The sequence below is a fragment of the Alteromonas sp. 5NW40-0090 genome (assembly GCF_057552975.1).
This window is the reverse complement of the sequence record NZ_BAAJLT010000004.1, coordinates 57,672-288,357: the sequence shown is the minus strand read 5'-3', so window position 1 is coordinate 288,357 and position 230,686 is coordinate 57,672. Positions and strand designations below refer to the sequence as shown.

The 230,686-nt window shown below is 43.3% G+C and carries 197 protein-coding genes and 8 tRNA genes (2 of these 205 only partly in view); 79 read left to right on the top strand and 126 right to left on the bottom strand.

Annotated features, from left to right (window positions below; translation table 11 throughout):
- The 4 genes from AC27KT_RS06975 to rpoE form a co-directional block, all read right to left on the bottom strand.
- A protein-coding gene (locus AC27KT_RS06975) for a SoxR reducing system RseC family protein (protein ID WP_487128563.1) crosses the window boundary here: on the bottom strand, window positions 1–108 show its 5' portion. 354 nt of this gene lie to the left of the window's left edge; only the first 108 of its 462 coding nucleotides appear in the window; it begins with the start codon at window positions 106–108; its stop codon lies off the left edge, out of view.
- Window positions 109–126: 18 nt separating this feature from the next.
- Window positions 127–1,281, bottom strand: a complete 1,155-nt coding sequence (locus tag AC27KT_RS06970; protein WP_487128561.1) for a MucB/RseB C-terminal domain-containing protein — start codon at window positions 1,279–1,281, stop codon at window positions 127–129.
- A 126-nt stretch (window positions 1,282–1,407) separates the two neighbouring features.
- Window positions 1,408–1,989, bottom strand: a complete 582-nt coding sequence (locus tag AC27KT_RS06965; protein WP_487128559.1) for a sigma-E factor negative regulatory protein — start codon at window positions 1,987–1,989, stop codon at window positions 1,408–1,410.
- A 99-nt stretch (window positions 1,990–2,088) separates the two neighbouring features.
- Window positions 2,089–2,667, bottom strand: coding sequence for an RNA polymerase sigma factor RpoE (rpoE, locus tag AC27KT_RS06960; RefSeq protein WP_012518957.1), 579 nt, complete (start codon window positions 2,665–2,667; stop codon window positions 2,089–2,091).
- A 197-nt stretch (window positions 2,668–2,864) separates the two neighbouring features.
- Between rpoE and nadB the strand changes: the two genes are divergently transcribed.
- Window positions 2,865–4,550, top strand: a complete 1,686-nt coding sequence (gene nadB, locus AC27KT_RS06955; RefSeq protein WP_487128557.1) for an L-aspartate oxidase — start codon at window positions 2,865–2,867, stop codon at window positions 4,548–4,550.
- Between the two features lie 297 nt (window positions 4,551–4,847).
- Here the strand turns inward: nadB and AC27KT_RS06950 are convergent, their stop codons facing one another.
- The 3 genes from AC27KT_RS06950 to AC27KT_RS06940 all read right to left on the bottom strand — a co-directional run bounded on the left by AC27KT_RS06950 (window position 4,848) and on the right by AC27KT_RS06940 (window position 6,502).
- Complete coding sequence (locus tag AC27KT_RS06950; RefSeq protein ID WP_487128555.1) at window positions 4,848–5,720, bottom strand: MaoC family dehydratase; 873 nt, start codon at window positions 5,718–5,720, stop codon at window positions 4,848–4,850.
- Between the two features lie 13 nt (window positions 5,721–5,733).
- Window positions 5,734–6,129 (bottom strand): hypothetical protein, encoded by a 396-nt coding sequence (locus AC27KT_RS06945; protein WP_487128553.1) that lies wholly within the window; start codon window positions 6,127–6,129, stop codon window positions 5,734–5,736.
- Window positions 6,130–6,250: 121 nt separating this feature from the next.
- Window positions 6,251–6,502, bottom strand: coding sequence for an FAD assembly factor SdhE (locus AC27KT_RS06940; protein WP_014950112.1), 252 nt, complete (start codon window positions 6,500–6,502; stop codon window positions 6,251–6,253).
- A gap of 187 nt (window positions 6,503–6,689) precedes the next feature.
- Here AC27KT_RS06940 and ygfZ point away from each other — a divergent pair, with 187 nt between their 5' ends.
- Both ygfZ and AC27KT_RS06930 read left to right on the top strand, forming a co-directional pair.
- The gene (gene ygfZ, locus AC27KT_RS06935) at window positions 6,690–7,736 is read left to right on the top strand and encodes a CAF17-like 4Fe-4S cluster assembly/insertion protein YgfZ (protein WP_487128551.1); all 1,047 of its coding nucleotides are present in this window, start codon (window positions 6,690–6,692) and stop codon (window positions 7,734–7,736) included.
- 62 nt (window positions 7,737–7,798) lie between these two features.
- Window positions 7,799–8,284, top strand: a complete 486-nt coding sequence (locus AC27KT_RS06930; protein ID WP_039216984.1) for an FKBP-type peptidyl-prolyl cis-trans isomerase — start codon at window positions 7,799–7,801, stop codon at window positions 8,282–8,284.
- Between the two features lie 172 nt (window positions 8,285–8,456).
- Here AC27KT_RS06930 and AC27KT_RS06925 read toward each other — a convergent pair whose 3' ends face one another.
- Entirely contained in the window at window positions 8,457–8,795 is a 339-nt protein-coding gene (locus AC27KT_RS06925; protein WP_012517511.1) for a P-II family nitrogen regulator, read from the bottom strand.
- Between the two features lie 2 nt (window positions 8,796–8,797).
- Window positions 8,798–9,634, bottom strand: a complete 837-nt coding sequence (gene nadE / locus AC27KT_RS06920) for an ammonia-dependent NAD(+) synthetase (protein WP_487128548.1) — start codon at window positions 9,632–9,634, stop codon at window positions 8,798–8,800.
- Window positions 9,635–10,090: 456 nt separating this feature from the next.
- Here nadE and AC27KT_RS06915 point away from each other — a divergent pair, with 456 nt between their 5' ends.
- Complete coding sequence (locus tag AC27KT_RS06915; protein ID WP_487128546.1) at window positions 10,091–10,672, top strand: GspH/FimT family pseudopilin; 582 nt, start codon at window positions 10,091–10,093, stop codon at window positions 10,670–10,672.
- A 73-nt stretch (window positions 10,673–10,745) separates the two neighbouring features.
- Here AC27KT_RS06915 and AC27KT_RS06910 read toward each other — a convergent pair whose 3' ends face one another.
- Window positions 10,746–11,138, bottom strand: a complete 393-nt coding sequence (locus tag AC27KT_RS06910; RefSeq protein WP_487128544.1) for a type II secretion system protein — start codon at window positions 11,136–11,138, stop codon at window positions 10,746–10,748.
- Between the two features lie 78 nt (window positions 11,139–11,216).
- Between AC27KT_RS06910 and AC27KT_RS06905 the strand changes: the two genes are divergently transcribed.
- Genes AC27KT_RS06905 through AC27KT_RS06890 form a run of 4 tightly spaced genes read left to right on the top strand, consistent with a single transcriptional unit; the run spans window position 11,217 to window position 13,659 of the window.
- Entirely contained in the window at window positions 11,217–11,771 is a 555-nt protein-coding gene (locus AC27KT_RS06905) for a pilus assembly FimT family protein (RefSeq protein ID WP_487128542.1), read from the top strand.
- The gene (locus AC27KT_RS06900; protein ID WP_487128540.1) at window positions 11,765–12,409 is read left to right on the top strand and encodes a potassium:proton antiporter; all 645 of its coding nucleotides are present in this window, start codon (window positions 11,765–11,767) and stop codon (window positions 12,407–12,409) included. The genes AC27KT_RS06905 and AC27KT_RS06900 overlap by 7 nt, the downstream gene beginning before the upstream one ends.
- Entirely contained in the window at window positions 12,399–13,331 is a 933-nt protein-coding gene (locus AC27KT_RS06895; protein ID WP_487128538.1) for a hypothetical protein, read from the top strand. Before AC27KT_RS06900 ends, AC27KT_RS06895 begins: the two co-directional genes overlap by 11 nt.
- Window positions 13,318–13,659 carry a hypothetical protein gene (locus AC27KT_RS06890; RefSeq protein WP_487128536.1) on the top strand — a complete coding sequence of 114 codons (342 nt, stop codon included), beginning with the start codon at window positions 13,318–13,320 and terminating at the stop codon, window positions 13,657–13,659. Before AC27KT_RS06895 ends, AC27KT_RS06890 begins: the two co-directional genes overlap by 14 nt.
- A gap of 48 nt (window positions 13,660–13,707) precedes the next feature.
- Here AC27KT_RS06890 and AC27KT_RS06885 read toward each other — a convergent pair whose 3' ends face one another.
- The 11 genes from AC27KT_RS06885 to murJ all read right to left on the bottom strand — a co-directional run bounded on the left by AC27KT_RS06885 (window position 13,708) and on the right by murJ (window position 28,407).
- Window positions 13,708–14,172, bottom strand: a complete 465-nt coding sequence (locus AC27KT_RS06885; protein ID WP_487128534.1) for a type IV pilin protein — start codon at window positions 14,170–14,172, stop codon at window positions 13,708–13,710.
- Between the two features lie 2 nt (window positions 14,173–14,174).
- Window positions 14,175–18,242, bottom strand: coding sequence for a PilC/PilY family type IV pilus protein (locus AC27KT_RS06880; RefSeq protein ID WP_487128532.1), 4,068 nt, complete (start codon window positions 18,240–18,242; stop codon window positions 14,175–14,177).
- Window positions 18,243–18,250: 8 nt separating this feature from the next.
- On the bottom strand, window positions 18,251–18,814 hold the full coding sequence (locus AC27KT_RS06875) for a pilus assembly PilX family protein (protein ID WP_487128530.1): 564 nt from the start codon (window positions 18,812–18,814) through the stop codon (window positions 18,251–18,253).
- A complete protein-coding gene (locus AC27KT_RS06870) occupies window positions 18,811–19,668 on the bottom strand; it encodes a PilW family protein (RefSeq protein WP_487128528.1) in 858 nt (285 codons plus the stop codon). The genes AC27KT_RS06875 and AC27KT_RS06870 overlap by 4 nt, the downstream gene beginning before the upstream one ends.
- Entirely contained in the window at window positions 19,665–20,315 is a 651-nt protein-coding gene (gene pilV, locus AC27KT_RS06865) for a type IV pilus modification protein PilV (RefSeq protein WP_487128526.1), read from the bottom strand. Before pilV ends, AC27KT_RS06870 begins: the two co-directional genes overlap by 4 nt.
- 435 nt (window positions 20,316–20,750) lie before the next feature.
- The gene (gene ispH / locus AC27KT_RS06860; RefSeq protein WP_487128524.1) at window positions 20,751–21,695 is read right to left on the bottom strand and encodes a 4-hydroxy-3-methylbut-2-enyl diphosphate reductase; all 945 of its coding nucleotides are present in this window, start codon (window positions 21,693–21,695) and stop codon (window positions 20,751–20,753) included.
- Between the two features lie 2 nt (window positions 21,696–21,697).
- Window positions 21,698–22,165 carry an FKBP-type peptidyl-prolyl cis-trans isomerase gene (gene fkpB, locus AC27KT_RS06855; protein WP_334059677.1) on the bottom strand — a complete coding sequence of 156 codons (468 nt, stop codon included), beginning with the start codon at window positions 22,163–22,165 and terminating at the stop codon, window positions 21,698–21,700.
- Window positions 22,166–22,179: 14 nt separating this feature from the next.
- Window positions 22,180–22,725, bottom strand: a complete 546-nt coding sequence (gene lspA, locus AC27KT_RS06850; RefSeq protein ID WP_487128522.1) for a signal peptidase II — start codon at window positions 22,723–22,725, stop codon at window positions 22,180–22,182.
- Window positions 22,718–25,537 carry an isoleucine--tRNA ligase gene (ileS, locus tag AC27KT_RS06845; protein ID WP_487128520.1) on the bottom strand — a complete coding sequence of 940 codons (2,820 nt, stop codon included), beginning with the start codon at window positions 25,535–25,537 and terminating at the stop codon, window positions 22,718–22,720. Before ileS ends, lspA begins: the two co-directional genes overlap by 8 nt.
- Window positions 25,538–25,806: 269 nt before the next feature.
- Window positions 25,807–26,727 (bottom strand): bifunctional riboflavin kinase/FAD synthetase, encoded by a 921-nt coding sequence (gene ribF, locus AC27KT_RS06840; RefSeq protein ID WP_014950132.1) that lies wholly within the window; start codon window positions 26,725–26,727, stop codon window positions 25,807–25,809.
- 120 nt (window positions 26,728–26,847) lie between these two features.
- A complete protein-coding gene (gene murJ, locus AC27KT_RS06835; RefSeq protein WP_487128518.1) occupies window positions 26,848–28,407 on the bottom strand; it encodes a murein biosynthesis integral membrane protein MurJ in 1,560 nt (519 codons plus the stop codon).
- A gap of 450 nt (window positions 28,408–28,857) precedes the next feature.
- Between murJ and rpsT the strand changes: the two genes are divergently transcribed.
- The gene (rpsT, locus tag AC27KT_RS06830; protein WP_014950134.1) at window positions 28,858–29,121 is read left to right on the top strand and encodes a 30S ribosomal protein S20; all 264 of its coding nucleotides are present in this window, start codon (window positions 28,858–28,860) and stop codon (window positions 29,119–29,121) included.
- A gap of 182 nt (window positions 29,122–29,303) precedes the next feature.
- Here the strand turns inward: rpsT and AC27KT_RS06825 are convergent, their stop codons facing one another.
- The 4 genes from AC27KT_RS06825 to AC27KT_RS06810 form a co-directional block, all read right to left on the bottom strand.
- A complete protein-coding gene (locus AC27KT_RS06825; protein ID WP_487128516.1) occupies window positions 29,304–30,056 on the bottom strand; it encodes an SDR family oxidoreductase in 753 nt (250 codons plus the stop codon).
- A complete protein-coding gene (locus AC27KT_RS06820; RefSeq protein ID WP_487128514.1) occupies window positions 30,056–31,186 on the bottom strand; it encodes a phosphotransferase family protein in 1,131 nt (376 codons plus the stop codon). The genes AC27KT_RS06825 and AC27KT_RS06820 overlap by 1 nt, the downstream gene beginning before the upstream one ends.
- Window positions 31,187–31,347: 161 nt before the next feature.
- The gene (locus AC27KT_RS06815; protein WP_487128512.1) at window positions 31,348–32,178 is read right to left on the bottom strand and encodes an SDR family oxidoreductase; all 831 of its coding nucleotides are present in this window, start codon (window positions 32,176–32,178) and stop codon (window positions 31,348–31,350) included.
- A 127-nt stretch (window positions 32,179–32,305) separates the two neighbouring features.
- Window positions 32,306–33,205: a bile acid:sodium symporter family protein gene (locus AC27KT_RS06810; protein ID WP_487128510.1), complete on the bottom strand. Its 900-nt coding sequence runs from the start codon at window positions 33,203–33,205 to the stop codon at window positions 32,306–32,308.
- 119 nt (window positions 33,206–33,324) lie between these two features.
- On the opposite strand from AC27KT_RS06810, the gene AC27KT_RS06805 reads away from it, so the two are divergent.
- The 3 genes from AC27KT_RS06805 (at window position 33,325) to olsF (ending at window position 37,099) form a co-directional block, all read left to right on the top strand.
- Window positions 33,325–34,230: a LysR family transcriptional regulator gene (locus tag AC27KT_RS06805; RefSeq protein ID WP_487128508.1), complete on the top strand. Its 906-nt coding sequence runs from the start codon at window positions 33,325–33,327 to the stop codon at window positions 34,228–34,230.
- A 103-nt stretch (window positions 34,231–34,333) separates the two neighbouring features.
- Complete coding sequence (locus AC27KT_RS06800) at window positions 34,334–35,131, top strand: UDP-2,3-diacylglucosamine diphosphatase (protein WP_487128506.1); 798 nt, start codon at window positions 34,334–34,336, stop codon at window positions 35,129–35,131.
- 249 nt (window positions 35,132–35,380) lie between these two features.
- Entirely contained in the window at window positions 35,381–37,099 is a 1,719-nt protein-coding gene (olsF, locus tag AC27KT_RS06795; protein WP_487128634.1) for a bifunctional ornithine lipid synthase OlsF, read from the top strand.
- 106 nt (window positions 37,100–37,205) lie between these two features.
- On the opposite strand, the gene dapE is transcribed toward olsF, so the two are convergent.
- The 15 genes from dapE to AC27KT_RS06720 all read right to left on the bottom strand — a co-directional run bounded on the left by dapE (window position 37,206) and on the right by AC27KT_RS06720 (window position 49,153).
- A complete protein-coding gene (gene dapE / locus AC27KT_RS06790) occupies window positions 37,206–38,381 on the bottom strand; it encodes a succinyl-diaminopimelate desuccinylase (RefSeq protein ID WP_487128504.1) in 1,176 nt (391 codons plus the stop codon).
- A 534-nt stretch (window positions 38,382–38,915) separates the two neighbouring features.
- On the bottom strand, window positions 38,916–40,808 hold the full coding sequence (locus AC27KT_RS06785) for a SurA N-terminal domain-containing protein (RefSeq protein WP_487128502.1): 1,893 nt from the start codon (window positions 40,806–40,808) through the stop codon (window positions 38,916–38,918).
- 311 nt (window positions 40,809–41,119) lie between these two features.
- Complete coding sequence (gene hupB, locus AC27KT_RS06780) at window positions 41,120–41,392, bottom strand: nucleoid-associated protein HU-beta (protein ID WP_012518978.1); 273 nt, start codon at window positions 41,390–41,392, stop codon at window positions 41,120–41,122.
- A gap of 320 nt (window positions 41,393–41,712) precedes the next feature.
- On the bottom strand, window positions 41,713–44,064 hold the full coding sequence (gene lon / locus AC27KT_RS06775; RefSeq protein WP_487128500.1) for an endopeptidase La: 2,352 nt from the start codon (window positions 44,062–44,064) through the stop codon (window positions 41,713–41,715).
- Between the two features lie 336 nt (window positions 44,065–44,400).
- Complete coding sequence (clpX, locus tag AC27KT_RS06770) at window positions 44,401–45,675, bottom strand: ATP-dependent protease ATP-binding subunit ClpX (protein WP_487128498.1); 1,275 nt, start codon at window positions 45,673–45,675, stop codon at window positions 44,401–44,403.
- Between the two features lie 75 nt (window positions 45,676–45,750).
- Window positions 45,751–46,380 (bottom strand): ATP-dependent Clp endopeptidase proteolytic subunit ClpP, encoded by a 630-nt coding sequence (clpP, locus tag AC27KT_RS06765; RefSeq protein ID WP_014950147.1) that lies wholly within the window; start codon window positions 46,378–46,380, stop codon window positions 45,751–45,753.
- A 98-nt stretch (window positions 46,381–46,478) separates the two neighbouring features.
- The gene (tig, locus tag AC27KT_RS06760; RefSeq protein ID WP_487128496.1) at window positions 46,479–47,783 is read right to left on the bottom strand and encodes a trigger factor; all 1,305 of its coding nucleotides are present in this window, start codon (window positions 47,781–47,783) and stop codon (window positions 46,479–46,481) included.
- 361 nt (window positions 47,784–48,144) lie between these two features.
- Window positions 48,145–48,221: transfer RNA gene (locus AC27KT_RS06755), tRNA-Pro, on the bottom strand.
- 42 nt (window positions 48,222–48,263) lie between these two features.
- Window positions 48,264–48,348: transfer RNA gene (locus tag AC27KT_RS06750), tRNA-Leu, on the bottom strand.
- Window positions 48,349–48,355: 7 nt separating this feature from the next.
- A tRNA-His gene (locus AC27KT_RS06745) sits at window positions 48,356–48,431 on the bottom strand.
- A 169-nt stretch (window positions 48,432–48,600) separates the two neighbouring features.
- Window positions 48,601–48,677: transfer RNA gene (locus AC27KT_RS06740), tRNA-Pro, on the bottom strand.
- 42 nt (window positions 48,678–48,719) lie between these two features.
- Window positions 48,720–48,804 (bottom strand) — tRNA-Leu (locus tag AC27KT_RS06735).
- A gap of 7 nt (window positions 48,805–48,811) precedes the next feature.
- Window positions 48,812–48,887: transfer RNA gene (locus tag AC27KT_RS06730), tRNA-His, on the bottom strand.
- A gap of 88 nt (window positions 48,888–48,975) precedes the next feature.
- A tRNA-Arg gene (locus AC27KT_RS06725) sits at window positions 48,976–49,052 on the bottom strand.
- Between the two features lie 24 nt (window positions 49,053–49,076).
- A tRNA-Pro gene (locus tag AC27KT_RS06720) sits at window positions 49,077–49,153 on the bottom strand.
- Window positions 49,154–49,499: 346 nt separating this feature from the next.
- Between AC27KT_RS06720 and folD the strand changes: the two genes are divergently transcribed.
- The 6 genes from folD (at window position 49,500) to AC27KT_RS06690 (ending at window position 55,831) form a co-directional block, all read left to right on the top strand.
- The gene (gene folD, locus AC27KT_RS06715) at window positions 49,500–50,354 is read left to right on the top strand and encodes a bifunctional methylenetetrahydrofolate dehydrogenase/methenyltetrahydrofolate cyclohydrolase FolD (RefSeq protein WP_487128494.1); all 855 of its coding nucleotides are present in this window, start codon (window positions 49,500–49,502) and stop codon (window positions 50,352–50,354) included.
- A gap of 106 nt (window positions 50,355–50,460) precedes the next feature.
- Window positions 50,461–51,039 carry a DUF1415 domain-containing protein gene (locus AC27KT_RS06710; RefSeq protein ID WP_487128492.1) on the top strand — a complete coding sequence of 193 codons (579 nt, stop codon included), beginning with the start codon at window positions 50,461–50,463 and terminating at the stop codon, window positions 51,037–51,039.
- A 238-nt stretch (window positions 51,040–51,277) separates the two neighbouring features.
- A complete protein-coding gene (gene tsaA, locus AC27KT_RS06705; RefSeq protein WP_487128490.1) occupies window positions 51,278–51,997 on the top strand; it encodes a tRNA (N6-threonylcarbamoyladenosine(37)-N6)-methyltransferase TrmO in 720 nt (239 codons plus the stop codon).
- A 182-nt stretch (window positions 51,998–52,179) separates the two neighbouring features.
- Complete coding sequence (locus AC27KT_RS06700; protein WP_487128488.1) at window positions 52,180–53,898, top strand: proline--tRNA ligase; 1,719 nt, start codon at window positions 52,180–52,182, stop codon at window positions 53,896–53,898.
- A gap of 38 nt (window positions 53,899–53,936) precedes the next feature.
- The gene (locus AC27KT_RS06695) at window positions 53,937–54,785 is read left to right on the top strand and encodes an MBL fold metallo-hydrolase (RefSeq protein ID WP_487128486.1); all 849 of its coding nucleotides are present in this window, start codon (window positions 53,937–53,939) and stop codon (window positions 54,783–54,785) included.
- A 29-nt stretch (window positions 54,786–54,814) separates the two neighbouring features.
- Window positions 54,815–55,831 (top strand): phospholipase A, encoded by a 1,017-nt coding sequence (locus AC27KT_RS06690; protein WP_458730598.1) that lies wholly within the window; start codon window positions 54,815–54,817, stop codon window positions 55,829–55,831.
- An 83-nt stretch (window positions 55,832–55,914) separates the two neighbouring features.
- Here the strand turns inward: AC27KT_RS06690 and AC27KT_RS06685 are convergent, their stop codons facing one another.
- The 6 genes from AC27KT_RS06685 to guaB form a co-directional block, all read right to left on the bottom strand.
- Window positions 55,915–56,817, bottom strand: a complete 903-nt coding sequence (locus AC27KT_RS06685; RefSeq protein ID WP_487128483.1) for a histone deacetylase family protein — start codon at window positions 56,815–56,817, stop codon at window positions 55,915–55,917.
- A gap of 174 nt (window positions 56,818–56,991) precedes the next feature.
- Entirely contained in the window at window positions 56,992–58,614 is a 1,623-nt protein-coding gene (locus AC27KT_RS06680; RefSeq protein ID WP_487128481.1) for a methyl-accepting chemotaxis protein, read from the bottom strand.
- Between the two features lie 258 nt (window positions 58,615–58,872).
- On the bottom strand, window positions 58,873–59,625 hold the full coding sequence (locus AC27KT_RS06675; RefSeq protein ID WP_487128479.1) for a sulfotransferase family protein: 753 nt from the start codon (window positions 59,623–59,625) through the stop codon (window positions 58,873–58,875).
- 278 nt (window positions 59,626–59,903) lie between these two features.
- Window positions 59,904–61,883 carry an acyltransferase family protein gene (locus tag AC27KT_RS06670; RefSeq protein ID WP_487128477.1) on the bottom strand — a complete coding sequence of 660 codons (1,980 nt, stop codon included), beginning with the start codon at window positions 61,881–61,883 and terminating at the stop codon, window positions 59,904–59,906.
- 478 nt (window positions 61,884–62,361) lie between these two features.
- Window positions 62,362–63,939, bottom strand: a complete 1,578-nt coding sequence (guaA, locus tag AC27KT_RS06665) for a glutamine-hydrolyzing GMP synthase (protein WP_487128475.1) — start codon at window positions 63,937–63,939, stop codon at window positions 62,362–62,364.
- A gap of 70 nt (window positions 63,940–64,009) precedes the next feature.
- Entirely contained in the window at window positions 64,010–65,479 is a 1,470-nt protein-coding gene (gene guaB / locus AC27KT_RS06660) for an IMP dehydrogenase (protein ID WP_487128473.1), read from the bottom strand.
- Window positions 65,480–65,579: 100 nt separating this feature from the next.
- On the opposite strand from guaB, the gene xseA reads away from it, so the two are divergent.
- Window positions 65,580–66,932, top strand: coding sequence for an exodeoxyribonuclease VII large subunit (gene xseA / locus AC27KT_RS06655; RefSeq protein ID WP_487128471.1), 1,353 nt, complete (start codon window positions 65,580–65,582; stop codon window positions 66,930–66,932).
- Between the two features lie 100 nt (window positions 66,933–67,032).
- Window positions 67,033–68,115: a hypothetical protein gene (locus tag AC27KT_RS06650; protein WP_487128469.1), complete on the top strand. Its 1,083-nt coding sequence runs from the start codon at window positions 67,033–67,035 to the stop codon at window positions 68,113–68,115.
- Between the two features lie 580 nt (window positions 68,116–68,695).
- On the opposite strand, the gene der is transcribed toward AC27KT_RS06650, so the two are convergent.
- From der to trmJ, 22 genes are all read right to left on the bottom strand, one after another.
- Window positions 68,696–70,141 carry a ribosome biogenesis GTPase Der gene (gene der, locus AC27KT_RS06645; protein ID WP_039218126.1) on the bottom strand — a complete coding sequence of 482 codons (1,446 nt, stop codon included), beginning with the start codon at window positions 70,139–70,141 and terminating at the stop codon, window positions 68,696–68,698.
- A 291-nt stretch (window positions 70,142–70,432) separates the two neighbouring features.
- Window positions 70,433–71,692: an outer membrane protein assembly factor BamB gene (gene bamB / locus AC27KT_RS06640; protein WP_487128467.1), complete on the bottom strand. Its 1,260-nt coding sequence runs from the start codon at window positions 71,690–71,692 to the stop codon at window positions 70,433–70,435.
- 44 nt (window positions 71,693–71,736) lie between these two features.
- Window positions 71,737–72,357: a YfgM family protein gene (locus tag AC27KT_RS06635; RefSeq protein WP_039218128.1), complete on the bottom strand. Its 621-nt coding sequence runs from the start codon at window positions 72,355–72,357 to the stop codon at window positions 71,737–71,739.
- 12 nt (window positions 72,358–72,369) lie between these two features.
- Window positions 72,370–73,653 (bottom strand): histidine--tRNA ligase, encoded by a 1,284-nt coding sequence (hisS, locus tag AC27KT_RS06630; protein WP_487128465.1) that lies wholly within the window; start codon window positions 73,651–73,653, stop codon window positions 72,370–72,372.
- 82 nt (window positions 73,654–73,735) lie between these two features.
- Window positions 73,736–74,854, bottom strand: coding sequence for a flavodoxin-dependent (E)-4-hydroxy-3-methylbut-2-enyl-diphosphate synthase (ispG, locus tag AC27KT_RS06625; RefSeq protein WP_394221145.1), 1,119 nt, complete (start codon window positions 74,852–74,854; stop codon window positions 73,736–73,738).
- Between the two features lie 8 nt (window positions 74,855–74,862).
- Window positions 74,863–75,900: a RodZ domain-containing protein gene (locus tag AC27KT_RS06620; RefSeq protein WP_487128463.1), complete on the bottom strand. Its 1,038-nt coding sequence runs from the start codon at window positions 75,898–75,900 to the stop codon at window positions 74,863–74,865.
- Between the two features lie 6 nt (window positions 75,901–75,906).
- Window positions 75,907–77,097, bottom strand: a complete 1,191-nt coding sequence (pilW, locus tag AC27KT_RS06615) for a type IV pilus biogenesis/stability protein PilW (RefSeq protein WP_487128461.1) — start codon at window positions 77,095–77,097, stop codon at window positions 75,907–75,909.
- A 24-nt stretch (window positions 77,098–77,121) separates the two neighbouring features.
- The gene (rlmN, locus tag AC27KT_RS06610; RefSeq protein ID WP_487128459.1) at window positions 77,122–78,240 is read right to left on the bottom strand and encodes a dual-specificity RNA methyltransferase RlmN; all 1,119 of its coding nucleotides are present in this window, start codon (window positions 78,238–78,240) and stop codon (window positions 77,122–77,124) included.
- A gap of 317 nt (window positions 78,241–78,557) precedes the next feature.
- Complete coding sequence (gene ndk / locus AC27KT_RS06605) at window positions 78,558–78,989, bottom strand: nucleoside-diphosphate kinase (RefSeq protein WP_012519000.1); 432 nt, start codon at window positions 78,987–78,989, stop codon at window positions 78,558–78,560.
- Window positions 78,990–79,261: 272 nt separating this feature from the next.
- Entirely contained in the window at window positions 79,262–79,672 is a 411-nt protein-coding gene (locus tag AC27KT_RS06600) for a SufE family protein (RefSeq protein ID WP_487128456.1), read from the bottom strand.
- Window positions 79,673–79,731: 59 nt separating this feature from the next.
- Window positions 79,732–80,265 (bottom strand): putative Fe-S cluster assembly protein SufT, encoded by a 534-nt coding sequence (sufT, locus tag AC27KT_RS06595; RefSeq protein ID WP_014999056.1) that lies wholly within the window; start codon window positions 80,263–80,265, stop codon window positions 79,732–79,734.
- Between the two features lie 50 nt (window positions 80,266–80,315).
- A complete protein-coding gene (locus tag AC27KT_RS06590; RefSeq protein ID WP_014979828.1) occupies window positions 80,316–80,672 on the bottom strand; it encodes a HesB/IscA family protein in 357 nt (118 codons plus the stop codon).
- Window positions 80,673–80,681: 9 nt separating this feature from the next.
- A complete protein-coding gene (locus AC27KT_RS06585) occupies window positions 80,682–81,899 on the bottom strand; it encodes an aminotransferase class V-fold PLP-dependent enzyme (protein WP_039231541.1) in 1,218 nt (405 codons plus the stop codon).
- A complete protein-coding gene (sufD, locus tag AC27KT_RS06580; RefSeq protein WP_487128453.1) occupies window positions 81,896–83,152 on the bottom strand; it encodes a Fe-S cluster assembly protein SufD in 1,257 nt (418 codons plus the stop codon). Before sufD ends, AC27KT_RS06585 begins: the two co-directional genes overlap by 4 nt.
- Window positions 83,149–83,910 carry a Fe-S cluster assembly ATPase SufC gene (sufC, locus tag AC27KT_RS06575; RefSeq protein ID WP_014979831.1) on the bottom strand — a complete coding sequence of 254 codons (762 nt, stop codon included), beginning with the start codon at window positions 83,908–83,910 and terminating at the stop codon, window positions 83,149–83,151. The genes sufD and sufC overlap by 4 nt, the downstream gene beginning before the upstream one ends.
- 3 nt (window positions 83,911–83,913) lie before the next feature.
- Window positions 83,914–85,350: a Fe-S cluster assembly protein SufB gene (gene sufB / locus AC27KT_RS06570; RefSeq protein ID WP_014999059.1), complete on the bottom strand. Its 1,437-nt coding sequence runs from the start codon at window positions 85,348–85,350 to the stop codon at window positions 83,914–83,916.
- Window positions 85,351–85,744: 394 nt separating this feature from the next.
- On the bottom strand, window positions 85,745–86,911 hold the full coding sequence (locus AC27KT_RS06565; RefSeq protein WP_487128450.1) for an IscS subfamily cysteine desulfurase: 1,167 nt from the start codon (window positions 86,909–86,911) through the stop codon (window positions 85,745–85,747).
- A gap of 18 nt (window positions 86,912–86,929) precedes the next feature.
- Window positions 86,930–87,415, bottom strand: coding sequence for a Fe-S cluster assembly transcriptional regulator IscR (iscR, locus tag AC27KT_RS06560; RefSeq protein ID WP_014950178.1), 486 nt, complete (start codon window positions 87,413–87,415; stop codon window positions 86,930–86,932).
- A 257-nt stretch (window positions 87,416–87,672) separates the two neighbouring features.
- On the bottom strand, window positions 87,673–88,584 hold the full coding sequence (locus AC27KT_RS06555) for an alpha/beta fold hydrolase (RefSeq protein ID WP_487128448.1): 912 nt from the start codon (window positions 88,582–88,584) through the stop codon (window positions 87,673–87,675).
- Window positions 88,585–88,633: 49 nt separating this feature from the next.
- Entirely contained in the window at window positions 88,634–90,088 is a 1,455-nt protein-coding gene (locus AC27KT_RS06550) for a flavin-containing monooxygenase (protein WP_487128446.1), read from the bottom strand.
- A 168-nt stretch (window positions 90,089–90,256) separates the two neighbouring features.
- Window positions 90,257–91,081, bottom strand: a complete 825-nt coding sequence (cysE, locus tag AC27KT_RS06545) for a serine O-acetyltransferase (RefSeq protein ID WP_487128444.1) — start codon at window positions 91,079–91,081, stop codon at window positions 90,257–90,259.
- A gap of 5 nt (window positions 91,082–91,086) precedes the next feature.
- Entirely contained in the window at window positions 91,087–91,851 is a 765-nt protein-coding gene (trmJ, locus tag AC27KT_RS06540; RefSeq protein WP_487128442.1) for a tRNA (cytosine(32)/uridine(32)-2'-O)-methyltransferase TrmJ, read from the bottom strand.
- Window positions 91,852–92,106: 255 nt separating this feature from the next.
- On the opposite strand from trmJ, the gene suhB reads away from it, so the two are divergent.
- Window positions 92,107–92,883: an inositol-1-monophosphatase gene (suhB, locus tag AC27KT_RS06535; RefSeq protein WP_014950183.1), complete on the top strand. Its 777-nt coding sequence runs from the start codon at window positions 92,107–92,109 to the stop codon at window positions 92,881–92,883.
- A gap of 200 nt (window positions 92,884–93,083) precedes the next feature.
- Here suhB and secF read toward each other — a convergent pair whose 3' ends face one another.
- From secF to AC27KT_RS06505, 6 genes are all read right to left on the bottom strand, one after another.
- The gene (gene secF, locus AC27KT_RS06530; protein ID WP_487128439.1) at window positions 93,084–94,025 is read right to left on the bottom strand and encodes a protein translocase subunit SecF; all 942 of its coding nucleotides are present in this window, start codon (window positions 94,023–94,025) and stop codon (window positions 93,084–93,086) included.
- 9 nt (window positions 94,026–94,034) lie between these two features.
- Entirely contained in the window at window positions 94,035–95,879 is a 1,845-nt protein-coding gene (secD, locus tag AC27KT_RS06525) for a protein translocase subunit SecD (protein ID WP_487128437.1), read from the bottom strand.
- A 55-nt stretch (window positions 95,880–95,934) separates the two neighbouring features.
- Window positions 95,935–96,270, bottom strand: a complete 336-nt coding sequence (gene yajC, locus AC27KT_RS06520) for a preprotein translocase subunit YajC (RefSeq protein WP_014979840.1) — start codon at window positions 96,268–96,270, stop codon at window positions 95,935–95,937.
- 24 nt (window positions 96,271–96,294) lie between these two features.
- Window positions 96,295–97,407, bottom strand: coding sequence for a tRNA guanosine(34) transglycosylase Tgt (gene tgt, locus AC27KT_RS06515; protein ID WP_014950189.1), 1,113 nt, complete (start codon window positions 97,405–97,407; stop codon window positions 96,295–96,297).
- 173 nt (window positions 97,408–97,580) lie between these two features.
- Entirely contained in the window at window positions 97,581–98,627 is a 1,047-nt protein-coding gene (queA, locus tag AC27KT_RS06510) for a tRNA preQ1(34) S-adenosylmethionine ribosyltransferase-isomerase QueA (protein WP_014999070.1), read from the bottom strand.
- Between the two features lie 437 nt (window positions 98,628–99,064).
- A complete protein-coding gene (locus AC27KT_RS06505) occupies window positions 99,065–99,337 on the bottom strand; it encodes a DUF6471 domain-containing protein (protein ID WP_136782231.1) in 273 nt (90 codons plus the stop codon).
- A 268-nt stretch (window positions 99,338–99,605) separates the two neighbouring features.
- Here AC27KT_RS06505 and AC27KT_RS06500 point away from each other — a divergent pair, with 268 nt between their 5' ends.
- From AC27KT_RS06500 to AC27KT_RS06445, 12 genes are all read left to right on the top strand, one after another.
- Window positions 99,606–99,995 carry a DUF2170 family protein gene (locus AC27KT_RS06500; protein ID WP_014950192.1) on the top strand — a complete coding sequence of 130 codons (390 nt, stop codon included), beginning with the start codon at window positions 99,606–99,608 and terminating at the stop codon, window positions 99,993–99,995.
- Between the two features lie 24 nt (window positions 99,996–100,019).
- Window positions 100,020–100,700, top strand: a complete 681-nt coding sequence (locus AC27KT_RS06495; RefSeq protein WP_136782230.1) for a PspA/IM30 family protein — start codon at window positions 100,020–100,022, stop codon at window positions 100,698–100,700.
- 148 nt (window positions 100,701–100,848) lie between these two features.
- Window positions 100,849–101,904, top strand: coding sequence for a potassium channel family protein (locus AC27KT_RS06490; RefSeq protein WP_487128433.1), 1,056 nt, complete (start codon window positions 100,849–100,851; stop codon window positions 101,902–101,904).
- 11 nt (window positions 101,905–101,915) lie between these two features.
- The gene (locus tag AC27KT_RS06485; RefSeq protein WP_321824682.1) at window positions 101,916–102,560 is read left to right on the top strand and encodes a YjfK family protein; all 645 of its coding nucleotides are present in this window, start codon (window positions 101,916–101,918) and stop codon (window positions 102,558–102,560) included.
- Between the two features lie 16 nt (window positions 102,561–102,576).
- On the top strand, window positions 102,577–102,993 hold the full coding sequence (locus AC27KT_RS06480) for a DUF350 domain-containing protein (RefSeq protein WP_014950196.1): 417 nt from the start codon (window positions 102,577–102,579) through the stop codon (window positions 102,991–102,993).
- Window positions 102,994–103,003: 10 nt separating this feature from the next.
- Entirely contained in the window at window positions 103,004–103,672 is a 669-nt protein-coding gene (locus tag AC27KT_RS06475) for a DUF1190 family protein (RefSeq protein ID WP_487128430.1), read from the top strand.
- 2 nt (window positions 103,673–103,674) lie between these two features.
- On the top strand, window positions 103,675–104,841 hold the full coding sequence (locus AC27KT_RS06470; protein ID WP_487128428.1) for a glutathionylspermidine synthase family protein: 1,167 nt from the start codon (window positions 103,675–103,677) through the stop codon (window positions 104,839–104,841).
- A 21-nt stretch (window positions 104,842–104,862) separates the two neighbouring features.
- Complete coding sequence (locus tag AC27KT_RS06465; protein ID WP_014950199.1) at window positions 104,863–105,402, top strand: rhomboid family intramembrane serine protease; 540 nt, start codon at window positions 104,863–104,865, stop codon at window positions 105,400–105,402.
- A 46-nt stretch (window positions 105,403–105,448) separates the two neighbouring features.
- Window positions 105,449–106,150 carry a VC0807 family protein gene (locus tag AC27KT_RS06460; RefSeq protein WP_039218203.1) on the top strand — a complete coding sequence of 234 codons (702 nt, stop codon included), beginning with the start codon at window positions 105,449–105,451 and terminating at the stop codon, window positions 106,148–106,150.
- A 329-nt stretch (window positions 106,151–106,479) separates the two neighbouring features.
- A complete protein-coding gene (locus AC27KT_RS06455) occupies window positions 106,480–107,202 on the top strand; it encodes an ABC transporter ATP-binding protein (RefSeq protein WP_487128425.1) in 723 nt (240 codons plus the stop codon).
- 71 nt (window positions 107,203–107,273) lie between these two features.
- Window positions 107,274–110,213, top strand: a complete 2,940-nt coding sequence (locus AC27KT_RS06450; RefSeq protein ID WP_487128423.1) for an FtsX-like permease family protein — start codon at window positions 107,274–107,276, stop codon at window positions 110,211–110,213.
- Window positions 110,210–111,616 (top strand): lipocalin-like domain-containing protein, encoded by a 1,407-nt coding sequence (locus AC27KT_RS06445; RefSeq protein WP_487128421.1) that lies wholly within the window; start codon window positions 110,210–110,212, stop codon window positions 111,614–111,616. The genes AC27KT_RS06450 and AC27KT_RS06445 overlap by 4 nt, the downstream gene beginning before the upstream one ends.
- Window positions 111,617–111,655: 39 nt before the next feature.
- Here the strand turns inward: AC27KT_RS06445 and glsB are convergent, their stop codons facing one another.
- The 3 genes from glsB to AC27KT_RS06430 all read right to left on the bottom strand — a co-directional run bounded on the left by glsB (window position 111,656) and on the right by AC27KT_RS06430 (window position 115,341).
- Window positions 111,656–112,564 (bottom strand): glutaminase B, encoded by a 909-nt coding sequence (gene glsB / locus AC27KT_RS06440; RefSeq protein ID WP_487128632.1) that lies wholly within the window; start codon window positions 112,562–112,564, stop codon window positions 111,656–111,658.
- A 102-nt stretch (window positions 112,565–112,666) separates the two neighbouring features.
- Window positions 112,667–114,145: an alkaline phosphatase gene (locus tag AC27KT_RS06435; RefSeq protein ID WP_487128419.1), complete on the bottom strand. Its 1,479-nt coding sequence runs from the start codon at window positions 114,143–114,145 to the stop codon at window positions 112,667–112,669.
- Between the two features lie 239 nt (window positions 114,146–114,384).
- Window positions 114,385–115,341, bottom strand: a complete 957-nt coding sequence (locus AC27KT_RS06430) for a chemotaxis protein CheV (protein WP_487128417.1) — start codon at window positions 115,339–115,341, stop codon at window positions 114,385–114,387.
- A gap of 544 nt (window positions 115,342–115,885) precedes the next feature.
- Here AC27KT_RS06430 and AC27KT_RS06425 point away from each other — a divergent pair.
- From AC27KT_RS06425 to AC27KT_RS06410, 4 genes are all read left to right on the top strand, one after another.
- A complete protein-coding gene (locus tag AC27KT_RS06425; protein WP_487128415.1) occupies window positions 115,886–117,481 on the top strand; it encodes an isocitrate lyase in 1,596 nt (531 codons plus the stop codon).
- Window positions 117,482–117,763: 282 nt separating this feature from the next.
- Window positions 117,764–118,708: a LysR family transcriptional regulator gene (locus AC27KT_RS06420; RefSeq protein WP_487128413.1), complete on the top strand. Its 945-nt coding sequence runs from the start codon at window positions 117,764–117,766 to the stop codon at window positions 118,706–118,708.
- Window positions 118,709–118,806: 98 nt separating this feature from the next.
- The gene (locus AC27KT_RS06415; RefSeq protein WP_487128411.1) at window positions 118,807–121,002 is read left to right on the top strand and encodes a malate synthase G; all 2,196 of its coding nucleotides are present in this window, start codon (window positions 118,807–118,809) and stop codon (window positions 121,000–121,002) included.
- Window positions 121,003–121,374: 372 nt separating this feature from the next.
- A complete protein-coding gene (locus AC27KT_RS06410; RefSeq protein WP_487128409.1) occupies window positions 121,375–122,259 on the top strand; it encodes a patatin-like phospholipase family protein in 885 nt (294 codons plus the stop codon).
- A gap of 33 nt (window positions 122,260–122,292) precedes the next feature.
- Here the strand turns inward: AC27KT_RS06410 and AC27KT_RS06405 are convergent, their stop codons facing one another.
- Both AC27KT_RS06405 and AC27KT_RS06400 read right to left on the bottom strand, forming a co-directional pair.
- Entirely contained in the window at window positions 122,293–123,309 is a 1,017-nt protein-coding gene (locus tag AC27KT_RS06405) for an NAD-dependent epimerase (RefSeq protein ID WP_487128407.1), read from the bottom strand.
- A 233-nt stretch (window positions 123,310–123,542) separates the two neighbouring features.
- Complete coding sequence (locus AC27KT_RS06400) at window positions 123,543–124,322, bottom strand: S1 family peptidase (RefSeq protein WP_370243547.1); 780 nt, start codon at window positions 124,320–124,322, stop codon at window positions 123,543–123,545.
- A gap of 257 nt (window positions 124,323–124,579) precedes the next feature.
- Between AC27KT_RS06400 and AC27KT_RS06395 the strand changes: the two genes are divergently transcribed.
- The 12 genes from AC27KT_RS06395 to AC27KT_RS06340 all read left to right on the top strand — a co-directional run bounded on the left by AC27KT_RS06395 (window position 124,580) and on the right by AC27KT_RS06340 (window position 138,801).
- Complete coding sequence (locus AC27KT_RS06395) at window positions 124,580–125,425, top strand: PEP-CTERM/exosortase system-associated acyltransferase (RefSeq protein ID WP_487128404.1); 846 nt, start codon at window positions 124,580–124,582, stop codon at window positions 125,423–125,425.
- Window positions 125,426–125,428: 3 nt separating this feature from the next.
- Complete coding sequence (locus AC27KT_RS06390) at window positions 125,429–126,286, top strand: ThiF family adenylyltransferase (protein ID WP_487128402.1); 858 nt, start codon at window positions 125,429–125,431, stop codon at window positions 126,284–126,286.
- A 141-nt stretch (window positions 126,287–126,427) separates the two neighbouring features.
- Window positions 126,428–127,327, top strand: coding sequence for a hypothetical protein (locus AC27KT_RS06385; RefSeq protein ID WP_487128400.1), 900 nt, complete (start codon window positions 126,428–126,430; stop codon window positions 127,325–127,327).
- A 132-nt stretch (window positions 127,328–127,459) separates the two neighbouring features.
- Entirely contained in the window at window positions 127,460–130,183 is a 2,724-nt protein-coding gene (locus tag AC27KT_RS06380) for a tetratricopeptide repeat protein (RefSeq protein WP_487128398.1), read from the top strand.
- Window positions 130,184–130,304: 121 nt separating this feature from the next.
- Entirely contained in the window at window positions 130,305–130,817 is a 513-nt protein-coding gene (locus AC27KT_RS06375; protein ID WP_342325379.1) for a serine O-acetyltransferase, read from the top strand.
- 5 nt (window positions 130,818–130,822) lie between these two features.
- The gene (locus tag AC27KT_RS06370) at window positions 130,823–132,004 is read left to right on the top strand and encodes a glycosyltransferase family 2 protein (RefSeq protein ID WP_487128395.1); all 1,182 of its coding nucleotides are present in this window, start codon (window positions 130,823–130,825) and stop codon (window positions 132,002–132,004) included.
- On the top strand, window positions 132,001–133,161 hold the full coding sequence (locus AC27KT_RS06365; protein ID WP_487128393.1) for a hypothetical protein: 1,161 nt from the start codon (window positions 132,001–132,003) through the stop codon (window positions 133,159–133,161). The genes AC27KT_RS06370 and AC27KT_RS06365 overlap by 4 nt, the downstream gene beginning before the upstream one ends.
- Window positions 133,162–133,169: 8 nt before the next feature.
- The gene (locus AC27KT_RS06360) at window positions 133,170–134,147 is read left to right on the top strand and encodes a polysaccharide deacetylase family protein (protein WP_487128391.1); all 978 of its coding nucleotides are present in this window, start codon (window positions 133,170–133,172) and stop codon (window positions 134,145–134,147) included.
- Entirely contained in the window at window positions 134,147–135,193 is a 1,047-nt protein-coding gene (locus AC27KT_RS06355; protein WP_487128389.1) for a glycosyltransferase, read from the top strand. Before AC27KT_RS06360 ends, AC27KT_RS06355 begins: the two co-directional genes overlap by 1 nt.
- Window positions 135,190–136,323, top strand: a complete 1,134-nt coding sequence (locus AC27KT_RS06350; RefSeq protein ID WP_487128387.1) for a glycosyltransferase — start codon at window positions 135,190–135,192, stop codon at window positions 136,321–136,323. The genes AC27KT_RS06355 and AC27KT_RS06350 overlap by 4 nt, the downstream gene beginning before the upstream one ends.
- Window positions 136,316–137,275 carry a hypothetical protein gene (locus AC27KT_RS06345; RefSeq protein ID WP_487128385.1) on the top strand — a complete coding sequence of 320 codons (960 nt, stop codon included), beginning with the start codon at window positions 136,316–136,318 and terminating at the stop codon, window positions 137,273–137,275. Before AC27KT_RS06350 ends, AC27KT_RS06345 begins: the two co-directional genes overlap by 8 nt.
- 35 nt (window positions 137,276–137,310) lie before the next feature.
- Window positions 137,311–138,801 (top strand): oligosaccharide flippase family protein, encoded by a 1,491-nt coding sequence (locus tag AC27KT_RS06340; protein WP_487128383.1) that lies wholly within the window; start codon window positions 137,311–137,313, stop codon window positions 138,799–138,801.
- Window positions 138,802–138,827: 26 nt separating this feature from the next.
- Here AC27KT_RS06340 and AC27KT_RS06335 read toward each other — a convergent pair whose 3' ends face one another.
- From AC27KT_RS06335 to AC27KT_RS06280, 12 genes are all read right to left on the bottom strand, one after another.
- Window positions 138,828–139,997 (bottom strand): polysaccharide pyruvyl transferase family protein, encoded by a 1,170-nt coding sequence (locus tag AC27KT_RS06335; protein WP_487128381.1) that lies wholly within the window; start codon window positions 139,995–139,997, stop codon window positions 138,828–138,830.
- Between the two features lie 75 nt (window positions 139,998–140,072).
- On the bottom strand, window positions 140,073–140,927 hold the full coding sequence (locus AC27KT_RS06330) for a hypothetical protein (RefSeq protein ID WP_487128379.1): 855 nt from the start codon (window positions 140,925–140,927) through the stop codon (window positions 140,073–140,075).
- A gap of 83 nt (window positions 140,928–141,010) precedes the next feature.
- Entirely contained in the window at window positions 141,011–142,135 is a 1,125-nt protein-coding gene (locus tag AC27KT_RS06325) for an acyltransferase family protein (protein ID WP_487128377.1), read from the bottom strand.
- Between the two features lie 81 nt (window positions 142,136–142,216).
- A complete protein-coding gene (locus AC27KT_RS06320; RefSeq protein ID WP_487128375.1) occupies window positions 142,217–143,275 on the bottom strand; it encodes a hypothetical protein in 1,059 nt (352 codons plus the stop codon).
- The gene (locus tag AC27KT_RS06315; RefSeq protein WP_487128373.1) at window positions 143,272–144,285 is read right to left on the bottom strand and encodes an endonuclease/exonuclease/phosphatase family protein; all 1,014 of its coding nucleotides are present in this window, start codon (window positions 144,283–144,285) and stop codon (window positions 143,272–143,274) included. Before AC27KT_RS06315 ends, AC27KT_RS06320 begins: the two co-directional genes overlap by 4 nt.
- A complete protein-coding gene (locus AC27KT_RS06310) occupies window positions 144,282–145,205 on the bottom strand; it encodes a glycosyltransferase family 2 protein (protein WP_487128371.1) in 924 nt (307 codons plus the stop codon). The genes AC27KT_RS06315 and AC27KT_RS06310 overlap by 4 nt, the downstream gene beginning before the upstream one ends.
- A 4-nt stretch (window positions 145,206–145,209) precedes the next feature.
- Window positions 145,210–146,160: a sulfotransferase family protein gene (locus tag AC27KT_RS06305; RefSeq protein ID WP_487128369.1), complete on the bottom strand. Its 951-nt coding sequence runs from the start codon at window positions 146,158–146,160 to the stop codon at window positions 145,210–145,212.
- The gene (locus AC27KT_RS06300; protein ID WP_487128367.1) at window positions 146,157–147,092 is read right to left on the bottom strand and encodes a glycosyltransferase family 2 protein; all 936 of its coding nucleotides are present in this window, start codon (window positions 147,090–147,092) and stop codon (window positions 146,157–146,159) included. The genes AC27KT_RS06305 and AC27KT_RS06300 overlap by 4 nt, the downstream gene beginning before the upstream one ends.
- Before the next feature lie 20 nt (window positions 147,093–147,112).
- Window positions 147,113–148,033, bottom strand: a complete 921-nt coding sequence (locus AC27KT_RS06295) for an O-antigen ligase family protein (protein WP_487128365.1) — start codon at window positions 148,031–148,033, stop codon at window positions 147,113–147,115.
- 397 nt (window positions 148,034–148,430) lie between these two features.
- Window positions 148,431–149,519, bottom strand: coding sequence for a GNAT family N-acetyltransferase (locus tag AC27KT_RS06290; protein WP_487128363.1), 1,089 nt, complete (start codon window positions 149,517–149,519; stop codon window positions 148,431–148,433).
- A gap of 3 nt (window positions 149,520–149,522) precedes the next feature.
- The gene (gene xrt / locus AC27KT_RS06285) at window positions 149,523–150,923 is read right to left on the bottom strand and encodes an exosortase (protein ID WP_487128361.1); all 1,401 of its coding nucleotides are present in this window, start codon (window positions 150,921–150,923) and stop codon (window positions 149,523–149,525) included.
- Window positions 150,924–150,953: 30 nt separating this feature from the next.
- Entirely contained in the window at window positions 150,954–152,366 is a 1,413-nt protein-coding gene (locus tag AC27KT_RS06280) for a TIGR03013 family XrtA/PEP-CTERM system glycosyltransferase (protein ID WP_487128359.1), read from the bottom strand.
- A 149-nt stretch (window positions 152,367–152,515) separates the two neighbouring features.
- On the opposite strand from AC27KT_RS06280, the gene AC27KT_RS06275 reads away from it, so the two are divergent.
- Genes AC27KT_RS06275 through AC27KT_RS06260 form a run of 4 tightly spaced genes read left to right on the top strand, consistent with a single transcriptional unit; the run spans window position 152,516 to window position 157,290 of the window.
- The gene (locus tag AC27KT_RS06275; RefSeq protein WP_487128357.1) at window positions 152,516–153,148 is read left to right on the top strand and encodes an XrtA/PEP-CTERM system exopolysaccharide export protein; all 633 of its coding nucleotides are present in this window, start codon (window positions 152,516–152,518) and stop codon (window positions 153,146–153,148) included.
- 26 nt (window positions 153,149–153,174) lie between these two features.
- Window positions 153,175–154,743, top strand: coding sequence for an XrtA system polysaccharide chain length determinant (locus AC27KT_RS06270; protein WP_487128355.1), 1,569 nt, complete (start codon window positions 153,175–153,177; stop codon window positions 154,741–154,743).
- Window positions 154,743–155,648 carry an XrtA-associated tyrosine autokinase gene (locus tag AC27KT_RS06265; protein WP_487128353.1) on the top strand — a complete coding sequence of 302 codons (906 nt, stop codon included), beginning with the start codon at window positions 154,743–154,745 and terminating at the stop codon, window positions 155,646–155,648. The genes AC27KT_RS06270 and AC27KT_RS06265 overlap by 1 nt, the downstream gene beginning before the upstream one ends.
- Entirely contained in the window at window positions 155,617–157,290 is a 1,674-nt protein-coding gene (locus AC27KT_RS06260) for a porin family protein (RefSeq protein ID WP_487128351.1), read from the top strand. Before AC27KT_RS06265 ends, AC27KT_RS06260 begins: the two co-directional genes overlap by 32 nt.
- Before the next feature lie 132 nt (window positions 157,291–157,422).
- Here the strand turns inward: AC27KT_RS06260 and AC27KT_RS06255 are convergent, their stop codons facing one another.
- Both AC27KT_RS06255 and hldE read right to left on the bottom strand, forming a co-directional pair.
- Window positions 157,423–158,487, bottom strand: a complete 1,065-nt coding sequence (locus AC27KT_RS06255) for an XrtA/PEP-CTERM system-associated ATPase (RefSeq protein WP_458730350.1) — start codon at window positions 158,485–158,487, stop codon at window positions 157,423–157,425.
- Window positions 158,488–158,643: 156 nt separating this feature from the next.
- Window positions 158,644–160,074 (bottom strand): bifunctional D-glycero-beta-D-manno-heptose-7-phosphate kinase/D-glycero-beta-D-manno-heptose 1-phosphate adenylyltransferase HldE, encoded by a 1,431-nt coding sequence (gene hldE / locus AC27KT_RS06250; RefSeq protein WP_487128349.1) that lies wholly within the window; start codon window positions 160,072–160,074, stop codon window positions 158,644–158,646.
- Between the two features lie 31 nt (window positions 160,075–160,105).
- Here hldE and AC27KT_RS06245 point away from each other — a divergent pair, with 31 nt between their 5' ends.
- Entirely contained in the window at window positions 160,106–160,453 is a 348-nt protein-coding gene (locus AC27KT_RS06245; protein ID WP_487128347.1) for a GIY-YIG nuclease family protein, read from the top strand.
- 99 nt (window positions 160,454–160,552) lie between these two features.
- On the opposite strand, the gene AC27KT_RS06240 is transcribed toward AC27KT_RS06245, so the two are convergent.
- Window positions 160,553–161,458, bottom strand: coding sequence for a DUF350 domain-containing protein (locus tag AC27KT_RS06240; RefSeq protein WP_487128345.1), 906 nt, complete (start codon window positions 161,456–161,458; stop codon window positions 160,553–160,555).
- A 272-nt stretch (window positions 161,459–161,730) separates the two neighbouring features.
- Between AC27KT_RS06240 and glnE the strand changes: the two genes are divergently transcribed.
- Window positions 161,731–164,643: a bifunctional [glutamate--ammonia ligase]-adenylyl-L-tyrosine phosphorylase/[glutamate--ammonia-ligase] adenylyltransferase gene (gene glnE / locus AC27KT_RS06235; protein WP_487128343.1), complete on the top strand. Its 2,913-nt coding sequence runs from the start codon at window positions 161,731–161,733 to the stop codon at window positions 164,641–164,643.
- A gap of 13 nt (window positions 164,644–164,656) precedes the next feature.
- On the opposite strand, the gene AC27KT_RS06230 is transcribed toward glnE, so the two are convergent.
- The 7 genes from AC27KT_RS06230 to AC27KT_RS06200 all read right to left on the bottom strand — a co-directional run bounded on the left by AC27KT_RS06230 (window position 164,657) and on the right by AC27KT_RS06200 (window position 171,875).
- Window positions 164,657–165,274: a TcpQ domain-containing protein gene (locus AC27KT_RS06230; protein WP_487128341.1), complete on the bottom strand. Its 618-nt coding sequence runs from the start codon at window positions 165,272–165,274 to the stop codon at window positions 164,657–164,659.
- Window positions 165,275–165,571: 297 nt separating this feature from the next.
- Window positions 165,572–166,507: an LpxL/LpxP family Kdo(2)-lipid IV(A) lauroyl/palmitoleoyl acyltransferase gene (gene lpxL / locus AC27KT_RS06225; protein ID WP_487128339.1), complete on the bottom strand. Its 936-nt coding sequence runs from the start codon at window positions 166,505–166,507 to the stop codon at window positions 165,572–165,574.
- A 223-nt stretch (window positions 166,508–166,730) separates the two neighbouring features.
- Complete coding sequence (locus tag AC27KT_RS06220) at window positions 166,731–166,988, bottom strand: DUF3081 domain-containing protein (RefSeq protein WP_014999118.1); 258 nt, start codon at window positions 166,986–166,988, stop codon at window positions 166,731–166,733.
- A 71-nt stretch (window positions 166,989–167,059) separates the two neighbouring features.
- Window positions 167,060–167,590, bottom strand: coding sequence for a hypothetical protein (locus AC27KT_RS06215; RefSeq protein ID WP_487128337.1), 531 nt, complete (start codon window positions 167,588–167,590; stop codon window positions 167,060–167,062).
- A gap of 13 nt (window positions 167,591–167,603) precedes the next feature.
- Window positions 167,604–168,788 carry a hypothetical protein gene (locus AC27KT_RS06210; RefSeq protein WP_487128335.1) on the bottom strand — a complete coding sequence of 395 codons (1,185 nt, stop codon included), beginning with the start codon at window positions 168,786–168,788 and terminating at the stop codon, window positions 167,604–167,606.
- Window positions 168,785–169,555 carry an outer membrane lipoprotein-sorting protein gene (locus tag AC27KT_RS06205; RefSeq protein ID WP_487128333.1) on the bottom strand — a complete coding sequence of 257 codons (771 nt, stop codon included), beginning with the start codon at window positions 169,553–169,555 and terminating at the stop codon, window positions 168,785–168,787. Before AC27KT_RS06205 ends, AC27KT_RS06210 begins: the two co-directional genes overlap by 4 nt.
- Window positions 169,556–169,580: 25 nt before the next feature.
- Window positions 169,581–171,875 carry an efflux RND transporter permease subunit gene (locus tag AC27KT_RS06200; RefSeq protein ID WP_487128331.1) on the bottom strand — a complete coding sequence of 765 codons (2,295 nt, stop codon included), beginning with the start codon at window positions 171,873–171,875 and terminating at the stop codon, window positions 169,581–169,583.
- Between the two features lie 260 nt (window positions 171,876–172,135).
- On the opposite strand from AC27KT_RS06200, the gene AC27KT_RS06195 reads away from it, so the two are divergent.
- On the top strand, window positions 172,136–174,385 hold the full coding sequence (locus AC27KT_RS06195; protein WP_487128329.1) for an acyl-CoA dehydrogenase: 2,250 nt from the start codon (window positions 172,136–172,138) through the stop codon (window positions 174,383–174,385).
- Window positions 174,386–174,523: 138 nt separating this feature from the next.
- Complete coding sequence (locus AC27KT_RS06190) at window positions 174,524–175,237, top strand: hypothetical protein (RefSeq protein ID WP_487128328.1); 714 nt, start codon at window positions 174,524–174,526, stop codon at window positions 175,235–175,237.
- Window positions 175,238–175,314: 77 nt separating this feature from the next.
- Here AC27KT_RS06190 and AC27KT_RS06185 read toward each other — a convergent pair whose 3' ends face one another.
- Window positions 175,315–177,825 (bottom strand): TonB-dependent receptor, encoded by a 2,511-nt coding sequence (locus AC27KT_RS06185; protein WP_487128327.1) that lies wholly within the window; start codon window positions 177,823–177,825, stop codon window positions 175,315–175,317.
- Window positions 177,826–178,487: 662 nt separating this feature from the next.
- Between AC27KT_RS06185 and AC27KT_RS06180 the strand changes: the two genes are divergently transcribed.
- The 3 genes from AC27KT_RS06180 (at window position 178,488) to AC27KT_RS06170 (ending at window position 184,316) form a co-directional block, all read left to right on the top strand.
- Window positions 178,488–180,506 carry a putative bifunctional diguanylate cyclase/phosphodiesterase gene (locus AC27KT_RS06180; RefSeq protein WP_487128326.1) on the top strand — a complete coding sequence of 673 codons (2,019 nt, stop codon included), beginning with the start codon at window positions 178,488–178,490 and terminating at the stop codon, window positions 180,504–180,506.
- A 5-nt stretch (window positions 180,507–180,511) separates the two neighbouring features.
- Window positions 180,512–181,090, top strand: a complete 579-nt coding sequence (locus AC27KT_RS06175; protein ID WP_487128325.1) for a thymidine kinase — start codon at window positions 180,512–180,514, stop codon at window positions 181,088–181,090.
- 322 nt (window positions 181,091–181,412) lie between these two features.
- Window positions 181,413–184,316, top strand: coding sequence for a TonB-dependent receptor (locus tag AC27KT_RS06170; protein WP_487128324.1), 2,904 nt, complete (start codon window positions 181,413–181,415; stop codon window positions 184,314–184,316).
- Between the two features lie 144 nt (window positions 184,317–184,460).
- Here AC27KT_RS06170 and AC27KT_RS06165 read toward each other — a convergent pair whose 3' ends face one another.
- From AC27KT_RS06165 to AC27KT_RS06110, 12 genes are all read right to left on the bottom strand, one after another.
- Window positions 184,461–185,486, bottom strand: coding sequence for a LacI family DNA-binding transcriptional regulator (locus AC27KT_RS06165; RefSeq protein WP_487128323.1), 1,026 nt, complete (start codon window positions 185,484–185,486; stop codon window positions 184,461–184,463).
- Window positions 185,487–185,669: 183 nt separating this feature from the next.
- Window positions 185,670–186,299 (bottom strand): uracil phosphoribosyltransferase, encoded by a 630-nt coding sequence (gene upp, locus AC27KT_RS06160; RefSeq protein ID WP_014950265.1) that lies wholly within the window; start codon window positions 186,297–186,299, stop codon window positions 185,670–185,672.
- 567 nt (window positions 186,300–186,866) lie between these two features.
- Window positions 186,867–187,088 carry a helix-turn-helix domain-containing protein gene (locus AC27KT_RS06155; protein WP_014950268.1) on the bottom strand — a complete coding sequence of 74 codons (222 nt, stop codon included), beginning with the start codon at window positions 187,086–187,088 and terminating at the stop codon, window positions 186,867–186,869.
- Between the two features lie 383 nt (window positions 187,089–187,471).
- Window positions 187,472–187,969 (bottom strand): WbuC family cupin fold metalloprotein, encoded by a 498-nt coding sequence (locus AC27KT_RS06150; protein WP_487128322.1) that lies wholly within the window; start codon window positions 187,967–187,969, stop codon window positions 187,472–187,474.
- A 104-nt stretch (window positions 187,970–188,073) separates the two neighbouring features.
- Complete coding sequence (locus tag AC27KT_RS06145; protein ID WP_487128321.1) at window positions 188,074–188,691, bottom strand: hypothetical protein; 618 nt, start codon at window positions 188,689–188,691, stop codon at window positions 188,074–188,076.
- A gap of 72 nt (window positions 188,692–188,763) precedes the next feature.
- Entirely contained in the window at window positions 188,764–188,979 is a 216-nt protein-coding gene (locus tag AC27KT_RS06140; RefSeq protein ID WP_487128320.1) for a hypothetical protein, read from the bottom strand.
- A 12-nt stretch (window positions 188,980–188,991) separates the two neighbouring features.
- Window positions 188,992–189,885, bottom strand: coding sequence for a galactose oxidase early set domain-containing protein (locus AC27KT_RS06135; RefSeq protein WP_487128319.1), 894 nt, complete (start codon window positions 189,883–189,885; stop codon window positions 188,992–188,994).
- Entirely contained in the window at window positions 189,886–190,422 is a 537-nt protein-coding gene (locus tag AC27KT_RS06130; RefSeq protein ID WP_487128318.1) for a hypothetical protein, read from the bottom strand.
- An 11-nt stretch (window positions 190,423–190,433) separates the two neighbouring features.
- On the bottom strand, window positions 190,434–191,264 hold the full coding sequence (locus tag AC27KT_RS06125; protein WP_487128317.1) for a hypothetical protein: 831 nt from the start codon (window positions 191,262–191,264) through the stop codon (window positions 190,434–190,436).
- Between the two features lie 124 nt (window positions 191,265–191,388).
- Window positions 191,389–192,396 carry a ribosome biogenesis GTPase YlqF gene (gene ylqF, locus AC27KT_RS06120; protein WP_487128316.1) on the bottom strand — a complete coding sequence of 336 codons (1,008 nt, stop codon included), beginning with the start codon at window positions 192,394–192,396 and terminating at the stop codon, window positions 191,389–191,391.
- Between the two features lie 37 nt (window positions 192,397–192,433).
- Window positions 192,434–193,216 carry a TrmH family RNA methyltransferase gene (locus tag AC27KT_RS06115; RefSeq protein ID WP_487128315.1) on the bottom strand — a complete coding sequence of 261 codons (783 nt, stop codon included), beginning with the start codon at window positions 193,214–193,216 and terminating at the stop codon, window positions 192,434–192,436.
- Between the two features lie 93 nt (window positions 193,217–193,309).
- Window positions 193,310–195,340 carry an aminotransferase class I/II-fold pyridoxal phosphate-dependent enzyme gene (locus AC27KT_RS06110; protein ID WP_487128313.1) on the bottom strand — a complete coding sequence of 677 codons (2,031 nt, stop codon included), beginning with the start codon at window positions 195,338–195,340 and terminating at the stop codon, window positions 193,310–193,312.
- A 363-nt stretch (window positions 195,341–195,703) separates the two neighbouring features.
- On the opposite strand from AC27KT_RS06110, the gene AC27KT_RS06105 reads away from it, so the two are divergent.
- The 3 genes from AC27KT_RS06105 to AC27KT_RS06095 all read left to right on the top strand — a co-directional run bounded on the left by AC27KT_RS06105 (window position 195,704) and on the right by AC27KT_RS06095 (window position 196,875).
- Window positions 195,704–195,904 (top strand): hypothetical protein, encoded by a 201-nt coding sequence (locus AC27KT_RS06105; RefSeq protein ID WP_487128311.1) that lies wholly within the window; start codon window positions 195,704–195,706, stop codon window positions 195,902–195,904.
- 1 nt (window position 195,905) lies between these two features.
- On the top strand, window positions 195,906–196,112 hold the full coding sequence (locus AC27KT_RS06100; RefSeq protein WP_487128309.1) for a hypothetical protein: 207 nt from the start codon (window positions 195,906–195,908) through the stop codon (window positions 196,110–196,112).
- Between the two features lie 106 nt (window positions 196,113–196,218).
- Window positions 196,219–196,875 (top strand): crotonase/enoyl-CoA hydratase family protein, encoded by a 657-nt coding sequence (locus tag AC27KT_RS06095; RefSeq protein WP_136782134.1) that lies wholly within the window; start codon window positions 196,219–196,221, stop codon window positions 196,873–196,875.
- Between the two features lie 57 nt (window positions 196,876–196,932).
- On the opposite strand, the gene AC27KT_RS06090 is transcribed toward AC27KT_RS06095, so the two are convergent.
- Complete coding sequence (locus AC27KT_RS06090) at window positions 196,933–197,448, bottom strand: Mpo1 family 2-hydroxy fatty acid dioxygenase (RefSeq protein WP_487128307.1); 516 nt, start codon at window positions 197,446–197,448, stop codon at window positions 196,933–196,935.
- Between the two features lie 172 nt (window positions 197,449–197,620).
- Between AC27KT_RS06090 and AC27KT_RS06085 the strand changes: the two genes are divergently transcribed.
- The 5 genes from AC27KT_RS06085 to AC27KT_RS06065 all read left to right on the top strand — a co-directional run bounded on the left by AC27KT_RS06085 (window position 197,621) and on the right by AC27KT_RS06065 (window position 204,572).
- On the top strand, window positions 197,621–198,484 hold the full coding sequence (locus AC27KT_RS06085; protein ID WP_487128305.1) for an META domain-containing protein: 864 nt from the start codon (window positions 197,621–197,623) through the stop codon (window positions 198,482–198,484).
- Between the two features lie 704 nt (window positions 198,485–199,188).
- A complete protein-coding gene (gene betB / locus AC27KT_RS06080; protein ID WP_487128303.1) occupies window positions 199,189–200,655 on the top strand; it encodes a betaine-aldehyde dehydrogenase in 1,467 nt (488 codons plus the stop codon).
- A gap of 18 nt (window positions 200,656–200,673) precedes the next feature.
- Window positions 200,674–202,326 carry a choline dehydrogenase gene (gene betA, locus AC27KT_RS06075; RefSeq protein WP_487128301.1) on the top strand — a complete coding sequence of 551 codons (1,653 nt, stop codon included), beginning with the start codon at window positions 200,674–200,676 and terminating at the stop codon, window positions 202,324–202,326.
- Window positions 202,327–202,495: 169 nt separating this feature from the next.
- Complete coding sequence (locus AC27KT_RS06070) at window positions 202,496–203,713, top strand: BCCT family transporter (protein WP_487128299.1); 1,218 nt, start codon at window positions 202,496–202,498, stop codon at window positions 203,711–203,713.
- A gap of 139 nt (window positions 203,714–203,852) precedes the next feature.
- Entirely contained in the window at window positions 203,853–204,572 is a 720-nt protein-coding gene (locus tag AC27KT_RS06065; protein WP_487128297.1) for a TorF family putative porin, read from the top strand.
- A 15-nt stretch (window positions 204,573–204,587) separates the two neighbouring features.
- Here AC27KT_RS06065 and AC27KT_RS06060 read toward each other — a convergent pair whose 3' ends face one another.
- From AC27KT_RS06060 to soxR, 3 genes are all read right to left on the bottom strand, one after another.
- Window positions 204,588–207,638, bottom strand: coding sequence for a diguanylate cyclase (locus AC27KT_RS06060; RefSeq protein ID WP_487128295.1), 3,051 nt, complete (start codon window positions 207,636–207,638; stop codon window positions 204,588–204,590).
- Window positions 207,639–207,773: 135 nt separating this feature from the next.
- A complete protein-coding gene (gene rlmF, locus AC27KT_RS06055) occupies window positions 207,774–208,769 on the bottom strand; it encodes a 23S rRNA (adenine(1618)-N(6))-methyltransferase RlmF (protein WP_487128293.1) in 996 nt (331 codons plus the stop codon).
- 6 nt (window positions 208,770–208,775) lie between these two features.
- Window positions 208,776–209,252 (bottom strand): redox-sensitive transcriptional activator SoxR, encoded by a 477-nt coding sequence (soxR, locus tag AC27KT_RS06050; protein WP_487128291.1) that lies wholly within the window; start codon window positions 209,250–209,252, stop codon window positions 208,776–208,778.
- A 107-nt stretch (window positions 209,253–209,359) separates the two neighbouring features.
- Here soxR and AC27KT_RS06045 point away from each other — a divergent pair, with 107 nt between their 5' ends.
- Window positions 209,360–209,740 carry a VOC family protein gene (locus AC27KT_RS06045; protein WP_487128289.1) on the top strand — a complete coding sequence of 127 codons (381 nt, stop codon included), beginning with the start codon at window positions 209,360–209,362 and terminating at the stop codon, window positions 209,738–209,740.
- 32 nt (window positions 209,741–209,772) lie between these two features.
- On the opposite strand, the gene AC27KT_RS06040 is transcribed toward AC27KT_RS06045, so the two are convergent.
- Window positions 209,773–210,486: a substrate-binding periplasmic protein gene (locus tag AC27KT_RS06040; protein WP_487128287.1), complete on the bottom strand. Its 714-nt coding sequence runs from the start codon at window positions 210,484–210,486 to the stop codon at window positions 209,773–209,775.
- A gap of 102 nt (window positions 210,487–210,588) precedes the next feature.
- Here AC27KT_RS06040 and AC27KT_RS06035 point away from each other — a divergent pair, with 102 nt between their 5' ends.
- On the top strand, window positions 210,589–211,926 hold the full coding sequence (locus tag AC27KT_RS06035; protein WP_487128285.1) for a M24 family metallopeptidase: 1,338 nt from the start codon (window positions 210,589–210,591) through the stop codon (window positions 211,924–211,926).
- A gap of 202 nt (window positions 211,927–212,128) precedes the next feature.
- Here the strand turns inward: AC27KT_RS06035 and AC27KT_RS06030 are convergent, their stop codons facing one another.
- The 3 genes from AC27KT_RS06030 to AC27KT_RS06020 all read right to left on the bottom strand — a co-directional run bounded on the left by AC27KT_RS06030 (window position 212,129) and on the right by AC27KT_RS06020 (window position 214,877).
- On the bottom strand, window positions 212,129–212,596 hold the full coding sequence (locus AC27KT_RS06030) for a hypothetical protein (RefSeq protein WP_014950289.1): 468 nt from the start codon (window positions 212,594–212,596) through the stop codon (window positions 212,129–212,131).
- Window positions 212,597–212,915: 319 nt separating this feature from the next.
- On the bottom strand, window positions 212,916–214,028 hold the full coding sequence (locus AC27KT_RS06025) for a hypothetical protein (protein ID WP_487128282.1): 1,113 nt from the start codon (window positions 214,026–214,028) through the stop codon (window positions 212,916–212,918).
- A 48-nt stretch (window positions 214,029–214,076) separates the two neighbouring features.
- Window positions 214,077–214,877, bottom strand: a complete 801-nt coding sequence (locus AC27KT_RS06020; RefSeq protein ID WP_487128280.1) for a PaaX family transcriptional regulator — start codon at window positions 214,875–214,877, stop codon at window positions 214,077–214,079.
- A gap of 226 nt (window positions 214,878–215,103) precedes the next feature.
- Between AC27KT_RS06020 and AC27KT_RS06015 the strand changes: the two genes are divergently transcribed.
- On the top strand, window positions 215,104–216,780 hold the full coding sequence (locus AC27KT_RS06015; protein ID WP_487128278.1) for an acyl-CoA dehydrogenase family protein: 1,677 nt from the start codon (window positions 215,104–215,106) through the stop codon (window positions 216,778–216,780).
- A gap of 192 nt (window positions 216,781–216,972) precedes the next feature.
- On the opposite strand, the gene zapE is transcribed toward AC27KT_RS06015, so the two are convergent.
- The 3 genes from zapE to AC27KT_RS06000 all read right to left on the bottom strand — a co-directional run bounded on the left by zapE (window position 216,973) and on the right by AC27KT_RS06000 (window position 220,314).
- Entirely contained in the window at window positions 216,973–218,367 is a 1,395-nt protein-coding gene (zapE, locus tag AC27KT_RS06010) for a cell division protein ZapE (RefSeq protein ID WP_487128276.1), read from the bottom strand.
- A 305-nt stretch (window positions 218,368–218,672) separates the two neighbouring features.
- Complete coding sequence (locus AC27KT_RS06005; protein ID WP_487128274.1) at window positions 218,673–219,218, bottom strand: DsrE family protein; 546 nt, start codon at window positions 219,216–219,218, stop codon at window positions 218,673–218,675.
- Window positions 219,219–219,252: 34 nt separating this feature from the next.
- Entirely contained in the window at window positions 219,253–220,314 is a 1,062-nt protein-coding gene (locus AC27KT_RS06000; RefSeq protein WP_487128272.1) for an L-dopachrome tautomerase-related protein, read from the bottom strand.
- A gap of 341 nt (window positions 220,315–220,655) precedes the next feature.
- Between AC27KT_RS06000 and AC27KT_RS05995 the strand changes: the two genes are divergently transcribed.
- The gene (locus AC27KT_RS05995) at window positions 220,656–221,252 is read left to right on the top strand and encodes a DUF4136 domain-containing protein (RefSeq protein WP_487128270.1); all 597 of its coding nucleotides are present in this window, start codon (window positions 220,656–220,658) and stop codon (window positions 221,250–221,252) included.
- Window positions 221,253–221,415: 163 nt separating this feature from the next.
- On the opposite strand, the gene AC27KT_RS05990 is transcribed toward AC27KT_RS05995, so the two are convergent.
- Complete coding sequence (locus AC27KT_RS05990) at window positions 221,416–221,865, bottom strand: Spy/CpxP family protein refolding chaperone (RefSeq protein WP_487128268.1); 450 nt, start codon at window positions 221,863–221,865, stop codon at window positions 221,416–221,418.
- Between the two features lie 166 nt (window positions 221,866–222,031).
- Between AC27KT_RS05990 and AC27KT_RS05985 the strand changes: the two genes are divergently transcribed.
- The 7 genes from AC27KT_RS05985 to AC27KT_RS05955 all read left to right on the top strand — a co-directional run.
- Complete coding sequence (locus AC27KT_RS05985; protein ID WP_487128266.1) at window positions 222,032–222,745, top strand: response regulator; 714 nt, start codon at window positions 222,032–222,034, stop codon at window positions 222,743–222,745.
- A gap of 12 nt (window positions 222,746–222,757) precedes the next feature.
- Complete coding sequence (locus AC27KT_RS05980; protein ID WP_487128264.1) at window positions 222,758–224,125, top strand: HAMP domain-containing sensor histidine kinase; 1,368 nt, start codon at window positions 222,758–222,760, stop codon at window positions 224,123–224,125.
- A gap of 180 nt (window positions 224,126–224,305) precedes the next feature.
- A complete protein-coding gene (locus AC27KT_RS05975) occupies window positions 224,306–226,291 on the top strand; it encodes a class I adenylate cyclase (RefSeq protein ID WP_487128262.1) in 1,986 nt (661 codons plus the stop codon).
- A gap of 251 nt (window positions 226,292–226,542) precedes the next feature.
- Window positions 226,543–226,935 carry a BlaI/MecI/CopY family transcriptional regulator gene (locus tag AC27KT_RS05970; RefSeq protein ID WP_487128260.1) on the top strand — a complete coding sequence of 131 codons (393 nt, stop codon included), beginning with the start codon at window positions 226,543–226,545 and terminating at the stop codon, window positions 226,933–226,935.
- A complete protein-coding gene (locus tag AC27KT_RS05965) occupies window positions 226,928–228,169 on the top strand; it encodes a M56 family metallopeptidase (RefSeq protein WP_487128258.1) in 1,242 nt (413 codons plus the stop codon). The genes AC27KT_RS05970 and AC27KT_RS05965 overlap by 8 nt, the downstream gene beginning before the upstream one ends.
- 177 nt (window positions 228,170–228,346) lie before the next feature.
- The gene (locus AC27KT_RS05960; RefSeq protein WP_487128256.1) at window positions 228,347–230,281 is read left to right on the top strand and encodes an LTA synthase family protein; all 1,935 of its coding nucleotides are present in this window, start codon (window positions 228,347–228,349) and stop codon (window positions 230,279–230,281) included.
- Between the two features lie 227 nt (window positions 230,282–230,508).
- Window positions 230,509–230,686, top strand: partial view of a DUF2780 domain-containing protein gene (locus tag AC27KT_RS05955; RefSeq protein ID WP_487128254.1) — the 5' end (the start) only. Its footprint extends 413 nt past the window's final position; 178 of the gene's 591 nt are visible here — the first part of the coding sequence; its start codon is at window positions 230,509–230,511; its stop codon lies off the right edge, out of view.

The window sequence follows — 230,686 nt, the reverse complement described above, 5'->3', positions numbered from 1 at the left end:
ACCACAGTCACTTTGTGCTTGGCACGCGTTACAGGTCGATTTAATCGCTGCTTCTACGGTTACTGTATCGCCATTAACGGCAACTACGGTGGCGGTTTCTCTTATCATCGTTACTCAATCGCGCTGTTATTCATTTACACTGCTTACGGGGCGTAAAGACGTAGCAATAGCGTTCGCGGTCTGCAAGGGTATTTCTCCCACCACTGTCACCTGGGCCTTGCCGTCTGTTAACGTTAAGAACGTGCTCACTTCATTACGCAGCGCCAGCGTTTCACCTAACGCATCTTCCGCAGGCTGAACGTACACAGATACGTCAACCAATCCATCTGAAAAGAGTTTATATTCTACAATTTGCCCTGTTAAGGCCAATCGTCTTGTGTCTTGCTTTATTTCTCGCATGCCAGCCGGCAAATAGGTGACGTCCCATTTGTGTGCACGATTTGGCGTGTTGCTTAGCGCCATGGGCGCGGGTAACGACGCCGAATTTATGCGTGAGAAATATTCTGCAGGCTCTGCAGATATCGCAAATGCCGTGACCTGAATTTGTTCTAATAGCGCCCCTTGCAAATCAAGCATGTTCAGTTTGAGCAACATGCCAGATGACTCATCCAGCCAAAGCTGGTAGCCAAATCGCGTATTATCTCGGCTGACTATTCGTATCTGCTGCGCTGAACGCCCTGCCACCCGGGCTCGGCCCACCGCTACAAACTCATAAGCTTCAGCTAGCTGTTCAGGGTGATAAAGTAGTGCACTAGGAATAGGCCCGTTAATGTGCTTCGAGCGCAAACTATAGGGTTGTACATCTGGCTCAAATACACTCACGACGTCATTTACGCGAATGAGCTCGCGTCCTGGCCCATTTTGAAGGTTTAGCTGCTCTAGCTCAGAGCCATCTTCCGTTATTCCGTGACGCCACAAATAGGGGACAGTTTCCTTGCCGGTGATAGTTTGCACAAAAGACACTTGGAAATTGGCATTGGTAATAATGTTCTGAAGTTCCGCTAACCACTGGTTGGCCGATTGGGGTTGTCGCGTGCTAGACGAAGCCGCATTTTGCTCAATTTGTGCTTGAATGGGGTCTTCCGGTTCAGCAGACTCCCCTTGGTCAGCCTTCGTGCGTGACCCTGATTTGGCGTTTGATTTAACGTCGCCATCGTTTACATTCTGGACTGCCCCACTAGGAGCTTTTGCCTCTTCGCTAGGCGAAGTAGTTTGGGCTGCCAAAGGCTGGATAGCCGCGCCCGAAATGAAAAAAAGTGCAAGGATAGAACTACAGCGCATTTTTTCCCGCCTTAAAACAAACATACCAGCAGTATATGCTGGTATGATTAAAATATGAAATGCACGTCAGCCGCAATTTACTTACGAAAGCGCACTCCAACTAATGTTGATTAGCCTAGCGAAAACCTACGGACGCTCTGGTCCACTTGTCTCGTTTTCACTTTCCTCTTCCTGCGCTTGCTTAAGCTTTATTTGCTGCTCATGGTCAGCAATCAGCGCATTAATTTTACGCTTTTTCTCAAGCATTTCATTCATGTCGTTGCGCGGTAGCGTTCTGGTTTGTTCCAAACTAACTGGAGACAACCCGCCTTGAGGAGCAATCGTTGGCGCTGTCATGAACGGTTCAGTAGGCGCTTCTTGATTAGTGTATTGAACACCAAAGATAACTGCCACTGCCACCGATGCGGCTACTGCAAACTGGCCTGACTGCTTCGCAAAAGGAACGACATTGCCAATCAATGGTATCGACTGCCAGCGCGAACGTTTAGGTGCGACTATGGCTGGCTCATTTTCAAGCGCAGCTGCTACGCTTGCTGTAATGTCCAACTGAGGAGCAACGCTTGCCTCTTTTCGCATTGCACCGCGATACACGTGGTAACGTTGCCATTTGGCTTGAAGCGCTTCATCGTGCTTAATCGCATCGATGATGTCATTGCCTTCTATCTCACCATCCATGAATGCGGACAATTTTTCTTGCTGTTGCGTCATATATTCATTTCCAGATCAAAGTGATCGTTAACTACCCTAACACAGCTGTTAGTCATCGTGGAAAAAAGAAAGTTCATCTTTTTTTGATTTTATTTCTTTTTAATTTTCTAACAACGGTTGAATAACTTTATCAATCGCCTCTCGGGCCCTAAAAATACGGGATCTTACCGTACCTACAGGACACGACATTACGTTCGCGATTTCTTCATAGCTCAACCCTTCAATTTCACGCAGCGTTATCGCCATGCGTAAATCGTCCGGCAGCTTTTCAACTACCTTAAACAGGGTTTCTTCAATTTCCTCAGATAGCAGGCTTCGTTCAGGTGTTGATTGCTCTTTTAAAGCATCGCTACCTTCGTAAAAATCAGCTTCGTCAGCATCGACATCGCTTGCAGGCGGCTTGCGACCTTGAGATACAAGATAGTTCTTGGCACTGTTTACCGCAATGCGATAGAGCCAAGTATAAAATGCACTGTCGCCACGAAAATTAGGTAAGGCACGGTATGCTTTTATGAACGCTTCTTGCGTTACATCAGCAACGTCACCGGTATTTTTTACATAGCGAGAAACAAGATGCATCACTTTGTGTTGATAACGAGTTACCAATAAGTTGAACGCATTTTTATCGCCACGCTGTACTTTTTCGACCAGTTGTTGGTCGGTTATCTGCTCGCTCATTCGAGCCATTACTCCCTACTTCAACTACACCATAGCTCTAACAAGCATGTGTGTAGACGCGTTCTTTTTACAAAAGTTCTGTAAAAGCATTAAATATTTTAAAAAATGCTTAAGTCAGGGGGCAAGAATGATTGTGTTTTGCTACTCATCCTTTAGACTTGCCGAACCTTTGCTCGTTTGAATTGATATAAAAATACATGAAATCTGTATCGTCTTCACTAACTTCCACATCAAATGCAATAGAACATCGTTGTGACGTATTGATTATTGGGAGTGGCGCAGCAGGATTGAGCTTAGCGCTTAAGCTTGCCGACCATTGTCAGGTTATTGTACTTAGTAAAAGTGACCGCAATGAGGGCTCTACCCGCTATGCACAGGGTGGTATTGCCGCAGTATTCGATGAACAAGACTCTATAGACGCACACGTAAAAGATACGCTTGCCGCAGGCGCAGGGCTATGCGAAGAGCCTGCTGTAAGATTTACCGCAGAACGAGCAAAGGCGTCTCTTGAGTGGCTTATCGGCTACGGTGTGCCGTTTGATACAGAGAAAAGTGAATCCGGTGAGGAACGCTTTCACCTTACCCGCGAGGGCGGACACAGTCATCGTCGCATTCTTCACGCCGCCGACGCCACAGGCGAAGCGCTTCAAATTACGTTAAATGACGCAGTATCCACTCACCCAAACATTCACGTGTTTGAGCGTTATAACGCTATAGACCTTATTCCTTCTAAAGAAAAAAAGAACAGCGTGGTGGGTGCCTATGTTTGGAATAGGCAACAAGAGCACGTTGAAGTAATTCGCTCCCCTTTCGTTGCATTGGCGACCGGCGGTGGAAGTAAGGTATATCAGTACACATCGAACCCCGATGTGTCGAGCGGAGACGGCATTGCCATGGCATGGCGCGCAGGCTGCCGTGTAGCTAACATGGAATTCAATCAGTTCCACCCTACTTGCTTATTCCACCCGCAGGCACGTAACTTCTTGATTACAGAAGCGCTGCGCGGCGAAGGTGCAAACCTCTGCCACGCCGACGGCACCCGCTTTATGCACAAATTCGATGAACGTGGCGATCTCGCACCGCGCGACGTCGTGGCCCGCGCTATCGACTACGAAATGAAGCGATTGGGCGCTGACTGTATGTACTTAGATATTAGTCACAAGCCGGCCGACTTTATCGTTAAACACTTTCCTAATATTTATCGCAAGTGTCGCTCGCTTGGTATCGATATAACCCGCGAGCCCATCCCGGTCGTGCCCGCTGCGCATTACAGCTGCGGCGGCGTAATGACCGATTTTAATGCCAAAACCGATCTGAATAACGTGTATGCAATTGGTGAAGTAGCTTACACAGGTCTACATGGTGCTAACCGTATGGCGTCTAACTCTTTGCTTGAATGCGTGGTGTTCGCTAGCGCTGCAGCCGAAGATATTATTAAAAACCTTCCCAGTGCAGACTGTGAAGAGCCTATTGCGCCTTGGGATGAGAGCCAAGTTTCTAACTCGGATGAGGAAGTCATCATTCAACACAACTGGCATGAACTTAGACTTTTCATGTGGGACTACGTGGGCATTGTGCGAACAGATAAGCGACTTGAACGTGCCATGCGTCGAATTAAGTTACTAGAGCAAGAGATTACTGAATATTACTCACACTTCAGAGTGAGTAATAACCTGCTAGAGCTTCGAAACCTGGTTACAGTTGCGGAACTCATAGTACGATGCGCGATGGAGCGAAAAGAAAGCAGAGGGTTACACTTTAATTTGGATCACCCTGAGCAAGTAGACAACCCGATGCCAACAGTTCTTACTCCAAGAAAACAACTGTCTGGTGCTGACGTTGGCTCGCTAATTACTCAAGACAGCTTCGCTGATGCCGACTAGTATAATGATAATGCTCTATTTCGGATTGAAGAAGGTGCCTAGACTGAATGCGCCTCCTTCAAAGAAGAATGGGTATTCACGCAGCTTCATTTAGCACACTGCGTTAAATGAAACTGCGGAACATGGCCGCTAAACCAAAATGAATGAAGGCCAAAAAGTTATAATTAGTGCTCGATAGAAAGCATCAAATAAAAAGAGAGCAAAAATCGCATGCTCTCTTTTCACAATTCACTAAACATCAATCTCAACTAATTGACTGCTTTTAGCTTACCCATTCAAGCCTAATTAAACGTCAAGCTAAGCCTGATTAAACGCTAAACTAGCAGATAAGTGCACAAGGCTGTCATTACTATCGGTAACGTCTATAAGCACACTACTATCTGTTTTACAGTGCTGTTGAATGTGAATGTCACAAGGCAAAAACACGGGCTTTCTAAAGCGGCAGTTTACTTCTTTTACGTTCATAGATTGTCTAAAGTCTTGATGACTTACAAACGCCGACACAGCGCGTGACAATGTCCACATGCCGTGCGCTATAGGCTGTTTAAACCCAAATACTTTGGCAGATATTGCAGACAAGTGAATAGGGTTATAGTCACCAGAAAGCTTTGCATAGCGGCGACCTGTATTAGCCGAAGCAACAATTTCACCGATGAGCGCCCTATTCTCTAGTTCACAATCGTCATTAAAGTCATTTTTAGCACCCAGTGGCGCAACATGAACGGCTTTAACCTTCACTAAGTAACTACTTATCGCCCTGTAAACCAGGTTCCCTGTTTGCAGCGCTTCTAACATCACATCCACTTCCCAACCTCGGTTATGCGGTCTCACTTCGTGAAAACGCACGCGACATTCAAAGGGTTCGCTTAAATCGCAATGGTCTATTACCGATACTTTGTTAGCGGCGTGGATAAGGCCAAGCAAAGGAAATGGGCTTTGCTTGTCCAGCAAGCACTGCATTTGCAATGGTAAGGAAAGCATCTGCAAATAAAGTGGATGGGCATGCTCATTTGCCGGCCAGTCAACTTCCTGGCAAAAAGAAGCGTAGTGCACATTGTCGACATTGAGCGTTTTGGTATAGATGCGCTGAGGCAACGTAGGCGGTTTAAACTGCATAAGCTGCCTGGCGTCAACGCGTTTAAATAACGCTTTTATATACTCACGAAACATCTTTTTAATTCCTTTAAGGCGTTGCTTTTCGGGCCAAGATAATGGCTCTAGCCAACCGGCGATAGTCTGCTTCGCAGCACTCACCTTTTAAGATCCAAGCGAGATGGCTATGATCTTTTTCAAACCATCTGCGTTTTTGGCGCAGCACATTGATACACAGCCCCCAAGTAAAGAGCTGGGAAGAATGATGAATGTTCATTGATATGCCGTCGACCTGAGCATCAACTAACAAGCTTCCTTTTGGCATGCTTTGCAAATCCAGTGGGAGCGTGCTGTCGTCAACAACCCGGATAATACCATCGCTGGTCAAAGAGAGAGCGTATTGAGTAGCAGAAATTTTGTTACTAAACGCGTCATAAAGACGCCAGAAAATAACCAACGTAGTTGCAACAGCAACAAGCGCTATCAATTTTGAGAAGCTCAGCCAAGACCACAAGTATTGAGGAAGGCTGCACAATGCTGCGAAAAGACAAATAGCAACGCATACTTCCCCAAATAACCTTCTAAACCTATTGTGCTTAATGCAAATTCTATACTTTGACACGGTTGACGATAGTCGCCACCATGGCGGCTAGCTCAGGATCTTCGCACTTCTGGTGTCCCATGATCCATGCAAACAGATCTGGGTCGTCGCTGGTAAGTAAACGTTCAAATGTCTCTTGATCTTCATAACTTAAAGAATCGAAGGCTTCTTCCACGAAAGGAAGTAAAAGTACGTCTAACTCTAGCATGCCTCTGCGGCATGCCCACTTTAATCGGGCTAATCTTTTAGGTTCAAACATATGTCTTTCATACCGTTTTTTATTCGCTAACAATAATACCATGCCCTATGCGTGGGGATCACTGCTCTTTTGGTCAGATAGGCAAACTAAATAGAACTTAATCTGCGCACATTCCCATGTATTGCCCTTGAATATTGCTGGTTTTACCATACCTTGAGTACATACAGCGAATTTTACAGTGGTGAATATGACATCTATCGCATCATTACAACGTCTTCCAAGTGAATTTGTGGTCAAGCTTTCAAATGCCATGATAATTTCTTTGGAAGGAGAACAGGCCGACAGTTACCTGCAAGGGCAAATTACGGTCAACATTAATAAGCTAGACAATAGTACTGCCAGACACTTCGCCCATTGTGACAACAAAGGCAAAACCTGGTCTACCGGGTACGTAACTCGCCACCAAAACAAATTATTGTTGATTACCAATGAAGATGCGGGTAATCATTCATTAGCACAGCTTAATAAATATGGTGTGTTCTCTAAGGTTGATATCCGCGACGAAACACAAACATACAGTGCTCACTTTATTTCGCTTTGTGCGGTGAAAACTAACGAAGTAAAGGCAACGTTAAGCCAGCTTTTCTCCGAAAACGAAGTAGAACGCCTTCTTGAGAGCGATACTCCTGACAATGGTTCTCTTGAAAAAGTCGAGAGCGAACACGGCGTCGCCTATTTTGCCAATACTAGCTGCAAAGGAATTATTGTTCTTTTAGAAGATAATGGCGCAAAGCAAATAAATTCGTTAATAGAAACACAAACCCTTTCTTGCTATCCCCAAACTGTGTTTGACGCTATACAAATTCAAAGCGTACACGCTTTGGTGCAAGGCGACGCGGTGGCGGAATATGTGCCACAAATGATAAATGTGCAGGCGCTTAACGGTATCGACTTTGATAAAGGTTGTTATATGGGGCAAGAGGTGGTGGCTCGAACCCGCTTCTTAGGTAAAAACAAACGCGCCGCCTACAGCTTTAAGCTTGAAGGTAACCTAGATATTAAACCTGGCGATGCATTAGAAAAGCAGTTGGGTGAAAATTGGCGTATAGCAGGCAAAATACTCAATGTAGCGTTGCTCGATGAAGAAACCTGGTTTATTGCTGTGTTGAACAACGACACCACCAGCGAAGATTTACACAGATTGGCTGATAATAATGCCATTACCTGTTACCCTAATGCTTTGCCGTACAGTATTGAGCAGAAAGCTAGCAATATTGTGAAAAAACGTCGATAAGCAGTTTTTACTGCATTACATTTATTGCCCTGAATTCTGAAAGGGCCAAGATAGGATTTGTTATGACAATTACTTCTGACAGCGTTGTAACGCTACACTACACCGTATCTACCGAAGACGGCACAACGCTAGACTCTTCAGAAGGGAAATCGCCACTAGTAGTACTACTAGGCCGTCGCTTCTTAATTGAAGGACTAGAAGATGCACTTATTGGTAAATCGAAGGAAGATAGCTTCAACGTTTCAGTAACCCCTGAAAAAGCCTACGGTGAACGTGCTGACGAACTTGTGCAAACCGTACCACGATCAATGTTTGACGGTATGGATGTTGAAGTGGGTATGTCTTTCCGCGCAACGACGCCCCAGGGTGAGCAATCGGTAATTATTATTGAAACAACTGACGAAGAGGTTGTTGTTGATGGTAACCACCCACTTGCCGGTATTCCGTTAACTTTCGACGTATCGGTTGTTGACGTGCGTGAAGCTACGCAAGAAGAGCTTGAGCACGGTCATGTGCACAGCGAAGGCGGTTGTGGCCACGACCACTAAGCTATTCCTCCCTTACTTTTCAATAAATATTGAATCTGTATAAACAAAAAGGAGCCATCGGCTCCTTTTTCATTTGCTAAGCAATACCATTTTGCATAGATAATTGCCCACCAGGAAGGCGCTGGGAAGCTTCCTAGCAAAGCATGGGAATGCAGGAATGGTTTAATACACGTTAAATCGCGTCTTCGTTTTGCTCACCAGTACGAATGCGTACTGCACTTTCGACGCTGTAGACGAAGATCTTACCGTCGCCGATTTTACCCGTCTTTGCAGATGACTGGATAGCTTCTACCGCTTGTTCAACGCGGTCATCATCTAAAACAAGCTCAATTTTGATTTTAGGTAGGAAGTCTACTTGATACTCTGCACCGCGATAAAGTTCAGTGTGGCCTTTCTGGCGACCGAACCCCTTCACTTCTGACACTGTCATCCCTGCGATACCGACTTCAGCTAGCGCTTCCCTAACATCGTCCATTTTGAACGGTTTAATGATAGCTTCAATTTTTTTCATGACTACAACTCATCGTAAATTGTTGGAATTGGCACACGCTTATGCTGTGTACGCTCATAAATATAGAGCAATTTCTCTTCCACTTCTGCAGAAACAGGCTTGCCTTCCAAAAAATCATCGATTTGGTCGTAAGACATGCCTAGCGCTTGCTCATCAGCTTTTTGTGGCGACAGGCTTTCTAAATCAGCGGTTGGCGCTTTGGTGATTACATTGTGCGGTGCACCTAAATGGGCAGCCACTGCACGTACTTGGCGCTTACTAAGTCCAAATAACGGGGCTAAATCACACGCTCCATCACCGTACTTGGTATAAAACCCTGTAATATTTTCAGCCGAATGATCTGTACCTAAAACCAGCCCGTCAACCATTCCCGCAATTTCATACTGTATAACCATGCGAGTGCGTGCTTTAACATTCCCTTTCACAAAGTCTTGTTTCGCTTCATTGTCAGGAAGAAGATTAGCACTGGCAAGCGCTTGTGAAGTAGACGCATGAATAGCATCTGCGCCAGGTTTTACATTCACGGCAAGAGAGTGAGAGGGTTGAATAAAATCGATAGATTTCTGTGCATCTTCTTCATCAGCTTGTGTATCATAAGGCAAGCGGACTGCAATAAACTGGTAGTTTTCGTGATGTTCATCATTTAATTCATTTACAGCCAATTGAGCCAAACGACCCAACGTACATGAATCAATTCCCCCACTAATCCCCAGCACCAGTGAATTCAAACCAGAGGTAAGCAACTGCTTTTTGATAAACGATACTCGACGTGCAACTTCATATTCCACATCGATTTCAGGCAGCACTTTCATTTCATCAATAACTGCTTGTTTTTGCATTGTAATATCCACGTATTTTTGAGGCGTCCTGGAACCCGATTCTACGACAATATCACGTTAGATGTTAGTGATATCCCCGTATCATTTGAATAACCCTGTACTTAGTCGCAATGGTAAGCACAGCTTTTTTTTAAGTAATTATTTTAAAGCGTAAGCATGACCCGTGTGAGATAGTTAACCGTAAGGCGTATGGTCAACGATGCGATATCACGGTAAAACATACCTTTATTGTCAGAGTTTAGTTTAACCTAAAATATAGGTGAGTAATGCATATTTATCGCGTAGTTTCATTACATCAAAGATAGAATAAAAAAGTAGAGTTAACGTGGCGATGGTTTTAGCTCAAGGTCAGTCCTAGTGGCTCAGACACCCAACGAGCATTAGCTTTACCTACCGTTTGTTCGGCGCAATCTATAAGCTAAGATTTAGTAAAGTTTGGAAAATAGTAACCTCACAATGATAAGAACAAAATTAAAACAACATTCACAAGCCTTTATTAATCAAAGAGGTCTTACGCTCTTGGAAATGCTCGTCGCCGTTGCTGTGGTGGCGATAATTCTTACTACTGTCGCTCCAAGTATACAGAGCGTTCTTATCAAAAATAGAATCACTTCAGATATAAATAATCTAAGTGCCGTTGTTCAACGGGCTAGGTTCACCGCGGTAGACGAGCAAGCCAGTGTCATTTTGTGCCCAACAGAAAACTACGAGGCCTGCACCAGCAGTTGGAAAAAAGCGAAAATGGTATTTGTAGATACAAACGGAAATGGTAGTCGTGACAATAGCGAGTCGCTTATTATAGCGAGCGATCCGCTTAACTCTGCAAACGCTATCTACGGTGTAACAGGAAGCTTGTCTTTTGATGAGCAAGGCGCAATCAGTACGGCAGCAACAATTACGTTGTGTCCTAAGGACAATGATGACGACTATGCGTCTGCTCTTTTACTCTCTTTGTACGGAAGAATTTCAGTAGCTGTAGACAGTGACGGCGATGGTAAAAAAGAAGACTTAGATGGAAATGCGCTGTCTTGTAATTGATAGCCTAAGTTAATTCCCACAATTACCAGCCGAGTTTAGTATACGCAGTTTATAAACTAGGCCTATTACTTTGTTACCAACATTCTCTTGGGGCCAACGACGTTTCACTGATTCTTATAATTCTACAACTGTCACTCTGCTTCTTAAATAAGAGAGTAGCTGCCATTTCATATTCACCGCTTTGACTCATCGTTTGCGCGATGCTGACTTTGTCCATATTGGCTTGAGGAAGTGCGGTTAACGGCAGATAAACACCAGATTCTAACCAACTTCTCGACTGCAGAGACTGAATTGATAACAAGTACGCTTTTACTTGATTTACTTGGCTTGATTGCCAAGTTGAAATAACCGCAGTAGTCGTTGCTAAGCTCAGTACACCAACGATAGCCAGCACAGCTAGAGCCTCAACAAGTGTAAATCCAGCCCAAATATTTTGCCTGTCTAACCCAATGTCATTCCCTTCCATGGTACAGCTTTCTCTCAATAAGTTTTTCAGTAAATTAAGCCTAACAATTTACCGTTAGCACTTTTACTGGACTTGCGTATGGCTTTTCCTGAAGGAAGAAATAAAAACAGAGAAAAGAGTGGGTATGGGCGCGCAATAGGCATGTCGCTCATTGAATTACTTATCGTAATATGTATTACAAGTATACTGTCGGTAAGCGCGGTTCCGTCATTTCAAGCGTGGTTAGAACGAAACGATTTCAAATATTTTGCGTCGCAATTTGCCAACGCCGCCAAGCAAGCGCGGATTTATGCACTAACCCGTAAAAGGCCTTTTTACCTAATCACAAAATTTGAAAATGCGAACTGCGTAATAATCAGTGACTATGAAGACTGTACCTGTTCAACATACCGGCACTGCGCGCAAAATGATGCCGCGTATTGGGAGCTTCCAGCAAAATGGAATGCAAAGCTAACAACACTGAATGAAAAAGACAAAACCGTAGCTTTCAATCAACAAGGTACGCTTGATTTCGGCAGCGCCACAACATTTAAGCTATCCAGTAACCATTTTGCAGCGAAAGTAACCATTAGCCCTCTTGGGCGTGTGAAATTATGTAGCGAACAGTACATTATAGGCATTCCGCCATGCTAACCTTCTTGAAGACATTAAACTGCTCAAACACAAATAAATTTGGTGGCTATAGCATTACAGAGATTATGGTGGCCTGCGCTCTGTCAGGCATACTAGTAATAGCGATAACAACATACAGTGTACAGTCTCATGTGAGCTTATCGTCGATACAACATGCCATCGCTATAGAAGAAGACGCCCGAGCACTAGAGGATACTATTTCGCGGCATTTAAGCAGGGCTGGATTTGTTGAAAATAACAGCACGCTTGCGCCATTTTTAGCTCTTGCAAGTAACAGCCACTCACCGCCACACGTAACTCTTGATCACCGCGCTGGTGAAACACCAAATAGCTGTATTACGTTTTCCTATGACAAAAATCGAAGCGGCGCCATTTCTGCGGCGCAAGATGAAATGTTTGGGTATCGACTACACGATAAGTCAATCGAATACAGAGTTGGAGGAAAAACCTGTGAACAAGGGGGTTGGTTTGACTTGACCGACCCAAAGACTATCAAAGTGACTCAATTCTCTGCAAATATTATGCACAAAAGCAGCTGGGGTGCCGCTTATGAAATTAACTTCAGCCTACAAAGTGTGATAGACCCCAGCTTTGTGGTAGGCAAAACGTTTGTGGTGGAGGTAGTTAATGAGAGGTAAAGCATTATTAGAAAAGAAGAATACCACCACGTACAGACAAAGCTTTATGTGCACGCATTACTTTTTAAAAGGGAAACAACAAGGTATGGTGGTCCTCGCAATTGTCGCCATACTTCTGAGTGTAGTAACGTTTACTACCATAACCACATCGCAAAACGTTCAACAGTACTATGCCATTCAGAAAATCAGACAAGATAGTGTAAGCTCTCACGAAATGTTAAAGAAACACCTTAAAAGTGTAGCAATGGCGCTTAGAACACAGAGCATTTCAACGGCACTAAGCACTACAAACAAGCCTTTTCTCTCGACTACAGTGCTTAAAGAAAGCCTAAAGGGTGATGAACAGCAGCCGCTCACGCACTACGAAGTAAGCGTTTCTCACAGTACAGAAAGCATTAAATATAAAGCTAACTTTCTTCGTTACCCTGCCCTTCTAAGACTGCCAACCACAGCGCAGCTATTTTCATGGGATAGCCAACTAACTCTTTGGTTGTTCAATCGAAGTGTGGCCGAGCTAAGTTCAGCATTTTTTCCAAATAGCGTGACAGCTTCTGATTGCCACAACTTGCTGGATGCCACCGTCTATTGGATAAATGGAGACTGCGTTTTAACGTATAGTGATCTAACACATACATCGAGTTCAGCACCTACCTTGCTAATCGTGGTAGATGGAAATGTTACTATAAGTGCGAATACTCACTTCTCTGGGCTCATCGTCATGCTTTCGACATCTGCAGCTACCCATGAACTTCACCTTGCCCATTCAAGCTCAATTGAAGGCGCATTCGTATCTAATGCTCAGTTTCAACAGCAGATTAGTGGCCTGTTGACACCCTCAGCACAGGTTCTTAGAAATCTACAGACAGGTACTAAGATGGCGAAAATAATCCCTATTCCGGGAACTTGGTATGACATCGATTAAAAAACCACATCAAAAAGAGTTCAAAAGCATATTGGCAGCTAAAAACGTGACTGCGCCTAAAAATGATAGCTTAAGATCTCTCCGTGGCAATGGATGCAATGGCGGAGTATTAATAGAGGTACTCATCGCGCTTTTTATTTTTATGAGCTCTAGTGTTTATTTACTCTCTAGCGAGATTAAAACGCGGGTACTTTTGCAGGCAACATTAAAGTTGCAAGACGAACAGACACAACAGTTAAATACTACGAGATTAGCCCACACGCAAGATAATGTAGAGCAACGCTGGGAGGATATGGCAGTGTTTGGTATTCCGGTAATCACACATTAGCGCATTATTGTTCGCCAAGGTGTAATAAAAAGATGCATCAGTTCAGCGTTAGCAAGACCAGCAATATTCACCGGTTTCAAGCGAGCCGTTATTGTTTTTGTCCCACCCTTTTCTACCATCGCTGAAGTAGTAAAGGGTACCATCTGAAGCTTGGCCCGAGCCCGATACAGGGGTTGCTCTTAACTCAAAATCAGTTGCGCTTGCAGATTGAATAGTTAAATTATATCTACGGCTTGCCGCCGGCTCTGAGGAAGGCGAATGCGTTGCGAAAATTGAAGGGGCCCCCGTGTCACTCCCACTAGCTCCTGCGCCTTTGTAACTAAAAGAACCACTGTGATGCCGCTCCATCGCAGACGCTAAGCCTAGCAGGTCGGCCTGACCAGTACCGCGATAACCATCGGCAATTACTCCCTGATACGACGGATAGGCAATGGCCGCGATTATGCCGACAATAGCCACCACTATCATCAATTCAATAAGTGAAAATCCGCGTGACTGTTTTTTGAACTTCATTATTATTCCCTTTCTGTTTCCGAATGCCAACTACCGCGCTGAATACGCTCAAATCGCCCGTAAATATTTTCAGCTAAACATTCAAATGCGCTGGTACAGGCTTCGTCGTTACCATCTTCATCAACCTCGATTACCGCAGAAACACACTCTGTCCCCAAACACACAACAGGGCTAACAATGTCTTCTATTAGTATTTTGGTCTCCGGTGCTATGCCCGTTTGCTTTAAATCAGCAGTCCTGTCGTCAGCATTAACTTCACCGTCGTTGTTTACATCAGTGACAGCGTTACCATTAAACATACTAACAAGGTAAGCTCGACTACTTCCCGTTGGAGGTGCACAAGCACTGGTGTTACTAACAGCTGGAATATAAGTGGTAAAGAAAACTTTGTAATCAATAATAAGCGGCGACGACAGTACTTTCTCACCGTTTATCGTTAAGTTTAAATACCACCCGTCTTTATTGGCGAACGCTGCTGCCGCCAGAGCTCGTTCGCTTTCATCACTACTATTTAAGGCGTGACTCGTTGCGTTATACATTTTACTTTCGGTCACCGTTTCCATGTAAGTATATCTGCCATTTTCATCACGTTTAAAGACGCCGCTATCTTTAAGCATATAGAAATTGTCTTCTACTATTGTATCAAGCGGAGATGCGCGCCATCCGCTCCCCAGCGCAACGGCATAATACAATTCATCACCTAACGCGATCTCCGTTACATCCGGACCATAGTAAAAACGGCGATTGGTTTCTTCTGTATCGCCACCGAAGTCAGCAATGCGTGCGCCTTTAATAAAGTCAGCGCCAGACTCACCGTTATAGATGTCTAGGCGAAACAGTTGGCCGCCTGTATCAGCGATATACATATGATCGGCTTCCCCGTCATTATCCCTGTCTATAACAGAAATACGCCCAGGAATGCTGTAAGTCATGTTAGCTAAATCAAGGTCAGAATTCTCATTACTGGCATGCCAAAGTAGACTTCCGGTATCAGCATCAAACATATAGACTGCGTTACCCACGACGTCGTTAGCTCTTAACGAGCGGTCATCTTGAGCGTCATCATAACCGCCACCAACAATCATCACATTTTTTACAACGCCACCCATATTTACTTTGGTTATGGTTGGTTTTGACCATGTTTGACCAAGCCTAGTGAGGGATCCGTCTCCGCCAGTCAGTTTAAATTTTAGCTTAGGTGAGTCTTTCGCTGTAACGTCAAAGACATAATAATTCCTGCCGCCTCTTCGCATACCAACGTAAAGATATTTTTTGCCCTCAACAGTTCGAAGAACCATGTCACCATCAAGGCCATATTCATGGTCTAACGATGGAGTATCTTTATAGAAGTGATGCAAGTTTTGCAGCAGTTCTTTTGGCATGATGGCAAAGTTTTCTTCACCGGTAGCAGTATCAAATGAGTGAAGCATTCCTTGGTTAGTTGCAACGAAAATGGCCGAATCGTTAGTGCCGTAATTCACAATAATTGGCTGTGAATGAATAGGGTCACCCATTTGCGTTCTATAGTCACTGGTACTGCCATTGCCATTGCTGTCTTTAACATCGACACCGCGCGCCCACTTTAATATCGCATCTCTCAACTCATTCGCGTCGGCTTCACTTTGAATGGCGAGATCTGCGGTTGTAATAGAAGAGTTGTCTTCATGAAGCGCATTGTCCTCACCCACGATAGTGCCCACACTATCAAACACATAAATGTTACGATTTATTCCCAGACGACTAGCTGCTCCACCTTCACTCACCTCGCTACCGTCGGCAAGTGTCGACCAATAGCTATGGGAATTCTCTGCAAAGAACCCGGTTTCGCTATCTACTGCACCGTGGCTGTTCTTATCCAGAATTTCGTCACCACTTAACCGATAGCGTTTCAAATTGCCTGGCCAAATTGCGCCTTCGCTAGGTTTAAATAGTGCGAAATACAGCTCATCTCTATGGGTAAGGCGGTTCAGTTGGTTCACTGCAACACCAGGAGAAACAAATGTTGCGTTCACGTCTTTAACAGAACGCAAGATAGTATTGAAAGCTTCAAGCAAATCAGTGCTATTGTCTGCCTGATAAAAGCCTCCGCCACTTTGCAGCGCAAGTTGGTTGAGGAAGTTATTAGCGGTATTATTCGCCGCGAAACCTATCGTGTGCGTTATCACTCTAGGACCAATAACCGATGTAGAGCTGTCGCTGATATTTTTAACTAAATCAAGACCACACTTTTCGCCACCACTTCCAGTACAACTTTTGCCCAACAGTGTCTGTATTTTAGACACACTATGGTTGTTATTCGCTTCACCGTCAGACAGCAGTACTATGTGATTGTTGGTTTGGCACTGTAAGTCAGAAACAGGGGATATATAAGTCGCGGGCGTAGGAATTTGTTCGGTTACGCAATCACTGTCGGATAAATTATCTTCTGTGCATCCAGACGGCAAAATGGAATCTGCACCAATGTAGGAGCTTCGATGACTTACCCGCGTACTCCGTCTTACTGATGAACTAACATCGCTTTCTCCACGCTTTCGACCATAATCGACATTTCGTCCGCCATAGTAATTTGCTGCTTCTAAAAGCGTATCTACGATTGGTGTAAATCCGTTCGCGCTCAACTCATCAATCTTACTGGTTAAATGTTCGCGTACTGAGGCTGTAGCGCCAGGCGTAGCTGCGCCATTAAACTTAACAACTAGTCTTGGCGCTTTAGATGGCGAATTGTAGGTATGCGCTCCTCTATAAGACACGAAATCGTCCATTACAAAAGCCATATCATTGCCCGACTGCCAGCCAGACCGGTCGACGATTTGTTTAACAATACTGCTTATGTCAGGTGTCCGATAATCGTTGTTATTATAGAAGGCTGGCATTGACCACGTAACGCCAGAGGTCTTTGGCAGATTCCGTAAGCGGTAGCGCCTATTGGGATGAAAATCGGATGCATCATCATCGGCCACACCTCGAATTCGCATACTTGGATTGCCGTAGGTCACTGTGCCGTAAGCCGTGAACTCAAGATACGCCTCTGTTATTTCGGCGCCTTGTGGAATATTTACATTTCTAAAGCGAACGCCTATGTAATCGTTATAATTTGGATGAAATGTAAGTTCACTTCCTGTATTCGGATAGCCATTAGTGTCCTCCTCAGAGTTATCTTTAGCGTTACCAACCTGATAGATACCCTCCCCTTGTACGCACCCCGTCGCCGTAGAATCGTCATATGAAACGACTAATTGCGGTGCACCGCTTTGCCCTACATCACTCGCCCTTGCCTCTCGACCGCTAGCTGCATCCGAACTAGATCCTTCTATAAGAATATTTAAGTCCTTCCCGCCACACCAAGCAGACATATCCACAACTTCTTGAATGACTGCACTAATATCTGGCGTGGTAATAACCTCACCTGAGGCTGGAAAGCTGTTATCGGTCGACCATTCGACATTAGCGGCTGTCTTGGCTCTTTCGCTTAGATTGTTGCTGGTAGAAGAAAACGCGGTACTGGAAGCAGATGCTTCAGCTGAAATGACAAGAGAAGTTCCTGCAACATTAAACCTCTCAGAGGTGAGGCGGATATTAGCACTTAAGATAGTGGCCCCTTGCGGTATGTTTAAATCAGTAAAGCGCAAACCAGAAGTTACGGTTTGTGTGCCACTACTTAATATCAGATCGTTGCTGTCAGTAGTCACACTACCATCTATTTCATGGGCATCATGGTTATCGTCTTTAGTTGAAATAATAATTTCAGGACGCACAGCCTCATCAATATTACGGATCGGATAAAGGATTGGACCGCCATAATCAGAGAAGCGCATCAGTCCGGCATTAATGTTTGTGGCAGAGCGCAGCGCGTCTTTTAGCGCGTTTTGCACTCGGAGCATTCTGGTCTGGCTGGTGTTATCGTAAGACCCCATACTACCCGATGAGTCCATAATGAAGAGCACATTGGGGTTATAAGTAACCGCATTGCTAGCATTCCCTAGATAGATATCGAGATCATCGCCAAAGGCAGAAAAGCCAATACAGCTAAACAACGTAATAGAAGCAAGGTAATGTGTTATTTTTTTCATCATAATACCTATTGTGAAGCCGGGCCAAAAACGGATGCAGCCAAGCTGTTGGCAACCACTGTGGACTTACCCGAAACTTTTCCGCAGCCTCTAATAATAAATACGTGGCAGTTAATATTACTTCCACCAATCACGTTGCTTGAACCCCGGCAAGCTTGTTCACGAATAAACGCCGTCCGCGACCAGCTTTTTGAAGAAGCCGCACTTTGGTAAGTACCATCCGTAATATGCCTGTTTCCCACCACTAACCCCCCATCAGTCATGAACCTATCAGTCCACTGGTCATCGTCGAAACAGCTCATAGTATCCACGTCAGGGTCAAATATATTACCTTGTCTGGCTTCGGAGAGGGGGTCAGTTTTTGTCGGATCAGTTAGCAAGGACTCATCTTCTGACTCGAAGAACACGCCTGCAATTGCCGACTCAGCGGCGTCGAATGCTAAACCGCTTTGCTGCATAGACACGGCCATTTTCGATTGGGACAAACTACTTGTTACCGCACTGACGCCTAAAACCGTTATCGACAGTAAAACAAGCAATGCAAACACCATAACTAAGCCTTGCTGTTTCATCGCGAACTCCTGACAAAATTTTTCATATTTCTCAGCGCTAAAGTCTTTGTAAACACTTGATAATAATGAGCGGTTCCCATTGTTACCGATGCTTCATTTAAGAGCGCATACTTTTGCGTCTGACTCTGTCTCACTTCATTCTGATAACTTTTAAGCATAATAGCCCAGCGTAACGACACCACTTGTTGATTAAGGGCTCTTAAATTATCGATATCGTCAGCTGTTACATAAGTCACGGCTTGACCATTTGAACCCGTGATTACGTCTGACACTCCAAATTGCACTTGAAAGCTTTCTACATTGTCTAACAAAGTGATAGTAATGGGAGCAACGGATTGCGATTTAAGGCCAAGAAGGACGCGCCCATCGTATCCCGTACATTTGAGCGTGTTGCCACTGACGAAATAATGATTAACTACGTGAAACTCACGGCCCGCATAGCCATGCGAGTTTCCTGTACAATCTTCGTTATTTAATAGGCTGACAACGAGTTTGTCGCTGCCACCGCTTCCCGTTTGTACGCTTCCTAATGTAGTTTTCGTGGGGAAGTCACCAGCTATGGCAATAGGATGATTTTCGACATAAGCAGCTTCAGCAACAATATCAACAGATGTGTCGACATTTGCGACGATTTGGTCATAGCGTCCGACTTCGTAAAATTCTGCAGACAAACGCGCCATAATAAAACGCCCTGACTCTTGAACTTGCGCCACAGCTTGATTCAGCTTGTTTGTTACACTTGAGCTAACCAATACCTGAATCACTGCCCCAGAGATAACTAGACCTAACGTCAAAGTAATCATTAATTCTACAAGGGAAAAACCAACCTGTTTGCGTTGATTTAGGGCCTTCATAGCGTGATGTCCTTAAAAACACAAGCATTGCTGTCGCCATCGGCTTTATTGCAGCGAGAGTTCAGCTGATATTGCTGATTACCGGACGACGATACTGGCCACATAAGCAAAACCTCCACTCGAGAGCCCGGACTACAGCTGTACGTATCAGCGGTATTATTATCAGCACAAGATACAGACACTGTGGTTTTTGGATTGGTTTGTACTGCAGAGCATGATAATGCCCAGCCGTCGTATTTGGCCATTTGAATTTCGGTACAAGATTGCCCTTCACAATTGGGGATATCAGCGGGTCTTGTTAGACAGCAGCCGTAGTAAGGTTGAGCAGCGCTAGCACAACTAAGACCTGAGAAATTGTAAGTAGTGTTCGAAAAGTAGTCGTTGTTCGCTACCATGCCGTCACCAACGGTTGCTGGACGAGCAGCAGCCCTTAATCGCTCTGCCACTTGTGCAGCAACCATTTCAGCCTGCGTCCTGCTAATTGCGTCTTTGTTAGCAAAAGAGCCGGTAAATTGAAGCGCAGCGACACCTAGCAGACCTACTGCCAATATAAACAGAGTAATTAAGATCTCTATGAGACCAACACCGTCTTGCGTGCAAAGCGTGCTTCCTTTCACTTGGTTTACCGCCACTTTTTTAACTTTCATCACCTTTGCCAAATTCAAAATATAGGAATGGGTGTTATCACCAATTTAGTATAGTAAGGCAAAAGCGTATTACACTGGGTATCATTGGTTATCAAAACGTATAATTTTTAGCTATATTTTGCATGGCAAATTGGTTGTGAACCTAAGCATAGCTTGATCAAACATAGCACAGGAGCAACCGTTTAGTAGCGCATTTAAAACAATCTGTATTGCGAAACCGGCGGTTGCCCTGTAAGGATTCTGAGGCTTCGCGCCCGCTAAAACGATTGCTGAGATGACGCCGCTTCCCTCTCACTAAATTTGCAATTGGCTAAAAGCTCTTTTGATTTAAGGTATTATTATCTATTCGTAAGCCGTTGAATTTCCAGTAGACAAAAGCATAAAAAAACACCGCAACGAAGTGCGGTGTTTATGTATTGTGATATTGCGGCTAAATTAACCGACTTGTTTAACGCGCAGCTCTTTAGGTACAGCAAATTCCACATTCTCTTCGCGTCCAGCACGCTCAGACGCTGAAACTGCGCCCCACGCTTTAAGCTTGTTTACCACACCTTGCACTAACACTTCCGGTGCTGACGCGCCTGCGGTAACGCCAATATGCTCAACACCTTCCAGCCATTCCTCTTGAATACAATTAGCATCAGCAATCAAATACGCTTTTGCGCCAATTTTTTCAGCCAACTCGCGAAGACGGTTCGAGTTTGAGCTATTCTGTGCACCAACAACCAGTAATACCTGACAATCTTGGGCTAGGTCGCGCACCGCATCTTGGCGATTCTGCGTGGCATAGCAAATGTCGTCTTTTCTCGGGCCATTGATTTTGGGGAACTTAGCGCGAAGTGCATCGATAACATCAGCGGTATCATCAACAGACAGCGTAGTTTGGCTGCAATAATAAAGGTTGGTCGGGTCTTTAACTTCAAGCGTTGCCACATCAGCTTCAGATTCAACTAAGTAAATACCGCCATCTTCATTGCTGTACTGCCCCATGGTGCCCTCTACTTCAGGGTGACCAGCATGACCAATCAAGATACATTCAGTGCCCGTTTTGCTAGCGCGGGTAACTTCCATATGTACTTTCGTTACTAAGGGGCACGTGGCGTCAAAGACCTTTAAACCGCGATTTTCCGCTTCTTTTCTTACCGCTTGCGATACGCCATGGGCAGAAAATATTACTATGCTGTCGTCTGGTACTTCGTGAAGTTCATCCACAAATAACGCTCCACGCTCACGTAGCCCATCTACCACAAATTTATTGTGTACCACTTCGTGGCGCACATAAATGGGCGGTTCGAACATTTCAAGCGCGCGCTCGACTATGGTAATAGCTCTGTCTACGCCTGCGCAGAAACCGCGAGGGTTAGCTAAATGAATTTGCATAACTAATTTCCACCTTGTGCAGAAGCGCCAGGTTTAACATCAATGATTTCCACATCAAAGATAACCGTTTGACCGGCTAACGGATGATTGAAGTCTACCGTAACAGAGTCTCCAGCAGCACTTCGAATAATTCCAGGAATTTCCGAACCATCTGGCTGTGCAAACGCTAGAATCATGCCCTCTTCTACTTGCAAGTCAGCACCAAAGCGGCTTCTGTCCATATAGTGAATATTGTTCGGATCAGACTGACCAAAAGCATCTTCAGGGCCTAATGTAAATGACTTTTTGTCGCCCTTTGCAAGCCCGAGTAAACACGCTTCAAAATTGGGTGTCAGGCTGCCGTCACCCATTACCATTTTGGCAGGTTTGTTGTTAACTCGAGTGCTGTCAGCAGCGGAGCCGTCTTCAAGTTTTAAATCGAAGTGAAGAATAACTTCGCTATCTGCGCCAATTACTAAAGAATCTGTCATAACCTTTCCGAATACTACTTAATGGTTTCGCTACTTTTCGCGCCACTTACTTGCGCGTCTGCGCCTTCTTCACTTTTTTTATCGCCATTTTTAAACATGTCGATGATGAGTAAAGCCGCACCTATGAATATGGCACTATCGGCAATATTAAACGCCGGCCAGTGGTAATTGTTTACGTAAAAATCCAAAAAGTCGATGACATAACCATGAACTAAACGGTCGTAAACGTTTCCTAGTGCACCACCTAAGATAAAGGCAAATGCAACCGGCAGCATTTTTTGCGAACGAGGTGACTGTTTAAGCCACCACAAAATAACTGCACTTACTAAAACGGCAATGGCAGTAAAAAACCAACGCTGCCAACCACCGGCATTTTCTAGAAAGCTGAATGCGGCGCCGTAATTATGCACGTAAGTAAAGTTAAAAAACGGCAGTACCTGTATCGACTGATACAAGGACATACTGTCGATAACCGTGTACTTACTCCATTGGTCGAGGATAAACGCAATCGCGCTTATCCACAAAAAACGCAAGCCTGTTTCGCGAAAAAGCTTAAGCATAGTGGCGCTCTTCTCCATCACCGTCAATGTTTGTCACACAGCGGCCGCAAAGCTCTTCGTGACCTGCATGTGAGCCTACATCTTCACGGTGATGCCAGCAGCGAACACATTTGTCACCGCTTGCTTTATCAACGCTTAACCATAAACCTTCAACGTCTGTGGCTTTCGCATCAGACGGTGCACTGTCGACTTTCGTTAGCGTAACGCCCGACGTAATAAGTACGAAGCGTAGCTCGTCTTCAAGTTTTGCGAGTACGTTGTACAACGACTCGGTAGCATAAAGCGAAATGCTCGCTTCTAGTGAGCCACCTAGCTCGCCATCTTTACGCGCCTGTTCCATCGCTTGGTTTGCCGCGTCTTTTACGCTTAGCACTTGATGCCATAGGGCATCGTTAAACGTATCGCTTTGCGTGAAGTTATTAAACCCTTCATACCAGGTTTCAGTGAATACAAACTCGCTGCGCTCACCTGGCAGCGTTTCCCAGATTTCTTGTGCAGTAAAGCTGGTAATAGGCGCCATCCAGCGAACCAATGCTTCAATGATATGATACATGGCCGTTTGGCATGAACGACGGGCTAGCCCATCTGCTTTAGCTGTGTACTGGCGGTCTTTAATCACGTCTAAATAGAATGAGCCCAGCTCAATTGAACAGAAGTGCGTAAGCTTCTGTGACACTACCAGCAAGTCGTAGTTGTCATACGCTTCGATAAGCTCTTCTTGAAGTGCCTTAGCACGAGCAACAATCCAGCGGTCAAGCGCGACCATATCTTCTTCTGCAACCGCATCTTCAACCGAGAAACCGTTCAGGTTCGCTAGCAAGAAGCGTGCGGTGTTACGTACGCGGCGATAGCCATCTGCAGCACGCTTTAAAATTTCATCCGATACTGCAATTTCACCACGATAATCCGTAGACGCTACCCATAGACGAAGGATGTCTGCGCCTAATTTGTTAGTCACTTCCTGAGGCGCCACAACGTTACCTACCGACTTCGACATTTTTCTGCCGTGGGCATCTACCGTAAAGCCGTGTGTTAGCACTTCTTTATAAGGCGCGTGACCGTGCATGGCAGTAGAGGAAATAAGCGAAGACATAAACCAACCACGGTGTTGGTCTGAACCTTCAAGATACAAATCGGCAGAGGCCGGAATGTCATCGCGACGGTCTACAACAAAGTAGTGCGTCACACCTGAATCAAACCAAACGTCTAAGGTATCGGTCACTTTCTCGTAGTTATCTAGTTCGCTACCAAGCAGGGCTGCATCATCAAGATCCCACCACGCTTGAATGCCTTTAGCTTCAACTTCTTGAGCCACTTTTTCCATCAATGCCGCAGACTCTGGGTGGATTTCACCGGTAAGTTTGTGCACGTACAAAGGAATAGGCACGCCCCACGTACGTTGACGAGAGATACACCAATCTGGACGACCTTCAACCATTTTTTCAATGCGGTTTTGGCCCCAATCTGGGATCCATTTGGTTTGCTTAATCTGTTCAAGTGATTCAGCGCGAAGGCCTTTTTTATCCATGCTTACAAACCACTGAGGCGTAGCGCGGAAAATAATTGGCGTTTTGTGGCGCCAGCAATGCGGGTAGCTGTGCTCGTATTTTACGTTTAGGACAAGGTTACCCTTCTCTTTAACCGTTTCGATAATTTCATCGTTGGCTTTAAATACAAACTGACCTGCAAACAGCGGTGTGTTTTCGAGGTACACGCCATTGTTACCTACCGGATTGTATACTTCGATATCGTATTGCTTGCCCACGTTAAAGTCGTCAACACCATGAGCTGGGGCTGTGTGTACACAACCTGTACCAGATTCAGTTGTAACGTGGTCGCCTAGAATTAACGGAACTTCAAGGTCTAAGAATGGGTGATTAACTTTAAGCTTATCAAGCGCAGCACCAGTACAGGTTGCCACTTCACGGAAATCCTCAACGCCGTAGCGGCTCATGCAGCTTTCAAGCAGGTCCTGCGCGACCACTAGCCATTCGTTTGAAGGCTGAACTTCAACAATTGCATAGGTAAGCTCTGGGTGTAAGCTAATTGCACGGTTGGCCGGCAGTGTCCAGGGAGTGGTGGTCCAAATTACAACGCCTGCTTTATGTGTGGTTAAATCACCTTCAGACACACCAAACGCTTCTGCGATAGCAGCCACATCAGCCACTGGGAACTTAACGTCGATTGCCGGTGATACTTTGTCTTTGTATTCAACTTCTGCTTCAGCAAGTGCTGAACCACAATCTGTACACCAGTGAACAGGTTTGAAGCCCTTTTCTAAGTGACCAGAGTCTACAATTTTACTTAATGCACGAATGATGTCGGCTTCAGATTTGAAGTCCATTGTTTTGTATGGGTTATCCCACTCACCAAACACACCTAAGCGTTTAAAGTCAGCCATTTGGCCGTCAATTTGCTTTTGTGCATATTCGCGACACTTTTGACGAAATTCAGCCGCCGTAACTTTCTTACCTGGCTTACCTACTTTCTTTTCTACCATCAATTCTATCGGCAAACCGTGGCAGTCCCACCCAGGAACGTACGGAGAATCGAAGTCAGAAAGGTTTTTCGACTTTACAATAATGTCTTTAAGAATTTTGTTAACCGCGTGACCAATGTGAATATCGCCATTCGCATAAGGAGGGCCATCGTGAAGAATAAATGGCTTTTTGCCTTTTTTCGCTTCACGAATTTTGCTGTATACCCCTTTTTCCTGCCAGTCTTTAAGCATTTTCGGCTCGCGCTGAGCAAGGTTACCGCGCATCGGGAACGCAGTTTCTGGAAGGTTCAGTGTGGCTTTGTAATCACTCATAAAATTGTATTATCCGGTTACCTTAATTTTCACCCAATGCACTAACACATTGTGAAGGCGATATTCATGTTGCGATGTTCAAATTAAAACGCTGAATGTAAAAGGTTCAACGTAAAACTGTGTGTCGTTCTTACTAGCGCAAGGCTGACGTTATATGTTCTAGCACAGTGACTTACTGACGCGTTACGCGAACAAGGATCCACGTTAAAAAAATCGAGCTCAATAAAACTGATACGCGCAAAAACTTTTCGTGACTTTATCACGTTTAACTATGCTAATAACAGACGCGCTTGTGCTGCATCTGCTTGAATTTGATCTTTCAACGCCTCAAAAGAATCAAATTTAATTTCATCTCTTATTTTTGCCATCGGAAACACCGTAATGGGCTTGCCGTAAAGGTCAGATGACAAATCAAAAATATGGACTTCTAACTGGTTTCTTACCCCGTTAACAGTAGGACGGGTACCAATGTTTGCAACGCCGTTATAGTGTTTTCCATCTACGTCGACACGAACTGCGAACACGCCATGAATTGGCGTTTTTTGGCGTTTTAACATGACATTCGCGGTGGGAAAACCAATGGTGCGACCTTTTTTCTCGCCGTGAACCACCCTACCGTGAATAGCAAACGGGCGCCCTAGCATTTCGGTAGACAAACCGAAGTCGCTGTCAGCCAACGCTTCTCGCACCGCGGTAGAGCTTATTCGATGGGCATGCATGGTAAAACTGTGGGTGCTTACTACTTCGAAACCATATTGGCGACCTGCCGCCTCGAGCATTTCGAAATCCCCTTTGCGGCCATTGCCAAAACGGAAATCGTCGCCAACAACAAGAAATTTAACGCCCAGTTTGTCCACCAATAAATCGTGAACGAAGGTATCGGCACTTTGCTTAGCAAACTCCGCGTTAAATCGCACAGCAAGCAGTCTGTCGACACCTTGTTGGCGCAGCAATTCGTACTTTTCGCGAAGAGGGCTTATACGCGCTGGCGCTTTATCAGGCATAAAGACTTCTTCAGGCTGCGGTTCGAACACCATTACGGTGGCTGGAAGTGATAGCGATTTCGCTTTTTCAAGCACGTTAGCCAACACAGCTTGATGACCACGGTGTACGCCGTCGAACTTGCCAATAGTGAGCACACACCCTTTATGGTGCGGTTTTACATTGTTTAGCCCGCGGATAAATTCCACTGTTAGCCACTACCTTTTAACTGCTAGAAAATCAAAGCTCGCGATTATAGCCGACCGCGAGCACAATACCAAGCACACGGGCCATTCTGACTCCATGCGCTATTTCGCATCTATTGAATACTAATCGCCGCCGCTTCTAAAATGCCTGGGTCGCATGCCCAGCACCACCATGGTGGTCACAAACAGTATAACCGACAGCGAAATGGTTATTCCTACCTCTAACATTTGGGCGGAAAGAGACAATTCAAAGAAAGCTAAGCCTTGATCGCGATAATAAATAAGCCCGCCCATGGCAGCACTTGAGAGTATCACGCGCGCTATAAACAGAACCGAAGTACGGCTAAGCGCAAACACTCCTTGACGGTGAAGTGTTATATAGAGCAAAGCGGCGTTAAGCGTAGCTGACATACTGGTAGCGACAGCAAGCCCTACATAACCAAACGGAATCGCTAAAATAAGGTTAAACACCATGTTTGCGACCATACACCAAATACCAAATTTCACTGGCGTCTTGGTGTCTTGGCGGGAGTAAAATCCTGGCGCGAGAATTTTTACCAGCATAAAGCTGAGCAAGCCAAACGAGTACGCGGTAAGCGAGTAAGACGCCATAATGGCGGTTTCTGCGGTAAACGCGCCGCGCTGAAAAATAACGGTCAGAATAGGTCTTGCCATCACGCCAAGCCCCACTGCAGCAGGTATGCCCAATAAACACACCATGCGAAACGCCCAATCGATATTCGCAGCAAACGCTTTGGGGTTATTACTGACATGGTTTCGGGATAGCGTGGGTAATATGACTGTTGCGATGGCAATACCAAACAACCCTAGGGGAAATTCAAGCAGCCTGTCAGAATAGTATAACCAGCTAATAGAACCGGTAACTAAAAAGCTGGCGATGAAGGTATCAAATAGTAAGTTAATTTGACCCACTGACACACCGAACAAGGCTGGGATCATCAAGGTCCGTACTTTTACTACGTTTTCGTCATGCCAGCCCCACTTTGGCTTTACCAAAAGCCCAGCCCTGAACAAAAACGGTAGTTGAAACAAGAACTGCACAATACCGCCAACAAACACACCCCACGCTAGCGCGTATGCGGGTTGCTCCAGAGCAGGTGCTAAGTATATTGCGCATGCAATGATGCATACATTAAGTAAAACCGGAGTGAAAGCGGCAACCGCAAACTTATTGAGCGTATTGAGTATCGCCCCTGCCAACCCAGTCAGAGAGATAAACGCCAAATAAGGAAAGGTAATTTTTAACATGGTCGACGCGAGCACAAACTTATCTCCGGCCTCGTCTCCTTCGAGCCACGCCACAAACCACCCTGTTCCGAATAAAGCCGCCAAAACAGGAGATGCTATTACTCCTATAATAGATACCACAAAAACGATAGCGCCCAACGTACCGCTGACTTTTGCAACGAACTCTCTAAGCTGCTTTTTATCGTCGTTCTCATGGACTTCGGTTAATACAGGAATAAACGCTTGCGCAAATGCACCTTCAGCGAATAGACGACGAAGAAAATTAGGAATTTTGTTAGCAAAGAAAAATACGTCAGCCGCTGCACCATCACCCATAAGCTTGGCAACAACAACATCACGTACCAACCCTAGTATTCGCGAGACCAAGGTCATTATACTGACGATAAGACCAGATTTTATTAACTTCCGTGACACGTCACACTTCCAATAAAAGGTAAAGAATAGGCTAAATAGCAGAAGCCATTTAAAGGATAATCGAAGGCATTTGCTAAGCGTAAAGAGGCAACTCTAAGTTGCAGGCGAGCCATAATAACTAAAGGCTATCGCAGGCGAAACGATTTCTTCAAAATAGTTGTGCATCTTTAACAACTTTCTTGTTATAATCCGCGCCCGGTATGGGGTGCTGTCGTTTATGCATGTCTATCGCTAAAATGTCTTGGAAGAATATCGCTATGAAGTTCTTTCAAAAAATGTCGCAGAGAAATGTCGCAAAGAATGTGCAACGTGTTGAGCATACTTTGTGTTCAATAGCTTGCGCGTTTTAACGCGGAACGATTTAAGTTTTAAATCGTTTGACATTTGGGCGTTTGGTAGGCACAATCCGCACCCTCGTTTTTGACATGAATTTATTTTGGGAGTTACACCTTGGCTAACATTAAGTCTGCTAAGAAGCGTGCAATCCAAGCCGAAAAGCGTCGCCAGCACAACGCTAGCCGTCGTTCAATGACTCGTACAAGCATCAAGAAAGTTATCGCTGCAATTGCAAGCGGTGACAAAGAAGCGGCACAAGCTGCACTTACTGCTGCTACTCCAGTACTTGACAGAATGGCTACTAAAGGCTTGATTCACAAGAACAAAGCTGCTCGTCATAAGAGCCGCCTAGCTGCGCAAATCAAAGCACTAGGTTAATCTTTACGATTAGTAGTTAAAAAAGCGCCCTTCGGCGCTTTTTTTGTATCTGTAATCGACGCTAATTAGCATGGGTTACTGATTTCAAATTTAGACTTAAAGGCAAAAAGCCCACCACTAGGCAAGCTCTGTCACAAGATAAAAAGTCTTTGCGGTGTGTTCACACCTCAGCTATCCGCTTATCAGCTCATTTTTCTTATTGAGCTTGCCGGTGCAATACGCATGATCCAGTGAAGGATGGCCCACGGCCAGCTCGGCACAAACGCATTCGCTTTTTCTTTATTGATTGCATTGACCATCGCACGACAGCCCACATCGGTATCGACAATAAACGGTACTTTTTCCACTTTTTCGTTTATTTCGCTGCGAATGAAACCGGGGTGAATACAGGTGACGTTAATCGGCGTATTCATTACATCCATTCGAATGCCTTCGGTCATTGACGTAAGCCCTGCTTTTGTTGCTGCGTATACAGTCATGGCGCGCCTAAAGCCGCGCACCGCGCTTATAGATGAAATCGTCACAAGATGACCACTATTTTGCGCCCTAAAGATAGCCATTGCCGCTTCACATTGTGCTAGCGCCGACACAAAATTAGTCACCGCCGTTTGCTTATTAGCGTGGAAATACCCAGTGCCAATTGACGCCCCCTTGCCCATGCCTGCATTCACAATGACTCTATCAAGGGTCCCCATGTCGGCTTTGAATGCGTCAAAAACTTCAAAAACTGCATCGTGATCGTTTACATCCAGCGAGCGTATGTACACGTTAATGTTTTGGTTAATTGAGAGTAACTCTTCTTTCAATTTCTCTAAATTCTCAAAGCGCCTTGCGCATAGAGCTAGGTTACAACCCTGTTTGGCAAACTCAATCGCCATTCCCTTGCCTAGGCCTGAACTTGCGCCTGTGATCAGAATATTGCGTCTTGTTGTCATTATCGTTTTCCTGATGCTTTAATGGCCTTATTACAACGCCACATTAAGTAATGAATAAAGATCCAAAAGTTTTTGAATGCTGGATTATTGGTTTGCTTGTGGTGATAGCGATAGTAGATTTGCTGGGCAATACCGGCTAAACGGAAAAGTCCGTACACCTCGTAAAAGGTAAAATCATCTACATCTATTTCCATCTCTTTGCAGTAATACGCAACCACCTGCTTTCGAGTTAGCATACCGGGTAAGTGAGTAGGCTGGCGGCGCGTTGATTGGGCCAAAAAGTCATCATCAGCTTGTACCCAATACGCCAAGGTGTTGCCTAAGTCCATAAGCGGGTCGCCCAAGGTCGCCAGTTCCCAGTCCAACACACCGATAATTTGCGTATAGTTTTCCGGTTTCAACACCACGTTATCGAACCGAAAGTCATTGTGGGTAATACAAATGCGTTCATTAGCGGGCATGTGGTTTTCTAGCCAGCGCATTATTTTTTTACCCGAAGGGACATTCCAGGTTTTTGCTTTACTATAGCGCTCGCTCCACCCGCCTATTTGACGTTCTATGTAACCAGCACCTTTACCTAAGTGCTCAAGCCCCGCTTTCTTATAATCCACTTTATGAAGCTCAATTAAGCTATCAAGTACATTAGTGCAGAGCTGTTTAGTTTGCTGTTCTGTTGTCTCTAGACCTCTGGGTAAGTTTTTTCGGGGGATTACACCAGTAAATTTTTCCATTACGTAAAACTCTGTGCCTATAACGCTCTCGTCTTCACAAAGTCCAAGCATTTCTGGCACATAGCGGTAAACAGGTTTTAACGCATGCTGTAACCGGTACTCCCGCCCCATATCGTGAGCACCTTTAGCTTTAGTACCTGCCGGTGCCCTTCGCAAAATTAACGACGTTTGCTCGCTCTGGTTTTGGTCGCTGCTTTGATAGTCCAAGCAGTACGTCCAATTAGACGCGCCTCCAGAATACTGGGTGACTTTAGGCAAACTTTCGCTGTTTTGTATAGTGTCTGCCAGTGATGAACTCGAGGCACTACTATTTTTCTTAAGCCAATCGTGCACAGCGCTGACGTCTAGCTCTTCGCCCGCTCGCACGCTGTCTGCTTTATCTACGACTTGTTGTTGCATATCTCAATCTTCTTTTAATTCTGTTTCAAAGGATCTACTCAAAGTGCTTACTCACAATCTTTGGCTAAAAGATACTTCTGTTTGTACCTGCACAAGTGCAGCTCGACAATTATTTTCAGATAGCTTGGCAACAAACAGAGGTGAGCGCGTTTCCGTTTTACCTAACTTTGCTTTTCCATTGCACGCTTCATCATCTTCGTTTGATTGAGCATATTTTTGATATAACGCTGGGTTGGCAGCAGCTTCTTTAACAGGAAAGCACGTTTACCCAGTTTATGGGTAAGAATTAGAAACTGCTTTTTATCGACTTGCTGAAATATGGTCTCGGCCACTTCTTCTTTCGTCATTTCTGCTTTAGCGAAGAATTTATTGAGCATCTTGTGCGACGCTGGGTTGCTGCTTCGCATCGACTCATCTAAATTCGTTTTGAAGAAGCTTGGACAAACTACACTAACGTCAATATTGTCAGGTGCTAATTCCAACTTCATAGTTTCAGAAAACGATACCACTGCGGCTTTAACCGCGTTATAACTTCCCATATAAGGAATAGGCGTTAGCCCTGCTTGCGATGCAATATTTATGAAATAGCCACCGCCTTGCTCTCGCATTAAAGGTAAGAGAGCACGACTGACTCTCACCATGCCTAACACATTAATATCAAACACCCACTGCCACTGCTCAATGCTCTCATCTAAAAGGCTGCCACCAGAAGCAACACCCGCATTGTTAAACACAGTGTCAACACCGCCCCAGCGAGTTTCTAAGGTGTTCGCTAACGTTTGAACATCATTTTCAGAGGTTATATCGCAATGGATGTAAAACGCATTGGCACCTTGGACGGATAGCGCATTTACCGTTTCATCGCCTCTTTCTTGGTTAATGTCGGCAATGCAAATATCTAATCCCTCGTCTTTGCCTGCCCACTTTTCCGCCCACTTAAGGGCAATGGCCTGACCTAAGCCGGTAGCGCCACCGGTAATCAATACGCGCATGATGTGTTTCCTAACTGTTATTGTTTCATTATTTTTGTATCGGCGTTTATGTTTAGTTGCGCTTTATTGTGCTAAGCGCTAATCAGTACTTCATTATTCTCTCGAATTGACCGCCTTATCAATCCAATCAAACTGATCCCGTCTTTTGCAGTAACACTGATGGCTGTTCGTTACGCATTTTTCGTTTTGCCCACAGGGCCAATAGTGCGGGCCCGATGTACATTGCTACGCCATATACACCTGGTGCAATCGCGTAATCAGGGGCACTTAAGAAGGTAATACATATCAGCATTGCAAGCGCCGCGTTTTGCACGCCTATTTCAATGGCCAGCGTTAACGAGTCTTTAAATGCTAGGTTTGAAAGCTTAGCAAGCCAGAGCCCTAACAAAACCGATGATAAATTTAACGTTAAGCAAACCAAAAACGCGCGTTCAAAGGACGCGGCTAAATTATTTCTTTCTGAAACCAGCACGCCCACAATCATGAGCAACATAAAGTACATGGAAAATTGCCGAAAGAAGCTTTCAGTTTTAGTAGCAAACCTGCTATTAAAGCGACGAATGGTCATGCCTATAATGACCGGTACAATTGATATACCAACCAGCCCGATCACTGTTTGAATAATAGAAAAGTCTGGCGTGTTTTCTTTTACAAAGTAATCAAGAGCAAATTGAATGATAAATGGCGTTGTGAATACACAAGCGATGGTAGAAATAGCAGTCAAGCTTACTGAAAGGGCCAGATTTGCTTTTGCAATGTGGCTGATTAAGTTACTGGTCGTGCCGCCTGGGCACGCCGCTAAAACCATGACGCCAACCGCAATATAATCGGGTAGACCAAAAACGAAGCACAGTCCTAGCGCTAACAGAGGCAGCAATATTATTTGCCCTATAAAACCCGTTATTACTGCTTTAGGTGCTTTAAGTAGTCGGGCAAAGTCAGAAAGGGTTAGCGTTAGCCCCATACCAAACATAACAAATGCCAACGCGAGAGGTAACAACACCTCGGTAAGTACAGATGCCTGCATGCACACGCCCCTTACAAGAGAAGCCTCTATTAAAGAAACCTTTTATTAACATTTAAGCCAGTGTACTCTGTTTAATAATAAATAAAAATGATGCCTTATTATGGAAACCCATAAATAATATGCATGGAAAATTAGACCTAAATTTGTTTATCGTGCTGCGCGCGGTCTACGAGCAAGGCAGCATTACAAAAGCCGCCAACGCACTGCATATTACTCAGCCTGCGGTAAGTCACGCCTTAGGTCGTCTGCGAGAGAAATTTGATGACCCGCTGTTTATTCGTCATGGGCGACAAGTCGTGCCTACCCCATTTTGCCAAGGCATTATTACATCGGTTGTGAAATCAATAGAAACCCTTGAAAGCACGTTAAAAGGCGAAGTGAGCTTTGATATAAGTGATAAACCTCGTCAGATGAACCTTGGTTTACGAGATATTTTAGAATCTATATTTTTTCCGGTACTTATTCCTGAGCTTGTTAAACATACTCCTAATATCACGGTGAATAGCAGGCAGGTTACCTGGCCAGAGCTTGCTCCCGCACTAGCCGCTAAAGAGCTTGATATCGTAATTGACACGTTAGTTCCAACCAGCCGTGACATTCGCTCTCAGTTTATCTGCGAAGAAACGTTTGTAGTGGTATGCGCGCCTAGCAATAGCTACGTAGAAAGCCCCAGTATTAAAAACTACTCAGTTGCACAGCATGCGCTTGTGTCTTTAAAAGACTCAAAATTAGATACAGTAGATCTAGCCCTTGCTCAGCACAATTTACATCGCAACATCGCATTGCAGTGTGAACACTACTTTGCCGCCGTTAACGTAGTGAGCCAATGCGATCTCTTGCTGACCATGCCAAAGCGATTCGCCCAACAATTCAGTAATAAATTCGATATCGACATTCTACCCCTTCCATTTGACGTCCCCCCACTTCCCGTACACATGTACTGGCACAAACACGCCGATGAAGACTTAGTGAATGTATGGATGCGAAATAAGCTTTTAGAAGTGGCGAATAAGTTGGGGTTATAGCGCGTATTGGTGTTGCTGTAACACAATGGTCAAGCAAGCGTCACGGTAGTGTCAATTTGCAAACCTATAGTGACGGTCCAAGGCATCGCTTTGGGAAACCGCTATGAAAAAGACACACTATCGAACACTTTGGCTTTCTGATATCCATTTAGGAAATCGCGACTGCAAAGCTGAATACTTACTTTCCTTTCTGGATAGCATAACCGTAGATACCCTCTATTTGGTGGGTGATATTGTTGATATGTGGCAAATGACCAAGCAATTTCGCTGGCCAAAGGCGCACAATCAAGTCATGCATAAATTCATGCAAATGAGCCAAGATGGTACGCGTGTGGTGTACTTACCCGGAAACCATGATGAGCCAATTCAGTCTTATTCTGGTATGGCCTTCGGTGAAATAGAAATAGAGCGAGAGTTGGTACACACCACCGCACAAGGAAAGCGTTATTTAGTTTTACATGGCGATCAGTTCGATGGCGATGTGACTATGGGCAAATTCCATGCGTGGATTGGCGATAAAGGTTACGACCTGTTGCTCTTTCTAAACAGAGAGTTCAATCGCCTACGCGCCTGGCGCAAGCGCGAATACTGGTCACTTGCGGGCTATATTAAAAAGCACATTAAGGGTGCGAATGAAGCCATTGCTCGTTATCGAGAGGCATGCTGTAGGCGCGCCGATGAAATGGGACTTGATGGTGTAGTGTGTGGCCATATTCACCATCCTGAAAGCAGCTTTGAAAACGGTATTCACTATATTAACGATGGTGACTGGATAGAGAACTGCAGTGCATTGAGTGAAGACATAAATGGTAATCTCTCACTAATCCATTACCTTGATTCACTAGAGTCTGCTAGCGTAACGTCTATTACGACCAAAACCTCTCGCTCTAAAGCAGCATAATATCATCGCACAAAAAGGGGCTATAACAGCCCCTGACCTCTTCTATTTAGCAAGCGATAAATTTATTTCAAATCCATCTGTTAAGACGATGCCCCATCGAACCTGCTGTACATCGAACCTGCTGCACATCGAAGCCAACAGACCTTAGTTACAATATTTTAACACTGTCAAATAACTGCCATGAAACTGTGTGAAAAACGTCACATTGCCCTGCTATTGTTCGCCAAAACCGGAAGAGAAACAGGTTCTATGTTTACTGTAAACGACGTACTGAACAAGCATTACCCTCAAGTAGCGAACAACCCCATTCTATTTAAGTCGCTGTCTTTCGTGTTAAGGCACCTACTCCATGAACGTGAAATTACCGAATTTGGTGAAACCTATCCACACTATGAGGACATCGACTTCGTAGAGCAAGTACTGGAATATTTCAATATCAGCTACTCCACCCGCGATGTAGAAAAAGAACGTATTCCAAGTGAAGGGAGAGTGGTAATTATTGCGAACCACCCTATTGGTTCACTCGATGCTCTTGCGCTTATAAAATTGGTAAGTGAAGTACGTCACGACTTAAAGGTGGTTGCTAATGAAATGCTTATGGCCATTGAACCGCTTCACGATATGCTGCTACCTGTAAACAACATGCAGGGAGGCACGCCGAAACAACATTTGTCGGCAATTCAAAAACATCTTAACAACGATGGTGCCATATTGATTTTCCCCGCTGGTGAAGTCTCTCGATTACGCCCACAAGGTGTTCGCGACACACGTTGGCACACCGGTTTTTTGCGCATTGCAAGGCAGGCAAAGTCGCCAATTTTACCCGTCTATATTGATGCTAAAAATAGCCCGCTTTTTTACGGTGTATCCATGGTATACAAACCATTGGCTACCGCGCTGCTGGTAAAAGAAATGTTCAAGCAGCGTAAAAAGCACTTACCTATGCGCATTGGTGAACTTATTCCGTTTGAAGCGTACCAGCAAACCAATATACCGCTAAAAGAACAGGTAAAGCTGTTTAAGCGCCACTTGTATCGCATTGGCAGCAACAAAAAAGGCGTATTTGAAACACAGGCTTCCATTGCCATGCCAGAAGACAGAAAAGAACTGGCCCGCGCTATGCGAGACTGTGAACATTTAGGTGAAACTGGGGACGGAAAGTCTATTTACCTATACCAACACAAAAGCTGCTCACCGATAATGCGAGAGATTGGCCGCTTGCGTGAAGTGGCGTTTCGAGCTGTGGGCGAAGGCACTAATAAACGTAGAGACATCGATCAGTACGATTCCCACTATTATCACCTTGTGCTCTGGGATGACAACGATTTAGAAATCGTAGGCGCCTACCGCTTTGGCGATGCTGAACTTCTGACAGCGCAAGACCATCCTACCGGGCTCTACTCTGCCACCTTATTTAATTACGGCGAGAACAACGACAGACTTTTTAAAGAAGGCTTAGAGCTAGGACGAAGCTTTGTGCAGCCTCGCTACTGGGGAAAACGCAGCTTAGATTATTTGTGGTTTGGTATTGGGGCATTTTTAAGCCGCTATCCAAAGTATCGCTATCTTTTCGGTGCAGTGTCACTCAGTAACGCCTATCCTGAACCCGCTAAAGATTTATTGGTACAATTTTATTCTACCTATTTTCCTGCCAAGTTTGGCGAAGCGACTTGCAAGCGTCCTTATCAAATGACGAACGATGCCCTGCATCAGTTTACAGGTAACGATTACAAGGCAGAATTTACGCAGCTAAAGCATTTACTGGCTAATATGGGCGTAAACGTACCAACACTTTACAAGCAATACTCTGAAGTGGCTAAAGACGGCGGAGTGGCATTTTTAGGCTTTAATGTCGACCCTGATTTTAACGACTGTATCGACGGACTGGTGGTGGTTGATATGCAAACGCTTACCGAAAAGAAGCGTAAGCGCTATTTAACCGACATTCAGCTTAAAGCCACAGCCTAAGCAAGAGGGAGCGTCTGATAAACGCTCCTTTCTTCAATGCTAGTGCTTTTCAATCTTCTTTTTTCTGATCTGCTTCTTTCCGAACAAATGGAAATATCAGAAGTTATTATCGACCGCCAACACATTTGAGAATATCGGTATAGATATCTTCAAGGGTAAGCAAGTCAGACACATGAATATGCTCGTTTATTTGATGAATGGTGGTATTTGGCACACCTACTTCAACCACTTGTGTGTGCTCACTTGCAAAAAAGCGCCCATCTGAAGTACCACCAGATGTGCTGACCACAGGATAACGACCTGTGGCGCCTTTTATCGCCTTTTCTACACAAGCAATTAAGCAGTGTTCTGCATTGCTCTTGGGTTTGCTTAAGTAAGCTTCACAGGGTCTTGAAAAGCTCACTTGGGCTTCTGGATCAACGCTATTGATAATACTGCGTAGCAATGTTGATAAACCTTTTTGGTCAAACTGCCATGAATATCTAACATTAAACTCTACACGAACGGCACTGGGCACTATGTTATCGGTGAAGCTTCCCGTATCCATGTGTGTTATTTGAAGCGTGGTGCCAGGAAAGTCATCACTCCCCTTATCAAACGGGTGCTGTGTTAACGCGTTAATCACGTTACTTGCTTTATGAATAGCATTCACCGCTGTCTTTGGGTAGGCCACATGGCCTTGCTTTCCTGTAATATGAACAGTGCCTGAAAGTGAGCCCCTGCGGCCAATCTTGATAGTATCTCCGGTTGTTGCAGATGCAGAAGGTTCACCTACTAGGCACATATCAAGCTTAATATTTTTAGATGCTAAATATTCAGCTATCCATTTAGAGCCCCACTCTGCCTCCCCTTCTTCATCACTGGTGATTAGCCACCAGAAAGAAACTTTACTGCCATCTAGAAAATCAATGGTGCGCTCTGTTGCCGCGAGCATGGCTGCGATGCCTGTTTTCATATCGGCAGCACCACGTCCATATAGTTTATTTTGGCTAATTACAGGGCTAAAAGGCGGTGACTTCCACTTATCAAGTGGGCCTGGGGGCACAACATCAGTATGGCCGCTAAATGCAAAGTGATTCGGGCCCTGCCCCCACCTAGCGACGAGGTTACTCACACCATTAATTGTGTGCTTTTCACAGGAAAAACCAAGTTTTTCGAGCTTGTATATCAGGTAACTTTGGCAACCAGCGTCCTGTGGGGTAATCGACGCTCTTGCCATAAGCACTTCGGCAAAATAAATACTGCGAGCTGGCGCTATCGAAGGTAAAGGCTGAATTGACATGCATAAGAAACCTTTATAAAACGTGGGTCTATTACACAAATGTAAAGTGACACGCTAATAACAGATTTACGACAATGCCATGACAGCGGACAAAGTAACCTAAAGCTAAAAATAATAAAGGATGACAACAAGGAAGGCGACAATGGGTGAGTTTGCGACTAGGGCTGTCTCGTTAAGATTTGTCTAAACCAGCGCGCGTTGTTATAACTAGAACATAACTTAAAGAAAGGCATTACTGTGTTAAAAATCATTGTTTTAATACCCCTTATTTTGTCACTACTCTGGTTTGGCTATTTACAAGCCAATAAATACACTCTGGAGCAAGGCAAGCAAGGGTTTCTGTACATATTTGTGTTATCTGGTGTTATTGCGGCATTTTATACACTGATGCTGTTCTTAACGAACTAACGCACTTCAAACAAACACCCAATCACTGTGTTGTATGAAAAAAGCCAGCATCTATGAAAGAGGCTGGCTTTTTAGTATTTACCGGTGTCACTGCTAGTCGCAGCGACAGCTTTTACGCAGCAGAGCTTATAGCGTCTGTGAGATAGTCACTTCTGCATTTGCGCGAAGCGCATCAATATATTGTTGATAAACGCGCTGGCCTTGTACCTGGGCAAGACGCTGCTTCAGGCTTTCACCCAATTCATTTTCAAGCTCTGGTGCTGCATTAACGTTTTCAAGCATAACAACAGCGACGTCACCGTTTACCGTTGTTGCAACATCAACTTTGTCTTCGCCTTCAAGGGCAAGAGAGAAAAGCGTGTCAACTAATGCACGTGCAAGTGCACCGCCCGCTCTTGGAACAGCAGTTGCTGTTTCCCAAGACACGGACTTTTCAGCTAGCTCACTTTCAACGCTTTCTCCAGCACGCACTTTTTGTGCGATATCAAACGCCCAAGCTTCTGCAGCTTCTTTTGCTTTTTCCGTTTTTACTGATGCTTCTATTCCTTCGCGAACTTCATCTAGCGACTGAGTACGTTGTGGTTCATGCTCAATAACGCGAGCAACAACTACCGTTTCGTCATCAAGTTCGATGATGTCGCTGTTAAGGCCTTCTTCAACTAGCTCTGAAGAGAAAGCAACATCTAGCAAGCCAGGGAAGCTTAATTCGGCAGGTGCCGTATTACGACTGAAAAGAACAGACTCTTGTATAGGAAGATCTACAGCATTAGCTGCGTCTTCGAGCGTGTCAGGTACTTCAAAGGCAATTTCCGCTAACGTATTTTGAAGCTCAAAGTACTTTTCCATTGCCGCGTCATAAAGTAGCGTATCGCGTATCTCACCAGCTACTTCATCGAATGACTTGACTTGCGCTTCTTTAACATCTGTAAGTTTAATAATGTGAAAACCGAAGTCAGTCTCAACGACATCAGAAATATCACCTACGTTTTCTAATGCAAACGCGGCTTCGTCGAATGCTGGGTCCATCATTTCTGGCGTAATGAAATCAAGATCACCACCATTTTCAGCAGAGAACGTATCATCAGAATTTGCTTCAGCAAGGGCCGCAAAGTCTGCACCATTGTCGAGTTCTTCTTTTAATGATTCTGCTTTTTCTCTCGCAGCATCGGCATCATCGCCAGCTTCGATAAGAATGTGTGAAACACGGCGCTCTTCTTCTTTACCGTAGCTTCCCAGATTATTTTCGTAGTAAGTGCGCACCGCTTCTTCATCAACAGAAACGCGACCTTTTAAGTCTTCAACACTTAGTTTTACATAGGCAAGCTTTACCTGCTCTTCAGTATCGAAAGAGGCAATGTTGTTATTATAAAAAGCTTCAACATCCGCTTCTGTTACTTCAGTAGAGCCAGCAAATTCGTCAGAGCTTACTAATATGTATTTCGCATCGCGAGTTTGACGCTGTAGTGCATTAGCCTGCTGTACTTCACCGTCTAAAGCAAACGATGAATTTGTTAGTGCAGCCGCCAATTGGTTCTGTGTCATTTGAACACGAAGGTAGTCACGGAAGTCGGCCACCTGAAAACCGTTCTGACGAAGAATGGCCTGGAAACGTTCGTTGTCGAACTGACCACCAAACTGGAACTCAGGCATTTGTACGATAGTCTCGCGAATTTGCTCGTCACTTACACGCAAACCCATGTCCGTCGCTTGTTGCTGAATTAGTTTTTCAGCAATCAGTCTGTCCAGTACATTTCTTCTAAAATCTGCAAGATATTGTTCACTAGAGAAAAGCTGTGCGATGCTTTCGCCGTATTGTGACTCCATTTGTGCACGCTGATTTTGGTATGCACGTTCTAGTTCTTGTGCCGAAATTTCTTCGCCGTTTACAGTAGCTACTGCTGTAGTACCTGACGATGTTAGGTAGCTACCTACACCTGCGAATACGAAACTTAAAACGATTAGCGCAATAATCGCCATCGCCCAAGGGCCTTGAGAACCTTCTCTGATTCTTTCTAGCATGATTGTTCTTCAACTCCGTTGCTTACTACCGTTACCTCAAAACATCACAGATTGGTGAATGCGAGATAAAATAAGCGCTGATTATAACCCAATGCCGCCGAATATAAACGCCAAAACACACTATTTGTGCTGTCTTTCGTTAAGTCCGAACATTGTGTAGGCATGAAAAAAACTCGGCATGCCTCAACGGGTTATTTGTACTCTTAAAATATTGGGATCAGAGTCGCTACTCTGACCCAATATTGAATTCTTTGTTTTAGAAATAAAAAAGGCGATGGACTAGCCATCGCCTTTTTCTATAATTTTTGTGCTTAGTTACAAGCGTCTTTCAGTGCTTTACCAGCTTTGAAAGATGGAACTTTCGCTGCTGAAATCTGAATAGTCTCACCAGTTTGTGGGTTACGGCCACTGCGAGCTGAACGTTCGCGAACTGAGAAAGTACCAAAGCCTACTAGTGCAACTTGGTCGCCGTCTTTAAGCGCCGCAGTTACTGAGTCAGTGAATGCGTCAAGAGCGCGGCCAGCAGCTGCTTTAGAAATGTCTGCACCAGCAGCGATTTGGTCGATAAGTTGAGACTTGTTCACAATTAGATCCCCTTCGATTGTTATTATACTGTTTATCCAAAACGATTTTGCTTGGACGTTATAGCAAGCTTGATCGTTAACATCAAGCTTCAGTCACAAATAATTAACTTTTTAAATGAATCGCTGCAATCCCTTTTGTGGCAAGGCTTCAAGCGAATACCACTTAAAGGTAACACAACTTTTGCGACATGAAAGCCCTATTTTTAAAAAAATGGGCTTTTCTTTCGCCTAATGCGCACTTTTTAATCAATTATTGCAAATTTATAGAAAAAATGTGGCTGTACGCCTTTAAAATAAAGGGGTACAGCCTAGACATTCAGTTATTTTTTAACCACTTCAAAGCTTTCAACAGGCTCTTGAAGCGCAATATCAAGTACTTCATCAATCCATTTAACTGGGTGAATTGATAAATCTTTTTTCACGTTATCTGGAATTTCTTCCAAATCACGTTCGTTATCTTTTGGAATAACGACAGTTTTTATGCCACCACGGTGTGCAGCAAGAAGCTTTTCTTTAAGTCCACCAATTGCAAGCACCTCACCACGTAGAGTGATTTCACCGGTCATAGCTACATCGCACTTCACAGGGTTGCCCGTAAGTGACGAGACAAGTGCAGTGCACATTGCAATACCTGCGCTAGGGCCATCTTTCGGCGTAGCACCTTCAGGTACGTGCACATGAATATCACGCTTCTCATAGAAATCATCGTTTATGCGAAGCTTCTCTGCGCGACTCCTTACCACTGTCATCGCAGCCTTAATAGACTCTTGCATAACATCGCCTAAAGAGCCGGTCGACGTCATTTTACCTTTACCAGGGACAGACGTGGTTTCGATAGTCAATAAGTCACCACCTACTTGTGTCCATGCTAAACCGGTAACCTGACCGATTTGATTGTCTTTGTCGGCTTTACCGTAATCAAAGCGCTGAACGCCAAGATAATCTTTAAGGTTATCCTGCGTTACTACTACCTTGTCTTTGCTTTTCTTAAGCAAAATATCTTTCACGGCTTTACGACATACCTTCGATACTTCACGCTCTAAGCTACGCACCCCGGCTTCGCGGGTATAGTATCGAATCATACCAATTACGGCAGAATCGGTAATTTCCAGTTCTTTCGCTTTAAGGCCATTGCGCTCCATTTGCTTACCAATTAAATGGTTTTTCGCAATATTAAGTTTTTCGTCTTCTGTGTAGCCAGATAGACGAATCACTTCCATACGGTCAAGCAATGGTCCTGGAATATTCATGCTGTTAGAGGTGGCTACGAACATAACGTCTGACAGGTCGTAGTCGACTTCCAGATAGTGATCACTAAAGCTGTTGTTTTGTTCTGGATCTAGCACTTCTAAAAGCGCTGATGCAGGGTCGCCTCGCATATCTGATGACATCTTGTCGATTTCATCTAACAAGAACAGTGGGTTTTTAACTCCAACTTTCGCCATTTTTTGCACTAACTTACCTGGCAGTGAGCCAATGTAAGTACGGCGGTGACCACGGATTTCTGCTTCGTCACGCACGCCACCTAGTGCCATACGCACATATTTGCGGCCTGTCGCTTTAGCGATAGACTGACCTAATGAGGTTTTACCTACACCAGGAGGACCTACAAGACAAAGTATAGGGCCTTTTAGCTTTTTAACACGCTGCTGAACGGCCAAATACTCAAGAATGCGCTCTTTCACCTTTTCAAGCCCGTAGTGGTCTTCATTAAGCACGCTCTCTGCGCGAGAAAGGTCTTTCTTAACCGGCGAGCGCTTATTCCAAGGTACGTTAGTGAGCCATTCAATGTAGCTTCGAAGCACGGTAGCTTCTGCAGACATTGGTGACATCATTTTAAGCTTTTGAAGTTCAGCTTTCGCCTTATCTTCTGCCTCTTTAGGCATTTTAGCGTCAGCTATCTTTTTAGACAGTGCTTCAAACTCATCAGGCGCGTCATCTAGTTCACCCAATTCTTTTTGAATAGCTTTCATTTGCTCATTCAAATAATATTCGCGCTGGCTCTTTTCCATTTGCTTTTTAACGCGGGTACGAATTTTCTTTTCGACCTGCAACAAATCAATTTCGCCTTCCATAAGGGCCATCAGGTACTCGAGGCGCTCATTTATACCCTGCATCTCTAGCACTTTTTGCTTTTCAGTCAGCTTAAGTGGCATATGGGCAGCCATGGTGTCTGCCAAGCGGGCGGCGTCTTCGATACCATTTAGTGACGTAAGCACTTCTGGTGGAATTTTCTTATTCAGTTTCACGTAGCCTTCAAACTGCGAAACTGCTGAGCGAATCAAGACCTCTTGCTCACTCTCATCAATGCCTTCATCCTCTAACTTATCGACGTTAGCAACAAAGAAAGGCTCTGATTGCTTATAGCTTTCAATTTCACCCCGTACACTACCTTCTACTAGCACTTTCACCGTACCGTCGGGTAGCTTAAGAAGTTGAAGAATTGTAGCAATAGTACCGACGGTGTAGATATCGTCTGATTCAGGCTCATCTACACCCGCATCCTTTTGTGCTACTAGGAAAATTTGTTTGTCATTATCCATCGCCGCTTCAAGGCAACGAATTGATTTCTCACGCCCAACAAATAGGGGTATGACCATATGCGGGTAAACAACCACGTCCCGCAAGGCAAGCACAGGAATTTCAATGCGATTTTCACGCTCAACTGTCATACTTGTTCTCAATTAGTTTGAAATGTCATTTTTATATGGGGATGCAAGAGCAAAGTTCAATCGAAACTTATTAAAGTGCGTTAATTCCTTAACCTTACCTTCCCTGCTCTAGGGCCTATTGACCTTAATATAACAATTATCGATTTTGCTTTGAATGGCAACAGTAAACTCAAAAATCTAGTAGAAAGGATAGCGTTAAGCCCGTTAATTGCCTAAATATCATCCGCTTTAAGATAAACGCATAGGCGAGCAGGTAAGATAAGATGAAAGAATATTAACGTTTTAACGCTAAAAACAAAAAAGGCCCCGAAGGGCCTTTCACTCGCAGCCTTGAGTTTATTCAGAGGCTGCTTTCTTTTCGTTGCTGTCATAAATCAAAATAGGCTTTGATTCACCGCGAATTACCGTTTCATCAATTACCACTTTGCTTACGTCTTCCATTGAAGGAAGGTCGTACATGGTATCAAGCAGAACTGCTTCAACAATTGAACGCAAACCACGAGCACCTGTTTTACGATCCATTGCCTTTTTAGCAATCGCGTTGAGTGCATCGTCACGAAACTCAAGCTCTACCTCTTCCATTGAGAACAATGCACCATATTGCTTAGTGATTGCATTCTTAGGCTCGCGTAGAATTTGAATTAGTGCTTCTTCATTCAACTCTTCGAGGCTTGTTACTACCGGTAAACGACCAATGAACTCTGGAATCAACCCATATTTCACTAAGTCCTCAGGCTCAACTTGCTTAAACAGTTCACTGATTTGTTTGCTGTTGTCTTTCGACTTAACCGTAGCACCAAATCCAATACCCGTGTCTTTCTGTGCGCGTTGTTCAATGACTTTGTCAAGACCAGCGAACGCACCACCACAAATGAACAATATCTTGGACGTGTCAACCTGCAGGAATTCCTGCTGTGGGTGCTTACGCCCACCTTGCGGAGGAACAGACGCAACCGTACCTTCAATCAGCTTTAGAAGCGCCTGCTGTACACCTTCACCTGAAACGTCACGAGTGATAGATGGGTTGTCTGACTTACGAGAAATCTTGTCGATTTCGTCGATGTAAACAATACCACGCTGCGCTTTTTCTACGTCATAGTCGCACTTCTGCAGTAGCTTCTGGATGATGTTCTCAACGTCTTCGCCTACATAACCCGCTTCTGTTAGCGTGGTTGCGTCAGCCATGGTAAATGGAACGTCGAGTAGACGCGCTAGCGTTTCAGCTAGCAGCGTTTTACCACTGCCCGTAGGCCCTATTAGCAAAATATTACTTTTGCCAAGTTCAACGCCTTCGTGAACATCGCCATTGCGCAAACGCTTGTAGTGGTTATAAACCGCTACTGATAAAACCTTCTTTGCATGTTCTTGCCCGATAACGTAATCGTCTAGGTGAGCATGAATTTCACTTGGTTTAGGTAAAGCGTCCTGCTTTTGCTTAGGCGCGATTTCCTTAATTTCTTCGCGAATGATATCGTTACATAACTCAACACACTCGTCGCAAATGAATACCGACGGGCCTGCTATTAACTTTCTTACTTCGTGTTGGCTTTTGCCACAAAACGAACAGTACAGTAGCTTGTTATCACCGTCACCGCTTTGCTTATCACTCATTACTTTTGCCTCTGCCTTACCCGAGCCGAAAACCAAAAACGTGCTGTGCACTGGCTCGGGTCTACTATAACTATACTACTTAGTTGCGGCTACGTCAGATCGATTTGCTAAAACTTGGTCAACAAGGCCATATTCTTTTGCCTCAGTTGCACTCAAGAAGTTATCACGGTCTGTGTCACGCGCGACTTTTTCGTAGTCTTGACCAGTATGGTCCGCCATAAGGCGATTCAATTTCTCTTTAATAGACAGAATTTCTTTCGCGTGTATTTCAAAATCAGATGCCTGACCTTGGAAACCACCAAGCGGTTGGTGAATCATTACGCGCGAGTTAGGTAGACAGTAGCGCTTACCTTTTGCTCCTGCAGAGAGTAGAAATGCGCCCATGCTTGCAGCTTGGCCCATACATACTGTACTCACGTCTGGCTTGATAAACTTCATCGTATCGTAAATTGCCATACCAGCAGTTACCGAACCGCCTGGTGAGTTAATGTATAAGAAAATATCTTTTTCTGGGTTTTCAGCTTCTAAGAACAACATTTGAGCAACGATGAGGTTGGCCATGTGATCTTCAACTTGTCCTACTAAGAAAATTACGTTTTCTTTCAATAGGCGAGAATAGATGTCGTAAGAGCGCTCACCTTTAGAGGTCTGCTCAACAACCATAGGAACAAGTGCATTCATTGGGTCAAACGGGGTATTAGTCATAGCTACCTTGATTATCTAGCGTTAAAAACAAAAATGCTCGGAAGGTTCCGAGCATTTAAGCAGTTGCTGACAAGTAATGTCAATCAGACAGTAAAAAATTACGCCTGTTTGTTCATAACCTCGTCAAAAGCTTTAGTTACTTCGGTAACTTTTGCTTGCTCAAGAACCCACTCAATAGCTTGTTCTTCTAGTGCAACGTTTTGCATTTGCTGCATAAGCTCTTGGTTGTTGTTGTAGTAATCAACAACTTCCTGCGGATCTTCATACGCTGAAGCAGCGGTTTCGATCATCTCGTTAACTTTAGCTTCGTCTGCTTTTAGTTCGTTTTCTTTGATTACTTCACCTAGAAGTAGACCAATAGATACGCGACGCTTAGCGTTGTCAGTAAACAGTTCTGCAGGTAGGTCTGGAAGATTCTGACCACCGCCTTGTTGGCTGAAACGTTGCTTCGCTTGCTCGCGTAGCGCGTTTACTTCTTGATCAATAAGCGCTTGAGGAATATCAATCTCGTTAGCATCAACTAGCTTAGCGATTACGTCTTCTTTAACCTGAGCTTTAAGCGTTTGGTCTAGCTCACGCTGCATGTTCTTGCGAACTTCTGCTTTAAGCGCGTCTACACCGCCCTCTTCAACACCAAATAGCTTAGCAAACTCTTCGTCTACTTTTGGAAGGTCTAGACCTTCTACTTTCTTAACGGTAGTTTGGAAAACTGCGTCTTTACCTTTTAGGTTTTCAGCATGGTAGTCTTCAGGGAAAGTTACTTCGATAGTTACTTCTTCACCCGCTTTCGCGCCAACTAGCGGCTTCTCGAAACCTGGGATCATACGGTCTTTACCTAGCTCAAGAGCGAAGTCTTCTGCTTTTCCACCTTCGAACTCTTCACCGTCGATAGAGCCAACAAAGTCGATGATAACTTTGTCGTCTTTTTTCGCTTTACGCTTAACTTCTTTCCAAGTTGCGTGCTGCTTCTGAAGCGTTTCCATCATGTTATCAAGATCTTTGTCAGTAATTTCTACTACTGGCTTTTCGATTTCGATATCGCTAACACCTTTCACTTCTACTTCTGGGTAAACTTCGAAAGATGCTACAAATTCTAGGTCCTGACCGTCTTCGTCTTTGGTCAGTTCAAACTTTGGCATACCAGCAGGCTGAATTTTTTCTTGAATGACTGCTTGGTAGAAGTTCTGCTGCATAACATCGCCAGCAACTTCTTGGCGAACTGCCTGGCCGAAACGCTTTTTGATTACGCTTACAGGTACTTTACCTGGACGGAAGCCGTTGATGCGTTGTGTTTTTGCCAACTGCTGTAGGCGTGACTTAACTGCTGAATCAACCGTGTCAGATGGAACGGTGATAGTAAGACGGCGTTCTAAACCCTGGGTCGTCTCGACTGAAACTTGCATTATGTTACCTCAACTATACGCCTCTATAGGCGTTTTGTTCTCAATCCCCTCTCCCGTCATGCATTGATTGCATATCACTCCGGGGTAGAAGGTCGTTATTTGACGTTTATAAAATCAAAGTTAGGACACTAAATCGTGCCACAAAGCCAACCTGAAACAAACGTACTGGTTAAAAAAAGACGCGGTAGTATACAGCTGCACACCACAAGAGTCGAGAGGGAAACACAAGTTTGTAACAACCAATTGAACGCATTTTCAACAAATTGCGAAACTAGTAAGAAAAATGGATTGAAAAACGTCCTTGGCTGGCGTTCTGAGACGCTATTTGAGATAGATAGAAGAACAAAAGATTAAGAGATAATGGTCGGTGAGACAGGATTTGAACCTGCGACCCCTTGTACCCAAAACAAGTGCGCTACCAAGCTGCGCCACTCACCGACAGAGACATCTTTTTGATAAGCTTTATTAAGCTTGAAAATATGGTGCGGAAGGAGAGACTTGAACTCTCACGCCGTGAAGCACTGGAACCTAAATCCAGCGTGTCTACCAATTCCACCACTTCCGCGAAAAAGTGGGGTGGACGATGGGACTTGAACCCACGACAACCGGAATCACAATCCGGGGCTCTACCAACTGAGCTACGCCCACCACAGTAATCCTGTTAATGCTTATGTGTGAATTGAGAAACACCTAAACACCCACCGAGCTGTCAGGATCTTACTTAGCGACTCGGTAATTAGTATCGACTCTTACCCTAACTGGAGGATGATTCAACACCACCGGCTAAAAGTATTTACTGAATCGAAAAAAGCATAAATGGTCGGTGAGACAGGATTTGAACCTGCGACCCCTTGTACCCAAAACAAGTGCGCTACCAAGCTGCGCCACTCACCGACTGAAATGCTTACGTTAAGCTTTTGATAAAGCTTGAAAATATGGTGCGGAAGGAGAGACTTGAACTCTCACGCCGTGAAGCACTGGAACCTAAATCCAGCGTGTCTACCAATTCCACCACTTCCGCAAAAAAGTGGGGTGGACGATGGGACTTGAACCCACGACAACCGGAATCACAATCCGGGGCTCTACCAACTGAGCTACGCCCACCATAGGGTGTGTTTGCAATCTACAAGCTTAATATTAGCAATGTAGACACGAAAATTCTGCCTTGCTATCAGGACCTACCTGACTCGCATGGCGCGCCCGGCAGGATTCGAACCTGCGACCCACGGCTTAGAAGGCCGTTGCTCTATCCAGCTGAGCTACGGGCGCTTGGCGAATCTTCGCTGCAAAAAGTGGTCGGTGAGACAGGATTTGAACCTGCGACCCCTTGTACCCAAAACAAGTGCGCTACCAAGCTGCGCCACTCACCGACTGTTGTACCGACCTAAAAGCGTTAGCCTCTGTGCCGTTACGGGGTGCGAATATTACTGACATCCCCCCACCTCGTCAAACACTTTTTTAAATAAAATCATCAACCGCTCACAAAGCATCCATTATCACGTTTTTTTGAACAATTACCCTTGTATATGCCTGTCTTTAGCCTAGGTTTGCGCTTCTTTTAAAGGGTAAGCATCAGGCTTTCCATTAACGGTTGTTTACGTTGAACATTTGTGGCGAATAACTGCAGAGCAATAACTACTAGAGTATTAGTCCTGTTTTATGAAACAATATAGGGCACTTGTTGACCACCCAACCATATAAGAATCGTACAAGACTATGACCGCCCATCTTATTGACGGCAAACTAATTGCCAAACAAGTTCGCCAACACGTAACCTCCTATGTTGAATCACTTACGCAAGCAGGTAAAAGACAACCTGGCCTAGCCGTTGTCCTTGTTGGCAGTGATGCAGCTTCTCAAGTTTATGTTTCCAATAAACGTAAAGCGTGCGAAGAAGTGGGGTTCGTTTCTCGCTCTTTCGACCTTCCTTCTGATACCACAGAAGATACCCTACTAAGTTTGGTGGACGAGCTAAACGAAGATAAAGAGATAGACGGTATTTTAGTGCAGCTTCCTCTACCTGCAGGGTTAAATGCAGAAAAGGTACTTGAACGTATTCACCCGCATAAAGATGTCGACGGATTTCATCCATACAATATTGGCCGCCTTGCACAGCGTATTCCTGCACTACGTCCCTGCACGCCAAAAGGCATCATGACCATGATAGAGTCAACCAAGCGCCCTGTTAAGGGTTTGGATGCAGTGATTGTCGGTGCGTCGAATATCGTGGGTCGTCCTATGAGCCTTGAACTGCTATTAGCAGGCTGCACCGTTACTACCTGTCACAAGTTTACTCAAGACCTTAAGAGTCACGTTCAACGTGCAGACCTACTGGTAGTCGCGGTAGGTAAACCGAACTTTATTCCTGGTGACTGGGTAAAACAGGGCGCGATTGTCATTGATGTAGGTATTAATCGCGTTAATGATGGTTCACTTGTTGGCGATGTTGATTTCGAAAAAGCGAAAGAGCGCGCAGGCTGGATAACCCCCGTTCCAGGCGGAGTTGGGCCGATGACAGTAGCCAGTTTGATAGAGAATACGCTGGAAGCTTACGTAAAATATCATTCTTAAAGCACAAATAGTTCAACCAAAATGTAAGGCAGAAATTAAATTTCTGCCTTTTTGCTTTATACTCCCCTTCACTTTGAACACAGACTCAAACTGACCTACACCTTTTATGGCAGAACCAACATTTCCTTTATGGGAACAGCACGTAATTGATGCAACGCTTAAATGGGTTGATGATATTGTGATAAAACACAATTTCTGCCCCTTTGCACGCTATGTAAGGACACCTCACCAAATTCGGTGTGTGGTAATTGAGGGCGATGCGGGAGATGTCGTTCAATCGCTATTCGATGAGTTGCGGTATTTAGAAGAGAACGACACCACCGCCACAACGCTAATCGCACTAACCCACTCATCCATTGCTGATTTCAATGAATATCTCGATGTATTGGCTATCAGCGATAATATGCTGCACGACTGGGGATACAGCGGTACTTACCAACTTGCCAGCTTCCACCCCAATTATGTATTCGACGATAGCGACGTAGACGATGCTGAAAACTATACCAATCGTTCACCCTACCCGCTTTTGCATTTGATTCGTGAAGCTGATGTCACTCGCTACATGAAGAAAGAAGAAGATGCCGAAAAAATATTCAGCCATAACATTGAAAAAGCACGTACGCTTGGGTGCCCTTATTTTGAGGGCGTGTTAGACACGCTTAAAAAAGATAAGCCCGCTCGATAAAACACGTGAAGCTTACCTTTTGCGTGCAATGAAAAAAACACGCACTAAAAAGAGAATAAGCTTGTGATGCGAGCAGGCCCAAAATATTGGATTACTCCAGGGCCCCCAAATAAGCAGCGCCGTATAACAGGCAGGATGTTTATTTGGCTCAAGCTTTCACTTGAAACGTCACTTTACCTGCAAATTATGTGAGTAATATGACAACGTTACACATTTTTGACTTCGTTAAGGCTAAAACGTGAATACCCACAATTCATTTTCTCTCGAGGCGATAGCGACCGTCGCTACGCCTTTCAAGCAAAAGTTTGCTATTCCAAGACAGCCCAACTTGGCTAACGCCCAAGGCATTATCACCTTTGAAGATGGCTTTAACGATATCAACATGCTTAAAGGGATAGAAAATTACAGTCACCTATGGCTGCTTTTTATCTTTCACCAGAACATTGAACGCGGTTGGAAAAATACGGTAAAAGCCCCTCGCCTAGGTGGCAATACCACTATGGGCGTGTTGGCAAGTCGCAGTACTCACCGACCTAATGGAATTGGCATGTCTGTGGTGAAAAATAAAGGTGTAGTTAGCAGTAATGGGAAAACACAATTAGTGGTAGAAGGGTTAGATTTAGTCGACGGTACACCGCTTGTCGATATCAAACCCTATATCGCATACGCTGATAGTGTGCCTAGCGCCAGCGATAACCTTGACAACATTAACCCCATTCCTAATCGCGACGTTTCATTCGCTGATACAATCCAGCCGATGCTTGCTGAAATTGAGAAAAAACACCGTAATTTTTCTGCCTTAGTGATCGCGGTACTATCTCAAGACCCCCGCCCCGCCTATAAACAGCAGCTTGAAAATGACGAAAAAACCTACCGCGTGACGCTATACGACATTGATGTGGGTTTTGAAATAAAAGATGCAATTGTTAAGGTCACGGAGCTAGTTCATTTAAGTTAATTGCATTATTAGTGGTAACAGTCTGTGGCGAAATAGCTCACAGTTAATTAGAATACGCCCAAACGTGTGACACCTAGTCTTGGTTCAAGCATTCCGCTATGTATTGTTTAGCGAATTGCCTTTTGCGAAAGACCATCACACTAACCGTCATAAATACATTTATAACAGGATACCTGCTTTACATGCGCACTAGTCAATATTTGCTTGCCACGCAGAAAGAAACACCTGCAGATGCAGAGGTTATCAGCCACCAGCTTATGCTTCGCGCTGGTATGATCAGAAAGTTAGCATCAGGACTTTATACCTGGCTGCCATCTGGTCTTCGTGTACTTAATAAAGTAGCCAATATTGTTCGTGAAGAAATGAACAAAGCAGGCGCAATTGAAGTGCTAATGCCCGTTGTTCAGCCTGCAGACCTGTGGGAAGAATCCGGACGTTGGGAAGAATACGGCCCAGAGTTACTTCGTATTAAAGATCGCCACCAGCGTGATTTTGTATTAGGCCCAACACACGAAGAAGTGATCACTGCGCTTGTGCGCAATGAAATTAGCAGCTACAAGCAGCTTCCACTTAATTTATACCAAATTCAGACTAAATTCCGTGACGAGGTGCGCCCTCGTTTTGGCATTATGCGCGGTCGTGAATTCACCATGAAAGATGCTTACAGCTTTCACTTAGAAGACAGCTGCCTTGAAGAAACCTACCAAAAAATGTACGACGCTTACTGCAACATATTCTCGCGTATGGACTTAGACTTCAGAGCAGTTATTGCCGACTCTGGCTCTATTGGTGGTAATCATTCTCATGAGTTCCATGTGTTGGCTGCATCAGGTGAAGACGATATTGCTTTTTCAAGCGATAGTGATTACGCGGCAAACGTCGAAATGGCTGAAGCTATGGCGCCTAAAAAGGCAGTTGCATCGGGTGCGGCCGTTGAAACCAAAGATGCCAAGGGCAAAGATTTCGAAAAAATTCTCAAGAGCATTGATACCGAAACCACCAATGCAGTCAAAGTTGTAGTAGTAAAAGCAGCAAACGCAACAAATGAGAAAGACGAAGAAGTACAAGAAGACAATTGGGTCGCGCTGGTACTACGTGCAGATCACGAACTTAACGACGTTAAGGCAGAGAAAATACAAGCAGTGGCTGCGCCGCTGGTTGAAGCGTCATTCGAAAAGGCTAAGGAAGTGCTTGGTGTAGTCCCCTACTTTGCAGATGCAACTAACCTTCCCATTCCAGCTTACATCGATGCAAGTGCAGCGGCCCTTGCGGACTTTACTACAGGCGCTGGCGCAGGTGGTAAAATGAACATCAACGTGAACTGGTCTGAAGATATCACTGGCGTTGATATTCGCAACGTTGTAGCTGGCGATGCGTCTCCTGACGGAAAAGGCACCCTTGATATTAAGCGCGGTATCGAAGTGGGTCATATATTCCAGCTTGGCAGCAAGTATTCAGAAGCCATGAACTGCGGTGTACTGAGCGAATCAGGTAAACACCAAACCTTAACAATGGGTTGTTACGGCATTGGGGTGTCTCGAATTGTTGCGGCAGCTATCGAGCAAAATCACGATAAGTTTGGCATAAAGTGGCCAGATCCTATTGCACCGTTTAAAATTGCATTAATACCTATGAATATGCACAAGTCTCACCGTATTAAAGAAGCAGCAGAGGCTCTTTACGAAGAACTTGTTTCCCTTGGCGTAGAAGTATTGTTTGACGATAGAAAAGAACGCCCAGGTGTTATGTTCAATGATATGGAATTAATTGGCATACCTCACAGCATTGTCATTGGTGAAAGAAACTTGGATAATCAACAGGTTGAATATAAGAATAGACGTACTGGCGAGAAACAGTTATTAGACCTTAGCGCAGCAAAAGACTTTGTAGCCGCTCTCTAAAACCTGAACTTGCCCATTAGATAAGAAAAAGAGGGCGTATGCGGTTAACATTTTATGGCGTAAGGGGCTCAATTCCCACTCCGGGGGCCGCTTACGTTCGTTATGGTGGCAACACTGCATGCGTTCACATTGAGCTTGAGGATGGTACCGATATCATCCTCGACTCAGGCACAGGCATTCGCTTACTTGGCGACAGCTTGATTAAGAAAAATTCGCCAATCTACCTCTTATTGAGCCACAACCATTGGGATCACATTCAAGGCTTCCCTTTCTTTGCACCCATCTACCAAGAATCACGGGAAATAAACATTTACCCGGGTCTAACCCAACTTAACGAGCCCGACCAAATTTTAAAACAAATGGAAGGTTCTTTGTTTCCTGTCCCCAAAAGCGCGTTAAAATCAGCTATTAACCTTGTTGAACTTCCGGCAGCACAAAATAGATTTACTATTGGAAGCGCTACGATTACCCGATTGGCCATGAATCACCCTGGCAGCGGAAGCGCCTATTGTATTAGAGCTGACGGTGCCAAAATTGCTTACATCACCGATAACGAGCTCTACCCTCCTTATAAAAAAGAAACAGATTTTCTAGATTTTGCTAGGTTTGCTGATAATGCAGACTTGCTTATTCACGACGCACAGTACATGTTATCTGACATGCCGGCAAAAAACGGTTGGGGTCATTCGGTTGCAGAGGAAGCGGTAAAACTGGCGATGGCTAGCCATGCAAAACAATTAGCATTATATAGTCATGATCCAGAACGCACTGATGACGATATAGATGATGTCGTGAAACACTGTAATGACTATGTCACAGTGGCAGAGTCTACTTTACACGTATTTGCATCTTCAGAAGGCCAAACGCTGGACTTCAGTAAAGCATAATAACAACCCCTTGCTACGGAGAATTAAAGGTGTCTGTGTTTAAGCCTTTTGTATTTTTGGCAGCGTTTGCTGCTTGTACACCTGTGTTCGCACAACAATCACAAGAAGTGATGAGCGAACAAACGTCAAAACTCGATAATAGTGAACAACGAGACACTGTTGAAGACGAGGACGGTCAAACATCACAGAATGAAAGCGGTATTGAAGTTATTGATATCATCAAACGTGATACGACTACAGAGAGCGCGCTAGATAATCGCTTAGAAGGTGATAAAGAAGCGCTAGACAATGTTTTTGCCATTACCCAGCACAGACAAAACTATTTACTTCCTATCACCTATGTCTCTAATCCTAATACATTCGGTAATGAAGAGTTAACGGAAGAAAACATAGACAATAAAGAAGCTAAGTTTCAGGTAAGTGCCAAGTTACCACTATATCTAGAAGATACTGGCTTCGACGGACTCTATTTCGGCTTTACGTTAACCTCATTCTGGCAGCTTTATAATAGTGAAGCATCGAAGCCTTTCCGAGAAACCAATTATGAACCGGAAGTATTTTGGCAAGAAACCGCTGACTACTCCGTACTAGGCTACAAGTTCAATACCTTCCAGGTCGGTTTCAATCATATGTCGAATGGCCAAAGCGGCCTGCGCTCTCGAAGCTGGAACCGTCTATTTGCGTCCATAGTATTTAGTGACAACGACGATATATACTACTTTAAGACCTGGTACCGTATCCCTGAAGATGAAAAAGCTGACCCACTGGACCCAACGGGTGATGATAACCCGGACATTCAGGATTACTACGGCCGAATGGAATTTGGATATGGAAGAAAAATTGGTGCTTTCAAGGTACTGGCGTTACTGAGAAACAATCTGGATTTTGACGAAAACAGAGGCAGTATTCAGCTAGATTTCACCTATCCTATTTCCGACCGCTATGAAGTACTCCTTCAATACTTTAACGGTTACGGCGATTCGCTCATCGACTATAACCGCTCGCAAGAGCGCATTGGTATCGGGTTTCAGCTGCACTTTTTGTAAAACAAACTTTCATGCTTAATAACAAAACGCGCGCTGCAAACATCCCATTTGAGCGCGCTTTTTTAAAACGCCACTCGCCGCAGCTAATCAATCACACCGGCAGCTCGATAAAGCTGAATATGTACATCCACCAGCGCAGCAATATCCCTTTGATACCCTCCACCAATAACCGCAGCAATTGGAACACCTAAACGGTCAGCCAAAGCAAATACTGTCTTGTCCCTTTCATAAACACCTTGGGTGGATATATGTAAGTGGCCTAGATCGTCGTTTACATGTACATCAACGCCTGCGTCATAGATGATGGCATCGGGGTGAAATTGTCTCATCACCATAGTTAGCGCTTGCTCTAGCGTGGTTAGATACTCGTCGTCTTCGGTGCCCTTATCGAGCCCTATATCAATATCGGAACGCTGCTTTCTGTGCGGGAAGTTTTTTTCACCATGGATTGATAAAGTGAAGATATCTCGATCGTTTTCGGCCAATTTAGCGGTACCATCCCCCTGGTGTACGTCTAAATCGACAATAAGTACATTTTCAACGGACGAGTTTTGCTGCATGGTTTTCGCTGCCAAATACAAGTCGTTAAACAAACAAAATCCCGAGCCAAAATCAGCAAAGGCGTGATGATAGCCGCCTGTCAAATTCAAGGCTTTCCCATGCTCTAGCGCAAGATTAGCCGTTAAACAGGTACCAGCAACAGCTGTGCGGGTACGCTCAATCAACTGTTGCGACCAAGGAAACCCTATGCGGCGCATCGCTTTCTTATCTAATGTTCCATTACTTAGCGTCTCAACATAGTCCTGATCGTAATAAGCAAAGAGAAAAGATAAATTGACCGGAGTTGGAGTGACAAAACGCGATGCTTCAACACCGCGACTAAGCAATTCGTCACGAATACCTACGTATTTTTCAATAGGAAATCGGTGTCGCTCAGGCAGCTCTAATTGGCTATAAATAGGGTGAAATACGAGTGGTGTAGTCATTATTATCAGTACTAGTTTATGGGCGCATGAAATCGGTAACAGAAAAAAGAAAGGAGCCCGATTTATTTATGCACTCCTCTGTTTGTTTTTCGCGTTACATCAGCCCGAATAGATAACTGCTCGCTGAGTAGGTTGTTATCTTTGCGGACTAGGATTAATACTGACAAAGCACAGTTAACGGGTCAAACTGTTCACTACCTTTTCAACGTTTTCTGACATACTTTTCATAGAACGTGACATATCGTCACGCTGCGCTAGCTGATGATACTTTTCTGACGATGTCACTACGTTACTTATAATGGCTTCCACCTGCTGAAGCACGGCTTCTTGCTCATCTGCCGCCTCGTTTAGCGCCACTACTACACTGGCCGTTTCTTGAATATCCCTAACCACGTTGTTTAATGTCTCTAGTGCTGTGGCAGCTTCAGCAGCGTTAGTTTCGGACAAGTGCTTTCCAGAAGACATAGCCGCCACTGCGCCTTTTGCTTCCGCTTCAAAGCTGCTCAAGATATCGTTAATTTCTTTAGTCGACTGTTGGGTTTTAGCCGCAAGAGCCCGAACTTCATCGGCTACGACTGCAAAGCCTCGCCCGTGTTCACCCGCCCTAGCGGCTTCGATTGCGGCATTCAAAGCTAACAGGTTTGTCTGGTCAGCTATTTCATTAATTACATTTACCACTTTTAGAATATTGGTACTTCGGCTTTGCAGTTCAGACACAATGTTACTCGATTCTGTAACCGTTTTAGCTAGCTGTTTAAAGCCTGCGTTGGCACTTTCAAATGTGGCATAACAACTCGCCACATTCTTTTCAGAGTTATTTGTCGCAACAGCAACTTGATCAGTAATAGCCACTAAATTCTGTACAATTTCTTTCAGTTTATCTGTGCTGCTATCAAGTGAGCGTGATGCATCTCGCTGTCCATTTGCCCCCTCCATAATGGATTGGCTGACGTTACTAAGGGTGCCGAACGCTTTTTCCATTTCTCGTTCTGCCTGTTGCAGTTGTGCAACTGACTCTTTCAACTTATATTGCAACGCGCGGGCAGAATCGGCCAGCATGCCTAACTCATGGCCGCTTGAATAGGTTAGTTCGTAGTCATAAGAGCTGTTAGCCAAGTTGGATATACACGCTACAACTTGCTTAGTTGGCTTAATGACCTGTGAGCGCAGTCGAGCAATAACATACACAACTGAAAGTACCGACAGTGCAATAGCTGCCAATAGAATTATCCAAAGCATAGTGCGCGTATTGGCTTTAAGCTGAGTAATCGCATTCGCTGAGTCTGCTGCAATTTCCGACGCGATACCTGAAAGAAGCTTAGCTGGTTCTCTATCAATACCGCGGACAAAGCTATCTCCCACTTTGGGATCAAACCCTGAATCTATAAACGCCTTGTACCCTTCCCGATATTTCTCGGCCATTAATGCATGCGCTTTTTGAAATTGCTCGATATCAGACTTCACGCTATCACTTACAACATCACTTGATAGCATCAAGTCAAATTGACGATTGATTTCAGCTTCACGCTGTTTAAATCGCTCCCAGTATTTTTCTCTGTCTACTTTTTTGTGGCCACGCAACAACACGTTTTTCCACTCTTGAACCTGGGTTTTAAATGTACTTAGCGTGGTGTTAACGTCTCGCTCAGACTGAACTAGCGTGTTTTCTAATTCATCGAACGAATTGAGTAACGAGAAAGACTTTAGAATTGAGGCACCGTTTAATAGTACAAGAATTAAAAAGCTAGCGAGAACGGGCGTCATCACCAAACGGCTGATGCTTGTGTAATTGAACACGGCTTAACCTTTAGTATAAATTTAAAGAAGGACGTGGCCATTAAATGATATTTTTATGACGGTATGGTTACACTATATATATAAATTTTTATAACCTAAGATAGGATAAGATACGTTTAAGTTTTTTCCTACGCCAACATATATAAACATTCGCTATGCAATTGGACTAAATAAGTTTCCCAGAATAGAGTCGCAATATTTACATCATAATTATCAGTCCAAAATAAAGTTTAAAGCAAATACGACCAAAAACGTAAATTAACGATTTGCTAGTATTGATAAACTACGATAGTGCTGAAGTGCTATTTCAAGCAATTTTTCGTCAAGTTCAATGGTTTGACTATTATTAGTCTCAATGATTTTACCTGAAGCTATGCTAGATGACGGATCGCCGTGCCCTGCCTTGCCTGTCTTATTAAACAAGTGATAGTTTTCACTAAGTTCAGAATCTAAATTTAACCAATCGCTAAGCTCCTTTAGAGTGTGAGCCGTGTCTTTTACGATTTTGTCTGATTCTACAATATGTACTTTTGAGTACTTTTTAGAAATATCTATTAAATAAGAAATACGCCTAATATAGTATTGAAGCATTTTATCTGTATTTGAATATTCTGGTTTATTAGTTGCCTCTCCCATTTTAATCAAACTTTTTATCGTAGCCTTTGGCTCCCTGAACAAAACTAATATATGAACTTTCGGGTTACTAACAATTTTGTTAGAAATGACGTAACTATTATGGAGCACCTTGTCTAAATAGTATTTACTTTCATTAATGTCGTTCAAATCTTTGTATAATTCTAAGTGCATTTTGATTAGTGACTTGGGGGTGGGATAATCATAGTGTAGCTCACCATATCCACAAATTTCTGGATGACTTCCCAAAAGATGGGATAGTAACGAAGAGCGACTTCTCATGTGACTAAGAACAAAAAGATAGTTTTTTTTACTTCTAAATAGTGAAGGATGGCGGAGCGCCATATTAACCTTCTCAAACTTTGTAGCAAAAGACATAAAATTCCCGCTCGAAAGGTGACATCAATTTATTTTTAGTGTTAGCACGCCCCACGAGAAAAATCAACAACAATATCTGCATGAGATAGAAGCTATAGTTTTTCATAAATAAGGAAAATAGGTAAGAAAAATAAGTATAAAAAAGATACTCAGAGCTTGATTTAAGATTTAGCTCACGATGATAACTTCATTACTTAAAAACTTAACAGCCATTTATTCTGAATGGAAAACTTCAGAAATTCTTTACAATAGCAATTAGAGTTTAAACAACACGAAATCTAATAATATGAATTTTCTTTACTCTTTTTATTTTTTTCATTTGGTTTAACAAACCAATTTAACTCATCAATTCTTGTTGCAAAGAAGCGAGCACCAGCGATAGAGTTATGCCCATAATCATAGTAATATTTTTCTAAATCTTTAGAAACAGCAAAACAGACTTCACTTTTTATTTCGCACTGATATTCCATTCTATCTAGAATTTTAATTTCCGGATGATTTCTTGCTAAAGCTATCAACCTTTGATTAATATCATGAACATTGCCATTAAAGTCATGCCGGCTCGCATACTTCTTTTCAGTATATGCAATGAAGTATTGCTGATTGATTATGTCTGCTAGGTCACTGGGAGATACCAAATTTAACAGCTTGTCATCGACACTGTGTTTGTATGCCACATATTCAGCCATTGTCCATTTTCTAGTTCTATACTCGGGAAACTCAAAGGTATTTAGTATAATAACCAATCGCTTATTATCTTCTATAAATAGAGAAATGACTTTCTCAAACTCTTCTATGTCGGCAAGGTCGTACCTCGAAGCAAAAACCACTGTATCGGCAAATTTGTAGTTCGGTAATCGACGAATTTTACTTATATTGTGTGGTACTTCACTTATTTGAATGCCATACCTTGAAAATTGGAAATCCTCACCATTCGTCTTCGAGAACGTTAAAGTATTGTAGATATCTTTTGAATGAGAATTCCCTAGTATCAGAACCTTCTCCATATTTTTATCTAGATCATACCAGAGGGAATGCTCATTTTTTTCTTTCAATTTGATCCATGACTCTAGCCTCAATTTCTCGTTACCAATTGAATTTTTTGATAATTTAAAAAACATAGCTTCATTAAACTGCCCTGGATTAACTACATTAGCAAACCAACTTCCTAAATTTCCTATTAGAAAAAATAACAACAGTGTAAAGAATGATAACTTAAAGATTCGAGCACGAGTAAAATGTCTTTTGTTTCTAAATGGGGACTCTATAAATTTCCAGCTTATAAATGCTATAAGCAAAGAACTTAACACCATAATCCATTTGAGATTTAAGTCGAGTTCTTCAATCGAATTTACTCTAACAAAAGCAAAAATTGGCTGATGCCATAGGTAAGCTGAATAACTGAGCAGTCCTATTGATACCAATAGACTATTACTGAGAATCTTGTTAACTAGAGTGTTATTTCTGCCAAATAATATTACTAAAAAAGTGCCAATAACTGGGGCTAAAGTATAAGCGCTAGGAAACGGCGTATATTCATCAAACAAAAAAATTCCTGACACTATGAAAGACAAGCCTACCATAGACAAGATATCATTCGCCTTCGGATCTACTGACTTCATCAAAATTGCAGCAAACGCTCCTACGAATAACTCCCAAATTCGTGATGGTAGTAAAAAAAAGTTCGCGCTAGGCTTTGAAACTACAAGATACTCGCAAAGGATAAAACTAATCATCGAAATTAAAAAGAGCCATGTATACAAACCTCCCCTGCTTCGCCTGTAAAGTAGTAGTAACAAAATAGGAAAAAACAGATAAAATTGCTCTTCTACCGCCAAACTCCAAGTATGCAGTAACGGTTTTTCTTCCGAGGCAGCTTGAAAGTAGCCACTCTCTAACCAAAAAAGAATATTAGAGCCGAATAAACTTACAGCGGTAACACTTTGTGAATAGTCTTGAAATTGTGAGGTGTTCAAGTACATCCAGGAAAACGGCATTGTAACAAATACGACTACTGCTAAAGCAGGTAGGATTCTCCGCGCTCTTCGCTCATAAAAACTTATAAGGCTAAATTTATTGTTATTTATTTCATTGAGGAGAATTGAAGTTATTAAGAAGCCGCTAATGACAAAGAAAACATCAACACCAATGTACCCTCCAGAGAAGTGTTCAAAACCAGCATGAAAAAAAATTACTGGTAGAACAGCCAAAGCTCTAAGCCCGTCAATTTCAGGTCTATAAGTCAACGTGCTGGACAACGTCCTATTCCTATTTTAAAGATTTTATTCGTTATCTCGATACACTATGTTATTGAGATAATTCTTTACAAATAACCTTGCTAATTGTTAGTAGAATGGGAGAAGAAAAACCTTAATATCGCAAGGGCCTAACATTAAGTAAACGCAATCAAAAGTTTTTATTTATGTGCAGTATTACCTACCGTAAGTTTTATATCATCAGCATAAAAAATTTAGTGCGTGCCTTAGATAGTTTTGGGTTACGCTGGCGCTTTATAATATATATTTTTTTGAAACAACGTACCCTTTCTAAACAATAGTTTCAATTCTTTAGTTATAACTTCTCCTATTATCAAAATAAGATCGAGCTTCTTAAAAGAGCTGCTTTTATAAACGTTGTAACTACTAATACAAACTTACCATCTGCCGCCCAGCAATTTTCATTCGCATGGTTATTCCTGAGCTTTGGAATAACCATGCTTAAGGGCTATATAAGTATCTATTCCCACTCAATCGTAGCAGGCGGCTTACCAGAAATATCGTAAACCACGCGGCTAATGCCATCGATTTCATTGATAATGCGATTCGACACTTTACCTAGGAAGTCGTATGGCAAATGTGCCCAGTGAGCCGTCATGAAGTCGATAGTCTCTACTGCGCGAAGACTTACCACCCAGTCGTATTTACGCGCATCACCCATTACGCCTACTGAGCGCACTGGAAGAAATACGGTAAACGCTTGGCTTACTTTTTGGTATAAATCAGCTGTATATAGCTCTTCAATGAAGATAGCGTCAGCACGACGTAGTAAGTCGCAATATTCTTTCTTAATTTCACCAAGTACACGAACACCCAGACCCGGTCCAGGGAACGGGTGACGGTAAAGCATGTCGTACGGTAAACCTAGCTCAAGGCCGATTTTGCGTACTTCGTCTTTAAAGAGTTCACGCAGTGGCTCAACAAGACCTAGCTCCATATCTTCTGGAAGACCACCCACGTTGTGGTGCGATTTGATTACGTGCGCTTTACCCGTTGCAGAACCCGCTGATTCAATAACGTCTGGGTAAATAGTACCTTGCGCTAACCACTTCGCGTTTTCACGCTTACCCGCTTCTTCGTCAAATACACGAACGAACTCATTACCAATAGCTTTACGTTTAAGTTCAGGATCTTCAATGCCTTTTAGGCGATCAAGAAAACGCTCTTCAGCGTCTACGCGGATAATGTTAAGGCCGAAATGGTCACCAAACATTTCCATTACCTGATCAGCTTCATTTAAGCGAAGCAGGCCATTGTCTACAAACACACAGGTAAGTTTTTCACCTATCGCGCGGTGAAGCAGCATGGCTGTTACTGAAGAATCTACGCCGCCTGAAAGGCCAAGAATAACTTCTTCATCACCCACTTTCTCTTTTATACGCTCAATGGCATCGTCAATAATTGCGCCAGCTGTCCACAGCTTTTCACACTTACAGATGTCCATCACAAAGTGAGTTAATAAACGCATGCCTTGGCGAGTGTGAGTCACTTCAGGGTGGAACTGCACGCCATAGAATTGCTTCTCTTCGTTATACATTGCAGCATGTGGGCATGAAGCGGTTTGCGCGATGGTTTCAAAACCTTCGGGAATAGCTGCCACTTTATCGCCGTGGCTCATCCATACGTCAAGCAGCGCCGCGCCGTTATCACCTATGGCATCTTCAATTTTATCCAGCAGCGGGCTTGGCTTAATCACTTCTACTTGCGCATAACCAAATTCACGCTTGTCAGAACCCAATACGCCACCACCTAGCTGTTGTGCCATGGTTTGCATGCCATAGCACACGCCTAGCACTGGCACGCCAGCTTCAAATACGTACTCGGGCGCGCGTGGCGAGCCCTCTTCAGTTACTGACTCTGGGCCACCTGACAGAATAATCCCTTGAGGATTAAATTCGCGGATTTGCTCTTCAGTCACATCCCAAGCCCAAAGCTCACAGTAAACGCCAATTTCTCGAACACGACGTGCTATCAACTGCGTGTATTGCGAGCCAAAATCCAAAATAAGTATGCGTTGGTCGTGGATATTTGTGGTCATGTTTTATTTTTACCCGTTAAATAAAAGAACAAAGGCTGGTGTAGTACCAGCCTCGCAGTCGTCGGTCGCCTTAACCTAAACGGTAGTTTGGCGCTTCTTTGGTAATGCTTACATCGTGAACGTGGCTCTCGCCCATTCCGGCTGAAGTTACGCGCACAAATTGTGCCTTGGTATTGAGCTCTTCAATCGTTGCGCAGCCCGTTAAGCCCATAGCTGAGCGCAAGCCACCCATTTGCTGATGGATAATATTAGCAATTGGACCTTTGTACGCTACGCGACCTTCAATACCTTCCGGTACGAGTTTTTCAGCGTTATCAGAATCTTGGAAGTAACGGTCTGACGAACCGTGGCTTTGATCCATAGCGCCTAGTGAACCCATACCGCGATATGACTTGTAATAACGGCCTTGGAAAAGTTCTACTTCCCCTGGCGCTTCTTCAGTACCTGCTAACATGCTGCCAACCATTACGCAGCTTGCGCCAGCGGCCAACGCTTTAGCAATGTCACCCGAAAAACGAATACCGCCGTCAGCGATTACTGGAATGTCAGTATCTTTAAGCGCTTCTACTGCATCTGATACCGCAGTAATTTGAGGCACACCGCAACCGGTTACGATACGGGTAGTACAAATTGAACCAGGACCAATACCCACTTTAACAGCATCTACGCCGGCATCGGCAAGTGCTTTCGCGCCATCGCCCGTTGCAACGTTACCCGCAATAATTTGTACATCAGGATAGTCAGCTCGTACCTTCTTAACTCGGTCTATAACGCCTTGTGAATGACCGTGAGAAGTGTCAATTAGTAAAACATCTACACCTGCATCAACCAATAATGCGATGCGCTCATCAGTGCCTGCACCTACGCTAACTGCCGCCCCTACGCGAAGACGACCTAGCGAGTCTTTACACGCATTAGGCTTATTTTCTGCTTTTTGGAAGTCTTTAACGGTGATAAGGCCTGTAAGCTTGAACGCATCGTCAACAACAAGAATTTTTTCAATGCGATGTTCGTGCATTAAATCTAATACAACGTCAGAACTTGCGCCTTCTTTTACGGTAACCAGATCATCCTTACCGGTCATCACGTTGCTAATAGGGAGGTTTAAGCGTTTTTCAAAGCGAAGGTCACGGCCGGTCACAATACCAATTAGGTTATTGTCTTTGTCAGTTACCGGGAAGCCAGAGTAGCCTAAGCGCTTAGAAAGCGCGATAACTTCACCAATGGTCGCGCTCTCTTCTACCGTTACTGGGTCAGATACCACACCACTTTCGTATTTCTTAACTTCACGTACGTGTTTAGCTTGCTCTTCAGGCTTCATGTTTTTATGAATGAAACCAATACCACCCTCTTGAGCTAACGCAATAGCTAGACGGGCTTCAGAAACCGTGTCCATGGCAGCAGAAACCATTGGAATATTTAACGTTACGCCACGCGTAAGGCGTGTTTGTAAGTTGGCTGTGTGAGGGAGGACGGTCGAGTGGCCGGGAACCAGCAACACATCGTCGAACGTCAGGGCTTCTTGGATGATACGTAGCATGCAACAACACCTATTCAGTTGAGGGTTAATTGCGGCGCAATTGTAGTGTTTTTTAGTTTTCAGGTAAACTCTAAATGTATTAAACCCAGTGATTTTTTTTATGTTTACAAATTCGCCATCTACCTCTCGACAAATTTTAACAGTTACCAAGCTAAATCGCTTAGCCAGAACCGTATTGGAAGGCGAGATTGGCCTTATTTGGCTATCGGCTGAAATATCGAACTTTGTGGCAGCCGCATCAGGGCATTGGTATTTCACGCTGAAAGACAACAAAGCCCAAGTCCGCGCAGCCATGTTCAAGGGGTCAAACCGCAATGTTCGCATTCGCCCTAAAGAAGGCGACAAAATTTTAGTGCGCGCATCAGTAGGGCTTTACGAGGCTCGCGGTGACTATCAACTCGTCGTTGAACATATGGAAAGCGATGGCGAAGGTGCACTTAAGCAAGCGTTCGAAGCCTTAAAGTTCAAACTCAACAATGAAGGCTTGTTTGATACTGCTAACAAACGTGCGCTACCTGAACGCATTAATCGCATCGGCGTAATAACCTCATCAAGCGGTGCAGCACTTCACGACGTATTGAGCGTACTAAAGCGCAGGAGCCCACAAACTGAAGTCATCGTGTATCCATCAATGGTCCAAGGTGAAACCGCACCTTTACAGTTAATTAATGCGTTAAGAACGGCTAACCGCCGCGCAGAAGTGGATGTGCTGTTACTTACGCGAGGCGGAGGTTCATTAGAAGACTTGTGGTGTTTTAATGATGAAAGCTTGGCAATAGAAGTCGCTGCAAGTGCTTTGCCTATAGTTAGCGCCGTAGGCCATGAGGTAGACTTCACCATTAGTGACTTCGTCGCTGATGTTCGCGCCCCCACCCCATCTGCAGCTGCAGAAGTCTTAAGTCAGGATTCGACCGCGCTTTATCAAACCTTGAGTCAGCAAAAACAACGCTTGGCAAGAGCAATGCAGCAGCATATTCAAACCAGCAAGCAGCAGCTCACTTTAAAGAAACAACGTTTAAATGCATTACATCCACAAAGCCGTATTCAGTCTCAGTGGCAAACCTTAGACAGACTGCAGCTTCGTTTAACGCATAAAATGCAAAGTGATTTAGCAAAAGCAGAAAAGCAACTGCATACGTTAGCGTCTAGATTAAGCCATCAATCGCCATCGGCAAATGTGGCGCGTTCAAAAGACAAATTGAATTATGCGAGAACTAAGCTCTTATCAAGCATGAATACACTTATTGGAAGCAAAAAAAATGAACTTGGCGGTAAGGTCAGCCTCTTACAATCTGTAAGTCCTCTTTCAACGCTCGCCCGTGGTTACAGCATTACTTTGTCCGACAAAACAGCTATTAATAGCGTGAATAAAGTAAATGTAGGTGATGAGATAAAATCTCGGGTGACTGACGGTGAAATAACCAGTACAGTGACAAACATTCATCGCCAGTAATTAGCCATTAGTATTATATATGCCCGTTCAAGCAAAAAATTTATTCTTTTACCGTTTGCAGCTGCGGGCTGGTGCGTTTTTGTATAATGTCATTCGCACCGTGGCAAAGTCCGGACCGGTGTTTCTTTTTCTTTGTTCCAGCTCCGCAGGTTTTTCTAACGACGTTTGGGCGTCTTCAGTCAGTCAAGGTGTTTCAGTTTTTTCCACCTACCCGAGCGATAGTTTGCTTAAAGCCTGCAATGAACAAAAAGCATCGAATGAACTTGCTCTCGCTCACAAAGGGTTGGCTAATTTATGCTTAGAAGATGCTATTTCTCCGGAAAGTTTTATTAAAGAACTCAGCGAGTCTGGTGAATTTAACAATCTTTTGCCGTATGGCGAAGGCAATGACTACGAACTACTTATTGCTAACGTTGGCTCAACGCCGGGTGAGCATCAGCAACATACAAAGCAGTTTGCGGAATTTACGCTACAATGGCGAGGCATTGAGATTGATTCGTCGGCTTATGATGTAGATGCAGAAATTAGTAGTGTCAAAAGCCCAGAATTACACACAGAAGAAAAAGAAGCACAGGCGTTGGTTTCTCGTTGGCTTGAGCATGTAAAACAGACAAAAATATTTACCAGTCAGTTTTTATTTAGTGCGCTTGAAGCAAGTGACTATAACATTGCACTTCAGGTCCCAGATCGAGTTGGTGACTTTGTTAAGTTAGACACTCAGCTCTTTTCAGACCCATTTAGCGGTGCAATCACCCGCTACAACCACTCAGATTTTGAAGATGCTTTAGTTGATGTCACTGTTTACCCATTTTTAGCTCAGCTCTCTATGGATGAAAGCGAGCTTTTACCAAAGCAGCTAGAGAGCGATTTACAAAAGGCTTCAGTTACTGCAAAAGTGCAACAATTAACTTTATCTCAAGTTAGCCCTGCATCACCTTACTCTGTGAACGAAAAACTTTCTGGATGGAGATTAGGCTTAAGCGCAGCTTCAGAAACGTCCCCTACAATCTATGCAACAACCTATGTATTCAGACAACAAGATAAGGTTATAAAAATATCTACCACCTTTCCACCTGAGTTTTCTGACACTATCGTCAATCAATTAATCGTTAACGTCGAAGTACCACAAGAGTCTGAAATGATGAAGAAAGTGCGCATGTTACTATTAGAAGGTCAGCGCTAAGCTTTCTGCACCTTACGTCGTTTAACCAACGATAAGTTCAATTTGAACCTTTTCTCTATATCACTGCTAAGAATATACACCTTTTGCTTGTCTTGTGGCTTATACCTATCGAACCAATTGTACATTTGGTTTTTTTGTAATGGTGAAGCGTTATTAAACAATTTTTCTACTGACAAGGTAACTCCAAAATGCTGCTTGTAGTTTGCTAAACCCTCAGCGTTTGCAAAGAAAGTTCCAAGAGTTGAATTTAGATAATCCGCGATTTTTAAACGGGTAGCAGGCAGTGTTGAGAGGCAATGTGTTTGTACGAACCCGCTGCGCAGGGCAAAAACTACAACTTACGTGTAATTATGACCCAGCTGGTTTTACTTTAGAAAACAGTAAATTGATAGGTGAAGCAACCGTTAAACAAGATCGCATAGCTAAGATTTAAACTGATAATGGAGAGTAGCGTCAGAATAGAGTCGAGGCTTTGCCTCTTGACCTGTAGAGAGCGTTAATTTGGTCTTAATAAAAAGGATATGACGCTATTTCGGTTGAATTGGAAATAGCGTCGATAGTACTTTCGAAAGTTTAGCGCCTACTTTTTATCTTTGTAGTAAGACATCATACGGCGGCGCTTGCGCTGCTGCGCTAAGGTTAAATTAGCCTTTTTACCTTCAAACGGGTTGTTGCCTTCTCTGAACTCTATTTTGATAGGCGTACCCATAATTTCTAGTGCTTTTCTGAAATAATTCATCAAGAAACGTTTGTACGAGCTTGGTAAGTCATCCACTTGATTACCGTGAATAACGATAACCGGTGGGTTATAACCACCTGCGTGGGCATATTTCATTTTCACTCGACGACCGCGTACAAGTGGCGGCTGATGGTCATCCTGCGCCATTTCCATAATTTGTGTAAGCAGAGCAGTATTAATACGCTTAGTCGCACTCATATACGCTTCTTGCACAGACTCAAATAGATTGCCCACACCAGAGCCATGAAGCGCGGATATAAAGTGAATTCTTGCGAAATCTATAAAGCCTAGACGGCGGTCCATCTCTCGCTTGATATCATCCTTAACATCTGTGCTCAACCCATCCCATTTGTTTACGGCCACGACCAAAGAGCGCCCTGAATTGAGGACAAACCCGAGTAAACTCAAATCTTGATCGGTAATACCTTCTCTGGCATCAATAACCAATAGCACTACATTAGCTTCTTCAATGGCCTGAAGGGTTTTAACAATAGAAAACTTCTCTACCGCTTCACTGATCTTTCTGCGTTTTCTTACACCCGCGGTATCAATCAGGATATATTCTCGCTCATCCCTTTCCATTGGAATGTACACGCTGTCTCGGGTGGTGCCAGGCATGTCGAATACCACTACGCGCTCTTCACCAAGAATGCGGTTCGTGAGTGTCGACTTACCTACGTTGGGTTTACCTACGATAGCAAGTTTGATAGGCAACGCTTGTAGGCGCTGACGCTGCGTTTCAGCATCCTCTTCTTCCTCGGGTTCCTCGTCGACAATCTCCATGTCAGGAAAGTCAGTTTCGAGTGGTTTTAGGGCATCTTGTAGCAACTGACTAACGCCGCGACCATGGGCCGCTGCAATTTGCTTTATTTCACCTAAACCTAACGAGTAAAATTCTGCGCTTTCGCTATCGCCATCAATGCCGTCAACCTTGTTCGCAACCACAAATACCTTTTTGTTTATGCGTCTTAAGTGATCAGCAATGCCCTGATCAGCCGGCAACATACCTGCTCTAGCGTCAACCAAGAACAAAACGACATCAGCCTCTTCTATCGCCAACAAAGACTGTTGCGCCATTTCAGCATCAATCCCCTCTTCATCACCTGTAATACCGCCGGTATCAACAACAATAAACTGGCGCTTTTCGAACTTCGCTTGGCCGTATTTACGGTCGCGAGTTAACCCTGGGTAGTCTGCAACTAGTGCATCTCGGGTATTGGTAAGGCGATTAAACAAGGTTGATTTGCCAACATTAGGGCGGCCAACCAAAGCAACAACGGGTAACATTTATCAGATCCTAGGGGTCATGAAAGCGAAAAAAGCACAAGCCACATACACCATGTACTACAAATTACGTCTGGAAAATTCTTTCTCTAACGATAGGTGATTAGTTATGAGGCTCTTGAGAATAGGCGCATTATACCTTGTTCACTACCTAATACCAATGAGTTCAGTTCGACGAAAAATGAACATATTTCGTTGCGATATTATGCCCAACGATAAGTGAAACAAGTTATAAAAAAGGCGTTACAAATTCTACTTGTAACGCCTTTTGGAAATTGAAATGTCGTTATACAACTAATTCGGTATACGTACTGACACTATTTCGCCATTTCTAGTCACTGCAATGACATTACCGTCAACGTTAACTGGTGCTGCAAAAATGGCATCATCTTCATCATCACCACCTACGTCTAACCGAGCGACGACTTTTCCAGATTCTTGCTCAATCCAGTGTAAAAAGCCCCAATTATCGCCCACAACAATGTACTCTCCCACCGGAGTAGCAGCTGTTAGCGAACGTTTTTTAAGTAAGCCTTGAGACCACAATTCTACGCCGTTACGTCTATCAAGGGCATATATGTTTGAATTGTTGTCTACGACAAAAATTTTGTTTCCATCAATATTCAGATTGCGAAACGATGCGTATTCACGTTTCCAAATAACGCGACCTGAACGAAGCTCTACTGCTGCCAAGGTTCCATTATATGAGACTGTATAAATCGTACCGCCATAAAGCACTGGCGTAGTATCGATATCAACAATACGCTCTAGCTCTGTTGCACCAGAAGGCGTTGCAATTACTGTTTCCCATGCAAGTACGCCGGTTTCGATAAGGTTTACTTGAATCTTACCTGTCGGGGTACCCACTATAGCGCCACCATTAGACGCAATTGGGCCAGAGATGCCGCGTAGTGTTAGCGGGGGCGTGTCACCCTCGTGTCGCCACATTTGCTCTCCGGTACGGGTATTGAAACCAAACAAGCTGCCTGCACCAGTATTAACAACAAGAATACCTTCATCTGCAGCCGGCGCGGCTAAAATTTCTCCAGGTACCGTCGCTTCCCACACAAGCTCGCCGGTTTCGGCGTCCATTGCAGCAACGTATCCGTTTTCTGTACCAATAAATACGTGTCTATCTGCGACAGAAATACCGCCAATACGCGCGGTTTCACCACTACGCCAAAGTTTAGTTACCGAACTTAACATGCCTTCTGAACGAAACTGTGCGAAATCTTTTTCCCACAATAATTTTCCTGTTTCCGGCTCCATCGCAACAACCACACCGTGGCGGTCGGCGGCGAAAAGCTTATTGTAGGCATACACAGGACGAAGGCGAGAGAAGTAGCGGTCAACGCCATCACCAATGTCACGGTCCCACACCATTTCAGGCGTAAACTTAGCCTCAATAGGCTTTAAACGACGAATTTCCAATTCCTCGTCATCTGCAAACCAGTCTGAAATAGTAGAGCAGCCAGACATTGTGATAGACACTGCGAGTGCTATACCTATCGTGCGAGCGAATCGACCTTTACGGCCACACGTGTTGTGAAACAAATTGCGTACCTCTTTATTATTTATACCAGCCCAAAGGCCATCGCTTACTGCGCAGCAGATACCGAAAGGTTATCTAGCTTCATTTGTAAAAGCGGATTATTGGCATTTTTTTCTAACGCATTTGAATAAGCTAAGCGAGCATCGTCAAACTTGCCTTGTTTTTGATACACATCGCCTTTTAATTCAGAAACTTCTGCTGAAAATGCGTCATTTGTTACATTGCTAAGCGTAGACAACGCCGCGTCCAGCTGGTTCATTTCAATTTGAACACGCGATAAACGAAGTGAGGCAAGCACTTTCAATTCATCATTTTCGGCAAAGGTTACAACGCTATTTAGGTGAGAAGCTGCAGCGTCTAAATCACCGGCATCTACCGCTTGCTTAGCCGCAAGAAGACTCGCAATGCTTGCATAGCCGCTGTCTTTGTTCTCTTCTATGAAGGCCTTAACCTTTGCTTCACTATCTTCTGTACCAAATGTTTCAACGGCATTTTGATACGCTACCGATGCTGCTTCTTTATTTTCAATTTGCGCTTCTGAATACGCTCTCCAGCCCCAAAGGCCACCTAGACCAAGCGCCGCACCCACAATAATTGCAGTACCGTGCTCTTTCCAAAAACGTTTAATCGCTTCTACTTGTTGTTCTTCTGTTGCGAACTGTTCCATGATGTCCTCTTTTTATTTTGCGCTCAGCAACTCTGCAACCTTATCAGATAAGGTATCGAAGCTGACTGTAACTTGTTCTTGACCATCGCGTAGTGGCTTAACACCTACTTCGCGAGACTGCATTTCGTCATTACCTAAAAGCAGCGCTAAACGTGCACCTGTTTTATCTGCACGCTTTAGTTGTTTTTTGAAGTTGCCGCCGCCACAGTGCATCATTATGCGTGTATTAGGAAGCGTATTTCGAAGATGTTCTGCTACTTCAATGGCGTAAGATTGTGCCTCTTCGCCCATCGCCGTTACGTAAACATCTGCGAAGCTCGAGTCCTGACCTTCTTCGGTTAACGTGGTTAGCAACAGTACCAAACGTTCAATGCCCATAGCAAAACCAACCGCAGGCGTTGCTTTGCCACCCAGCTGCTCTACCAAGCCATCGTAACGGCCTCCAGCACACACTGTACCTTGGGCTCCCAGGCTATCTGTCACCCACTCAAACACGGTACGGTTGTAGTAATCTAATCCGCGCACTAGTCGAGGATTTATTTCAAACTCAATACCTGCTTGCGTTAAGCGCGAACACAAGGTTTCAAAGTGTACTTTGGATTCTTCATCAAGATGATCGATTAGCGCTGGCGCATCGGCAATAGCAGCTTGAACATCAGAGTTCTTTGAATCGAGTACGCGAAGTGGATTCGTTTCAAGTCGACGCAGGGAATCTTCATCGAGCTGGTCTGCACGCTGTTTTAAGAATTCAACCAGCGTATCGCGATATGCAGCGCGAGCTTCGTTTGAACCTAAGGTATTTATTTGAAGTTTTACGTGCTGCTCAATACCAAAAGCTTTCCAAAAACGTGCACTAAGAAGAATAACTTCTAAGTCGATGTCAGGGCCGTCCATACCGTAGGTCTCTACACCGAACTGATGGAACTGGCGATAACGCCCTTTTTGTGGACGTTCATGACGGAACATTGGCCCCATGTACCACAGGCGTTGCTGCTGGTTGTACAATAAGCCGTGTTCGTTTCCTGCGCGCACGCAACTTGCCGTACCTTCTGGACGCAGCGTTAAGCTGTCGCCATTTCTATCTTCGAAGGTATACATTTCTTTTTCAACGATATCGGTAACTTCACCGATAGAGCGCTTGAACAAGTCGGTGCTTTCAACGATGGGAGTACGTATTTCTTGGTAACCATAACTCGCCACAACCTGACGAAGTACAGATTCTACCTTCTGCCATGTACCGGAAATCTCCGGTAGGCAGTCATTCATGCCTCGAATTGCCTGAATAGTCTTAGCCACGTGAAATTCTCATACTGCTAAATAGTGAAAAGCCCCGCATTATAGGGGCTTTGGGAGTAAACAACAATGAACAAAAAATGTCTCAGTCTTTAACTGATACCTGAATTTTATTTTGTTCACTCATGCGAGAGGCCTTGGCGCGGATCCTGGCCTCCAACTTGTCGACCAAATCGTCATTAGGAAGTCGCTCTTTAACCCGTTTGCCGTCTTCGTATAGGCCACTCATGTTGCGTGCGCCAGTTAGGCCTAAATCAGACACTTCTGCTTCGCCGGGGCCATTAACCACACACCCGATAATAGACACATCCATTGGCGTAAGGATATCTTCTAAACGCTGTTCTAATGCGTTAACCGTACCAATAACGTCAAACTCTTGTCGAGAGCAACTTGGGCAAGCGATAAAATTTATACCACGCGAGCGAATGCGCAGTGACTTCAAGATATCAAAGCCTACTTTAATTTCTTCTACTGGATCGGCCGCTAGTGAAACACGAAGCGTATCGCCTATACCTTCAGCCAGAAGCATACCTAGACCCACTGCACTTTTGACAGCACCAGCACGTTGGCCACCTGCTTCAGTAATACCTAAGTGAAGCGGCTGGTCTATTTTTTGTGCCAATAAACGATAGGCGCCAACAGCTAAGAAAACATCTGACGCTTTAACGCTGACTTTGAATTGATCAAAGTTAAGCTTGTCGAGGATATCCACATGACGCATTGCGGATTCAACCAGCGCTTCTGGCGTGGGCTCACCGTACTTCTCTTGTAAGTCTTTTTCTAACGAGCCACCGTTCACACCAATGCGGATAGGAATATTTTTATCTTTTGCACAATCGACCACAGAGCGCACACGCTCCATATTACCTATGTTACCTGGGTTAATGCGCAGACAATCTACGCCGTATTCAGCAACCTTAAGTGCGATACGGTAGTCAAAGTGAATGTCTGCAACGAGTGGCACACTCACCTGCTTTTTAATTTCTTTGAATGCTTCAGCCGCTTCCATCGTGGGCACAGATACTCGAACGATCTCGCCACCCACTGCAACAATACGGTTTATTTGATCGACGGTCGCTGCCACATCAGTGGTCCGCGTATTCGTCATAGATTGAACAGCAATGGGAGCGCCATCACCAATGGGGACGTTACCTACATTAATACGCGTAGACTTTCTGCGTTTAATAGGACTTTCTGCAAACATCTAATTACCTATAAAGGAAGTGCGAAGCGAGCTGTTTTACCGTTTTGGTATGAAGAAATATCAACAGACTCGCCGTTAACTGATATGCGCACATTATCCGGTGCACCGAGCGTAACTTCAACAGGAGGAACGCCTTGAATTTCCATAACTCGTCCTTTTAGCTTTACCCCATAGGCAATAGCTTCTCCAGACGCGTCTTTTATATTCACCCAACAGTCATCGTCGAAAGTGAAAACCATAGTAATTGGCGCTGTATCAGACTGACTATTCACATTAAGATTGGGTTGGGGTTCGTTACTACTCGCAGAATTAACCAGAGCGGTTAGGTTATTGCTATCATTTACCTCTGTATCGGGTGCTGAGATTGCTCCATCATTCAAGCTACCGTCTTGGTTAAAACCGCTATCTTGGTCGCTGAACGCACCGCTGCTTTCTGAGCTTGTACTATCGCTCACGCCCGTGTCTAGCTGATTGTTTCCAGCCGTATCACCCTGCGACGACGAGGCGTCAGTAGTAACATTGTCGGTATATGTGCCCGCCGATGGGACAGGCGTATTAGCGGCCTCTCTCTTGACGGCTTCATTTAATGGCGGGTCAGAAACAGCATCGTCACTTGGCTGTTGGTACCACCACACCACTACACCAGCAATGATGAGAAGTAAGATTACGTAGGTGACCATCATCCAACGGTCATCGTGTGTCTGTTTTGCGACACGTTTTGAAAAGCTCTGTAATTTCTCGGAAGATGGTACAGATGTTTGATTGTGGAAGCGTTCGAATGCCTCAATAACTTCTTGAGAATTCATGCCTAATTGCTTGGCATAATTTCTCACGTATCCTTTTGTAAAAGTCACCGAAGACTTTTCATCAATGACATCATTTTCTAAATCATTGATTTGTTTAGCTTTCAAAAATAATTTATCAGCAATATCTTGTTGAGACAAACCTAGCGTTTCACGGCGCGCTTTTAGCATTGCCCCTGGACTTGGCGTGTTTTCTTGTTGTTGCGAAGTAACTTCTTGATTCGCTTTTTCTTCCGACACCATTAAACCTTATTCCTCCTGCATACTCGGTGGTACTAACCAAAGCGTCTGACCAGCAATAATAGCGCCAGTATTTTCAAGGTTATTCCACTCTTGCAGTGTTGCCATTTTGATATTGTGCAATAAAGAAATACGATATAAGTTTTCACCTTCTTTTACTACATGGAATTTATCACTTTGCACAGATAATTCAGTATTTTGTGCTTTTTCCAGTGTGTTACCTGTGGCTGTAGGAGCGTTGTCGGTGTTATTGCTCTGAGATTGACGCTGAGCTTCACCGTCTTGGTCGACGCTCTTTACATTTTCTTTATCGTTTGATGATGTTTGTGCAAGCCCGTCGGTATTTGTTTGGTTTTCGCTTATTTCTGTTTCAGAATCGTTTGGCTGTGTAGATTTGACGGTTTTAACCACTCTGTTTTGCATACTTTCACGTTGCACTAAGTAACGTTTAGTAAGCTCACTTTCAGGGAACAATGACATCATCATTTCGCCATAACCCTTTGCAGTCTCTAGATCCCCTTTCCCTTTGGCTATTTCATAAGCTAACCACAATGAATCAGGCGTAACTTTGGCAACACGTTCGTATTTTCGTAACGTAGATTCAGCAAGTTCCCATTGCTCTGAAACCGTGTAAAGTTCACTGAGTAAGAACAGGCTCTTGCCCCTGGCAGGCTGATGTTTTAATGCGTCTTGAAAATAGCCGATCGCTTCATCTAGCTTACCTTGACTTTGCGCGCACAAAGCCAAGTTCTCGTAGGTTTGCGCTGCGTTAGCGTAAAGCCTGTTATTTATAGCATCAAAGAAATACGCTTTGGCTTTTTCGTATTCGCCGTTTTGGCACTTAAACGCGCCATAACTGTTGGCAATATCGCCATTGTTAGGCGCAAGGTCGATAGCAGTTTCATAGTACTCTTCCGCTCGAAGGTTATCTCCAACCAGCTGATAATAATACGCCATAGCGAACTGCACATCTGCAGAACGTGGGTTGAACGCAAGCGCCTTATCAAGGTTCTTTTTAGCTTGGGTGTAATTGTTATTTTGTAGATAGGTAAGACCAAGTGACATGCGTGTTTTGGCAGCTTCTTCATGATCGAAGTTACCGCCATACAACCCTGACTGGCTATTACTAACACAGCCATAAGTAAAAACAATCGCACTTAACACGCCGATTTTAAGTGAAGTTCGCAATCCAGCAGCCATAGTCTTACCCTAATATCTTAATGATTATTGGGCCATTTTTACTGAAATTGCTTCGCCCTTCACCTGTTTTTTTAACATTCTTTTCGTTCTGTCTACTACATCGCCCACTAATTGACCGCATGCTGCGTCGATATCATCGCCTCGCGTTTTACGTACGACGGTGGTAAACCCATATTCCATAAGCACTTTTGCGAATCTATCTATACGCGAATTGCTTGAACATGTGTAAGGTGAACCTGGGTATGGATTAAAAGGTATTAAATTTATTTTACTAGGGGTGTCTTTCAATACCTTAGCCAGCTGATGCGCTTGCTCTGTGCTGTCATTAATGTTTGAAAGCATAACGTATTCTACCGTCACGCGGCCTTGGTTCGCTTTAGATTTGGCCAGATAACGACGTACGCCTGCTAAGAAGGCTTCGATATTGTACTTCTTATTGATAGGCACGATCTCGTTGCGCAAGTCATCGGTGGGTGCGTGTAATGAAATAGCTAACGCTACGTCTATTTGGTCACCCAACATATCTAGCGCAGGTACTACACCAGATGTACTTAGCGTAACGCGGCGTTTAGACAGGCCGAAACCGAAATCGTCCAGCATAATATCCATGGCTGGTACAACGTTTTTAAGGTTAAGCAGTGGCTCACCCATGCCCATCATTACTACGTTAGTGATAGGGCGTTTGCTTGAGTCTTTTGAAAGACCAAGGAAAGTAGCTACACGCCATACCTGACCAATAATTTCACTCACGCTTAGGTTACGGTTGAACCCCTGTTGCGCGGTTGAACAGAAAGTACACTCTAGCGCGCAACCTACCTGTGATGACACGCAAAGCGTTGCACGATCAGTTTCTGGGATCCAAACAGATTCAACTTCCTGACCACCTTCAAGGGTAAGTGCAAACTTAATAGTGCCGTCGCTCGCTTCTTGAAAGTATGCAATTTCAGGCGCTTTAATTTCGCAATTTTCAATGAGCATCGCGCGAAGGTTTTTATTGAGGTTACTCATTTCCTCGAAATCGCTAATACCGTGCTGGTAAATCCATTTCATCACCTGATCGGCACGAAACGGTTTCTCGCCCATTTCTTTGAAGAAATTGCGCAAGCCTTCGCGATTTAAGTTTAATAAGTTAGTTTTTGCCATGAATAAGATGACCCTTTTACCTTCGAGGGATGCCCCTCTTACTACTGAATACGGTGTAAAAACCAGCGATTCGACTATGTCTTGAGCGACATTTAAGAAAAAGAAAAACGCTGATTAAAATTTGCGCGGATAGTACCACAAATGAGATTTGAGAAAAAGCCGATTTAACGCAGAGAAACGTTAACTTTAGCGATGCGCGAGAAGCGTGGTTTAGTGCTCCTAAATAAGCACCGAGCAAAGCAGCATAAAGCGTGCTCAGACACTTACAAACAAAAACGGGGCCCTAGGGCCCCGTTTTTCAAACTACCAGTCTTCGCTTAGCGAGTACGTGGGCAGATTTCTTCTTCAGAGAAGAAGTAAGCAATTTCACGTGCTGCTGATTCAGGTGCGTCAGAACCGTGAACTGCGTTTTCGTCGATTGACGCAGCGTAGTCTGAGCGTAGTGTACCTGCAGCTGCATCAGCTGGGTTAGTTGCGCCCATGATTTCACGGTTAGCTAGAACTGCGTTTTCGCCTTCTAGTACTTGAACCATAACCGGACCAGACGTCATGAAGTCTACAAGTGCGCCGAAGAAAGGACGCTCTTTGTGTTCTGCATAGAAGCCTTCTGCTTGCTCTTTGCTCATGTGGATCATCTTAGATGCCACGATGCGAAGACCTGCAGATTCGAAACGGTTGTAAATTGCACCGATTACGTTTTTAGCTACCGCATCAGGCTTGATAATCGAAAAAGTACGCTCAAGAGCCATGTTCTCTCTCCAAACAAATAGTGTATGTATCTTTAAAATTTTGGCCGCGAATTATAGGCAATAAATAGCAGCTTGACCAGAGCCTTTATCAAATCAGATATAAAGTACTGTTTTTATGCGTAAATGTAGAGAAAGGATAGGCTGTTAACGATGACAATATGATGACAGCGTACAGAATATTTTGCGCAGTACGTGGTTACCGGCAACTGTATCTACACCTTGCCTTTTCTATGAGACACTAAAACGGCGTAAAGAAACCAACGCTTAAAAAATTAAGCGTTGGCTTTTGCTAATTCTTGAATTTTACCCACAATGGCGCGTAAGCCATTACCGCGGGTTGGCGTTATATGACGCTCTAGGTCTAGTGCTTCAAAATAGCCGTCGATATCAAACGCCAAAATATCTGTTGGCGTTTTGTCGTTATAAGCGGCAAGTACTAACGCAAGCAGTCCTTGAACAATAACTGCATCGCTGTCCACGTCAAAGTTAATTTTATTGCCGTCGTAAGACTCAACCAACCAAACGCTGCTCTGACAACCTTTAACCAAACGCTCGGGGGTTTTAGCATCTTCAGGCAAGCCTGGAATAGATTTCCCTAAATCAATGATGTACTGATAACGCTGTTCCCAATCGTCGAAGAACGCTAAATCATCAACAATTTCGTCACTGCTAGGTAGTTGCATTGCTATTTCCGCTTAATTTGTTTGAAAAGTTGTGTGATTAAATTTCACTGCGTGGATGACTAGAAGAACAGACCTGCTTCAAGCTGTGCTTCTTCACTCATCATATCACGGGACCATGCAGGGTCGAATACAAGCTCTACGTTGACGTTTTTAACATGGGGAACCATGGCAACGCGGTATTCAACATCACCAACCAATACTGGGCCCATACCACAGCCTGGTGCCGTCAGGGTCATATCAATATTAACGCTGCCTGTGCCTTGGTCAATTTCAACTTTGTAGATAAGACCAAGGGATACAAGGTTGATAGGGATCTCAGGGTCAAAGATAGTTTCTAACGCGTCCCACACTTGCTGTTCGCTAATGTTGCCATCTTCTGGCGCGTCAAAGCTTAATGTCATCGCCTTACGGCCAATAGCACCTGCATCAGTACCGTCGATGCGGTACATGTTGCCGCGCCACGTTACCGTATAGTTACCACCGAGCTCTTGGGTGATATTCACAAACTCGCCTTCAGGGATCACGGTAGGATTGCCCGCTGGAACTAAGCGCGCTTTACAATCGCGCTCGGTGGTCACCATTTTTTGCTTCATAAACTACTTAGTACTCTTTGTTCTACCACTGATGGCCTTTGACGTGGCAATTAGCCTACGTTAAAGCTTTCACCGCATCCGCACTCATCAACCACGTTCGGGTTGTTGTATTTAATGACGCCGTTAACACCTTCTGTAACGTAATCAATTTCAGTATTACGCAGTAGGTCGGTGGCATCTGCAGCCACGGCTACGTTAAGTACTGGCGAAATTTCAACAATTTCGTCATCGGCTTGCGCACTATCTGCGAAATCAAGCACATAGGCGTAACCTGTACAGCCGCTTACTTTTGTCGATAAACGAATTAACTGACCAGGCTTGTCTTTAAGCTTACTTTCGAAATGCTTAACGGCACTGTCAGTTAGCGAAATGAGTTTTGTACTAGGTACGAAAGTTTCAACACTCATAATGCCTCCTTAGGCCAACATCATTTTTGCTTTTTTAAGCGCAGCAAATAAGCTGTCGACTTCTTCAAGCGTATTGTAAATTGAGAACGACGCACGGGCAGTACCCGGAATACCAAAGCGCTTCATTAGCGGCTGTGCACAGTTATCACCGGTACGGATCGCAACGCCTTGTCTATCGAGAATGAAGCCCACGTCCGCCGGGTGCGCACCTTCCAGAAGAAAGCTCAGCACGCCTACCTTGTTAGGTGCTGTACCGATTATCCGCATACCGTCAAACGCTTCGGCCTGCTCGGTAGCATAGGCAAGCAGCTTTTGTTCATGTTCATGCAAAGCATTGACATCAAGGGCACTAAACCAATCTACTGCAGCGCCCATACCAATGGCACCTGCGATGTTTGGCGTACCGGCTTCTAAGCGATTTGGCAACGCACCCCATGTGGCTTCATGGTAGGTCACATCTTTGATCATCTCGCCGCCTACCTGCCAAACAGGCCAGGTTTCTAGCACCTCTTTTTTGCCCCACAAGCAGCCAATGCCTGTTGGACCGAATAGCTTGTGTCCTGAAAATGCGTAAAAATCACAGCCAATGTCTTGTACGTCAACACCGCCGTGAGCAATGCCTTGTGCACCATCAACCAGCACCCATGCGCCAACCGCTTTCGCTTTTTCAGTAAGCAGTTTAATTGGGTTAACCGTTCCTAATGCATTCGATACGTGAGGAAACGCCACTAGCTTAGTGTTTTCAGACAGCAGTCTATCGAAAGCGTCTACGTCTAACTCTCCGCTGTCAAAGATAGGCACCACATTGAGCGTTGCACCAGAGCGGCGACACGCTTGTTGCCAAGTCACCAAGTTTGCGTGGTGCTCAAGCTCAGTCACCATCACTTCGTCACCTTCGCTTAGTAGCTGTCCAAGACCATTGGCGACTATATTGATGGCTTCAGTGGTGCCGGATGTCCAGATAACTTCTTCACGCGCTTTCGCATTAATGAACTTTGCAACGCTGGTACGTGCATTTTCGTAACGGCGCGTGGCTTCATCCGATAAATGGTGCGCACCGCGGTGCACGTTTGCATTCGTCCCCGTGTAAAAATCGACTAAGGCGTCGATAACGGCCTGAGGTTTTTGTGTTGTTGCCGCGTTATCTAGGTAGACCAGCGGCTTGCCGTCTACCGTTTTAGATAAAATAGGAAACTGGGCACGAAGTGCTGCAACGTCTAAGCTCATTTCACCTCCATTTGGGCGAAGCGCTCACTTAAAATTGGTGCTAGCCATTCACGGACTGCCGTATTAGGCACATCATTTATAAGCTCTTGAATAAAGCCAAAGTTGAGCATTACCAGTGCTTTACTGCGAGAAACGCCGCGGGTTAGCATGTAATACAAGGCTTCTTCTTCAATTTCAGCAACCGTTGCACCGTGAGCACATTTTACGTCATCAGCATAAATTTCAAGCTCAGGCTTGGTGTTGATAACGCCGCGGCGAGATAGCAACAAGTTGCGGTTGTTAAGTTCAGCCAATGTCTTTTGCGCGTCACGATGAATATGAATGCGACCATTAAACACGGCACGTGCTTTATCGCCTACAATCCCACGCGCGTTTTCTTCTGTTGTGCCATTAGGCATCGCGTGCTCAATGGTGGAGTGAAGGTCAAATAACTCGCCTTCCGCCAGAAGATAAATGGCATTCATTTTCGCATCGGCAAATTCGCCGGCGTGATGAATATCTACATCTAAACGGGAAAGCTCGCTTCCATAGCCCACCATGGTGCTGTTAAGCGTAGTACGGTTATGTAGCTTAAAGTGGCTGCCGCCTAATTGCTTAGCTTTGCCAGTAAACATAGCAAAACGATAGTGTTCTAGATGTGCATCATCAGCTAGGTCATATTCAGCAAACGCTGTGGTTAAGCTTTCCGTATCGCCAAAACCTTGCTCGATAACCGTGGCGCTCGCGCCTTCAGCGACCTTCACCACCACACGCGTATGAGCATCAACATTTTGCGACGCCATGTTCACAATGCGCACTGGCGTGTCGATTTTCACGCCTGCTTCAACATTAATAAATATACCGTGTTGGCACAGCGCATCGTTAACTAGGCCAAACATATGACGGGTTGGTTTAACCTGACCGTATACACTGCTGATTGCTTGCTGCGTGGCAGTATCATCATTATTAAGTGACGTGATGCTCATGCCCGCTGGCACATTTAGCGTGTTAACCTGCGTGACCAAGACACCGTCTACAAATACAAGGTCGATAGCATTTAGGTTATCGATAGCGGGTACCGGTAAACTGTCTGCCTGAACCGCTTGCTTAGCTTCACGCTTTTCAACGGGTGTTAGCGGCGTAAAACGCCAGCTTTCGTTTCTACGGGCTGGCCAACCATCGGCTTTTAACTTTTCTAAGGCCTGCTGACGCACGGGCGCTAAGTAATCGGAGATTTGCGCCGCATCAATGACCTGTTCTAGCCATTGACTCATGCTTCCGCCTCCTCGTACGCTTTACCTAGGAATGCGTATCCGCTCTTCTCTACTTCTAGCGCTAATGACGCATCACCGCTTTTCACAATTTTGCCGTCGGCAAGAATATGAACAAAGTCAGGTTTGATGTAGTCTAGAAGACGCTGGTAGTGGGTAACAACAATGAAGCTACGCTCACCGTCGCGCTGGCTGTTAACGCCATCGGCAACAACCTGAAGTGCGTCAACGTCAAGGCCAGAGTCTGATTCATCAAGAATACAAAGTTTTGGCTCTAGCAAAATCATTTGCATGATTTCGTTACGCTTCTTCTCACCACCAGAGAAACCTTCGTTCACACCGCGCTTCAAGAAATCTAATGGAAGCTGTACTTGCTTACACGCTTCTTTTGCTTTCTTTAAAAACTCAGCAGCAGTTAATGGCGCTTCGCCGCGCTGTTCGCGCATAGCGTTAACTGACTCTTTCATGAATTCCATATTGCTTACGCCAGGAATCTCAACGGGGTATTGGAACGCAAGGAAAAGGCCTTCGCGGGCACGCTCTTCTACTTCAAGCTCTAGTAGATCTTTACCGTTAAGCGTTGCTTCGCCTTCGCTTACTTCGTAACCATCACGACCAGATAGGACGTAGCCTAGTGTACTTTTACCGGCACCGTTGGGGCCCATGATAGCGTGTACTTCACCAGGTTTAACTTCAAGGTTAAGACCTTTAATGATGTTCTTCTCTTCCACGCTGGCATGTAAATTCTTGATACTAAGCATTGATTACCCCACTGAACCTTCAAGACTAATTTCGAGCAGCTTGCCGGCTTCTACGGCAAATTCCATTGGCAGCTCTTTGAATACTTCTTTACAGAAACCGTTAACAATCATAGAAACGGCCTTCTCTGTGTCTAAGCCACGCTGCTGACACAGGAATAATTGTTCGTCGCTCACCTTCGATGTTGTTGCTTCGTGTTCAACAATCGCAGAAGGGTTGCGGCTTTCGATATACGGGAACGTGTGCGCGCCACATTTGTCACCGATAAGTAGAGAGTCACACTCGGTGAAGTTACGTGCACCGTCTGCGCGAGGGCCCATTTGAACCAGCCCGCGATAGGCGTTATTGCTGTGACCCGCTGAGATACCTTTAGAGATGATGGTCGACTTGGTGTTTTTACCCACGTGGATCATCTTAGTACCGGTATCAGCCTGCTGGCGACCGCGAGTTAGCGCTACTGAGTAGAATTCACCTACACTATTGTCGCCTTTAAGTACACAGCTTGGGTACTTCCACGTAACCGCAGAGCCCGTTTCAACCTGCGTCCACGAGATTTTGGCATTAGTATGCGCTACACCACGTTTTGTCACGAAGTTGTAGATACCGCCTTTACCGTTCTCGTCACCTGGGTACCAGTTCTGTACCGTTGAGTATTTAATTTGCGCATCGTCCATTGCCACTAGCTCAACCACTGCCGCATGCAGCTGGTTTTCATCGCGCTGTGGAGCGGTACAACCTTCAAGGTAGCTTACATAGCTGCCTTCATCAGCAACAATCAAGGTACGCTCGAACTGACCGGTGTTCATTTCGTTAATACGGAAATAAGTAGAAAGCTCCATTGGGCAACGTGTGCCTTTTGGAATATAAACAAATGAACCGTCAGTAAATACAGCGCTGTTAAGCGCAGCAAAGTAGTTATCTGTGCGCGGCACTACCGAACCAATGTATTTCTTTACAAGGTCTGGGTACTTCTGAAGCGCTTCAGAAATTGGGCAAAAGATCACGCCCGCTTCTTCAAGCTTATCGCGGAACGTCGTAACAACCGATACCGAGTCGAATACCGCATCTACCGCAACACCTGCCAGCATTTCCTGCTCGTGTAGAGGAATGCCCAGCTTTTCATAGGTGCGAAGTAGCTCAGGATCAACTTCATCTAGCGACTTAGGCTTATCTTTCATACTCTTTGGTGCCGAGTAATAAGAAATGGCCTGATAATCGATTTTCGGATAGTCGACATGCGCCCAATCTGGCTCTTCCATTTCTAGCCATGCATGATAAGACTTCAAACGCCATTCAAGCATCCATTCAGGCTCGTTTTTCATTGCTGATATGCGGCGGATAACCGACTCGTCCAGGCCGCTTTCAAACGTTTCCGATTCGATTTCTGAATAGAAACCCGCATCGTACTTTCTTTCTAACGCCTGTTCGATCTGTTCACTCATGTTGGGATCTCACTTGTTTGCCTGCATTTGCTGCCACTAACCTTTCTACTTAACTGGCAAATAAATCACCCCACGGTCTTGGTAATTTATATAGACTTTCAACTTCAACAACTTAATTTATTTGGGTAATTCCCCAACAGCATTGTCGAAACTGCCAGTTACATTGCGGACAGCCTAAAATTTTGGTGCCGTAGTATATAATACCCGACTATTTCACTCAAATATTCAGCCATTAATTTATGGCCACTTACGCGTTTTAAACGCTGCTTAAAGGTCAATTTCCTTCAAACGCGCATTAATTTTCTTCCAGATTCACTAAAATAAAAAAGAATGCGCTAACACTAACTACGCTTTGCCTACTACAAAAACCCGCGCTCAACGACGGTATAGGCGGCTATGCTGAAACCGCTTGGCGCAGTCGCGTTGTTACATCCACTACTTTTTTTACTACGTAATCGATGTCTTCTTGGGTCGTAAAGCGCCCTACGCTAAATCTAATACCTGCATGCGCCAATTCATTACTGCGGCCAATCGCTTTTAGCACATACGAAGGCTCTAAACTCGCTGACGTACATGCCGACCCTGAAGATACGGCGATATCATTTAAGCCCATCATCAAGCTTTCGCCGTCTACACCCGCAAAACTCACATTTAGAATGCCTGGGATACGCTGTGTTGCGTGGCCGTTTAAATAGATATCGTCGAGCTGTTGAAGGCCCTGCCACAGCGATTCACGCAGTGCTAATATGCGCGCACTATCCTCTTCCATTTTTGAAGAGGCTAGCGCGATAGCTTCACCTATTCCAACAATTTGGTGGGTGGCTAATGTACCCGACCGCATGCCGCGTTCGTGGCCACCGCCATGGATTTGTGCCACCAGATTGATTTTGGGACGGCGACGCACATATAGCGCCCCCATACCTTTCGGGCCGTACACCTTGTGCGCCGAAATAGACAGCATATCTACTGGGAGCTCAGCTAAATCAATGGCAATTTTGCCCACACTTTGCGCACCATCCACATGAAAAAGAATGCCTTTGTCACGACAAAGCTGGCCAATAGCTTGAATGTCTTGGATAACCCCTAGTTCATTGTTAACGTGCATCACCGACACCAAAATAGTGTCGTCGCGCAACGCATTTTCAAGCGCATATAAATCAATTAACCCGTTCGGCTGTACTTCAAGATACGTAACCTCAAAACCTTGGCTTTGTAAGTACTCACAGGTATCTAACACAGCTTTGTGTTCGGTATTAACGGTAATGATATGTTTGCCTTTATTGGCATAACCTTGGGCAACGCCTTTTATTGCAAGGTTGTTCGATTCAGTGGCCCCCGAAGTAAAAACAATTTCTCTAGGGTCGCAATTAAGCGCGTCGCTGATTTGATTTCTAGCAACATCAACCGCTTCTTCTGCCATCCAGCCGAAGCGATAACTACGAGAAGCTGGGTTACCAAAGTTGCCATCCAGCGTTAGGCATTTTGCCATTGCCTCGGCCACACTTGGGTCAACCGGTGTTGTTGCTGCGTAATCTAAATAAATGGGTGTTGATAAAGCCATGCGTTACTCAATACCAATTTAAAGTTGGATACTAACTTCAATATCTTTGGTGATATGACGAAGTGAGGCATTACCGTCTTGACGGTCGGCTACCTCTTGCACATCACGCTTTGCCATTAACTCGCCCAACGTAATTGAATTCAAAAACGCCGCTATGCGATCACTTAGGTCTTGCCACAAGCTGTGCGTTAGGCAGCGATCGCCGCCTTGACAGTCTGCTTGTCCTTGGCAACGTGTCGCATCAATGGACTCATCGACGGCGCGAATGACTTCGCCTATCGCAATTTTGCTTGCTTCACGGCCTAATAAATAGCCGCCGCCAGGCCCGCGGACGCTGTCTACCAATTGCTCTTTACGCAATCGAGAAAAAAGCTGTTCAAGGTAAGATAAAGAAATTTCTTGTCGTTCTGAAATGTCGGCAAGAGGCACTGGACCACGCTTTGAATGCAAAGCGACATCAAGCATTGCGGTAACCGCATAGCGCCCTTTCGAAGTGAGTTTCATTGGATTCTCCCGCCGTTTTGTAGTGCAGGAATTTTCACATACCCGACTAAAATGGTCAAGTATAAGACCCAGTAAATTAGTCAGGTATTATTGATTCGAGTAATCGCTTTTGTACATCAAGGCTTTCGTTTCATTTTAGCCCGATCCAAATAAGCACTAATAGACGCTAATAGGTGGCAAATTTGCGTGGTTACTTCTACGCTAAATGCCAAGAAATCGTTTATTCTGCAAATGAATGATAACGTCGACCATAAGCGCTATTTGTTTGCATTTAAGTGAATATGAGCAAGAATACTGTCTGCTATCCGATGTGATTGAACGGTATCTATTTGATGGCGCAACCCACGCAATACTTGATGTTTAGCACCTGATATAGCTCTGGCTGTTGCGACACCGCCACTGGGATGCACCATGTGATCAACATCTCCGTGAATCACTAATGTTGGAGCTTTGACATTTTGAAGCATTGGCGTTCGGTCCCCGGATTTCATAATAGCACCGATTTGCCGGAACATCGCTTTTGCATCACTTTTGCCACCATTGCGCTGCCATGCCAAACGCGCGTACTGATGCCATTGGTTTACGGCTCCGTTTGCAGCTACATCGCCAATATGCGTCATCATTGCCTGATAGTTTTTTACTGCGTCATTTTCGTTCATTGGCGCTTTAGCTCTTGCCATTCGCCATAGCGTTGAATAAGAGGGTTGCCCTACGCGGCGATTTCCTGTCGTCGAAAAAATAGACGTCATAGATATCACTTTTTCAGGATGCATACTTGCAAGGGTCTGTGCAATCATCCCTCCCATAGACATTCCTGCGATATGTGCGCTTGATATATTTAGCGCCTCTAACAACTGTGCAGTATCTTCAGCCATCCGCTCAAGTCCATATGCACCTTTCGGCGACCTTCCTCTTAACTGCTGTAATAGGCTGGGATGCGGCGTGTCGCTGCGTACTGACCTTCCTGCATCACGATTGTCAAAGCAAATAACGCGAAATCCACTAGCAACTAAACGCTCAATAAGCGCGTTTGGCCAATAAACCAACTGAAGACCTAAACCCACAATAAGTACAATGGTATCGGTATTTCCGACACCATGTTCGGCATAGCAAAACCTATCACCGCTTTTAAGCGTTACGTATTGCTCATGATGCTGGGCTAAACTCATTTAAAGCTCTCGTGATTTAAAAAAAGTAAGTGTGCGTCTATTAAAATTTCTATTCAAACTTAAGAGCTGGATCGTCTACACGGCCTTTCCGAAAAATTTTCACGTCTTGTGCATAATTGAACGACATAGACCAAGGAAACTGCATGCCTTGACGTGGCAATTGTTCTAAAGAGCGTTGGATGTAGCCAGCGCCAAAGTTTAGCAACGGTTGTGTTTCCATATTTGGGTCTGCTATAGGTGTACACTGTGTAAAGCCGTGCTCTTCCATATGATTGAGCAATCGCGTGAAATGTTCACATAGAAGGCCAATTTTTAGTGTCCACGATGAAGCTGTATAGCCCACCGCAATAGCAAAATTAGGCACGTCACTGAGTAACATACCTTTATACGTAACACATTCTGGAAGCGAAACAGCTTCACCATCAATTTTTGGCACTATCCCTCCTAAAGGCAGAAGGTTTAATCCAGTGGCTGTTACTATAATATCTGCTTCAATATGCTGGCCCGAATCAAGTTTAATGCCCGTTTCAGTAAACGTATCTATAGTATCTGTTGCAACCGACGCCTTACCTTTCGAAATTGACTCGAATAAATCTCCACCCGGAACCGCACACAGTCGCTGCTCCCAAGGATTGTAAGGAGGGTTAAAATGTATATCTACTGGATACCCTTCGGGTAACATTTTTGCATTAAGACTGCGTATTATTTTGCGCGCACGATGTGGAAAGCGCTGGCAAAATGCGTATACCCAACGCTGTTTCACTATGTTAAACCAACGCGCAGATTTAAACGCTGTATCCTCGCTAAACCACGCGCGTAAATGTTTTGCGATTGGATCATCTACGGGAACAGGCAATACGTAGGATGGCGTTCTTTGCAGCATAGTCACGTGCGATGCGCTTTTCGCTAATGCGGGAACCAGCGTTACCGCCGTTGCACCACTTCCGATTACCACTACGCGTTTATTTTCGTATTCCAGATCTTCAGGCCAATGCTGTGGATGTACAATCTGGCCGTTAAATTGTGATTGCCCTTTGAAATGTGGTGCGTAACCTTTATCGTATCGATAATAACCCGAAGCGTTAAATATCCATCTGGCGGCAATGTGCTCATGCTGCCCACTCTCTTCTGACTTTAACGTAACCCGCCAATAGTTTTTATCGCTTTGCCAGTCTATATCTAACACACGAGTTAAAAAACGTATGCGCTCTTTAATACCGTTTTCAGCCGCGGTTTCTTCGACGTAAGCCTTTATTGAACGACCATCAGCAATGGCTTTTTTCTCTTTCCAAGGTTTGAATTCGTAGCCAAAGGTGAATAAATCAGAATCTGAGCGTATTCCCGGGTATTTAAATAAATCCCATGTGCCGCCCAAATCACCGCGGGCTTCTATAATAGAATATGAAAGATCAGGACATTTTTTTTGAATGTGGTAGGCGCAGCCGATACCCGAAATTCCGGCTCCAACAATTAGTACGTCGAGTAATTGCGCTGTTTCTTGCATAACGTCCCTGAAAAGTGATGTTCAACCTTTCATCTCAATGTATGTTGGAGTTATGCATGAGTCAATGTGCTTGTTAATGTTTTGTAAAAACAAGCCTTTGTGAATTTTTACTATACAAGGGTGAAGGTTCTCGGCCTTAGCACCCGAAAATAGTATGCGGAATTAGAGTTAAATAGCGGGGTCGAAAGAAGAATGAGCCTTCTCTCGCTCTTGAGTTTCCGTTAGGTCGAACCCCGTTTCTGCGAAGTCTTCAGCGCTAATATTGTGTAAATTATCGGTACACACATCGCCACCTAGCGACTGTATGACCTTGCACATCTCTTCCACTTTGGTGTCCATTTGGTGCATGTGCTCTAGCATTATGCCCATCGCATTGGCCACCGGATCAGGGTTATCTGGCGCGACAGCATAGGCATCAAAACCATATTTCTGGGCAATTTTATCTCGCTCAGGGTTTACCGACGCATTCATCTCTTTTTGCTTCGAAATAATGATACGGCCGGGGATCCCCACCGCCGTAGCGCCATCAGGAATATCTTTTACGACCACAGAGTTAGACCCTACTTTAGCGTTTTCACCTATAATAATAGGCCCTAACACTTTGGCACCAGCGCCAACTACAGCGCCTTTTTTAAGGGTTGGGTGGCGCTTACCTGCTCTCCAGCTAGTGCCTCCAAGAGTAACGCCGTGGTAAAGGGTGACATCATCGCCAATTTCTGCTGTTTCACCAATGACCACACCCATACCGTGGTCGATAAACACGCGACGTCCTAACGTGGCACCAGGATGAATTTCAATCCCCGTAAGCCAACGGCTAAAGGTTGATAAACTGCGTGCTAACCATTTCCATTCAGCCTTCCATAATTTGTGACTAATGCGATGCAGCCACACTGCATGGAGGCCAGGATAGTTAGTTAGCACTTCAAAGGTGTTTCTGGCCGCTGGGTCGCGATGAAATACACCTTGGATATCATCTTTTATACGGGTGAACATAGTGTTTACTCTTTTTCTTCTATCGCTGGTGCAGGGTCTGCATCGCCTGAGTTAGCATTCTTCACCGATTTATCGATAGACGCCAATATACCGCGTAATATATTAAGCTCTTGAGACTCAGGGCGCGCTCGGTTAAACAAGCGGCGCAGCTTAGTCATAACCACACCTGGGTGACTTTTGCGAATGAACGACGTGCCTTCCAGCGTGGTTTCCAAATGCGTATAAAAACGCTCTAAATCGTCATTCAGTGGATATTCTTCCTCAACGCTTGGATAGGTTTCGCGATTTAGATAGGCTATGCGAATCTCATAACAAAGGGTTTGCACTGCTGCTGCTAAATTAAGTGAGCTGTATTCAGGGTTAGCTGGAATACACATATGGAAGTGACACTGCTGCAGCTCTTCATTAGTTAAACCACTGTTCTCACGCCCAAACACCAAAGCTACCGGGTATTTTTCTACTTCTTGAACCAGCTTCTCGCCACAGTCGCGCGGGCCTAACATAGGCCATGAATGAGTGCGAGAGCGTGCAGACGTCCCTACTACCAAGCCACAGTCTTTAACTGCCTCTTCCAGCGTGCTTACAATTTTCGCGTTAGCAAGCACATCACCAGCCCCTGCCGCCAAAGCACTGGCTTGGCCGTCTGGCTCATTTACTGGGTCGACAAGATATAAGCTGCTCAGTCCCATGGTTTTCATAGCTCTTGCTGTCGAACCGATGTTTCCCGTGTGAGACGTGTTAACTAAAATAATGCGAATATTCTCGAGCATGCGTGTAATACCTACGTACTTATTTGGATAGCGTCTTTAATTCGATATTACGCGCTTTTGACGTACTATCTTACAGACCTTAATAGCGTTAAGTTTAACACAGCGGCAGTATAGATGGCTATGCACGCTATTGTGCTGGGAATTCATTTGCATCGCGCATAGATTCTGGTAGACTCCGCCCGTTTTCGAAAACAACTAGCTATTTTTTGTACAGTTAGTTTGTTTCATTGGTCTTTTACAATTGGTGGTTTATCTATGCATCCTATGCTGAATATTGCGGTGCGCGCTGCGCGTGCGGCTGGAACAGTTATTGTTCGTGGTTTTGAAAAACATAATGAAGTAGCAACAGAGTCAAAAGGCTTAAACGACTTCGTTACTCAAGTTGATAAAGAAGCAGAGCAAGCAATTATTGCCAAAATTCAGCAGTCTTATCCGAACCATTGCTTCCTAGGCGAAGAATCGGGTGAAGTTTTGGGCACAGAAACTGATTATCAGTGGATCATCGATCCTCTAGATGGCACCACTAACTTTGTAAAAGGCATTCCTCACTTTGCCGTTTCAATTGCACTTCTTCACAAAGGTCGCTTAGATCAAGCGGTTGTTTTCGACCCAATTCGCAGCGAACTATTCACCGCGAGCCGAGGTCAAGGCGCGCAGCTTAACGGTTATCGTATTCGTGCTTCTAAGCCTCGTGACCTTTCTGAAACCATTATTGCTACTGGCTTACCGTTTAAGAACAAGTCTCAATTTGGCGAGTATGCACTAAGCCTTAACAAAATTTTCCACGAAGTAGGCGACATTCGCCGCGCAGGTAGTGCAGCGCTAGACCTTGCTTACGTTGCAGCTGGCCGCCACGACGGTTACTGGGAGCGAGGCATTAAATCTTGGGATATCGCAGCAGGTGAGCTTATTGTTCGTGAAGCTGGCGGATTGGTAACAGACTTTAAAGGCGGAAACGACCCGCTTCACAAAGGCGAAATTGTTGCTGGTAGCGTGAAGGTTGTTCAAGGCCTAGTTAAGCATCTTAAGTAAGAAGCATCTTAAGTAAGAAGCACGTTAAGTAAGAAACATCTTAGGTAAGCTAAACACCTTACATAGCTGGACAAATAGAGGCTAAACCCTCGCTAAATTATTGAATAAAGGCGCTATTAACGGCGCCTTTTTTTGTGGCCATTTGGCATAAAAAAACCGCATCATAGATGCGGCTTTTTGTACGTTTCACGGGTGTAAAACTAAGGCATAGGATCTAAATCTGCGCCTTCCTTTTCCACTTGCGGCGGCATTAGATCTTCTTTACTAATACCCAATGCAAGTGCCACTGAACTTGCGATATACACCGATGAGTAAGTACCTACCACTACACCAAACAGCAATGCTGTTGCAAATCCGTGAATAAGCGCACCACCTTTGTAGAATAACGCGACCAATACTAACACCGTGGTTAATGAGGTGATGATAGTACGGTTTAGGGTTTGCGTTAGCGAGATATTGATAATCTCAACAGGCTCACCTTTACGAATTTTGCGGAAGTTCTCACGAATACGGTCACACACAACGATGGTATCGTTAAGTGAATAACCAATTACCGCTAGTACCGCTGCAAGTACCGTAAGGTCAAATTCGATTTGAAGTACCGAAAACAAACCTAGCGTGAGTATAACGTCGTGAGCTAGTGCCGACACTGACCCTAGGGCGAATCGCCATTCAAATCGCATCGCGACATAAACCAGAATACACAGGAGTGCGACTAGCATCGCAAGGCCGCCCTGCTCGGTAAGCTCTTCACCTACGTTAGGACCTACGAACTCGATACGACGCATATCAACCTCAGTACCATCAGCGCGCAGCGCAGCCAGCACCTGCTCGCCAATAGTCACGGCTTTAACGCCATCACGAGGAGCAATGCGGATAAGTACGTCTTGGCTACTTCCAAAGTTTTGTACGATAGCATCTTCGAAGTTTGCTTCGTTTAGCTGGGCGCGAATACCTTCTAAATTAGCGGCATCTTCATAGCCAACCTCAATGAGCGTACCGCCAGTGAAGTCTAGTCCCCAGTTAAGGCTATTAACGCCTAGCGACACAAACGAACCTAAAATGAGTACCGTTGATAACACCATCGCAGGAATGCGAAGGCGCATAAAATTGACGGTATTGGATAGTTTTAATAATTGCATGTTACTTCCTTAAATCGCCAATTTCTCTACGCGTCGACCGCCCCATACTGCGTTAACAATAACGCGCGTAACAAGGATTGCGGTAAACATCGAGGTTGCTATACCGATCATCAGCGTAATCGAGAAGCCTTTAATTGGGCCTGTGCCCACGGCAAATAGAATTAAGCCTGCAATGAAAGTGGTAATGTTAGCATCTAGAATGGTAGAAAATGCACTGTCGTAACCTTGGTGGATGGCCTGCTGAGGGCTGCGGCCGTCGCGTATCTCTTCTCGAATACGTTCATAGATAAGAACGTTTGCATCTACCGCCATACCAACGGTCAGTACAATACCTGCCATACCCGGTAGCGTAAGCGTTGCACCAGGGATCATCGACATAATGCCCACAATCATAACTAAGTTTGTAATCAGAGCGATGTTCGCTACCACACCAAACGCTTTGTAGTAAATCAACATGAAAACAAGTACCGCTGCCAGACCATACATAATAGCCTGCATGCCCAGCTCAATGTTTTCTTTACCTAAGCTTGGTCCAACCGTACGCTCTTCAACAATTTGAATTGGCGCAATCAGTGCACCAGCGCGAAGTAGCAAAGCTAGGTCACGGGCTTCTTTTGGTGAATCAAGACCTGTGATTTGGAACTTGCTACCCAGTTGTGCACGAATAGTCGCAACCGAGATAACTTGCTCGTGTTTTTCAAACACTAGCTTGCCTTCTTTGTTACGTTCGCCGGTCGACTTGTATTCGATAAACACCGTAGCCATTGGTTTACCAATGTTGCCACGGGTCGAGCGAGACATTTTGTTACCGCCTTCAGAATCAAGCGAGATGTTTACGTTCGGAAGCCCATACTCATCAACACCGCTATTCGCATCAATAATATGGCTACCGGTAAGCATAATACGCTTTTCAAGCAGCTGTGGAATGCCTTGCTGATCTTCAATTACTTGAGAGCCAGGAGGAACGCGGCCGTTCAATGCATCACGGATGTCGTTCTTCTGATCTACCATGCGAAATTCTAGTGTTGCTGTAGCATTAAGAATTTCTTTCGCACGAGCGGTGTCTTGAATACCCGGAAGCTGCACAACAATGCGGTCAGCACCTTGCTTTTGTACAAGCGGCTCAGCCACACCAAGTTGGTTTACACGATTACGAATAATGGTAATATTTTGCTTAACCGCGTTGTCGCGAATTTCTTGAAGCTTGCTTTCAGCAAAAATAGCGCGAAGTGTTAAGTCATCCACCTGGTTAAAAGTAAGGTCGCGACTTTGGTTGCGCAAAAAGAACTCTGCCTTGTCTAGCGCATCTTCATCACGGAAAGTAATGTCGATATGGTCGTCAACCTGCTTCACACCACGATAGCGAATACCTTCTTCACGCAGTGAAGTACGGAAGCCGCTTTCTGCATCTTCAAGAGATTTAGCAATCACTTCGGTCATATCCACTTCCATCAAGAAGTGAACACCACCGCGAAGGTCAAGACCTAGCTTCATTGGCGCGCCACCTAGGCCTTCAAGCCATTCTGGCGTGTCAGGGGCAAGGTTCATAGCCACGTAGTAGTCATCACCAAGCGCCTTTTCAAGCGTTTCGCGCGTAACAAGCTGAGTATCAGAATCCGAAACGCGAACTAATATTTGTTCGTTCTCAAACTCAACGCGTTTTGCGGAGATATTTTTTTCTTTTAGCGCGGCTTTTACTTGTTCCACAGTGGCGTCTGTTACCACAGCGTCACGGCCTGCTGAGATTTGTACGGCGTGATCTTCACCGTAAATGTTAGGAAGCGCATAAAGTGCACACATTGCAACCACAATGAGTGCACTCAGTACTTTCCAAATAGAGTTTTTGTTTAGCACTGGATAATCCTTTCGTGCCAGTACCGGGAAGCGTCCCGGCCCCGGCGATTGTTACTTACAGTGACTTCATCGTGCCTTTAGGCAGCACAGCAGTTACTGAAGACTTCTGAACAACGATGTTGTTTGAATCGTTAAGTGCAACTTCAATGAAGTCTTTTTCATCTGACACTTTAGTGATTTTGCCTACCAAACCACCTTGTGTTAGCACTTCATCACCTTTGCTAAGTGAAGATACTAGGTTTTTATGCTCTTTTACGCGCTTAGCTTGTGGGCGGTAAAGCAAGAAGTAAAAGATTAAACCAAATACAGCTAGCATGATGATCATTTCCATGCCGCCACCTTGCGGCGCACCAGCAGACTGTGCGTAAGCGTTAGAGATAAATAGGCTCATAAAATTCCCCAAATATTATCGTTGTTATAGTGCCGGAACCGGCAACCCTTTTTGTTCATAAAATTCTTGTACAAACTCATCAAGCGTACCCGCGTCAATCGCATCGCGAAGACCCTGCATCACACGCTGATAGTAGCGAAGGTTATGGATGGTGTTTAAGCGCGCACCCAAGATTTCGTTACACTTGTCCAAATGATGTAAATAAGAGCGAGAATAGTTTTTACAAGTGTAGCAATCACAATTCTCATCTAATGGCGAGGTGTCGTTTCTGTGTTTCGCATTGCGAATCTTCACTACGCCTTCAGTCACAAACAGGTGACCGTTTCGGGCGTTACGCGTGGGCATTACACAGTCAAACATATCAATGCCGCGACGCACAGACTCTACCAAATCTTCAGGTTTACCCACGCCCATTAAATAGCGAGGTTTATCTTCCGGAATTTTAGGCGCGGTATGATCGATAATGCGGATCATATCTTCTTTCGGCTCACCTACTGAAAGACCACCAATGGCGTAGCCGTCGAAGCCAATAGCTTCAAGGCCAGCAAGTGAAACGTCGCGCAGACCTTCGTACATACCGCCTTGAATGATACCAAACAGTGCCGCTGGGTTATCACCGTGGGCTTCTTTACTACGTTTGGCCCAACGCAGCGACATTTCCATTGAAACGCGTGCTTCTTGTTCAGTAGCGGGGTACGGCGTACACTCATCAAAAATCATCACGATGTCAGAGCCCAAATCGCGCTGAACTTCCATCGATTTTTCAGGCGTAAGTAAGATCTTTTCGCCGTTTATCGGAGAGCGGAATGTTACACCTTCTTCGGTAATTTTACGCAAATCACCCAAGCTAAACACTTGGAAGCCGCCCGAATCCGTAAGGATTGGCTTGTCCCAATTCATGAAGTCGTGCAGGTCGCCATGCTGGCGAATAATGCCTGTACCAGGACGAAGCATTAGGTGAAACGTGTTTCCAAGACAGATGTGTGCACCGCTGTCTTTTAATTCTTCAGGGGTCATTCCCTTAACAGTACCGTATGTACCTACGGGCATGAACGCTGGGGTTTCAACAACACCGCGTTCAAACACCAAACGACCGCGTCGTGCTCGGCCTTCGGTTTTTAACAACTCAAATTGCATGTGAAAGCATTCCCACTTTGGTGCGCTTTTGCGCTGGGTATAAAAATAAATTGGCGGCGATTATACCAGTAATTCGGCTGAGATCATGCCCCGTATCTATGTTTATCTGTAACTAAGCTATAAAGGCCTGCAAAACACCGATTTAAACGCCTAATGTCCTTGGGCGAATGTGCTTAGGCGCGTTCAATAAACATAGAATCACCGTAGCTAAAGAATCGATATTCTTTCTCTATCGCTTCTTGATACGCCTTCATGACATTCTCTTTGCCTGCGAATGCGCTAATTAACATCATTAGCGTGGACTCTGGAAGGTGAAAGTTAGTGAACATTGCGTCTACCACTTTAAACTCAAAACCAGGGTAGATAAAAATCTCAGTATCTTCGTTAAATGGCGCAATAACTTCCTCGTCACCGCGCTCTGCACTTGCCTTTGCCGCTGACTCCAAAGAGCGTACAGAGGTTGTACCCACTGCAATAACGCGTTTACCGTTGGCCTTTGTGGTAAGAACAGCGTCAACGACGTCTTGCGGTACTTCGGCGAACTCCGCGTGCATCTTGTGCTCTTGAATATTGTCAACGCGCACAGGCTGAAACGTACCCGCGCCAACGTGCAAAGTTACAAAGGCCAAATTCACGCCTTTTTCTTTTAACGCAGCCAGTATTGCATCGTCAAAGTGTAGTCCTGCAGTAGGCGCCGCAACCGCGCCTGGCTTTTGGTTGTAAACGGTTTGATAGCGCTCTTTATCAGAGTTTTCATCGGGACGGTCGATGTAAGGCGGTAGCGGCATATGGCCATGAGCTTCCAGCAGCGTTAATACGGTCTCATCGTGGTCAAACTGCAAGATAAATAGCGCATCGTCCCGCCCTGTCACCGTGACATTCACTTTTTCTTCAAGAATCAGCTTAGCTCCGGGTTTAGGCGCCTTGCTCGCGCGAACATGGGCCAACGCAGTATTGTCCGACGTGATGCGCTCGATCAGCACCTCAACCTGACCGCCTGTTTCCTTTTTGCCCAGTAAACGCGCAGGAATAACCCGCGTATTGTTGAACACCAAGAGGTCGCCTGGCTCTACAAATTTCAGCATGTCAGCGAACATCGTATGCGCCACAATGCCTGTCTTCCCGTCTAAATGTAACAAGCGGCTCGCTGTGCGTTGCTGAGTTGGGTATTTGGCGATGAGTTTTTCGGGTAGCTCGAAGCTAAAATCTGATAGTTTCATAAATACGACTGAGTTACGGCATAAAAGTTAGACAAAAGTAGAGCATTAAGTACTATTTAAGTTGCAACTTAAAGCTAATAAAAATAGATTTATAGATTAAGCCAGAGTCAAAATAAAAACAAAAAAACTTATTTATCAACAAATTAAAAATTAACGTATGTTATAAAATAACTTTATATTGAACAATATACGCACAATTCAATTTATTAAATAGCACTCAAAACCTTAAACGGTTAAGATACCAACAGATAGTGATGATGTTCTCCCATAAACATTCCTTATCATTCGTACCCAGCACTTGCTGGGTATTTTTTTATCTGCTTGTTTTCCCTGCCTGCCTTCACTCATCGCCACGTTATTGCGAAGCTCCGATTCCTCTGCGCGACAGGTAAGTTGAATATCGATATCTTATAAACGTCGGTATTTTACGCTGTTTATCACTGAAGATCAGTTAAGATTTCTTCTAAAAGCGCAGCATCTAATGGACGCGCCTTTAACACGTACAATATTTGTAGAAGTAGATCGGCGCCCATAATACCTTTATTGACCTTATTTCTGAGATTATCTGCGCTTTGCTCCACGCCAATCTCTTCTAGCCTTTGGCTTAACGCTTGATATTTCACGCCGCGCACAGACATTTCGGATTTCACTACTCTTGCAACCGTTTGCCGCCACGCATTCTTAGCACCTTGCGCATTTCCTGTGTTCACACAGCCTCCAAAACCACACAAATGTGATGTATATTTTACAAAAACACACTTTTTTACACTTATAGCATGTATTTAATGTTGACGATTATGGCACAACAGGTCTACACTGCAAGTCAAGATATTGGCGAAGATGAAAATAGTCGTTACAGTAAACTTGGTTGTATGTAGCACAAGGCACTTGTTCTTTATCTAAGTGCAGTTGTATAACACACCTCGTAAACGACATTCATTTTCACAACTATCGCTTCAATAATTAAAGGAGAAAGGTATGAGCTGGGAACTAGAAAGCATCGAAGCCTTATTTAAAGAGCATGATGACTTTGTGGTAACACGTGAGGAAAACTGCTTACTTATCGCTAATCAAGACGGCATAGATGCCTGGCTTGCTATTAGCGGAGAGCAGATCTTAGTAGAGAGTCTTTTGTTTGCAGCGTCGGAAGTAAAAGATAAACCAGCGCTAGATCATGAAATTTTGTCTACTCATATGGTGTTCCCTTTGACCACGGTAGGCATTTCAAATATTGGTGGTGAAGAGTACTACACTGCCTTTGGTGCGCTAAGTGCCCAGTCAAAAGCCGAAAGCATTGTTATTGAAGTGGAAACCCTGTTTCAGAATGTTGCATCTTTCTTAGATGCCTACGAAACACACCTTAACTAAAATTTACTTCTTAAGGAGAAGCGAATGTCAGTGTGGAAAAAACTAATTACTGCAGTAAAAGGTGGTGCTACCGAAGCTGCTCAGTCTGTTGCAGACAGTCAGGCTATTCGAATTCTGGAACAAGAAATTAGAGAAGCCAAAGAAGAACTGCGTAAGTCAGACCATGCACGTACCCAAATTTTGGCAAAGTGCAAACTTTCTCAGCAAAAAGTGGATAGCTTCAATTCGTCAATTGCGGAATACGAAGCCCATGCGCGTAAGGCCATCGATAGCGACCGCCAACTAGCGCTAGACTGTGCTCAAAAAGTGTCTGAACTTAAAGAAGAACGAGACCAAGAACAAACTTATCTTGATCAGTTCCAGCAGTCAGAAAAGCAATTGGCACAAAATATCCAACAGGCGAAAGCGAATTTACGTCGCTTAGAGCAGCAAGTGGATATGGTAAAAGCCACTGAAAGCGTTCAAAAGGCACAAGTAGCGGTTTCTTCACGCCATATGGGCGCGAATAGTAAAATGAAAACGGCGACAGAATCACTGTCACGTATTCAAGATAAGCAAAAGATGCGCAATGCTGAATTGCAAGCTGCAGAAGAGTTAGCGAACAACGAATCGAGCAGCGATTTAGAAAAACGCTTAGCCGAAGCAGGCATTAAAGGGGGTAAAACCTCGGCCGATGATGAGCTAGCGCGAATTCTAGGCAAGTAAGTTAGAAAAATGGGAGCTACGCGCTCCCATTTTTAATTCTTGTTACAATAATTTCCTGCGTAAATTACTGTTAAGCAAAGCGCTAACCTAGACAAATCAAGTACTTCAAGGCAGAGTAAGGGCACGCATAACAAGGGCTGTTTCTTTTATGTCTCCATGGATAAAACTGCGAAAAATAATGCTGCAATATTTTGCAGAATCACGTTGGTACACCATTGTCGGTGCCACCGCTTTTTACGCAGTAACAAGCTATTGGCTGCTATACGCTGCGGACGAGCACGATTTAATTACCAACACAGACTTTGTTTACTGGCTGGCGGTCACCGCCTCTACAGTGGGCTATGGTGATTTATCTCCCGTCACGCCAGCGGGAAAACTGGTTGTAGCGCTTTACGTCATACCGCTTGGTTTGAGTATCTTCGCCATGGTAATTGGCCGGATTGCAGCTTGGGTTTCATTAACGTGGAAGAAAGGATTGTTGGGTATGAACAGCTTGATGCTAAATGAGCATATCTTGGTAATTGGGTGGAATGAGCAGCGTACCATGCTGCTGCTTGATTTAATACTGCAAGAACGCGATGCCATGCCAGAGCGCCCCGATATTGTACTGTGCGTGAAGGCTGATATCACTAATCCCATGCCTGGCGTGATTGAGTTCGTTAAGGTAGATTCGTTTAACAAAGACGAAGATATGGATCGCGCCTGTGTGGCCACCGCCCGAACTATTCTTATTGATAACCCACAAGACGATGTCACCATGACTACCGCGCTGTATTGCACTAAACGCAATCCTGATGCACATCAAGTGGCTTATTTTGATGATGATAGCCTAGTCAGCTTACTTCAGGATCACTGTCCTAAAGTGGAGTGTACACCGAGCGTGGCAATAGAAATGTTAGTTAAAGCCGCTTTTGATCCTGGTTCTAGCATGCTTCATCACGACTTACTAAGTATTGATGAAGGCCAGGCGCAGTTTTCAGTAAAAATACCAGAAAGTAGCCACGCCATTTCTGTTGCTAAGTTATTTATTAATTTGAAACGTAAACACGATGCTATCTTTATTGGTTATGCGCCAAATGGTCTTGTGAAAGAAATGGTGGTAAACCCACCGTTGGACGTTACATTAAACCCGGGAGACACCTTGTTTTATATTGCTGAGCGCCGCATTAATGCAATTAACTGGTCTTCTCTGGACGCTGATTAAGAGGCGTAAACATGTTTAGTAAACTATTTAAAAAATCAGAACCTAAAAAACCTAATTCGCCAGAAATAATGGGGCTTTATTTAGGTGGCTCTTTCGAGTTAGATAACTTGAAACTTTCGCTATTAGAACCGGAGCTCACTATTGAAGGTGCAGCCCGTTCTCAATTAATTCAAGCGGTAGGAGAAGCGCCCTTAGATACAGGTGGCACTCTGCTTCGCTTTTACACCGACGACGATGGATTTTTACAGGTGGTCACAGACGGCGGCTTGTCTGAGAATCATATTACCGATGTTAAGCTGTGGCATTTTTACGAAACAAAAACCATTGGTAATACTGCTCAGTGGAACGAATGCTTGAAAAACGTTATCAGCCAGCCCACCTATGAGCTCGACGGCAAGGTCTATACCCGCGTGTGGGGTGCAGTGGGCGATGAGTCACCGCCTGTTGCCGTCACTGAAACTACCTATGAAGAAGACGGTGATGTGAGTACCACTGATCAGTTTATGATGCTGTACGAACGCCCAATCAGTAATGACAGAGTTGAAACCCTGCTTGTTGTGGGTGAAGAAAAGCAAGTAGGTAATAATTTAGATAGATGTTTGGTGATTTCAACGGGGTTTGATGTTGAACCTGCAGATATCACTATAAACGGTTAATAAAAAGGGAATAACTATGGATACGATCATGCAATCTTTGGCTGGCCTGGACAACTTTGCGCTTTACTTCGGCTTGTCGATTGTTTTTTTGTTTATCTTCAAGTTGGTGTACGCCTTGGTCACACCTCATGATGAATGGAAGCTGGTAAAAGAAGAGAAAAACGTCGCCGCTGCTATCGGCTTTGGTGGCGCTATTATCGGTTTTGCTATTGCCTTGGGAAGCGCAGCTTCAAACTCTGTTGCTGTAGTAGATTTTGCTATTTGGGCGCTTGTTGCTGTGATTGCACAATCCCTAGCGTTTGCCATTTTGCGCTTCAGCTTTATGCCGAAAATCGCCGAGCGCATAAACAATAACGAAGTTTCTGCGGGTGTAATGCTTGCCAGCATGTCTATTGCCGTAGGCTTACTCAATGCCGCTTGCATGACCTATTAAGGGGGCAGCGATGACTGATAAACGAAATACTCAGCTTGATGTTATTGATAGCGTGCAAGGTGAGAAGCCCGCATTGAAACGCACCAAACATATTGACCTTAGTCGCATGCGCAAAGGTTTTAGCGTGAAGCCTTTAGCATTGGGGGTGGCCAGCGTTATTTTGAGTGGTTGTGGCGGCGAAAAAGAAGACGCCACTATTTATACCTCGCTAGAAGACTGTAAACAGGATTTTCCTGATGCAGTAGAGCGCTGCGAAGCTGCCTACCAGACAGCGGTCGACGAGGCCATGCGCACCAGTCCGCGCTTTAGCTCTGAGTACGACTGTGAACATGAATTTGGCCCTAACCAGTGCCAATATGTGAATAATAGTAGCGGCAGCTTTTTCATGCCATTCATGGCAGGCTACATGGTGAGCTCTCTGCTATCGCCAAATCGCTATTACTCACAGCCCTTATATACTTCCTATTCATATAATTCACCGTTTCGTTCACGCTGGATAACGGCAGACGGCTATGTGTTCGACGGCGACATTCGCAAAAGAAAATATCGCGTTAATAAAGACGTTTATAAGCCTAAGCCTACCGTGAACCGTACAATGAAACGAGGCGGGTTTGGTAGCAGCGTTCGTGCAAAATCGTCTTGGGGTAGCAGCAGCCGTAAAGGCGGCTGGGGCGGATAACTATGTTTAGAATGCCTTGCCAGCCTCGCAAAGGCTGGCAGCAGTTGGCTAACGAGTTTGGTTTTCATTTCCACACCATGTATGGCGAGCCTTATTGGGATGAAAGTGCCTACTACCAATTCACGCTAGCGCAAATTGAAAACGATATTGAAGACCCCACAGCCGAACTACATCAAATGTGCTTGGCGGTGATCGAAGATGTGGTAAATAGTGAGGAATTACTTACTCGATTTCGAATTCCAGAGCAACATTGGGACTTAGTAAGAAACAGCTGGCAGGAAAGAGCACCCAGTTTGTATTCACGCCTTGATCTTGTCTACAGTGGCAAAGGGCCAGCTAAGCTGCTAGAAAATAACGCAGATACACCCACCAGCTTGTATGAATCTGGGTTTTGGCAGTGGCTGTGGCTTTCACAAAATGTGGATGCCGGCAAACTCGCCCTGCACGCTGATCAGTTCAATAGCTTGCAAGAAAAACTAGTTCATCGCTTTCGCGAAATAGCATTGCACTACAACATTAATCAACTGCATATGGCGTGTTGTAAAGATACCGTAGAAGACCGCGGAACAGTACAGTACCTACAAGACTGCGCTACAGAGGCCGGGCTTTTAGCTGACTTCGTTTTTATTGAAGACATTGGGTTAGCGGACACAGGCATTTTTACCGATCTTCAAGACGCGCCAATTACAGACTGCTTCAAGCTTTATCCTTGGGAATTTATGCTGCGCGAAGAGTTTGGCGACGTGTTAGAAGATGCCCAGGTTAATTGGATAGAGCCTCCGTGGAAATCGATAATCTCCAATAAAGCCTTGCTTCCTCAGCTATGGAAGAAATTTGAAGGCCACCCTAACCTGCTTCCCGCTTATTTTTCAGATGAAAAAAATGCAAATAGTTTGTCCGGAAAGTGGATTAAAAAGCCTCTCTTTTCTCGAGAGGGAGCCAACGTATCAATTATCGAAGGTGGTGTTGAGAACGTTTTGAGTGATGGTCCTTACGGCGAAGAAGGCTATATTGTTCAAGCGTTTGAACCTTTACCCGTCTTTGAAGGTAATCATACACTTATTGGTAGCTGGTTGGTGGATGACATGCCCGCAGGTATTTCAGTAAGGGAAGATGCATCTGCTATTACCCAAGATCTCTCTCGCTACCTTCCCCATATTATTTTGTAATTTATTTAAGGGGGCCTTTTTATGAAGCCGCTTTCTTTTCAAATTCGCGTTCTGCTAACGTTAGGTGCACTATTAATCGTAATAGAAGTAGCAAACTTACTTACCGGCAATGCACTTAATCAGTTTGGTGTAGTGCCTCGCACACTGTCAACCTTGCCATATATATTCACAGCCCCGTTCCTTCACGGTACACCCACCCATTTAATGGCTAACTTGGTGCCTCTTTTGCTGTTCATGTGGCTTACTATGCAGTGGGGAAAACGCACGTTTCTCATCGCTACGCTAAGCGCACTGCTTATTGGTGGTTTAGGCGTGTGGCTATTCGGTAGAAGCGCTACGCATATTGGCGCGAGCGGCATGGTATATGGCTACTTCGGCTTCCTCGTGCTAGCAGGTTTTAGAAGTAACAAAGTGCGGTATTTACTTATTTCACTTGTAGTTGCAGCGCTATACGGAGGAATGTTGGTTGGGGTGCTTCCCACATCTAAATTTATTTCCTTTGAATATCATTTGTTTGGCTTTATTGGTGGCTTATTTGCCGCATGGCACTGGGCACGCTAATTAGTTTACGTATAATTAGCCTCAAGATAAGACGTTTTAATTAGATATGTCAGCAGTACAAGAACCTACACAAAAGAACCAAGGCTTTTTCGGCAACCTCGCGTTTAACATTGTTATTCCTGTGGTGCTAATGAGCTATGCAAGTTCAGAAGATTACCTAGGCCCTGCGTGGAGCATTGTGGCGGCACTCAGCTTTCCTATTGGTTATGGCCTTTGGGATTTAAAAGAGTCGGGAAAGGTCAATGGATTTTCCATTTTAGGTATTATAAGCGTATTACTTACTGGTGGGTTTAGTTTACTTAAACTGCCTGCCGAGTATATTGCGATAAAAGAAGCCGCTATCCCGGGCATTATCGGTATCGCAGTACTGGTCACTCAATACTCTAATAAACCCTTGGTCAAAATGCTTATTTTGAACGACCAGATCATAAACTGGCCTCACCTAAACCAAGTTCTTGATGCGAAAGGCAAGCAACCAGAATTTAAAAAGAAAGTTGCGGTTAGCTCTTATATTGTAGCAAGTTCGTTTTTCCTCTCTTCTGCACTAAATTATATCTTGGCAAAAATGATATTGGTCAGTGAGCCGGGCACTACGGCATACACTGAAGAGCTTGGCCGAATGACTGCGCTTAGCTATCCAGTCATTGTGATCCCGAGCATGATTTTGCTTATTGCAGCGCTCTGGTATTTGTTTGCTCAAATCAAAAAAATTACTGGCGAAGAACTCGATAACTTTATTAATCAGTAAAAAGACAATCGATAAGGGGCTTAACGCCCCTTTAACATGCCCTGCCCCACAACTAAGGCTGTTACATATCTACTATCCTAAGCCATCAAAGCAATATCCTTAGACGCATAAAAGTATTCGCCCATCAAATTCCCACACCGCTTTTAACCAAAAAGCGTGGGTATTACGTATACTCTCAATGATAAAAATAACTCGTTCTATTAGAACATGTAGGCGCTAATTTAAAGCGCGCATAGCACCTCTAACTGTGCGCCAGCAGCACTGCATATTGCATGCATTCTCGCTCCTTCATGTTCACACTAAGACGGTTCAATACAAAACGGCGAATTATGCTGACCATAAAAGACTTAAAGAAATCTTTTTCACAGACAGGGGCTCCGCTCATCAACAACCTTAATCTCACTGTAGAGACTGGTGAATCGGTGAGTGTTCAGGGGGCTTCTGGCTGCGGTAAATCTACCTTGCTGTCGCTTATTGCTGGGTTTGAGACACCCGACGGTGGAGATATTGCGGTAAATGGATTGTCGATTGCCAGCAACAGCAAACTTGATAACACATTTAAAGCGAGGGATATCGACAATTTTCGCAAACAGCATTTAGGTATTGTGTTTCAAAGCTTCAATCTATTCGACTGCTTTAATGCGTGGGACAACATTGCCTTTACTGCAAGGCTAAAAGGTAATGTGGATAACGACTACCAACTAGCGTTAATGGAGCAGCTTGGGATATTACCCCTATCGCAAAAGCCGCTAAGTCAGTTATCTGGCGGTGAACAGCAGCGCTGTGCCATTGCTAGAGCACTTGTACATCGCCCCTCACTTATTTTGGCTGACGAACCCACCGGCAATTTAGACGAAACCACCAGCGAAATCGTGTCTGACTTACTCTTTAAAACCTGTAAAGAGGCCAACACTTCTCTTGTTGTGGTTACTCATAGCCAAGACGTCGCGGTAAAAGCAGACGCCGCTTTGCGGCTACACAAAGGAGTATTAGAGAGAGTGAATTGTGAAAGTACAGAGCAAACCTTGTCTTCACCAATAGCAGCAAGCTAATTACAGGTGAAAGACGTTAGTGATATGCGCCTTGTGAAAAACACATCGAAAACAGCAAGTAGGAAAATAACGTGCTACGCACTTTACTGTTAGCGCTTTCTAGCTTACTTGCAATGGCGAGGCACAGGCCGTGGGAGCCTTTGCTCATCATGGCTGCAATTATACTAGCCAACGCTGGCTTAGTTACCGTTTTGCTTATAAACGAAGGCGCCACACAAGGTGAACTGTTACAGACGAAGCAAGGACTTACCTTCGGCAGTATTATAACTCCAGCAGACAGCAGAGCTCGCTTTACACAAAGCGATTATGCCACGCTTCGCAAGCAGGGATTTACCCAGCTTGTTGCGATAGCTGAACGCGACATCACCCTATCGTGCAATGCCAGCAAGCCCACAGCAACAACTCTCACATTACTTGGTGTTGATACTCAGCCTCTTTTAGGAAGTGCATTTAGAAAGAGAGGTTTTGAGGCGCCTGCCCAAAACGATAGCGCTCTTTCGCTTTCCTATTTATCGCAAAATGCGAAGAAATTTAGTGAAATGGAAAACCAGCAGACGCGAGCAGGACGTGTATTACGCTCAAATTCTGGGGGCGACTTCGCTGTAAATGGGCTTATTCACCCCTTAACGAGCGCAAAACTGGCCTGTCACGACACGCTCAATGAAGCCGATAAAAAATCCGCGCCTAGTCTTTATTGGCCTGCAACGGTTAGCGCGTATGTGAGCAGTTTTGCCCCGCAAAATACAATTTTGATCTCTATCGATGGGTTTTACAGAGGCGGGGTAACGATTGAGAATGATGAACCTGTTAAGCCTGTTACTCCTGACAATCCTAAACGCGCGCAAGAGAATCAAGCAAAGCAACAGAAAGCTTATGTCCCACTTTCCGGGTTTATTGCACTTTCACCGCTATCACAGCAGCATTTAACCCAAATAGAAACCCTACTTGGAATACCTGTAAAGCAAACCACTAGTAATACAGACAATGACACCGGTTCGTTGCCAAATAGTTTTAGACTAAATCTTTGGGCAATGAGTGGACTGATGGGCGTTGTGGCGCTTTTTATAGTACTTAACGCGCTAAACTTGATGTACCGCACGCGGCTACCCAATATCATTCGTTTACGGCAGCTGGGCATATCTCAGCGAATTTTAAGCGTTGCCCTATTCACCGAGTTGCTTGTTTACTGCGTAATAAGTATTCCAATTGGCATGTTCATCGGTTTTCAAGCGGCGTCATGGTTGTCACCTGTGATAAACGGTACATTTACGTCATTGTTTAACGCCGTATTTGTTAACCCAGACGTTAATCTGCTTTTCACCTTCGGCTTCGCTTTAACAACGACCTTTATATCTCTGGTTGTTTTTTCGTTAGTTTCTATCATTAAGCTTTCAAATGCCCTAACCGTAGCGCCTGCCAAAAAAGAAAACGCGTTAGGCCAGTTTGCCGTAGGTCTTATCTCTTTATGTGCCCTACTACTATTATTTATCGCTGAGAAGTTCGTATCTTCTACTGCTTCAGCACTTTTCTTTGTTGCATTGTTACTTCTTACCAGCTGCGCACTAGTACTTCTTTGGTTACCCATTTTGTCTAAGCTGCTGACTAGATTTGTACCAAGACAGTGGCCCGTGTTTCACTACGTCATTGCTAATATGCATTTACTGTCTAGCAAAACCCGTCTTGCCGTTTGTGCATTCTTTATCGCGCTTACCGCAAATATTGGTATGAATACCATGACGGACAGCTTTAGAGACGCCACTGAACAATGGTTAACGCAAAGGCTTTACGCGCCTTTCTATCTGTACACCGACGCGCCACTTAGACGTATTGAAACGTTATCTACCAAATCGTTACCACCGCTTGCTTTAACTCCTTTACTTAAGGCAGAGGGAGCTGTCATTGGCTCACATGCTCAAGAAGAGACACATAAAGAGATACATAAAGAAACACGTGAAGTCAGTAACAGCCCGCCCACTTACGTTTCTATCAGTAGCTACCCCGTTCACCAAAATGGTAAAAAGGCGCTTGTCCTCGATGATGTAATAAACAACGACCTCAACACAGTGTGGCGTGAGTTTACAGAAGGAAAAGGGGTATTCATCAATCAGCAATTAGCGTTTGCCCTTAACGCTAAGGTAGGACACACGCTAGATATAGAAAATATTCGCCTTCGTAAAACTGCGAATTCAAGTTCTTCGGCGGTTAATCCATCTAGCGAGGCTTATAGCTCGCCGCAAGAGAAAACTACTGACCCAACACAAGGATCACAAAGTAGTTCGTCGAACTCAAACGTATTTGCAGCGACGCCTCAATGGAAAGTGCTGGGGATTTATCCTGACTACGGTAACCTGAACGGGCAAATATTGGTGCCTCTTCCCTCGTTTAATCGAAACGATCCCCTAATCAGGGAGCAACTTTTTTCCGGTGTAGTGGCTATTTACCCAGAGCCTTCTATTGAGGCTAACGTGATAGGCGACAACAAACAAAGCACCTATGAAAAGGACATCCTCGAACAGCGGCTAAAATCACAGTTAGGAGAACACCGCGAGATTGCCCTTTATACCAGACAAGCGCTGTTAGATACGTCTATGCAGACCTTTGATCGTACCTTTGTGTTAACCGACGGGCTAAATATTACCACCCTACTGGTGGCGGGCGTCGCCTTCGCTGTTTCGCTGACGGTACTAACCATAGGCAGCGCAGCGCAGTTATCTGTATTGCGTGCCCTTGGCGTTAGTCAGCTTAAAGTAAAAGCTTCCCTGTTTGCGCAATATCTGTTGCTTTGTTTTATCTCAGCCTTGCTCGCCATTCCTTTTGGCGTGTACTTGGCCTATGTATTTATTCAACAAGTAAACCGACATGCGTTTAACTGGGTGTACCCGCTTTCACTTAATGCACAGGTTATTCTCTCTAGCGTCGGGTTATCGCTGCTTATCGTTTCGCTAGTGCTGTTGTTACCTTTAGGAAAACTTAAGCCGAAAATTGATTTAAGGCAGGAAGTTCAGCTATGACAAACCATTTAGGTAGTGCCAACACCACGTTTTTGCGATTTAAAGCCAACACCTTTTTAGTACTTATAGCTATTTTTTTTACGTTGAGTGCATGTACTGAAAACCAAAAAAACGAAACCTTGGGAACCTCCACGCCAAACGGTTTTTTTGGAAACATGCAGTCGAGTGATTCCTTCACGCCAGTACAACGGGACTATGTTTTGGAGTTACCGCGCGACCACAAGAGTCATCCCGATTTTCAGTTAGAGTGGTGGTATCTTACTTTTGTGTTAAGTACTGAAGAAGGGCAAGAGTTCGGCCTTCAATATACACTTTTTCGTTTCAATACTGAGCTAAATGCCCCTGTAAGCGCTAAGGCTAATGCTGAAAATAGTGCTGAAGGTAGCGCCGAAAGTAGTGCTAGTCATAGCTCTGAAGATAACCTCCATACTAACGCTAATAGCCATATCGCAAGAAACTGGACCGATGGCCAGCAGTGGATGGGACATGCTTCGCTGCACACCGCTGAACAGCATTATTTCGAAGAACGATTTGCAAGCGGCGGCGTAGGTAATGCCTATGTGAATCAACAACCCTTTACGACAGTTATTGACGATTGGGTTTGGAAAGCGGCACAGGCGAAGGTCCAAACAGATGCAGAAAACAAAGCCATGTTCCCGTCCGTGTTAACTTTCGCTTTCGGGCAAAGCAGTGCACATCACCCGGTTAAAACACGTGGAAAAACCCCCGATCCCCCTGCAGACAGACTATTAGAATTAAATAATGCGTCGGGCGTTAGCGCCGTCAAAGTCGCGCTCAAACTAAACACCTCTGGGCCTTTTATCAAACAGGGGGACAACGGCTACAGCAAAAAAACACAAAACGAACGACTTCGCTCCTACTATTACAGCCAGCCGTTCATTAACGCAGAGGGTACGTTAAACATAGAGGGCAATAGCGTAAAAGTTACGGGTAAAGGCTGGTTTGATCACGAATGGACGAGCCACCTAGCCAACAGTGAAGTCATGGGATGGGATTGGTTCTCGCTGCATTTAAACGATGGAAGTAAATTGATGGCGTTTCGCATGCACGCCATGAATGAAAACATGAAAAATAGCACAAGCAAACACAGCGAAATATTCACAACGGCTAGCTATATAGCGGAAAATGGCACGAAAGAAACCATCGAGCAAGCCAACGTTTCAATTACGCCAACGGCGTATGAAACAATCAACGAGGAAGAGTCACCTCGCTCTGTTCCCACCGCTTGGCGTATTCAAATACCAGAAAAAGATATCGACCTATCCATTAGCCCGTTCAAGGAAAGCCAATGGAATAACAGCTTATTTCCCTATTATGAAGGGCGAGTGGAAATAAAAGGATCCCATTCAGGGAGCGGTTTTATGGAATTGACAGGCTACTAAGGCCTGTTGACCTTTGTTATATAGCGAAGCGCAATAGCCCTAATAAATAGACCAATTAATGCGTTCACTTAGCGATGTCAAAGCCGCCACACCTAGCTGAGAATTACCCACGCTATTAAGCGCTGGCGAAAATACGCAAATTGAAAAGCGTCCTGGTACAACTGCTACTATGCCTCCGCCTACGCCACTTTTACCCGGCAAGCCTACTTTAAAGGCAAAGCTCCCAGCTTCGTCATACATACCGCTGGTCGCAAGAAGTGCGTTGACTTGTTTGGTTTGGTAGGGAGTAAGCACTTGTTCATTTGCGCAAGTAGAAAAGCCGGCGTTAGCAAGAAAACTGGTAGACCGAGCTAGGTCTTCACAGCTCATTTCTAACGCACAATTGTGAAAGTAATTACGAAGCACATCTTCCACTTCATTTTCGAAATTCCCATAGGCCTTCATCAAGTATGCCATTGCCGCATTGCGAGAGCGATGCTCGTATTCAGACTCTGCCACCACCTTATTCACCACAATATCGCCATTACAGCTTAAGCGTCTTACAAAATCTCGCATGGCAATATGAGGCGAAGCAAAACGAGATTGCACCATGTCACTGACCACCAGCGCACCGGCATTAATAAAGGGGTTGCGGGGAATACCGTTTTCATATTCCAACTGTACAAGTGAGTTAAACGGCAGTCCAGATGGCTCACACCCTACTCGCTCCCACATGATTTCACCGTAGTGATTAATAGCTAAAACCAGGTTAAAGACTTTTGAGATACTTTGTATTGAAAAAGGAACGCTCGCATCGCCTATCGACGTTATTTGACCGTTTGTATCGCAAATTGAAATGCCAAATTGCCGTGGATTAACCGTGGCCAACGCAGGGATGTAATCGGCAACTTTTCCCATGCCCAACATGGGTTCAACTTCATCATAGATATCTTGAAGTAGTGCCAGCATTTCGTTTTTCATAGTTCCCCTTTCCTGCTTACGACAGATAAAAATAAAGCGCCTTGTTATAAAAACGCTGGCGCTTTAATTTCTATACAAACAATGTAGCGATTAGTTACAGCGCCAATCTTCCTTAAAGTCACACAAGCCATCATCATCTTCGTCTGACGTAAGCTCAATGTTGGTCGATACCTTCTTTGATACTTCATTTGCGTGATTATCGATTTTTACTGGCTGCTTTTTATCAATAAAACTGAAGATTGTTTTTGCAATATCCGTGTTATCAATTTGCCCCATAAGCGATTGATAACCAGCACCAAAAGCAAATACTTCAACATCTACACCAGTGTGACCGCCTGTTGTCCACCCCGTGTTTGTTTTGGTGTCTAAGAAGGTTTTTACTGCCATGAAGCGAGTTTTATCATCTTGGTTCGAGACACTATCAAGCGTAGCTAACTCTTCTTCACTCAGTGATAAACCAAGCTTTTGCGCAACATACTCGCCAGGGTTCTCTTCATTTGCCATCTCTAGAGCAATTGTCATTACCGAGGCTGACATAGACTTAAGGTGTTCAGGGCTCCAGCGGTAGTCGCCGTTTGCGCCAATGGTTAAGCCACCTGTGCTGTGGTCCGCCGTCAAAATAACAAGAGTGTCAGGGTTGGCTTTCACATAGTCGCGCAAATACTCCATAGTTAACGCAAGGTCGTGCATTTCAGCCATGGCAGACGCGATATCGTTTGCGTGACCCGCCCAATCTACTTGGCTCGCTTCAACAAGAAGAAAGAACCCGTTGTCGTTTTCTAAGTGTTTAATTGCATGTTGAGTTAAATACTCAAGGCGATTTTTTCGCTTGTCGTCCAGTACCGCAGGCAGTGCTACCGGAGCAAACAGACCGAGAACATTACTTCCCGCAGGCACTGAAGCCAAGCGGTTATATGAATCGGCATATTCGTAGCCAGCATCAATAAATTGCGCCAAGATATCTCTGTCGTCGCGTTCAAAGTAAGACGTTCCACCGCCTAGCATCACGTCAGCGACAAACTTGCCGTCTACGCGAACATCAAAGAAATCTTCAGCAATTTCGTTGTAGTTCTTACGGCTCTCGTTATGCGCGATGTATGACGCGGGTGTCGCATGAACAATTTGAGAGGTTACTGCCAAACCAGTACGCATGCCTTTACTTTTCGCATGGTACATAACAGAATTTACCGGTTGTTTGTTTTCATCAACACCTATTGCACCGTTGTATGACTTAACGCCTGTAGCAAGCGCTGTTGCAGCAGCGGCTGAATCGGTAACATAACCCGATACACGAGCGGGGTAAGTCGACGCGTTACCCACCAAAATGTCGTCAAATACAACTGTCTCTACTTCCGGAGTTGACGGATCATCTACATAATTACGATAAGCGGTGGTGTAGGCCGGCCCCATACCGTCGGCAACAACCATAATGATATTTTTCGGCACGCCTTTAGTTTGCGTACCGGTTGCACTTGCTGATTCGGTTATGGATTCTGTGATACCACAACCCGCAAGAACAGCAATAGACGCACAACTTAGTAGTGATGTGCGAACAAATTGTTTAATCATTTAAACTTCCCTGAGTAAGTAAGGTATCTACCGGCCTGGTTACCCGAAGATACAACAACAATAAAGAAACTATCGCGAATGATTCTTTGGTGATCATAAAGGTGTTAGCAAAGCGATAATATGCAATAGTGTAAAGCAGGCTGACTAGATGCTCAAAGCTTTTGGGTAAAATAACGCAAGCGTGAGATGACCAGGTGGTCATCTCATAAAATTTACGGCTTTTAAGAAGGGAAAAACCACTAATTTTGTGATGAAAGGTATTCTCGCATGCGCTGTTGCGCCACGTCTACGAGCATGTCGGGCTGGAACTTGGAGATAAACCTATCACACCCCACTTTTTCTACCATGGCGTCGTTGAAGCTTCCGCTTAGCGATGTGTTGAGTGCTATAAATAAGTTGCTCATACGCGGGTCGTTACGCACTTCTGAAGTAAGTCGATAGCCGTCCATTTCTGGCATTTCTGCATCGGTGAACATAAGCAGAATTTCATCGGTAGGATTTTTACCTTCATCGGCCCACTTTTTGAGTAATGCTAACGCTTCAGCACCGTTTTTTCGTTCGATAATCGTGATGCCAAGCTGCTCTAACGTATCCTTTATTTGTTTTCTTGCCGTGCTTGAGTCGTCCACTATCAACACTTTCTTACCTAAAAAGTGGTTAACTATCTCTTTATCTAGCACTTCTTCAGAGATAGATGTGTCGTAATCGATGATTTCCGCGAGTACTTTTTCAACATCAATAATTTCTACCAGCTCTTGTTTACCCTCAACATTCACCTGAGTTATGGCGGTTAAATAATTGGATTTCCCAATGCCGCTAGGGGGGGGTTGAATGGTACCCCAGGATGTATTCACTATGTTTTTCACCTCTCCAATAATGAATCCCTGCACGCTTCTATTGTACTCAGTGATGATAACGTTCTTGGCTGTTGCCTGTGTGGCTGCACCGCGCATTTTGATTGCCTGACGCAAGTCTATGATGGGAATGGAGCTTCCACGATAGTTCATCACCCCTTTCAGATTGTGGTGTGAACCAGGCATTATATTGAGCTTAGGTACGTTTATAACTTCTTTAATTTTAAAGACGTTCATGGCAAAAATGTGTCGTGTTCCCAGTTGAAACATCAAAAGTTCAAGCCTGTTCTCGCCTACAAGCTTGGTTCTTTGATCAACTGACGACAATACACCGCTACTCATAACACCTACTTTTACAATTAATAATCAACAACCTAGCGCCAACTTAGCACGTTTCGCCTATCAAACCGCGTTGTTGTGCCCCATTAGACTAACGCTACCCTGGCCACAGGTATAAAGCTATTACCTATTTAGCTAATAGACAGTTGAAAAAACCAACACTATTAAGAATTTACCGACCTCATACCAAATAAGCTGAAGACAAACATCCGGCCAAACAACCATAATTAGCATTTTCACCAATGCCCATTGTTTAAAGGCTTCCCTACCACTTACGCTGCCATAGTTCCGCGAAATTATTTGCTAAGCGAAATCATTTCTTAAATATAGGCGAACATTTCAGCGCGCGCTTGCAATTTAAGTTTGCCCCCTGCAACGCGATTGACTCCCACAAAAGAAACATTCACAAAATAAATGACCGCAATGCAAAATATATATTTCTATTATTCTAAATCCGGCACTAGGATGAAATGGAATCAACGGGAACGCCCTACAGCGTAAACATAAACAACGTTAAGTATTTTAATTATAGTCGGGAGAGACGCTCATGTCGCAATATCAACAAGACATTGATAACTTCGCCACATTAAAGGCAGCACAAAACGGAACGTGGGAAGGGATCAACCCAGAATTCGCTGCACGCATGAAGGTTCAAAACCGTTTTAAGACAGGTTTGGATATTGCTCGCTACACTGCAAGCATCATGCGCAAAGACATGGCTGAATACGACGCAGATTCGTCTCAGTACACACAGTCACTAGGCTGCTGGCATGGCTTTGTAGGCCAGCAAAAAATGCTTTCAGTTAAAAAGCATCAAGGCACAACCAATAAAAGTTACCTATACCTTTCAGGCTGGATGGTAGCAGCACTTCGCTCTGAGTTTGGTCCTCTACCTGACCAATCAATGCACGAGAAAACGTCAGTTTCTGCACTTATTGAAGAGCTTTACACTTTCCTTCGCCAAGCAGATGCGCGTGAATTAGGCGACCTTTTCCACAAACTAGACGACGCGAAGAAAAACGGTGGCGATGTAGCTGCAATTCAAGCTGAAATCGACAATTACGAAACTCACGTAGTTCCAATTATCGCTGATATCGACGCGGGCTTTGGTAACGAAGAAGCAACTTATCTACTTGCGAAGCAAATGATTGAAGCGGGTGCGTGCTGTATCCAAATCGAAAACCAAGTATCAGATGCGAAGCAATGTGGTCACCAAGACGGTAAAGTAACCGTGCCACACGAAGACTTCCTAGCGAAGATCAATGCAGTACGCTATGCATTCCTTGAGCTAGGTGTAGATGAAGGTGTAATCGTTGCACGTACTGACTCACTAGGTGCTGGTCTGACTCAAAAGATCCCAGTATCTACATCAGAAGGCGACTTAGCGGCCCAGTACAACGCTTTCCTTAAAACGACTGAAGTTGCGGGCGCAGACGACCTAAGCGAAGGTGATCTAGTTCTTAAGCAAGGTGGCAAACTGGTTAAGCCTGAGCGCCTACCAAACGGTTTATTCCGCTTTAAAGACAACACAGGTTTTGACCGTGTAGTACTTGACTGTGTAACGTCGCTTAAACACGGTGCTGACTTGCTATGGATTGAGACTGAAAAGCCACACGTTGGCCAAATCGCTGAAATGGTTAACGCTATTCGCGAGCAAGTACCAAATGCCAAGCTGGTATACAACAACTCTCCGTCTTTCAACTGGACGCTTAACTTCCGTCAGCAAGTATTTGATGCTTGGACAGAAGAAGGTAAAGACGTTTCTGGTTATGACCGCGCTAAACTTATGTCTGCTGACTATGATGACAGCGAACTAGCAGCAGCGGCTGACGAGAAGATTAAGAGCTTCCAGGCTGACGCAGCACGCGAAGCGGGTATCTTCCACCACCTTATCACGCTACCGACTTATCACACTGCAGCGCTGTCTACTGACAACCTTGCAAAAGGTTACTTCGGTGAAGAAGGTATGCTTGCTTATGTTCGCGGTGTTCAGCGTCAAGAAATTCGCCAGGGCCTAGCGTGCGTTAAGCACCAAGCGATGGCAGGTTCTGACCTAGGTGATACACACAAAGAGTACTTCTCTGGTGAAGGTGCACTTAAAGCGTCTGGTGAAGATAACACCATGAACCAGTTCGACGTATAACGCGAACAGGCAATGAGTTAAACGGAAAGTATCCCAACCTTTCCTATAGGGCACCTTCGGGTGCCCTTTTTTGTGCACGCTATTCATTTCATTTATATTTTCTACGAAAAATAAAAGAAGCCATATTTTTCAAACCCTCATAACAAATTTATATACATCATATTTTTCAATTGCTTATTGTTATAAAATTGAGAAAGTTAAGACTAAACGCTTATCTGACAATCAAATAAAAAAGCTTTATAATAGCTACGTTTAATTAGGTTTAAGAAGAGCATTAGAATAATGAATATAGCGAAGGTCGACCTGAATTTATTGGTTTATTTAGATGTGCTGTTGCGCGAAGGAAGTGTAACGAAAGCTGCAAACCAGCTAAGCATTACTCAGCCAGCAATGAGTAACGGCCTGAAGCGACTTCGCGATCTATTTAAAGATCCGCTTTTAGTTCGTACCAGCGATGGGATGACTCCCACCAAGCGCGCGCTTGAACTACAACCCATTATTCGCGATGTGCTTAGTCGATTGGAAAGCTCTATTCAGCCCGAAACTGATTTCGATCCGTTAACCAGCGACAGAACTTTCCGCATTATGACCAGTGACTATGCAGAGAGTACCTTGTTACTTGAACTCGTTGGAAGACTGGCGGATTTAGCGCCCAATATTACGCTTGACCTTATTACGCCGAGCGACGTCACGTTTCACGATGTCGAGCAAGGTAAAGTGGATATGGCAATTAACCGATTCGATGAACTGCCGTTGTCGTTTCACCAAAAAGTTATCTGGTATGACACCTTCAGCTGCGTAATGAGTTCCGACCATCCGCTAGTAGAAAAATGCAACTTAGAAGGCTACCTGAGCGCCCAGCATATTTGGGTGAGTAAAACGGGGTTTGGTGTTGGCGTAGGTATTGACCCGAACGAAGTTCAAAAGTTGGGTTGGGTAGACGCTGAGCTAACAAAAATTGGCAAACAGCGTGCAATTCGCGTGTTTACTCGTCATTACCATGCAGCGCTTCAGATTGCGAAAAAGCAAAAACTTATTGCTACCCTACCAAGCAAAGCGGCGCGTTTATTCAAACACGACCCAGATGTAGTGATTAAAGAGCCGCCTTTCGACATACCACCTATTGCGCTAAAAATGGCGTGGAGTGCCCTACTTCACCATGACGCAGGTCACATTTGGTTGCGCCGCTTAATCAGCAATGTAGCTAGCGAAATGAATGCGGGCTAAACATTCACAGAATATATGGCAGAAATACAAACCATAAATTAAAAAACTATCTCTATACACACTACACTGGGTAAACAGACAAATGTATAGAGGTAGTTATGCAAGGATATATTACTAGAGGCCGACTACAGGTTGCCGAACAACTCGATAACTTTATTAATGAACAGGCACTTCCTGGCACAGGCGTAGATAAAGACACCTTTTGGCAAGGTGCAGAAACCCTCTTCGAAAAATTCATTCCTCAAAATCGCGCGCTATTAGAAAAGCGAGAACAGCTTCAGCGCGCTATCGACGATTATCATAAAGCTGGTAACCCGGTAAACGGAAACGAATATACCGACTTCCTAAAAAGCATTGGTTACCTTGTTGAGCAGCCGTCACAAGTAAGTGCACAAACACAAAATGTAGACGCCGAAATAGCAACAATGGCAGGCCCTCAGCTAGTCGTGCCAATCAACAACGCTCGCTATGCACTTAACGCGGTAAATGCCCGTTGGGGAAGCCTTTACGACGCACTATACGGCACTGACGTCATCAGCAATGAAGGTGGTGCAGAAGCGGGAAAAAGCTACAACCCCGTTCGCGGCGCCAAAGTAGTTGCGAAAGCGAAAGACTATCTAGATAGCATGATACCGCTAGCAAAAGGCAGCCACGCTGACGTTACAGAGTATAAGATTGAATCGGGTAAATTGGCGATCACTCTTGTCGACGGCGATGAAACCACCTTAGCAAACACAGAGCAATGGCAAGGATACCAAGGTGACATTAGCGCACCGTCAAGCCTGCTATTTGCACACAACGGTCTGCATTTTGAAATTCAACTAGACCCGACTCACCCTATTGGCGAGAGTGATGCCGCAAACGTAAAAGACGTACTGGTTGAAGCCGCATTAACCACCATAATGGACTGCGAAGATTCCGTTGCTGCTGTTGACGCTGAAGACAAAACCTTGGTGTATAGCAACTGGTTAGGCTTAATGAAGGGCTCGCTAAGCATTGAAATGACAAAGGGCGGCAAGCAGCTTGTTCGCGCTATGCATGACGATAGAAGCTACCAGCCGTCTAAACACGCTTCACAAGACGAGCTAAAAGACGGCGAACTAGTACTTTCTGGTCGAAGCCTTATGTTTGTTAGAAACGTGGGCCACCTTATGACTAACAGTGCTATGCTCTTTGACGGCGAAGAAGTGCCAGAGGGGATCATGGACGGTTTAGTCACTTCACTTATCGCAAAGCATGATCTTTTAGGAAACAGCAAATTTAAAAACAGCCGCGAAGGCAGTATTTATATTGTTAAACCTAAAATGCACGGTCCAGAAGAAGTTGCATTTTCTAACGCATTGTTTGGTGCTATAGAAACGATTATCGATGTTCCAGCTAACACCCTCAAAATGGGTATAATGGATGAAGAACGCCGTACTAGTATCAACCTTCAGGCGTGTATTGCTGAAGCCACTTCACGTGTTGTATTTATCAACACAGGTTTCTTAGACAGAACCGGTGATGAAATTCATACCTCAATGCTCGCTGGCCCTTTTGCAGAAAAAGCTGCCCTTAAGTCGATGGCATGGATTAAAGCTTATGAGACCGCCAACGTGGCTGTAGGTCTTCGTTGCGGTCTTTCTGGCAAAGCGCAAATCGGTAAAGGCATGTGGCCGATACCTGATGAAATGCAAAATATGATGACCGCTAAAATTGGCCATCCTAAAGCTGGTGCTAATACCGCTTGGGTGCCCTCTCCTACTGCAGCAACACTGCACGCGCTTCATTACCACGATGTAAATGTGTTTGACGTTCAAAAGTCGCTAGATGAAGACTTTGATGGCCTTGCTGACATACTTACCATTCCGTTGTTAGAAGATGCCGCTACACTTACGCGTGAAAGTATTAAGCGTGAAATCGACAACAATGTTCAGGGTATCTTGGGCTACGTTGTACGCTGGGTTCACCAAGGTGTAGGCTGTTCTAAAGTGCCAGACATCAACAATGTAGGCTTAATGGAAGACCGCGCGACCTTGCGAATTTCATCGCAGCATATCGCTAACTGGCTAGAGCACGGCATTGTAAGTGTAGACCACGTTAAAGAGTCGCTTGCACGAATGGCAGTGCTAGTAGATGAGCAAAACGCGGGGGACCCTGAATATATCCCTATGGCACCTGATTTAGACAGCTCAATTGGCTTCTTAGCTGCAAGCGACCTTATCTTTAAGGGTAAAGAGCAGCCTAGCGGTTATACCGAACCTTTATTGCACGCTCGTCGACGCGAGATGAAGGCGAAGCTTGCCGCGAGTTAATTTCAGGCGTGTATTTGTTGGTTAGAATCTCAAGTTTGTAATCAAGGTAACAAAGCGCGTTCGCGACACAAGTGCATATAAACATGGCTCACTCTGTTAACCCAGCAGTGAGCCTTTTTTATGGGACGTTTCCACGTTGTTCAAACAATTACAAAGTGTGAAGGGCCAGTTGGGCTTACAGTTAAGGGCACAGAACATCATTCAATGTAGCGATATAGCAACACCTTATACTAAAGAAATCGCTCTTCTTCCTTTTCAAACTTTACTGATAGTGCGCCATTAAACTACGCTTTTACTATGAGGCACTGCGTTTCGTTTTACCGCTCAATTAAAAACCTTGTTCGCAACGCCTCCCTAGTTTGGAGTATGCACATGCAGATAGCCTCGGCGGCGATACCGAATAAACTTTTACATGCGAACGTCACACAAATAGTACCTATCTTTTCAGGTGGAGGCACCCGCTTAAGTGCCCATATAGGCATCATAAAAGCGCTGCACGATATGAATGTTGGCTTCGATACTTTGGTTGGCGTATCTGGCGGCTCTATTATCGCGTCACTTTATGCTAAAGGTTACACTGTGGAGCAAATGCGAGAGCTCGCACTGGTTACTGATTTCAAGCAATTCACTGAATTTTCACTCGTAAGGTTGCTTCGGGAAGGCGGGCTTTCTTCTGGCGACGTATTTCAACGATGGATTGACGAACAGTTGGAAGGCGCAGTGTTTACCGACCTACCTCTTGATTTGCATATTCTGGCTACCGACGTAAACGGCGGCGGACCAGTTTTGTTCAACAAACAAACCTCTCCAGATATGAAAGTGTCAGAAGCAGTGCGGTACTCTATGTCGATACCGCTTATCTTCTCGTTTAAGCCCTTTAAAGAGCACTTGCTAGTAGACGGCGCTATATTGTCTGAAGATGCGTTGTTTGAAGATTGGCGAGGCGATGGCACGCCATCAGTATGCTTCAGACTGCAAAGCACCAATCAAAAACGTAAAGCCATTAAAAAGAACCTACTTCAATTACCCCAATACGTCAGCATGCTCATTCGCACGTTTATGACGGCAATATCCAGGGAGTACGTCAATGCGAAGTATTGGCACAATACGGTGGTGGTGAATACCGGGGAGATTTCCGCGGTGGATTTTTCGCTTACACCTGAAATTAAGAACACACTTTTTGAGCTCGGTTATGCAACCACGAAAGAGTTCTTGCCCAAAAAGTGTGCGGGATTTATGAGAAGCAGTGCACTTTAACGGTTTCAGAAAGTAATTATAAGTCGCTAGCGCTTACACTTTATAAAAGTAGCGATACCAGTCGACAAACGCTTTTACGCCTGTTTCAACATCGGTAGATGGCTGGTACCCAGTATCTTCAACGAGCGACGACACATCAGCATAGGTGTCAGGCACATCGCCCGGCTGCATAGGAAGAAGTTCTTTCTTCGCCTCTATTCCCAGAGCACTTTCAAGAGTTTCTATGAACTTCAAAAGGTGTACGGGCGTTTGCGCGCCAATGTTATATACCTTATATGGTGCTTTACTTGTACTTGGGTCTGGATTGCCGCCGTCCCAATTCTCATTAGGTTTAGCCACATTATCCAATGAGCGAATTACGCCTTCAACGATATCATCGATATAAGTGAAGTCACGACGGTGGTTACCATAGTTGTAAACCTGTATTGTTTTACCTTCCAAAATAGCCTTAGTGAACTTGAAAAGCGCCATGTCTGGACGGCCCCAAGGCCCGTAAACGGTGAAAAAGCGCAGCCCCGTTGTAGGCAAGTTATACAGGTGACTATAAGTATGAGCCATCAGCTCGTTCGCTTTTTTAGATGCCGCATACAAGCTGACTTGGTGATCTACGTTATGCTGTTCTGAAAACGGCATAGTTTCATTCGCACCGTAAACTGAGCTAGATGACGCGTACACCAAATGCTCGACTTTATTATGACGACACCCTTCTAGAATATTCACAAAGCCAACAATATTTGAGTCGACGTAAGCGTTAGGATTTTCAAGTGAATAACGCACACCAGCTTGAGCAGCCAAATGCACCACTCTATCAAATTTGTGCTCTTCAAAAAGCGCAGCCATTTTATCGCGCTCTTCAACACCCATTTCTACGAAAGAAAACAAATCAGCAGCAGTTGATGATTTAATTTCGTCTAGACGAGCGTGCTTTAAATTCACATCGTAATAATCGTTAATGTTGTCAATCCCGACAACTTGGTCACCACGATTGATAAGGTATTGCGATACAGCTGCGCCAATGAAACCAGCTGCTCCGGTGACTAAGATTTTCATTTATTAATCCCTTGGGTATTGTTCAGTAATTTGAGGTACATCCGTCACGTCCTAACTGATGTAAATTTGTTATTCGGCTCTGAAGGGGTAAGCTTTAAGCTTATAGTTGGTCATCTTAGCAGTAACGTGTTTTTTAATAAGTCTTTCACCATCATAAAAGCTGCTCTAGAAGTTCTGTAACCTTACATAGAATAAGCAAGTGTTAGGCCACAACTCACCTCTCAATTCCAATGTTAGCTTTCTTCATCGTATTGCTCAATTAACCTAATGACAAACTTTACAGGAATAGCATAAGAAATTCCCGTTGGCGAAGCCAGAGCACTTTCCTTAGTATCTTTAACTAAAACTTTATTTATTACTCCAATAACCTCTCCCGTTTCTGGGTTATATAATGGGCTGCCACTGTTTCCTGGATATGCGATGGCATCAAGTTGATAAATTAGGCTAACATTTTGAAGACGCTTCATCATTACCAAATTTAACTGGTCGCTATTGGACGCAGGTATTGCATCTGGCGTTATAGCCGAAATATAACCCCTATGGGTTGCTGGGTATAGCCCTAACACAGCACCAATTGGAAAACCTGTAAGCGCGATTTCAGTTCCAGGAAGCAGTAGTTCTTTGCTTCCGAGCTCAAGGGGTTTCAAGGGAGAACTCAACTTCAATAAAGCCAAGTCATGCTTGGGATCTATTTCAACGACTTCTGCTCTTATTTTTTTAACAATACTTCCCACTCCGCTAAGAACAACATAATTTTCAACGATAGTTGGATCTAGATCTTCTGATACTACGTGATAATTAGTTATTGCGAAGTGACCATTCGTAACAACAAAACCAGTTCCTAGAACACGGGGGGACGTATGCTTGATTGGCGCATCGATAGCAATTGCTACTGTACCTTCTGAAACCATTTTGACCATATCAATAAAGTCATTACTTAGATTAGAATGTGCTTTAAGCTCGGCACTGAAGATAGTGAGCATAAGTAGAGCTGCGCTATAAAAAATTTTCATATTATTTCCGCCTGTAGATATTTAGCACCAAAGTCTCTTACATATTGGCTACCGAAATGGCTTGAATAAATTATGTATTCTCATAAAAACAAATATTTTCATGCCTATCTCACATAAATCACTGCGTATTTTCGAAGTTACAAGTCAAAATACGAATGCTAAGCAAATAGAAATTATCATTTACCAAGAAAAATAGTATAAAAGGATTAAGTAATTTATGAAAAATATTTGCTAAACTCTCTCGAAGGATGATTTTTGTGGATCGAAGTTTAGTGGCTAATAAAACAATAATAGCGCGCGTGAAGTCTATCGTCGGCCGGCACAGTAAACTAGGAAAAGCACTTGGCGGATTAGAGAAACTTCAAGAAGCTAAATTTATCTCTAAACACTTCTCAGATTTTCTAGAGCCGGTTGTTGCACAATCTCAGTCGACTCGTGATCAAAGTTATACAATACGACACAAGGTATATTGTGAAGAACTTGGATTCGAACCGCTTCGAAGCGACAAACTCGAAAAAGATGAATTCGATACGTTTTCCAGCCCTTGTCTGATAAAGCACAGGAGGTCAGGCCACTATGCGGGCACAGTTCGGCTAGTGAGGCCTCAATCAGAAGAGCAACTTCTTCCAATAGAGAAGTTTTGTTTAGATTCCATTACTCATGAAACGCTAAATCCTCGTAATTTTGCAAGACAAGATATTTGTGAAATATCCCGTCTCGCAGTTCCACTCGAATTTCGAAAACGTCAGATGGATAAGTTCTCTGGAGCCGCCATTGGTGTAATCAATGAGCACACATACTCGGAAAACGAGCTACGCTGTTTTCCATTTATAGCTATAGGTTTGTACTTTTCTGCGGCAGCTCTAGTAATTCATAATGATATAAAGCATACCTACGTTATGATGGAACCTAGGCTAGCTCGCAGCATGCGGTTCATCGGAATTCAATTTGAACAAATTGGTCCTGTTGTAAATTATCACGGTAAAAGAGCGCCATATTATATCAACCCTACATTGCTATTCCATAACCTCAGACCTAGTTTTAGAGTGATGTTAAATGATATCCAAGAAACGGTTAGTAAGTACCCAAAAGGATTAGTGTAAGTTATGTTTGACTATACTAAAGCTTTTTCCAGAAATATTGGATGGTTGACTGAAGACGAACAGCAGAGCATTAGAGCCAAGCGTGTTGCTATCGCAGGCGCTGGAGGAGTAGGCTTTGAACACGCAGTTACTCTAGCAAGACTTGGAATCGAGAAATTTTCTATTTCAGATTTTGATATTTTTGAAGTCCATAACCTAAATCGCCAAGCTGGTGCTTTTCTTTCCACTTTGGAAATGCCAAAAATCTCTGTCTTAGAGGCAGTACTGAAAGATATAAACCCTAACTGTTCAATAAAAGTTTTTCCTGAAGGAATAAATTCAACAAACATTTCTGAATTCCTCGCTGATGTGGACATATACATAGATAGTTTGGATTTTTTTGTTATAGATGTTAGAGAGCAAGTATTCAAACATTGTCATCTACACGGTATACCCGCGATTACAGCAGCGCCGTTAGGAATGGGAACTTCTGTACTTTGCTTTACAGATTCCAGTATGACTTTCACAGATTATTTTGATATTCAGAAAGAAGATGATGAAGAAAGTAAGTGCTTAAAGTTTTTAGTCGGGCTATCTCCTAAGATGCTACAGAAAGAATATTTAGTCGTTCCAGAATCAGCTAATTTCAAGGAGAAACGCGGACCTTCTACTCCGATGGCGGTCAAGCTTTGCGCCGGTGTCGCCGCTACAAATGCACTTAAATTGCTACTTAAAAGAGGGGATGTTCTTACTGCACCAAAGGGAATTCACTTTGATGCATATCGAAACAAATTTAAAGTAACTCACATACGAAAAGGTAACAAAAGTTTTATACAGAAGCTGAAGTTAAGAGTTGCAAGGAAGTTAGTGCTATCAAAATAGTGTCGACTTTCTTTACATAAACAAAAATTCCGCCCCTTTAAAATTATAAAAAACTTAGATTTTCAGTAACTTAAATAGTTGGCACATTTTAAGCTACTCACTGGGAGTACTCACAAATGTAATAGTTCATACGGAGGCGACATGAACAAGCTTACAAAAATTTTTACTGCTGTAGTTTTTGCAGGATGCACAGCAACGGCGGGGGCATCTCCGTTATTTATGAACCCTGGAGACAATGATAGTGGTGTTCCATTTGGTGATGCCGACGGCTTTACATACACTTTCGACATGTTCACTTTTAACAACATAACTCCTACTTCTGCATATCTTGACCTTGAAGGTGATGGTATTCAAAACGGAACTTTGGTTTTTGACAGTGCACAAGGTGAAGTAGGCTTCTTAAACCCTGACACAGGTTCTAGCGAGTTCTTCACAGACGCATGGAATCTCACCTTCGATTATGAACTATGGGGTTACGCGGGTGTAATCGACAACGGAGTCGCGAATGGTCAGTTTGACGACGGTGACACCTTGGTAGCTAACTTCGTAGGCGGTTACTTCAATATGTATTTCGATGATGACGTGTCTACACCTAATGATTCTGTTCCAGCTCTTTCGCTTTCACTAAGCGGTAGCACATTCAATGACGGAGGCGGTATCAACCTAACGTTATTCGCCGAGATTGAATCGGTACTTTCTAACCTATTCTTTATGGACCCATCATTTAATGGGGACTCAGATCTTGCTGAAATCGTAGCGAATAATGATCCAAGCCAATACGGCGCTGAGATTACAGCGGAAATTACCAATGCTGAGCAGGCGCCAACAGATAACGGCTACTCTCCGAGCGTTTTTAACAACCAGGTTCTTACTTCGCTAGGTATAAATCTGGACGATTTCGACAACGAAGTCTTCCTAAGCAGAACAACCACGCTTCCTAGTGCTAACCTTGAAATTCAAGTGTCTGCACCAGCTACTATCGCTGTTATGGGGCTGGGTCTACTTGGTTTAGGCGGTTTCCGTAGATTCAGAAAGTCTTAGTAACAAACCGTAAAATGTTAAAATAAAAAGCGACCGATTGGTCGCTTTTTTGCTTACCATTTAATGAAAAGTGGTTATTGCTAAGGATAGCCTTTACACTCAAGTTATTCAGATTAATATTCAGGGTCGAATATGAGAAACATCGTTTTAACCATCACTTTTTTCAGTCTTTTTGCTTGTTCGCCGAACAGCGAAAAAGCCTCTTTCGATTCTCTATCCTCAGAGTCTACTTACTCCGAATTATCAACATCTATTGTTCAACTCCGAAGTGCTATTGCATCATCACCTGAAAGCGCTAAGCACAGATACCTCTTGGCAAAAGCCTATTTATATCAAGGTAAATATGACTTCGCTGAAAAAGAAATAAATAGATATTTAGAATTTGTTAAATTAGAGCAGCCTAGTAATGAAAACAGAACGGTCCTCGAGATTTTTTTTCTTTCTGAGAACTTTGCCTCTCTTCAAGATTTTGCAAAGACACTTGAACCAACATCTGAAGAAGCGGATTTAGCGAAGGATTTATTAGTTTTAGCAGGTTACGAGTCTTCTTCAAACCTTCAAGTTGAGTTATATAAGGCTATGTATCCCCTTCTAAGGAAGGGTAAAACTAAAGAGTTAAGTTCCTTTCTAAATGCACTACCGTTGGAGCAAACTACTTTTGTTCAGCGATATATTGCTTCTAAATTTTACTTTTCTATTAATGAATTCAAATTAGCGTCTGCCGTTCTTGATGGCTTACACAAGGTGAGGCCGAATGATACAAGAGTTATAGTCTTAGCAGCAATTTCACACTATAAGTCTCAATCGCTGGAAGAAGCAGAGTATTTTGCCAATATAATGCTCAAAGCTGATAAAGATAATCCAATTGCAATGCTTATAAAAGCCAATGGAAACTTCAAAGAAGGTAATTACTCGCTAGCAGAACAAGAAATAAATATCGCATTGTCTAGAGGTATCGAATCTTTTGAAGCTAGATTAACAGCAGCATTAGTAAACTATCAGTTAGGTAATTTTGAAAAGGCGTACAATCACTTCAAAAAAATAGAGGATCGAATTCCACGTTCGCATCTAATATATCAATATGTCACTGCAACTAAACTTATGGTTGCAGAACCGATTGAGGCGTACAATTCTTCGAAGGAGCTTGAAGTAAATGATACCACTTTCCCCTTGCTACTCAGTCTAGCATCTAAACTTGACGAAGACGGTAAGAAAAAGCAGGCAAATGAATTGCTGAACTCAATGAAAGGTAATGAATTTATTGATGGCGATGTCAAATTCGCATTAGACAGTTTCCTCAAATCTAGAGGGCAAGTCGATACCCTATCTCTAGAATCTTCCTTTGCACAAGCGTCGAAGGATGTTCAGCAAAAAGCAATACTGATTACAACACTGTTATCAGGTGACGACGAAGAAACTGCACTCAAGTATTTAGATGAATGGCTGCTCGATGCTCCTAACAGTGTGGAGTTGTTGTTACTCAAAGTAGCGACGTTAACAAAGTTAGGAAATGAAAAAGAAGTCAACGAAACTATTAGTAAAGTTGAAGCGATATCACCAGACCATCCCCTTATCAATTCATATCGAGCCGTTATGTTGTTAAAACAGGGAGATAAACTAGCTTCTCATAGTCTTTTGAAAAGGATTATAACTAACGAGTTTTATTCGTCTTGGGCTGTAGAATTACTTATCAATAGTTCAAATAGTAAAAAAGAATTAGTAGGAAATGTTGAATTTCTCGCATCTGTCTACAACGACAATCAAGGGCATGAGCACTTAGCACCAACTTTAGACTTAGCGTTTGCTCAGGCTTCAGCAGATATGTTTGAAGACGCAATAGCAACTATTGAACGGTGGCAGAAGGAATCAAGTAATAAAGAGCTGGAAAGTAGAGCTGTATACGAATTAAAAACCGTTCTACATTTATCTTTAAAACAATACGACAAGGCTAAAAATGCTTTATTTGAGTGGAAATCTAGTCTGGGAGTATCAAAAGAGTACCTTATTAGAGCACTCACATTAGCAGACCTAAATAACGACCCGCAATTTGCATTGATCTCTATAGAAGAAACAAAAACTGCGCTTCCTAAAGAAGAGTCGGACAACTTCAGTCTATTGAAAACAAGGTATTTATTAAAATTAGAACGATTAGCAGACGCTATCAGCACTTTAAACTCTTGTTCTTATTCAACTAAGAAAAAACCTTTGTGGAAAAAGCTCAAAGGTCAAACACTTGCCCTTAATAAAGACTATAAACAAGCTAGCGTGTACTTCCTAGACGCCTACAAACTAAATAATTCTACAGAGATCGCGCTGTATTTGATGCAAAGTTATTTCGCAAGTAATCAGAGAAAGTTAGCAGAGAATTTCGCGCTGCAACATCTGGAGCTTTACCCTAAAGACAGTGCTGTTAGAATGCGCTTAGCTGAGCTTTTATTTAACCACTCTCCGACTGAAGCATTGCGACATTATGAATACCTTGATGATAATCAACTGGCAACCGTTGGCTCACTCAACAATCAAGCTTGGCTTTTGTTAAAAATGGGAGAGAACGCAAGAGCACTAGTGCTCGCAAAAAGAGCATACAAAGACGCGCCTAGTGAAATATCAGTTCTTGATACCTATTTAAAAAGCTTAGTTGCCAATGCTGAAAATGAAGAAGCCCTTAAACTTGCTGAATCGCTGTATTCAGAGAATCGTGAAAGCTTTGAAATAGGCCTAATATATATCAAGATTCTTTACGACATTGGCGAAGTAGTTTCTGCAGAGAAGACACTTAAATTACTTACTCCAAATACTCGAAAGCAGCAAAATGACTATAGACGTATGAAGGATCTTTTATCAACTAGCTTGTAGACTAGTTTATACTACGTAATATTTGTGCTCCCCTATAGACTGGGGAGCAGTATCTACAACCAGCTTAAGTAAATTACTTGAAGTAATACTAGTAGCATTTCTACAAGAGTAATACGTTTAAATGTATAACACCATCCGCCTAATTAAGTCTGATCTAAAAAGGAAACAGCAGATCTTTCTAGAAGATGGCTCTAAAATATCATTACTAAGAGCTTGCATAACTGATGGAACTAGCGCTAACATCCTGTATAGATTAGCTTTTCGCTGTTCTAAATCCAAGCCCTTAGCTCCAATTGCTCTACTTCTACAACACCTGAACAGAGTTTATAACGGCTGTATGATTGGTGTTAAAGCTGAATTTGGTCCAGGTTTTGTTATCATGCACCCTATTGGCTTGGTTATTAACTCAAAGGTTAAGGGTGGTGCAAATATTACTCTAGAAAGTGGTGTTGTAATCGGCGATGAAAAAGGCAGTTCGCCTTCTCTTGGTAATAATATTTTTTTTGGTGCTGGAGCTAAGGCATTCGGAGGTATCCGAATAGAAGATTCTGTCAAAATAGGCGCTAACGCGGTAGTAGTCCACAGTATACCGGCAAACAAAACGGCTGTAGGAATACCTGCAAGAGTAAAGTAGACACAATGGAATATATAGAATTTTTGTTTTGGAGCTCAGTATCATTAATACTCTACAGCTACCTTTTTTACCCAATAATCCTTTATATCTTGAGTCGCCTATTTGATAAAGGAGATATTGCAACCAGCGACTTAGAGCAGTCTGAAAAAAGTAATAGCTATTTTCCTTGCGTTTCAGTGGTAATTTCTGCATTTAACGAGGAAGACTACATTGAGCGCCGGATTACAAACCTTTTATCTTTGAATTATCCAGCTGATAAATTTCATATTTTGATAGCATCAGATGGAAGCACTGATAAAACAAATGAAATAATTCAACGCCTAGACGATCCGCGCTTGTCAACTTTTTGTTTCAAAGAAAACCGTGGAAAAATAAACGTACTAAACGATATGCTAAGTCGTGTAAAAACAGAAATAACTGTTTTTTCTGATGCCAACACAATGTTTGACTTAAATGCACTCGTACATTTAACTCAACCCTTCAGTAATGACAAAGTGGGCGCTGTATGTGGTGAATTACACCTAATAGACAATTACTCTGGAGACAATAAAGACAGTCTCTATTGGAAGTACGAGCAATTTTTGAAATATCATGAGTCGAGACTAGACGGTTTACTGGGTGCAAATGGTGGTATTTACGCTATCAGAACTAATTGTTATGAGCCTTTGCCTACTAACACTATTATTGATGATTTTCTTATAGTAATGAACGTTGCGAAACTTGGCTTAAAAATTAACTATTGTAAAGATTCTCAAGCTTTCGAGGAGATAGCTCCGTCTCTACAAGAAGAGTCAAATAGGCGGGTTAGAATTGGAGCTGGCAACTATCAGTCTCTTTCTAGGCTTGTGTGGCTTCTCAATCCAAAATATAAATGGCGATGTTTTACCTATATAAGCCATAAAGTTATTAGGTGGTTTGTACCGCATTTGATGATAGCTACTCTTTTATGTAATTTTATTTTAGTATTTAGCGATAATGCGCTCTACGGTTATATACTGTTCTTTCATTTAGGGTTTTATGGAATGTGGTGTCTAGGTCGCTTGAAGATATTTGCTAACGTTCCTTATCTAGGCGGTATCATCGCACTGATAACATTTTTTGTATCTATGAACGTTTCGTTATTTCGTGGTTACTTAAAGTTTTTGACTACAAATTTATCGGCCACTTGGCAAAGGACCTCTCGATGACCGCTGTTATTGCGCTAGCTACCCTCTTATTCATCTTAGCTTTCTTAATTATTGTTAAGAAGAAAAAAATGCAAAGTTGGCTATGGAATTACGTCAAAAACAAGTTAAAAAGCAAGCCAGTTACTAGCGAGACGAAACATGTCATGTTTTGCTTTGTAGACCACTATGAACCTCAATGGCTGAATAAAGATAATATTGAATTAGAAAGGAAGCGTGTCGATCGCTGGATGGTAGATTATCCATCTATGGCGAGCAAATTCAAAGATGCGGACGGCTGCCACCCAAAACACAGTTTCTTTTATCCAGAAGAAGAATACAGAAAAGAGCACCTAGATAAGATTTCCGATTTATGTGCAAAAGGTTTTGGCGAGATAGAAATACACCTACATCACGAAGACGATACTAGCGATAACTTAAGAAAAACCCTCTCAGGCTTTGCCCAATGCCTTCACGAAGAACATAATGCATTGAGTGTGGACCCGGAGACAGGCAGACCCGTTTACGCTTTTATCCATGGAAACTGGGTGTTAGATAACTCTCACCCTGAAGGAAAGTGGTGCGGTGTAAACGATGAACTTATTGTACTTCGAGAAACAGGGTGTTACGCCGATTTCACGTTTCCATCCCCCGATGAATCGCAACCCGCTATGTTAAATACCATTTACTATGCGAAAGACGATCCAGACAAGCCGAAGTCTTATGAAACCGGACGACCTATTGTTAAAGGTGGAAAGGCTTGGGGTGACCTACTGCTTATCCAAGGGATTTTGGGTTTAAATTGGAAAGTGCGAAAGAAAGGAATTTTTCCTCAAATCGAAAACTCAGATATACGAAAGTCTTTCCCCCCTACTCCAAACAGAGTTGATTTATGGATTGAGCAAGGCATTCACGTAGGAGGAAAGCCTGAGTGGGTATTTGTGAAAGTCCATACTCACGGCGCTCAAGATGGAGATATGGATACTTTGCTTGGTACCCCCATTGAAACGATGCACCGTCATCTTGACGAAAAGTACAACGATGGCGAAAAGTATTGTCTTCATTATGTCTCTGCAAGAGAAATGTACAACATAGTAAAAGCAGCTGAAGCAGGTGAAGAAGGAAACCCAAACTCGTATAGAGACTATATCCTCAGCGCTCCTTCGTTTAAACGGCTTTGAGACCGCTGATGTCGCGTATAAAAAGGAAAATAGGTAGCTGGTTAGGGCTTGACCATTACTTTTGGAACAATCGCCCTGCAGGTCTATACAGCGTTAATTTTCATCGAATAGGAAATAGTGACGATACATCTTTCGATCCTTGCGTGTTTTCCTGTACAACTAAAGAACTCGATGACCATATAACCTTTTTCAAGAAAAACTTTAGAATTATCAGTATAGCTGAACTAAATAATTTACTCATTTTAAATCAACCTATCGAAGAGCGCCTAATGTGTGTTACTTTCGACGATGGCTATATTGATAATTTCACCAATGCACTACCTGTTCTCAAAAAACATAAAATATCTGCTAGCTTTTTTATTGCGACAGCGTTGATAGGGAGTAACACTGTTCCGTGGTGGGACAAAGTTGCTTACCTACTTAAAACTTATCGTCCAACACAAGTTAAGTTGTCGAATTGGAAGAAACCCGTTTTAAATACTAATAATGAAAAAATATTCATACGTGATGTACTTACTCAAATAAAATGTTGTAAGACTTCTGCTCAAGATCAAATATATCAATTAGAGAAACAGTTGGGGTTCGAGCATAGCTATCCAGAAGCTGAATTTATGAATTGGGACCACCTTCGATATTTATTAGAAGAAGGAATGGAGATTGGTGCTCACTCTCACAATCACGATATACTGACAAAATTATCTGAAGATGAGTTGTTTTACGAATTAAGCCATTCTAAAGCTCTACTAGAATCGAAGCTTAAAACAAATATAACCGCTTTTTCATACCCTGTTGGAAATCGCTCAACCTATAACGAAAAAGTGATAATAGGACTCAAAAATAATGGGTATGAATTAGCGTTCAATTTCCAACCTGGCATAAATCGTCTGCCTTTAGCATCGCCATACGATTTACATAGGTTCCCTATTGCGCCTGGCATATCGAATGAAGATTTAAAGAAATTATTCGGGTATGCAAAAAGGTTTTAATGATGAAAGTTTTACATTGCGTAAGTAGCCTTCAGGTTGGGGGGGCAGAAAAATGCGTTAGAAACCTGTCACTTGAACAAAAGTCACAGCAATTAAGTGTCGGGATACTCTCCTTCGGTAAACCAAGTGATGCATTTCAAAGTGATATCGAGAAGGCTGGAATAGAGGTTTTTAATATAAATGGAAATGTATTCGTTAGATCGCTTAGAACAATTTCTGTTCTATTGAAATACTCGACAATACACATCCACTCTCCTGCCGTAATTAGAGCCTTTACTCCGCTGTTTCTGCTTTTAATGCTAAAAAATGTGATATATACAATTCATGGTGAAGTTGAACCTCCTCTTAAGTATTTGAAATTTTCACATAAATTAAGTTCTGTATATATAAATACTATCTTTGCTGTTTCAGAGCCTATCAAACGCGGAATTAAGGAAAGGTATGGCTGGCCGGAACAGTGTGTTTCTGTGGTAGAAAATGGTGTTGTAGTTCCCCGTTCATTCGTTGACATTGGAAACAAGAATAAACTGAGGTTATGCATGGTTTGCCGCCTCATTCCGCTCAAGAACGTTTCTCAAATTATTGATGCCTTTAATAGACATAAGCTGTTTGAAATGTTTCTTCTGGATATATACGGTGATGGCCCAGAAAGAGCCAAATTAGAAGATAAAGTGGAACGTTTAAAGTTATCAAAGTACATTACTTTTCATGGGAACCAGTTAGATGAAAACTTTATCTATGAAAATGAAGATGTATTGCTAATTAATTCGACTACTGAAGGTCTTCCTATGTCATTGGTAGAAGCTATGGCTAGGGGCATACCGGCAGTCTCAACCAATGTCGGCAATATTAGCTCTGTCATTTCACATGGTGAGAATGGGTATATTTACGAAATTAACGACATGGCGACATGGAAAAAATGTCTTTTTAGATTACACGAAGATCGTAAACTTTTAGAAGAAATGGGAAAAAGTGCACACCGATTTATTTCTAAACAATTTTCTATTAAATCAGTTTCATCTATATATCAGAAATTCTACTCATGACTGGAAAGCCATCTTTACTTTTTTTCACCAACTTGCATCCTCTGCCTTGGCAGCCAACACGAGCTACATACAATGGAGAAGAAACTAAGTACTTAAGTGAACATTATGAAATAAAGAAATTAATTCCAGTGCCCTGGTTCGTCTGGCTAAAAAAAGTTGTTTTAGAAAAGCACCGTGTACCTGATAACACCTGTATTTTTCCTTTTCTATATGTTCCCAAAGTACTAACTTCGCTACACCCTCTCATGATGATCATTTCAATAATCGTATCGTTAAAGCCTCTTCTCTGGCTAATAAGAGCAAATAGAGTGATAGCGAGTTGGTCTTACGCGGAAGGTGTTACTGCTGCTTTTTTTAAAAAAATTAGCAAGGGAAAATTAATCATAGAAACATTAGGCAGTGATGTTAACGCTCTTATGGAAAAACCTTTTCACAGAGCTCAAATGAGATGGGCTTTTAACAACGCGGATGTAGTGACCGGAAAAAGCATTGCTTTAGTTAAAGCGATAGCTAATCACGCTCCAAAAACAAACACAAGCGTTGTCTATAACGGTGTGGATTTTAATACTTTTTCTTTGCGCCCACGCCCCATTTTTCGAGAACAACAAATACGGTTACTCTTTATTGGCTCGTTGATTAAGACTAAAGGTATTGAAGAGTTAATTGGTGCTATGGCGCTAATGAAAACAAACGTGACTTCGATTGTTTTAGACATCATCGGTGATGGAGAGCTAATACAAAAAATACGCAATGAAGTGAAAGTCAACAAACTAAATGAGAATATAAATATTCTTGGCTCGGTAGCACACGATCAACTATTGCCCTATTTACACAACGCTGATGCGTTAATACTTCCTAGTTACAGGGAAGGTGTGCCAAATGTTGTGATGGAATCATTAGCAACTGGAACTCCTGTCATAGTTACAAAAGTTGGGGGTATACCGGAAGTAGTAACCGACTGTAGTAATGGCGTATTCATTGACGATTTAAATAGCCAGGGAATTGTTGAAGCCATATATAAATTGACACAGCGTCATTGGAATCCCGAATTTATACGGTCTTCTATCTCACAATTCACTTGGAGCAATACGGCGGACCAGATACGCGGCTTATTAGAAAAAAATGACTAGTTATAAAGATATTAAACAACTAACTATTAAACAGTTTGAATCAGCTATCAATAAAGCTTTTGAAGACAAGTCTTCGTTCAGCTTTATTAGGCTCGGAGATGGTGAGGGAGCTCTTTTAGATTTTAACGAAGAGTGTACCATTCACGATACTTTGTACCTTGCTGAGCACGTTGGCAAACAAGCTTCTCTAAACCAGCTCTATGACTTAAAAAGAAACCTATCAAACCTAATAGACACCGCAGATATTATCGGAGTAAGAGATGATGTTTTAGGTGTTTCATTTAATGACGCACTTATCAGCAGTAGCAACACCGAATTATTTTTAGACACCTTCAAAAAATCATTTAGATTAAGAGAGACAGAAAGAAATATTTGTTTTGCCGATGCAGTTAGAATCGCAAAACTTTACAAAACGCTAAAGCATAGGACGTTTCAGACGCAGCAGTTTTGTACGCAGTGGATTTCTTTTGATTACTTTCTATCAGGGGCTATGACTAATCTGTTAGAACGTGCCGGCCATATTGGCGTAATAACTGCGAGGACCGACATACCACAAAAACTTAGAGAATGCCTTGAAATAAAAGTCACTGAACACATCACCCCAGATAAGTCAGCCAGACAGGTGGGACACTTTGTTCCACACTATCCAGAACATTTCGAAAGAATCAAAAACAGTATAAACGTAGAGTATCACGGAATGCCATACTTAGTAGCAGCAGGCCTTATAGGAAAGGGGTATTGTGCTGAAATACAGCAACAAGGCGGTATTGCTTTAGATATTGGTGCGTTAATCGACTGTTGGGATGGGCGCTATAGCAGACCTAAAGTAATAGAATCTCGTTTTACCGTTAAAAAAACACTATTAGGTAAAAAAAGACTACCTGATGAACTCAAAATGACAAAAGAGAATGCAGCTAGATTACGTCAAGTATTTAAAAATAGGCATGGCTAAGTTCGCAAAGTGGACTACACGATCAGGTATAAATTTTGAGTAAAAAACGACTACTGTCCTCAGGACTATTCTCACTTATTGAAAAAGTGATTACTGTTTTAGCTATGCTAATTCTTACCCCCAGTATTATTGAAAGTATTGGTAGCGAAGGGTATGGCTTATGGCTTCTAATCCTCTCTGTGTTAGCTTTCTTTAATATAATTGAACTAGGCTTTCCTGCTGCTGTTCAACGGTTTGTTACCTTATATTTAGAGAAAGGAGATAGAGATACCGCTAATCTATATCTCACTACATCCCTATTTTTATTTTTATCACTTGGAGTATTATCAGCTTGCGCTGCACTATTAGTATTCCAATTCCCACATTTACTAGGTCTAGAAGCTGATATGGATCAGCTATTAATAAAGGTAGCAGCTATCTTTGCTGTTAAGATAGTTGTTGATTTCTCCATGAACCCCATCCACGCCATCTATGCAGCTCATTTAAGAGTTGATATTGATGCAGCACTCACATCGTTAAATGTCATTATTAAATCAAGCTTAATTTACTTTGCTGGTCGGCACTTCGGTATTGTTGCGATGGCTCTATGTGCTGTATTTACAGATATTTTAGTAAACGTATTAAAGATTACTGTTGCCAAGAAAATTTATCCATATTGGCATTTAAGAAGGCAGTACATTTCATACAGTGGATTTCTTGAACTGTTCAACTTCTCAAAATATATCATAATCATGGCTTTTGCTAGGATGGTAAATCAACGTTCAGCGCCGATTTTGATTAGTAATATCATGAGTGTAAACGCAGTTGCAATCTTTGGAGTAGCACAAAACCTGATAAATCATGCCGACACATTGAACAATTCTATTTTTCACGCATTTTCCGCATATTTTACAAAATTAGTAGCTCGCGGAGGCGAACTCAAAAATCAAATAGAAAAAATTGCAAGAATGTGTTTTTTGTCTTGCTTGATCCTAGCTGTAAATTTAGTTGTTTTCAGCGGCCCTTTCATAAACATCTGGTTGGGTAACTCGTTTGATGACGCTTCTTTGCTCATATCGATCATGGCGACGGCTTTACTTGTTCGGCCATATGCCATGATATTTAGAAACATTCTTTTAGCACAAGCCAACCACAAGAACCTTATGTATGTTTCGCTAGTAGGCTCAATAGCAACAATTTTATCAACAATCACGCTTGGACGAACTCATGGAGTAATTGGCGTGGCCTTTGCCTTCACTTCAGTATCATATTTGGTTCAATTTTTTCTCCATCGCATTGTTTTTAAAAGGTACAATGAAATTTCTTTATTAAAACTCGATATATGTTTCGCGGCGTCAGTGTTTATATTCGCCGCCACCTGGTTACTAGGTAAAGAGCAACTAATAACACCGAGCACATGGGGCTCACTGTTTTTATCAGCTATTATTTTTAACGCAGTTATTATTCCTCTGCTTGCATACCTGTATTTGCCGAAAGAACTTTTAAATTTAGTTTTTGTGACAATAAAGAGAAAAATCAAAGGGTAACTTTGCGCGAATAAAACTGTTCTTACTCAACCTTGTAGCTTGTCGAACATTGTATTGCTATTTTTTATGACTAAATCGGCAAGCTCCTCCGCTCGTCGTTCAAGAGCTTCGAATGTTTTTTCTGACCTTAATGTAGAGGCCATAGCTTCTGGTTCTATCGAACGATTGTAGGGAAAAATAGACCAGTCTTTAATGTAGGCATTAACCTTATCAATATTCTTATTTATGCAAAAATGTGGTTTACCAAAAGCGAAAGCAGTAATAATACCGTGAAGACTAGTACCATAAAAAGCATTTGCATTTTTGATTACAAACATTATTTCCCATAGATTTAGATCACTAAGGATTAAGGTTTCTTCTGGTAAACGACTATTTAATTCTGCCATCAATTCACCATCGTCATGCCCTGTTGCATACCCAATTGGCAGCAGAACAATTCTTTCTCCAGAGACTTTATGTAACTCTTTGATTGCACTTACCAGCTTATGAATTGGAGTAGATAACTTTATCGGAGAAGCTTGAAAAACAACGTATTCCCGACCTACCAGAGGCAAAACTTTATTCGAAATATGTTCTTTTAAGAACTTATCATTAATAAGCTTTGTTATAGCATGCACTGAATCAGGGACCAAGATCGGGTCTGCAAAATTTTCCATCCCAGATTCTGTTCTCCTATCTCTGACAGAGAGATGTTCTGCACTCTTGAGGCTAACTAGACTTTTTTGCTTTAGAGCATAATCGGTGCTTGTAACTCTCCCACCTACGGTATTGAAAAACAACCTAACATCGTGATCGATAATAACGTATGGTAGTTCACTTACATTACTAAATAGGAAACGAGAGCAGTACAAATATAGAGAAGGTAATCTCCACTTTAATGACCTAAAAAATTTATATATGATTTGATTTTTGAAGCTATGCAAAAAAAGAATCTCGCGCTTCGCTCCGACTACTTCGCCACCTACGACTATAACTGCAGTTTCACTTTCTAGTTCTTTTAGCACTTCATTGATGGGGCGAGTTTTCAGACAGCAATAGTGCGACAGATCGGAGTGAGTTATTGCAGAAAATTCAAGTTCATAATCTTTCAATAATTCAGGGCGATAAGTTTCAATAAACTTTTTCAAGATTATTGGCATCAAGTTATCGCCATAGTTGTATCTATCAAAGGCCCCATAAAGAACTATTTTTTTCATTAAACTTCCTATTAATTTACGTAAATTAGCGAAAGCAAAAAACTAACGCTCAGACAAATACATTTCCTAAATTACTTATTTTTTGAGATTTTTATATGGATTGCCGAACCGCAGTTTTTGAACTCCCCAAACCAAACGCTTCTTTAGTGAACTGGATAAAGATATTGCACCGTCAAGCCATTCGGCAAAGTTCATAGTTTTATAGTGTAAAAACAACTCTTCAACGACAACGCCATTAACCCTTACTCTTGATGCTCGTAAGGGAATAAAGGAAACGCGGATATCTTCTGATGAAAATTTTAGTAGCCTCTCACTATGAAGAGGAGCGTCATATTTCCTGCAAAAGTTTAAAATGTTATTATACCTAAGCCCATAGCTTTTTATTGCCTCTCGGCCTACAGCAATTGCAAACCGGTCATTGAACCCATCAAAGTGCTGCCAATTAGGCAGAAACAGGTGTTCACTGCCTACTTTCTTTAACGCACTACACAGCACTGTCGAAAAATTGTCGTGATAGCTCAAGTCTGGCCTTAAGAAAAGCACAATATCGGGGTCCCATTCCAGACACCTCTGAGTAACCGTTTTCATAGAATGTAATTGGTGGTAGAGGTTACGAATCGATTTATTGTTATCTTGCCAAAAGTCGCCGTAGCCTTTTACTAACTCAAAGGATGATTCAGACAAAAACCTTTCAGGCTTTTCAAAAAAAACATCATCTAATCTAAGTAAGTCTGCTTCGTTGAGGTCTATTTTACCTGTTTCACCACTTCGAGCATTTTCTATTTGTTCAAGCTCGAAAAAATGCGCAAATTTTTTGACTTCAGCGCCTAGCTTCTCCAAAGGTTGGTAAATATTTTTCTCGATATTACCAATGGTATGCGACACACTTCTAGTGATACCAAAAAAGCATACACCAATCTTTATAGTCATTCTTTACTCTTGCCTTAACAAAGGCGAAATTTTTCGCGTTTAATCAATATGTAACCTAGAGGCCAGCAATCAGTTTAGCGGGCCTATAACTCGCTTGTGACTTTACAATTTTTTCTCGAGAAAACTTGAATGAACCAGTCTCTTCTATTACGAATGGGCTTTTCAAGAAACAGTAAACTCATCGTTGATATAGCAACTGTAGCTATTAGAAAGGTAATTAACCTAGCAGTCCAGTTGTCGCTAAAGGTACCCAAAAACATCATAGTGTTTAAGATAACCATCTGATAAACAAATAAGCCAAAGGATATGTCGTTTTTTGCAATTGCTTTTTCTAATCGCGTGAACCAAACAAAATTGGAAGGGGCTTTAAAGGCAATACTGATTATAAAAAAAGCTAAAACAGTAAACAGGATCGGATTAATATCATTTCTTCCCCATTTCAAACCTACTGCGCCTAAGATGAAAAAGAGAGATAGGTGGAGAAATAGCCAAGGGCTCGCATATTTTGTGAGCGTTTTCAACTTATCGTAATCGCGACTAAATATGTAACCCAAAAGAAAAAAGAATAGCCACGGTAGAAGTGTTAGAAAATGAATAATCTTTGTTAGTACATTGGGGCTAAAGTTGTTCATGTAGTGAAATGCCATATTAAACAACGCACAAGAAATTAATAAGTAGTATACGAAGTGGCTTTTGCCTTTCTTCACCCAATATGCATCTAGCTTTCTTAATAAGGGGACCCCTAAATAAAACTGAAGAATAACGGGAATTACCCAGAGGCTCCCATTCAAAACTCCAGTTCCGACATGACTCAGGAACTCTGGGTGATAAAAAAACACTACAGTAACCTGCCCTATACACCACGCGAAAAATTTGAGCCACTCATCCCCCGTCAAATCCACCATACCTAAGCTGAAAATAAGAACAATGCTGACACCAAATGCGGCCCATAACGGAGGGTAAACTCTTAAAACTCTCTTTACGAAAAACTCACTTAGCGTAGAACTGTTGGATGAGCTAAGCGAAATTAGGAAGCCGCTTATAAAGAACAAAATGGGCACACCTGGAACTAACCAAGTTAGTTTTGAAACGACATCTATATAAGTTTGAGGGGCTGTATCAAATTGCTTTGAATGCGAAAAAACAATTGAAAACGCAGCAAGATATCTTATCCATATAAAGTGGTTGGTTCTTGGTATATTGCTCACTAAATTTGTTTCCTAGTTATCTTGCCTTAATTATGATGAAGCCCAATGGTTTAGATTACTGCTAAAACAGCTTTTGACGTTTTATAAAACCTGTCTAAAACATCGCATCAATAGCTTGTCCGGGCGCAAATGGGATTCGTAAAAAAGGTGGTTTTGCTTCATCATTTCAAATCTATCATCATGGCGTTCAACAAGCCCTTTGACACGTTCGACACACTCTGTAGCCGAGCCGAATTCTTGAAAGTGAATGTTAGGCTTTAAACCTCTAACCGTGTTTTCATTTTGTTCACTAACGATTGCTTTGGACATTGCAATATATTCACCGAACTTCCACCCGATAGAGCCATGAAGCCCCGTTGAAGCTATACAAATGTCGTGTGATTTAACAGTATTGATATAATTCTTTTTACTTGTTAATTCAGTATTTTTTAGTACAAATTTTGGTTTCATTTTTAAAGCAAAGTCGGTGGCTATAAGCCCTCCAGTAAATTTATCCTTAAATGTTTCCTGCAACAATGCTATGCACTCAACTCTTTGTTTATTTATTTGTTCTCGTTGCAACCTTTGCTCTTCGGTAACAGTAAAAAAGCTATCTGTATTGGTGTCCCATAACCTAGCTAAAAATAATATTTTAGGGTTTTCTCTTAGAACTGGGCGAGAGTACAATGCTGATGTAGATACTTTATAATGGAGCTTACCTAAGAAATCGGCCTGCTTGATGAGTTCTTTTTTCCAGTCTTTCGTGTGATAAAAAAGTGCACATCGTTTAAATGCGAAACGGTCAAAACCGTCCGCATAAACTAAATAGTTTAGGCCGTATGGAAGCACATTTTTACTATAGTTAACTTGGTCACTATTTGGGTTAAAACTACGTTTAAATAAAAAATCACACCGTTCTAATGCCTCTGAATCTATTAAAGCACTGTCAGAAGTGTCAAAGCAGAGTTTTTTCCTCTCTAACTCAAGGTGCAATATATTGCCTTGTACGCTAAAGGGCGTTTTCGTTTTTCTTGCTTCTTTACTTACCCTCATGTCAACGTCAAGTACACCTTGGCGATGTAGCATAGTCAAGCCTGTATAAACTTGCTGAAGATGGTTAGAGTTGCTATCAGCATAAACAATGCACTTTGCATTTTTCACTCAGTTTGTCCTATGAATTGTAGAGTTGAAACAACAGGATAATGGTCACTTCCCATGTCATACCAAACCGATGTGCTGATAGGGGAAAGCCGCTTACTAGCAAGAATATGATCTATCCGCGGCGAGAGAAACCAACTCTTTCTCGTAGTACCATAGCCAAAGCCACTTTCATTAAACGCGTTTCTAAAGCCCCCCCAGTACTGCGTAAACTGCTGATTTCTATCGGTCAAATTAAAATCCCCCGCAATAACAGTAGCATCATCATCGCTCCATTTTTCTATCAGCGCTTTAACTAAGCCGAACTCTATCGCCTTTGTATCTTTGAAAAGCGCAACTTTTGATAGAAATCCTGCAAATGTATTGAAGCGATAGCCAAAATTAGAAATCGATGCAAAATGCACGTTTGCCAGCAAAACACCGTTTCCTCCCACGTTTATTTTGTGGAGAGAAACATATTGCCCCCAGCCTCCTAACGCTCGCCTATTTAAACTTTCTAACTGAGTAAGAGCATATTTAGATAAGACGCATAGTCGCTTCACACATTCTCCGTACAAGTTATATCGAGAAGAGTCTTTGAACATGTCGTAACTCCCTTCTTGCACAAACAATACATCTAAATTTTTTTGCTCAAAAAATTGATAGAGTTTTTCAGCATTAACTCTTTGGGCTACGTTAAACGATGCCACTTTGAATCTATGATTAATAATACCGTCTTCTTCTGATAAATTGTTGGCAATATTGACCTGAAACGAAGATGACATTACAAAAAAAACACAACCAGTAAGAAATAAATAAAGTCTTTTTTTATTAATAACAATTATGGCTGGAAGAAAAAGAAACAAGATTACATAGTCTGGGATAAAGTCGATAAAATAGAGTTGGTCTAACACTGGAAGCTGGAAGGCCAGCATCGAACACAAAATTACACCTATTATAAATATTAGTAGACTGGCGACTTTAAACGCGGAAAGAGCCATATCTTTTAACTTACTATAAATAGCTGGCTTCACTGACCATGAATCCGTTTATATTCATTATGCTTCACGCCGAACAACCCTACAATTGTGCCTACAGCGGAGCTCATTCGGAAAAGCCCGTCTACGTAGATACCTTTATTCATTGTAAATATAGATTTTAAAATCATAACTCCGCCTCTTAGCAACCTAATGATAGCCAGAATAAAGCATTTGAGAATTACTAAGGTTATTTTCTCTTCAAATAAATGCGATCTTGTATAACCAATCCCGGAGCGGAATCCTCTTTTGCAAAACCATTTAACGTTTGTTCGTGATGCTGGTAGTTCTTCAATAACAGGAGCGTCCGTGTAAACCGTGACAAAACCAGCTTTTCTAGCTCGAAGAGAAAAGTGATAATCGCTCGCTCCTGTCATGGCAAACCGGATATCAAAACAAGGGTGAAGTTTTTGAAAAACACGCTTGGTTAACAAAACATTATTAGTATAAAAAACCTTTAGGTGTTCGCCGTTAATGTAGTTTGGAGGGGGGTATAAAACCTTTGTTGCCCAATTTTGATTCAGCTTTTCATCAACAGAAATAACATGACTCGTAACGATATCTGCATTTGCTTCTTTACACGCGTTAAGCAGTGATTGAGCCCACGAATTTTGTTGAGGCCATTCATCGTCATCGATAAAGATTAGGTAATCTGAACTTTCACCTATTGCAAACTCGATACACTTATTTCTAGCAAACACAATACCAGGTTTATTTTCAACTTCGTAGACAACATTTATAGGACTATCGCTGTAGCGTTTCACCACATTTTCAGTTTCAGTATCTGCGGCGTTATCGACTACTAAGATTGATACATCTATATTTTCGTCTATCGTTTGCTTTTGAAGTCCATCAAGAAGCCTCGCTAACCATACGGGTCTTCTGCATGTTATTACAGATATTAATAATTTCTCCACTTTTTTAACCTCGATACTTGCCTGAGCTAAATAAAGACTCAATTTTTTTCAGAGGCCAGCTTATTTTCCACCAGATAGATTCATAAGCATTTAGAAAGTGGCGTTTAAAATAGACCTCTTCTTTTTTCACCGCATTTAAATGCTCGACTAGTACACTGGACAAAGAATGCAAATGAGCTTGGTACTCTTCTGAGGCTTTGACCACAGTGTTATGATCAACAACCGATTTACCTAATTCCAGATAAACGGTCATAGCCAAATTAACCAGTTTATCGTTTGGCACGTTGAGCGAGTGCTGGTTTTGAAGTTTTTTATCTATGAAACCTTGCGAAGCTGCACTATCTAATTCGCCTAACGAAAAAGTTTCAAAGATTTTCTTTGCACAAGTTTCCGGGTTGTTTAACAAATCTTCATATTTAAGAATCACTAAAGGCTCATCTAGCGAACCGAAGTAACTAGATAGTGTATAATTCAGCCAAAGGTGCATTGCTTTTTGTAAAGAGAAACCATCTCGTTTTTTCAATGAACCAAATACTTCCATAGGGTGTCGGAGCATTAGTATGAAGTTGGCAGAGACATTTAAGCCTTTGAATGTTTTGCGCCAAAATGGCAAAAGTAACGAAGTTCGAGGGTCTTTCATACCCCAAAGTGCTTTTCCGCGATAATCTTTCTCTATTATAAGTTTCGCTTCATCTTGGTAGGCTGACAAATGAGATTGTTGGTCTTTTGCTAGCGTTAAGGCGAGAGGGTGGTCCCAGGAAAACAAGCTTTCATCTAGAAGCCTGTCATTCATGTTTACCAAAAGTGAATTTTCAAAAAAGCCTTTTTCATTTACCCCTTCTTGAGGCGCAAATAGTGAGCTTCCCATAAAAACACCAAGTTCTGATAAAAGACCTGATATCGCCGAAGTCCCACTTCGGTGCATGCCGATGACAACAACCGTCTTTTGACTCATTTAGCAACTCCCTTTAGTAACTGCTTAACTCTCTTTAACCCTTTAATGAACGAAAAAGGTGTAACACTTAACATTAAGGAAGCAATAAGTAGGTCTAGGCGATATTTTTTTATGCCCCAGGCATCTAATAGACACCGTGCACAATTTCTGATTTCATTAATATAAAAAAAATTGTTTGCGTAATGAAGATAAACTTTAAACATAGCTTCAGAGCACCAGCTTTTTTCTACCGCGCTCAATGTTTCATCTTGCAATATTTTTTCAATACATACTTTGTCAGCTTTTAGCATCTTCTCTTCATTGAGAGAATAGTTCGCGCCATGTATCACATAAGTAGCCAAAACTTGTTTAACTACTGCAAAGTTCGTTACTTTTGCTAGTCGAAGCCAAACGTGCCGGTCATCTACGCCGTGTAACTCTCTACTCTCATCAAAGCCTCCTATCGCTAAAAGCAAGTCGCGTCTTGCCATGCCTGTACAACAAGAGATAAAGTTCTGCATTAATAAGGCTTTAAAGCAATCGCCTTCAAAACACGGATGACTTTCACTAAATTTTCCTTCTCTGTCGACTTCTATCCAACTATAAACAACGCCAATCTGAGCATTATCATTAAAGACTTTCATTTGCTCCGTGAGCTTTTCAGGTTTCCAAAGGTCATCTTGATCGCAAAAACCAATGATGTCGCCATCAGCATTCTCGATTCCAGTATTCCTTGCCGCTGCGACGCCACCATTCTGTTTATAGACATATTTTACTCTGTCTTCTTTTAGATATTTTTTAACTATTTTACTTGATAAATCCGTAGAACCGTCGTCAACCACGATGATTTCAAATTTGTTGTAGTTTTGTGCCAATAAGCTATTCAATGTTTTTTCAATGGTTGCTTCGCCATTAAACATCGCCACGATGACACTGGCTTTTAATTCATTCAATTTGTTTAATCTCTTAAAACTTAAATAGTAAGCAAAATTCTTATAAGGACGTAAAGAAAACCGAGGCTTGAAAGCGAAAGCAACAATATACGTTTAAGGTCTTTAGAAGTTAAAGACAGCGTAGTAAACTTACTCACTCGAAAGAACATGGCAGCGACCATCGCGACAAAAATATATACCACCATAATATAGCTTCTGCTTATGAAAAATGCCGTTACAGCATAACCAATTAAAGCTACAAGCAAATATTGGCTTAGATGCTTTTCTTTCTTAAGCAACTCCTCGTGCCCCTCTTTGGCATCTTGCAATTTCATTACGCTTAATAGCATTTGAAGCGCTATTAACATAAACATAGCCCACAATGTGTAACCAATAATGCCTAATTCCGACATAACTGTCACATAGGTGTTGTGAGCAACTTTAGAGTGGTATTCCAAGAAGCGTTCTTTTCCAAAACCAAACAATGGTCTATGTTTAAGCATTTGGATTCCTTCATACCAAGCAGTTAGACGCTGACTAGCACTTTCATCATCTTTACTTATCTTTCTGAAAGCCCCCATAGCAAGAAAAACCGCAGGAATACTAACCGAAGCCAAGATAATAGCTTTGACTTTACCGAACTTAATGTAAAACAAGCAGAAAAAAACGCTGAGCGCACCTAGCAAAGAGCCTCTACTTCCGGTCCAATAGATACCAAGGCAAAGAAAAAATACGGTCGCTAGAGCGAACAACTTAGTAAACAAGCTTTTACTGGACAGCAGAAAATAGACTGCCACAGGAATATTCATTACTAGGAACATCCCCATATCATTTGGGTCATTAAAATTACCGACGAACCTAGCTTGAATAGACTTCGCGCCCCCGTCGGAACGATACACCACAGTCTCAGCCCACCCCTGTCCTACAGGGCTTTGAATTTGACTATAAGCGTGATGCACCATTATGAGCGCGGCCGATAACGAAATAAAAAAGATAATATTTTGTCGTCTTACGGTAGTTAACAAACTGAAATATAAAATAAAAGGTATTATATTCGCATTAATCCACTCAATTAGTTTGCTTAAATCACTAAAATACCTATACGCTCGAATCTCCGACAGAAGCATTGAGAAAAGCAATAAAATAAGTATCGTACACTGTACGTTCCATACCTTGGGTTTGAGGCCAATTAGGTAGAACAAAAACGTTAAAATTAAAAATGTTCTTAAAAGTGGAAACTCTATGTCAAATAACGGCCACTCGTGGGGTCGAGCAAGCAGCAGCATGGTGTATACACAAAGTAGAAAGTAAGCGAAGCCCGCCTGCGATTGTCCATTCGCTGCCGAATTGTGAGACGTATTACCCTGCAAAACTTACCTCTTTATTCTTACCAAATAATCTGTTTTTAAGTAGTGAGACATATTTTGAAACCCTACCTAATAAAAACGCGGAAAAGCATTCATAGTAGGTAAAGCAGAAAACGGGCTTAGCGCATTCTGTGATGCTTTCTTTGTAGGATGGAGGCATGGAAAGTAAGAAGTCATATTTGTCTAGCTTTAGCTCGCGCGCTAGTTCAAGCTGATATCTATGTAGAAGCATTCCCGGAGACAGGTTAGGTTTAAACGATGTATCAACACCACTTTGATAAAAAACAAGATCATTACCTGATACCAACGAGTAGTTGATAGCAATAGATTTATTTTCTTTTTTTAATAAAACTAACGACAGACCATTTTTTTTGATCAATGCCTCTGCAAGCTTTAAATGGAATGAACAAAATTTATCATTATCAAAAATAGTTATTGGTTGACTCTTACGCCACCTCAAGTTGTGAAGTGATTTTAATTCGCCGAAGTAGCTGTCTAATTCCTCAACCGTATTGAGTACGTGGAAGCTAACCCCTAGTTTCTCTGCAGCTCTAGAATAACGAGCGGTTCTCTTTTCGAGTTTAGTGCTTTCCTCCTTCGCTCGAATGAAATAACGATTGCCTATAAATTGTTTAGTCTTAAAAAAACCACTATCTTGAAGTTGTCTAGCCAGGAAACTATCTTCAAAGCTGTTGCTTACTATTAGCTTCTTCAAACCAATTTGTATAAAGGCCTCTGTTAAAAATTGGCCAAATTTCGCTCCTAATGGAGATAGAAGTAAAACATCTAGCCCTTCACTACAAACCTCAGATGGTTCTGGTTCTCCAGAACCTAGAAACCGGAATACACCGGCAGGTTCATCACTTTTAGTATATAAAGGCAGCGAACCAACCAATTCCTTGCCCTCCCAAACAGTGACAACAGCCATAGTAGATATACTGCTAGAAAACGTAGTTACCCACGCATCAAGCCAGTCGAAACTCAGGAAAAGGTTCTTGTTGCACGCCCTTCTGTCAAGTGATTGCCAATGCTCTTTTAAACTCTTAAAGTCGGGTACTGTGCGGATTACTTTTAATTGCACGTTTTAATCGCCCTGTTGTCTCGAAAAAGACTTTACGCATGCAAAATCGCACTTCTCAATAGAAATATTCAACCAATGCTCTGTCTTTCCTTTTAACGCATTTTTTAAACGTGCAAATTTAAATAATTTGGGAGAACTGTACGTCGCCCCATCCATTTCATAGTTATATTTTAATAACCAAGTCTGACCGACGTTGTTTTTAGTGAGTAAAGTCTTGTACTCTTTATCATTACGTTCCGATAAAAGTCGATGCGTTTCAGGTATAACTGTATTTAGGTAGTAACTCGCTTTCCCATCGAGTAACCTTCCGCTATATAAAAACTTAAATTGACGTTGTTCAGCTTTATCGCTAACCAATTCACATACAGAGTCGAAGTTATAAACAGTAAAAATATTATCTGTAACGGCTAGCTCACAACGGGATTCTGCTTCGTGATGATTTTTAGTGTAGGCTGTTGTGTAAAGATTAACTGAAACTGAAGAGGCCGAAAGAAGAAGCACCATAGCGCTCATCAACGCGCGCTTATTAAAAGAAACAGAAGCTGACGGTTTAGTTTTTCCGACCTTTTTATTATGAAGACCTAATACTTCCTCTGAGCGCTCCAACCTTGCGCCAATATAAAACTGAATTAGGACAACAGGAATGTAAATATACCAACCGAAATTATTGTGGTCAGTCATTAGGGAGCTTTCCATGTTGGTGTAGTGCCCAATAAGAATAAGGCAAACTATTCTGACCCAGTTAGTTACTAAAGCGCCGAATAAGGCGACAGTTACGAAGATTAACGCACTTTTAACTGTCCGTAGATACAAATAGACATATAATGAACTGATGGCTAACGATACAATAATATATCTTAAACCGCTGCACCCCCTTGCAATTTCAAAAACGCCCGCAGGAATTGTAACAAACTCATTTTCTACAAAAACTGGAATCTCTGTAAAAGACATTATGAGCGTTACTACAAAAACAGAGAGGTCTTGAAAGAATGGAGCAAATGCCCCCCAAAAAGGATAAATTAATATCAGATATACGAGTGGGAAAATTAAAAACCAACTAAACTTGAATACTTGGAATACGACTACGATCAGCAGAGCCAACGAAAAAAACCAATATAGTAAGCTGATTTGTGAAAAGAGCGCAACTATGTAGATTGCGCCGACTAAACAACCAAAAATTAGCCAATAGCGATTAACCGAAGTACGTAATTCAAATTTTCCTGTCTGTGCGCATGTATACAGCAGGTAGACTATGATAAAGGGTACAAGATAGGCATGTGAATATGTACCGTCGTCAAAACCGTGCACCCAAAGTGTTCGCATCACATGGTAATTAACTACAGCCCACAGTAATGCAATAACTAAAGCGATGCTAAAGCTTTTTAAGTTACTCCTTGCCAACATACTACCCTGTCCCTTTTTTATAACTGGAAACTATCTTCCTTTTCCAAACAACACAATTTCAACGGTTCTTATCAAAATCAGTATATCTAATAACAGACTCTGGTGCTTCACGTAATAAAGATCAAACTTCAACTTTTCCATTGAGTCTTCAACGCTAGCGCCATAGGGGTAATTGAGCTGAGCCCACCCTGCTAGGCCAGGTTTGACATTGTGCCGTTGATTGTAATAAGGCACTTCGCGAACTAGTTGCTCAACAAACTGAGGCCTTTCTGGACGGGGGCCGATGAATGACATTTCGCCCTTGAAAACGTTAAGCAATTGAGGAAGTTCATCTATTCGATACTTTCGAATGAAATGACCTATTCTAGTGACTCTATCATCGTTTTTACTCGCCCACTTAGCACCATCTTTTTCTGCGTCGGGGCGCATACTTCTAAATTTAAGTATCTTGAAAAGTTGTCCATTAAGACCAACCCGCTCTTGCTTATAGAGTACGGATACTCCAGTCCGGCGACCATCGTCAAGATAAATAATGATTGCAGTAGCAAGCATTACAGGCCATACAAAGAAAAATATGATGAAAGCTAGAATTGCATTAACTGAATAGTCTAAAGCGTCCCTCAAGTAGTTTTGGCTTTTAAAACCGTTGGAGTAAATGACCCAGCTAGGATACATGAGGTTCACAACTATCTGGCCAGTCTCTCGCTCCATAAAATCGAGCAACTCAGTTACTTCAATGCCTCGTAACCGGCAATCAAAAAGCACTTCAACAGGCAAAGTACCGCGGCGCTGATCACACGCTATAACAATTTCTTCAATATCGTTATCCGCTATGAACTTTTGAAAACTCTCGTCCACTTTTACATGGATAATCTTTTCTTTATGTATCCCATCTTCTCTATTATCCCCCGGAATAGGGATAAAACCTACGAGTTCGAAACCTATGCGATCGACATCGCGACGCATTCTTTTTTCGATGATAGATGCACGCTCACCCGCGCCCAATACTATGATCCTAACTTTACCCAGACCAAGTAACCCTAGTCGGTTTGTAAAGTACCTAAACACAACAAGTGTTATGATAATGGCGCAAACTGAAGCGGGTAGAAAATAGCCATCCATAAGTAAGTCATCAAACAAGACTCGACTGACAACTTCAACTAAAAAGTAGCTTAGTCCTACACTAACGAAAATTCGGCGTATTATTCCTCTAAACGTTTCACGAAGCTTAGCCTCGTAAAGACCTACAGATAAAGAACATAACAAAATTGACACTGTCAATAAGCCGGTATTAACTAAAAGTTTCTCTACAGGAACTTCAAAAGATAGACCTATCTGCGTCAATATGAAGTGGGAAATGTACCCAATATAAGCAATGAGCAACGCTTCCGTTATAACTAAAATATTTGAGCGTTTATTCTGATTTCGCTTGTTAACTGCCACCCCTGGCCTCCCAAAACTACTTTATCTTACGTATCATAAAGGGATTTTTTCTAATAGACTAGAATTGTTATTGGCATTATAGTGATAATTACCGTAGGGTACTCGCCACAACGTGAAAATTTAACCATTTGAGTGTAGGATGATCTCTTATGAACCGCTTCTGCTCGTTACGAAACGCAACAGTCTGCATAATCATTTCTTTAATCACTGGATGTAATAGTTCCTCTTCGTTACCAGAAGCGACAACACGACCTTCCCTCACTACAGACGTTAATGACTATCAATATCTTATCGGTCCAGGGGATTCACTAACAATCTTTGTTTGGCGGAACCCTGAAGTTTCCGGTCAATTCATTGTTAGACCTGACGGAAAGGTAACCACATCGTTGGTTGAAGATATTGATGTAGCTGGTCGAACGCCAACTATGCTTGCAAGAGAGATTGAAGAACAACTTTCGGTTTATATAAATAATCCGAGAGTCACAGTTAGCGTCAATAGTTTTTCAGGGCCCTTGAGCGAGCAAGTAAGAGTAATTGGAGAGGCGACTAATCCCAGCGCAGTTAACTATACTGAGCACATGACATTATTGGACCTTATGATTGCCGTGGGTGGTTTGACTGAATTCGCCGATGGAAATAATGCCAAATTAGTTAGGGTCGAGAATAACAAAAAGGCTACGTATTCTTTAAATATCGACGATTTAATTAGAGATGGAGATATAACAAAGAATATCGATATACTTCCGGGAGACGTCATAATCATACCAGAAGCTTGGTTTTAGTTCTTAGCAGTACACGGAACATTTAAATGCAGGATTTACAACAAACCTTAATTCAATTATTGGATTTAGTTAAGGGTATTTGGATTAAAAAGCGCTATGTGATTATTGCGTCATGGTTAATTTGCCCAATTGGTTTTTTTATAGTAGCTACCCTTCCCGATCAATACAATTCTGATGCAAAAGTATACGTAGATACTCGTTCAGTGCTCCAACCTCTCCTGCGGGGCTTGGCTATACAATCTAACCCTGATGAGGAAGTTAGGATGATGGCCAGAACTCTTTTGAGTCGAACCAACGTTGAAATTATCGCTAGGGAAAGTGATCTAGATATTACTACAAATAGCGACAGGGAATTCGAAGACTTAGTTACACAGTTATCTTCTTCAATAGACCTTAAATCAGCTGGTAAAACAAATATTTATAACATCTCTTTTTCGCATAAAGACCCCGTCGTAGCACAGAGGGTTGTACAAGAAACTTTGGATCTGTTTGTTGAAGGTTCCTTAGGGAACAACAGGCGAGATACAGATACCGCTGGGCGCTTTCTTGAAGAACAGATTGCAGAATATGAGAACCGTCTAACCGAGGCAGAGCAACGTTTAGCTCAATTCAAACGACAATATAATAATATCTTGCCAATGTCAGGCACCTACTACAGTAGCCTTCAAAACCTTAATGCAGAACTTGAACTTACTAGGCTAAGTATTAAACAGACGCAGCAACAGGTAGACACGCTTCGCTCCCAAATAAAGAAGTCTTCGGCGTCGGATAGCTTCTCTGTTTCTAGTGAAGAAGAATCCAGTTTAAAAACTCGATATGATGACAGGATTAGAAACCTCGAGGAAGAGCTAGACAAACTACAATTACGCTTTACTGATAAGCACCCTGACGTAGTAGAGGCTAGACAGCTACTACAAAGCTTAGAAGACTATCGCAAGAAAGAAATAGACGCATTTTTAGCTTCTGTTGATGAAGAAGACCAGCTTCCACTTAATGAGCTTACTCAGGAAATTCGTCTAGAAATGAGTAAGTTACAAGGTGAAGTGGCGTCTTTAAAAGTAAAAGAGTCAGATTTGGAAACTAAGATTGCGGAATTTGAATCGAAAGTTGATTTAATTCCTCAGATTGAAGCGGAGTCTACCGCTTTAAACAGAGATTACGGTATAACTAAAAAGAAATATGAAGAATTACTTTCTCGTAGGGAGTCCGCGGACCTATCAAGACGCGCCGAAGTGTCATCTGAAGAGTTGCAGTTCAGAATAATTGAGCCTCCCTTAGTAGCAAATACCCCCTCTGGTCCTAATAGACTAATTCTATATACGGCTGTTCTACTGGTCGGTTTTGGTACAGGTGTTGGGCTTGCACTATTGTTAAGTCAGTTATCACCAATTTTGATTCGGCCCAAACAGTTATCATCTCTTTCTGAATATCCGATATGGGGTACAGTGAGTCATCTCGACATAGAACAAATTAAGAAAAAGAACAGAACTAGAGTTTTTATCTTTGCGTGTTCTTGTATGGTACTACTTGGCTTTTACTGCATACTTGTAGCCGCTGAAACAATGAACGTAAACTTGGTCACGAGGTATTTATAATGTCCAATACGATAGAAAAAGCGTTGTTGAAGAAAAAGCATGCTAGTCAAAACCAAAATCAATCATCGACAAATGATAAAGACAGTGAGCCAACTTCTACGGCACCTTCCGAACTAGGGGTAGAAATCAAAACTCGTACGAACAACTCTTCAAGCGCTTCATCTAATGACATATTCGAAATTGACTTGCAAAGATTAAGTGCTAATGGACATATCTCTGTGTCAGGCGAGCGTAAGCAAATAAACGAAGAGTACAGAGAAATAAAAAGGAAGTTATTGGCAAACGCTTTCGGTAACTTAGCTAAAACACTGCATAACCCAAATATTATAATGGTTTCAAGCAGCAGGCCTTCTGAAGGAAAAACGTTTACGGCTACTAATTTGGCGTTAAGCATTGCTGCGGAGCAGGACAAGACTGTGTTGCTAGTAGATGCCGATGTACTTAAACCTAATGTTTTAAACACTTTGGGACTTGAACGACGCAAGGGACTAATGGAGTACCTTGTTGGAGATGTTGACGATATCTCTGATGTACTTTACGGTACTAATATAGGTAAGCTGAAGATAATTCCCGCAGGACGATCACATCACTTATCGACTGAGATGTTAGCTAGTAAGAAAATGCATGATACTGTAAATGAGTTCGCAAATAGGTATCCCGATAGAGTGGTAATTTTCGATACACCACCGTTAATAGGAATAAATGAGAGTGCAATTTTGGCCAACTTTGCTGGACAAGCGGTTGTTGTAGTTGAAGAGGGTCGCGCTAAAGTAAGTGATATTAAAATGGCAGTTGAAAGACTGAACCCTGAAATGGCAATAGGTTTCGTTGTAAACAAGTCAGTTCATCACGACACAGATGGAAGTGGATATTATGGGTACTACTACTCAGAGCGCAGTGATTAACCGTAATTTTATGCTTAAACGGCGAGTAATCAAACTATCTATCATTGCTTTCTCTATTGCAACAAGCTTCTCCTCGCAGGCTAAGTTAGAAGTAAGCGCTTTAGCTTCAGCCGACACAACTCATCAGAACGTGAAAACTGAAGATAATGGCACTCGCTCTCTCACCACGTTAACGATAGCACCTCAAGTGAATGCAGTATACCAAACACGAACATTCCAAGGCCTTTGGTCCGGTACCTATACTCATCTAGAACGCGACAATGACGACACTAGTCAGCGCCAAAATTATGGAGAATACAACTATTCAGCGCAGTGGGTACCTTTCAGAGACTTGTTGATACTTCAAGCTACTGGTGCACTTACATACCAGAACACAAATTCTGCAAACTTTTTGGTTAGTGATTTTATTGCAAACTCTGACAGTTTAGCAAAAACTCGCTCTAACAGGCTTTCGTCTACGCTGACTATTGACCAAGGCGACTGGATAAGAGGGCAAGGCACTGCCTCATACTCTGACACAGCGTCTGAACGGTCTTTAACTAACAACAACGCTTTAAACAATGACAGCTATCAGCTTACTGGTAACTTAATCAATGGCGATGAAGCTAAGTACATCATCTGGTCAGTGAAGGGCACTTACCAAAATACCGAGCGTGGCCAGACGAACAGTGGTGATTTTGAGTCTAGAACCGGTGATGGTTATATAGACACTCGAATCTACGGGAAATGGGCTTTCCGTTTAACCGCGATGCACGAGGCAAACCAAATATCTAATAGAGACGATACCAATAGCTTAGTTAGAGAATTTAACTCTTATGGTGCAGGTTTAACTTATCGACAGGCTGAAAACCGTTATATCTCGATAACAGCAAATAAAAGCGACTCAGATATCGAAGACGATGATGGTGAAACATTCGTAGGTGTCGATTTGCAGTGGGCCTTAAGTACCCGTACTCGCATCGCTGCCACATACGGACGTCGTTTTTACGGGGAATCGGCTTCAGCAACAATCGGCTATAACTCCAAGTACCTTCGAACGTCGTTTAGTTATTCAGAGAATGTTACAAATACTTCCCGACTTCTAGCAGATCCAGAAAATTTGGGGGTATTTGTGTGTCCTACAGCCTCGCTATCCATAGCCGACTGTTTTCAGCCTAATAGCTTGAGCTATAGCCTCAGCGCTGGTGAGCAGTTGGTTCAGCTTACGTCTCAAAATTTAGAGTTCGACGACAATATTATTTTACGAAAAAGTGCAAACTTTCAAGCTGGATACGACTTTTCGAGAATTACCCTCGCTTTTTCCTGGCGCTATTCTGAAGACGACTACTTAGATGAAGATAGGCTAAGACGCACCTACTCTTTCGGTTCAAGCTTAGCGTACAAGGTTGGTAGTTACACAAGCATAACAAGCAGCATTAATTACGCTAACATTACTGGTCAAGGAGCAGAAGGTACATTCACGGGCGAAAGCGATAACTGGAACGCATCCATAGGTTTAGAAAGAGAGTTCGGTCGTCGGATGAAGGTAAATGTTGATGCTAAATATCTCAAACAAGACGGAGATTTAAACGCTGGTAGTCGTTTCGGAAGCAATTATACCGATCGTCGCTTAAGTGCTTCTATCACTTATACATTCGACTAACCGTTTAATATTAGTGCACAAGTAAATTACTCGCTATACACAAAGGTAGCATAGCTCTATTTAAACTTAAAAGCGCCTCTAAGAGGCGCTTTTAAGTTTTACTCAATGTTATTGCAATATCGAACTTAAACATCACTCTTTCTTATCATCACTCTTAAGCCGCACATACGTCTTAAACTTCTTCTTCATAAGCTTATCTACGTACTGCGTCATTTTCACTTTTTGTGAAATGGCGTCATCTAAGGCATCGACTAACTCAGCCAGCATATCCAAATAATATTTGGTGTCGCGAATAACGTTGCCTTTCGGCGTCATAATCGTTTGGCTTTCGGGGTGGTCGGCAAAGCCCATATGTTCGGTCACTTCCGCACCCGTTTTATCCGGCTCAAACATTTCGGCTTTTACTTCTTCAATAACCTCGTTTACCGCATCAGCATCGAAGCTCTCTAGTTCTTCTAAAAAGCCATAAAGCATTACCCTGTCCATTAGGGTGTTAATTTTACGAGGTATGCCACGAGAGAACATATGAATGCGTTCTAACGCTTCATCACTAAATAGTGCAGACCCGTTCCAACCAGCGTGATGCAAACGGTATTCGATATATTCTTTACACTCTTCCAACGAAAGCGGCGCTAAGTGACAAGACGCCACAATACGCTGCCTAAACTGCTCCATATTAGGCGCACGCAGGATAGGCTGTAGTTCTTCCTGGCCAAGTAAAAAGCTTTGGATAAGCGGCTTGCCGTTTAGCTGAAAGTTACTCAGCATTCTAAGCTCTTCGATGGTCTCAAGCGGCAGATTTTGGGCTTCATCTACAAGTAATAAAGCACGGCGCCCCGCTTTATTTAAGTCGTACAAGAAAATTTCTAGCGCTTTTAAAATATCTGCTTTTGAACGTCCCTCAGTAGGGATATCAAATTTTGACGCGACCATTTTTACTAGTTCGTCTGGCGAAAGCTTTGGCGTAACTATTTGCGCTGCCGCAATATCGTCTTCAATTTCTTCAAGCAGGCTATTTGCTACGGTGGTTTTACCCGTTCCAATTCCACCGGTAATAACAATAAACCCCTCGGCCTGAGACAGGCCATATTGCAGATACGACATGGCGCGCTTGTGCCATTTACTTGCAAAGAAAAATTCAGGGTCTGGGGTTAACTGAAACGGTTTCGAGTTAAGTCCATAGTAACTTTCGTACATACTATTTGCCGTTATTCCATTAGAAATGTGTGTTCAAAACCAAGGCTTAAAGTTGGTCAAGGCTAGCGCGTTATGCTTTACCTATGCTTTTAATCCATATGGTAACCAACAACGCGCCGTTATCGAAGTATTATCTTTATAGCTTCCACTAAAGGCTTATCGCAGTTTGTTTTCAGTAATGCGCTCAATGATACCCGTAGTCGATACACCATCTTCAAACGTTAGTACTTTTACCTCTCCACCATTTGCCTGAACGTCAGTGCCACCTGCAATCTCTTCAATTTTGTAGTCGCCGCCTTTTACAAGTACATCTGGCAGTAATCGGGCAATAACTCGCTGAGGCGTATCTTCTTCAAAGGGTACAACCCAATCGACCGCGCTTAACCCTGCTAATACAGCCATACGTCGGCTAACGTTATTCACAGGGCGGCCTGGTCCTTTTAATTTGGTCACAGACGCATCTGTGTTAACAGCAACAATTAGACGGTCACCAAGCTGTGCCGCTTCTTCGAGATAAGCAACATGACCGGAGTGCAAAATGTCAAAACAACCATTGGTCATAACTATCCGCTCTCCTCGGGCTTTGGCAGCTTGAAGCGCTATTTCTAGCTGGTCTTCCGTCATGACGCCGCCATCAAGATGAACAGACTGCTCACCTAACGCTAATGCAAGTTCGGTGTTGGTTACCGTAGACGTACCTAATTTACCTACGACAACGCTGGCCGCTAAATTTGCAAGCACACAAGCAGCTTGAAGTGGCAAGTTACAGGCTATAGCTACCGCTAAAGTTGATACTACGGTATCCCCTGCCCCGGTTACGTCATAGACCTCTTTCGCTTTTGCTGGCAAATGAAATTCGGTGTTGTCACCGTCAAACAATGTCATGCCGTCTTCTGAACGCGTAACAAGAAGAGCACTTAAATTCAGCGATTCTTTTAGTGACAGCGCTTTTTCCACCAGCACTTGTTCACTACCTATCTCGCCCACAATGCCGCGAAGCTCATCCATATTAGGTGTAACTAATGTGGCACCAGCGTATTTACCAAAATCCCTGCCCTTGGGATCTACTACCACACGCTTATTCTTGCTGCGTGCTTTTTCTATAAGAGCTTGTGGGTTGCTTAAACAACCTTTTGCGTAGTCGCTTAGAATAACAACGTCAGCATTGTCTAGCGCTCTATCGAAAGCTAATTCCAATGCCGATTTGTCTGCCTTCTCAAAACTCTTCTCAAAATCTAAGCGCAGAAGCTGTTGATTTCTGCTCATTACTCGAAGCTTTGTAATAGTATCGAAGCCATCAACTTCGAAGAACTCACAGCGAATGTCGTGAGTTTCTAATCGCTCTTTTAATATGTTGGCGTTTTCGTCTTTACCGCACATTCCCAGCAAGGTTACCTCAGCCCCAAGAGTTGCTACGTTTACTGCAACGTTTGCGGCGCCACCAGCTCGGTCTTCAGAACTATTAACGTTCACCACTGGCACGGGCGCCTCAGGTGATATACGCCCTGTACCACCGCTCCAATAACGGTCTAACATTAGGTCGCCAACAATAAGCACTTTTGCTTTACTAAAATCTGGTAATATCATGCTAAGAGTAACTTTTTAGACATTGAGTACATTGGCACAGAGTATAACAGCCAAGACAGGCAATACCCACCAACCAAACGTAAATCCCTCTTGGTATCTTTATATGGTGGAGAACAAGCTCGGACAGATTTATACGGGTATTACTACCGACCCTAAACGTCGAATAGCTCAGCATAGGGGGCTACTAAAAGGCGGCGCAAAGGCGCTTAAAGGTAAGTCTCCGTTAATCTTGAGGGCTGTATTTGAAGTTGCCGACAAAGCTCAGGCAGCAAAACTCGAACATGCGGTTAAACAAATGAGCCGCCCTCAAAAAAACGGCATCATTCAAAAAAAGCAGCTCAATGGTTTGTCATGTATAAAATCAGCGTTTGAAGAATAAGAGTTTGGCTACAGCATTGTCACCAAACACCATCTAATTAGAGCGCTAAAGGTTTAGCATTTTGAAAGCTAGGTTTGTGAAAGCCCACTATATGCTTAATTAGCCACCTAGAACTCCATTAATGATCATAGCGTTACCGATGCTCAACGTAAAACCTAAAGCAGCAACACCTACATTGTGTTGATGGTCCACTTCTTGTCGAAAATTCATACCAAAAAGAATGATTTTTTTATTCACTAGAACCAATAAATGAAGCGCGATAGCCAAACCCACACTCACAATCAACCATCCCGTTACGTTACTTACATAGCCAGATGGATTGTAGATAAGTAAGTTCTTTGCCGCTGAAACAATCATAGCCGTACCAAGCAGGTTGCCGCTATGCTCGATAGCGAGCGCTAACTGCCCTTTCTCAAGCGCTCCTTGAAATGAGTCATTTTGATTATCACGCGCATATCTGAACTCTAAAATTCGTGTCATAACAAGCAGCATAGTTAGCACCACGGTAAAGCCCGTGACTATGGCAATCAGCGCATTCATGTCGCTGCCATCAACCCATATCATAATATTACGCAGCACTATTGCACTGGCGACCAAGCTCGCAGCATCAACAAGTGCCACACTCACGCTTCGTTCGGCAATCATTGTGTGGGTGTCTAGTTTATTAAGTACTAGCTTGTCGTGAGCAAAGCGCCCAAATTTCACTAAAATAATACCCACTATGCCAAAGGTAACCATACCAATGGCTGCTTCTTGGTAGCCCACGCCTATATGCCGGCCTACTACTGAACTTAATACAATACACAGAGACAACATGCCTCCAGCAATGCTAATCCCAAACGCAAAGTTATCTTTAACACCAAGTTCTTCAGTTACTGAGTACTTTCTAAATGCACCAGTCAGCCATTTCATAATCATCAGTAGCACTAACGCTATTGCCACATCCATGGCAAGGTAAATCAAAAGTTCCTGCGTTAGAGGTACTAGTTTTAGTAAGGCTTCCACGTTATCTTTGCTCCTTGAACATACGAAGTTCTATGCTGGTTGTCCCTAGAAATTAAAATCGTTGAAGTAATCACGATAAGGGAAATAGCATCCATCCTTGCTAAATGGGTACAAGGATGACAGCGAACTTGTTCAGATTTATTTTAATAAATGCCTGCAGAAGTCACTGCCATTATCCAAGGCAGCAAAAAAAAACAGGCAACGAATACTTTTAGTAAAACCGTGAGTATTCATTATTTTACACGATTGATTTCTCTTGAGACGCGAGCATTATGCCAATAGACAACGAAAATAGCATGACAAACCTAGAGCAAGCCGACAAATTATGGCAGCAGTTGCTAGATTCACCTGCCTTAACCGAAACCGATCGAGTCATTGTAGAAAACCATCGCGAAGCACTTTTAAGCGCTTTTGCTCGCTCCACTTTCCTAGCTGAAACATTGATACAAAAGCCTGCGTTTATCTCCAGAGTTGTTGAGCCTTTGTTTAATTTAACTGATTCTGACTCAACTATTACTTACTTCAGCACTGCTTTAAAAGCAAAGCTAGAATCACTAAAAAGCGAAGATGAGTTATTGAAGGAACTTCGCGAATACCGCAATCAAGAAATGGCGCGTATCACTTTCTTAGATGTGCTCAACAAACAGAATATAGAAGCTTCGCTTGCACAAGTCTCGGCATTGGCAGATGCTATGATAACTAGCGCTTACCATTGGATTTACCAGCACTTAGCTCACCGATATGGAACGCCAAAAAGCAACAATCAAGATATGCACATGTACATTCTTGGGATGGGCAAGCTGGGTGGGCGAGAACTCAACTTTTCGTCAGACATTGACTTGATATTCGCTTACCCAGAAAAAGGCGAAACTAGCGGCGGCAAGAAAGCCTTGGAGCACCAGCAGTTTTTCACCAAGCTGGCTCAAAAGCTTATTCAAGCACTAAATAAAGTTACTAACGATGGGCAAGTATATCGCGTTGATATGCGCTTACGTCCGTTTGGAGATTCCGGTCCCCTTGTAATGCATTTCGCTGCCTTAGAGGACTATTACCAAGACCAAGGCAGGCACTGGGAACGCTTCGCCATGATCAAAGCGCGGGTTATCAATGATGACCAATCAGATGATGTAAAATGGCTGAACAGTATTTTGCAGCCATTTACGTTTAGACGTTACTTAGATTTCACTACTCTTGATGCGCTGCGCAATATGAAAAAGCTTATCGCTACCGAAATTCGCAGGCGACGTTTAAGCAACAATATTAAACTGGGTGCTGGCGGTATTCGAGAAGTTGAGTTTTTTGCCCAAAGTTTTCAGCTTATACACGGTGGTCGTGAGCCTGCTCTGCAAAGTAAGTCTTTACTTCGCACTTTAGATGCTTTGAGCGAATTGGATATTGTAGAAAGCGACGTAACAAAGCAGCTTAAGCAAGACTATTTGTTCTTGCGAAAAGTAGAGCACACGTTACAACAAAGCCAAGACCGCCAAACTCAAACACTGCCCAACGAGCCGTGGCAACAAAATGCGCTGATTGATGTTATGGGTTTTGCTAGCTATAGCGACTTTTTAACCCATTTAGACGGCACAATGGCGCGTATTCACAGTCACTTTAATGAACTAGTTGAAGAGTCTCATGACTCGCACTCGGAAGAAGATCAGTTGTTTATTGCTTGTCAGGATGCATGGCGTCTTTCGTTACAAGAAGATGAGTTTACTGAAACCTTCAGTGCTTACCTATCATCCAAGGATATTAATGACATCTTCTCAATCCTTGTAGCTTTCAAAGAAAAACAACGAAATTACCGTATAGGTCAAAAAGGCGAGGACACACTAAATAAGTTGCTGCCTGAAATTTTGTATGTGCTAATTAATCAGCACCCCAATCACACGGCGCAAGTGTTAAGCCGTTTGCTTGGCGTGATCGAAGCCATTACGGGGCGCACAACCTATTTAGATTTATTGTTAGAAAACCCTGATGTACTCAAACAGCTGGTAAGACTTTGCGAGAGAAGTGACTGGATAGCGCAAGAAATCAGGCGATTTCCGCTTTTATTAGATGAGCTACTTACCCCACTCTATTTAGGACAGCAAAACACAGACATCAAAACCAGTAAACAGGAATACCAGCTCGAGCTGCGCGAGACTATGTTGCGTATAGAGCAAGATGACGTGGAAATGTTGATGGATGGTCTTAGACAGTTCAAACTTTGCCAGCAGCTTCGTATCGCAGCCAGCGACATCAGTGAATCCCTGCCCATCAACAATGTAAGCGATAAACTAACCGTTCTAGCAGAAGTCATTTTAGAGCATGTCGTTAACGCGGCATGGATGCAAATGCGACAGCGCTTCGGCGCTCCTTCTCATCTTGAGGGTAATGACAAAGGCTTTGCCGTTATCGGTTACGGTAAATTGGGTGGCTATGAGCTAGGATATGGATCGGATTTAGACTTAGTTTTTATACACAATGCGCCCCGTTCAAGCAGCACCGACGGCAAAAAATCAATTGAAGCACAACAGTTTTATATTAAGTTGGCCCAACGGATTATGCATCTCCTTAATACTAAAACACTGTTTGGTCAGCTGTACGAAACTGACTTGCGCTTGCGCCCTTCTGGTAACGCGGGGCTATTGTGCTGTCACATAAACGGTTTCGAAAAATATCAAGTTGAGGAAGCTTGGACATGGGAACACCAGGCACTGGTAAGAGCAAGAGCTATCTGCGGCGACGCATCGCTTTTGGATAACTTTGCACAGGTAAGACATTCAATTCTCAGTCAATCTAGAGATACCCAAACACTGTCACAAGATGTCTGCAAAATGCGCATAAAAATGCGTGAGCACCTGCTGGCTAAAAATAATGAAAAAGTAGATTTGAAGCAATGTGAAGGCGGTATTACCGACATTGAATTTATTGCTCAATACCTTGTATTAGCAAACGCTTGTACTGTGAAAGCAATGACGAAGTATCCAGATAACCTTAGAATTTTCGATGTTGCAGCCAGCGCGGACATCATTGATACGCCAACAGCACAAAAACTTCAAAAGGCCTACTTAAGGCTTCGTGAGCAATATCATCACCTTACCCTGGCGGACACCAAGTACGCTGATCAAAGTGAAGAGCTAGATATTATACGCGAGCAAGTTAGGCAACACTGGGATACATTATTTGGTAGGTTCAATGAGTGAGCCTATAAACGCGCTACCCGCGAACTCGACGGCATTTATTTTTAAGAAAATCTGTTTCTTCTGCCGTTACAACTAAAGAGCGCTGCTCAGCACACAGGTAAGCTGTGACTTCACCTTCAAAACTGCTGTCAATGGCGCTTGCAATTTTAGCTAATGAGCCAGCTACCGTGTTATCCAGTTGAAATTGATGTTTAATGACAAAGTCTTGTTCAAGGTTCCAAATCAGCTGCATACCTTCCGCTTGAGCATACTGTGAAATAGCCTCGCGAAGGGTGTTGCCTTCTTCGAAGGTGCGATATTTGTGCTCGCCAGTCCAGTTCTTTTCAACAGGACGTGTTTGACTGGACATCTTTGCTAACTTGCTGTCTAGATTAGGATCTACACCGGCAATATCGAGCACGAAATCGCCCTGCTCATCTTCTAGTGGGTCCGTTGAAGACATACGAAAGTCGCGATAGAACTCGCTGAGCCCTTTTGATACTGATTTCTCTTCTTTTTGTGACGCGGGTGTAGGTGAATCTTCTTGCGTCTGAAGCATATAAATTAGTACGCCTGCAGCAATAACAAGCACTACCGCGATGCCAATTTGCTTTGCCCAAAATGAAGAGCTTGAATAACTCGTCTGTCCCATAACCTACCAAACTGTGACTACACCTAAACTCGAACTAAGCTGATTTATCTCTGCTCGAATCTATCCTAATTGCTATACTTTAGCCGAACCTGCTCTAAATTGCCTTTATCCTATTTATCTATTTTTATAAGAGCAAACTGGTTGTGACCAATCACGGTATACACAATGATTATGCTCTTTGGTCACGTGCTGCCGTTTATAAAGGCCCATCTTCTGCGAGTTGCTGGCAGATCGGCCGCTCTAATCATAGTTAACCGCTGTACACCCTTTCCGCTAGAGTGACTTTCAAATTGGCGTTTACAATGATTTATAAAGCGATTCTGGATTACTCTCAGGGCGCGTCTTGAAACGCTTGTGCATCCATAAGTAGCTCTCTGGCTGCTCTTTCACAGCGCTATCAACGTGCTGATTTAAAAGTGTTAAAGCCTCAGCGTCTTCCATTGCGCCAAGTTCAGAAAGTGGTGGAAATATCTTTATTTTATAGCCACGTGTAGTGTATTGAGACGTGATGATCATAGGCTCGGAATTGGTTCGCCTAATAAACATTAGCGTTGCCGTTGTCGTAGCTGTCTCTTTCACGCCACCAAACGGCACAAAAATGCTCTGTCTGGGGCCATAATCTTGGTCGGGCAGATACAGACATAGCTCTTTATCATCAAGTGCTGCGATAAGTGCCTTAGCATTGCGTTTATCAATCATGTACTTATTAGAGCGATTGCGTCCGTGATACTGAAGATAATCTACCAGCGGGTTGTTGTGTTTTCTGTAAAAGGCAATACTTGGATGGTAAAAGCCAATGCCGCGACACGCAAACTCTAGGTTCATATTGTGTAACGCCATACCAAAAACGCCCTTGCCTTTAGCTAGAGCTGCTTCCACGTGCTCGGTGCCTTCGATTTCAATAGCTCGCTTAACTCGCCAGTCAGGCCACCACCAACCCATGGCAGTTTCGAACAGTGCCATACCCGTTCTGCGTATGTTTTCTTTGTAAAGTGCCTCAATTTCACTTTCTGACAATGACGGGTTCCAAAGCTGTAAGTTTCGCTTGGCAACTTTCGCCCGCTTAGGAACTACTAACGCGATCAACTTTCCCGCGCCGCCTCCTATGATGCGGATAACAGGTAAAGGTAGCCAAGTAATTGCATATAAGATAAAAACGCCCAACCAAACGGGCCAAAATTTAGGGCCAAGAAATGCCAATTTAAACTTAGGAGCTTTAATTGCCGCCGCCAATGTATCTTTCCTAGTAAGTGAAGTGGGCGGCATTGTAGCAGAAGGTTTTTAGATGGGCTAATTGGGTAAGTTGATCAACAGGATGATTGGGGTAAAAGGCGTGAGGACAAACATAAGGCAGGCAGTGACGGGATTACATTATCCGCTAAACATCACCACCTAGCCTTTGGGTCTGCACGACCGTTTGTTATCTTGCTGTGGCAAAAATGAAAGGAACTGTAACTCAGTACTCTTTGTCTATCTGCTTTAGTTTCTTTTCAAAAGATTCGTACTGCTCTTTTGAATCATAATCAAAGTGATACTGATTATGAAAACCAAACTGAAGCTTTACGTTAACGTCTTCGATGTACAGCGTGTACCCGTCGTGGTCAGTAAACGCTGTTATTCCGTTAAGCTTATACTGTTCGTTCTCTTTTGCCCCATGTTGGCGAATCTTATCGAATACTTGGAGTAAGAACTTGCTGTCTAATTCGTTTTTCATCGTAAATCCATAGTTGTGAATTTACTTATTTTTACATCAGCAAACGGGTTTTGGATTTAAAATACTAAAGATCAATTGAAGTTGTATCTGAAACCAACGTTAAGCATATTTGTAGAAAAGCTGTCTTCACCGCTCATGTGAACATATTCTAAGCGAATCATAGATCTGATGCCGACATAATAGTCAAACCCTAAACCAGCGATCCCAGCTGCAATGCTTTTAGAAGCTCGGCATTGCGTAACTACACCAGCGTCAGAACATTCTGAAGAAAGATCTACATCTACTTTAGCAACACCTAGTTTGTAGAACAACTCCCCTGTACCACCACTCGCCTTACCTAAGAGCGCAAGATAGAGGGCATCGCCTTTGTTTTCGCTCTCATTTTTTGCATAGTCAAAAAGACTGATATAGCCAGCTTCCGCATACCACTGTCTATGTATTTGTTTACCAAAGGCAAGGCTGTAAGCAAATTCGCTATCGCTTGTGGTTGACGTTTCGAAGTTGTTATAAGCTCCCGTAGCTAATCCATAAGTTTTAGGTGCAGCAGTCGCTTGAGAAACTCCAAGCGCCATCGCACCAAGCATCCATAAAAACCGATTCATCTATTTTTTTCCCTCAAAAATAGTACTCTAGTGAAAATTGTATATGGTCATCTCTTCTTAAGAAAAAGAAGGGGTCATCTTGGTCATCAGATGAGAAAAAATAACCATCTAACGTCCATCGCCAGTTCGCTGACAATCTACTACTTGCTTCTATATAGGCCGAGTACGTTGACGTAGCATCTAAGTCTTGCACGAACCCTACAAGTATCTCACTCCCAGCAATATCATTAGCCATAATACGCAAACCAAGCATCATATCGTTTTGAGCTATAGCAAAGAAATTATCGTCTCGCTCATCATATTGATACTCTGCTAAATAACCAAGCCCATACCTACTGCCAAATACACCTTCCTGAGTGTACTCGAAACCCGCAACCAGTGCCGCAAAGTCTTCAGACTGCCCCTGTCTATAAATACTTTCCATTTTGAGTAGCCATGCTCCGCTAACCTTAAGTAAATCTACACCTACTTGTTCTATCTGAGCATAATATGGGTTTATGGACAGTTCTCCTGAATCGGAAATTTGCGTAATTAATTCAGGCTCCCTTGTGGTACCAGAGAAATACGAAAGTCCTACTTCCCAGTCATCGATCGAAGATTGCCACCTAAGTGCGTAATCAAGGTTACTCTCTTCACTTGATGATTCGTAAATAGCATCTGAAATCGCCAATGGCGGTCGAAGCCTTCCCTCTGTACTTTGAAACGTTCGCTCGCGGAAATAGGGTAAAACGAAAACCGAAAAATTTCCGTATTCTGTAAAATATGAAACGTTCACCATAGGTTGGCCTAACTTGGCTTCACCATCTACAGACTCTACCGAATCGGTTTGGTTGATAATGTCCACCAGGTGCACAGACTCAGTTTGCCCCCAAAACACCTTACCTATGCCAACCTTAGTTTCCCAAGTATCTCTGTAATGCGCCCACTGCAATTCTCTAATATCGCCATGTGTGCGTTCACTATCGTGCTCATCCACACGATAAAAAGGATTGAAAATTAGCGTATCTTGGCCATCGTTGAACTCAGCATAGATTTCGGGAGAAAGATAAGCAGAAGCATACGTACGCTCTTGCTGTGGATACAACGAATCCTGCAAATAATAACGCAAATCAAGGCCCGCAGAGCCGGTGAATTCCGCAGAATTGGCAAAAGAGGTAAAGTTGACAATTAGTGACAGTGCAACCGCTTTTCTAATCATCGAACTCTCTTTAATCTGTTTTTGTCGAAGTCACTTTCTTGTAAATCTGTGTCAAAAGTTAATTCTTCGGTAATCAAAGACGTCGACTTTTTAGTTTGTACATTTCGCATCAAGCTTTTCATAGGGCGCCAAAATTTGTTTTTGTATTGTTTGTAATCTGATAAATAAAGCGTTTTTAACAAGGACTCTTTGCGGTCGAAAAACTCAACTTTCTGAACACGATAATGTGATTTATCTATCCAAACTTTTTGATAAGAGTATCCTGAGAAATCATATTCTGGAACCTGCTTTAAAACGAAACAGGCCTCCCCATTTACTTCTTCCTCTCCCAAGAATGTGTACGAAAACTTTTCCACTTCGTACGATGTCATATCTTCAAAGGCAAACTCACTACCTACGAAAGGGCCGCTTTTGCTTTGCGACGATATGCGCTTTACACGCTTCAACGCTGGCAAGAATATCCATTGTTCATCAGCTTCAAGAGCATGCGAGAAACTTAAAAATGCAGTACCCTTTACATCTCTAGGGGATTCAAAAACGGTAAGTGCTTTATCTCCGTCATCTTTTACTTCCAGAGACTTAACTTCAAGTTTTCTCGTCGCTTCTTTTCCCTGCGAATTTTTCAAAAGCATCAGAACTTTTGCCTCATTAGCCCCCCAACCAGTATCTCTAGCCTTGCGCTCTTTAGCTATAGCGATAGCCTTTTCATCACCTTTTATCTCTGAAGCTAAACCGTAGTTAGCGGTACAACTTAATGCTGTAATCAACACTATTCGTGAGAGAATATTCATATTAAGACTCCTTCTGGGCCGTTCTAGTGTCCTCTAGCCATGCGAGCAAAGCAGGCAGGAAGACAAAATCAACAATCAATGCGGCCACGATAATAATGATTGTCAGCATACCCATATGCGCATTTAAGACAAAGCTTGATGATGCTAACACGGCAAACCCTAAGGTAAGGACAATTGTCGTAGTCGTTAAAGCCATTCCCACAGTTTCAAAGGCATAAACGACACTTTCTTTTGCGCTTAAACCTTGCTCTCTAGCGGTCTGATATTTCGTCAAGAAGTGAACGGTATCATCTACTATTATTCCCATCGTCATACTAATAACGACAGAAAGTGCCATATTTATTTCACCTGAGATAATTCCCCATACTCCGAATCCTATCGCCGCAGGCAGTAGGTTTGTAACTAAACTTATGCCACCAAGCTTTATCGACCTCAAAGCAAATAAAATGAGTATGGAAATCAAGACAAGTGCGAAAACACTTCCCCACACCATGTTCTTCATATTTCGCTCACCGATGTGGGCAAACATCAACGGCGGGCTTGCTGCTTCAATTCTATAATCGTCCGACAGACTCGCAAAATAATCTTTTGCCTCTCTTTCAAGCGTCGTTATATCGCGACTCCCCAAGTTTTCAGTAAGTGCAATTATTCGCAGTGCTGACTTATCTATATCAATTTGGTTACCAAGGTCTAACCCAAATGGCAGAGACATTTCATACAATAATAAATACTGAGATGCGAGCTCGCCATCCGCGGGGATTACATTAAAGTTTTGGTCATCGCCATTCATGTTGCGGTTCAAGCGTTTAAGCGTATCGGTAAAAGTTAAAACGTGGTTAACTTCACTTCGCGCCCGTAACCATTTAGAAAATTCCTCTATCTGCTTTAAAAAGACAGGGTCGGTAACACCGTATGATTGGTCCGTGTAGATTACGAAGTCGATATTTGACATTCCACCAAGCTTTTCTTCGTTTACTTCTACAGCTTGTCTAAACGAACTACGTTCATCGAAATATTTAACCGCCACATCGTTTAAGACATTATTTGTAGCAAACAGGCTAGTTACCACAATGACGAGAAGCGAAATAGGCAGCAATATTCGATTGTGCCGATTAACTAAGGTTGCCCATTTAGAGAATACCGAATTGTTTACCGAAAGAGACGGCTTGAGAGGACGCAGGGTTAAAAGTGACGGTAATACCGTGAGTGAAAAAACACAAGCCAGCATTACACCAACAGCTGTCATGTTGCCTAAGTGGGAAAGAACGGGTACAGCAGAGAAATTTAGCATAACAAACCCTATAGCAGTAGTTATGCTGGTAATGAAAATAGGCTTTTTATTGACCTCAACACTCTTTTTAATTGCATCTTTATTAGCCAATCCTTGGTTTAGGTAGTACTTTACTCCGACTATAATATGAATACAGTCTGCAACGGCAAGTGTTGTAATCATAGTCGGCGCATTTACTGTGGCAGTGCTTAAATAAACTCCAAGCCAGCCTGTCAGACCTACAGTAATCGCTACAGAAAAAATCACTACCACTAATGTGAATACCGCGGCCCAAAGTGACTTTACGATCAAAGCAATCGCGATAAAAATTAGCAAAAACATTGAGGGTATTAATGTTTCAGCATCTTGCTGTGCAGCCACGGCAAACGCATCATTCATTATCACCATGCCATTCAAGAAGATGTCATGGTCGGGATATTTACTCTCAAAGTGAGATTTGATTTGTTTTGCAGCTTCGGCTATTTCAATTACTTGCTGGGTTTGATCGCCATCAGGTAACTGAATTGTCGTATCGATAACGGTAACATCTGTTGTTTTTGATATGAGTCGCCCGTAAACTTCGGGACTGCGAGAAAGCACTTGAGCGATGCTTGCAATACCTTCTTTGGAGAGCTTCTCTGCAGTAATCAAATCTTCAACTATTAAATCGCCTTCGTCATCAAAAGTGTTTTGATAATTCGATATTGATTCGACCCTTGTAGACAAAGGTAATTGCCACGCAGCTTCTGTTAATTCGTTTACTAGCGTAAGCGTGGAAGGTTTTAGTACTTGACCGTCGCTAGGCACTACCATAAAAGCAACATTTTCGCTTTTATTGAAAATGTTCTGCATTTCTTCAAATGCAAGCCGTTGTGGATCGTCAGGCTCGAAAAATACCTTATAGTCCCCGCGAAAATATAAGTTCTGAGCTCCGATGAGAGAAATGGCTGTGACCACTAGGACTAAAATTAGCGTTATGACAGGGAATCTTATTGCTACTGGCGCGATGCTAGGTGTGTGACTCATCACAGTATCCTTGGTTTTGTATAACGAAATTTTACATTTAAAACAGCAATTAACATAACCCACACAAAAATTTAATCATCAAAAATAACCGCACTTACGTATATCTTTTTGATGTACTGCATAGCGGTTTATCTGATAAGTCTATGATAAACAGCAACATTAACACTAATTAACGTTTAGATTAGCGATTTTTTTTGATCTTTTGTGAATAAGGTGTAGTATTAACTAAAACAACTGGTCAGATGAGCGGATGAGTTATTATGAGTATCAGAACTAGCTTAAAGAAAGTATTACCCCCAATTTCAATCACAGAACAAGAAGCCCTAGATGCGGGTGACGTATGGATTGAATCTTCTATCTATCAGGGTAAGCCTGACATGCAAGCGCTACGCGACATCCCTCAGGCGAAACTGAGCGCGGATGAGCAAGCATTCATGGATGGTCCAGTAACTGAATTGCTGAACATGATCGATGATTTTGAGCTTGGCAACGGCAAACACATTCCTCAAGAAGTGTTAGACTTCCTTGGTAAGAATCGTTTCTTCTCAATGATCATTCCAAAGAAATTTGGCGGTCTTGAGTTCAGCCCGTATGCAAACTCAACTATCGTAGCAACCATTGCAGCTAAAAGTGGTGCAATCGCGGTAACAGTTATGGTACCCAACTCGTTAGGCCCAGGTGAGCTTCTAATGCACTATGGTACAAACGAGCAGCAGGACTACTGGCTACCGCGCCTTGCGGACGGTCGCGACATCCCTTGTTTCGCGCTAACAAGCCCAGAGGCAGGTTCAGACGCAGGCGCTATTCCTGATGCGGCTATCGTTACCAAAGGCGAATATAACGGCGAAGAAGTACTTGGCTTACGCGTTAGCTGGGACAAGCGTTATATTACGCTTGCGCCGATTGCAACTGTACTTGGTCTAGCATTTAAAGTATTCGATCCAGACCAACTACTTGGCGACAAGTTAGAGCTAGGCATTACTTGTGCCCTTCTTCCTAAGTCGCACCCAGGTGTTGAGCTCGGTAATCGTCATGACCCAATGGGCGTACGTTTCTACAACGGTACTACTCGTGGTCAAGACGTATTCATCCCAATGGACTTCATCATTGGTGGTCAAAAGAACATCGGTCGTGGCTGGCAGATGCTTGTTAGCTGTCTAGGTGCAGGACGTGGTATTTCACTTCCGGCAATGGGTGTAGCTACAGCGCAATCTGCGTTTAAAGGCACAGTTGAATATTCTTTCGTACGTGAGCAGTTTGGTCTTCCAATTGGTCGCTTCGAAGGCATTCAAGAGAAAATGGCAGACATCGCAGGCAAGACATTCCTACTTGAAGCGATGCGTGTTCTAACAACTGAAGGTCTAGGCCTTGGCGTGAAGCCGTCAGTAGTAACGGCAATTGCGAAGTATCACATGACCGAACTTGGTCGTGACGTTATGAACTCTGCGATGGATATCCAGGCAGGTAAAGCGATTCAGCGCGGTCCTCAGAATACATTAGCAGGCGGTTATGCTGCACTTCCTATCGCAATCACGGTAGAAGGCGCGAACATTCTTACTCGTAACCTAATGATCTTTGGCCAAGGTGCAATGCGTTGTCACCCTTACCTTAAGGACATGGTTGACCTAATCCACAGCAACGAGAGCTCAGCAGATGCAGAGTTCAACAAGGTACTTCGTAAGACCGTTGGTTTCAGCGTTAAAAATGCGTTCCGTAGCTTAGGTAAAGGCTACCTTCCTTTCCTACGTGAAAGCGAGTCTGCATTACCTGAAGTTCGTAAATACGAGAAGCGTGTAAACAGCATCTCTGCAAAGCTAGCGCCCCTTGCTGACTTGTCACTAGCGGTACTTGGCGGTGACCTTAAGAAAGCAGAGCTTCTATCAGCACGTCTAGGTGACGTAATGAGCTATCTATATGGTGCGATGGCGGCGATTCGTTTCTACGAGCAGCGCATTGAAGACAGAAAGCTTGCACTTCCGTATTTCGAATACGCTATGCAGTGGTCTCTTCAGCAAGCTGATCAGGCAATTGTTAACTTCATCAACAATTTCCCGAATACAGCGACACGCGGACTAATGCGTCTACTTACTAATACTTACACTAACAGTGTATCAGGTATTAGCGATGACTTAGTACGCGAGCTGTCTATTGCGTCGATGCAAGATAACAGCGTGAAAGCGCAGCTAACACACCTCGTACGTGTTAGCCCTGGTGATGGTAACGACATTAACGAGCAAGCGTTTAAAGCGAAGCACGCGGTAGCGCATCTTCTAGGTAAAGTGCAAAAAGCACTTCGCAAAGAGCCTGTTGTACCGTTTATTTCTTTCGAACACGCACTTAACAAGCTACAAGAGAAAGGCGTTGTAACTGCTGATGAAGCCGCTAAGCTTCACGACTACAACGAGAAGCGTAAGCTAGCAGTTCGTGTAGACGAGTACACCTTTGATATGGAACTTGTTCCTGCGTCACAAACGCTCAAAGCTATTGATGGCGGTCAAAACGCCGCATAAGCATTTAGCCAAAAGCTTAATGAATATAAAGCCCCGTCAGTCGATGGGGCTTTTTTTATGTTATTTGCCATTTCTTTTCATTGTTCGTTTTGTGCTCTACCATTAAGGGGATAGGATAATCGCTGAAAGGATCGCACAGTGAAAAGAAAGTGTAAGTTTCCTGCTCCAACCGCTAAGAAACTTTTTCTTCTTTTTATTACACTTCTATTCTCACCGCTCAACGACGTTGCGGAACACGAGGCTTCGCATTTTGTCATTGGTGAGTTAAATCATCCGCGCGTAAATAATTTTTATAAACCTCTGATTGAACGAGCTTATCGCAGTATTGGAATTGAAGTAACTTTCGAAAAAGTTGGAGGGGAACGCGGCCTGCGGCTTTTAGCTCAAGGTATGACGGATGCAGACGTCGTTCGTTTTGATGTTGTTGCTCAGCATGATAACAATATCGTGATTGTTCCTCCCGCGCTTTCTCATGGCGCATCTTTTCTGCTTTGTATCAGAGGAGCGAAATGTAGTAAGAGTGTTATTGAAAATCCTGACAACGCCATAGCAGCTACCACACGTTTTTTCTTTAATATAGGTAAGCAATCCCGTGCGTTAAAAGCCAATATATTTGAATTTGATGACTTCCACCATGTTATCGATCTGCTGCTCAGCGGGCGCTTTGATTACGCTATTATGCCAAGTGATCACACTGAAGAAGACATTTTCAGACGGTCAGGAATAGAGTTTATTCCCCTCGTCGAACATAAAATTGTGCATGTAATACACAAAAAACATAGTCACTTAATTGACGATTTATCAGAAGCTATTGCAAGAGAGCTCGCACTTTTAGGTCAACAACAAAACTAAAAAAACGCCCACTTCGAGAAGTGGGCGTTTCACTATTGTGTATACGCTAACGTACTTTCGCGTTAAAACACGTGTTATTAGTCAAACATATACTTTAGAGAAAGCACTGTTGTACGACCGTTAAGAGGACGTGCTCGAACATAACTACCCACTGCCGCAGAACCTTCTTCTGACTCAGTAATGATGAACTCATCAGTCGCATTGTTCATGTTAAGTGACACTGAGAACTGATCGTTAACCCAGTAGGTAGCAAACAAGTTTACAAGCGTGTAGCCATCTTGCTTCAGGTCATTATTGTCTTGCACGAAGTACTCAGTAGAGCCTTGTAGTGAAGCGCCAACAGACCAAGTGTCAGTTACGTACTCAGGCGTAATTGTCCAAATCCAATCCGCTTGACGGCGAGGCGTGTTACCAACCAATGCAGGGTTATTAACGTCGTCACTAATCTCAGCGTCAGTCCATGTTAAGTTACCTGACATCACAAAGTTGTCAGTTGCATTCCAACGACCTTCTAGCTCAAGACCAGTTGCTTCGTATTCACGCATGAAAGTTAGACCACTTGTTACTTCTGCTTGCGTATCTTCAGTAACAGTATCAAACAAAGTAGCGTTAACCATTAGGTCTTTAGTACCGTACTTGTAACCAATTTCGAACTGCTTGGTTGTGTCGTAACCTGAAGTTGTGCTTGTTAGGCTACCATCCGCGTTCAACGTACCGCCAATTTGAAGTAGGCGGTCAGCAATGGCACGGCCACCTTTAGAGTAACGAGCGAAGAACGTTTGGCTATCGCTCAGTAGGTATGAGCCACCAATTGAGTAAGATGTGTTATTTGCACTGTAATCTACGATTTGAGACGCCGCACCAGCACGGTTTAGGTTGATTACACCACCGCGGATAAAGCCGCTATTAGTTGCAGAAGCATCTTCAATTTGTTCAATTACACCGTTACCGTTTAGGTCGAAATCAGCATTACCACCACAGCAAGAGCTAATAAGCTCGCCAGAAGCTTCTGTGGTATCGTGACGTACCGACGCATCAATTAGAATGTTGTCCGATAACTCAAAGCCAACGTTCATGTAAGGTGCTTTAGTCACATAATTAAGGTCCCATTCCCAAGAAAGGAAGCTTGCCGACAGTAGACCATCAGACACTAGCTCAACACCGTCTGCATCTGTAATAGTAAGCAACTGAGAGTTGTCACCATCAAGTGTTTGAATAAACGTCTGCCAGCTTGACCAGCTTGTAGCGATGTCTTGATTTGAGTAGTAGTAACCTACTGTTAGGTCGATACCGTTATCAAATTCTTTACGCAAGCTGAAATCGTTGATCATGTTGCCAAGGTCGTTAATTCGCGTGTCAAACTGAAGATTTGTAAATGCTTGACCCGCATACACTTCACCTGCGCCAGGGCCGTTGGCTAATACTACGCTTGTGCTGTCACAATTTAGCGCATTGCCATCACCGTCGGTTGCACCAGCGCAAAGTGCTGAAGCAAAGTTTGAAACATCGCCTGGGCCTGCAGGGAAACCATCAGTGAACGGCGCGATGAAGCCACCAGAAATGTCTGAAATACGGAATTTGTTTAATAAGAACAAGTTCTCAGCCACTTCCAGGTCTACTTCTACACCAAATGAGTTTACTTTTGACTCGATGCCGTCGCGAACGTCACGGTTTTCTGGGTTACCGAAGCTGTCGAAAGTAGAAATATTCGTGTTGTAAGCTGAATTCAGTGCTTGCGAGCTTGCATCGTAACCTGGAACTGGGCCATATTCGCCATCACCTTTAACGAGTACTGGTGAAGGAAGATACGTCGACACTTTGTCATCTAAGTTCTTGTAGAAGAAACGAATGTGACCGTTGTCTAGCATCTTTGTGATATTAAATTTAACCTGACCGCCTTGGTCACCATTGTAACCAGTTTCACGAGGACCTTCACCGCCACGAGCGAAACCTGCAATATGGTAATATAGGTCGTCAGTGATTTCGCCACCGTAGCGGAAATCTAAACGAAACTCTTCATAGTCAACACCGAATGATGTACCGATAGCACCACCAGCCACTTCACCAGTGTTGCTGATCATGTTGATTACACCGCCAGGCGAGTTACTTGCAAACGTTGATGCTGAACCACCACGTACAGCTTCTACATTAGCTACAGACCAGTCGTAGCGTAGGAAGTTGTCTGCATTACCGAAGTTGATGTCACCATATTCCAACACAGGTAGGCCATCTTCATGTAGTTGCAAGAACTTTGAGCCACCTGTAGCAAGTGGAATACCACGAATAGTTATGTTTGCATTACCGCCACCACCCGATGATTCAGCACGAATACCAGGCAGTGCACGGAAAACTTCAGCGGTAGAACGTGGTGCCAGTTTAAGAATGTCTTCCTCGTCAAACGCGCTTACAGAAACACTTGCTTCCTGCATAGTTGCGCCACCAGGTGCAGCAGTCACAACGATCTGTTCAAACTTTTCTTTCGACTTTTTATCTGCGTCTGATGTCGCAGCTTCTTGAGCGACAGCCGCTCCAGAAAGCGCTGTGCAAACGGCAATAGTCAGTACGTTGAGTGTGTGATGTTTTTTCATGTTTTTCTCCGGCAATGTGTTGGAGTTGTTAAATCCTAAGTAGCCTATTTCCCTAGACTACTAGGGAGGAAGGCAACACAACAAGCTTAATCGATTAAGAATCTATAACAAAAAAACAACATTGTAAACAACCTGTGAAATATTTTTGCTATAGACTTTAGTGCGAAAGCTCTAGATGTTAACAATTTGAAGAGAATGGAGAGCTTCGAACTTTTTACCATGGTTTATCTGAGACAAACAAATATCGATTAAGTTAATTTAATCGTAGTGAAATACAATTTATAAAGCGCAGAGTTAGGTATTGATTTGCCGACAACGTTTATCGTATGAACTTTAGTTTTATTTAAAGCTATATGACCAAAGGCATACTATATTGCTATGGTTACCTACTGTGATGTTGAGACCTTTTGATCTTTGCGGTACATTTTTGAAGCTGCCTGCTTGCAGTGTAAATAAGATGGGGTTTAGTAACCTAGTGCTTCTAAATCAAAAATGTTCAACGCAGTAATAATGGCACGCAAGTGCTCCCAAAAGGAGCTAAGTTCGTAAGCTCGAGATCATTAGGCCCAAATGGAAAATAGTTAATAATTGTACTGCAGGGGTATCTACATCACTAACCCGCATTACGTGCACCAAAGGCATTATTTATAGGTTTCAACAGGTTGAGTATACAAAACGACTTTATCTCGAAGATTGAAATAGAGAGAGACACAACTGACATGCTGATAGGCAACAGCTTTATCGGCTTTTTAATGACTATTTTCGCCTTTTCGGGGCTCGTTTTCTTCTTTGATAACGATGATCCATCGACGTTCACACACAAGCTACAAGTGTGGGCTGCTATGGTAAGCGTTTGTGTAGCCCGTCTGATGGACTCTCTTTACTGGCGCGTCAAGTTAGCCGGAAAGCCCTATGATCCTCGCCCCGCGTTAATACGATTTTCCGTTGGTCTTTATATTACTGGAACGATTTGGGCGCTTTATTCTGTTCTTTTTTATCAGACTATGGCCACTATTGAGCTTGCGGCAACTATGGTGGTACTTGCAGCCATGGCTGGAGGCGCAGGAACAGTGCTATCACCAGATAAAAACCTTGTAGGGTTCTATTCAACAGCGCTTTTAGTGCCCATGTCATTGTGCGCAATTTTGGACGAGCAAGGCGATTTTTTTATTTTAGGTATTTTGGGCCTAGTTTTCTGGTTTGGTATCTTTATGAGTGCGTTTCGTTACAACAGGTTTTTTATAAGTACGCTACACCTTAAAGCGAAAAACAATAGCTTAGTGGAACAAATGAAGGTTGAACGTAGTGAAACAGAAAAAGTAAATCAACTGCTTGTAGCTTCTAACGAAAAACTTGACGCGTCAAATGCAAATCTTGAAGCCGAAGTTGAACGGCGAACCGCTGAACTCTACCGACTATCCAATAGAGACCCGTTAACTAATTTACTCAATCGAAATGGATTTTTAAAACACCTGAATAACTTACTCGACACTACCCGCGCGCTTGATAACTCATTGGCACTCTTATTCATCGACTTAGATGGATTTAAGCAGGTAAACGATAGTCTAGGCCATAAGGTCGGTGACATTGTACTAGCAGAAATTGCAGGCAGGTTACGTAACTACACAGAGGAAAACCTTCTTGGAAGGTGGGGCGGCGATGAATTTGTCTCCGTTATTCCCTACGCTAACATCGACACGGCTAAAGCGGTGGCCCATGCAATGCGCAGCGGCATCACCATTCCGATTATTGCTAACGATAACCAAATCACCCTTGATGCTACTATTGGCATCGCAATGTTTCCTGAACATGGCGAAACGGCTGTTGATTTGATTCAGCAGGCGGATTTAACTATGTACGATCAAAAACGCCAGCAGCGCGGCTCTATAGGCGTTTTCAGCGAAGCACTTCACGAGGATATAAAGCGAGAACAGCAACTATGCGAGCGACTTCGCGGTGCAATAGACAATGGCGAGTTTACCGTTTTTTATCAACCAATAATGGATGTCAATTCGAATACTCTCTCTTCTGTGGAAGCCTTACTTAGATGGAAGTTCGATGGCGAGCATATTTCACCTGCTGTGTTTATTCCCTTAGCCGAGCGCAGCGGGCTCATGCCTGAAATTGGAGCATGGGTATTGAATCGCGCACTTATAGACCTATCCCACTGGCAGTTTAAACAAGGCCTTGCAATATCTATTAACGTTTCAGTTTCTCAACTTCTTGATGATAGCTTTTTAAAAACGCTAGACAATGCACTTAAGTCTACACAGATTTCATCTGAGCGATTACATCTAGAGATTACCGAGAGTGTTTTCGCGAGCAATAAAGAAGTGGTAGGCGTGAAAGTCAATGAACTCGTGGCTAGAGGTATTAAAGTTTCCATAGATGATTTCGGCACTGGTTACTCATCGTTAAGCCGCCTACAATCTATGCCCTGTGATTTTATTAAAATTGACCGCTCTTTTGTACAGAATAGCTCTGAAGAGAGTGATACCATAATAAGAGCAACACTTTTAATGGCAAAAGAGTTTGGCTGTAAAACCATTGCAGAAGGGATCGAGACAGAGGAGCAAAGACAACACCTTGCTTTACTGGGAACTGATTACCTGCAAGGGTTTTATTTTGCTAAGCCTATGAATGCCAGTGATCTTATCTCTTGGTATAACGAAAATTATTAATCACCATGGCTCAACTTTATTTTTATTACTCTGCAATGAACGCAGGGAAGTCTACATCATTACTTCAATCAGCTTATAACTACCGTGAACGCGGCATGCATTCAGTCATTTATACCGCAGCACTTGATGATCGATACGGCGTAGGGAAAGTCACGTCTCGTATCGGCTTGCAAGCGGATGCCAAGCTATATGCAAAAGGCGATGATCTATTTGTCTCAATTAGCAGAGACTGCGAAGCGTTGAAGCCAGACTGCATATTTATTGACGAGGCACAATTCTTAACGAAAGCACAAGTAAAACAGCTGGTAGATGTAGTTGATGAACTTGATGTGCCGGTACTTGCCTATGGCCTACGCACCGACTTTTTGGGTGAAACCTTTGAAGGCAGTCACTATTTGCTGGCTTGGGCAGATAAGCTATCCGAACTAAAAACCGTTTGCCATTGCGGTAAAAAGGCAAGTTTCGTCGTCCGCTTAGATGAAAACGGAAACGCTGTAAAAAATGGCGATCAAGTTCAAATTGGCGGCAACGATACCTATGAGTCAATGTGTAGAAAACACTTTAAAACACTTGTTTGGGACTAGATTAACCTAACAACAACGACGGCAGTGTCCTTTGCTCGACTTTCCTTATGATAGTCGAGTTGTCCTTAATTAAGTCCTGTTCTTAAAAAGAAGTGGGTATTCCAAGTAACCTGCTTCTGTTCTGTCCGCATTTCTCGTGTATTGGTAAAATTAACCTCATCTCATTGAAAAAATTATACTTTACTGTGACTTCGGATAACTCTGCCCGTACTCGACCGCCCTTAAACAATTAAGTCATCGGCTTGCGTCGTTGCCAAACTACTACTATTGTTAAATTGCTGTAAAAAACGATTACATTAACACTCTCAGCAAGGTAGCCTTCATGAAGCATACACACACATTTAGACCTGCGTTAATAGCTATTTCCATAACCGCAGCCCTTAACAGTGGATCAACACTGGCGCAAAACACATCTGACGAAGAGCAAGTAGAAATTATTCAAGTCTCAGGTATTCGGGGCTCTTTAATGCGCGCCCAAGCGGTGAAAATGGACAACGATTCAATTGTTGAAGCCATATCTGCCGAAGACATAGGCAAGCTCCCAGACTCTTCAATCGCGGAATCGCTTGCCCGCTTGCCAGGCCTTTCAGGTGAACGAGTGGGTGGAAGAACATCAGGTATTTCTGTACGTGGTTTCAAAGAAGATTTTACCGGTACCTCGCTAAACGGCCGAGAGCTTATCGGTATTGGAGATAACCGTGGCGTAGAATATGACTTATACCCTGCTGAAATTATGACAGGTGCCACAATTTACAAAACTTCTGATGCTTCGCTTATCGTACAAGGTATTGGCGGTACCGTTGACCTTCAGACAGTACGCCCACTCGCAGCTCAAGAAACGCTTACCGTCACTGGTGTTTATGAGTTGGGTGGCAATGATTCGGATAACCCCGAGTTCGATAATAACGGAAACCGGTTTGCACTCTCGTTTGTGGAAAAGTTTGCAGACGACACAGTGGGCTTAGCCCTTGCTATTGCATCAACGGAATCCCCTAGAAATGAAAGAAAATACGGAGTATGGGGATACGGTGAAAACGACGACGGACAGGTTCTTCCCTTTGGCTTAGATACCCAAGCTATTAGCCGTGTATTGGAAAGGGACACTATTTCAGCCATTCTTCAATGGCGTCCAACTGATAGACTCGATATCGTATTTGATGCCCTTGATATTGATTATTCTGATTCAGGCGTTATTCGCGGTTTCATCGAACCTTTCGCAGCTGCTAACGTTTCCGGTAGCGGCATTAACAATTCAGGAACGCAAATAAACGCAAACCCAGTTTTACGGACGGATCCTGCACAAAAAGACGGCGAGCTTCAAACCTTTGGTTTAAACATCACTTATGATGTAAGTGATGATTGGTCTGTTACTTTAGATGTTGCTAACAGCGAGTCGAGTAAAAGAGACTTGCGTGGCGAATCTTACGCGGGTCTTGCTCGCTCGGGCGCGCTCAATGAGGGGCAGCTGGGTTCACGTCAGTTCCAAATGAGCGCAGACGGCATATTCTTTACTGACAGCAGCGGTCTAGATGCCTTCTCTGACCCTGCCCTACTCCAACTGGCCGGTCCTCAAGTATGGGGTGGTGGTATGGCTAACATCGCCGAGCAATTTGCCACCGACGCACTTCAAGCTAATGGCCAGCCCTACAGCTATTTTAATGCGCAAGACGGGTTCTTAAACTTCGCAGATTTTGAAGAAGAATTGACGACCGTGCGCTTCGAAGCGGTAGGCTATGTCGATTGGAGCATTTTTAATACTTTCACAGTTGGAGTGAATTACAGCGACAGGTACAAAGCGAAAGATAACAAAGGTTTCTTCGCCACTGCATCTTCTTATCCGTTTTCTGAAGCCATCCCCCAACAGTACCTGTATAACGGGCTTGCCGACCTTACGTGGGCAGGAATGGGGTATGTTGTGGCCTACGACGGTTTTGCCCCTTATAACGATGGTGAGTACACACTAAATGATGCCGGTCTGTTAGAGCCAGACCGACTGGGCGATACGTACACAGTCGATGAAGAAGTGACCACCTTGTATGCGCAATTGGACTTTGAGACCGAAGTTCAAGGGTTCAATGTAAAAGGGAATGTGGGAGCGCAATACGTGCAAACCGACCAGAGTTCATCTGGTTTCATCGGTATTGTCGGGCCCAACTTCGCTGTGTGTGATGATGACAGCAATGGTGTCGTCGATGCCGACTGCGTTATTACAGACGGCGACGATTATTCTCATTTCCTACCTAGTTTAAATGTGAGTGTGGAACTGGATGAAAACCGCTATTTACGGTTTGGCGCGTCTAAAACCATAAGCCGAGCCCGAATAGATCAAATGAAAGCATCAGGCTTTGTTAAATTCGATCAGAACATTGAACTTATTGCCACAGAAAACTCTGAAGCTGCGGTAAGAGAATTCGGTTCACCTTGGTCAAAATTCACTGGAAACCCTACGCTTCGCCCACTAGAAGCAAATAATTTTGACTTATCTTTTGAAAACTATTTCGATGAAGAGGGCTACATCTCCGTTGCGTTTTTCTATAAAGACCTGGTGAATTGGACTCGTGATGGCAATCAACTCATTGATTTCACAAACGACGCCACCAACGACGGTGCCAATTACTTTATTCCTGGATTTCATGACAGAGTGATAGACGTTGCTGGTAACTATGGTCCTCAAGATACGCCATACGAGGTGGGTGACTTGGTAACACCACCCGACCAGGGTTTCTATTCTTTCTTCGAAGACGGCCTTGAAGGAGAAATGAAGGGTATTGAACTGACAGCTAACGTTCCATTGAGAATGCTTGCAGATGAGTTGGACGGTTTTGGTATTGCCGCTTCGGCAACCATTTTGGATGCTGAACTTGAAGATGGTACCGCAATCCCTGGTCAATCAGATAATACCTATAGCATTACTGCATATTACGAAATGAATGGTTTTGAAATAAGAGTTGCAGCAACTGACCGTTCTGAGTTTCTCACATACCAGCGCGGAGGGTCTAACAAAATTGAGCCAGCGACTCGTGACGCTGTTACCCAAGTCGATGCACAAATTAGCTACGATTTTGCGGACAGCGGTATTGAATACTTAGAGGGGCTAAGAGTATCACTGCAAGGTGTTAACCTTACAGATGAGAAAGAGGAAACCATTGATGATGCAGGCATCGTCACGCTTCGTCGCGAGTTCGGCCCATCCTACATGCTGAATCTTAACTATGCTTTTTATTAAAAAGCAGGCGTGCTAGTTAAGAAAAAGAAAGTGGCGGTTTTTAACCGCCCTTCATCAACGCTTTAACTAGAAAGCAGCATCATTAAAAAACGAGAAAGCAATCACACGCGCTTGACCGCCTTCTCGTTTTTTACAAGATTTGTTTTATACCGTCTCTCCGACGCGAAGTTCGAAAGGCAATGTACTTTTGGTAGACACCAAATTGAGTAACGCTTTACAGGCTTCACTACCTTTACCGACACTCGACTGACATACGGTGGTAAGGTTAGGTCGAGTCCGCTCAGCTTCTTCAATACCATCAAAACCTGTTATTTTAAGTTCTTCTGGCACCTTTATTCCCATTTCTAATGCCAAGTGTAATAACTCCAACGCTATAATATCACTCATACATAAAACTACATTGGGTCTGGGCGAGCTAGTCAATACCTCTTTCGCCGCCTGCCTCGCGAAGTGTCTGTCACTTTCTGGAAGGTGCCAAATACGCTCATTGCTGACTGATATACTCTTTTCTGTTGCAGCCCTCAAATAACCGTCAAGCCTGCGGTGGGCAATTGAGCTGTCTACATCTATCAATGGATTATCATAAATACGACATGTAGAAGGCGAGTCTATAAGACGAAGGCCAAAAATTGCCACGTTATCACCTTCGTTTAGTGCATGAGACGCGACGCGATACGCTGCTTCCTCATTATCAATATTAATAGACGGCTTATCTTCAATGTCAAAATCAACAGTAACTACGGGTTTAGGCGATACCGCTAACTCAGTTACCAGATTACTATTACGAGGCTGCCCGTAGCAAATGAATCCATCAACAAAATCAACAACGTCAAGAATGCTGTCAGAGTCTCCTGCGTAAAGTAACAAGTGCTTACCATTTTCTTGGAGGGTAGAAGAAACGCCTTTGATAAAAGTACTGGCGACGGGATCACTTACCATATATGAAATGCTGTCGGCCAACACCAAAGCTACAATGTTTGACGTGCCTTTTCTTAGGATCTGCGCAGCTTTATTAGGGCCGCTATAACCAATCTTCTTACACTGCGCTAAAATCTCATCGCGTTTTGCTTTTGATAATTGGTCTGGGCGGTTAAATGCATTTGAAATAGTTGCAGTTGAAACGCCCAGCTGTTCAGCAACGTCTTTAAGGGTAAGTTTTGATTTGTTCATTAATAATTAACTCATTTAACGAAGCTTGTTACCCCATATTACGTGTCGAAGGGCCATAAACATTCGTTGTTACCACCCTTCGATTGTAACACCTTCTTAAACGTTTAACTTAAAAAAATTAACGTTTGATGTGAGTTTTATTTAAAAAATACAACACGACTTAATGTTAAGTCGCTTTTTCTGTTACCGCGTTCCGAAGATCTTGTCTCCAGCATCGCCTAATCCTGGCAATATATAACCCTTTTCATTCAATCTATCATCTATTGCGGCGGTAAAGATATCAACATCAGGGTGTGCTTCAACAACGGCTTTAATGCCTTCAGGCGCAGCAACAAGGAATAGTCCCATTATTCTTCGACAGCCTTTCTTTTTAAGAAGGTCGATTGTTGCAATTAAGGTACCACCTGTTGCCAGCATTGGGTCAACAATCAGTGCGGTACGTTCATCAATGTTTTTTACTACCTTGTCAAAATAGGCAACTGGCTGCAGTGTATCTTCATCACGGTACAGCCCTACTACACTAATCTTCGCATTTGGAATAAGTTCCAGTACGCCTTCAAGCATACCTAAGCCAGCACGAAGAATAGGGACAACAGTTATTTTCTTACCTTTAATTTGTCTTACTTCTACCTCATCCCCCGACCAACTTTTAATCGTCGCTCTTTCCGTAGGCAGTGTTCGCGTTGCTTCATAAGTCAGAAGGTTCCCTACTTCAGAGGCAAGCTCGCGAAAGTCTTTGCTGCTGATTTTTGCGTATCGCATAAGCCCTAGTTTGTGCGCAATAAGCGGATGGGTAATTTCGTGAACGGCCATGTAAGACTCCTTGTAATCGATTTAGCTATATTTTAACCCAGAAGTATTTTAGTTAAAGCGATTAGTCGTAAAAATATGTTTATTCAATGCTTTAAAACGCTACATCAACGCTAGACAGAGTGGATAAATGCGTTAACTTAGAGCGCAGGCTATAGCTACATTTCGTGGCGCAATATCTGATTTAGGCTACATACTTGGCTGGCAGCTTCAGGCAAATGCGTCACTTCATGCGCTGTCAGCGTTCACATGGAACTATCAGTTTTATATTGGTGAAGGCACGTGTCACATGGTACTAAACGACTTCTACAAAGATAATACCTTTCCAGTATCATCGCCTAGTCCATTTTATAATGAACAAAGTGCTAGGGGGATTTCCTTTAACGAATGGCTACACACATTCGCTACTTCACGCCGCTTTAGAGAAAATAGCGCGGCTTACTACCAATAAAATACGACGTGCGAACTTGTATTAAGAGTAATGAAAAACATGGCAAGTCCGATACCGTAAAGGTTGGATTTGCCATTCTTTGCGGTGCATTAATACCGCATAAAAATTAGCATGCGCTACTACCCTACTTGTAAAGTAGCACCATCTGGCATAGTCACTTCAATTTTCATGTTCCCGCCAACCGCAGCTAGATAAGCAGCAGCACGTTGAAGTGAAACGTCCTGAATGCGCTTTGATTCCAACTTGCTTACGCCTGAAGCCGTCACTGATAACGCCATTGCTACGACTTCCTGTTTAACTCTGTGCTGCTTTCTGATGTCACCTAGTGTGATTTCTTTCATTGTCTTTTACCGAGAATTTCGGGCATTAAAAAAGCCCAGATGGTGATACCTTCTGGGCTTTTGCAAAACGTTCTACCTGCAGTGCCCAGAAGCCAATACTTGCCCCTGAACACCGACGGTCAGGTGCAATCAGTAATTAAAATTATAAAAATAACCAGTTGAAACGTTTTGCATGATAATTCTCTTTTCACAATGTGCTTGTACAAACGGCCCTTTGCCGCAACTAAGCTAAATGTTGAGGCTTCGGTGCTTTTCAAAAATTCAGCAGCGGCCTTCTGTCACTTATCCTTAACCATACCATGTAGATAAGCAATAGCAATGACTTTCCAAAAAGGAAAGTGTCTAAAGCATGCTATGAGTGCGTGATTAGACAAGAAGTGCCTTTAAAAGGCTACGCTATCACCCACCGCCGCTTGCTTGAGTGATGCTAGAAAATTGGGGACCTGGTCGCTTCCTTCTTCAGGAGACCAGCTTGCAAAGCCTTTATCATCGGTGACTTCGTAAGGACCCTGTTTAACTTCCATGAAAATTACTGGGCTATGACACACCGTTGCGTGCCAGGTGTTAGGAGGAATCTCTACTCCGCAGGTCTCTCCACTGGCCGTTAGCGTTACTCTGTTTTCAACGTCGCCATCTTCGCTGAAAAATAGAATGTCTAACTCGCCCTCTACCACCATGAAGAACTCCCATTTATGAGACTGCACATGTCTGTGAGGCCGCACGTAGGAATCGGGCATCATTGCAATAAACAAACGCTGGACCATATCAGTATAAGATTTGTGAACGTTAAAATTTGCTCGCCGGCGAGGGCTTGTCTCGGCCGACTGCTTGAGCGTTTCAAATAATGCTTTATCAAAATACTGAATAGTGTCCAACGTCATGGTCCTGTCAATTATTGCGATAGTAGCCTAAAGCGTATCCCTCCTTCACGAAGCAATGCAAGCTTAAGTGATCAATAGCTCACCTAATGCAAGCTACCAAATCATCAAAGGCTCGCGACCTCTACCCACCCACCTTTTATATGCTTCACTTTTTTATCTTGGTGACAAAACACAGGAATTCTCCAGCCGTCCTCTCGCTGTTGTTCCAACCGACTGTCAGGCCAGGTGTAGGCTGCTTGAGAGCTAACTTTAACCCATTGCGTCTCAGATTTAGATGGTGCACGACCAAGTGCTTGCCACCCTTTGCTAAGAGTATTCACCTCCACACCTTTAGGGCTAAATCTGAGCATAGGCGATTGGTATTCATCCAAAACTACCATATGGTGATCACCTTGATAACTAACTCGAATTGCTCGTTCAGCGCCAGGGATCACTATGGCGCTCAAGTCAGCGATTGGCGACGACACATTATCTACGGTCACTAATGTGCGCTTTGCAGGTGGCGCCAAAGACTTAAAGTAACCGGAAATATCGCTACGCTCACCATTTAAAGCAATCGCTACATTCCACTTATCAAGGTGCTCATCTATTTTTTCAAGTCGTTTGTCATACCAGCCATAGTAATTATTCTTACTCACCTGCGACCATTTGGATTCCACCTTGTTGTCTGTCACCCACTCCGGCAAGGGCCTAGGCCCCGCGGTTTGCACCTTGTACCACATAGGGTGATCCCAATTCGCATAAACGCCGCTCGGCGTTATGCGAATAAAAGGTTCGCCATCGTTCCCAAGTACTTAAAGCTTTCCTTTGCCAGTAAATTCTATAAGGATTTCATTACCCAAGGGTGAGCTTTGAATTTGAGAAGTTATATTGGCGTTATGAGTGTTGGCGTTATCAATGACAGGCAGCCACTCACCCGCGACAGCAGAAGCGCCGTGGGCTGATGCATTTGCAGCTGTGAATAAGCCTGCACATAACACAGTGCTCATAAAGATTATTCGCTTAATCATGGCTATATTCTCCTACTGGCACATCGCCGAAAGTTCGCCTGTCACCGTAATAGCTTTTGATGCAGAAGGAACTATCTCGCCGCTTTCATTACGCGCATTAACAAAGAGCATGTAATCCCCTGGTGGAACCACCGCTTGCTGAGTTGGCATTTGAACAACAACGCGTCTGTCAGTTTTGCGTACAATAGGAAGTATTACGCTGCGCTGATCACCGTCAATCAAGTGAGTGATATTAGTACGTCTTATTAGCACTACCGACTCTACATTGGCATTCATGGCTGCTGTTGCCGCATCGGTATTTTTAAGGCCTACCGCAAAACGTTCTCCCACTGCGACAGTTTTGTTTCTTTTTCCGATGGCAGGACGGTCGCCAAACATATAAGAAGGTTTATAAATTTCAAAGGAAGGATCTCTTCCGTCGTTTGGAGAAAACCCTGGAAGCGTAACGCTATACGCATAAGCGGTGTTAATTGGTGCATGTCCACCAATTAATACACTGCCATCAGGCAACAATGCGGCGGAGTTGTGATAAGTACGCGGTCTATTTTGTTCAGCAACTTGCTCAAATGTTTCAGTTTCAGGATTAAATATTTCCGTTTTCAAGATGGGTTTACCTGTTCCAGGTAACACTACCTCATCTCTGTCCGCGCCCGATACGACTAAGACCTCACCAGTAGGCAATAGCACTCCTGTCCCATACCAGCGCCCCTGATTAAGACTCCCTGTTGAACGAGAGTCATAAAGCATTTTCTCGCCTTCAATAGTTACCGAGTCGATACGCGCTAAATTCGTCCCTAAATATAAACCTGGGCTTGTTGCTGCAACACCAGTCAATACACCACCAGCGGTAAGAAACTCAGCCTTACTGTATGTACCGTTCTCGTCAGGGGTGAGCGGCAGCATCATTTAAAACGTTGAGCCTCTAAATCCAGCACCAAGCAAGGCTTGTACATCAGCCAAACGATACGGGTCGTCGATTATAGGCGCCAACGCATCAAAAGGATTGGCAATAAACTCTTCCGTTAAACCAGTGAGCAAACCAGTTAACGACTCATCAGCTTGCGTGTTAGTCACATTGAGGAAGCTTGCCAAGTCAGAAATACCGGCTTCGCTCAAGTGGAGTGGAAGACCGGCAAAACCTAGGTCTGCCCATGTTTTCGACTGAGGATCATAAGCTGCTACTATGTTCCATAATGCCTGATCGTAGCTTTGACCAAATGGGTTAAATGCCTGCCCGCCACCGTTGTAAAACACATGACCGTTAGGTAGAAGATGTAATCTTGGATAGAGAGGCAACGAACGCTCGGCCAGTGGGCCGTTATCGCTCCATTCTCCGCACGATGTGTCGTAGGTTTCGGTAACAGTAACATTGCGACCTGAAGTTTCAGGGCGGGTTAAATAAACCGGCTTCACCAGCTTGGTTACGCCACTTGCAACCAGCACGTTTCCGTTCGCTAAAGACAGTGCACTAGGGTACAACGTCCAAAATTCATATCCCCTGTTTTGCGCCAGCTGTTATCGTCAGGGTTGAAAATACGGCTATTTTTAAGCCCTTCTAGTTCAGACAACCCAAAATTGATAGGCTCGCCAAGTAGGCTTGTGTTCACACCAAGCTCATGATAGTAATCAGTTCCCCCCACAGCCATAAGCTCGCCGTTAGGCAAACCGACCAAATCGGCACAAAAAAGCGCGCCGTCATTGTTAGTTCTATCGTCATCGGTGTTCAAATCTAGGGGCAGCGATGTGCCTAACAAGCCCGTGATATCGCCAATAATGGTTTCTGAATCATTGCCATCAGGGTTGGCCCCTGCATCGACAGGTGATGGCGCTATCCAACTCGCATTGTCGTTTTTCATCGTCAGCACGCGGGTTTGATCGTTAATTATGGCTGAACCGATTTCCAATAGCGCGTTGTATTCAACGTTTTCTGTACCTTCTAACGCATTAAAATAGAGAATACGGCCATCGTTCAATAGCGCCAAACTCCCCGCTGCAGGTTTGCATTTCAGCACACCGTCTTCATTTTCTTCACATTTCCCATTATCTGGATAGTTGTTGAGTGGGTTAGTAATGTTCGTGTTGTTTTGGTCTGGGAACTCACCCGTCACTAACGGCTCTTCGAACGGATTTGTAAAAATACCCTGCTGCTTACAAAGAGCGATATCTGAACATTCCGGGGTGACGATGGGAACCTTACCCTTATTACGGTCGGCAAGAGCGAAGTGAGAGGTGATACTTAATGTAAGTAATGTGAGTGTGGGTAAAACCAGTGGACGTTTGTACATTGTGGCATCCTATTATTGTTAAGTTAACATGCCGTTCTATCTCTGGGATCACACCAATAAATGTAAACGATATATTAACAAAACAATTCAATAGGATGCTTGGATGCAAAAAATACTATATTTTTTATTTTTTGTTTTTAGCGCGCATTCTGCGGCTTTGTTCTTGACGCTTTTCTTCTCGTTTTTCTTTCCGATCTTTCTTATCAGGTGTTAACGAGCCTGTTTTGAATTTTGCTTTACGCTTGGCTTTCGCTTCAGCTTTCTTTGCCGCCTCAAGTGCCATTTCTTCTTTTTCGACTTCCAGCATTTCCGGTGTCTCTAGCGTTATTCGCCCCAACTTACCCGACTGCAGCTCTTTAAGCAGGATCTCGCATATTTTATGAAGATTTACGCGACCACCCGCTTGAATTGCTCCGCGCGTTTTGGCGGCAGCTTCCAGAAACTCTATTTCAGTATCCGGCAACTCGTCCAGCTTGTAGCGCTCCTTCATTACCTCTGGATACGCTTTAATGAGATAATCTGCCGCAAAAAAGCCGACATCATCGTATTCCATGGCGGTGTTTTTAACAGCACCTGATGAAGCCAGCCGATAAATAGAATGTGGATTTTCAAGCTTGGGCCACAGTACTCCCGGCGTATCAAACAAAATAATACCGCTGCCTAAGTTTATGCGCTGCTGGCTTTTCGTTACAGCGGGTTCGTTACCTGTTTTAGCAATGATTCGGTCGGCCAAAATATTTATTAGCGTCGATTTACCCACATTAGGTATACCGGTGATCATCGCTTTAATTGCTTTGGGCTGACCTTCTTTATACGAACAAATGCTTTTAACCAGCTGCATAATTTGCTTGCTGTTGCCCGGGTTATCGCTAGAGGTCGTAATCGTCTTCACGCCACGCTCTTTCTCTAAGCTCTCCTGCCAGCGGGCGGTGATTTCAGGGTCTGCTAGATCGTATTTGTTAAGAATTTTAATACAGGGCTTGTCGCCGCGAATTTTTGCAATTTCAGGGTTTTCACTAGAATACGGAATACGTGCGTCAAGCACCTCAATAAGAATGTCTACTTGATTAAGCGACTCTTTAATTTCTTTCAGGGCCTTGTGCATGTGCCCTGGGAACCATTGTAATGCCATGGTTGTTTCCTATCGTAATCGAGTTGAGGGGGTGTGCTTAACGGGTCAATTCATAAGCGCAAATATTCACAGCGCTGGCCAAGTTTAACGAGTCAATCTTACCACTTCCCGCAATGGTATATGCCGTTGCGTTTAGCTGAGAAAGTGTTTGTGAAGGCACCCCACGAGCTTCATTGCCAAAAAGATAGCACTGGTATTCACCGAAGGTGTGTGAGGTGATGCTTTCACCACTCATGTCCAAGAAGGCGAAACGTTTAAACCGTTTGCTCAAACTTTCAAGTGCTACATTCAATTCCATGTTTACGTGGAAAATCGCCCCCATACTTGAACGTACAACTTTTGAGTTGTACGGATCCACACTATTTGGACTTAGCAAAAGTGTGAAATTACCAAACCACGCTAATGTTCTTAATATCGTTCCTAAGTTACCAGGATCTTGTACTTCATGAAGATAGATGTACTTTTCGGTACTAGAGCTGTTTTCAGAAATGTTGGTTTGTGAGCGGTCTGAACTTAATGAAGCGTTAGGAAGTGGAACGCGAGCAATAATACCTTGAGGTGACTTAGTATCGCTGAGTTGCTGCATTTGTTGCGACGATATCGTCTCAATCTTCACCGCAGCTTTAGAGGCAGCAAGCCTTTCTTTCACCCATACCTCATACTCAGCCGTTACATAAAGGGTGATATCACCTAATGAACTGCTGTTATGCTGAGCAACATTAATTAACTCTAAAACTAAGTGCTCTCCTTCAACCAAATAGAATCCGAACTGCGTTCTAAATTTCTTTTGATGAAGCTTTTTCACGTCACTTAGTTTCATTTGCACTGCCCTTTTTGTTACTTGCGGCGCAAGTGTAAGGTAAGTTCAGGAAAAGGCAAGGTGACAATTTACCCTGCCGATAACATGGTTTAATTATTTTTCAGCAACCACGTAAATGTCACCATCGTAAATACCTTGCACGGTTAGCTTTTGGCTTGCCAGTGCCTGAAGATAATCAATATGCGCTTGCTCCACTTTTTGCCCCGGAACAATAAGCGGAATACCTGGAGGGTACGGTGTAATTAAACCTGCTGCAGTGCGACCGACGCTGCTTTGCCATGGAATGGCTTCTCTAGGGCTGAAAAACGCTTTCGACGGAAGGTCGTCTAAATGAATGGGCGGAATGTCTGCCGGTAACGGGCTCTTGCTCTTACGCTTGCTTAGGTTAACAGCACCGTCATCAAGTCGTTTCAGTGCGTTGTACAACCTCACGATTTTAGAGCGCATTCCACCTAGCGTAAGCAGCACTAAAATAGTGCTATGAGTAAACTTCTCGATTTCTAAACCGACCTCATCCATTAAAAAACGATGAATCTCTTGGTTAGAGTAATCTAGCGCCGATACGTCAATTAGGATTTTAAGCGGATCATGCCCAATATTGTCACTTTCAAAGTGAGAAAACATATTCGCAAAGTCACTAGGTGAGAGTATTTTAAGTCGCTTGAACTTGGCCATTTGCGATTTGAGTTCGGCAACGTTACTTAATAGCTCATTAAGAATTTTGTAGCCTTCCATTTCCAGCTGCTGACGACATACATCAAGCGAGGCAATCAGTTGATACTTGGGCGAGGTACTGGTGTGGATTGCAAACACTTCTTTAAAGAAGTCTTTATCGAAATCCGGATCATTTACATGAATAAATGATGCTTGAGAGAACGCCGACACCACTTTGTGCGCAGAGTGAGTAATATAGTCTGCCCCAGCGGCGATAGCAGAGTAGTCACGCAATGCAGGGTGGAACAAAGAATACGCAAACCATGCTTCGTCAATGAACACTTTAATGCCATGCTCATGGGCTAAATTTACGACTTGCTTAAGGTCGGTAAGTAACCCGTCATAGGTACACCCTGTCAGTACGATCAGTTTAGCGTCAGTATTCTCTTCAATAAGTTGCTTAATTTGCGCCATTCTAGGCGGTGAAAATATACCGTATTCAGGGTTAAACACACTGTCTAAATACACTGGCATGGCTCGCGCCTGGATAATGCCGTAGTGCACTGACTTGTGGCAGTTTCTGTCGGCAATAACTTTGTCGCCCTCACGCAACAGCGTCTGCAAAATAATTTTGTTTGATGTAGAAGAGCCGTTCGTAACGAAATAGGAATGGCGAACCTCAAATGTATTCGCAACAGCGGCTTGCGCTTTACCAATAGCGTGAGTGCCATCTGATAGTGAGCCCAGCGAGTCTACGCTTACCGATAAGTCACTAACAAACACGTTACGGCCAAAGAAACGATAAAAATCACTGATATAAGGTGAATTTCTAAAGCTTGCGCCACCGCTGTGACCTGGCGTATGCCACGAGTCGTTAGACTCTACCACATAGTCTTTGTATTCAGTCCAAAACGGCGTTTCGTTTCTATCATCAAAGTCATTGATGATATAACCCAAAATGGATTCTGGGTCTGAAATAATGTCGTTACGATAGAAGAATGATTCAATGCCATTGGCTTGGTTTACAATATCCAACCCTTTTACTGCATCGCCTAAGACATACACGGGAAGTTCAGGGCGAATGCGTTTAATGGCGTCGATAACTCTGGCGTTATTATCAATCACCGTGTTGCGTGTAGACGACTTTTCGCTTGTGGTTTTCTCGTTCGCGTTTTGTGAACTGACGCTTTCGGCTGCGGGGCTCGTATTTTCATTAAGTACGCCATTTAAAGGCACTACGTCTGTCAGCTCTTTTACCTTCGCTACCACATCCCAGCTAAATACCACAGCCTGAATGTCACCGTCTTCACGAACAAATTGTAGTGCCTTTGCAACGGAGTTCGCTTCAAGCAGGCTTATTTCAACGTCACTTCTGTCAAAATAAGCAATCGTGTTGCCTATACTTGACGTAATTTGTTCCAACAGATCAACAGCATCTTCTATAACAAGAATTTTTAAATGAGGGCGCATTAACCAACCATGTAATTAATAATGAGCGTTTAGCGCTAGGCTAAAACTCATAAAACTAAGAATCAATAAACTAAGAATCTATAAACAAAAACAGTAAAACTAAAAATAGTGTAACTCTGAATTTCACTGGTGTCGTGTAAACTCTTGCTATGTCGTAATAATAGTGCCTAAACGAATTGGACCGGGGCTAAACCACTCATGCACACACCTTCCCTTCACAACCAATTCCCACACGCTTACCTTTCAAAATCAACAAAGCACAAAAGTAACCTACGGGAATTTCTACACTACGCGAAAAACTTGCTCCCTTCTATTGCTTCAACGAAGAAAAGCACCTGGCCCATACATCATGACCACTGTTTTATGCGGGTGATTTTAGACAATATTGTCGGCTGTGCTTGGTATGAGGTTATTCCCTCGCCGGCCTATAAAAACCTGACCGACGAGCAAGCCAGCGCTGCATTAAACCTTGCCAAACAAATAGCCACTGAGAGTGTCTCGCTTCACGTACTCAACCAACGCTCGAAACAATGGCGTGATAAACAGCTAAAGTTGGAGTTTTAGTATGACGAAACGAACAACCATTAACGACGCAATTTTAATAGAGGATGGCCAAGACCTAGAGCGAGTTGTGAAAGATAAACGTGCGCAATGGCGGGCTAATAACGCGAAAGCGCGTCGCAGGCAACGCCGATATAAAAAGAAGCTTATTGCAGAACTTCCGCGAATTATTGCCGATATTCATAGCACATATCCCGAAGATGAAGCCTAAAGCACTATCATAAAAGAAATCAATTACCTACAATCACTGCTAGAAAGTTGCGCTTAACAGAGTGTAACGTAAATTAATTCCTACTAAGAAAGTGACAGGACATACCATGGCGTTTAATTTAGCTATTAATAACGATATTGCAGTAATCACCTTTGACGACGGAAAAGTTAACGCCGTAGGCTTTGAGCTTATTCAGCAGTTTAACGATGCCTTAGATGAAGCAGAACAAAACGCAAAAGCGGTTGTATTACACGGTGGTGAAGGCAAGTTTTGCGGCGGGTTTGACTTATCGGTAATGAAAGCCGACGACAAAGCAAAACAACATGAGTTGGTGTCAAAAGGCGCTGAGCTAATCGTACGCCTATATAGTTTTCCACTACCTGTTGTCGTTGCTGCAGAAGGTCACAGCATTGCAATGGGTGCAATTATGCTTATGGCTGCTGACCTGCGCATTGGTAAAGACGCAGATACTAAGTATGGTCTTAATGAAACCGCCATTGGTATGGTACTCCCGCCTTTCGGTATGGAACTAGCCAAAGCTAGATTAGCGAATACGTCTCAAACTGAAGCTTTACTTTTCTCACGTATTTATCAAGGCAGTGAAGCGGTAAAAGCGGGCTTTTTAGATGCCGCAGTACCTCAAGAGCAGGTATTAGCGACAGCCATGGGTTATGCAGAAAAGTTGAAGATGTTGCCTAGACAGTCTTTTGCTGAGTCTAAAATACAATTGCGTAAAGAAACGATAGAGAAGATGAAAGCTTAGCGCTTATGTTATAACAACGCGTTGAGACTGGTTGTTTCAACGCGCTGTCTAAAGCAGTTACTTTATGGGTCCGGAGCGGCGTTCAATCTCTTCTTTAAGTGCACTTCTAAGGCCCAATTCGAAACTCAATTCAGCAAGCACAAATAGTGGTCCTATGGCCAGCCCCATTATGTCGTCGACAAACGCAGGCTTTTTACCCTCATAGTGATGACCAATGAACTGTAGCATCCAACCACCAATAAAAATGCCAAGTGAGATAGCAAGCCATGTTCCCATTTCATTCTGTGCGATAGGTTGAGCGAAATAGACCATAGCCCCCGTGATAAGCGTCATCACTACGCCAAGCTTTATATCTAACTTAATGTAGAACGCATTACCAATTGCCCAAATAAACAGCGCTGGGCTTATGATCATATCCCCTAAGGTTGGCGCGTTCACTAGAAACGCAGGCTTACTTAGTAGACAGAAAACCGAGAAAACAATTAGCGGAATACCGACGTAATGGGTGTATATGTTTCTTTGGTCTCTGTGGTACTTGGCGTACTCACTTAAGTGCTGTTCTAAATTTTTCATACTGCATCAACCACAAATTAAATCGAGATTTCAGTTTACTCTGCTACTGCCCTCACAAACTGTCGTCTTGACGACAAACTAAACCAACGTCTATTTAGGACAGGAAACTTAGGGTGAACTTCGTAGGCAATCACGAATCATAGTAAAATTGATTAAAACAATTGGAGTTTTCATGACTTACAGGAAGTACCTTTGTGCTTTGGCAGGTTCAGCGCTTCTCTCTTTAACAGCGTGCAGCTCGGCTCCCTCTCTCTCTTCAGATGAAAGCGAAGGCAGTGAAAAGCTTACCGAAGGCAAACCACTTACGTTAGCAGCTAGTCACTGGCAGGTTGAGAGTATAGGTCGGGCAGGAATTATCGATTTCAGTCATGTTACGCTTAACGTAAATTCAAACGGCGACACAAGCAGAATCAGCGGTAGTACAGGTTGTAATCAGTTTACTGGAGCGCTTAATGTAGAAGAAGCCGAAACAGTATTTAGTGATGAAAATTCAACTGAACCCTTTTCCACTGATAAGCTCATTCTCACCAAGAAGGCATGTGCTCCCGCACTGATGAATCAAGAACAACGCTTTATCGATATGCTAGCCGCATCGAAAAGTTATTCGATTGTGGAAAATACTTGGCTGATTCTTTATGACGGTAATGGTAACGAAATCATTAGAGCGATTGTAGCGCAGTCCTCACAGTCGGCAGCCAATAGAGCAGCAAGCCCAACAAACCTTAATACTGATACGGTGTTGTCTGAACAAACTTCATTGCAAAAACAAGATGTTGTTAGCTCGAACAGCCAAGAGTCGACCAAAACGTACACATGTGAAACGCCTAATGCCAATCTCGCTACATTACAAGTAAATACGCTGGGGCCAGACACACTGGCCTTATCATTAAACAGTACCCATCACATTGTGCAGTTATCGCGTTCAGCATCGGGGGCCAAATACACCAACAACAAGAATGTCGTGTTTTGGAATAAAGGTGATGCTGCCACCCTTTCGATCAACTCAGGTTATTACCATTGCAGTTTAAACTCCTAAAGTGAAATAGATGCTTGTTTAACGGTTCTCGCCCCAGGCGTTAGCGTAGTATCTACCTTAATATTTACCTCACATGATAAAAGGGCTTCATCTGCCCTTTTAGCTTCTCATTTCAGCTCTATCAAATTGTGTAACGCAATGTTGTTAGTTCATTGCTTATAGCCCCGCGCATTTTAGCCTTTATTCCAACTCAATTAGTTTCAGTTAAACATTTTCGCACCTTTAATAGGTCAATCAAAAGTGAATTAAGCATGGAGATAGCTAATTCTTTATATTTTTATATGTTTACACCTTTACTATTTAAAATCATTTACTTACCAGCAAATTTCGCAGGTTACTCCTAGTAATTCCGCTTCTGTAACTATGCTCACAAGTTGAAACAATAGTTAGAACACTATACAATTTATTTTTATTGAACGACCAATTAAAATAAAAACATCAGTAAAAAGACGTGCGACATTACGTTTATAAACCTTCAATAATGCGTCATTGGCGCAGTAGGTAACGATGTTTTTTACAGGGTGACTTTTACAGAGCGAAAATGCTCTGTTCGAGCAAGTTAACACTTCAATAGAGAAAATAGTTTCAACACTATTCATCATTTTGAAACTATTTCTACGTATTAGGTATTCGTAATAGAAGTTAATGCGCAGTACCCGCAAATTGGCGAAAGTTTTAGTCCTTTTAAAAGTAGGAGTTTATGCATGTCATTACCGACTTATCAGAATTTCATTCACGGCAAGCCGATGGCAAACAAAAGCAAAGAAACCTTTGCAGTAACCAACCCCGCTACCAGTGAGGTAATTTACCACGTAGAAGTGGCTGATGAGTTTATTCAACAAGAAGCAATTAAAAGTGCCAAAGAAGGTTTTGCGGTATGGTCAGCAATGATGCCAATTGAAAGAACCCGCATTCTTATTAAAGCGGTTGCATTGCTTCGTGAGCGTAATGACGAACTCGCTAAGTTTGAAGTACTCGATACCGGTAAGCCTATTCAAGAAGCCGACTGTGTTGATATTGAAACTGGTGCTGATGTCATTGAGTACTATGCCGGCCTTGCTCCTACACAACTAGGTACCCAGCAACCTGTGGGTGGCGATTTCTTCTACACGCGCAAAGAAGCGCTAGGTATCTGTGCCGGTATTGGCGCATGGAACTACCCTATTCAAATCGCTTGCTGGAAATCAGGCCCCGCCCTTGCCGCAGGCAATGCGTTTATATTTAAGCCGTCAGAAGAAACCCCAATGGGTGCGCTTAAACTGGCTGAAATTTTCACTGAAGCTGGCGTACCTGACGGCGTATTTAATGTGGTTCAAGGCGCAGCACAAGTAGGTCAGTGGCTTACTAACAGCCCAGACATTGAAAAAGTATCGTTTACCGGTGAAGTAGGCACGGGTAAGAAAGTAATGCAAAGCGCCGCTGCGTCGAACTTAAAAGACGTGACAATGGAGCTTGGCGGTAAGTCTCCGCTTGTAGTATTCGAAGATGCTGACATTAGCCAAGCTATCAGCGCCGCAATGCTGGGTAATTTCTATACCCAAGGCGAAATTTGCACCAACTGCACCCGTGTTTACGTTCAGCGCTCTGTGTATCAAGCCTTTATTGATGAGCTTAAAACCCGTACCGAAAACAACATTGTTATGGGCGACCCACTTGACCCCAACGTAAACCTAGGCGCACTTATCTCTAAAAAGCACCAAGAGCTGGTACTTAGCTATATCGCCAAAGGAAGAGAAGAAGGCGCAACGCTGCTAACCGGCGGGAACGCTGCCTCTCCGGCATCTGCACCTAATGGCTATTTTGTCGAACCAACAATTTTCACCGACTGCACTGACGATATGACTATCGTTAAAGAAGAGATCTTCGGACCAGTAATGAGCGTTTTGGTTTTCGATGATGAAGACGAAGTGATCGCACGCGCGAATGACACCGAGCTAGGTTTAGCCGCCGGTGTATTTAGTAAGGATATTCAGCGCGCGCACCGTGTTATCCACCAGCTTCAAGCCGGTATTTGCTGGATAAATGCCTATGGTAACTCTCCTGCTGAAATGCCTGTAGGCGGCTACAAACAGTCTGGCATTGGACGTGAAAACGGCGTTGAAACGCTTAATAGATACACTCAGACCAAATCGGTTTATGTAGGTATGAGCCAAATTGAGAGCCCGTTTTAAGCCGCAGTAGGAGTACATATGCAGACATTTGATTACATTATTGTTGGAGCAGGTTCTGCTGGCTGCGTGCTAGCGAACCGCTTATCAGAAAACCCAAAGCACAAGGTGTTGCTACTGGAAACCGGTGGCTCAGATAAAAGCATTTTCATCAAGATGCCAACGGCGCTGTCTATTCCTATGAATACCGACAAGTATGCGTGGCAATTCAACACTGAAAAAGAGCCCTATTTAAACAACCGTGAAATGCACTGCCCACGCGGTAAAGTATTGGGCGGCTCGTCATCCATTAACGGAATGGTATACGTACGCGGCCATGCTAAAGACTTCGATGAATGGGAAGCTCACGGCGCAGAGGGCTGGAATTATCAGGCGTGCCTACCCTATTTCCAAAAAGCAGAAACCTGGTACAAAGGTAACGACGCGTACCGAGGTGGCAATGGTGAACTAGGCGTTAATAACGGCAACGAAATGCAGAACCCGCTTTATACGGCCTTCATTAAAGCCGGCGAACAGGCGGGCTACGACATCACTAGCGATTATAATGGCAAGCAGCAAGAAGGCTTCGGGCCCATGCATATGACCGTGAAAGACGGTGTACGCAGTTCGGCAAGCCGTGAATATCTTGACCCGGTAAAATCGCGTAAGAATTTAACTATAGTGACTGGCGCACTGGTTACTAAAGTCGTGCTGGAAGATAAAGTCGCGAAAGGCGTTGAATATGTGGTGAACGGTAAAACCGAAACTGCCGCCGCATCTAACGAAGTGATTTTAAGTGCCGGCTCTATTGGCTCGCCACACATCCTGCAACTTTCTGGAATTGGCGACAAAGATATTCTTGAAAAAGCAGGTGTCGATGTTAAGCACCACCTGCCGGGTGTGGGTCAAAACCTGCAAGATCATTTGGAATTTTATTTCCAGTACAAGTGCAAACAGCCAATAACGTTAAACCGCAAACTGGGCTTAATTTCAAAAGGGTTGATCGGCGCTCGCTGGTTGTTAAACCGTTCTGGGTTAGGCGCTACGAATCACTTTGAATCTTGCGCGTTCATTCGCTCGAAAGCAGATGTGGAGTGGCCAGACATTCAGTACCACTTCTTGCCTGCCGCTATTCGATACGACGGAAAGTCGGCGTTTGATGGCGATGGCTTTCAAGTGCACGTAGGTCACAACAAACCTAAAAGTAGAGGTAGCGTAACCCTTCAGTCGGCTAACCCGACGGTTCCGCCTAAAATTTTGTTTAACTATTTGCAGCATCCAGATGATATCGAAGGGTTTAGAGCATGCGTAAGACTTACACGGGAAATCATCGCACAGTCAGCATTCGACGACTTCAGAGACGGCGAAATTCAGCCTGGCGAGCACATTCAGACGGATGAAGAAATAGACGCTTTTGTGCGTGAAGCCGTTGAGAGCGCTTACCATCCATCATGCTCTTGCAAAATGGGCGAAGACGACATGGCAGTGGTTGACTCTCAAACCAATGTTCATGGCATTGAAGGGTTGCGAGTGGTGGATTCTTCTATCTTCCCCACTATTCCAAACGGAAACCTAAATGCGCCAACCATTATGGTGGCGGAAAAGGCGGCAGACATCATTCTGGGTAAACCTGCTTTACCACCACAAAATGTGCCCGTGGATATACACCCGCATTGGCAAACAGAGCAACGCTAAATTTTAAACTACCTCGCACCAGTGTGCTTGTTTTTAAAACAAGCACACCTTCCACAGTGCCTACATGCAGCCTTCTTAAGATGGTTTTAGCGAGTAGCTGGGTGGACTGTTTAATAACGAAAAAAAGGAAAAAACATGTTTCATTTTTATCAATATTGGGAGGGTGATAATGACAGTATGGCTTAGTGCAGGCATTATTTTCACTCTACTTTCTGTAGCCTATATTTTGTTTAAATGGGGCAACATGAAAGTGGTCGGCGTAACGCCAGTAAGAACCTTTACCTTTATTGCCATTCTCTTTACCTCAGGTTTGGACGTGGGCCTTATTATGTTCCCGCTCACTGAATTTGCTGGTTATGCTGACATAAGCGCAAGTCCTGAATATGCCTTCACCAATCCGCTCGCTATTGAGTTTGGATTTTGGGGATTCTTAATTTGGGGATTCTATTTTCTTACTTGCTTTTATTTCTGCGTAATCGAACCGAAAGTAAAGTTCTTCGAGCTTCCGGTTGTTAAGTTCGTAAACAACATTGTAATCATCGGAACCTGTGCTTTCACGGCGTTTCTACTGCTGTCTAACCTTCCCTGGTATTTACCGTCGATAGGCGACGGAGAATCTGTCGTGCCAGCGTTCTACCTGATTGTGTTCGCAGCCATTGCTTTTGCGGTGTACTCAAGTACAAGCATTAAGTACGTTCGTATTTTAAGTCTAACCACTACGTGGGTATTTATAGCCCTTATTGTTGGTATGTGGGCTGCGGCATTTGTGTTTGGCGAAAGTGAGATAACAGCTTATTTTACCAATTTAGGTCTTATTGGCGGCTATTTTGCGAACATCGATAACTTCGTATTACCCATCAATGATTACCATGAGTTTTATCTATTCTGGTGGTTCAGTTGGAGCATCATGATAGGTCAGTTTACGTCTCGTTTCGTGGGCGGCCTTAAAACCTACCAAGTTATGCTGGCTATGATGGTTATCCCATCTATCCCTATCGCAGCATGGTTCTCTGTGCTGTATCACTACCACAGCGCAGGTATTCCAACGGAAGGGATCACAAATATGGCAATGGTATTTGTAGGTATCGTGTTTGTAATCAACTCACTTGATTCACTAATCAGACTTTATACCGACAACCTTAATATGACCGTTGAGCGCATTGGCAAAGGTAATTATATTGCCCTTAACATCGTGGCACTATCGCTGCTTACGCTGTTATTCAAACTAGACTTCTTGCAAATTCAGTGGGTAGGTGCGCTAGTTATTGCCGTATTCTTTAGCTGCTTTGCGTTCATTTTGAGTCAGAAATTCAAATCGGTAACGGCTATCAAAACGTCTCCGAAAGAGAACAAAATTGACTTCACAAAAATAGAAAACCTTAACTAAAACATTTCATATTTGTTTTTCCCCTCTTCTTCACTGGCTCGGTTTGAGCCGGTGAAGCTAAAGAGTGCCTACTATTAAAGGGCGTCGATTAAATAAACAACTATGATATACACAACAATGATAAAAACGGGTGTTTAACATGAAAAAATCAAACGTATTTTTACCGTCTGCACGCATACTCACTGCCATTATTGCGACATTCTATGCTTCGGCATCTCTTGCTGACTGGAGCGCCAACATTTCCGCAGTTTCAGACTATACATTCAACGGCGTTAGTCAGACTCAAAACGACCCTGCTCTCCAAGGCGGCGTCGACAAAGCCTTAGAAAATGGTACTTACGCTGGAACGTGGGCTTCAAATGTAGATTTTGGCGGCGATACTAATCTTGAATGGGACTTCTACGTAGGTCGTTATCAAATGCTAACCGATGCGGTAAGTATCGACTACGGTATCGCCTATTACTCTTATCACGGCGGTGACGATTCAAGTGACGGGAATTACCCGGAAGTGTATACCAAATTCGGTTATGCTAGTGACTACGGTAGTTCAGAACTAAACTTCTGGTATACATGGGATTACTTTGGGACAGGCGCTAAACACGCCATCGCGATGGTTGCTCATACCTTTGAACTCGCACCCAACCACAATTTACGAGCAAGCTTTGATGTATCTAACTCCCTAGACAGTGACAAGTGGCTGTGGAATGGCGACGACACCTCTTTCTACCACTACCGTTTGGCTTACCAAACAAGCTACGAAGGGTTTGACTTCGAAATTGCCGCTGAAAACACCAATCTCGATTTCGATACCGCCGATGAACGAATTGTGTTTGGCGTATCGAAAACCTTTAGCTTTTAATCTAATAGGCTAGCACTAACTGGGGCTATTGTTCTCTAGCGTCGACGATAGCAGTAGCCCCTGATTCGCAGCGCTGGAAAGGCCCTCGACACTCCAGTCTGACCACGTTGCCATTGCTGTTGACGCATTAATGAAAATCGTGACATTACGGCCGCTGTCTTTAGCTTGATACAAAGCCCAGTCCGCTATCAGAATTGCATGTTCCCATATCTTTGAATCAAGCATGCAATCATCCCAGGGAAGCTTGGTTGCTCCTATTGACATTGAAATAGGCTCAGGAATCTCTAGTGCATGATGAAGCGATGCGATAGACCTATGCAGTCGCTTATTAAATTCGACGATATCGCTAGAGTTAATGGAAGGAACAACTAACAGAAATTCCTCTCCTCCCCAACGTATTAACTTATCGGTATTACGACTTACTGTCTGCAAAGCTTTTGCGACATGATAAAGTGCGCTATCACCTTTATCATGCCCATAGGTGTCGTTTAATTGTTTAAAGTTGTCTAGATCGATTAGAAAAATGGCACATACATCATCAAATTCAACTGAGGTATCTTCTTGCTCTGCTTTTCCATTTATTAAATCAAAAATTTTAGGTACGAAACGCTTAACTGCTCTTCGATTATATAACCCAGTTAAAGGATCGGTGATCGCCGCTTCTTCCAGCGCTTTGTTTTTTTGCTGAAGTTCAGTATTTACCCTTTCAAATGCTACAGTACGCTCATTGACTCGAGCTTCAAGTATCTCGTTTCGTTGTCGAAAAGAGGCAATGCGAAGGCGGTAAATAACATAAAAAATTGCAAGCAAGGCTAAGGCGGCGACTAGCTTAGCCCATCTAGATTCCCACCAATTAGGTTCGACATAAAGTATTATTGTGTCTCCTAGTAACCAAGCCTCGCCATCTAGTCTAGATTGGACTTCAAACGTGGTTTCACCTGCTGGCAACTTGGCCAAGAAAGCCTCTTCCCGAGACCCTGAATAAATCCAGTCGCTGTCGTCTAGACGGTATCGGTACTCTGGAACAGACTCTGCAGAAAAAGCAGGACGCGAAAAAATAATTTCTGCGTTTCGCTTTTTGTTGAGACTTATTCGATTGCTATATCTATTTTCTCGTTTGCCGTCAACATAGACACCGGTAATGACTACTTGTTCTGTTAGCTTACGACTCTCACTATTTTGTACTGCCAGTACGCCATTTAGTGTTGGTAAATATAAGATATCTTTAAATACAACAGCTCGCAGATTACCCGCTCCATTACAACACCGTAAATCGGTACGCGCGCTGAAAGTACCATCATCCCGCAAAACAACGGTACTTTTCAATTGAGCATCAGTAATGTCGTTTATTTCCACATAAGCAATACCACTTGCACCGCTCAGCCAGAGCTTACTATCGTGCACTGTCACGCTGAAAAGGTCTTGAAAAGCTAACCCATTTTTAATGTTGAACGAGCGCCATTGCTTGGTTTCATCAAGCATCATCAAGCCTTGTCCATAAGTTCCAACAAACAGCCTTCCATCACTTAATTCAAGCAATGAAGAAACAAATACACTCGACCCACTTAATAACTCAATTTTGCGCCATTTATCTTCTTTTCGGCTAAACAGTCCTGATTCTGTGCCTACCCATAACACACCATCCTTTGCTTTTAAGATACTGCGAACTGATTCATTTTCAAATATGGGTATGTGTTTGAAATCATTATCGTTGAACTGGAAAAGGCCTTTAGTCGTCGCCACATAGAGCGCATCATCTCCTTGATATAAAGTATTTACTTGAAGTTCGGAAAATTCAGGGATAGCGTCAAACTGTGCTGTCCCTTTTCGCTTTTTAAAAAGTCCTCTTCGAGTTCCAATCCAAAGCTCGCCATCACTTTCAAAGACGCTGTAAGCATCGTTACCTGCGATTGCCCCTGGAGGAACTATCAGCGGCCAACTATCTTTTGAATCGTTAATAAACACGCCTTTATTAGTTGCGGCATATAAGCGATTTCCACGAGAAAAAAATGACCAAATACGAGCGCTGGATATATCTTGCGTAGGTGCTACGCGCCTTACGTTCGTGCTCCAATAAATAATCAATCCATGAGTTTTGGTTCCTAGAAACCACGTTTCTTCGTCGTTGAGCAGCACGCTATTGTCGAGTAAAAAGCGATTATCTATGGCGGGTGATAAGCGATGGAGAGTTGGCTTTGCCCGTGGCTTGATATCTAAAAGCTTGCCATTGTCTGAAACTGCAACAACACCACCACCATGAGTGCTAAACAGGCTTTTAATTCTATCTTCGCCACTTGCTGACACCACGCTGAAACGACAGGTTTCAAAAGATAATTTAAAGCGATAAATTTTTTTATCTTTGTGTATATAGGCTGTATTTCCTTGCACTAACAAACGTTCTGCATTGGCAAAATTGCCAATAGGATAGCGGCAAACTTCTTGAACAGATGATGTAATACGCGTCTGCAGCAACTCACCTTGCGTTGTTAGCAACCACAACTGATGCGCGTCGTAATATGAGTGAATGATCGAATCATTTGCGTAATCATGAGCCTTTGCTTGGGCACCTTGAAGTAACCATAGTGAATCAGTAACTACCCACACCTTGCTCTTGGCATCTGCAATAACTTGCTTTATTGGTTTATCGTCAAAATTAACGTTATGTGCCTCAAATTTACCATCATCGAAGCTCACTAGCCCAACGCCTGTCACTACCCAAAGTCGACTCGTATCGTCAAGAAACAAGCCATGGATCCAATTTGAACCTAGCTCGGGAGTGTTAATGGTATTGAAGAACTCAAACTTACGTCCATCGAATCGAGTAAGCCCATTCTCTGTGCCAAGCCACACAAATCCATTCTCATCCTTAACTATTGCTTTTATGGATATTTGAGGCAGCCCCTTTGCAGATACATATTGACCGACATCATAGGTTGGTACACCAGCCACGCTCCACTGTTCAACCCGATAACTTTCAGCTGCAGCATCAGTGTTTGCAAAGCCCGAAAGTATGATAAAAGGATATAAAAAAGCGATATTGAATAGTGAAAAGAAAAGGTTTTTCATTGAACCTCAGAAAAAAAAGATAAAGACGCCTGGAGCTGGAATTTCATAACGATGGAGCCGTGTTACTTCGAAACATGCCAATATCACAATAGTTGTTCACATCACACACGCTGTCAAATCAACATTCGTATGAAACTAACGAGAAAAAGTCCACGCAACAAAACGACTCAATTTACTTCCTTGCCCCATATCAACCACTTTACACTGCGTAGCACCGTAATAATCAATACTGGTTTTAATTGGTTTCAAATGGGCACTCTTCGACACCAAGCAGGTGAACCACTCTACATTGTCTTTTACAGAGACACTCTCTTGAACCATGCGCTGAATGAAGGCAAGTTCACCGCCTTCGCACCACAGTTCATTCGCTTGGCCCGCAAAGTTCAAGTTTGCGTCCTTACCTTGATAAGCGGCATTTTTACCTTGTAGCTTGGATGCACGATGCCCAAAACCTTGCTCACGATTATCGGTGAACTTTGCACCACTTCGTTTCTGTTTATTGCGGGTTAAATTAGATGTCTTCCTTCGCGTGCCTGACAGTGCATCTTGCGCAGACTTATGAAACGGAGGATTGCACATGGTAAACGTAAATCGTTCATTTGCTTCAATCACGCCGTTGAAAATACTTGCTCTATTCGTTTGTTTGCGAACTTGGAGTTTATTGGCTAACACGCTGTTTTTGCTAGCAGTGATTTTAGCACTTTTTACTGCGGCATCGTCGACATCACTACCAACGAACGACCAGTCATAGGATGTGACACCAATAATAGGATAGATAGCATTTGCGCCTACGCCTATATCAAGCCCACGAATGTTTTGGTCTTTCCCGTTATGACGTTGCCCGCCTTGTGCACTGCTGCTTGTTGAATCTAATAAGTCAGCAATACCGTGGATATAATCTGCTCTTCCAGGTACAGGGGGGCATAAGTAGCCATCAGGAATATCCCAATATTCAAGGCGATAGTAGTGATGAAGTAAGGCCGCATTAAGCACCTTCACCGCTTGTGGGCTGGTAAAATCTATACTGGTATTGCCGCTTTTAGCACGAACGAGAAAAGGCTTAAGCGCCGGGTATGTCTGGCACAGCGCATCCATAGGATAGCCGTTTCTGTGGGGATTTTTTGGATGCATGAAGCACTACTTTTTATGTGAAACTAAAAATTGGGATTGAACGTTTTCATCGAGCAATTGGGCGCCACTTCCTTGGGCTGCTACTTTATCGTCGGTATTGTAAAGCCTACAGCGTTCCAATGACAGACACCCGCAGCCAATACATCCCTCTAGCGATGTTTTTAAACTGGTGAGCGCCGCAATTTTTGCTTCGATATGCTGATTAAACACCGTGCTTAATTTTGCCCAATCAGCTTGTGTTGGCGTTCTGTTGTCTGGAAGTGTAGACAACAGACTCTTTATCTCAGTAAGGGAATACCCCATATTTTGCGCAATCAAGATAAAGGAAACTCTGCGAATGACAGAGCGAGGAAATGCTCTATTTCCGCCATTTGTGCGCACAGAAGGAATTAGCCCTTCGTTGGCATAATAGCGAATTAATGAAACAGCATTGCCAGTACGTTTAGCAATAAAGCCAATGCTTACCATAGGTTCTGGTGCCATAACGCCCCATTTTCCAATTCCGAAATAGCGAGTAAAAAACGCTTGATCTAAAGTTAGCTTTAGATATTAAGCTGTTTTTCGTTGATAATCTACACAAGGAAAAACACATGACCACTGCATACCTAGAGCACGCGAATATCACCGTTGAAAACCCAGATGAGCTAGCCAGCTTGCTTTGTAAACTATTTGGTTGGAAAGTACGATGGAGCGGCGGCGCCAAAAATGACGGCTACACGGTGCACGTAGGAAACGATAACGACTACCTAGCTCTTTACAGACCTAAAACTATCAATGATATAAAAAGCGATTACAAAACCCTCGCTAATATCAACCACATCGGTATTGTTGTGCCAAATTTAGACGAAACAGAACAGCATGTTCTGTCGCTAAATTTTAAAACCTACAGCCACGGTGATTACGAGCCAGGTAGACGATTTTACTTCATGGCACAGCAAAATATAGAAATTGAAGTAGTATCGTACTGCTAATTTATGAAGTCTACTTCCCCCTCAGGGGCGATTCAGAAAGGCATAATAAGATCATATTTTTGATAAAGCTGTGCGAGCACACCTTGCTCGCGCAAAGCTTCTAATCGTTCATCAAATGCGGTTTTAAGTGCCAAACCATGTTCAGTGAGCGCGAAAGACCAATATAATTTAAAACTGCCTAATTCAGATATCTCATATTCAGCGCGGTCGTCACGCTCATTTAAAGCGAGTTGCACCAAACTATCGGCTCCAACATAGAAGTCGATCTTTTTCATTGCTAGCAAAGTTAATCCCTTATACGAATCTTCAACTTCCAGTCCCATCGTCGCCTTTTCTAAATAGGGATAAAACACCATATCTTCATAACCAGAGCGGTAAGCGCCGAGTTTGTTATCAAGAGAATCTCGCGTTAGGGTATCTTGTATTCGGCTTACCATAACTACGGTGTCAATAAGTACGGGTCGCTCAGAATGATAAAGCATTTCAGTCTTGTGCATAGCACCTGTCATATCAATATTTCCTTGCAACACGTTCTTCACGCTACGTTTCCAAGGATAATAGTGAATATCTACTATGTACTCTGGTTCTGGAAAAATTTTATGTACTAGCTCGTTATAAAAGCCGCTTCCGTCGTAGTTTGTATAATCTTGCCAATAGTCAGTGCCCCACTTAATCGACGTTTGCGCAACCGAGTGAAAGCTTATAAACCCACAAAATAGCAAACAAGAACAAAGAGAAAATTTCATCAAGATATCCATTCAATTGATTTATATATACAAAGCGTAAATAACGTGTTAACGGTATAAAGAATAGCCAGTAAATACCAAAACATCTGTCAAAACAACGGAATGCATATGAAAAAAACCTTATTTCTTCTACTCACCCTTGTTGGTTTCAGTGTACAAGCCAATTCTGTGCTGTCGATGAAAGAAAGAAGTGCCTTAATTGATAATATTCTTGAACAGCGTTTCAATGATGTACTCCCCCACATTATGGATAAAGAAGGCATCGACATGTGGGTGCTAATGTCCCGGGAATACAATGAAGATCCCGTTTTAAAAACCATGCTACCTTCTACTTGGATTTCCGCACGACGTCATACCATGTTAGTCATTTATGACCCAGGCAATGGGCAACCGCTAGAACGTTTGGCTGTAGCAAGGTACGCAGTAGGCTCACTATTTAAAAAAGCGTGGGATAAGGAAGCACAACCCGACCAGTGGGAAGCATTAAAAAATATTATCGAGACCCGAAATCCCTCAAAAATAGCCATAAATAAGTCTAACGCTTTCGCACTTGCGGACGGCATGACCGCTACTGAGCACGAAAAGTTTATGGCTGTGCTTCCTAAAGAACTAAAAAACCGTGTAGTGAGTGGTGAGAAGCTTTCAATTGGTTGGTTAGAAACCCGAAGTGAACTGGAAATGCAGTATTATCCTGTTCTGGCCCAAATTGGTCACTCTCTTATAGCAACGGCATTCTCAAATGAAGTCATTACACCTAACGTAACAACTACAGACGATGTGGTATGGTGGCTTCGCGACCAAACCCGTGCACTGGGGCTTACTAATTGGTTTCATCCCACCGTCTCTATTCAACGCCAAGACAATGAAGTATTCGATCAAATCAGCGCGTTCAGTAAACGCCCTGGCGAAAACATCATTCGTCCGGGCGATCTCATTCATGTTGATTTCGGCATTACTTACCTTCGACTTAACACAGATCAACAGCAACATGCCTACGTATTAAAACCTGGAGAAAAAGACGCGCCAGCTTCACTTAAAAAAGCACTCAAATCCGGAAATCAGTTGCAGGACATTCTGACCGGTAATTTTAAAGTAGGTAGAACGGGTAATACTATATTAAGTATGTCGCGACAGCAGGCTATCGAACAAGGCATTACGCCCGCTATTTATACCCACCCGCTTGGTTTTCATGGACACGCGGCAGGCCCAACGATAGGAATGTGGGATGCGCAGGAAGGAGTACCAATAAAAGGTGACTATCCAATGTTTGCACAAACGGCCTATTCAATAGAGCTTAATACGGCTAGCTTTATTGAGGAGTGGAACAAAGAAATTAGAATTATGCTGGAAGAAGATGCATTTTTTGACGGTAAGTCAGTAACCTATTTAGATGGTAGGCAAACTGAGTTTCATTTGATTCATTCAGACAAAAACCAATAACTATAGGTGGAGCGTTGCGCCTATTTTAATGCCTATATAATGAATAAACTGAACGGTGCGGCTAAAGGTTAGCTGATGCGAGAAGACTTACGTAGTATTAAATCGAGCGAAGCGTAAAGTGTCAGGCCTTTCGCCCTTTCAAGCTAAAGGCCATGAAACTGTACTAAATATTAGCAGTAGGTTGCTATCCTAAAACGCAGTCTTATTCAGCAGCAGTGCGAACAACTACGTTCTCTGCACTATATTCGCGAACAAAATCAGACATTGTTTTGTGGTTACAAATAATGTTTTCACCTTCCAAGCCAAACTTCGCTAATGCCGCTTCTTTACCTACTGAAAGCGCTTCTAGACAAGCCTGTGACGCAACATCTTGGTTCTTAGCAACAAGTGCTACTGTTTTCGCGTTCTCAGTCGCCTTGTTGTTTTTGTACATATAAGCAAAAGTGCGAAGTGATTCGCCGTTGCAACGTACAGATGCACTGAACTCTTCTGCATTAAAACCTTTTGAACGGATAAGACGCAATGCAGGACCAAAACCATCTTCAGCAGCAGTTAAACATGCTTGTGTTTCGATGTTGTCGTTAATTGGCTTTAGTACGACATCTTTTGCAAAAGATTGAGTGGCAGCAACAGATAATGTTAGAGCAATAGCGAAAGTAGACAGTTTCATTTTTGAATTCCTATTTTGTAACTAAATTAGATATCACCTGAGTGATGAATACATTATGAACAATACTTTCAAAAAATAAAGCATTTTTCGTAATTTAATTACAGAAATAGCAAATTAAACAGACAGATCACGACAAAACTGAAAGTTATTTACAAAAACCAACATATTTTATATAAAAATTTACATATAAGTATTTTTAGTTACAGGTGTAGGGTCGCAAGCGCACAAAAAAGCGCGCATGAAATTGCTTTCAGCGCGCTTGGTTTTGTAAATGATAATAATCAAAGTCGAGTAGCAGAGTAATCTTTAAAGTTTAAACCTATAGAATGAGATCGTGCATCCAGTTAAGTGAAGGTAAATGCTGTTCTGGTTGGTAGAAAAGTCGATTGAGTCTACCCAGTAAATTAACAGAACGACTGGGGTCGTGCGCTTTCACCCTGTGCTCGCTTTCAGTAAGCATAAACTCCCATGGCTGCAGATTGAGTGCGTCTACTTCTTCCTGCCTAACCCCCAGTGATTGCAATGTTGACAAAATACGCTCTGTTTTACTTTCGGCAATAGGAATAATTTCGTTGCCGTATAAATCATCGAGCGGCTCATTAATAGCTTCTAACGTGTGATTTATTGCTGCCCACACTTCATCGTGGTCAAACGCCCAGCCTCGGGGAGCATAGTAACCCTCTATTTCCCATTCAAATTCGGCGTTGCTAACCGCAATAGAACTTTCGGCCTCTGGAGAATAGGCCAAATCTGGCTTAGCGCCGATATTGTATGCATCTACGCTCATGGCGATACAAATAATCAACTCGCCGCAGTGTTGCTTATTTGTATAAAGCGCTTCAAATGCCGCACGCTTAACGCCCATCCAACCATGCACTTTTGAAGGTTGTTCAACAAAGTGCCTTACATCATCGGGTAAGTCTTCGCCGTACGCGTTTATGAGCAAAGGCAGCGGATTTTGATCTGGCGCTTCTTCTGGCATCCAGACTTCGTATTCTTGACGGTTATCAGCTTTTCCGCGACTTTTTATTCCATAGGACAAATTCACAGGACGACAAATGCTTCTGTCTTCATCCACTTTATGAAAATACTCAGAGCGCATGCGCTTTATAAACGGAGCATCTAAACCTGCCAACGCTGCTGTTGGATAGCGATAGCCTATTTCACTATGTTCAACCATGTGCAACGTTGAAATGGCTTGCGTTAGCTTATTTTTAAGCCCTGCCAGTGCGTTCACTTTTGGAAGAACAATACTTCTTTCTGGCTCTATAGTAAGCCTGCTTCCATCTTCGGTCACGAACTTTGGGGTTTTATGAAACTCAAAGCCTGAAAACCCTAATGTATCTACCGCAGCGTTCCTATATTGTGAAAGCTCACTGAAAAGCGCGGTATGATTACGGATATGTTTAAATAACGGTCTTGATGCGGTCATATTTACTTCCATTTCAGCTACTTCCGTTCCAATTCAGCGTTTACTTACCTAATTTTGGTTTAAAAAGCGAAGCCATATCTTTGCGCCAATATCATCGTATTTTTTTACAAGATTACGGTAACGCTCGCGCATTGCTACATCTACAAGTGGTGTTGGCAGCAAAGGGTCAAAAACTAAGTGATATAACGCTCTATCTCCTATCACATAAGATTCTTTTGTGGCTTCTTCAAGGGATAAAGACGTTAAACGAGCGAGAGATTCCTCTATTTCATTGCATCCGTTTTTATACAGCGACTCTAGGTTTAAGTGGCACCATAGTCCCATCGCCTTGCTTTGTGTCTTACTGTCAAAGTCGCAGGCGCTAAACACTAGCGCCTTCCTCGACAGACCAAGTGAACAAAGTTTGTCTCTTACTTCGCCTGCTCCGCCTGAAAAATTATTCGGCCTAATGTAAAAGTCGTTTGCCAGCTTTTTCATTCCCGCAAGCTTAAGTGCACGCTCGTTATTTCTGTTCTGCTTTTGATCACTTTTGGCAAGGGGGCTAGTTTGAGCGACAACCCAATCGTTTTGCCAAGGTACAAGCCCATTCTCATCTTCTCGCCACTGGTGTATTTCTTTAGCAAAATGAATACCTTCGTCGCCTAGTTTGTAATAACCGCGCTCAACTAAGGTGATAAGCTGTGCAGACTGCAAGCGGGTTAGCGTTACTCGGATGTTGTTTTCAGAAATACCAAACAATGCTCCTACGCGAACAGCTGCACTGGCATTCATTTTAATATTATCTCGTGAACCCAATAGCTTTAGCAGTAGCTTTCGTGCTACGGGCTTTTTCTCTTTTTCTAGCTGCAAGCTCTATTTACTTCTTTGTTTTAGATAGGACCTAAATACTTAATCAAGCCTCGACTCAGTTGACTACATAAACCATTTGAGGCCAACCACGCGACTTCCATCATTATATAAACACACGCCAGGCACAAACATTACATTATTTGTTAACTCTAAACTAATGATGTAATGTTTAATGTAGAGAGCAAGGACGAAGACACATTTTGTGTATTCACTAAGTGGAAATGCCATGACTTTATCAAATCGATTTGTAACGCACATTGTAGACAACCAGCCCACTATTGCCGCCCCTTACAACGTGTGGCGTGATGATGCGTTGCTACGCATATTTGTGAATCAGCATCTCCCCTCCTCACATCAGCACGATGAGGGCCTGTTAGAAAAGTATGGCCAAATTGCGGGTGATACCCTTATGAGCCATGGAGAACTCGCAAACAAAAACAAGCCCGTCCTCCACACATTTGACCGCTATGGCCGCCGCATTGACGATGTTGAATTTCACCCAAGCTATCACGCGCTAATGGAAAGTGCGATGCAGCATAATGTACATAACTATTCGTGGAAGTATGAAGGTATCGAAGGCGCACATACCATCCGAGCAGCTCTAATGTATATACATTATCAAGCAGAGTCTGGTACATCTTGCCCACTGACAATGACACACGCAGCGATCCCCGCCATGCGATATGGAAAAAGCTTACCGCCTTACTACTTGGATAAAACCACCAATGGCGTGTACGACCCTCGCGCCTTACCCGCGAGTCAGAAACACGGGCTGACTATTGGCATGGGCATGACCGAAAAACAAGGTGGGTCGGATGTTAGGCGAAACACTACTACAGCAGTGAAACAAGCTGATGGCAGTTACCACATTGTAGGGCATAAGTTCTTTTTCTCTGCCCCCATGTGCGACGCTCATCTTATTCTCGCGCAAGCCGAAGGCGGACTAAGCTGCTTTTTACTACCAAGAATGCTTGAAAACGGTGAACTTAATAACGTTCGAATTCAGCGTTTGAAAGACAAGCTAGGCGATTGGAGCAACGCATCATCTGAAGTTGAATTTCAAGAAGCCACGGCATACTTGATTGGCGAAGAAGGCCGTGGCGTGCCGGTGATCATCGATATGGTGTCGCTTACTCGACTTGACTGCATGATAGGATCATCAGCACTCATGCGGCAATCACTGGTTCACGCTTTACACCATGTGAGCCACCGCGACGCCTTCAGCAAAACCTTAGTCAATCAGCCACTAATGCAAAACGTTCTGGCAGACCTCACCATTGAGTGTGCTGCTGCAACCGCGCTTACTATGCGCGTGGCAAAAGCGGTAGATAGTGCACAAAATGATAGCCATGAAGCTGCACTGGCAAGGCTGGCCACGGCAATTGGAAAGTACTGGATTTGTAAGCGCACGCCTATGTTTGTAAACGAAGCGCAAGAGTGTTTAGGTGGCATTGGTTACGTAGAAGAGAATCCTATGCCACGTTATTACCGTCAAGCTCCGCTCAATTCTATTTGGGAAGGCAGTGGAAACGTACAATGTCTAGATGTGCTACGTGCATTCGCCAAAGAGCCTGATATTAAAGAGGCCCTGTTTAACGAACTTAAAACACAGGTAGGCAAAAATAAGGATTACGATATCCACCTTAGTAAGCTGTTCAATGAGCTATCTAAAACACAAAATATGGAAACGCGTAGCCGCTATTTAACCGAACAAATGGCGCTAGCACTGCAAGCATGCTCTCTTCTTGCAACGTCAGTCGATAACGACAACGCCCTTATAGATATTGCCCACACGTTCTGTGAGTCGAGGCTAGGCAACGGAAGTGGTTTCGCTTTTGGTACACTGCCCGACACCACACCATTTGAGCGCATTATTGCGATTGGACAAATTTCTTATAACTGAGCAAGGTCAAAAAGATCTCAGTTCAAGAGCTAATAGTTGACGTTGAAATAAATTTTTCAAATTGGCGTAAAGTCCTACTAGCACACTAAGCTTGCACTACCGTTCTGTATATGAAGCCTGACGCAAGGCCCTGTTCAGCCATAGGTGCAGCTCAGTCATAGGTGCAATTGTTTACAAGATAAAAATCTTTCGTCATTGCCGTCCCCATTCTTTTCCACCCATTTCTACTAACCTAGACGCGGCTCGTCTAAAGGAAAAAGCGAGATCATTGGCGGAAGAAAATTGTGCCAGTGACACGCCAATTCGGCCCGTCGCCGACCATTCATAATATTCACCCTTTTGGGTGCGGATCATAGTTGTGGCAAAGGAACTCGAGTTCCCCCCTTTATCACTAACAATTAATTCTCCATCGCCATCATTGCTTTCAACGTGCGCTTCAAAATCGACAAACAACTCGTCAAGCGGGACTCGTGCCGTAAGTACCAAGCGGGTGCGAGATTCATAGCACGCGTCAATTAGGGTAACGAACCGGCGCGCTTCGTTGAGGTGATTGGCGTCCAGTTGAGGGACGCGTTCCATAATGATGACCGGAAATCGGCAGCAAAGGGAAATATAATCGGCCGCCCCGAGCGGTTGGTAGCACAAATCGGAGAAGTTAAACCAGGCGCACCGGTCATTCAATCGGGCGACCTTGACAGTTCGACCAAAGAGGACCGGAATGATCTCAGCCTCAGTTCCAGATCCATAGCCACCGAATATTTCTTCCAACTGCGCCTGTATGTTGTCATTAATTTTACCGAAAACATCTTCGTTCGACCAAAAATAAGATTGACCATCCGCTCGAGTTTCGAGTCGATAATCTACACTAGAATCCTCCATAGAAATAATGTCGAATGTGTCTTTCAACATGTCGATGAATGGCAAAAAGAGAGAACGGTTGATGCCGCCCTCATACAATGCCTCTGGGGCGCGATTGGAAGTGGCCACCACCACGACATTTAAATCCAATAACATCAAAAACAGTCGTTTTAAAATCATGGCATCGGCAACGTCTGTTACCTGAAATTCATCGAAACAGAGGAGTTGGGCTTCTTGTGCTAATTGATGCGCAATGATGGGGAGCCCATCATCTCTTGGAAACTTTTGTTTGTAGACGAAGATTCGATGATGAACTTCTAGCATGAATTCATGGAAATGAACGCGTCGTTTGGTTATTTTTGCGTGTTTGCAGCTACTCTTGTTACAGCTATGATTTTCTTCAGGAGCAGTAACCGACGCGTAAAAGAGATCCATTAAAAAGCTCTTGCCGACCCCGACCGGGCCATGAATGTATATACCTCGCGGTGGTGGACCAAAAGACCACAAATCGAACTTCTTTCGAAGAATGGACTGGGCAGACTTCAAAGATCGCGCCAGTAACGATAGACCACTGCCTGTAGAGCCGTCCTCTGTCGGTTGGTCGGTGCCCACTGGTACTGGCGGAAGCGAGGAAAGAGACTCATGCAGAGCATCGAGTTTTGCCGCCAGAGCAAATTGCGCGTCATCTCGTCGCAACTCCCCCGCATCCACCTTGCTTTCATATGCCACTGTTACTGGGCCTGTCGGGGAAGACCGCCGAACTACGCTATGTTGTACTGCTTTATTATCCGTCACCGTCTTCATCATGAACCTGATGAGTTTATCAACATGGTGCTTTGGTACGCTTGATTTCTATATGAGTATCAATTGATTTTGTAGTAAAGACTCAAACTCAAGGTTTCAACTTGCAAGAGTAAAACATAACCATATGAATAATATTAATAAAATAGAATGTTTATGTTTTGTTTACTCTCTAAACAAAACATAAAACCACTCAAGCCGGATAACACATACCTCCATAAACACTAAATAACCTAAAAAGGGTTAACCGAGTAACCTCGTTTGGCTAAGCGCACATGGGCTGTCATGGCTGATAGGTCCATCTTTACGCCTTCTATCAAAGCGTCTTTTTCAATGCCATGAGCTGTAGCAGACTGACCGCACACTATCACTTCAACACCTTGTTCCATAAGTGCAGTAAGCAGAACTTCATTACCGTTATGTTGCCCCTTGCGCTGTTTGAAGAATTCCCCCTTAAGCATTTCTTCTGTGGCAGAACCGTGAACCACGAGAGCAAGGGAAAGGTTTTCCTGTTTAACGCCGTTGGCAACGTGCATATTTATAAAACGAGCTAGCGACTCAAACTTGCGGTTAACCTCACCCGGGTTTGCTGCTTTAGCTACGTCAAACGCAACTTTGAATGCTTGATTTTCAGTAAAACTAACGCCATCCACTGGCGCATGTTTTCCGAAAGCGCTAAACACTGGCCCATACTCAAAATCTGATTTAGCTGAAGCCTGCCCTATTATTAACAATGCTGCTACCAAACAAAGTGACGCGCTGCCGATTCCTTTTGTCATGACCATTTCCTTTCCCTCAATTATTTCTCGTGCTTTAACGTGCAGGTAGCGCTGTTTTATATACTTCGAACGTCATATCACTTACATCGCTGCCCGCATCTTGGATTTTGCTGTTCGTATAGTAAAGTTCATTGTTATAAATACTAAAGGTATCAGCCCAGCTCACCACATCGCCTTTTACAAGTGTGCGAACGTCGAGACTCGGTGTAAGGTACTGCACCTCTTGCTTTTCCAGGTCAGCTAAATAGACATTGCCTTCGTGATAAATCATGCCATCTGGCGCACCTGTTGTAGCGACTTTTCGCACTTTTTTAGCCACTTCCTCATTCGTTGCTTTCTTTATATCAGAGGTATTAATGGCATATAGTGAATAACCTGACAAAGCATGGAAATATAATGTGTCGTTCAACGTATCTAACGCGATGCCGTCTGATTGAACGGTCATGCTGAAGGGCTTACCTTTAATACTTAACGACTCTACTTCCGCTTTTGTAGTTTCATGATTATCTAAAATGCGATAGCTAGTATTGTCATCTAGGTTATATACAACTAAACCCGCATGAGCCGAGTCGGTCATATATATGCGATTCGTTTTTTCATCTACTCGCAAGTCATTAATGTACGAATCAGTGTGATAAGCGTCTTCGCTAAGGAGTAAGGTACCTTCGATTTCATTTGAGGCCAAATCAACCACAAACAAGCGAGGTGCATCCACTACACCTTGAAACTTAGGATTGCGGGTATCCAACACATACAGTTTATCGTTATGGGCAACCACTGACTGAACGGCTAAAAAGCAATCTTTTCTTACTTTACTTTGCGCTACACACTCATTTGTTTTTCTATTGGGGTAGGCAACAAACTCACCGGTATCGGTTATTTGAGCGACAGAAAAACCTACACCGTCACGCCAGTTGGGCGCATTTACAAATACTCGCCCATCATTACTGACAGTTACACCGGTAATTTGTGTGCCTTTTATTTCGCCAATTAATTCGACCTCAGAGTCCAGAGCGGACTGTGCAAATGCGTTGACCGAAAAAAACGCTGTTAGAACAGCTGCCGTTACCGTGGATTTTACTCGCTTACTATTCATGTCCTTTTTCCCTTAATTGTTTAACATAAACATTGCCGAACGTGTTTTCTGTAATCCAAATTACAGAGCTTTGGGTGCCACTACGATCATTGAGATTAAACAGACAGCACTAAATCATACGGTATACCCCCTCAGTAGGAACACCGTTTGACGTCCCATCTATACGAGTGAACGATTAACGCGCTAGTTGTAACGTTTCAGCGACCTTTCTGCTGTCAACTTTGTAAATAACGATATAAGTAGATCTAAAGAAGGCTGTGTTCTCGTTTAAGATAAGATTAGTTGAACCTTTTTGCTGACAGAGTATTCTCTTGATAGCAACAATTTACAGTGAACTTATTATGCGAATACGTACTTCAAGGAATTTCGATACCCGCTTTGTTAAGGGTATATCTCGTTTGAAATCAGGATTATTCTTTTTATTTTGCGCAGTACTCGTCGCTGGGTGCAGCAGCAAACCCCAAGTGAGCGTTGACGACTCGCAAAACTTTGCTGACATTAAAACCTTTTACATTCAAGCGCCGTTAAACCCCATCAACGAAACCCTCGCCAACCATTTGTCTTCAACCATCACACAGCGATTAATTACCAAAGGGTTAACACCAACGGCAGAAGACGAGGCTGATGTTTCAGTAGGTTATCTTCCTTCAACGACCACAAAAGAAGATGGAACCACATTAAATTTGGGATTAGGTACAGGAACGTTTGGGCGCTCCGGCGGCATTTCACTCGGCAGTATCTTTAGCATACCTGTGGGAGAGCAAACGTCTCTACAGCAGGGGCTTCAAATAGATATAGTGAAAGATGGTAGGTTTATCTATAGCGCTTCAGGTAGTGTTGAGCTTGAATCTAAAGACAGCATAAGCATTCAAAAGAAACTCGATGAATTAGTTACAGCATTGCTAGAACAGTATCCAACAAGCGAAGCTCAGAACTAGCAAGTACAAATATCGAAGCTCGATAGGCGTAATTGCATACTTCCAGACGGCCGATGTAACATTTAATCTGGCCGTTCACAAAAAAGCGCCTTTGTGAAGTGACCCCCAATAGTTGGACTATCCAATTACTGGGGGTCTTTTTATTTTATAAATACGGTTTAAATTAGCTATGCTGACGCTGCTTTTTTCCGCGCTTCTTTTTCATGTTATCAAACTTTTCAAGCTGTTCATCGGTTAGGATTTCCGCTACTTTCATGCGAAGTTCTGCACGTTTAAGAAAGCGAGCTTTGGCTTTTTCAGCTTTTTGATCTGCAATGACTTCCACTTTCGCTTGATAGTCAGGGTCGTCAGGGTTTAACCCCGCTAACGCATTAACTTTATGGCGCTTACCTTCCTCGACCATTTCCGCTCTTTTAGCCTGATGCTCAGCTTTAAGCTCATCTCTTAGCGCTTGAAATTGCACTTTTTGCTCTTCAGTTAAGTCGAGTACTCTTTCCATTTTATGCAAAGGTAAGAAGTCTCCACCTCTGCGCTCATCAGAATTTTTACCACCTGCATAAGCAGTGGTTGCGATACATGCACTTAATAAAACACCGGTAATTAATTTTTTCATCTTAATCTTCCTACTTGTTTTGTCATGGTTATGCATGACGTTTAAAAATAATGTTGTTTCATCAACGGAATTAAGTATGCGTGAATCAATCGATAAGTAGGGTTAAGCTAGTGTAAAGTTGGGTAAAGTTAAAAAATACCGCAGTGAATAGGGGTAATATTCGGGCATGAAAAATGAAAAAATCAATGTGTTGCTCGTCGATGATGACAAAGACCTATGCGCCCTACTCCAAGAGTTTTTAGAAGGGGACGGCTTCAGTGTAGATGCCATTTACAGCGGCGATGAAGCAATAAAAACACTACTAAACACCGAGAAGTACGACACTGTTGTGCTTGACATCATGATGCCTGGCATATCGGGGCTTGATGTACTGAAATCGGTAAGAGCCGAAAAACAAACCCCAATTCTAATGCTAACAGGTCGTGGCGATGACATAGACCGCATTGTGGGACTTGAACTTGGTGCTGATGATTACCTTCCTAAGCCTTGTAATCCAAGAGAGCTTGGCGCTCGTATCCGCGCCATCATACGAAGAACACAATACCTGAAGGCCTCGCCCTCCGCTTCGCTAAGTGAATTGCATGGTATATACCTGGATCTAGGTGCACGGCAAGCAACAGTTAATGGCAAACCTCTTGCGCTAACTGGCGCTGAATTCAATGCTCTTAGCTATCTCATGGAGCGTGTAGGACAAACTATATCGAAGCAAGAAATGACGCAGGAAGTATTAAAACGTCCATTAGAAGCTTATGACAGAGCGATGGATGTACATATAAGCCGAATTCGTCAAAAGCTGACAGCAGTCGGTGTTTCCAACGTCATTCAGTCTGTTCGCGGCGTTGGGTATCAAATGCTAACTGCTCCTCAGCAATCGGAATAAAAGACAAAGGCAATGGTCAGTAACGTTAAATGGACAGATATAAAAACTAACTTGGGTTTCAAGCGCTTATTCTGGCGAATTTTTGTTGCTTTTTGGGTAGCCAGCCTAGCGGTAATGGCGGCTACCGGTTACGTATTAGTTAACGAGTATACTGCAAGTAGCTACAACAAGCGTTTTCTTGATGATGCGACGAATCAGGCTGAAAGGATTGTATGGCGATACGAGCACGAAGCGTTCACAAACGGTAGAGCTAGAAGTGAGATTAAAGAATGGGTCAAAAGGCGAAATGGGCGAGAAAACCAGCTAATCCCCATGCTTATTTCAACGCCTGATAACGAAGTCGTTTATCACTATCGACTGAACAAAGTGCCTGAAGAGCACAGGATCACACGTGAAATATACGGGCCATCAAACAACCGCTATGTCGCTCAATTTAGGCAACCGCAAACGCCTCGAATTTACAAACAAGTGCTTAGTCGCTTTCAGTCTATACAGTTTGTTTTTATATTTTTAGCCTCGACACTGGTGAGTGCTCTGCTTAGCTGGAGCATCGTTAAACCTATTAAATATTTAGGGGCTTTTAGCCGAAAATACGCCAACGACCAGACCGCGACACCAGTCCCCTCTCAACTTCTTACTCGTGGCGACGAGTTGAGCGACCTCGCAGCCGATATTAACTTTATGGTTAGCAAAACCGCTGATGCGATAGGTGCCCAACAAAGATTATTACATGACGTATCTCATGAGTTGCGAGCCCCTCTTGCACGGCTTCAGGCATCTGCTGCAATCATCGAACAGCATCAACCTGAAAACAAACACGTACTGCAAATACATAATGACTGCCAACGAATGGATCAGCTCATTCAGCAAATTTTAAACTTTTCGACATTGGAACAGACGCCTAAGAAAGCTGAGCCATGTGACATTATTGCGTTATGTAACCGTGTATTAGACGACATGGCAGTAAACTACCCGGGTATTCCTACCACATTAACGTTCAACCAATCACCTATAGACGAGACTATTATTAATGGCTTTCCTGAAGCTTTGCATCAAGCATTAGACAACATAGTGGGTAACGCTTGCAAGTACTCGGATAAAGGCCAACCTGTTGCTATAGACGTTACTTTTAATGCTAATAGCGTTGTCATTGTTGTTAAGGATAAGGGTATTGGCGTAGACAACGCTGAGATTGAAAAGTTAATGCAGCCTTTTTATCGAGCCGGAAACCAAATGCATACTGAAGGCTTTGGTCTAGGCTTAACTATTGCGCTAAAAGCAGTAGAAAAGCACGCTGGAACACTTGCAATGCAAAGCCCTGCAGAAGGTGGTCTTCGTGTCAAAATTACGCTGCCTAAAAACGCGCCGACACATCTATAAATGTTGTTTGCAGGCTCATACTACTGGCATCAATAAAGAAAAGTATTCTTTCGTACACTAAACATCGCTTTTATATAAAACATTACTAAAACGACATAGCTTGTGTTGTTGCCGAAAATAGAGGAAGTCGATGCGAATTAGCGTTATGCTTGGCGGTATGAAGAAGTGTAGATTGACATAATGGCAGCGCAGCAGCCTCTTTCCGTTCAGCAAAACCTTACCATTAGGTTATTGCGTGTATTAAGGTATAACAAAGCCCGTATCGAACGAGCGCTTACGCTCATGCCTGAAAAGCACAAGCCGCTTTTTCACGTGTTCCCTTTCCTTGTACACGTTAATCACGAAGCACTTCCAGGCTATATAGGCCCACTTTCTTCGGGTGAGACTGTTCCATTTGGCATCAATAACTACTCTTTTAGGTCTGATATAGAAAAAGCGCTTTTAAGGTGTTTTCCCGCGGAGAGTCACCTTTTTGCGGATATTAAACAAATCTGGCCAAGGCAACGAGCCATAGAATCACTGGTTCTCATGGGCAGTGTGGGTACTATTGCACAAACCGATGACTCGGATTTTGATTACTGGGTGTGCATCGATGGCAAACGATTTTCAGAGGTAGAACTTTCCTTACTTCAACAGAAGCTTACCGCCATTGAAAAATGGGCGGACAATATCTTTGGAATTGAAGTACATTTTTTTCTTTCTGAAATAGATAAAGTAAAGCAAAACGACTTCGGTGTCGCCGAGGGTGAAAGCGCCGGCTCAGCACAAGCATTGTTTTTAAAAGCCGAATTTTATAACACCAATATCGTTGTAGCGGGCAAAGCCCCTTTTTGGTGGCTTACGCCAGAAAAAACCAATGAGAATCAGTACCAAGCTATTTATAACAGTCTGGAAAAAGGCGGCTCACCCGATCTTGATTGGTTTATGGACTTAGGTCATTTAGAAAAGCTTGATGCCAGTGAATTGTTTGGTGCAGCCATTTGGCAATTGGGGAAAGCCATGGACTCCCCCTTTAAGTCCGTTTTAAAAATGGCAAAACTTGAAGTGTACTTGGCCAATATTTCTCATGGTCAGCCTCTATGTAACTTGCTAAAAAAGCATGTGCATCGCGGTGCTGAAGCGCCGGGCCATGTATCAGATATCGACCCTTACGCATTGATGTTCGACGAACTTATCACCCACTACAAAGTTAACGGTCAGCCTGAAGACATAGAAGTCCTTCAGCAATGTTTGTACTTAAAATGTGCTTGCCCGTTAAGTCAATCCCTTTTCGAAGGAGAAAAGCCAAACTTTAAACGTAGAATTTTAGCCTCTTACGCCAGGCAATGGGGGTGGGGCAGAAAACAAATCCTTCATTTGGACAACCAGCAAGATTGGACGTTTAGCGAACGCGTACAACTTAGTCGTCGGGTTCACAGTTTCCTCTTAAAATGCTATAGACGCATTTCTAAAGAACTCGGCCACTACCAACAAGTGATGGATGAGAAAGACATGACAGTTTTGGGTAGGCGCTTAAGTACCTATTACGCTAAAAAAGAAGCTAAAATTGAGTTTCTACGTCGTGCATTCGACGAGAGTCTGTACTGCGAGAAAATCACTATTGCTATGCGCCAGCTAAAAAACGGTACCGAGGTATGGTCGGCCTATGCAGGTGACTTATTAAGTAAATCAGGCATCATTGATGAAGCCCAGAAAATATCCCAAGCTTCTAGCGCGATTGCGTTAATGGTATGGTTGGTTTCAAGTAAGATAATTGATACCAACAGCGAAGTTTATCTAGATTACAACTATGGCGAAGTAAGCGAGCTAGACCTTAACGACCTTCTCAAACACTTGTGCAAGTACTTTCCACCGGTTAAAGTCTCGTCGCTACCTCGTAACGATTTACTTGCGCCGGAGCGTATAACCGCATGTTTTGCGATCGTGAATTTTCCTACCTTACGCCAAAAAGCCACGGTTGAAGATGTTGCTATTATCTACAAAACATCTTGGGGCGAAACGTTTTTAAAATTCGGTAACGAAATACTGGATACATTGTGGTATGAATTACAAGAAGTCATCCCTCAGCCAGCGTGCTATGTCATGGTGCCAAGGGGGAATCAACAAACTCGCATTTTGGGTGAGTTCTTGGAATCAACAGACCTTAACTTCAATGTCCTATATTAAAAGGGCCGGCACTGCTCTTGCTCTTTCTTTCAAATGAAAATGCATGAACCACGCTTTCAATTTCATACTTTTAATTTGCGCTTTTGGGCGACGTTGATCGCTGAATACATTAAACCATTCCCTTCTTCATTTAAGATATAAAAAAGCTTTTTGGTTTAAAAACACCCAAAAAATGCTTGCACTATAGAATTACAAGTGTAATCTAAATGCATCGACTACAACTGTAATCAATAAAAGTAGGTTTCGTTCCTATGAGCAAAATGTCAGACAAACCCGAAATTTCTAACGCTGAATTTGAAGTACTGGACGTGCTGTGGGACGACCACCCAGCAACATCAAATGAAGTTATTTCACGCTTAAATGATAAGAAAGACTGGCACGAAAAAACCGTAAAAACACTATTAGGCCGCTTGGTGAAAAAAGAAGTATTGGGGTTTGAAAAACAGCAACGTCAGTACCTTTATTACCCGCTGATTGCGCGAGAAGACTATACAAAAAAAGAAACAGCTAGCTTTGTTAGTCGTTTATTTAAAGGAAAAATAACGCCTATGGTCGCAGGTTTTGCTAATCAGAACTCGCTGACGAAACAAGACATAAACGAGCTGAAAGCGCTTATCAAAGAATGGGAAGAAAACAATGATTGATTGGATTGTTGCTCAGCAAGGTATTTTGTCGCTAGTGCTTGTTTTGCTCATGGTGTGCGAGCACTTTTTCACCAATAAAATTGGGGCTTCACTTACCTATAAGTTATGGGCATTAATTCCAGGATGCCTAATAGTCAATAACCTTCCTATGTCGCTGGTTAGCATGCCATCGAATAGCTTTACTCGCTACGTGGTTGGCGTTAAGCCAACAATAGACACCGCTGAATTCGAAACCGTTTTATTTATTTGGCTAACTGGTGCAAGCGTAATCACAGCCTACGTACTAATGCATCACATAAAGATTTGGGCATCGATAGGAAAACAACGCGCTATCCATACTAATGCCTACTATTCCAATAAAGCTACCACACCCATGCTATTTGGCTTTATCTCACCTAAGGTGCTTATTCCTTTCTCGTTTAAAAGTGTATTTTCAACTAAGCAACAAGCGCTGGTATTAGAACATGAGAACATTCATCGCAAACATCACGACCACCTGTGGAATATGTCAGCGCTGATTATCGCAATTGTATTTTGGTTCAACCCACTGGTTTGGCTAGCACTAAAATCCTTCCGAATTAATCAAGAACTGGCTTGCGATCACGCTGTACTCAAAGACAAAACCGACAACGAAAAACTTACCTATGCAAAAGCACTCGTGCAGTGTGCCGAGCATAGTTCAAACGCCCTGCACCGTTCACTAGGGCTTTACCCAACCTTTGGAGAAAAAAGGACTATGATCAAACGTTTAAATGCAATAAAACAACCTGCAAGTGCTAATAAAGCACTCGCAGCTGGCGTACTTTCTGTTGCCGCTCTGCTCACTATTAACACCGCCTTAGCAAATGCTCCAGTCGCAGAGACAAAATCTGAAGCTAAAGTTAACGAAGCATCACCGGTTAAACGCGTTCCACCAACTTACCCAGAAAAAGCAGCGCAAGAAAATGTAGAAGGCTTCGTTGTGCTTTCTTTCGATATTACAGAAACGGGTGCTACAGATAATGTAGAAATTGTAAAATCGGTACCTGCTGGCGTGTTTGATAAAAGTGCAATAGTTGCCCTGAAACAATGGGTATATAAGCCTCGTATCCAAGGAGGAAAAGGCGTGAGACAAACTGACCTTCTGGTGCAATTAGACTATCAACTTGGCGCTTCTCTTGATACAGCGAGTGTTGAAAAGAACGCATCCCCTGAAGTAGAGCGGATAATCATTCCACCCAAACAGAGTAAATAAATCAAAAATCCAATCAGAACATTAAAAGGAGCGCACCGCTCCTTTTAGTGTTTTGTCTAACTGACTAAACTCCAAATCCGCCGTTATGAAAACTTATACTTATTAATACTTTGATACTATTAATCAAAAATGTATCATTTTTAAATTATAATATGTTAAAGAGTACGGAAGCTCTAAATGCAAACCTCTAGAGCAACACTTTATTTAATTGCCAGCTTAAGCCTAGTCCCCCTTTTTATATTTTCTTTATTTGGATTTTATTTAGACAGCGACATTTATTTTCAAATCGATACGTTAGCACTCTGCTGTTTTTTATTTTGCTTATTCGTGATTTTTAGTTATTTCAAGAGTTTTATATTTACAACTTTTGTAGTTTTCGCGCTTACAAGCCTGGTAATTTTCTCATCGATATCTAGAGAGTACCTCGATTTTTATGGGCTCTACATCAGCTTTGAATCTCTCAAACTTTATCGAGAACTGTTTCTGGCGGTTAAGAACTTCAACAGTCGACCTGCATTAATTTTTGCACTTATAGTCTTTGTAACAGGAGTATTCCTTCATAAGACAATATTTCAGAAGTTGCCGCGTTTTTCATGGAAAGGAGGCGCATTAGCTTTCCTTCTACCGTTTTCTGTTGGACTTCTTTTACTCAACATTCATACAACACGAAATGATACTATCGAATTGCTAAACTTAGTTAGTGATGAAAAGAGAGAAGTTAAGCTTGAAAACCCCCTTATGTTCTTTTTCAGAAGTACTCCCTTAGCGTTAAGGTTTGCACCAATATCTGAGGGTAAGGCTGCAGAGAATAAAGCCAGAATAATCGCGAAGGCGCTCAGAAAGAATACACTTGTGGCATTGCCAGAAGAATACGAGCCTCAGAACTTTGAACGACTTGTATTAGATTATCCAGGGCTTGAACATAAAAGTAGTAGTGTTAATCCGCTAGCTTTTTATCCTTCTTTTCAAATGGGGCATGAAGCGCCCAACAAGAAGAATGTAATTCTCATTGTATTAGAGAGTTCTCGATTCAAGGAGTTGTCTAAAAAAGTAACCCCGAACCTTCTTGAGATTGCGAGCGAGTCATTCTGGTTTACCAATAGCTATGCTACTTCTAGAGCAACTATAAAGTCTGAGCAAGCGATTCTGTGTAGCTCTATAGATAGCAACCTTTTAACACCATTTGCGCGTTCTGAAGGTGTCTATCGTGGAAAATGTTTACCCCACATCTTAAAAAAACACGGTTATACGACAACTTGGTTTCATGGTAATACAAAAGAGTTTTACAATAGAGAAGTCTTCCATCCGTCACTGGGCTTTGACAAAATTTATTCAAAAGAATCGTTTGAAAGTAATGGATATAGCGATATTCAAGATATTGGATGGGGTGTCCCTGATCCCATCCTTTACGATACGGCGTTGAATCATTTTGAAAAGCAAACAGGCCCTTTTTTCGCTGAAGTGTTAACTCTTTCAAACCACCAACCATTTAACTGGGATTACAAAGGTTTTAAGTTCCCTCTTTCTCTAGAAGAACTAGGCGACGATATTTACAGTAATTATCAGCGCTCTCTTTATTATGCGGATGATGCTCTTGGAAAGTTTTGGCGTAGTCTTAAACAAAAACCATTTTACAGTCAGTCTATTATTGTAATAACGGGTGACCACGGTGTCCCTTTCTATCCTAAAGACATTGTTTCTAATAAAGACAAGTTTGAAGTCTTGTTTAAAGTCCCCATGCTTATTCATATACCTAAATCATCGCCTCGCCATATAGACACAACGAGAAGTCACTTGGATATTGCGCCCACTCTGCTTTCACTTTTAAACATTCGTGAGGAAAACTCTTTTCTTGGGCGTCCCCTGATAGGAAACAACTTTAGTAATGAAAAACGGCCAATATTTTTAATGAATATGAATAACTATGGTTTTATCTATGGGGAAACAAAATGTTTTCCAAATGCTAAAATGTGTACTAAAGGCCAAGACTGTATTAATGAAAAACGCTTTTCATGTGCTATTGACTCTTCAGAAGATGTAGAAGCAATAGGGCAGTCTTCACACCTAATGAAGTATCTGCAACTCAAAACCCTAGCAGCTTTTACAGAATAAAAATGAACACTCGCTTATCATCGAAAACTAGAAGAGATATAAACAAGTATTTTTAGGGTTTATGGATTTAATCTCGGTCAAGAGTAAACCTTCTTTACATAATATCAACAGTAATTATTGTTTCACTTAAGTAGAATTTACCGATGTGCTTATTATTTTCTGCTCGTCATACGAAGTTTAAGTAGCTTATTTTTTTGAAAGGCAAGCAGATAACAAGGAAACCAAATATGAACCGTATCGTTTTAGCACCTGCAGTAGTCGCTCTTACGTTATTTACGACCAACGCAAATGCCAATATTGATCAGCTTAAAGGCCTATTAGGCGACAAAAAAGCGGAATCGACAGTAACTTCAACCAGCCTAACTGAGATGGCAACCAATGCAGCTTCAGGTATTGATTTAGCCA

Excerpts from the sequence above, each read along its gene's own strand:
- AC27KT_RS06970 (WP_487128561.1), bottom strand. The coding sequence starts at position 1,281 with ATGCGCTGTAGTTCTATCCTTGCACTTTTTTTCATTTCGGGCGCGGCT.
- AC27KT_RS06965 (WP_487128559.1), bottom strand. The coding sequence starts at position 1,989 with ATGACGCAACAGCAAGAAAAATTGTCCGCATTCATGGATGGTGAGATA.
- rpoE (WP_012518957.1), bottom strand. The coding sequence starts at position 2,667 with ATGAGCGAGCAGATAACCGACCAACAACTGGTCGAAAAAGTACAGCGT.
- nadB (WP_487128557.1), top strand. The coding sequence starts at position 2,865 with ATGAAATCTGTATCGTCTTCACTAACTTCCACATCAAATGCAATAGAA.
- AC27KT_RS06950 (WP_487128555.1), bottom strand. The coding sequence starts at position 5,720 with ATGTTTCGTGAGTATATAAAAGCGTTATTTAAACGCGTTGACGCCAGG.
- AC27KT_RS06940 (WP_014950112.1), bottom strand. The coding sequence starts at position 6,502 with ATGTTTGAACCTAAAAGATTAGCCCGATTAAAGTGGGCATGCCGCAGA.
- ygfZ (WP_487128551.1), top strand. The coding sequence starts at position 6,690 with ATGACATCTATCGCATCATTACAACGTCTTCCAAGTGAATTTGTGGTC.
- AC27KT_RS06930 (WP_039216984.1), top strand. The coding sequence starts at position 7,799 with ATGACAATTACTTCTGACAGCGTTGTAACGCTACACTACACCGTATCT.
- AC27KT_RS06925 (WP_012517511.1), bottom strand. The coding sequence starts at position 8,795 with ATGAAAAAAATTGAAGCTATCATTAAACCGTTCAAAATGGACGATGTT.
- nadE (WP_487128548.1), bottom strand. The coding sequence starts at position 9,634 with ATGCAAAAACAAGCAGTTATTGATGAAATGAAAGTGCTGCCTGAAATC.
- AC27KT_RS06915 (WP_487128546.1), top strand. The coding sequence starts at position 10,091 with ATGATAAGAACAAAATTAAAACAACATTCACAAGCCTTTATTAATCAA.
- AC27KT_RS06910 (WP_487128544.1), bottom strand. The coding sequence starts at position 11,138 with ATGGAAGGGAATGACATTGGGTTAGACAGGCAAAATATTTGGGCTGGA.
- AC27KT_RS06905 (WP_487128542.1), top strand. The coding sequence starts at position 11,217 with ATGGCTTTTCCTGAAGGAAGAAATAAAAACAGAGAAAAGAGTGGGTAT.
- AC27KT_RS06900 (WP_487128540.1), top strand. The coding sequence starts at position 11,765 with ATGCTAACCTTCTTGAAGACATTAAACTGCTCAAACACAAATAAATTT.
- AC27KT_RS06895 (WP_487128538.1), top strand. The coding sequence starts at position 12,399 with ATGAGAGGTAAAGCATTATTAGAAAAGAAGAATACCACCACGTACAGA.
- AC27KT_RS06890 (WP_487128536.1), top strand. The coding sequence starts at position 13,318 with ATGACATCGATTAAAAAACCACATCAAAAAGAGTTCAAAAGCATATTG.
- AC27KT_RS06885 (WP_487128534.1), bottom strand. The coding sequence starts at position 14,172 with ATGAAGTTCAAAAAACAGTCACGCGGATTTTCACTTATTGAATTGATG.
- AC27KT_RS06880 (WP_487128532.1), bottom strand. The coding sequence starts at position 18,242 with ATGAAAAAAATAACACATTACCTTGCTTCTATTACGTTGTTTAGCTGT.
- AC27KT_RS06875 (WP_487128530.1), bottom strand. The coding sequence starts at position 18,814 with ATGAAACAGCAAGGCTTAGTTATGGTGTTTGCATTGCTTGTTTTACTG.
- AC27KT_RS06870 (WP_487128528.1), bottom strand. The coding sequence starts at position 19,668 with ATGAAGGCCCTAAATCAACGCAAACAGGTTGGTTTTTCCCTTGTAGAA.
- pilV (WP_487128526.1), bottom strand. The coding sequence starts at position 20,315 with ATGAAAGTTAAAAAAGTGGCGGTAAACCAAGTGAAAGGAAGCACGCTT.
- ispH (WP_487128524.1), bottom strand. The coding sequence starts at position 21,695 with ATGCAAATTCATTTAGCTAACCCTCGCGGTTTCTGCGCAGGCGTAGAC.
- fkpB (WP_334059677.1), bottom strand. The coding sequence starts at position 22,165 with ATGACAGATTCTTTAGTAATTGGCGCAGATAGCGAAGTTATTCTTCAC.
- lspA (WP_487128522.1), bottom strand. The coding sequence starts at position 22,725 with ATGCTTAAGCTTTTTCGCGAAACAGGCTTGCGTTTTTTGTGGATAAGC.
- ileS (WP_487128520.1), bottom strand. The coding sequence starts at position 25,537 with ATGAGTGATTACAAAGCCACACTGAACCTTCCAGAAACTGCGTTCCCG.
- AC27KT_RS06825 (WP_487128516.1), bottom strand. The coding sequence starts at position 30,056 with ATGACAACAAGACGCAATATTCTGATCACAGGCGCAAGTTCAGGCCTA.
- AC27KT_RS06820 (WP_487128514.1), bottom strand. The coding sequence starts at position 31,186 with ATGCAACAACAAGTCGTAGATAAAGCAGACAGCGTGCGAGCGGGCGAA.
- AC27KT_RS06815 (WP_487128512.1), bottom strand. The coding sequence starts at position 32,178 with ATGCGCGTATTGATTACCGGTGGCGCTACCGGCTTAGGTCAGGCCATT.
- AC27KT_RS06810 (WP_487128510.1), bottom strand. The coding sequence starts at position 33,205 with ATGCAGGCATCTGTACTTACCGAGGTGTTGTTACCTCTCGCGTTGGCA.
- AC27KT_RS06805 (WP_487128508.1), top strand. The coding sequence starts at position 33,325 with ATGCATGGAAAATTAGACCTAAATTTGTTTATCGTGCTGCGCGCGGTC.
- AC27KT_RS06800 (WP_487128506.1), top strand. The coding sequence starts at position 34,334 with ATGAAAAAGACACACTATCGAACACTTTGGCTTTCTGATATCCATTTA.
- olsF (WP_487128634.1), top strand. The coding sequence starts at position 35,381 with ATGTTTACTGTAAACGACGTACTGAACAAGCATTACCCTCAAGTAGCG.
- dapE (WP_487128504.1), bottom strand. The coding sequence starts at position 38,381 with ATGTCAATTCAGCCTTTACCTTCGATAGCGCCAGCTCGCAGTATTTAT.
- AC27KT_RS06785 (WP_487128502.1), bottom strand. The coding sequence starts at position 40,808 with ATGCTAGAAAGAATCAGAGAAGGTTCTCAAGGCCCTTGGGCGATGGCG.
- lon (WP_487128500.1), bottom strand. The coding sequence starts at position 44,064 with ATGACAGTTGAGCGTGAAAATCGCATTGAAATTCCTGTGCTTGCCTTG.
- clpX (WP_487128498.1), bottom strand. The coding sequence starts at position 45,675 with ATGAGTGATAAGCAAAGCGGTGACGGTGATAACAAGCTACTGTACTGT.
- clpP (WP_014950147.1), bottom strand. The coding sequence starts at position 46,380 with ATGACTAATACCCCGTTTGACCCAATGAATGCACTTGTTCCTATGGTT.
- tig (WP_487128496.1), bottom strand. The coding sequence starts at position 47,783 with ATGCAAGTTTCAGTCGAGACGACCCAGGGTTTAGAACGCCGTCTTACT.
- folD (WP_487128494.1), top strand. The coding sequence starts at position 49,500 with ATGACCGCCCATCTTATTGACGGCAAACTAATTGCCAAACAAGTTCGC.
- AC27KT_RS06710 (WP_487128492.1), top strand. The coding sequence starts at position 50,461 with ATGGCAGAACCAACATTTCCTTTATGGGAACAGCACGTAATTGATGCA.
- AC27KT_RS06700 (WP_487128488.1), top strand. The coding sequence starts at position 52,180 with ATGCGCACTAGTCAATATTTGCTTGCCACGCAGAAAGAAACACCTGCA.
- AC27KT_RS06695 (WP_487128486.1), top strand. The coding sequence starts at position 53,937 with ATGCGGTTAACATTTTATGGCGTAAGGGGCTCAATTCCCACTCCGGGG.
- AC27KT_RS06685 (WP_487128483.1), bottom strand. The coding sequence starts at position 56,817 with ATGACTACACCACTCGTATTTCACCCTATTTATAGCCAATTAGAGCTG.
- AC27KT_RS06675 (WP_487128479.1), bottom strand. The coding sequence starts at position 59,625 with ATGTCTTTTGCTACAAAGTTTGAGAAGGTTAATATGGCGCTCCGCCAT.
- guaA (WP_487128475.1), bottom strand. The coding sequence starts at position 63,939 with ATGACCACAAATATCCACGACCAACGCATACTTATTTTGGATTTTGGC.
- guaB (WP_487128473.1), bottom strand. The coding sequence starts at position 65,479 with ATGCTACGTATCATCCAAGAAGCCCTGACGTTCGACGATGTGTTGCTG.
- xseA (WP_487128471.1), top strand. The coding sequence starts at position 65,580 with ATGTTTACAAATTCGCCATCTACCTCTCGACAAATTTTAACAGTTACC.
- der (WP_039218126.1), bottom strand. The coding sequence starts at position 70,141 with ATGTTACCCGTTGTTGCTTTGGTTGGCCGCCCTAATGTTGGCAAATCA.
- AC27KT_RS06635 (WP_039218128.1), bottom strand. The coding sequence starts at position 72,357 with ATGGAACAGTTCGCAACAGAAGAACAACAAGTAGAAGCGATTAAACGT.
- ispG (WP_394221145.1), bottom strand. The coding sequence starts at position 74,854 with ATGTTTGCAGAAAGTCCTATTAAACGCAGAAAGTCTACGCGTATTAAT.
- AC27KT_RS06620 (WP_487128463.1), bottom strand. The coding sequence starts at position 75,900 with ATGGTGTCGGAAGAAAAAGCGAATCAAGAAGTTACTTCGCAACAACAA.
- pilW (WP_487128461.1), bottom strand. The coding sequence starts at position 77,097 with ATGGCTGCTGGATTGCGAACTTCACTTAAAATCGGCGTGTTAAGTGCG.
- rlmN (WP_487128459.1), bottom strand. The coding sequence starts at position 78,240 with ATGGCAAAAACTAACTTATTAAACTTAAATCGCGAAGGCTTGCGCAAT.
- ndk (WP_012519000.1), bottom strand. The coding sequence starts at position 78,989 with ATGGCTCTTGAGCGTACTTTTTCGATTATCAAGCCTGATGCGGTAGCT.
- AC27KT_RS06600 (WP_487128456.1), bottom strand. The coding sequence starts at position 79,672 with ATGCAACTACCTAGCAGTGACGAAATTGTTGATGATTTAGCGTTCTTC.
- sufT (WP_014999056.1), bottom strand. The coding sequence starts at position 80,265 with ATGAAGCAAAAAATGGTGACCACCGAGCGCGATTGTAAAGCGCGCTTA.
- AC27KT_RS06590 (WP_014979828.1), bottom strand. The coding sequence starts at position 80,672 with ATGAGTGTTGAAACTTTCGTACCTAGTACAAAACTCATTTCGCTAACT.
- AC27KT_RS06585 (WP_039231541.1), bottom strand. The coding sequence starts at position 81,899 with ATGAGCTTAGACGTTGCAGCACTTCGTGCCCAGTTTCCTATTTTATCT.
- sufD (WP_487128453.1), bottom strand. The coding sequence starts at position 83,152 with ATGAGTCAATGGCTAGAACAGGTCATTGATGCGGCGCAAATCTCCGAT.
- sufC (WP_014979831.1), bottom strand. The coding sequence starts at position 83,910 with ATGCTTAGTATCAAGAATTTACATGCCAGCGTGGAAGAGAAGAACATC.
- sufB (WP_014999059.1), bottom strand. The coding sequence starts at position 85,350 with ATGAGTGAACAGATCGAACAGGCGTTAGAAAGAAAGTACGATGCGGGT.
- AC27KT_RS06565 (WP_487128450.1), bottom strand. The coding sequence starts at position 86,911 with ATGGCTTTATCAACACCCATTTATTTAGATTACGCAGCAACAACACCG.
- iscR (WP_014950178.1), bottom strand. The coding sequence starts at position 87,415 with ATGAAACTCACTTCGAAAGGGCGCTATGCGGTTACCGCAATGCTTGAT.
- AC27KT_RS06555 (WP_487128448.1), bottom strand. The coding sequence starts at position 88,584 with ATGAGTTTAGCCCAGCATCATGAGCAATACGTAACGCTTAAAAGCGGT.
- AC27KT_RS06550 (WP_487128446.1), bottom strand. The coding sequence starts at position 90,088 with ATGCAAGAAACAGCGCAATTACTCGACGTACTAATTGTTGGAGCCGGA.
- cysE (WP_487128444.1), bottom strand. The coding sequence starts at position 91,081 with ATGTTCACCCGTATAAAAGATGATATCCAAGGTGTATTTCATCGCGAC.
- trmJ (WP_487128442.1), bottom strand. The coding sequence starts at position 91,851 with ATGCTCGAGAATATTCGCATTATTTTAGTTAACACGTCTCACACGGGA.
- suhB (WP_014950183.1), top strand. The coding sequence starts at position 92,107 with ATGCATCCTATGCTGAATATTGCGGTGCGCGCTGCGCGTGCGGCTGGA.
- secF (WP_487128439.1), bottom strand. The coding sequence starts at position 94,025 with ATGCAATTATTAAAACTATCCAATACCGTCAATTTTATGCGCCTTCGC.
- yajC (WP_014979840.1), bottom strand. The coding sequence starts at position 96,270 with ATGAGCCTATTTATCTCTAACGCTTACGCACAGTCTGCTGGTGCGCCG.
- tgt (WP_014950189.1), bottom strand. The coding sequence starts at position 97,407 with ATGCAATTTGAGTTGTTAAAAACCGAAGGCCGAGCACGACGCGGTCGT.
- queA (WP_014999070.1), bottom strand. The coding sequence starts at position 98,627 with ATGAAACTATCAGATTTTAGCTTCGAGCTACCCGAAAAACTCATCGCC.
- AC27KT_RS06500 (WP_014950192.1), top strand. The coding sequence starts at position 99,606 with ATGAGCTGGGAACTAGAAAGCATCGAAGCCTTATTTAAAGAGCATGAT.
- AC27KT_RS06495 (WP_136782230.1), top strand. The coding sequence starts at position 100,020 with ATGTCAGTGTGGAAAAAACTAATTACTGCAGTAAAAGGTGGTGCTACC.
- AC27KT_RS06490 (WP_487128433.1), top strand. The coding sequence starts at position 100,849 with ATGTCTCCATGGATAAAACTGCGAAAAATAATGCTGCAATATTTTGCA.
- AC27KT_RS06485 (WP_321824682.1), top strand. The coding sequence starts at position 101,916 with ATGTTTAGTAAACTATTTAAAAAATCAGAACCTAAAAAACCTAATTCG.
- AC27KT_RS06480 (WP_014950196.1), top strand. The coding sequence starts at position 102,577 with ATGGATACGATCATGCAATCTTTGGCTGGCCTGGACAACTTTGCGCTT.
- AC27KT_RS06475 (WP_487128430.1), top strand. The coding sequence starts at position 103,004 with ATGACTGATAAACGAAATACTCAGCTTGATGTTATTGATAGCGTGCAA.
- AC27KT_RS06470 (WP_487128428.1), top strand. The coding sequence starts at position 103,675 with ATGTTTAGAATGCCTTGCCAGCCTCGCAAAGGCTGGCAGCAGTTGGCT.
- AC27KT_RS06465 (WP_014950199.1), top strand. The coding sequence starts at position 104,863 with ATGAAGCCGCTTTCTTTTCAAATTCGCGTTCTGCTAACGTTAGGTGCA.
- AC27KT_RS06460 (WP_039218203.1), top strand. The coding sequence starts at position 105,449 with ATGTCAGCAGTACAAGAACCTACACAAAAGAACCAAGGCTTTTTCGGC.
- AC27KT_RS06455 (WP_487128425.1), top strand. The coding sequence starts at position 106,480 with ATGCTGACCATAAAAGACTTAAAGAAATCTTTTTCACAGACAGGGGCT.
- AC27KT_RS06445 (WP_487128421.1), top strand. The coding sequence starts at position 110,210 with ATGACAAACCATTTAGGTAGTGCCAACACCACGTTTTTGCGATTTAAA.
- glsB (WP_487128632.1), bottom strand. The coding sequence starts at position 112,564 with ATGCTGGCACTACTTCAAGATATCTATGATGAAGTTGAACCCATGTTG.
- AC27KT_RS06435 (WP_487128419.1), bottom strand. The coding sequence starts at position 114,145 with ATGATTAAACAATTTGTTCGCACATCACTACTAAGTTGTGCGTCTATT.
- AC27KT_RS06430 (WP_487128417.1), bottom strand. The coding sequence starts at position 115,341 with ATGAGTAGCGGTGTATTGTCGTCAGTTGATCAAAGAACCAAGCTTGTA.
- AC27KT_RS06425 (WP_487128415.1), top strand. The coding sequence starts at position 115,886 with ATGTCGCAATATCAACAAGACATTGATAACTTCGCCACATTAAAGGCA.
- AC27KT_RS06420 (WP_487128413.1), top strand. The coding sequence starts at position 117,764 with ATGAATATAGCGAAGGTCGACCTGAATTTATTGGTTTATTTAGATGTG.
- AC27KT_RS06415 (WP_487128411.1), top strand. The coding sequence starts at position 118,807 with ATGCAAGGATATATTACTAGAGGCCGACTACAGGTTGCCGAACAACTC.
- AC27KT_RS06410 (WP_487128409.1), top strand. The coding sequence starts at position 121,375 with ATGCAGATAGCCTCGGCGGCGATACCGAATAAACTTTTACATGCGAAC.
- AC27KT_RS06405 (WP_487128407.1), bottom strand. The coding sequence starts at position 123,309 with ATGAAAATCTTAGTCACCGGAGCAGCTGGTTTCATTGGCGCAGCTGTA.
- AC27KT_RS06400 (WP_370243547.1), bottom strand. The coding sequence starts at position 124,322 with ATGAAAATTTTTTATAGCGCAGCTCTACTTATGCTCACTATCTTCAGT.
- AC27KT_RS06390 (WP_487128402.1), top strand. The coding sequence starts at position 125,429 with ATGTTTGACTATACTAAAGCTTTTTCCAGAAATATTGGATGGTTGACT.
- AC27KT_RS06385 (WP_487128400.1), top strand. The coding sequence starts at position 126,428 with ATGAACAAGCTTACAAAAATTTTTACTGCTGTAGTTTTTGCAGGATGC.
- AC27KT_RS06380 (WP_487128398.1), top strand. The coding sequence starts at position 127,460 with ATGAGAAACATCGTTTTAACCATCACTTTTTTCAGTCTTTTTGCTTGT.
- AC27KT_RS06375 (WP_342325379.1), top strand. The coding sequence starts at position 130,305 with ATGTATAACACCATCCGCCTAATTAAGTCTGATCTAAAAAGGAAACAG.
- AC27KT_RS06370 (WP_487128395.1), top strand. The coding sequence starts at position 130,823 with ATGGAATATATAGAATTTTTGTTTTGGAGCTCAGTATCATTAATACTC.
- AC27KT_RS06365 (WP_487128393.1), top strand. The coding sequence starts at position 132,001 with ATGACCGCTGTTATTGCGCTAGCTACCCTCTTATTCATCTTAGCTTTC.
- AC27KT_RS06360 (WP_487128391.1), top strand. The coding sequence starts at position 133,170 with ATGTCGCGTATAAAAAGGAAAATAGGTAGCTGGTTAGGGCTTGACCAT.
- AC27KT_RS06355 (WP_487128389.1), top strand. The coding sequence starts at position 134,147 with ATGATGAAAGTTTTACATTGCGTAAGTAGCCTTCAGGTTGGGGGGGCA.
- AC27KT_RS06350 (WP_487128387.1), top strand. The coding sequence starts at position 135,190 with ATGACTGGAAAGCCATCTTTACTTTTTTTCACCAACTTGCATCCTCTG.
- AC27KT_RS06345 (WP_487128385.1), top strand. The coding sequence starts at position 136,316 with ATGACTAGTTATAAAGATATTAAACAACTAACTATTAAACAGTTTGAA.
- AC27KT_RS06335 (WP_487128381.1), bottom strand. The coding sequence starts at position 139,997 with ATGAAAAAAATAGTTCTTTATGGGGCCTTTGATAGATACAACTATGGC.
- AC27KT_RS06330 (WP_487128379.1), bottom strand. The coding sequence starts at position 140,927 with ATGACTATAAAGATTGGTGTATGCTTTTTTGGTATCACTAGAAGTGTG.
- AC27KT_RS06305 (WP_487128369.1), bottom strand. The coding sequence starts at position 146,160 with ATGAGTCAAAAGACGGTTGTTGTCATCGGCATGCACCGAAGTGGGACT.
- AC27KT_RS06295 (WP_487128365.1), bottom strand. The coding sequence starts at position 148,033 with ATGGTGCATCACGCTTATAGTCAAATTCAAAGCCCTGTAGGACAGGGG.
- xrt (WP_487128361.1), bottom strand. The coding sequence starts at position 150,923 with ATGTTGGCAAGGAGTAACTTAAAAAGCTTTAGCATCGCTTTAGTTATT.
- AC27KT_RS06275 (WP_487128357.1), top strand. The coding sequence starts at position 152,516 with ATGAACCGCTTCTGCTCGTTACGAAACGCAACAGTCTGCATAATCATT.
- AC27KT_RS06270 (WP_487128355.1), top strand. The coding sequence starts at position 153,175 with ATGCAGGATTTACAACAAACCTTAATTCAATTATTGGATTTAGTTAAG.
- AC27KT_RS06265 (WP_487128353.1), top strand. The coding sequence starts at position 154,743 with ATGTCCAATACGATAGAAAAAGCGTTGTTGAAGAAAAAGCATGCTAGT.
- AC27KT_RS06260 (WP_487128351.1), top strand. The coding sequence starts at position 155,617 with ATGGGTACTACTACTCAGAGCGCAGTGATTAACCGTAATTTTATGCTT.
- AC27KT_RS06255 (WP_458730350.1), bottom strand. The coding sequence starts at position 158,487 with ATGTACGAAAGTTACTATGGACTTAACTCGAAACCGTTTCAGTTAACC.
- hldE (WP_487128349.1), bottom strand. The coding sequence starts at position 160,074 with ATGATATTACCAGATTTTAGTAAAGCAAAAGTGCTTATTGTTGGCGAC.
- glnE (WP_487128343.1), top strand. The coding sequence starts at position 161,731 with ATGCCAATAGACAACGAAAATAGCATGACAAACCTAGAGCAAGCCGAC.
- AC27KT_RS06230 (WP_487128341.1), bottom strand. The coding sequence starts at position 165,274 with ATGGGACAGACGAGTTATTCAAGCTCTTCATTTTGGGCAAAGCAAATT.
- AC27KT_RS06220 (WP_014999118.1), bottom strand. The coding sequence starts at position 166,988 with ATGAAAAACGAATTAGACAGCAAGTTCTTACTCCAAGTATTCGATAAG.
- AC27KT_RS06215 (WP_487128337.1), bottom strand. The coding sequence starts at position 167,590 with ATGAATCGGTTTTTATGGATGCTTGGTGCGATGGCGCTTGGAGTTTCT.
- AC27KT_RS06210 (WP_487128335.1), bottom strand. The coding sequence starts at position 168,788 with ATGATTAGAAAAGCGGTTGCACTGTCACTAATTGTCAACTTTACCTCT.
- AC27KT_RS06200 (WP_487128331.1), bottom strand. The coding sequence starts at position 171,875 with ATGAGTCACACACCTAGCATCGCGCCAGTAGCAATAAGATTCCCTGTC.
- AC27KT_RS06195 (WP_487128329.1), top strand. The coding sequence starts at position 172,136 with ATGAGTATCAGAACTAGCTTAAAGAAAGTATTACCCCCAATTTCAATC.
- AC27KT_RS06185 (WP_487128327.1), bottom strand. The coding sequence starts at position 177,825 with ATGAAAAAACATCACACACTCAACGTACTGACTATTGCCGTTTGCACA.
- AC27KT_RS06175 (WP_487128325.1), top strand. The coding sequence starts at position 180,512 with ATGGCTCAACTTTATTTTTATTACTCTGCAATGAACGCAGGGAAGTCT.
- AC27KT_RS06170 (WP_487128324.1), top strand. The coding sequence starts at position 181,413 with ATGAAGCATACACACACATTTAGACCTGCGTTAATAGCTATTTCCATA.
- AC27KT_RS06165 (WP_487128323.1), bottom strand. The coding sequence starts at position 185,486 with ATGAACAAATCAAAACTTACCCTTAAAGACGTTGCTGAACAGCTGGGC.
- upp (WP_014950265.1), bottom strand. The coding sequence starts at position 186,299 with ATGGCCGTTCACGAAATTACCCATCCGCTTATTGCGCACAAACTAGGG.
- AC27KT_RS06155 (WP_014950268.1), bottom strand. The coding sequence starts at position 187,088 with ATGAAAGAAATCACACTAGGTGACATCAGAAAGCAGCACAGAGTTAAA.
- AC27KT_RS06150 (WP_487128322.1), bottom strand. The coding sequence starts at position 187,969 with ATGACGTTGGACACTATTCAGTATTTTGATAAAGCATTATTTGAAACG.
- AC27KT_RS06145 (WP_487128321.1), bottom strand. The coding sequence starts at position 188,691 with ATGTGGTACAAGGTGCAAACCGCGGGGCCTAGGCCCTTGCCGGAGTGG.
- AC27KT_RS06140 (WP_487128320.1), bottom strand. The coding sequence starts at position 188,979 with ATGATTAAGCGAATAATCTTTATGAGCACTGTGTTATGTGCAGGCTTA.
- AC27KT_RS06135 (WP_487128319.1), bottom strand. The coding sequence starts at position 189,885 with ATGATGCTGCCGCTCACCCCTGACGAGAACGGTACATACAGTAAGGCT.
- AC27KT_RS06125 (WP_487128317.1), bottom strand. The coding sequence starts at position 191,264 with ATGTACAAACGTCCACTGGTTTTACCCACACTCACATTACTTACATTA.
- ylqF (WP_487128316.1), bottom strand. The coding sequence starts at position 192,396 with ATGGCATTACAATGGTTCCCAGGGCACATGCACAAGGCCCTGAAAGAA.
- AC27KT_RS06115 (WP_487128315.1), bottom strand. The coding sequence starts at position 193,216 with ATGAAACTAAGTGACGTGAAAAAGCTTCATCAAAAGAAATTTAGAACG.
- AC27KT_RS06110 (WP_487128313.1), bottom strand. The coding sequence starts at position 195,340 with ATGCGCCCTCATTTAAAAATTCTTGTTATAGAAGATGCTGTTGATCTG.
- AC27KT_RS06105 (WP_487128311.1), top strand. The coding sequence starts at position 195,704 with ATGCGGGTGATTTTAGACAATATTGTCGGCTGTGCTTGGTATGAGGTT.
- AC27KT_RS06100 (WP_487128309.1), top strand. The coding sequence starts at position 195,906 with ATGACGAAACGAACAACCATTAACGACGCAATTTTAATAGAGGATGGC.
- AC27KT_RS06095 (WP_136782134.1), top strand. The coding sequence starts at position 196,219 with ATGGCGTTTAATTTAGCTATTAATAACGATATTGCAGTAATCACCTTT.
- AC27KT_RS06090 (WP_487128307.1), bottom strand. The coding sequence starts at position 197,448 with ATGAAAAATTTAGAACAGCACTTAAGTGAGTACGCCAAGTACCACAGA.
- AC27KT_RS06085 (WP_487128305.1), top strand. The coding sequence starts at position 197,621 with ATGACTTACAGGAAGTACCTTTGTGCTTTGGCAGGTTCAGCGCTTCTC.
- betB (WP_487128303.1), top strand. The coding sequence starts at position 199,189 with ATGTCATTACCGACTTATCAGAATTTCATTCACGGCAAGCCGATGGCA.
- betA (WP_487128301.1), top strand. The coding sequence starts at position 200,674 with ATGCAGACATTTGATTACATTATTGTTGGAGCAGGTTCTGCTGGCTGC.
- AC27KT_RS06070 (WP_487128299.1), top strand. The coding sequence starts at position 202,496 with ATGACAGTATGGCTTAGTGCAGGCATTATTTTCACTCTACTTTCTGTA.
- AC27KT_RS06065 (WP_487128297.1), top strand. The coding sequence starts at position 203,853 with ATGAAAAAATCAAACGTATTTTTACCGTCTGCACGCATACTCACTGCC.
- AC27KT_RS06060 (WP_487128295.1), bottom strand. The coding sequence starts at position 207,638 with ATGAAAAACCTTTTCTTTTCACTATTCAATATCGCTTTTTTATATCCT.
- rlmF (WP_487128293.1), bottom strand. The coding sequence starts at position 208,769 with ATGCATCCAAAAAATCCCCACAGAAACGGCTATCCTATGGATGCGCTG.
- soxR (WP_487128291.1), bottom strand. The coding sequence starts at position 209,252 with ATGGCACCAGAACCTATGGTAAGCATTGGCTTTATTGCTAAACGTACT.
- AC27KT_RS06045 (WP_487128289.1), top strand. The coding sequence starts at position 209,360 with ATGACCACTGCATACCTAGAGCACGCGAATATCACCGTTGAAAACCCA.
- AC27KT_RS06040 (WP_487128287.1), bottom strand. The coding sequence starts at position 210,486 with ATGAAATTTTCTCTTTGTTCTTGTTTGCTATTTTGTGGGTTTATAAGC.
- AC27KT_RS06035 (WP_487128285.1), top strand. The coding sequence starts at position 210,589 with ATGCATATGAAAAAAACCTTATTTCTTCTACTCACCCTTGTTGGTTTC.
- AC27KT_RS06030 (WP_014950289.1), bottom strand. The coding sequence starts at position 212,596 with ATGAAACTGTCTACTTTCGCTATTGCTCTAACATTATCTGTTGCTGCC.
- AC27KT_RS06025 (WP_487128282.1), bottom strand. The coding sequence starts at position 214,028 with ATGACCGCATCAAGACCGTTATTTAAACATATCCGTAATCATACCGCG.
- AC27KT_RS06015 (WP_487128278.1), top strand. The coding sequence starts at position 215,104 with ATGACTTTATCAAATCGATTTGTAACGCACATTGTAGACAACCAGCCC.
- AC27KT_RS06005 (WP_487128274.1), bottom strand. The coding sequence starts at position 219,218 with ATGACAAAAGGAATCGGCAGCGCGTCACTTTGTTTGGTAGCAGCATTG.
- AC27KT_RS06000 (WP_487128272.1), bottom strand. The coding sequence starts at position 220,314 with ATGAATAGTAAGCGAGTAAAATCCACGGTAACGGCAGCTGTTCTAACA.
- AC27KT_RS05995 (WP_487128270.1), top strand. The coding sequence starts at position 220,656 with ATGCGAATACGTACTTCAAGGAATTTCGATACCCGCTTTGTTAAGGGT.
- AC27KT_RS05990 (WP_487128268.1), bottom strand. The coding sequence starts at position 221,865 with ATGAAAAAATTAATTACCGGTGTTTTATTAAGTGCATGTATCGCAACC.
- AC27KT_RS05985 (WP_487128266.1), top strand. The coding sequence starts at position 222,032 with ATGAAAAATGAAAAAATCAATGTGTTGCTCGTCGATGATGACAAAGAC.
- AC27KT_RS05980 (WP_487128264.1), top strand. The coding sequence starts at position 222,758 with ATGGTCAGTAACGTTAAATGGACAGATATAAAAACTAACTTGGGTTTC.
- AC27KT_RS05975 (WP_487128262.1), top strand. The coding sequence starts at position 224,306 with ATGGCAGCGCAGCAGCCTCTTTCCGTTCAGCAAAACCTTACCATTAGG.
- AC27KT_RS05970 (WP_487128260.1), top strand. The coding sequence starts at position 226,543 with ATGAGCAAAATGTCAGACAAACCCGAAATTTCTAACGCTGAATTTGAA.
- AC27KT_RS05965 (WP_487128258.1), top strand. The coding sequence starts at position 226,928 with ATGATTGATTGGATTGTTGCTCAGCAAGGTATTTTGTCGCTAGTGCTT.
- AC27KT_RS05960 (WP_487128256.1), top strand. The coding sequence starts at position 228,347 with ATGCAAACCTCTAGAGCAACACTTTATTTAATTGCCAGCTTAAGCCTA.